The 228,603-nt window shown below is 58.2% G+C and carries 212 protein-coding genes and 1 other RNA gene (2 of these 213 only partly in view); 134 read left to right on the forward strand and 79 right to left on the reverse strand.

All coding sequences use genetic code 11. The annotated features are described in order from the left end of the window. The 6 genes from badH to B9Z39_RS03820 all read left to right on the forward strand — a co-directional run. A protein-coding gene (gene badH / locus B9Z39_RS03795; RefSeq protein ID WP_100147975.1) for a 2-hydroxycyclohexanecarboxyl-CoA dehydrogenase crosses the window boundary here: on the forward strand, window positions 1-565 show its 3' portion. The gene continues 203 nt to the left of window position 1, outside the view; only the last 565 of its 768 coding nucleotides appear in the window; its start codon lies beyond the left edge, outside the window; it ends in the stop codon at window positions 563-565. 60 nt (window positions 566-625) lie between these two features. Continuing rightward, on the forward strand, window positions 626-1,408 hold the full coding sequence (gene badI / locus B9Z39_RS03800) for a 2-ketocyclohexanecarboxyl-CoA hydrolase (protein ID WP_108300764.1): 783 nt from the start codon (window positions 626-628) through the stop codon (window positions 1,406-1,408). A gap of 26 nt (window positions 1,409-1,434) precedes the next feature. Beyond that, complete coding sequence (gene aliB, locus B9Z39_RS03805; protein ID WP_108300765.1) at window positions 1,435-2,592, forward strand: cyclohexanecarboxyl-CoA dehydrogenase; 1,158 nt, start codon at window positions 1,435-1,437, stop codon at window positions 2,590-2,592. Between the two features lie 38 nt (window positions 2,593-2,630). Continuing rightward, entirely contained in the window at window positions 2,631-4,274 is a 1,644-nt protein-coding gene (aliA, locus tag B9Z39_RS03810; protein ID WP_108300766.1) for a cyclohexanecarboxylate-CoA ligase, read from the forward strand. Window positions 4,275-4,350: 76 nt separating this feature from the next. After that, window positions 4,351-5,337 carry a tripartite tricarboxylate transporter substrate binding protein gene (locus tag B9Z39_RS03815; RefSeq protein WP_108300767.1) on the forward strand — a complete coding sequence of 329 codons (987 nt, stop codon included), beginning with the start codon at window positions 4,351-4,353 and terminating at the stop codon, window positions 5,335-5,337. 24 nt (window positions 5,338-5,361) lie between these two features. Continuing rightward, the gene (locus B9Z39_RS03820; RefSeq protein WP_108300768.1) at window positions 5,362-6,519 is read left to right on the forward strand and encodes an acyl-CoA dehydrogenase family protein; all 1,158 of its coding nucleotides are present in this window, start codon (window positions 5,362-5,364) and stop codon (window positions 6,517-6,519) included. A 214-nt stretch (window positions 6,520-6,733) separates the two neighbouring features. On the opposite strand, the gene B9Z39_RS03825 is transcribed toward B9Z39_RS03820, so the two are convergent. Further along, a complete protein-coding gene (locus B9Z39_RS03825; RefSeq protein WP_108300769.1) occupies window positions 6,734-7,249 on the reverse strand; it encodes an isochorismatase family protein in 516 nt (171 codons plus the stop codon). A 12-nt stretch (window positions 7,250-7,261) separates the two neighbouring features. Next, a complete protein-coding gene (locus B9Z39_RS03830) occupies window positions 7,262-7,750 on the reverse strand; it encodes a hypothetical protein (RefSeq protein WP_108300770.1) in 489 nt (162 codons plus the stop codon). Window positions 7,751-7,853: 103 nt separating this feature from the next. On the opposite strand from B9Z39_RS03830, the gene B9Z39_RS03835 reads away from it, so the two are divergent. Further along, complete coding sequence (locus B9Z39_RS03835; RefSeq protein ID WP_100145166.1) at window positions 7,854-8,750, forward strand: LysR family transcriptional regulator; 897 nt, start codon at window positions 7,854-7,856, stop codon at window positions 8,748-8,750. On the opposite strand, the gene B9Z39_RS03840 is transcribed toward B9Z39_RS03835, so the two are convergent. Next, the gene (locus B9Z39_RS03840; RefSeq protein WP_108300771.1) at window positions 8,747-9,295 is read right to left on the reverse strand and encodes a YggT family protein; all 549 of its coding nucleotides are present in this window, start codon (window positions 9,293-9,295) and stop codon (window positions 8,747-8,749) included. The genes B9Z39_RS03835 and B9Z39_RS03840 overlap by 4 nt on opposite strands. 61 nt (window positions 9,296-9,356) lie before the next feature. Between B9Z39_RS03840 and B9Z39_RS03845 the strand changes: the two genes are divergently transcribed. The 3 genes from B9Z39_RS03845 to queC are packed head-to-tail and all read left to right on the forward strand — an operon-like array spanning window position 9,357 to window position 11,240. Further along, a complete protein-coding gene (locus B9Z39_RS03845; RefSeq protein ID WP_100145170.1) occupies window positions 9,357-9,923 on the forward strand; it encodes a TIGR00645 family protein in 567 nt (188 codons plus the stop codon). Window positions 9,924-9,939: 16 nt separating this feature from the next. Further along, on the forward strand, window positions 9,940-10,506 hold the full coding sequence (locus B9Z39_RS03850) for a DUF2889 domain-containing protein (protein WP_108300772.1): 567 nt from the start codon (window positions 9,940-9,942) through the stop codon (window positions 10,504-10,506). A 20-nt stretch (window positions 10,507-10,526) separates the two neighbouring features. Further along, a complete protein-coding gene (queC, locus tag B9Z39_RS03855; RefSeq protein ID WP_108300941.1) occupies window positions 10,527-11,240 on the forward strand; it encodes a 7-cyano-7-deazaguanine synthase QueC in 714 nt (237 codons plus the stop codon). Here the strand turns inward: queC and B9Z39_RS03860 are convergent. Together B9Z39_RS03860 and B9Z39_RS03865 are read right to left on the reverse strand one after the other, a co-directional pair. Further along, window positions 11,237-11,644, reverse strand: a complete 408-nt coding sequence (locus B9Z39_RS03860; RefSeq protein WP_100145174.1) for a type II toxin-antitoxin system HicB family antitoxin — start codon at window positions 11,642-11,644, stop codon at window positions 11,237-11,239. The genes queC and B9Z39_RS03860 overlap by 4 nt on opposite strands. 3 nt (window positions 11,645-11,647) lie before the next feature. Beyond that, complete coding sequence (locus B9Z39_RS03865; protein WP_108300773.1) at window positions 11,648-11,833, reverse strand: hypothetical protein; 186 nt, start codon at window positions 11,831-11,833, stop codon at window positions 11,648-11,650. Window positions 11,834-11,963: 130 nt separating this feature from the next. Here B9Z39_RS03865 and B9Z39_RS03870 point away from each other — a divergent pair, with 130 nt between their 5' ends. Further along, the gene (locus B9Z39_RS03870; RefSeq protein WP_100145766.1) at window positions 11,964-12,206 is read left to right on the forward strand and encodes a type II toxin-antitoxin system ParD family antitoxin; all 243 of its coding nucleotides are present in this window, start codon (window positions 11,964-11,966) and stop codon (window positions 12,204-12,206) included. Further along, complete coding sequence (locus B9Z39_RS03875; protein ID WP_100145178.1) at window positions 12,203-12,526, forward strand: type II toxin-antitoxin system RelE/ParE family toxin; 324 nt, start codon at window positions 12,203-12,205, stop codon at window positions 12,524-12,526. The genes B9Z39_RS03870 and B9Z39_RS03875 overlap by 4 nt, the downstream gene beginning before the upstream one ends. Window positions 12,527-12,591: 65 nt before the next feature. Here the strand turns inward: B9Z39_RS03875 and B9Z39_RS03880 are convergent, their stop codons facing one another. From B9Z39_RS03880 to gspG, 13 genes are read right to left on the reverse strand one after another with little or no spacing between them, the layout of a single operon-like run. After that, the gene (locus B9Z39_RS03880; protein WP_108300774.1) at window positions 12,592-14,433 is read right to left on the reverse strand and encodes an ABC transporter ATP-binding protein/permease; all 1,842 of its coding nucleotides are present in this window, start codon (window positions 14,431-14,433) and stop codon (window positions 12,592-12,594) included. A gap of 6 nt (window positions 14,434-14,439) precedes the next feature. After that, window positions 14,440-15,342 (reverse strand): 5'-nucleotidase, encoded by a 903-nt coding sequence (locus tag B9Z39_RS03885; protein ID WP_108300775.1) that lies wholly within the window; start codon window positions 15,340-15,342, stop codon window positions 14,440-14,442. Between the two features lie 47 nt (window positions 15,343-15,389). Further along, complete coding sequence (gspF, locus tag B9Z39_RS03890; protein ID WP_108300776.1) at window positions 15,390-16,604, reverse strand: type II secretion system inner membrane protein GspF; 1,215 nt, start codon at window positions 16,602-16,604, stop codon at window positions 15,390-15,392. 19 nt (window positions 16,605-16,623) lie between these two features. Continuing rightward, entirely contained in the window at window positions 16,624-18,012 is a 1,389-nt protein-coding gene (locus B9Z39_RS03895; RefSeq protein WP_108300777.1) for a GspE/PulE family protein, read from the reverse strand. 3 nt (window positions 18,013-18,015) lie between these two features. After that, window positions 18,016-20,160, reverse strand: a complete 2,145-nt coding sequence (gene gspD / locus B9Z39_RS03900) for a type II secretion system secretin GspD (protein WP_108300778.1) — start codon at window positions 20,158-20,160, stop codon at window positions 18,016-18,018. Between the two features lie 5 nt (window positions 20,161-20,165). After that, window positions 20,166-21,026: a type II secretion system protein N gene (gene gspN / locus B9Z39_RS03905; RefSeq protein ID WP_108300779.1), complete on the reverse strand. Its 861-nt coding sequence runs from the start codon at window positions 21,024-21,026 to the stop codon at window positions 20,166-20,168. A 4-nt stretch (window positions 21,027-21,030) separates the two neighbouring features. After that, the gene (gene gspM, locus B9Z39_RS03910; protein WP_108300780.1) at window positions 21,031-21,564 is read right to left on the reverse strand and encodes a type II secretion system protein GspM; all 534 of its coding nucleotides are present in this window, start codon (window positions 21,562-21,564) and stop codon (window positions 21,031-21,033) included. Next, a complete protein-coding gene (gspL, locus tag B9Z39_RS03915) occupies window positions 21,561-22,766 on the reverse strand; it encodes a type II secretion system protein GspL (RefSeq protein ID WP_158269447.1) in 1,206 nt (401 codons plus the stop codon). Before gspL ends, gspM begins: the two co-directional genes overlap by 4 nt. 8 nt (window positions 22,767-22,774) lie before the next feature. Then, on the reverse strand, window positions 22,775-23,764 hold the full coding sequence (gene gspK / locus B9Z39_RS03920) for a type II secretion system minor pseudopilin GspK (protein WP_108300782.1): 990 nt from the start codon (window positions 23,762-23,764) through the stop codon (window positions 22,775-22,777). Beyond that, the gene (locus B9Z39_RS03925) at window positions 23,761-24,456 is read right to left on the reverse strand and encodes a type II secretion system protein J (protein WP_108300783.1); all 696 of its coding nucleotides are present in this window, start codon (window positions 24,454-24,456) and stop codon (window positions 23,761-23,763) included. Before B9Z39_RS03925 ends, gspK begins: the two co-directional genes overlap by 4 nt. 10 nt (window positions 24,457-24,466) lie before the next feature. Next, the gene (gspI, locus tag B9Z39_RS03930; protein WP_100145201.1) at window positions 24,467-24,853 is read right to left on the reverse strand and encodes a type II secretion system minor pseudopilin GspI; all 387 of its coding nucleotides are present in this window, start codon (window positions 24,851-24,853) and stop codon (window positions 24,467-24,469) included. Further along, window positions 24,850-25,284 (reverse strand): prepilin-type N-terminal cleavage/methylation domain-containing protein, encoded by a 435-nt coding sequence (locus B9Z39_RS03935; RefSeq protein ID WP_108300784.1) that lies wholly within the window; start codon window positions 25,282-25,284, stop codon window positions 24,850-24,852. The genes gspI and B9Z39_RS03935 overlap by 4 nt, the downstream gene beginning before the upstream one ends. A 10-nt stretch (window positions 25,285-25,294) precedes the next feature. Beyond that, window positions 25,295-25,726 (reverse strand): type II secretion system major pseudopilin GspG, encoded by a 432-nt coding sequence (gspG, locus tag B9Z39_RS03940; protein WP_100145205.1) that lies wholly within the window; start codon window positions 25,724-25,726, stop codon window positions 25,295-25,297. Between the two features lie 21 nt (window positions 25,727-25,747). Between gspG and B9Z39_RS03945 the strand changes: the two genes are divergently transcribed. Beyond that, on the forward strand, window positions 25,748-26,188 hold the full coding sequence (locus B9Z39_RS03945) for a general secretion pathway protein C (RefSeq protein WP_100145207.1): 441 nt from the start codon (window positions 25,748-25,750) through the stop codon (window positions 26,186-26,188). 31 nt (window positions 26,189-26,219) lie between these two features. Here the strand turns inward: B9Z39_RS03945 and ilvA are convergent, their stop codons facing one another. Continuing rightward, window positions 26,220-27,797, reverse strand: a complete 1,578-nt coding sequence (gene ilvA, locus B9Z39_RS03950) for a threonine ammonia-lyase, biosynthetic (RefSeq protein WP_108300785.1) — start codon at window positions 27,795-27,797, stop codon at window positions 26,220-26,222. Window positions 27,798-27,886: 89 nt separating this feature from the next. Between ilvA and B9Z39_RS03955 the strand changes: the two genes are divergently transcribed. The 3 genes from B9Z39_RS03955 to B9Z39_RS03965 all read left to right on the forward strand — a co-directional run bounded on the left by B9Z39_RS03955 (window position 27,887) and on the right by B9Z39_RS03965 (window position 29,767). Continuing rightward, complete coding sequence (locus B9Z39_RS03955) at window positions 27,887-28,801, forward strand: DUF535 family protein (RefSeq protein WP_158269448.1); 915 nt, start codon at window positions 27,887-27,889, stop codon at window positions 28,799-28,801. A gap of 123 nt (window positions 28,802-28,924) precedes the next feature. Beyond that, window positions 28,925-29,374 (forward strand): OsmC family protein, encoded by a 450-nt coding sequence (locus B9Z39_RS03960; RefSeq protein WP_108300787.1) that lies wholly within the window; start codon window positions 28,925-28,927, stop codon window positions 29,372-29,374. 45 nt (window positions 29,375-29,419) lie between these two features. Then, complete coding sequence (locus B9Z39_RS03965; protein WP_146183274.1) at window positions 29,420-29,767, forward strand: nucleotidyltransferase domain-containing protein; 348 nt, start codon at window positions 29,420-29,422, stop codon at window positions 29,765-29,767. Window position 29,768: 1 nt separating this feature from the next. Here B9Z39_RS03965 and coq7 read toward each other — a convergent pair whose 3' ends face one another. After that, the gene (gene coq7, locus B9Z39_RS03970) at window positions 29,769-30,398 is read right to left on the reverse strand and encodes a 2-polyprenyl-3-methyl-6-methoxy-1,4-benzoquinone monooxygenase (protein ID WP_233248909.1); all 630 of its coding nucleotides are present in this window, start codon (window positions 30,396-30,398) and stop codon (window positions 29,769-29,771) included. Window positions 30,399-30,562: 164 nt separating this feature from the next. Between coq7 and B9Z39_RS03975 the strand changes: the two genes are divergently transcribed. Beyond that, complete coding sequence (locus tag B9Z39_RS03975) at window positions 30,563-31,777, forward strand: porin (protein WP_158269449.1); 1,215 nt, start codon at window positions 30,563-30,565, stop codon at window positions 31,775-31,777. A gap of 133 nt (window positions 31,778-31,910) precedes the next feature. Next, window positions 31,911-32,588 carry a nitroreductase gene (locus tag B9Z39_RS03980; RefSeq protein ID WP_233248910.1) on the forward strand — a complete coding sequence of 226 codons (678 nt, stop codon included), beginning with the start codon at window positions 31,911-31,913 and terminating at the stop codon, window positions 32,586-32,588. A 3-nt stretch (window positions 32,589-32,591) separates the two neighbouring features. Here the strand turns inward: B9Z39_RS03980 and B9Z39_RS03985 are convergent, their stop codons facing one another. Genes B9Z39_RS03985 through B9Z39_RS04020 form a run of 8 tightly spaced genes read right to left on the reverse strand, consistent with a single transcriptional unit; the run spans window position 32,592 to window position 39,772 of the window. Beyond that, a complete protein-coding gene (locus B9Z39_RS03985) occupies window positions 32,592-33,773 on the reverse strand; it encodes a thiolase family protein (RefSeq protein ID WP_108300791.1) in 1,182 nt (393 codons plus the stop codon). Then, complete coding sequence (locus tag B9Z39_RS03990) at window positions 33,752-35,191, reverse strand: AMP-binding protein (protein ID WP_108300792.1); 1,440 nt, start codon at window positions 35,189-35,191, stop codon at window positions 33,752-33,754. Before B9Z39_RS03990 ends, B9Z39_RS03985 begins: the two co-directional genes overlap by 22 nt. Beyond that, window positions 35,191-35,760 (reverse strand): biotin transporter BioY, encoded by a 570-nt coding sequence (locus B9Z39_RS03995; RefSeq protein ID WP_100145225.1) that lies wholly within the window; start codon window positions 35,758-35,760, stop codon window positions 35,191-35,193. Before B9Z39_RS03995 ends, B9Z39_RS03990 begins: the two co-directional genes overlap by 1 nt. A 45-nt stretch (window positions 35,761-35,805) precedes the next feature. Next, window positions 35,806-36,399, reverse strand: coding sequence for an energy-coupling factor transporter transmembrane component T (locus tag B9Z39_RS04000; RefSeq protein ID WP_108300793.1), 594 nt, complete (start codon window positions 36,397-36,399; stop codon window positions 35,806-35,808). 3 nt (window positions 36,400-36,402) lie between these two features. Then, window positions 36,403-37,131 (reverse strand): energy-coupling factor ABC transporter ATP-binding protein, encoded by a 729-nt coding sequence (locus tag B9Z39_RS04005; RefSeq protein WP_108300794.1) that lies wholly within the window; start codon window positions 37,129-37,131, stop codon window positions 36,403-36,405. A gap of 9 nt (window positions 37,132-37,140) precedes the next feature. Then, window positions 37,141-37,626 carry a MarR family winged helix-turn-helix transcriptional regulator gene (locus B9Z39_RS04010; protein WP_369823279.1) on the reverse strand — a complete coding sequence of 162 codons (486 nt, stop codon included), beginning with the start codon at window positions 37,624-37,626 and terminating at the stop codon, window positions 37,141-37,143. 2 nt (window positions 37,627-37,628) lie between these two features. Beyond that, window positions 37,629-38,822 (reverse strand): Gfo/Idh/MocA family protein, encoded by a 1,194-nt coding sequence (locus B9Z39_RS04015; protein ID WP_108300795.1) that lies wholly within the window; start codon window positions 38,820-38,822, stop codon window positions 37,629-37,631. Then, window positions 38,819-39,772 carry a PDR/VanB family oxidoreductase gene (locus B9Z39_RS04020; protein WP_108300796.1) on the reverse strand — a complete coding sequence of 318 codons (954 nt, stop codon included), beginning with the start codon at window positions 39,770-39,772 and terminating at the stop codon, window positions 38,819-38,821. Before B9Z39_RS04020 ends, B9Z39_RS04015 begins: the two co-directional genes overlap by 4 nt. 113 nt (window positions 39,773-39,885) lie before the next feature. Between B9Z39_RS04020 and B9Z39_RS04025 the strand changes: the two genes are divergently transcribed. Genes B9Z39_RS04025 through B9Z39_RS04035 form a run of 3 tightly spaced genes read left to right on the forward strand, consistent with a single transcriptional unit; the run spans window position 39,886 to window position 43,189 of the window. Then, a complete protein-coding gene (locus tag B9Z39_RS04025) occupies window positions 39,886-41,151 on the forward strand; it encodes a Rieske 2Fe-2S domain-containing protein (RefSeq protein WP_108300797.1) in 1,266 nt (421 codons plus the stop codon). 44 nt (window positions 41,152-41,195) lie between these two features. Continuing rightward, a complete protein-coding gene (locus B9Z39_RS04030; protein ID WP_108300798.1) occupies window positions 41,196-42,194 on the forward strand; it encodes a tripartite tricarboxylate transporter substrate binding protein in 999 nt (332 codons plus the stop codon). Between the two features lie 2 nt (window positions 42,195-42,196). Continuing rightward, window positions 42,197-43,189, forward strand: a complete 993-nt coding sequence (locus B9Z39_RS04035; RefSeq protein ID WP_100145770.1) for a 4,5-dihydroxyphthalate decarboxylase — start codon at window positions 42,197-42,199, stop codon at window positions 43,187-43,189. A 71-nt stretch (window positions 43,190-43,260) separates the two neighbouring features. Here B9Z39_RS04035 and B9Z39_RS04040 read toward each other — a convergent pair whose 3' ends face one another. Next, on the reverse strand, window positions 43,261-44,268 hold the full coding sequence (locus B9Z39_RS04040; RefSeq protein ID WP_108300799.1) for a tripartite tricarboxylate transporter substrate binding protein: 1,008 nt from the start codon (window positions 44,266-44,268) through the stop codon (window positions 43,261-43,263). A gap of 31 nt (window positions 44,269-44,299) precedes the next feature. Here B9Z39_RS04040 and B9Z39_RS04045 point away from each other — a divergent pair, with 31 nt between their 5' ends. Continuing rightward, on the forward strand, window positions 44,300-45,007 hold the full coding sequence (locus B9Z39_RS04045; RefSeq protein ID WP_100145243.1) for a class II aldolase/adducin family protein: 708 nt from the start codon (window positions 44,300-44,302) through the stop codon (window positions 45,005-45,007). Between the two features lie 46 nt (window positions 45,008-45,053). Here the strand turns inward: B9Z39_RS04045 and B9Z39_RS04050 are convergent, their stop codons facing one another. After that, a complete protein-coding gene (locus B9Z39_RS04050) occupies window positions 45,054-46,370 on the reverse strand; it encodes a Glu/Leu/Phe/Val dehydrogenase (protein ID WP_108300800.1) in 1,317 nt (438 codons plus the stop codon). 159 nt (window positions 46,371-46,529) lie between these two features. Here B9Z39_RS04050 and B9Z39_RS04055 point away from each other — a divergent pair, with 159 nt between their 5' ends. From B9Z39_RS04055 to htpX, 10 genes are all read left to right on the forward strand, one after another. Then, the gene (locus B9Z39_RS04055) at window positions 46,530-47,471 is read left to right on the forward strand and encodes a LysR substrate-binding domain-containing protein (protein ID WP_108300801.1); all 942 of its coding nucleotides are present in this window, start codon (window positions 46,530-46,532) and stop codon (window positions 47,469-47,471) included. A 156-nt stretch (window positions 47,472-47,627) separates the two neighbouring features. Continuing rightward, window positions 47,628-48,527: a transporter substrate-binding domain-containing protein gene (locus B9Z39_RS04060; RefSeq protein WP_100145249.1), complete on the forward strand. Its 900-nt coding sequence runs from the start codon at window positions 47,628-47,630 to the stop codon at window positions 48,525-48,527. A gap of 57 nt (window positions 48,528-48,584) precedes the next feature. Beyond that, the gene (locus B9Z39_RS04065; RefSeq protein ID WP_100145251.1) at window positions 48,585-49,319 is read left to right on the forward strand and encodes an amino acid ABC transporter permease; all 735 of its coding nucleotides are present in this window, start codon (window positions 48,585-48,587) and stop codon (window positions 49,317-49,319) included. Window positions 49,320-49,321: 2 nt separating this feature from the next. After that, the gene (locus B9Z39_RS04070; RefSeq protein WP_199221163.1) at window positions 49,322-49,990 is read left to right on the forward strand and encodes an amino acid ABC transporter permease; all 669 of its coding nucleotides are present in this window, start codon (window positions 49,322-49,324) and stop codon (window positions 49,988-49,990) included. Window positions 49,991-50,005: 15 nt separating this feature from the next. Further along, window positions 50,006-50,743, forward strand: coding sequence for an amino acid ABC transporter ATP-binding protein (locus B9Z39_RS04075; protein ID WP_100145255.1), 738 nt, complete (start codon window positions 50,006-50,008; stop codon window positions 50,741-50,743). Between the two features lie 122 nt (window positions 50,744-50,865). Next, the gene (locus tag B9Z39_RS04080; protein WP_146183275.1) at window positions 50,866-51,600 is read left to right on the forward strand and encodes a LuxR family transcriptional regulator; all 735 of its coding nucleotides are present in this window, start codon (window positions 50,866-50,868) and stop codon (window positions 51,598-51,600) included. Between the two features lie 105 nt (window positions 51,601-51,705). After that, window positions 51,706-53,307: an indoleacetamide hydrolase gene (gene iaaH / locus B9Z39_RS04085; protein ID WP_108300804.1), complete on the forward strand. Its 1,602-nt coding sequence runs from the start codon at window positions 51,706-51,708 to the stop codon at window positions 53,305-53,307. An 85-nt stretch (window positions 53,308-53,392) separates the two neighbouring features. After that, window positions 53,393-54,424, forward strand: a complete 1,032-nt coding sequence (pyrC, locus tag B9Z39_RS04090) for a dihydroorotase (protein ID WP_233248911.1) — start codon at window positions 53,393-53,395, stop codon at window positions 54,422-54,424. Beyond that, window positions 54,409-55,209, forward strand: coding sequence for a DUF3025 domain-containing protein (locus tag B9Z39_RS04095; RefSeq protein ID WP_233248912.1), 801 nt, complete (start codon window positions 54,409-54,411; stop codon window positions 55,207-55,209). Before pyrC ends, B9Z39_RS04095 begins: the two co-directional genes overlap by 16 nt. A gap of 76 nt (window positions 55,210-55,285) precedes the next feature. Next, entirely contained in the window at window positions 55,286-56,164 is an 879-nt protein-coding gene (gene htpX / locus B9Z39_RS04100) for a protease HtpX (protein WP_108300944.1), read from the forward strand. A gap of 10 nt (window positions 56,165-56,174) precedes the next feature. Here the strand turns inward: htpX and B9Z39_RS04105 are convergent, their stop codons facing one another. From B9Z39_RS04105 to B9Z39_RS04115, 3 genes are all read right to left on the reverse strand, one after another. Next, complete coding sequence (locus B9Z39_RS04105) at window positions 56,175-58,052, reverse strand: radical SAM protein (RefSeq protein ID WP_233248919.1); 1,878 nt, start codon at window positions 58,050-58,052, stop codon at window positions 56,175-56,177. Between the two features lie 111 nt (window positions 58,053-58,163). Continuing rightward, window positions 58,164-59,078 (reverse strand): cysteine synthase A, encoded by a 915-nt coding sequence (gene cysK / locus B9Z39_RS04110; protein ID WP_108300807.1) that lies wholly within the window; start codon window positions 59,076-59,078, stop codon window positions 58,164-58,166. 68 nt (window positions 59,079-59,146) lie between these two features. Further along, window positions 59,147-60,991 carry an NAD(P)/FAD-dependent oxidoreductase gene (locus tag B9Z39_RS04115; protein ID WP_108300808.1) on the reverse strand — a complete coding sequence of 615 codons (1,845 nt, stop codon included), beginning with the start codon at window positions 60,989-60,991 and terminating at the stop codon, window positions 59,147-59,149. A 72-nt stretch (window positions 60,992-61,063) separates the two neighbouring features. Here B9Z39_RS04115 and rnpB point away from each other — a divergent pair. Then, window positions 61,064-61,407, forward strand: an RNA gene (rnpB, locus tag B9Z39_RS04120) — RNase P RNA component class A. A gap of 2 nt (window positions 61,408-61,409) precedes the next feature. Here the strand turns inward: rnpB and B9Z39_RS04125 are convergent. Further along, on the reverse strand, window positions 61,410-63,074 hold the full coding sequence (locus B9Z39_RS04125; RefSeq protein ID WP_108300809.1) for an MBL fold metallo-hydrolase: 1,665 nt from the start codon (window positions 63,072-63,074) through the stop codon (window positions 61,410-61,412). Window positions 63,075-63,198: 124 nt separating this feature from the next. Between B9Z39_RS04125 and B9Z39_RS04130 the strand changes: the two genes are divergently transcribed. After that, window positions 63,199-64,179 (forward strand): tripartite tricarboxylate transporter substrate binding protein, encoded by a 981-nt coding sequence (locus B9Z39_RS04130; RefSeq protein WP_100145269.1) that lies wholly within the window; start codon window positions 63,199-63,201, stop codon window positions 64,177-64,179. Window positions 64,180-64,244: 65 nt separating this feature from the next. Here the strand turns inward: B9Z39_RS04130 and B9Z39_RS04135 are convergent, their stop codons facing one another. Beyond that, complete coding sequence (locus B9Z39_RS04135) at window positions 64,245-64,790, reverse strand: carboxymuconolactone decarboxylase family protein (RefSeq protein ID WP_100145271.1); 546 nt, start codon at window positions 64,788-64,790, stop codon at window positions 64,245-64,247. A 109-nt stretch (window positions 64,791-64,899) separates the two neighbouring features. Here B9Z39_RS04135 and dapF point away from each other — a divergent pair, with 109 nt between their 5' ends. The 22 genes from dapF (at window position 64,900) to lpxC (ending at window position 90,673) form a co-directional block, all read left to right on the forward strand. After that, window positions 64,900-65,781 carry a diaminopimelate epimerase gene (gene dapF, locus B9Z39_RS04140; RefSeq protein WP_108300810.1) on the forward strand — a complete coding sequence of 294 codons (882 nt, stop codon included), beginning with the start codon at window positions 64,900-64,902 and terminating at the stop codon, window positions 65,779-65,781. After that, the gene (locus tag B9Z39_RS04145; RefSeq protein WP_100145273.1) at window positions 65,778-66,482 is read left to right on the forward strand and encodes a DUF484 family protein; all 705 of its coding nucleotides are present in this window, start codon (window positions 65,778-65,780) and stop codon (window positions 66,480-66,482) included. The genes dapF and B9Z39_RS04145 overlap by 4 nt, the downstream gene beginning before the upstream one ends. Continuing rightward, window positions 66,482-67,426 (forward strand): tyrosine recombinase XerC, encoded by a 945-nt coding sequence (locus B9Z39_RS04150; RefSeq protein WP_108300811.1) that lies wholly within the window; start codon window positions 66,482-66,484, stop codon window positions 67,424-67,426. Before B9Z39_RS04145 ends, B9Z39_RS04150 begins: the two co-directional genes overlap by 1 nt. A gap of 494 nt (window positions 67,427-67,920) precedes the next feature. After that, entirely contained in the window at window positions 67,921-69,156 is a 1,236-nt protein-coding gene (locus B9Z39_RS04155) for a class I SAM-dependent rRNA methyltransferase (RefSeq protein ID WP_108300812.1), read from the forward strand. A gap of 20 nt (window positions 69,157-69,176) precedes the next feature. Continuing rightward, the gene (locus B9Z39_RS04160) at window positions 69,177-70,271 is read left to right on the forward strand and encodes a GTP-binding protein (RefSeq protein WP_108300813.1); all 1,095 of its coding nucleotides are present in this window, start codon (window positions 69,177-69,179) and stop codon (window positions 70,269-70,271) included. 207 nt (window positions 70,272-70,478) lie between these two features. Next, entirely contained in the window at window positions 70,479-71,642 is a 1,164-nt protein-coding gene (gene dksA / locus B9Z39_RS04165; RefSeq protein ID WP_108300814.1) for an RNA polymerase-binding protein DksA, read from the forward strand. A gap of 296 nt (window positions 71,643-71,938) precedes the next feature. Continuing rightward, window positions 71,939-72,367, forward strand: coding sequence for a division/cell wall cluster transcriptional repressor MraZ (gene mraZ / locus B9Z39_RS04170; RefSeq protein ID WP_100145282.1), 429 nt, complete (start codon window positions 71,939-71,941; stop codon window positions 72,365-72,367). Between the two features lie 9 nt (window positions 72,368-72,376). Continuing rightward, window positions 72,377-73,300, forward strand: a complete 924-nt coding sequence (gene rsmH, locus B9Z39_RS04175; protein WP_108300815.1) for a 16S rRNA (cytosine(1402)-N(4))-methyltransferase RsmH — start codon at window positions 72,377-72,379, stop codon at window positions 73,298-73,300. Continuing rightward, the gene (gene ftsL, locus B9Z39_RS04180) at window positions 73,297-73,590 is read left to right on the forward strand and encodes a cell division protein FtsL (protein ID WP_100145286.1); all 294 of its coding nucleotides are present in this window, start codon (window positions 73,297-73,299) and stop codon (window positions 73,588-73,590) included. The genes rsmH and ftsL overlap by 4 nt, the downstream gene beginning before the upstream one ends. Then, window positions 73,587-75,323 carry a penicillin-binding protein 2 gene (locus tag B9Z39_RS04185; protein WP_100145288.1) on the forward strand — a complete coding sequence of 579 codons (1,737 nt, stop codon included), beginning with the start codon at window positions 73,587-73,589 and terminating at the stop codon, window positions 75,321-75,323. Before ftsL ends, B9Z39_RS04185 begins: the two co-directional genes overlap by 4 nt. Beyond that, complete coding sequence (locus B9Z39_RS04190; protein WP_108300816.1) at window positions 75,323-76,894, forward strand: UDP-N-acetylmuramoyl-L-alanyl-D-glutamate--2,6-diaminopimelate ligase; 1,572 nt, start codon at window positions 75,323-75,325, stop codon at window positions 76,892-76,894. Before B9Z39_RS04185 ends, B9Z39_RS04190 begins: the two co-directional genes overlap by 1 nt. After that, window positions 76,887-78,317 (forward strand): UDP-N-acetylmuramoyl-tripeptide--D-alanyl-D-alanine ligase, encoded by a 1,431-nt coding sequence (gene murF, locus B9Z39_RS04195; RefSeq protein ID WP_108300817.1) that lies wholly within the window; start codon window positions 76,887-76,889, stop codon window positions 78,315-78,317. Before B9Z39_RS04190 ends, murF begins: the two co-directional genes overlap by 8 nt. Next, window positions 78,308-79,486, forward strand: coding sequence for a phospho-N-acetylmuramoyl-pentapeptide-transferase (mraY, locus tag B9Z39_RS04200; RefSeq protein WP_100145294.1), 1,179 nt, complete (start codon window positions 78,308-78,310; stop codon window positions 79,484-79,486). The genes murF and mraY overlap by 10 nt, the downstream gene beginning before the upstream one ends. 7 nt (window positions 79,487-79,493) lie before the next feature. Beyond that, window positions 79,494-81,356: a UDP-N-acetylmuramoyl-L-alanine--D-glutamate ligase gene (gene murD / locus B9Z39_RS04205; protein ID WP_108300818.1), complete on the forward strand. Its 1,863-nt coding sequence runs from the start codon at window positions 79,494-79,496 to the stop codon at window positions 81,354-81,356. Window positions 81,357-81,400: 44 nt separating this feature from the next. Then, on the forward strand, window positions 81,401-82,660 hold the full coding sequence (gene ftsW, locus B9Z39_RS04210; RefSeq protein ID WP_233202526.1) for a putative lipid II flippase FtsW: 1,260 nt from the start codon (window positions 81,401-81,403) through the stop codon (window positions 82,658-82,660). Next, a complete protein-coding gene (murG, locus tag B9Z39_RS04215; protein WP_108300819.1) occupies window positions 82,657-83,745 on the forward strand; it encodes an undecaprenyldiphospho-muramoylpentapeptide beta-N-acetylglucosaminyltransferase in 1,089 nt (362 codons plus the stop codon). Before ftsW ends, murG begins: the two co-directional genes overlap by 4 nt. Beyond that, entirely contained in the window at window positions 83,742-85,148 is a 1,407-nt protein-coding gene (murC, locus tag B9Z39_RS04220) for a UDP-N-acetylmuramate--L-alanine ligase (protein ID WP_100145300.1), read from the forward strand. The genes murG and murC overlap by 4 nt, the downstream gene beginning before the upstream one ends. Before the next feature lie 4 nt (window positions 85,149-85,152). Further along, on the forward strand, window positions 85,153-86,139 hold the full coding sequence (locus B9Z39_RS04225) for a D-alanine--D-alanine ligase (RefSeq protein ID WP_108300820.1): 987 nt from the start codon (window positions 85,153-85,155) through the stop codon (window positions 86,137-86,139). Continuing rightward, window positions 86,136-86,960 carry a cell division protein FtsQ/DivIB gene (locus tag B9Z39_RS04230; protein ID WP_233248913.1) on the forward strand — a complete coding sequence of 275 codons (825 nt, stop codon included), beginning with the start codon at window positions 86,136-86,138 and terminating at the stop codon, window positions 86,958-86,960. The genes B9Z39_RS04225 and B9Z39_RS04230 overlap by 4 nt, the downstream gene beginning before the upstream one ends. 36 nt (window positions 86,961-86,996) lie before the next feature. Then, window positions 86,997-88,226, forward strand: coding sequence for a cell division protein FtsA (gene ftsA, locus B9Z39_RS04235; protein ID WP_100145304.1), 1,230 nt, complete (start codon window positions 86,997-86,999; stop codon window positions 88,224-88,226). A gap of 182 nt (window positions 88,227-88,408) precedes the next feature. Further along, window positions 88,409-89,674, forward strand: a complete 1,266-nt coding sequence (ftsZ, locus tag B9Z39_RS04240; RefSeq protein ID WP_100145306.1) for a cell division protein FtsZ — start codon at window positions 88,409-88,411, stop codon at window positions 89,672-89,674. A gap of 75 nt (window positions 89,675-89,749) precedes the next feature. After that, window positions 89,750-90,673, forward strand: a complete 924-nt coding sequence (gene lpxC, locus B9Z39_RS04245; RefSeq protein ID WP_100145308.1) for a UDP-3-O-acyl-N-acetylglucosamine deacetylase — start codon at window positions 89,750-89,752, stop codon at window positions 90,671-90,673. A 1-nt stretch (window position 90,674) separates the two neighbouring features. Here the strand turns inward: lpxC and ruvC are convergent, their stop codons facing one another. From ruvC to B9Z39_RS04275, 6 genes are read right to left on the reverse strand one after another with little or no spacing between them, the layout of a single operon-like run. Continuing rightward, window positions 90,675-91,223: a crossover junction endodeoxyribonuclease RuvC gene (gene ruvC / locus B9Z39_RS04250; RefSeq protein ID WP_108300821.1), complete on the reverse strand. Its 549-nt coding sequence runs from the start codon at window positions 91,221-91,223 to the stop codon at window positions 90,675-90,677. Window positions 91,224-91,232: 9 nt separating this feature from the next. After that, window positions 91,233-91,970 (reverse strand): monofunctional biosynthetic peptidoglycan transglycosylase, encoded by a 738-nt coding sequence (gene mtgA, locus B9Z39_RS04255; protein ID WP_108300822.1) that lies wholly within the window; start codon window positions 91,968-91,970, stop codon window positions 91,233-91,235. After that, window positions 91,967-92,779 carry an energy transducer TonB gene (locus tag B9Z39_RS04260; RefSeq protein WP_108300946.1) on the reverse strand — a complete coding sequence of 271 codons (813 nt, stop codon included), beginning with the start codon at window positions 92,777-92,779 and terminating at the stop codon, window positions 91,967-91,969. The genes mtgA and B9Z39_RS04260 overlap by 4 nt, the downstream gene beginning before the upstream one ends. Before the next feature lie 47 nt (window positions 92,780-92,826). Continuing rightward, window positions 92,827-94,920 (reverse strand): ribonuclease catalytic domain-containing protein, encoded by a 2,094-nt coding sequence (locus tag B9Z39_RS04265; protein ID WP_108300823.1) that lies wholly within the window; start codon window positions 94,918-94,920, stop codon window positions 92,827-92,829. A gap of 51 nt (window positions 94,921-94,971) precedes the next feature. Next, window positions 94,972-95,562 (reverse strand): YqiA/YcfP family alpha/beta fold hydrolase, encoded by a 591-nt coding sequence (locus B9Z39_RS04270; RefSeq protein ID WP_108300824.1) that lies wholly within the window; start codon window positions 95,560-95,562, stop codon window positions 94,972-94,974. 30 nt (window positions 95,563-95,592) lie between these two features. Then, entirely contained in the window at window positions 95,593-106,290 is a 10,698-nt protein-coding gene (locus B9Z39_RS04275) for a VCBS domain-containing protein (protein ID WP_108300825.1), read from the reverse strand. A gap of 443 nt (window positions 106,291-106,733) precedes the next feature. Between B9Z39_RS04275 and B9Z39_RS04280 the strand changes: the two genes are divergently transcribed. From B9Z39_RS04280 to B9Z39_RS04295, 4 genes are all read left to right on the forward strand, one after another. Then, a complete protein-coding gene (locus tag B9Z39_RS04280) occupies window positions 106,734-108,197 on the forward strand; it encodes an alpha/beta fold hydrolase (protein ID WP_158269450.1) in 1,464 nt (487 codons plus the stop codon). Window positions 108,198-108,267: 70 nt separating this feature from the next. Further along, the gene (gene rodA / locus B9Z39_RS04285; RefSeq protein WP_100145323.1) at window positions 108,268-109,422 is read left to right on the forward strand and encodes a rod shape-determining protein RodA; all 1,155 of its coding nucleotides are present in this window, start codon (window positions 108,268-108,270) and stop codon (window positions 109,420-109,422) included. A 64-nt stretch (window positions 109,423-109,486) separates the two neighbouring features. After that, window positions 109,487-110,947 (forward strand): metalloprotease TldD, encoded by a 1,461-nt coding sequence (gene tldD, locus B9Z39_RS04290; RefSeq protein WP_108300947.1) that lies wholly within the window; start codon window positions 109,487-109,489, stop codon window positions 110,945-110,947. Between the two features lie 198 nt (window positions 110,948-111,145). Next, entirely contained in the window at window positions 111,146-112,261 is a 1,116-nt protein-coding gene (locus B9Z39_RS04295; RefSeq protein ID WP_108300827.1) for a 3-deoxy-7-phosphoheptulonate synthase, read from the forward strand. Between the two features lies 1 nt (window position 112,262). Here the strand turns inward: B9Z39_RS04295 and mpl are convergent, their stop codons facing one another. After that, complete coding sequence (mpl, locus tag B9Z39_RS04300; RefSeq protein WP_108300828.1) at window positions 112,263-113,702, reverse strand: UDP-N-acetylmuramate:L-alanyl-gamma-D-glutamyl-meso-diaminopimelate ligase; 1,440 nt, start codon at window positions 113,700-113,702, stop codon at window positions 112,263-112,265. A 34-nt stretch (window positions 113,703-113,736) separates the two neighbouring features. Here mpl and B9Z39_RS04305 point away from each other — a divergent pair, with 34 nt between their 5' ends. From B9Z39_RS04305 to B9Z39_RS04335, 7 genes are all read left to right on the forward strand, one after another. Then, window positions 113,737-114,327: a hypothetical protein gene (locus B9Z39_RS04305; RefSeq protein WP_108300829.1), complete on the forward strand. Its 591-nt coding sequence runs from the start codon at window positions 113,737-113,739 to the stop codon at window positions 114,325-114,327. After that, complete coding sequence (locus tag B9Z39_RS04310; protein WP_108300830.1) at window positions 114,324-114,848, forward strand: TlpA disulfide reductase family protein; 525 nt, start codon at window positions 114,324-114,326, stop codon at window positions 114,846-114,848. The genes B9Z39_RS04305 and B9Z39_RS04310 overlap by 4 nt, the downstream gene beginning before the upstream one ends. Before the next feature lie 85 nt (window positions 114,849-114,933). After that, window positions 114,934-115,383: an acetyl-CoA carboxylase biotin carboxyl carrier protein gene (gene accB / locus B9Z39_RS04315; RefSeq protein WP_108300831.1), complete on the forward strand. Its 450-nt coding sequence runs from the start codon at window positions 114,934-114,936 to the stop codon at window positions 115,381-115,383. A gap of 14 nt (window positions 115,384-115,397) precedes the next feature. Beyond that, window positions 115,398-116,747: an acetyl-CoA carboxylase biotin carboxylase subunit gene (gene accC, locus B9Z39_RS04320; protein ID WP_100145335.1), complete on the forward strand. Its 1,350-nt coding sequence runs from the start codon at window positions 115,398-115,400 to the stop codon at window positions 116,745-116,747. Then, a complete protein-coding gene (gene prmA / locus B9Z39_RS04325; protein ID WP_108300832.1) occupies window positions 116,747-117,628 on the forward strand; it encodes a 50S ribosomal protein L11 methyltransferase in 882 nt (293 codons plus the stop codon). Before accC ends, prmA begins: the two co-directional genes overlap by 1 nt. Continuing rightward, the gene (locus B9Z39_RS04330; protein ID WP_108300948.1) at window positions 117,628-118,347 is read left to right on the forward strand and encodes a zinc-ribbon and DUF3426 domain-containing protein; all 720 of its coding nucleotides are present in this window, start codon (window positions 117,628-117,630) and stop codon (window positions 118,345-118,347) included. The genes prmA and B9Z39_RS04330 overlap by 1 nt, the downstream gene beginning before the upstream one ends. Before the next feature lie 16 nt (window positions 118,348-118,363). Beyond that, window positions 118,364-119,263 carry a carbohydrate kinase family protein gene (locus tag B9Z39_RS04335; RefSeq protein ID WP_100145339.1) on the forward strand — a complete coding sequence of 300 codons (900 nt, stop codon included), beginning with the start codon at window positions 118,364-118,366 and terminating at the stop codon, window positions 119,261-119,263. On the opposite strand, the gene B9Z39_RS04340 is transcribed toward B9Z39_RS04335, so the two are convergent. The 7 genes from B9Z39_RS04340 to B9Z39_RS04370 all read right to left on the reverse strand — a co-directional run bounded on the left by B9Z39_RS04340 (window position 119,233) and on the right by B9Z39_RS04370 (window position 126,539). Then, window positions 119,233-119,514 (reverse strand): DUF167 domain-containing protein, encoded by a 282-nt coding sequence (locus B9Z39_RS04340; RefSeq protein ID WP_233202508.1) that lies wholly within the window; start codon window positions 119,512-119,514, stop codon window positions 119,233-119,235. The two genes, B9Z39_RS04335 and B9Z39_RS04340, sit on opposite strands and share 31 nt — an antisense overlap. A gap of 133 nt (window positions 119,515-119,647) precedes the next feature. Beyond that, a complete protein-coding gene (locus tag B9Z39_RS04345; protein ID WP_108300833.1) occupies window positions 119,648-120,091 on the reverse strand; it encodes a histone H1-like DNA-binding protein in 444 nt (147 codons plus the stop codon). Window positions 120,092-120,279: 188 nt separating this feature from the next. Further along, a complete protein-coding gene (locus tag B9Z39_RS04350; protein WP_108300834.1) occupies window positions 120,280-121,491 on the reverse strand; it encodes a ribonucleotide-diphosphate reductase subunit beta in 1,212 nt (403 codons plus the stop codon). Between the two features lie 97 nt (window positions 121,492-121,588). Beyond that, window positions 121,589-124,507, reverse strand: a complete 2,919-nt coding sequence (locus tag B9Z39_RS04355; protein WP_100145348.1) for a ribonucleoside-diphosphate reductase subunit alpha — start codon at window positions 124,505-124,507, stop codon at window positions 121,589-121,591. Between the two features lie 385 nt (window positions 124,508-124,892). Then, the gene (ampD, locus tag B9Z39_RS04360) at window positions 124,893-125,498 is read right to left on the reverse strand and encodes a 1,6-anhydro-N-acetylmuramyl-L-alanine amidase AmpD (protein ID WP_233248914.1); all 606 of its coding nucleotides are present in this window, start codon (window positions 125,496-125,498) and stop codon (window positions 124,893-124,895) included. Between the two features lie 10 nt (window positions 125,499-125,508). Next, window positions 125,509-125,730, reverse strand: a complete 222-nt coding sequence (locus B9Z39_RS16955) for a PP0621 family protein (protein ID WP_108300836.1) — start codon at window positions 125,728-125,730, stop codon at window positions 125,509-125,511. Beyond that, the gene (locus B9Z39_RS04370; protein ID WP_108300837.1) at window positions 125,727-126,539 is read right to left on the reverse strand and encodes an inner membrane protein YpjD; all 813 of its coding nucleotides are present in this window, start codon (window positions 126,537-126,539) and stop codon (window positions 125,727-125,729) included. The genes B9Z39_RS16955 and B9Z39_RS04370 overlap by 4 nt, the downstream gene beginning before the upstream one ends. A 56-nt stretch (window positions 126,540-126,595) precedes the next feature. Here B9Z39_RS04370 and ffh point away from each other — a divergent pair, with 56 nt between their 5' ends. Continuing rightward, window positions 126,596-127,981 (forward strand): signal recognition particle protein, encoded by a 1,386-nt coding sequence (gene ffh / locus B9Z39_RS04375; protein ID WP_108300838.1) that lies wholly within the window; start codon window positions 126,596-126,598, stop codon window positions 127,979-127,981. A gap of 64 nt (window positions 127,982-128,045) precedes the next feature. Here the strand turns inward: ffh and B9Z39_RS04380 are convergent, their stop codons facing one another. The 3 genes from B9Z39_RS04380 to B9Z39_RS04390 are packed head-to-tail and all read right to left on the reverse strand — an operon-like array spanning window position 128,046 to window position 131,298. Further along, the gene (locus tag B9Z39_RS04380; RefSeq protein WP_108300839.1) at window positions 128,046-128,375 is read right to left on the reverse strand and encodes a 2Fe-2S iron-sulfur cluster-binding protein; all 330 of its coding nucleotides are present in this window, start codon (window positions 128,373-128,375) and stop codon (window positions 128,046-128,048) included. A 23-nt stretch (window positions 128,376-128,398) separates the two neighbouring features. Continuing rightward, window positions 128,399-129,901 (reverse strand): glutamine synthetase family protein, encoded by a 1,503-nt coding sequence (locus B9Z39_RS04385; protein WP_108300840.1) that lies wholly within the window; start codon window positions 129,899-129,901, stop codon window positions 128,399-128,401. Next, window positions 129,898-131,298 (reverse strand): Rieske 2Fe-2S domain-containing protein, encoded by a 1,401-nt coding sequence (locus B9Z39_RS04390; protein ID WP_108300841.1) that lies wholly within the window; start codon window positions 131,296-131,298, stop codon window positions 129,898-129,900. Before B9Z39_RS04390 ends, B9Z39_RS04385 begins: the two co-directional genes overlap by 4 nt. Before the next feature lie 105 nt (window positions 131,299-131,403). Between B9Z39_RS04390 and B9Z39_RS04395 the strand changes: the two genes are divergently transcribed. Then, the gene (locus tag B9Z39_RS04395; protein ID WP_108300949.1) at window positions 131,404-131,805 is read left to right on the forward strand and encodes a gamma-glutamylcyclotransferase; all 402 of its coding nucleotides are present in this window, start codon (window positions 131,404-131,406) and stop codon (window positions 131,803-131,805) included. Between the two features lie 7 nt (window positions 131,806-131,812). Here the strand turns inward: B9Z39_RS04395 and B9Z39_RS04400 are convergent, their stop codons facing one another. From B9Z39_RS04400 to B9Z39_RS04420, 5 genes are all read right to left on the reverse strand, one after another. Continuing rightward, window positions 131,813-132,181 (reverse strand): DUF86 domain-containing protein, encoded by a 369-nt coding sequence (locus B9Z39_RS04400; RefSeq protein WP_108300842.1) that lies wholly within the window; start codon window positions 132,179-132,181, stop codon window positions 131,813-131,815. Then, window positions 132,178-132,468, reverse strand: coding sequence for a nucleotidyltransferase family protein (locus B9Z39_RS04405; RefSeq protein ID WP_108300843.1), 291 nt, complete (start codon window positions 132,466-132,468; stop codon window positions 132,178-132,180). The genes B9Z39_RS04400 and B9Z39_RS04405 overlap by 4 nt, the downstream gene beginning before the upstream one ends. A 27-nt stretch (window positions 132,469-132,495) precedes the next feature. Further along, window positions 132,496-133,839, reverse strand: a complete 1,344-nt coding sequence (gene miaB, locus B9Z39_RS04410; protein WP_100145366.1) for a tRNA (N6-isopentenyl adenosine(37)-C2)-methylthiotransferase MiaB — start codon at window positions 133,837-133,839, stop codon at window positions 132,496-132,498. Between the two features lie 199 nt (window positions 133,840-134,038). Then, a complete protein-coding gene (locus tag B9Z39_RS04415) occupies window positions 134,039-135,787 on the reverse strand; it encodes an FAD-dependent oxidoreductase (protein WP_108300844.1) in 1,749 nt (582 codons plus the stop codon). Further along, on the reverse strand, window positions 135,784-136,590 hold the full coding sequence (locus B9Z39_RS04420) for a shikimate dehydrogenase (RefSeq protein WP_108300845.1): 807 nt from the start codon (window positions 136,588-136,590) through the stop codon (window positions 135,784-135,786). Before B9Z39_RS04420 ends, B9Z39_RS04415 begins: the two co-directional genes overlap by 4 nt. Window positions 136,591-136,716: 126 nt before the next feature. On the opposite strand from B9Z39_RS04420, the gene B9Z39_RS04425 reads away from it, so the two are divergent. The 7 genes from B9Z39_RS04425 to B9Z39_RS04455 all read left to right on the forward strand — a co-directional run bounded on the left by B9Z39_RS04425 (window position 136,717) and on the right by B9Z39_RS04455 (window position 146,723). Next, window positions 136,717-137,532 (forward strand): IclR family transcriptional regulator, encoded by an 816-nt coding sequence (locus B9Z39_RS04425; protein WP_108300846.1) that lies wholly within the window; start codon window positions 136,717-136,719, stop codon window positions 137,530-137,532. A gap of 5 nt (window positions 137,533-137,537) precedes the next feature. Continuing rightward, window positions 137,538-139,916: an FAD-dependent oxidoreductase gene (locus B9Z39_RS04430; protein ID WP_108300847.1), complete on the forward strand. Its 2,379-nt coding sequence runs from the start codon at window positions 137,538-137,540 to the stop codon at window positions 139,914-139,916. 15 nt (window positions 139,917-139,931) lie between these two features. Next, window positions 139,932-140,756 carry a sugar phosphate isomerase/epimerase gene (locus B9Z39_RS04435; RefSeq protein ID WP_108300848.1) on the forward strand — a complete coding sequence of 275 codons (825 nt, stop codon included), beginning with the start codon at window positions 139,932-139,934 and terminating at the stop codon, window positions 140,754-140,756. 17 nt (window positions 140,757-140,773) lie between these two features. After that, window positions 140,774-141,934 (forward strand): acyl-CoA dehydrogenase family protein, encoded by a 1,161-nt coding sequence (locus tag B9Z39_RS04440; RefSeq protein WP_108300849.1) that lies wholly within the window; start codon window positions 140,774-140,776, stop codon window positions 141,932-141,934. A gap of 15 nt (window positions 141,935-141,949) precedes the next feature. Further along, window positions 141,950-143,539: an acyl CoA:acetate/3-ketoacid CoA transferase gene (locus tag B9Z39_RS04445; RefSeq protein ID WP_108300850.1), complete on the forward strand. Its 1,590-nt coding sequence runs from the start codon at window positions 141,950-141,952 to the stop codon at window positions 143,537-143,539. Between the two features lie 187 nt (window positions 143,540-143,726). Continuing rightward, complete coding sequence (locus B9Z39_RS04450) at window positions 143,727-144,905, forward strand: carbonic anhydrase family protein (RefSeq protein WP_158269452.1); 1,179 nt, start codon at window positions 143,727-143,729, stop codon at window positions 144,903-144,905. A 114-nt stretch (window positions 144,906-145,019) separates the two neighbouring features. Continuing rightward, a complete protein-coding gene (locus B9Z39_RS04455) occupies window positions 145,020-146,723 on the forward strand; it encodes a tetratricopeptide repeat protein (protein WP_108300852.1) in 1,704 nt (567 codons plus the stop codon). Here B9Z39_RS04455 and fliN read toward each other — a convergent pair. Genes fliN through B9Z39_RS04475 form a run of 4 tightly spaced genes read right to left on the reverse strand, consistent with a single transcriptional unit; the run spans window position 146,617 to window position 150,538 of the window. Beyond that, window positions 146,617-147,036 (reverse strand): flagellar motor switch protein FliN, encoded by a 420-nt coding sequence (gene fliN / locus B9Z39_RS17140; RefSeq protein WP_108300853.1) that lies wholly within the window; start codon window positions 147,034-147,036, stop codon window positions 146,617-146,619. The genes B9Z39_RS04455 and fliN overlap by 107 nt on opposite strands. Before the next feature lie 17 nt (window positions 147,037-147,053). Further along, complete coding sequence (gene fliM, locus B9Z39_RS04465; RefSeq protein WP_100145388.1) at window positions 147,054-148,046, reverse strand: flagellar motor switch protein FliM; 993 nt, start codon at window positions 148,044-148,046, stop codon at window positions 147,054-147,056. Window positions 148,047-148,055: 9 nt separating this feature from the next. Then, window positions 148,056-148,646: a flagellar basal body-associated protein FliL gene (fliL, locus tag B9Z39_RS04470; protein WP_108300854.1), complete on the reverse strand. Its 591-nt coding sequence runs from the start codon at window positions 148,644-148,646 to the stop codon at window positions 148,056-148,058. 38 nt (window positions 148,647-148,684) lie between these two features. Continuing rightward, window positions 148,685-150,538 (reverse strand): flagellar hook-length control protein FliK, encoded by a 1,854-nt coding sequence (locus B9Z39_RS04475; protein WP_108300855.1) that lies wholly within the window; start codon window positions 150,536-150,538, stop codon window positions 148,685-148,687. A gap of 189 nt (window positions 150,539-150,727) precedes the next feature. Between B9Z39_RS04475 and flhA the strand changes: the two genes are divergently transcribed. The 8 genes from flhA (at window position 150,728) to B9Z39_RS04515 (ending at window position 159,152) form a co-directional block, all read left to right on the forward strand. Next, a complete protein-coding gene (gene flhA, locus B9Z39_RS04480) occupies window positions 150,728-152,824 on the forward strand; it encodes a flagellar biosynthesis protein FlhA (protein WP_100145394.1) in 2,097 nt (698 codons plus the stop codon). 45 nt (window positions 152,825-152,869) lie between these two features. Beyond that, window positions 152,870-154,270, forward strand: a complete 1,401-nt coding sequence (locus B9Z39_RS04485; RefSeq protein WP_108300856.1) for a hypothetical protein — start codon at window positions 152,870-152,872, stop codon at window positions 154,268-154,270. Beyond that, on the forward strand, window positions 154,263-155,090 hold the full coding sequence (locus B9Z39_RS04490; RefSeq protein ID WP_100145398.1) for a MinD/ParA family protein: 828 nt from the start codon (window positions 154,263-154,265) through the stop codon (window positions 155,088-155,090). Before B9Z39_RS04485 ends, B9Z39_RS04490 begins: the two co-directional genes overlap by 8 nt. Window positions 155,091-155,095: 5 nt before the next feature. Next, on the forward strand, window positions 155,096-155,842 hold the full coding sequence (fliA, locus tag B9Z39_RS04495) for an RNA polymerase sigma factor FliA (RefSeq protein WP_100145790.1): 747 nt from the start codon (window positions 155,096-155,098) through the stop codon (window positions 155,840-155,842). Further along, window positions 155,839-156,633 carry a hypothetical protein gene (locus tag B9Z39_RS04500; RefSeq protein WP_143474144.1) on the forward strand — a complete coding sequence of 265 codons (795 nt, stop codon included), beginning with the start codon at window positions 155,839-155,841 and terminating at the stop codon, window positions 156,631-156,633. The genes fliA and B9Z39_RS04500 overlap by 4 nt, the downstream gene beginning before the upstream one ends. 93 nt (window positions 156,634-156,726) lie before the next feature. Further along, a complete protein-coding gene (fliS, locus tag B9Z39_RS04505; protein ID WP_100145402.1) occupies window positions 156,727-157,149 on the forward strand; it encodes a flagellar export chaperone FliS in 423 nt (140 codons plus the stop codon). 123 nt (window positions 157,150-157,272) lie between these two features. Next, entirely contained in the window at window positions 157,273-158,133 is an 861-nt protein-coding gene (gene motA, locus B9Z39_RS04510; protein ID WP_100145404.1) for a flagellar motor stator protein MotA, read from the forward strand. Further along, a complete protein-coding gene (locus B9Z39_RS04515) occupies window positions 158,133-159,152 on the forward strand; it encodes a flagellar motor protein MotB (RefSeq protein WP_143474145.1) in 1,020 nt (339 codons plus the stop codon). The genes motA and B9Z39_RS04515 overlap by 1 nt, the downstream gene beginning before the upstream one ends. A 67-nt stretch (window positions 159,153-159,219) precedes the next feature. Here B9Z39_RS04515 and B9Z39_RS04520 read toward each other — a convergent pair whose 3' ends face one another. Then, window positions 159,220-160,317, reverse strand: coding sequence for a sigma-54-dependent Fis family transcriptional regulator (locus B9Z39_RS04520; protein WP_100145406.1), 1,098 nt, complete (start codon window positions 160,315-160,317; stop codon window positions 159,220-159,222). A gap of 142 nt (window positions 160,318-160,459) precedes the next feature. On the opposite strand from B9Z39_RS04520, the gene B9Z39_RS04525 reads away from it, so the two are divergent. From B9Z39_RS04525 to B9Z39_RS04545, 5 genes are read left to right on the forward strand one after another with little or no spacing between them, the layout of a single operon-like run. Further along, window positions 160,460-160,978 (forward strand): LPP20 family lipoprotein, encoded by a 519-nt coding sequence (locus B9Z39_RS04525; protein ID WP_100145408.1) that lies wholly within the window; start codon window positions 160,460-160,462, stop codon window positions 160,976-160,978. A 23-nt stretch (window positions 160,979-161,001) separates the two neighbouring features. Beyond that, a complete protein-coding gene (locus B9Z39_RS04530; RefSeq protein WP_108300857.1) occupies window positions 161,002-162,093 on the forward strand; it encodes a hypothetical protein in 1,092 nt (363 codons plus the stop codon). A gap of 8 nt (window positions 162,094-162,101) precedes the next feature. Next, window positions 162,102-162,518 carry a FimV family protein gene (locus B9Z39_RS04535; protein ID WP_146183276.1) on the forward strand — a complete coding sequence of 139 codons (417 nt, stop codon included), beginning with the start codon at window positions 162,102-162,104 and terminating at the stop codon, window positions 162,516-162,518. 1 nt (window position 162,519) lies between these two features. Next, a complete protein-coding gene (locus B9Z39_RS04540) occupies window positions 162,520-163,611 on the forward strand; it encodes a hypothetical protein (protein WP_108300859.1) in 1,092 nt (363 codons plus the stop codon). 17 nt (window positions 163,612-163,628) lie between these two features. Beyond that, the gene (locus B9Z39_RS04545) at window positions 163,629-163,904 is read left to right on the forward strand and encodes an EscU/YscU/HrcU family type III secretion system export apparatus switch protein (protein ID WP_108300860.1); all 276 of its coding nucleotides are present in this window, start codon (window positions 163,629-163,631) and stop codon (window positions 163,902-163,904) included. Window position 163,905: 1 nt separating this feature from the next. Here the strand turns inward: B9Z39_RS04545 and B9Z39_RS04550 are convergent, their stop codons facing one another. The 3 genes from B9Z39_RS04550 to flgA all read right to left on the reverse strand — a co-directional run bounded on the left by B9Z39_RS04550 (window position 163,906) and on the right by flgA (window position 165,526). After that, window positions 163,906-164,340 (reverse strand): flagellar export chaperone FlgN, encoded by a 435-nt coding sequence (locus tag B9Z39_RS04550; RefSeq protein ID WP_100145417.1) that lies wholly within the window; start codon window positions 164,338-164,340, stop codon window positions 163,906-163,908. Window positions 164,341-164,357: 17 nt separating this feature from the next. After that, complete coding sequence (flgM, locus tag B9Z39_RS04555) at window positions 164,358-164,678, reverse strand: flagellar biosynthesis anti-sigma factor FlgM (protein ID WP_100145419.1); 321 nt, start codon at window positions 164,676-164,678, stop codon at window positions 164,358-164,360. 119 nt (window positions 164,679-164,797) lie between these two features. Then, on the reverse strand, window positions 164,798-165,526 hold the full coding sequence (gene flgA / locus B9Z39_RS04560; protein ID WP_158269453.1) for a flagellar basal body P-ring formation chaperone FlgA: 729 nt from the start codon (window positions 165,524-165,526) through the stop codon (window positions 164,798-164,800). Between the two features lie 171 nt (window positions 165,527-165,697). Between flgA and B9Z39_RS04565 the strand changes: the two genes are divergently transcribed. From B9Z39_RS04565 to B9Z39_RS04645, 17 genes are all read left to right on the forward strand, one after another. Then, complete coding sequence (locus tag B9Z39_RS04565) at window positions 165,698-166,849, forward strand: hypothetical protein (RefSeq protein ID WP_108300862.1); 1,152 nt, start codon at window positions 165,698-165,700, stop codon at window positions 166,847-166,849. 187 nt (window positions 166,850-167,036) lie between these two features. After that, window positions 167,037-167,420, forward strand: a complete 384-nt coding sequence (gene flgB / locus B9Z39_RS04570) for a flagellar basal body rod protein FlgB (RefSeq protein ID WP_100145425.1) — start codon at window positions 167,037-167,039, stop codon at window positions 167,418-167,420. Window positions 167,421-167,426: 6 nt separating this feature from the next. Continuing rightward, window positions 167,427-167,852, forward strand: coding sequence for a flagellar basal body rod protein FlgC (gene flgC, locus B9Z39_RS04575; protein ID WP_100145427.1), 426 nt, complete (start codon window positions 167,427-167,429; stop codon window positions 167,850-167,852). A 25-nt stretch (window positions 167,853-167,877) separates the two neighbouring features. Further along, window positions 167,878-168,588 carry a flagellar hook assembly protein FlgD gene (locus B9Z39_RS04580; RefSeq protein ID WP_108300863.1) on the forward strand — a complete coding sequence of 237 codons (711 nt, stop codon included), beginning with the start codon at window positions 167,878-167,880 and terminating at the stop codon, window positions 168,586-168,588. A gap of 39 nt (window positions 168,589-168,627) precedes the next feature. Next, entirely contained in the window at window positions 168,628-172,410 is a 3,783-nt protein-coding gene (locus tag B9Z39_RS04585) for a flagellar hook-basal body complex protein (RefSeq protein ID WP_108300864.1), read from the forward strand. Between the two features lie 34 nt (window positions 172,411-172,444). Then, window positions 172,445-173,209, forward strand: coding sequence for a flagellar basal body rod C-terminal domain-containing protein (locus B9Z39_RS04590; protein ID WP_108300865.1), 765 nt, complete (start codon window positions 172,445-172,447; stop codon window positions 173,207-173,209). A gap of 30 nt (window positions 173,210-173,239) precedes the next feature. Next, window positions 173,240-174,025, forward strand: a complete 786-nt coding sequence (gene flgG, locus B9Z39_RS04595) for a flagellar basal-body rod protein FlgG (protein WP_100145435.1) — start codon at window positions 173,240-173,242, stop codon at window positions 174,023-174,025. Window positions 174,026-174,037: 12 nt separating this feature from the next. Further along, complete coding sequence (locus B9Z39_RS04600; protein WP_100145437.1) at window positions 174,038-174,721, forward strand: flagellar basal body L-ring protein FlgH; 684 nt, start codon at window positions 174,038-174,040, stop codon at window positions 174,719-174,721. Between the two features lie 15 nt (window positions 174,722-174,736). Further along, a complete protein-coding gene (locus tag B9Z39_RS04605; RefSeq protein ID WP_108300866.1) occupies window positions 174,737-175,876 on the forward strand; it encodes a flagellar basal body P-ring protein FlgI in 1,140 nt (379 codons plus the stop codon). A gap of 18 nt (window positions 175,877-175,894) precedes the next feature. Next, complete coding sequence (locus tag B9Z39_RS04610; RefSeq protein ID WP_108300867.1) at window positions 175,895-176,374, forward strand: rod-binding protein; 480 nt, start codon at window positions 175,895-175,897, stop codon at window positions 176,372-176,374. Further along, complete coding sequence (gene flgK, locus B9Z39_RS04615) at window positions 176,371-179,760, forward strand: flagellar hook-associated protein FlgK (RefSeq protein ID WP_108300868.1); 3,390 nt, start codon at window positions 176,371-176,373, stop codon at window positions 179,758-179,760. Before B9Z39_RS04610 ends, flgK begins: the two co-directional genes overlap by 4 nt. 12 nt (window positions 179,761-179,772) lie before the next feature. Then, entirely contained in the window at window positions 179,773-180,696 is a 924-nt protein-coding gene (gene flgL / locus B9Z39_RS04620) for a flagellar hook-associated protein FlgL (protein ID WP_100145445.1), read from the forward strand. A gap of 39 nt (window positions 180,697-180,735) precedes the next feature. Further along, window positions 180,736-182,202, forward strand: a complete 1,467-nt coding sequence (gene fliD / locus B9Z39_RS04625) for a flagellar filament capping protein FliD (RefSeq protein WP_100145447.1) — start codon at window positions 180,736-180,738, stop codon at window positions 182,200-182,202. A gap of 170 nt (window positions 182,203-182,372) precedes the next feature. Then, the gene (locus B9Z39_RS04630; protein ID WP_100145449.1) at window positions 182,373-184,298 is read left to right on the forward strand and encodes a flagellin; all 1,926 of its coding nucleotides are present in this window, start codon (window positions 182,373-182,375) and stop codon (window positions 184,296-184,298) included. 54 nt (window positions 184,299-184,352) lie between these two features. Further along, complete coding sequence (locus tag B9Z39_RS04635) at window positions 184,353-185,960, forward strand: tetratricopeptide repeat protein (RefSeq protein ID WP_100145451.1); 1,608 nt, start codon at window positions 184,353-184,355, stop codon at window positions 185,958-185,960. 88 nt (window positions 185,961-186,048) lie between these two features. Further along, window positions 186,049-186,453, forward strand: coding sequence for a flagellar protein FlaG (locus tag B9Z39_RS04640; RefSeq protein ID WP_100145453.1), 405 nt, complete (start codon window positions 186,049-186,051; stop codon window positions 186,451-186,453). A 148-nt stretch (window positions 186,454-186,601) separates the two neighbouring features. Next, complete coding sequence (locus B9Z39_RS04645; RefSeq protein WP_108300869.1) at window positions 186,602-188,524, forward strand: flagellin; 1,923 nt, start codon at window positions 186,602-186,604, stop codon at window positions 188,522-188,524. A 55-nt stretch (window positions 188,525-188,579) separates the two neighbouring features. Here the strand turns inward: B9Z39_RS04645 and pseI are convergent, their stop codons facing one another. Genes pseI through pseC form a run of 6 tightly spaced genes read right to left on the reverse strand, consistent with a single transcriptional unit; the run spans window position 188,580 to window position 193,766 of the window. Further along, window positions 188,580-189,635 (reverse strand): pseudaminic acid synthase, encoded by a 1,056-nt coding sequence (gene pseI / locus B9Z39_RS04650; RefSeq protein ID WP_100145457.1) that lies wholly within the window; start codon window positions 189,633-189,635, stop codon window positions 188,580-188,582. 7 nt (window positions 189,636-189,642) lie between these two features. Further along, entirely contained in the window at window positions 189,643-190,131 is a 489-nt protein-coding gene (gene pseH, locus B9Z39_RS04655; protein WP_108300870.1) for a UDP-4-amino-4,6-dideoxy-N-acetyl-beta-L-altrosamine N-acetyltransferase, read from the reverse strand. A 37-nt stretch (window positions 190,132-190,168) separates the two neighbouring features. Next, window positions 190,169-191,239, reverse strand: a complete 1,071-nt coding sequence (gene pseG / locus B9Z39_RS04660; protein ID WP_108300871.1) for a UDP-2,4-diacetamido-2,4,6-trideoxy-beta-L-altropyranose hydrolase — start codon at window positions 191,237-191,239, stop codon at window positions 190,169-190,171. A gap of 10 nt (window positions 191,240-191,249) precedes the next feature. Next, window positions 191,250-191,879 carry a pseudaminic acid biosynthesis-associated methylase gene (locus B9Z39_RS04665; protein WP_108300872.1) on the reverse strand — a complete coding sequence of 210 codons (630 nt, stop codon included), beginning with the start codon at window positions 191,877-191,879 and terminating at the stop codon, window positions 191,250-191,252. Continuing rightward, complete coding sequence (gene pseF, locus B9Z39_RS04670; protein ID WP_108300873.1) at window positions 191,854-192,591, reverse strand: pseudaminic acid cytidylyltransferase; 738 nt, start codon at window positions 192,589-192,591, stop codon at window positions 191,854-191,856. The genes B9Z39_RS04665 and pseF overlap by 26 nt, the downstream gene beginning before the upstream one ends. After that, window positions 192,588-193,766, reverse strand: coding sequence for a UDP-4-amino-4,6-dideoxy-N-acetyl-beta-L-altrosamine transaminase (pseC, locus tag B9Z39_RS04675; protein WP_108300874.1), 1,179 nt, complete (start codon window positions 193,764-193,766; stop codon window positions 192,588-192,590). Before pseC ends, pseF begins: the two co-directional genes overlap by 4 nt. Window positions 193,767-193,903: 137 nt before the next feature. On the opposite strand from pseC, the gene pseB reads away from it, so the two are divergent. The 11 genes from pseB (at window position 193,904) to B9Z39_RS04735 (ending at window position 209,117) form a co-directional block, all read left to right on the forward strand. Further along, entirely contained in the window at window positions 193,904-194,932 is a 1,029-nt protein-coding gene (gene pseB / locus B9Z39_RS04680) for a UDP-N-acetylglucosamine 4,6-dehydratase (inverting) (RefSeq protein WP_100145469.1), read from the forward strand. A gap of 88 nt (window positions 194,933-195,020) precedes the next feature. After that, a complete protein-coding gene (locus tag B9Z39_RS04685) occupies window positions 195,021-195,488 on the forward strand; it encodes a hypothetical protein (protein WP_100145471.1) in 468 nt (155 codons plus the stop codon). Between the two features lie 206 nt (window positions 195,489-195,694). Next, window positions 195,695-199,993 carry a flagellin gene (locus tag B9Z39_RS04690; RefSeq protein ID WP_108300875.1) on the forward strand — a complete coding sequence of 1,433 codons (4,299 nt, stop codon included), beginning with the start codon at window positions 195,695-195,697 and terminating at the stop codon, window positions 199,991-199,993. Between the two features lie 344 nt (window positions 199,994-200,337). Next, on the forward strand, window positions 200,338-201,765 hold the full coding sequence (locus B9Z39_RS04700) for a sigma-54-dependent Fis family transcriptional regulator (RefSeq protein ID WP_233248915.1): 1,428 nt from the start codon (window positions 200,338-200,340) through the stop codon (window positions 201,763-201,765). Beyond that, window positions 201,762-202,103, forward strand: a complete 342-nt coding sequence (fliE, locus tag B9Z39_RS04705; RefSeq protein ID WP_100145475.1) for a flagellar hook-basal body complex protein FliE — start codon at window positions 201,762-201,764, stop codon at window positions 202,101-202,103. The genes B9Z39_RS04700 and fliE overlap by 4 nt, the downstream gene beginning before the upstream one ends. Window positions 202,104-202,123: 20 nt before the next feature. Beyond that, window positions 202,124-204,235 (forward strand): flagellar basal-body MS-ring/collar protein FliF, encoded by a 2,112-nt coding sequence (gene fliF, locus B9Z39_RS04710; RefSeq protein WP_108300876.1) that lies wholly within the window; start codon window positions 202,124-202,126, stop codon window positions 204,233-204,235. Window positions 204,236-204,269: 34 nt separating this feature from the next. Then, window positions 204,270-205,310: a flagellar motor switch protein FliG gene (fliG, locus tag B9Z39_RS04715; RefSeq protein ID WP_199172932.1), complete on the forward strand. Its 1,041-nt coding sequence runs from the start codon at window positions 204,270-204,272 to the stop codon at window positions 205,308-205,310. After that, complete coding sequence (locus tag B9Z39_RS04720; RefSeq protein ID WP_146183277.1) at window positions 205,303-206,676, forward strand: FliH/SctL family protein; 1,374 nt, start codon at window positions 205,303-205,305, stop codon at window positions 206,674-206,676. Before fliG ends, B9Z39_RS04720 begins: the two co-directional genes overlap by 8 nt. After that, on the forward strand, window positions 206,663-207,352 hold the full coding sequence (locus tag B9Z39_RS04725) for a hypothetical protein (protein WP_108300878.1): 690 nt from the start codon (window positions 206,663-206,665) through the stop codon (window positions 207,350-207,352). The genes B9Z39_RS04720 and B9Z39_RS04725 overlap by 14 nt, the downstream gene beginning before the upstream one ends. Before the next feature lie 8 nt (window positions 207,353-207,360). Next, window positions 207,361-208,680, forward strand: coding sequence for a FliI/YscN family ATPase (locus B9Z39_RS04730; RefSeq protein WP_100145483.1), 1,320 nt, complete (start codon window positions 207,361-207,363; stop codon window positions 208,678-208,680). Next, the gene (locus tag B9Z39_RS04735) at window positions 208,677-209,117 is read left to right on the forward strand and encodes a flagellar export protein FliJ (RefSeq protein WP_100145485.1); all 441 of its coding nucleotides are present in this window, start codon (window positions 208,677-208,679) and stop codon (window positions 209,115-209,117) included. The genes B9Z39_RS04730 and B9Z39_RS04735 overlap by 4 nt, the downstream gene beginning before the upstream one ends. Here B9Z39_RS04735 and B9Z39_RS04740 read toward each other — a convergent pair. Genes B9Z39_RS04740 through B9Z39_RS04755 form a run of 4 tightly spaced genes read right to left on the reverse strand, consistent with a single transcriptional unit; the run spans window position 209,107 to window position 210,933 of the window. Then, entirely contained in the window at window positions 209,107-209,454 is a 348-nt protein-coding gene (locus B9Z39_RS04740) for a DUF86 domain-containing protein (protein ID WP_100145487.1), read from the reverse strand. The two genes, B9Z39_RS04735 and B9Z39_RS04740, sit on opposite strands and share 11 nt — an antisense overlap. Continuing rightward, window positions 209,451-209,741 carry a nucleotidyltransferase family protein gene (locus B9Z39_RS04745; RefSeq protein ID WP_100145489.1) on the reverse strand — a complete coding sequence of 97 codons (291 nt, stop codon included), beginning with the start codon at window positions 209,739-209,741 and terminating at the stop codon, window positions 209,451-209,453. The genes B9Z39_RS04740 and B9Z39_RS04745 overlap by 4 nt, the downstream gene beginning before the upstream one ends. 36 nt (window positions 209,742-209,777) lie before the next feature. After that, entirely contained in the window at window positions 209,778-210,527 is a 750-nt protein-coding gene (locus B9Z39_RS04750; protein ID WP_100145491.1) for a hypothetical protein, read from the reverse strand. 13 nt (window positions 210,528-210,540) lie between these two features. Further along, the gene (locus B9Z39_RS04755) at window positions 210,541-210,933 is read right to left on the reverse strand and encodes a surface-adhesin E family protein (protein WP_158269454.1); all 393 of its coding nucleotides are present in this window, start codon (window positions 210,931-210,933) and stop codon (window positions 210,541-210,543) included. Between the two features lie 115 nt (window positions 210,934-211,048). Here B9Z39_RS04755 and B9Z39_RS16960 point away from each other — a divergent pair, with 115 nt between their 5' ends. Genes B9Z39_RS16960 through B9Z39_RS04795 form a run of 8 tightly spaced genes read left to right on the forward strand, consistent with a single transcriptional unit; the run spans window position 211,049 to window position 217,446 of the window. Beyond that, window positions 211,049-211,321 carry a flagellar biosynthetic protein FliO gene (locus B9Z39_RS16960; protein WP_158269455.1) on the forward strand — a complete coding sequence of 91 codons (273 nt, stop codon included), beginning with the start codon at window positions 211,049-211,051 and terminating at the stop codon, window positions 211,319-211,321. Then, window positions 211,311-212,078: a flagellar type III secretion system pore protein FliP gene (gene fliP, locus B9Z39_RS04765; RefSeq protein WP_100145497.1), complete on the forward strand. Its 768-nt coding sequence runs from the start codon at window positions 211,311-211,313 to the stop codon at window positions 212,076-212,078. Before B9Z39_RS16960 ends, fliP begins: the two co-directional genes overlap by 11 nt. Before the next feature lie 11 nt (window positions 212,079-212,089). Further along, window positions 212,090-212,359: a flagellar biosynthesis protein FliQ gene (fliQ, locus tag B9Z39_RS04770; protein ID WP_100145499.1), complete on the forward strand. Its 270-nt coding sequence runs from the start codon at window positions 212,090-212,092 to the stop codon at window positions 212,357-212,359. 6 nt (window positions 212,360-212,365) lie between these two features. Beyond that, window positions 212,366-213,133: a flagellar biosynthetic protein FliR gene (gene fliR / locus B9Z39_RS04775; protein WP_100145501.1), complete on the forward strand. Its 768-nt coding sequence runs from the start codon at window positions 212,366-212,368 to the stop codon at window positions 213,131-213,133. 1 nt (window position 213,134) lies between these two features. Then, window positions 213,135-214,283 carry a flagellar biosynthesis protein FlhB gene (gene flhB, locus B9Z39_RS04780; RefSeq protein WP_100145503.1) on the forward strand — a complete coding sequence of 383 codons (1,149 nt, stop codon included), beginning with the start codon at window positions 213,135-213,137 and terminating at the stop codon, window positions 214,281-214,283. 16 nt (window positions 214,284-214,299) lie between these two features. Then, the gene (locus tag B9Z39_RS04785; RefSeq protein WP_108300881.1) at window positions 214,300-215,751 is read left to right on the forward strand and encodes an SPOR domain-containing protein; all 1,452 of its coding nucleotides are present in this window, start codon (window positions 214,300-214,302) and stop codon (window positions 215,749-215,751) included. Window positions 215,752-215,779: 28 nt separating this feature from the next. Beyond that, window positions 215,780-216,226 (forward strand): hypothetical protein, encoded by a 447-nt coding sequence (locus tag B9Z39_RS04790; protein ID WP_143474150.1) that lies wholly within the window; start codon window positions 215,780-215,782, stop codon window positions 216,224-216,226. Between the two features lie 2 nt (window positions 216,227-216,228). Then, entirely contained in the window at window positions 216,229-217,446 is a 1,218-nt protein-coding gene (locus tag B9Z39_RS04795; protein ID WP_100145509.1) for a hypothetical protein, read from the forward strand. Here the strand turns inward: B9Z39_RS04795 and B9Z39_RS04800 are convergent. The 4 genes from B9Z39_RS04800 to B9Z39_RS04815 all read right to left on the reverse strand — a co-directional run bounded on the left by B9Z39_RS04800 (window position 217,432) and on the right by B9Z39_RS04815 (window position 221,216). Then, window positions 217,432-219,057, reverse strand: coding sequence for an FMN-binding glutamate synthase family protein (locus B9Z39_RS04800; RefSeq protein ID WP_108300882.1), 1,626 nt, complete (start codon window positions 219,055-219,057; stop codon window positions 217,432-217,434). The genes B9Z39_RS04795 and B9Z39_RS04800 overlap by 15 nt on opposite strands. A 28-nt stretch (window positions 219,058-219,085) precedes the next feature. Next, window positions 219,086-219,583 carry a hypothetical protein gene (locus tag B9Z39_RS04805; protein ID WP_108300883.1) on the reverse strand — a complete coding sequence of 166 codons (498 nt, stop codon included), beginning with the start codon at window positions 219,581-219,583 and terminating at the stop codon, window positions 219,086-219,088. Continuing rightward, on the reverse strand, window positions 219,583-220,530 hold the full coding sequence (locus B9Z39_RS04810) for a ParA family protein (RefSeq protein WP_158236138.1): 948 nt from the start codon (window positions 220,528-220,530) through the stop codon (window positions 219,583-219,585). Before B9Z39_RS04810 ends, B9Z39_RS04805 begins: the two co-directional genes overlap by 1 nt. A gap of 263 nt (window positions 220,531-220,793) precedes the next feature. Continuing rightward, a complete protein-coding gene (locus B9Z39_RS04815) occupies window positions 220,794-221,216 on the reverse strand; it encodes an RNA-binding S4 domain-containing protein (protein WP_108300884.1) in 423 nt (140 codons plus the stop codon). 63 nt (window positions 221,217-221,279) lie between these two features. Between B9Z39_RS04815 and pal the strand changes: the two genes are divergently transcribed. The 9 genes from pal to B9Z39_RS04865 all read left to right on the forward strand — a co-directional run. Continuing rightward, window positions 221,280-221,804: a peptidoglycan-associated lipoprotein Pal gene (pal, locus tag B9Z39_RS04820; protein ID WP_108300885.1), complete on the forward strand. Its 525-nt coding sequence runs from the start codon at window positions 221,280-221,282 to the stop codon at window positions 221,802-221,804. A 25-nt stretch (window positions 221,805-221,829) separates the two neighbouring features. Further along, window positions 221,830-222,738, forward strand: coding sequence for an NUDIX hydrolase (locus B9Z39_RS04825; RefSeq protein WP_100145519.1), 909 nt, complete (start codon window positions 221,830-221,832; stop codon window positions 222,736-222,738). 29 nt (window positions 222,739-222,767) lie between these two features. Beyond that, window positions 222,768-223,547: an enoyl-ACP reductase FabI gene (fabI, locus tag B9Z39_RS04830; protein ID WP_108300951.1), complete on the forward strand. Its 780-nt coding sequence runs from the start codon at window positions 222,768-222,770 to the stop codon at window positions 223,545-223,547. Window positions 223,548-223,572: 25 nt separating this feature from the next. Further along, a complete protein-coding gene (locus B9Z39_RS04835; protein WP_108300952.1) occupies window positions 223,573-225,000 on the forward strand; it encodes a bifunctional enoyl-CoA hydratase/phosphate acetyltransferase in 1,428 nt (475 codons plus the stop codon). Next, window positions 224,997-226,190: an acetate/propionate family kinase gene (locus B9Z39_RS04840; RefSeq protein ID WP_108300886.1), complete on the forward strand. Its 1,194-nt coding sequence runs from the start codon at window positions 224,997-224,999 to the stop codon at window positions 226,188-226,190. The genes B9Z39_RS04835 and B9Z39_RS04840 overlap by 4 nt, the downstream gene beginning before the upstream one ends. A gap of 44 nt (window positions 226,191-226,234) precedes the next feature. After that, window positions 226,235-226,504, forward strand: a complete 270-nt coding sequence (locus tag B9Z39_RS04845; RefSeq protein WP_100145802.1) for a type II toxin-antitoxin system Phd/YefM family antitoxin — start codon at window positions 226,235-226,237, stop codon at window positions 226,502-226,504. A gap of 6 nt (window positions 226,505-226,510) precedes the next feature. Then, a complete protein-coding gene (locus B9Z39_RS04850; protein ID WP_100145523.1) occupies window positions 226,511-226,825 on the forward strand; it encodes a CcdB family protein in 315 nt (104 codons plus the stop codon). A gap of 166 nt (window positions 226,826-226,991) precedes the next feature. Further along, window positions 226,992-227,966, forward strand: a complete 975-nt coding sequence (locus tag B9Z39_RS04860) for a hypothetical protein (protein ID WP_146183278.1) — start codon at window positions 226,992-226,994, stop codon at window positions 227,964-227,966. A 30-nt stretch (window positions 227,967-227,996) separates the two neighbouring features. Then, window positions 227,997-228,603, forward strand: partial view of a patatin-like phospholipase family protein gene (locus tag B9Z39_RS04865; RefSeq protein WP_108300888.1) — the beginning only. 1,136 nt of this gene lie beyond the right edge of the window; the window shows 607 of its 1,743 coding nt (coding positions 1-607); it begins with the start codon at window positions 227,997-227,999; its stop codon lies beyond the right edge, outside the window.

Consider the following 228,603-nt stretch of genomic DNA (forward strand, 5'->3'; position numbering starts at 1 on the left):
CGCCGTAGACGCAGCGGTGGCGGCCACCGAGGCGCAACTGGGCCCCATCGACGTGTTGGTTAACAACGCCGGTTGGGACGTGTTCAAGCCCTTCACCAAAACCACACCCGATCAGTGGGAGCGTTTGATCGCCATCAACCTCACAGGTGCCCTGCACATGCATCACGCGGTGTTGCCCGGCATGGCGGCGCGCAAGAGTGGGCGCATTGTCAACATCTCGTCCGACGCGGCACGCGTGGGCTCATCGGGCGAGGCCGTCTACGCCGCTTGCAAAGGCGGTTTGGTGGCGTTCTCTAAAACCATTGCGCGTGAGCATGCACGCCACGGCATCACCGTCAACGTGGTGTGTCCCGGCCCCACCGACACCGCTTTGTTTGCCGACTACAAAGAAGGCGCAGGCAACCCCGAGAAGTTGATGGAAGCCTTCACCCGCGCCATCCCCCTGGGCCGCATTGGCCAGCCGCAAGACCTGCCCGGCGCGATTGCGTTTTTTGCCAGCGACGACGCGGCCTTCATTACCGGCCAAGTGCTCAGCGTGTCGGGCGGCTTGACCATGAACGGCTGAGCCCACGGAACACAAAAGCCGAACGCACGCAACCTGCATCCCCCATTCAGAAAGATTCCCATGAACTTTGAAGACATCCTGTACGAGAACCGCAACGGCGTGGCCTGGATCACCATCAACCGCCCCGACAAGATGAACGCCTTTCGCGGCACCACCTGCGACGAACTCATCAAGGCCTTGAACAAGGCCGGCTATGACCGCGACATCGGCGCGATTGTGTTGGCCGGTGCGGGCGACCGCGCCTTTTGCACCGGCGGCGACCAAAGCGCCCACGACGGCAACTACGACGGGCGCGGCACCATTGGCCTGCCCATGGAAGAGCTGCACGACGCCATCCGCAACGTGCCCAAGCCCGTCATTGCCCGTGTGCAGGGCTATGCGATTGGTGGCGGCAACGTGCTGTGCACGATTTGCGACCTGACCATTTGCTCGGACAAAGCCATCTTCGGCCAAGTCGGCCCCAAGATGGGCTCGGTCGACCCCGGCTACGGCACCGCCTTTTTGGCCCGCGTGGTGGGCGAGAAAAAAGCCCGCGAAATTTGGTACCTCAACAAGCGCTACTCCGGCCAAGAAGCGGTGGCCATGGGGCTGGCCAATATTTGCGTGCCCCACGACCAACTTGACGCCACGGTGCAAGAGTGGGGCGAGACGATTTGCGAACGCAGCCCCACCGCCATTGCCATTGCCAAGCGCAGCTTCAACATGGACACCGCCCACCAATCGGGCATTGCCGGCATGGGCATGTACGCGCTCAAGCTGTACTACGACACCGAAGAATCGCGCGAAGGCGTGAAGGCCTTGAGTGAAAAGCGCAAGCCTGATTTCCGCAAATACGCCAAATAAGCCAAGCCACTGGTCGGAGACACCTGATGAACCCCAATCCCTACATCGACGACGACCTGCAAGCCCTGGCCGACACCGCGCGTCGCTTTGCCGACGAGCGCGTCAAGCCGGGCTTTCAAGAGCGCGACCAAACCCGCGTGCTCGACCGCGCTTTGCTGCGTGAAATGGGCGAGTTGGGTTTCATCTGCCCCGAACTGCCCGAAGCCTTTGGCGGTTTGGGGATGGGCTGCTTGGCCGCAGGCGTGATCCACGAAGAAATTGCCCGCGCCGACCTGAGCTTTTCGTACCTCAACCTGTTGGCCTCGCTGAACGGCCAAATTTTGTCGAAGTACGGCCAACCCGAGGTGGTGGGCCCGTGGCTGAAAAAACTCACCCAAGGCGAAGCCATTTGCGCCATCGCTTTGACCGAGCCGCGCGGTGGCTCAGACGCTGCCAACCTGCGTTTGCGCATCGAGCGCGATGGCGATTTTTACGTCATCAACGGTGAAAAAACCTCCATCTCTGCCGCTGACCAAGCCGACATCACCGTGGTGTTTGGCCGCACCGGCAGCGCCGAAGACGGCGCGCATGGCGTGACCGCTTTGTTGGTGCCCATGGACACCCCGGGCTTGACCACCAACCGCTTCGACTGCCATGGCCAACGCGCCATTGGCCGTGGCTCGATCTTTTTTGAAAACGTGCGCGTGCCCGTGAGCCACCGCTTGGGTGACGAGAACAAAGGCTTTGTGCAAGTCATGCACGGGTTTGATTTTTCGCGTTCGCTCATCGGCTTGCAGTGCCTGGCCGTGGCCCGTGTGGCCTTAGAAGAAACCTGGGACTACATCACCCAGCGTCAAGCCTTTGGCCAACCCTTGTCGGCCTTTCAGGGCGTCACCCATCCGCTGGCGCAGTTCGACACCGAGGTGGAAGGTGCACGCCTGCTGTGCCTCCAAGGCCTGTGGCTCAAGGACAAAGGTCTGCCTCACACCGCCGAAGCTGGCATGGCCAAGTGGTGGGGCCCCAAGCTGGCCTACGACGTGATTCACCAATGCCTGCTGTGCTACGGCCATGGGGGCTACGACCGTGGCCTGATGGAGCAACGCTTGCGCGATGTGTTGGGTTTCCAAATTGGTGACGGCACCGCCCAGATCATGAAGACCATCATTGCGCGCATCCGGGCAGGCCGCCAATTCGTGCCCGCCTGAGCATCGACAAAAAACACTCACCCCACGAGGAGACAAGCATGCAATTTGACGCCGTACTCATCCCACCCCGCCGCGCCCACAGCGTGGCCCAAGGTTTTTGGCACGACCGCACCATCAACGACGATTTGGAGCGCTGCCTGGCCCAGTGCCCCGACAAAGTGGCCGTCACCGCTGTGCAAGCCGAGAGTGGGGTGGTCACGCGCTTTACCTACCGCGAACTCGCTGCCATGGCCGACCGCGTGGCCGTGGGCCTGAGCAAACTCGGCGTGGGCCACAACGACATCGTGGCCTGCCAATTGCCCAACTGGTGGCAGTTCACCGTCACCTACTTGGCGTGCTCGCGCATCGGTGCGGTGATCAATCCGCTGATGCACATCTTCCGCGAGCGTGAGTTGTCGTTCATGCTCAAGCACGGCGAAGCCAAAGTGGTCATCGTGCCCAAGGTGTTCCGTGGCTTTGACTACGAGCAGATGGTCGAAGGCCTCCAACCCAGCTTGCCCGACTTGCAGCATGTGGTGGTGGTCAATGGCACTGGCGCCAACAGCTTCGAGGCCTTGCTCAGCGGCCCCGCGTGGGAGCAAGACCCGCAAGCGCAAGCCATCCTCACACAGCACCGCCCCGCGCCAGATGACGTGACCCAACTCATCTACACCTCGGGCACCACGGGCGAACCCAAGGGCGTCATGCACACGGCCAACACCACCATGGCCAACATCATTCCCTACGCCCAGCGCTTGAAACTCGGGCATGACGACATCGTGCTCATGGCTTCGCCTATGGCGCATCAAACCGGCTTCATGTACGGCTTGATGATGCCCATCATGTTGCAAGAGTCGGCGGTCTTGCTCGACATGTGGGAGCCGCTCAAAGCCATCGACCTCATTCGTGCTGAGGGCTGCACCTTCACCATGGCCTCCACCCCCTTCCTCACCGACCTGGCCAAAAACGTGGCCGAGTCCGGCAAGGCCGTGCCCACGCTGCGCACCTTCTTGTGTGCGGGCGCCCCCATTCCTGGCCCGCTGGTGGAGCAAGCGCGGGCGGTGCTGGGCACCAAGATTGTCTCGGCCTGGGGCATGACCGAAAACGGCGCTGTCACCTTGATCGAACTCGAAGACCCCGACGAGCGCGCCTTCACCACCGACGGCTCACCCTTGCCCGGTGTCGAGCTCAAAGTGGTGGACGACGATGGCCAGGCTTTGCCCCCCGGCCAGCCCGGCAAATTGCTCGTGCGTGCCTGCTCCAACTTTGGCGGCTACTTGAAGCGCCCGCAATGGAACGGCACCGACGCCGAGGGCTGGTTTGACACCGGCGACCTGGCCCGCTTGGATGCCCAAGGCTATGTGCGCATCACTGGGCGCAGCAAGGACGTGATCATTCGCGGTGGCGAGAACATCCCGGTGGTCGAAATCGAAGCGCTGCTTTACCGCCACCCCGCCATTGCCTTGGCCGCCATCGTGGCCTATCCCGACGAGCGCTTGGGCGAACGTGCCTGTGCGGTGGTGGTGCCCAAGCCCGGCCAGCGCATCGATTTGCCACAACTCGTGGCCTACCTCAAAGAACAAAAGATTGCCGTGCAGTACATCCCCGAACGCTTGGAGGTGCGCGAGAGCATGCCGTCCACGCCCTCGGGAAAGATTCAGAAATTCAAGCTGCGCGAGGACTTGCGTGCCTCGCTGGCTTGAGCCAACCGCGCCAACCGCAACCCCTGCGCCCACCCTGTTCCCCTGTGCCTTTCATTTTTACAACGGAGACAAACCCATGACAAACACCCCCAACACCCTGCGCCGTGCGCTCACCGTGGCCGCTGTGGCCGTGCTAGGCCTGGGCACCACCCTGGCCAGCCACGCCCAAGCCTGGCCGACCAAACCCATCCGCATCGTGGTGGGCTTTGCCCCTGGCGGCACCACCGATGTGCTGGCGCGTTTGATGGCGCAAAACCTCACCGACACCTTGGGTCAAACCGTGGTCATCGACAACAAGCCTGGTGCCAGCGGCAACATCGCCGCCGCTGAAGTGGCACGCGCCGCACCCGATGGCTACACGTTTTTGATTGCCCCCACCTCGGTGGAAACGGCCAACCCCTCGTTGTTCAAATCCACCTTGCTGCCCTCGCGTGACCTGACGCCCGTGGCCGGCATTGGCAAAACCCAGATGTACCTGGTCACCAAGCCACAACTCGCCGCCAAAGACGTGCACGAATTGGTGGCCATGGCCAAGGCGCAGCCGGGCAAGATGTCTTATGCCTCGTCGGGCGCGGGCACACCCCCGCACCTCGCGTGTGAGTTGTTCAAGCAAGCCACCGGCACCGACATCGTGCACATTCCTTACCGTGGCGCGGCCCCCGCTTTGCAAGACGTGCTCTCGGGCCAGGCCGACTTTGTGTGCGACCCCGGCATTGCCTTTCCGCACATCCGCACCGGCAAGGTCAAGCTCTTGGGGGTGGTGAGCGAGAAGCGCTCGCCCTTCTTCCCCGACGTGCCCACGGTGGGCGAGCAAGGCTTCAAAGGCGCCAACCTCGACATTTGGTTTGGCATGTGGTCACCCAACGGCACACCGCCCGAAGTCATCGCCCGCGTCACCCGTGACCTGGCCAAAGCCTTGGCCATTCCCTCGGTCAAATCGCGCTACGGCGACTTGGGTGCCGAAGCCACCGCGGTGGACACCGCCGACTTCAAAGCCTTGCTGGCCAATGAAGGCAAGGTGCTCTCCACCTTGATTCGCGAACAAAAAATCACCGTCGACTGACGCTCACTTTCAGGACACCACCCCATGGCCCTCGACACCGAATCGTTCGACCTGTTGTTGCCCACCTTGCAGCGCTTCATCCGTGAGCGTTTGATCCCGGCAGAAAACCACCTCGAAGAACACGACGAGGTGCCTGCCGACATCGTGGAAGACATGAAAGCCATGGGCCTGTTTGGCCTGTCCATCCCGGAAGAGTTTGGCGGCATTGGCTTGTCCATGAGCCAAGAGGTGCAAGTGGCCTACGAGATCGGGCGCACCGCCTTGGCCTTTCGCTCGGTGTTTGGCACCAACGTGGGCATTGGTTCGCAAGGCATCTTGATGGATGGCACGCCCGAACAAAAGCGCGACATCTTGCCGCGTGTGGCCAGTGGTGAGCTCATCATGTCGTTTGCACTCACCGAGCCCGATGCGGGCTCGGACGCCGCATCGCTCAAAACCCGCGCTGACTTGGACGGCGACCACTACGTGCTCAATGGCACCAAGCGCTACATCACCAACGCGCCACGCGCAGGCGCTTTCACGCTGATGGCACGCACGGGTGGGCCGGGCGCAGGTGGGGTGTCGTCCTTCATCGTGCCGGCCGATTTGCCGGGCATCACGCTGGGCAAGACCGACAAAAAAATGGGCCAACGCGGCACCAAAACCTGCGACGTGATGTTGGACAACGTGCGCGTGCCAGCGGCCAACATCATTGGGGGTGTGCCAGGCCAGGGCTTCAAAACCGCCATGAAGGTGCTCGATCGGGGGCGCTTGCACATCTCGGCGGTGTCGTGTGGCATGGCGCAGCGCATCCTCGAAGAAGCCACCGCCTATGCGCGTGACCGCAAGCAGTTTGGCAAAGCCATTGGCGAGTTTCAGCTCATCCAAGCCATGCTGGCCGATAGCCAAGCCGAGTTGCTGGCGGGCTGGGCCTTGGTGCAAGACGTGGCGCGGCGCTTTGACGCCAAGCCCGCGCAGGTGTCTGACCCCGAGGTGTCCATGCACGTGTCGTGCGCCAAATTGTTTTGTACCGAGATGGTGGGTCGCGTGGCCGACCGGGGCGTGCAAGTGCACGGTGGCGCGGGCTACATCAACGAATACCCGGTGGAGCGTTTCTACCGCGACGTGCGCCTGCTGCGCTTGTACGAAGGCACCACCCAAATTCAACAACTCATCATTGGGCGCGAACTCTTGCGCGCTTGATGCGCACAGTAACGCCGCTTGTTTGACCGCGAGTACGTGTGCTTGGCTCTTCCTATTTGATGCTGCCCCTTGCGCTTGCCAGTGAGCACCATTCGTTTGCACTGGCACCGCAGGTCTTCACGAAGACTTAGGCAATGTCTGGCTACGCGAGCTGGTGGTGAACTTGTTTGTCAAAGACCGTTGACCCAAGCGTGCCCGCTCAAGCGTTGCAGCTTCACATCAACACCGAATAGGCCACAGTACCCACAGGCGAGGCCCAGTGGTCTACCAACTCGGCCACCATGGCGCGTGTGGAGTTCAATTGAGCCCCTGAACGATTCAAGCGTTGCCAAGCCAAGGCTTCGTCAATCGCGTGGCCTGCGCCACAAGCATCTTGCATGACATGGACCTCAAAGCCGTGGTCGAGCGCATGCGTGGCCGGACCCACGATATGGCTGTCAGTGGTTGCGCCCGCGATCACGAAGTGGTGTTTTTGGGTGGCAAGGCAGGCCTCTTTGAAAAGCGGGTCTTCCCACGTAGGAACCACATGGGTGTTGGGGTGGTCTGTGGGCTTGGTCGAGTTTTGACGACGCATACAGACGATGGGCATGCCTGTGCCGGTTGCAAATCGACGCAAAACGCAGGTGTTGTGTTTGAGCGTCTGCAAAGGTGTTTGGCCGTGCCACACAGGGTGGTTGATTGGCTCATCGATCAAGATCAAGGCCGTGTTGCGTATGTCTGCGAGGTGCATGGATGTGTTGCCTCAGCGCTGCTTGAGCATTGGCAAACCAAACGGCGTGATCAAGATGGCTAAAAACCAAATCACGGGGCCGCTGATGCTTTCCAGGCTGAAGGCAATCACGCCCGAGGTCACCATCGCCAGCAAAAAGGTCATGTCTGCAATGCCAATGATGGCCAAGCCTAAAAAGTAGCCCAGCCATGAGGCTTGTGTCCAGATGAGCCAGGCCACCACCAAGCCCAGCACACCATAGCCCCCCACGTCGATGCAAAAGTTCAACAGCAACTGGCCTTGCGCGAAGGCGGTGGTCGCGTCTTGGGTGTGTTGAAAGGCACTGCGTGGCACTTGGCTGCCGCCAATCACCAAGTTCCACAGGCCCGAGGTGCCTTGGGTCAGGTATTGGTGGATGCCCTCGTAGCCCACCCAGATGTGCAAGATGGACCAAAGCAGAAAGAGCATGGCGCCAACTTTGGCGGCAAGTCCGGCAACAGGATGTGTGGCTGTATTCGTCATGAAAAGTCCTTGTAAATTCACGTCAGTGAATTGTCTTTTGTAACTTTTATGGGATAAATATGGTCAAATGATTTTTATTGATTCATTGATGGGATAAAAGTCGGTGGAAATTTTCAAAAACATGCATGTGTTTGTGGAGGTGGCCAAGGGCAGCAGCTTTCGGCGTGCGGGCGATGTGTTGGGCATGCCCAGCTCCACCGTGTCACGCCGCATCGCCGAGTTGGAGCGTGAGGTGGGTTTACGCTTGTTCCATCGCACCACGCGGCGCGTGGATTTGACGGAGGCTGGCAAAACCTACTTCGACAACTGCCAGCGCATCGTGCAAGAGGCAGAGCTGGCCCACCTGGAGTTGGCCAGTTTGCATGCCAAGCCCAGTGGGTTGATTCGGGCGTCCATGCCGGTGGATTTCAGCGTGATGTACATCAGCAAGGTGTTGACTGAGTTTGGTGTGGTGTACCCAGACATTCAGTTTGCGTTAGACCTCAACCCAGGACAGTCGAATTTGCTGACCGACGGGGTCGACTTTGCCATCCGAATGGGCCCCCCCAAAGACAACCATTTGATTGCCAGACAGATGGCCACTTTGAAAACGGGTTTGTATGCGTCACCTGGGTATTTGGCGCAGCACGGCACGCCTGAACAGCCACAAGACTTGTTGGCTCACCAATGTTTACGCATGCGAGACGCGCCTTGGGTGTTGACGCGTGCCACAGATGGTCACAGCGAATCGGTGCGTGTTCACGGTCGTGTGATGGCCAACAACTTTGGAATGCTGCGCAATTTGGCTTTGGCGGGTGAGGGCATCATGATGAATGGCGAAAAAATGTTTCAGTCCGACCGTGACAGCCATGTGTTGGTACGTGTCTTGCCAGAGTGGGACATGCCTTCGGTGCCGGTTTATGTCTTGACAGCGACGCGTTTATTGCCAGCCAAGGTGCGCGTCTTCATTGATTTTTTAATGACAAAAATCAACGACGTTGAATTGCCGGTGACGCCTTAGGTGCCGAGATGGCGCAGCACAATCTCAAGGACTTGCAACAGCACCAGCAACGCCAGGGGCGACAAGTCCACGCCACCGATTTGTGGGATGACGCGACGCAAAGGTTGCAACATGGGCTCGACCAATTGGCCCAGGGCATAGCCCACATCTGAACCAGCGCGTACCCACGACAGCATGGCGTAGACGAGCACCAGCCACACCAGGCTGGAGAGGGTCAGGTTGAGCAACTCCAAGGCCGACATGACCAGCAGGTCCACCCAGTCGGGAATGTGGCCCATCATCAAACCCAGCAGCACAAATTTCGCCAGCACCAAGGCATAGGCTGCCAGCAAGCTGGCGGTGTCCAAGCGACCGATGGCAGGCACAGAGCGGCGCAAGGGCAGCACCAACCAGTTGGTCATGGCAAACACAAACGGTGCCAGTGGGTTACCTGCACGCGCTGACAGGTTGATGCGCATGAGGTGCATGTACATGCGCAACAAGCAAGTGCCCGCCACCAAGCCCACGGCGACTTGCAGCAAGAGTGAGAAAATTTGAATCAGCATGCCGAGGAGTTTAGTGCCCTCAGGCAAAATTTCAGCCTACCCCTGTTGCGAAAGCCTCCCCATGAAACAACTGCCACGCTTGATCTTTGCCAGCCGTTGGATTCAGCTGCCGCTCTATCTGGGGCTGATTGCGGCGCAAGCTGTGTTCGTGTTTCACTTCTGGGTGGAGTTGGTGCACTTGGTGGAGGCTTCGTTTGGCAGCCAGACGGCCATCACCGCACTGGTCAACGCGATTGGCTACAAGTCCGACATCGCCATCACCCATTTGAACGAGTCGATCATCATGTTGGTGGTGCTGGGCTTGATCGATGTGGTGATGATCTCCAACCTGTTGGTGATGGTCATCGTGGGCGGCTACGACACCTTTGTCTCGCGCATGTACCTCGAAGACCACCCTGATGAACCCGAGTGGCTGAGCCACGTGAACGCGTCGGTACTGAAAGTGAAGTTGGGCACGGCCATCATTGGCATCTCGTCCATCCACTTGCTCAAGACCTTCATCAACGCCGCCAACTACGACGAAAAAGTGTTGCTGTGGCAAACCGTGATCCACATCACCTTCTTGTTGAGCGCTTTGGCGATTGCCTATGTCGACCGCTTGACCCGTCACACCCCCGACAGCCATTGACTTTGAAAGTGCTTCCGTGCCATTACCTGCTTCTCAACCTCGAACTCTGGCACACACCCGCCAAGTGAGTTACCAAGGCTTTCGCCGTGACGATGGCCTGTGGGACATCGAGGGCCATCTGTGCGATACCAAGCCGCAAGCGTTTCACATTCAGGGTGAGGGCACTTGGCAAGCCGATGAGCCGATCCATGACATGCGCATCCGCGTCACGGTGAATGCGCAGTTGGTCATTCAAGAGATTGCCGTGGCCATGGACAGCGTGCCACACGGCGAATGCCCGCCAGCCCAAGAGCCCATGCAGCAAATGGTCGGTTGCACCATGGGCGCGGGTTGGCGACGTGCGATTGACGAGCGTTTGGGTAACGCCAAGGGCTGCACCCACTTGCGTGAACTGTTGTTCAACATGGCCACTGCTGCGTTTCAAACCATCACCTCCAACTTTGGACAAACCCAGCCGGATGTGCCACCTCCGCATTTGGGGCGCTGCCTGTCGTGGGGTTTTGAAAGCCCTTTGGTGCAACGCCAGTACCCCATGTTTTTCAAATGGCAACCCAAGAAGCCACCCACGAGCACTGCACCATGACTTTCACGCCACATCGCCCCATTCACCGCAACGCCCTGGTTTTGTTCTCGGGCGGGCAAGACTCCACCACCTGCTTGGCGCACGCGCTGTCGCAGTACGAACGGGTGGAGACCTTGGCGTTTGATTACCGGCAACGCCACCACGTGGAGTTGGAAGCACGGCTGAATGTGTTGCAACACATCAAGACCACCTTCCCCCAATGGGCGCACAAATTGGGTGAAGACCATTTGCTGGACTTGGCGGTGCTGGGTCAGGTGAGCGAAACCTCGCTGACGCGCGACATGGTGTTCAAGATGGAGGCGTCGGGCCTGCCCAACACCTTTGTGCCGGGCCGCAATTTGCTGTTCTTGACCTTGGCGGCAGCGCTGGCCTATCGACGCGATCTGGACGTGATCGTCACCGGTGTGTGTGAAACCGATTTTTCGGGCTACCCCGACTGCCGTGACGACACCATGAAGGCCATGCAAATTGCCTTGTCACTCGGCATGGACCGTCGCTTGTTGATCGAGACCCCGCTGATGTGGATCGACAAGGCGCAGACCTGGCAACTCGCACATGACTTGGGTGAGCGTGCGCAAACGGGAGGGGGCGATGCCTTGGTGCAACTCATCGTGGAGCAGACCCACACCTGCTACCTGGGCGACCGCACCCACCGCCACGACTGGGGCTATGGCTGTGGCACCTGCCCTGCTTGCGATTTGCGCGCCAAGGGGTGGGTGCGTTGGCAGGGTTAAGCTGGGTTGCGTCGTCCTAAACCTTCGGCGATCAAAGCCAGAACCAACGCGTTGAGCGACACGCCTTCAGTTTTTGCTCTTGCGGTCAGTTGCATGTGCATGGAGCGTGGAAGCCGAGCCAAGACTTTCCCCGATGCGGAGGCAGGGGTGAAATCATTCGCATTGAATGCAGGGGAAGGGATTTGTTGTCCCATATCCACCATGGCGCTGACCGTGGCAATAAATGCTTCTCGGCCATCGGCAATCGCTTCGAGCGCAGTTGCTCCATCGCCCATGACGCCAGGAATGTCGGGCATGGTGAACATGAAACCGCCCCCCTCAGCCGCATCAATGGGGCTGACAACATGGCTGTAGGCGTCGAAGGGAAATGCAGGTTTCGCTTTTGCTATGCGCTTAACGGTCATGACTTACTCCTGAATTTGATCGATCAACGCAACGAAGCGCTTGATGTAGATGGCCTTGATGGGCCGGTGGGCTGGAACGGTGAGCAGTCTTGCCATGACCCAGTCATTCGGGTTTTGGCGCATTGCATTGAGTAACTTGGTTGCCGTGTCCATGGTTGCAATGATATCGCCGGTGATAGCAATTCGCAAGACAATAGGGCCGTGCTGGTATGGCGTGGCATGGCATGGCGTGAGCTGGGCAGAGCATTCGCCCTGGGTCTACACCACCTGAAGCACAAACTTCGGCGCTGCTGCCTTTCTGTGTGTTTAAGATATGCGCATGAGTACCATGAATATTTCACTGCCAGACACTTTGAAATCTTTTGTCGATGACCAAGTCGGTCAGCGAGGCTATGGCAGCGGCGGTGAATATGTTCGAGACTTGATACGTAAAGACCAAGACCGCCAGCAATTGCGATCTATGTTGCTGGTGGGCGCACATTCCGAATCTGCAGCGCCTGCTGATGCCGCTTATTTCGAGCGTCTGCATCAGCGAGTTAAACGAACGACACACCTCAAGTGAAGTTCAAACCAGTCGTTCCACGTGCAAAGGCGAACGAAGACGTTGAGCATGCGATCGACCATTACCTAAAAGAGCAGGCAGACGCAGCTGCTTTGGGTTTCATCAAGGCCCTAGAGCTTGCCTATACGCATATTTCTAGGCATCCGGCGACGGGTTCGCCTCAATATGCCCACCGCTTGGACTTGCCGGGTCTGCGTTCATGGTCACTGAATCGCTACCCCTATCTGGTGTTCTACATAGAGTCGGCGGATGCCATTGACGTTTGGCGTGTCTTGCACATGAGCCGCGACATACCTGCATGGTTGGCACAAGAACTATGAAAGACCGGGCACGCTGGCAGGCGTGAGCTGAGCAGGGCCTGAGCCCTGTGCCCTGAGCCCTGTGCTTACACCACCTCAAGCACAAACTTCTGTGCGCTGCCCTCAGGCGCTGGCGTGAACACCCATTGCGTTTGATGAAACACCGCCACACCGGGGCGGTGGGCGATGGACACCAAAGCGCCACCTTGCGCGCGCACCAGAGCCAGCAGTTGCTCGTACAAAACTTTCTCACCCGCTTCGTCCAGCGCACTGGTGGCCTCGTCGGCAAAGACCCAGCGTGGGCGCTTGAGCAGCACGCGCGCCATTGCCAAACGTTGTTGCTCGCCGCCGGAGAGCTGTTGCGTCCAACGGCTCTCGGTGTCGAGCTGCGTCATCAGGTGCGGCAGCAAGGCATCGCTCAAGGCCTGGCGCAGCGCGTCGTCGCTGTAGTGGTCCGCTGCATCGGGGTAGGCCAGGGCCTGGCGCAAACTTCCTTCGGGAAAGTAAGGGCGCTGCGGCATGAACATGCTGCCTGCGGGCAGTGCAACCAAAGCCTCGGGTGAGGTGATGAAGTCTTGTTCCGAGGCGATGCTGGCATAGGGCCAGATGCCCGCGAGCACACGCATCAGCGTGGACTTGCCGCAACCCGATGGCCCACGAATCAACACGCTGTCGCCTGCGCTGACGTGCAAGGCGGTGTTGGCCAGCAGCACCTCGCCATTGGGCAGGCACACCGTCAGAGGCGCGGAGTCGAGCACGTTCAATGCCGTACCCAAAACGTGAGGAGTGGCGCAGGGGGTGGGTGTGAGCGCAATGGCCGACATCTGCTCTTGGAAGCTGGTCAACCGCAAGGTGGTGGCCTGCCAAGAAGCCAAGCGGCTGTAGTTGCTGATGAACCAACTCAGCGACTCTTGCACCTGACCAAAGGCGGAAGAAATTTGCATCAACTCACCCAGCTGAATGGCGCCACTGAAGTAGCGCGACGATGCCACCAGCATGGGGAACACCACCGCCGCCTGGCCGTAGCCCGAGTTGAACCAGGTGTAGCGCTTTTGCACCCGCAGCAAGCGCATGAAGTTGTCGAGCACCTGGCCAAAGCGCACTTGCAGCGAGGCGCGCTCGACCGCCGCACCGCGGTCAAGGGCGATGGCTTCGCCGTACTCGCGCACGCGCATCAGGTGGTGACGAAAGTCGGCCTCGTAGCGTTGTTGCGCAAAGTTGAGCGAGGCCATGGACTTGCCAATCCAGTGCCCAATCAAGCTGCCAGCCAAGGCATAGGCCAGGGCCATCCACACCATGAAGCCCGGAATGTTGAAGGCCTCACCCCCCAGCTCAAAACTGAACCCACCTGACAAGCCCCACAAGATGCCGACAAAGCTCAGCAAGGTGACCGTGGCGTCCAGCAGTCCCAGGCTCAGACCCACGGTGTCTGAGGTGAACTGCTGCACATCTTCTTGAATCCGTTGGTCGGGGTTGTCGGTGCCGCTGCGGGTGCCGGTGGCACTGTGCTGCGATTGCAATTCGAGTTGGTAGAAAGCGTTGTTGGAGAGCCAGCGTTCTAGGTAATCGCGCGTCATCCAGGCGCGCCAACGCAGCTCCAGCAATTGCGTCAAATAAAAGCGGTACACCGCCACCAAAATGAAGCAAGTGGCCAGCAGCGCAAACACGCGCAGTTGCTGCCAGAACACCTCGGCGTTTCGGTTTTGCAAGGCGTCGTAGAACACGCGGTTCCAGTCGTTGAGCAAAACCATCATGTAGACCATGCCCAGGTTCAGCGCCACGCACGCGGCCAATAGGCCACGGGCATGCCATCGTTCTTCGGCGTGTAAAAAATAAGGCGACGACAAGGCCCAGACTCGGCTGAGTTGCAAACGGTTTTTTTGCCATTGGCTCACCAAGCCCAGAGAGACGGCACGAACAGCGTTCATCGGGATTTACTCGGAAGGGTTGCGCACGCCACTGGCCACATGGCCCGCAGGCACGTGACGGGCAGCTGACTCGATGTGGCCGGTTTGGTCATCGAAGAAAAAGTCGGGTTCGAACTCGCGCAAGAACTCGCCCTTTTCCAGCCCGCCCAAGAACATGGCTTCATCCACCTCGATGTTCCAGTTCATGAGCGTGCGAATGGCGCGCTCGTGGGCCGGCGCACTGCGTGCCGTGACCAAGGCGGTGCGAATGCGCATGTGCGGCGTGCCCGCTTGTTGCAACACTTGCAGCGCGGCCAATAGGGGTTTGAAGGGGCCGGCCGACAAGGGCTGGGCAGCTTTGTCTTTTTCGTGTTGCTGAAACGCGCTCAGGCCTTCGGCTTGGTACACGCGCTCGGCCTCGTCGCTGAACAGCACGGCGTCGCCGTCAAAGGCAATGCGCACTTCGTGGGGGTTGGCCTCTGAGGCATGGGCCGAATGCGGGTACACCTGCGCGGCGGGGACACCCGCATCGAGCGCCGAGCGCACGTCGGACAAATGGGTGGACAAAAACAAGTTGGCGTTGAGCGGGCGCAGGTAGCGCCAGGGCGATTTGCCCCGCGTGAAGCTGCCGCGCTGGATGGGCAAGCCATAGTGCTGCGCCGAGCGAAACACACGCATGCCACTGACCGGGTCGTTGCGCGAGAGGATCACCACCTCCACGCGCTGTGCCGTGGCGTCGTTGAAGGCCAGCAGCTTTTGCACCAGTGAAAACGCCACGCCCGGTTTGGCCGGGGTTTCTAGGCGGTCGAGTTGCAGCTGCATGTAGGCGCGGTCGTCGCCTTGTTCGAAGATGAGGTTTTCTTCTTCAAAGTCGAACAAGGCACGTGACGAAATGGCCACCACCAACTTGCCATCCAAAGAAACGCTCATGTTTTTTCCATCCCTTGCGTGAATCGTTAATTGGGGTCAGAACCCAATTATTTGATCAGGTTGTTGAGCTGAATGATCGGCAGCATCACCGACAAAACGATCAGCATCACCATGCCCCCCATCAGCACAATCAGCAGGGGCTCGAGCACCGTGGCCAGTTGCAAGGCGCGGCGTTGCACCTCGGCGCTGAGTTGGTTGGCCGCGCTTTGCAGCATGGCGGGCAAGGTGCCGGTTTGTTCGCCCAAGCGCGAGAACATGACCAGCAAGCGCGGAAAGCGCGGGTGCTGCGCCAAAGCCGTGGCCAGTGGCGCACCTTCGCGCACCAGCACCAGCGCGTCTTGTGCGTCGTGGCGCAAGGCGGCGTTGGACAAGGTGTCAGCCGCGGCCTGCAGGGCTTTCAAAATTGGCACGCCTGCTGCGGCCAGCATGGCCAAGGTGCTGGCAAAGCGCGCCGCGTTGTAGCCGCGTGCCAGACGGCCCACCAAGGGCAGTGTCAGCCAGGCTGCATCAAAGCGCAGACGCAAACCTGGTTGTTTCAGAGCCTGCCGTGCCACCAAGCCAGCCGCAACGATGAACACCACACCGTAGAGCCAAAAGTTTTGCACCGCCTCGCTCAAGGCCAGCATGGCGTTGGTTAAAAACGGCAAACTGCGTTGGTTGTTGCTGAACACCTGGGCCACTTGGGGCACCACATAAGCCAGCAAGAACAACACAATCACCAAGGCCACCAAGCTCACGATGGCCGGGTACAAGCCTGCGGCCAGTAGCTTGCTGCGCAGGGCTTGCTGCTCTTGCAAGTCGTCGGCCAGTCGTTCAAGCACCAGACCCAAATGGCCACTTTGCTCGCCTGCACCAATGACCGCGATGTAGATGGCCGAAAACTCACGCGGGTGCTGCGCCAAGGCTTTGGCATAGGGCGAACCGGCGTTGACCTCGGCGCGCAGGGCCGACACCACATCGCGCTGGCGCGGTGTTTCGGCTTCTTCGGCCAGGGCGCTGAGTGCACGCTCCAATGGCAAGCCCGCGCCCACCAGCCCGGCCAGCTGGCGCGTCCAAGTGGCCAGGGCCGAGCCGCCAAAGACCCGCGATTGCCAAATGACGGTGTTGAGCCCCTGGCTGGGCTGCTGCATGGCATCCACCTTGAGTGGCACCAGGCTTTGCGCGCGCAGTTGGCTGCGCGCGGCACGGGCCGTGTCGGCCTCTAGCACGCCCCGGCGGGTTTGGCCTTGGGCGTCGAGGGCTTCGTAGGTGTAGGCGGGCATGGCGTGTGTGGGGGCGGCTTCAGTCCCGCGTCACGCGCACCAGTTCTTCGGCGCTGGTGATGCCTGCGCGCACCAGGCGTTCGCCGTCGTCGCGCATCAGGGTCATGCCGGCACGCAAGGCGGCTTCGCGCAATTGCGCTTCGCTGCTTTGTTGGTGAATCAGGGCACGGATGTCGTCGTTGGTGGTGAGCAGCTCAAAGATGCCGGTGCGCCCCTGGTAACCGCTGTGGCCGCAGACTTCGCACCCTTGACCTGCGCAATGGGTGCAGCGCTTGCGCACCAAGCGCTGGGCCAGCACGCCCAGCAGCGACGAGCTGAGCAAAAAAGGCTCCACGCCCATGTCGGTCAAACGGGTCACAGCGCTGGCCGCGTCGTTGGTGTGCAAGGTGGCCAGCACCAGGTGACCGGTGAGCGAGGCTTGGATGGCGATTTGCGCGGTCTCGTAGTCGCGGATTTCACCGATCATGATGATGTCGGGGTCTTGCCGCAAGATGGCGCGCAGGGCCTTGGCAAAGTCCAAATCGATTTTGGGGTTGACCTGGGTTTGACCCACCCCCGCGAGTTCGTATTCGATGGGGTCTTCCACCGTCATGATGTTGTTGCGTGTGGCGTCCAGCCCTTGCAGCGCGGCGTACAGCGTGGTGGTTTTGCCCGAGCCCGTGGGGCCCGTGACCAAGATGATGCCGTGGGGCTGTTGCACCAGGGCTTCAAAGCGACGCAGAGTCTCGCCCTCCATGCCCACGGCTTGTAATGTGAGACGACTTTCTGATTTGTCCAGCAAGCGCAACACCGCGCGCTCGCCGTGCGCACTGGGCAGGGTGGACACGCGCACATCGATGGCGCGCTGCCCCAAGCGCAGCGAGATGCGGCCGTCTTGTGGTAAACGCTTTTCGGCAATGTCGAGCTCGGCCATGATCTTCAGGCGCGAGATGAGCGCGGCATGCAAGGCGCGGTTGGGTTGCACCACTTCGCGCAGCGTGCCGTCCACCCGAAAGCGCACGCTGCTGTGGCGCTCGTAGGGTTCGATGTGGATGTCACTGGCACCGTCGCGCGCAGCCTGTGTGAGCAGCGCATTGAGCATGCGGATGATGGGTGCGTCGTCGGCAGCTTCGAGCAGGTCTTCCACGGCAGGCAGCTCTTGCATCATGCGGCTGAGGTCGGTGTCGCTTTCCACTTCGCTCACCACGGCAGCGGCGTTGCTGTCGGCTTGGGCATAGGCCTCGCTCAGGCGCTTGGCCAGGGTGGCTTTGTCGGTGTACTCAAACGCTTGTACGGCGTGGCGGCGCAGCACCTCGCTCCAGGCTCCGGGGTCTGGCGCATCGCTGTGCCACAGGGTGAGGGTGTGACCATCGTCCTCCAGCAGCAGCTGGTGGGTGCGGGCAAAGGCGTAGGGCAGCGGGCGACGCATGGCTTATTTGTTGGGCGTGGCTGCGGGCACCGAGCCGGGCAGGGCTGGCATGATCGCCGCGCCGCCGGTATCAAGCAGGCCGTTTTGAGGCGGTTGGGCGTTTTGTTGCAAGCCCAGCATTTGTTGGTAACGGTTGTTGCTCAAGGCTTCGGTGGCGTTGGCGTCACGCACCACCACGGGCCGCAAGAACACCATCAGGTTGGACTTGGTACGGCTGCGCGAATCGCTTCTGAACAACCAGCCCAAGCCCGGAATGTCACCCAGGCCCGGCACTTGGCTTTTGTTGCCTGAGTATTCGTCAGACAGCAAACCACCCAACACCACGATGGAGCCGTCCTCCACCAACACGTTCGACTCGATGGAGCGTTTGTTGGTGATGTAGCCCGAGGTGGTGGAGGTGCCGATGCTCGACACCTCTTGGAAGATGGTGAGCTTGACGGTGCCCGTCTCGCTGATTTGAGGCTTGACCTTGAGCGTCAGGCCCACGTCTTTGCGCTCGATGGTTTGGAACGGATTGACCGAACCCGTGGCCGTGTTGTTGCTGGTGTACTGGCCGGTGAGAAACGGCACGTTTTGGCCCACCACGATCTTGGCTTCTTCGTTGTCGAGCGTAAGCAAGTTGGGCGTGGACAGAATGTTGGCGTCGGTGTTGGTCTGCAAAAAGTTGGCCAGGCTGCTGAGCACATTGGTGCCATTGATGTTGCGCACCGTGCCAATATTCAAGCCGCTGGAGATGCTGGCTGTGCTGGCTGTGGTGCCCCCTTGCGACAAGGCGACGATGTTGCCGGTGGTGCCAAAGCTGGTGCCTGCCACGCCGGACGACCCCACGGCAGTGAGCCACTGGATGCCAATTTGTTGGGCCTTGCTGGCGTTGACCTCGGCAATCAAGCTCTCCACCATCACCTGGGCGCGGCGTTGGTCGAGCATGTCAATCACGGCGCGCAGTTGGCGGTATTGCGGTTCAGGCGCGGTGATGATGAGCGAGTTGGTGGCCGTGTCGGCCTGAATTTGGCCGCCGGTGGTGCTGGCGTTTGAGCTGCTGCTCCCCAACGTGCTGCCCATGCTGCTGCCTGCACTGCTGCCGCCCGTACCGCTGTTCATGCCCGGGGGTTGCGATGCCATGGCACTGCTGTTGCCCGTGCTCAGCGATGGGCTAGCACTGCTGCCTGTGCCACCGCTGACGGCAGCGCGCAAGGTGGCGGCGAGCTTGGTGGCGTCGGCGTTTTTCAAATACACCACGTGGATGTTGCCGCTGGGGTTGCTGCTGCCGGGTTGGTCGAGTTTTTCAATCAAGGCGCGCACCAGCGCCAGGCGTGCGGGGTTGGCGGCGCGCACGATCAAGGCGTTGCTGCGCGGCTCGGCCATGAGGGTGGTTTTGTAGTCACTGCCGGTTTGACCGGGTGTGGGCGTGATGACTGCTGAGGTGTTGCTGCTGGGTTCGATCAGGCGTGTGACCAAAGGCGCCAAGTCGACCGCGATGGCGTGTTTGAGGGCAATCACTTCCACGTCGCTGGCGTTGGGCACATCCAGGGCCGCAATGATGCGCGCCATGCGCTGCAAGTTGTCGGCGTAGTCGGTGATGACCAGCGAGTTGTTGCCGGGGTTCACATTGAGTGTGTTGTTGGGGCTGATGAGTGGGCGCAGCACCGGCACCAGGTTGTTGGCTTGCTCAAAGTTGAGCTTGAAAATTTGTGTCACCACCTGCCCACCCGACGCGCCGGGGCTGGCCTTGGACTGGTCCACCTGTTGCACGCTGCCGCCTTGCAGCTTGGCATCGGCTTCGGGCACCACCTTGAACAAGCCTTGGGTTTCCACCACGGCAAAGCCTTGCAAACGCAAAGCGGCCAAGAACTGGGCCCAGGCCTCGGCGGGAGACACGGGTAGTTCGGTGCTCAGGTTGAGCGTGCCTTTGACACGCGGGTCGACCACCAAGTTTTTGTTGGACAAGGTGGCCAGGGTGCGGGCCACGCTCTCGATGTCGGCGTTGACAAAGTTCAGGGTGATGGGCTCTGGCGCGGCAGATTTTTTAGCGGGACCAGCAGCGTACGCCAATGACCCGCCGCTGAGCGCGGGCAGCAACGCCAAGGCCAAGCTGAGAGCCCAAGGCAAGGCGCTGGAGTGGGGCGTGTGTGTGTGTGGCTTGGGCATAGGTCTTAACTCAGTTCCATGATGGATTTGGCACCCCGGCGCTGGCCCAGGATGTTCAGCAAATTAGAGAGTGCGGCTTCGAACTCTGGTGCGGCCGATGCCTCACCTTGAAAGCGCAAGCGTTGGTTCAGCCATTGGCCGCTGCCTTGAAGTTGCAAGCTGCCTTCCAGGGTGTCGAGGGTCATGGCCATTGTGTCACCGCCGCGCACTTGCACCCGGTAGCTGCCCAGTGGGCGCAGGGTGGACAAACGGGTGCTCAATTGCAGCAGCTGCAACTCGGCCAGCCCCTGGAGTTGTGCCTGACCTGCCTGCACTTGCCATGACAAGCCTTGGGTGCGCAGCAGCATTTGGCCTTCTGGCTCAATGGTGTTCCACGGTGCGCCCAGGCCCACCAACCAGTGGGCCGGCCATTGGGAGGGGGAGGGTTGGTCGTCGATGGCCACCCGCAGGCCGCCCCACAAGGGCGAGAGCGACAGCGTCAAAGGCTGTGGCGTGCAGCAGGCAGTGGACAAGCGAAGCCCCAGCGCCACCCCTGTGCTGCGGCTGAACTGTGGTTGCAACTGCCAGTGCAGCGGGGTGGGCAAGGCCCTGTCGGTGGCGGCATCTGGCGCGCCGTTGCGCAGACCTGTGCTGAGGACCCACTGGGCTGACCCTTGCCACACCGTGCCTTGCGCGTGCTTGAGCAAGACGCGTTGTTGGCTGAGTTGCGCCACGCCATCAGCCACCCACTGTGCCGGTGCTTGTGTGACCAAGCCTACCAGCACGCCCAGTGCTGCGCCCCAACTGGCCCAGCGGCGGCTGTGGGCGGTGCTTGAGGGCTTGGGCGCTGTGCGCTGGGCAAAAGAGGGCGAGCTGCTTGGCGGCACCGGGCTACCTCAAGGTGCTGGTGTCAGCGTTGGGGCTGCGGCTGGGCAATCGCAGCACCAGGCTGCCGTTCCAGCTGATGGGGCTGTTGGCGCTGGCCGCGTTGGTTTGCGTCAGGTGCGCTTCGATCGGCAAGGTTTGCGCCTGGGCGCGTATTTGGCTGAGCCAAGTGGCCAAGGCGCTGGCGGGTAAGGCTTTGAGTTGCACGGTCACACGGTCGCCTTGCACATTCAATTGCATGGCCGGCCCGTGAGGGCTGCTGAGGCTTTGCAGCGTGCGCAGCGCTTCGTCGCGAGGCAGCGGCGTTCGCTGTTGCAAAGCCTGGGTGTGGGCTTGCAAGGCTTGCATGTGGGCGACTTGCTGTGTGAGTTGCGCACGTTGCGCGTCACTGTGGCGCAAGGTGCGCCAAGCCGGGGCCACGGACAAGCTGTAGACCAAGGCCACCAGCAGCACCCAGCCCAGCCAGGTCAGACTGCGCTGTTCGCTGCCAGACAGGGCTTGCCAGCGGGCAGACACGGTGGCGCGCAACGCGGTCTTCATGGCGTGCCCTCCGCTTGCAGCAACCAGTTGTCGTTGCCTTCTTGGCGCAAGCGCAGGCCTTGTGCATGCAAGGTGTTGTTGGCCAAACGGCTCTCTTCGTCCGTCAAGCTCATGCCTTGGATGCGTAACACGTGGTCGTCAAAGTGCAGTTGCGTGGGGGTCTGTCCGCTCGGCAGCACAAGCGCCAGCGCTGCCAGCAAGGGCTCAAAGTCGGTGCTGGAGGCGGCCCCCGTTTGTTGCTTCAAGGCGTCGACCTCGCGTTGCATTTGCAGCGGGGCGTCTACCACCAGCGTGACGTGGGGGAAGGTGGTTTTCAAGATATTGGGCAGAGTCCGTTGTTGCTGCTCCATGGCGTGTTGTTCACGCCAAGCCAGGGCGTTGAGCCCCACCCATTGCACCACCAGCAGGCTGACCACGCCAACGCGCACCGGGTGCCACGCGGGGGCATGGCGCACGCTTTGCCAACTGCTTTGCAGCCAGCGTTGCAGGCGCTGTCGCCCACCTTGGGTCCATTCGCCCTGGGCCAAGTCCCAGCGGGTTTGGCTGGCAGCGGCCAGCCAGCGCTGCGGCGCGCTTTGCAGCACGGGGGGTTGTGGCAGCAGTTGCTGCGCGCGCGCCACCATGGCGGGCTCAGCGTGGATGTGCAGTGCCGGGTCGCGCAGCGCGGCAAACGCCGGCCATTGCGCGGTGTTGGGGGGGAGCAGGGTGACGCCTTGCGCGTGGGTGAGTACACAGCTGGCATGGTCGGGGGTGCCCAACACATGGAGCAGGGGCGTTTCGCTGGGGCTGAGTTCGGGCACCAGGCGCTGCACCGTCAAGCCTGCGGCTTGCAAGGGGGCCAGGCTGTCGCGAAACCACTGTTTGTCGCAAACGGCCACCCAAGTGTCGCCGCCGCTTCGGGCCTGTGCGCGGGCCTCGGCGGGCAGCACCAGGTGCAGTTGTTGCGGGTCGTCGAGCAAGCGGTCTTCCAGCAGGCCCGCCAACACCGCGTCCAGGCGGTTGCCTTGACTGCCCGGTGGCAAGGGCACGCTGAACCACGACAGGCGGCTGTGTGGCACCACGCCCACCACCTCGCCCGCATGCAAGGGCAATGCAGCAGCGGCGCTGCTGGCGCTGCGCAACACGCTTTGGCCGTCTGATTCTGCGTAGGCGTAATCGGGGGGCGCGGTGCTGTGGCTGTGGGGAAGGGCGATGATCAGCATGGGAACAGTCATTGTAGAGACGGGGTCTGTGCGCTAGCCCACTGACCGGCCTCGCGCCAGAGCACTTTCACCTCAGTTTGATCGCGCTCTAGCAGCGTGTGTTCCTGCATCAGGGTGTGGGCCATGCGCAGCCGTCCAAAAACTTCAAAAAAGCGTGTGTTGACGCTGTGCGTGGCTTCGCTCACGCCCGAGCTTTGGGCCCCGGCTGCTTTTTGAAAATCGGCCAAGCTGGCCCAGTGGCTGCGGCTGCGTTGCTGCACCAAGCGTTGGGCATCGGCCAGCCCCAGGCCCTTCACGCTGGCGAACAGCACTTCGGCACTGGCGGTGTTGACGTTGATGGGCGTGCGCACCGGCAACAAGGTGATGTGCGGCGAGAGCTGGCGCAAGGTGCTGGGTGTGAGGCCGAGCCAGGTGAGCTGCTCGATGTGTTGCGGCATCAATGGGGACGATGCGCTGTTGACTTTGCGTTGTGCGTTGGCCAGCCCTTGAGCCAGCACGCTGAGCTGTTCGGGCGGCAGGTTCAGCACCTCGAACAGACGCGCAAAGACTGCCAGGGCTTGGGGGTCAACGCGCTCACCGTCGAACAGGTTGGTGATGTTGAGTCGGGCTTGCAAGTCGTTGATCTGGCCCGACAAAAAGACTTGGTCGGCCAGGGTGTCGTCGTCGCTGTTGCTGGTGCCGTCGGGCAGAGCCGACAAAAAGCTCGACAAGCGCGCTTCTTGCAGCGGCACGGCCCAGGGTTCTGCCAGATGGTCGGTGGGGGTGCTGGCCTTGTCGGCCCGCGCGTCTTCGCGCAGGATGACGCGCGCCCAGTCGAGCGCGCCCGCCAGCAGCCAGCGGGCTTGGGCATGTTGTCGTTCAGCGCTTTCTACCTCGATGGTGCGCCATTGTTGCCACAAGGCACCCGCTGCCAAGGTGGCCACCAAGGCCACGGTAAGCATGGCCGCCAGCAAGGCGGCACCACGCTGTGGGCGGTGGGTGCTGGGCAGGTGCTTCATGACTTGGTGTTGCTGAAGTTGGGGCGCACCCAGTCGAGGCTCAGGCGGCCGCGCATGCCGGCGCTGGCTGGCAAGTCGATGAGCAGGCGGATGGCGTCGGGCGTGTTGTTGGCGCTGTTGCCCGGGGTGGGTGTGGTGGTGTCGCTGCTGGCCGCGCTGGAGAGTGGGTTGGTCCAGGCGTTGCCCCGAAAGTAGCTGAGTTGCCACTGATCAAGTGGCAGCAGCACGGTCTCGCGGGTTTGGTCGTCGGTGCTGGGGTTTTGCGCCCAGCGCGCGGCTTGTTGCCAGGCTTGTGCCAGCGTGCTTCGCTCGGTGATAGCCGGGGATTGCCACCGTACCCATTGGCCGGTGCCGGCCTGTGGCGTGCCTCTGCGGCTCCAGGCCACCACCCACATACCAGGGTCGCTGCCGTCGTTGGACCACGCACTGCTGCGCCGGGTGATGCGCAGCACTTGGCCGTCCCACAGCACCCCAGCGTCACTGAGGCCAGGCACGGGCTGCATGGCGTCGAGGTCGGCCTGCCACTGGGCCAGCACGGTTTGCAGCACGGCGGTTTGGTCCACGCGTTGTTGGGTGACCTCGCGTGTGCGCAGCAGGCCGTCAATGCCACGCCAGCTCAAGCCCGCCAGCACCGCCATCAGGGTGATGGCGATCAGCAGTTCGATCAGGGTGAAGCCGCGCTGTGTTTTCATGCTGGCTCGGTCAATAACGCCCGAGCACGGTGGCTACGCGCAAGATGGGGTTTTGGGCGTCAAACACCTGGGCTTCGACGCGGCGAAACGAGGGGTTGGGTGTGCTGCGAATGGTGAGTGCCACTGCGAAGTTGCGCTCGGCCTGCACGCAGGGCACGCGGGTGTCGCCCACGCCGGGCAATTGTTGCGACAGGCGCAGTTGGTGCAGGGCGTTGTCAGCGCAAATTTGGGCCAGCAACACGTCGCTTTGACGCTGGGCGTTGAAGATCAAAGCCCCGCTGACTTTCATGCCCGTCATCAAGGCCAAGGCCACGATGGCCAAGGCCACCAAGACTTCGATCAGGGTGAAGCCCTTCCCTGCGTGCGGGGTGTGTGTGCGGGCGCGGTGCTGCGTCATGGCTGCACCACCTGAAAAGGCCGCAGTCCATCGGTGGCAATGCGCCGCGTGGCGATGTTGTTGCCAGTTGCAACGGGCGCGACCAGCGTGATGCTGGCAGGCGCCACGATGGGCTCGGGCCCCAGCACAACAGCGGGCGCTTGTGCGGTGGTGCCAGGCGTGAGCCAAGCTTGTTCGTTGGGTGTTTGACGCGGGGCTGTGGGGGCTTGGATGACAAAGCCTTGCGCGGTACTGCGCCAAACCAGAGGGATGCCGCTGGTGCGCGATTGGGCACGGGCAGCTTCGAGGTAGGCGATCAGGCGTTGTGCCTCGCGGTCGAGCTGGGTTTGGTTGCTATCGCGCAAACTCAAGGCCACGCCCGCCATGGCAAAGCCCATGATGGCCAGCACCACCAACAGCTCCAACAGGGTCAGGCCACGTTGGCGCTGCATGCGCGGGGGCTTATTGCCAGCTGCCGATGTCGGCGTTTTTGCCTTCGCCACCGGGCTGACCGTCAGCGCCCAGGGACAACACATCGACTTCACCTTTGACGCCTGGGTTCATGTACTGGTAAGGGCGGCCCCAGGGGTCGTTGGGCAGTTTGTCGATGTAGGGTTTCCAGTTCAGCGGTGCGGGGCCGCTGCTGGGTTTGACCACCAGGGCTTGCAAGCCTTGTTCGGCAGCGGGGTAACGCTGGTTGTCCAAGCGGTAGAGCTTGAGCGCTTGCATGAGGTTGTTCACATCGGTGCGGGCGGCAGTGCCGCGTGCGTCGTCGGCGCGGTCGAGCACATTGGGCACGATCAACGCTGCGAGCACCCCTAGGATGGCCAGCACCACCATCAACTCAATCAGGGTGAAGCCGCGCTGGCGCTTGGGTGTTGGGAGGTGTGTCATGCCCTGAATCATAATCCGCGTATGTTTTTGCCACGTTACCCATTCCTCTTGGTGCGCACTGCTTCTTTGGTGGTGTGGGCGCTGGTGGCTTTCAGTGCCGTAGCGTGGGGCTTGCGTTGGTCGGCCAGTGGCAATGCCGATGCGCTGAGTCCACTGGCCCAGCCCACACCCACTGAGCCTGAATTGGAAGCTGCCGCGCGCAGTTTGGGTGCGTTGCCTGCGGCGGCTGTGGCTGCACCGACCTTGGCCAGTCGTTTTCAGCTGGTGGGGGTGCTGTCGGGCGGGGCGTCGCAAGGTGCCGCGTTGATTGCGGTGGACGGCAAGCCGGCACGGCCTTACCGCGTGGGCCGTGTGGTGGTGGACGATTTGGTGTTGCAGTCGGCGCAAGGCCGGCGCGTGAGTTTGGGGGCCAGTGCGCAAGGCCCCGCCACTTTGACGCTGGAACTTCCTGCTAAAAAATAATGTGGTCACCACGCCGTGGTGACCACATGTTTCAGCGCTGCAAAAACAAACGGTAAGCCGGGTTGCGCGTTTCTTCCACGTAGGGATAGCCCAGTGCTGACAAGAAGGTGGCAAATGCCTTGTCGTCGGCCTTGGGCACTTGCAGACCCATCAAGATGCGCCCGTAGTCGGCGCCTTGGTTGCGGTAGTGGAACAGGCTGATGTTCCAGCCCGGGCGCATGGCGAGCAAGAACTTCATCAAAGCACCCGGACGCTCAGGGAACTCAAAACGCAGCAAACGCTCTTCGTGGGCCAGCGCCGAGTGGCCACCCACCATGTGGCGGAGGTGTTCTTTGGCCAGTTCGTCGTGCGTGAGGTCGATGGCTTCAAAACCGTGCTTGGTGAAGTGGGCTGCAATCTTGCTGCTCTCGCCTTTGACGCCGGTGGTCAAGCCGACAAACACATGGGCTTTGTCGGCGTCGCTGAGTCGGTAATTGAACTCGGTCACATTGCGTGGTGTTTTACCGCCGCCAAAGCTGGGCAGCTGGCCAATCAGCTCGCAAAAGCGGCGCAGGCTGCCGGGTTGCTCGGGAATGGTGACGGCAAACAAAGCTTCGCGTTCTTCGCCCACCTCGGCGCGCTCGGCCACAAAGCGCAGGCGGTCGAAGTTCATGTTGGCGCCGCACAAAATGGCGGCGTAGGTCTCGCCTTTGGTTTTGTGCTCGGCCACGTATTGTTTGATGGCGGCCACGGCCAAAGCCCCTGCGGGTTCGACGATGCTGCGGGTGTCCACAAACACGTCTTTGATGGCGGCGCACACCGCGTCGGTGTCGACGGTGATGTAGCTGTCGACCAATTTGCGTGAGATGCGGAAGGTTTCTTCGCCCACCAGCTTGACGGCGGTGCCGTCGGAGAACAGGCCCACATCGGTGAGTGCAACGCGTTTGCCTTTGGCGACGGATTGCATCATGGCGGAGGAGTCGTCCATTTGCACACCGATGACTTTGATCTCGGGGCGTACCGCCTTGATGTAGTTGGCCACGCCGGAAATCAAGCCGCCGCCGCCAATGGCCACAAACACCGCGTCAAGTGGGCCTTGGTGCTGGCGCAGCATTTCCATGGCGATGGTGCCTTGACCTGCAATCACCTCGGGGTCGTCAAACGGATGCACAAAGGTCATGCCGTTTTTCTGCTCCAACGTGAGCGCGTGTTGGTGTGCGTCGGAGTAGCTGTCGCCATGCAACACCACCTCACCGCCGAGTGCTTTGACGGCTTCAATCTTCAAAGCAGGTGTCGTCACGGGCATCACGATCACCGCTTTGGCCCCTAGGCGGCTGGCACCGAGCGCTACGCCTTGGGCGTGGTTGCCTGCGGAGGCACAAATGACGCCTTTTTTCAATTGCGCGGGTGTGAGGTGCGCCATCTTGTTGTACGCGCCGCGCAGCTTGAAGCTGAACACCGGTTGTTGGTCTTCGCGTTTGAGCAACACGGTGTTGTGCAGACGACGGCTCAGGTTTTTGGCCACTTCCAGCGCGGACTCTTGGGCCACGTCGTAGACGCGTGCCGTCAAGATTTTTTTCAGGTAGTCGGCAGGGGTCAGGGCGTTGGTTTTTGCGGGACGGGTAGACATGTGACTGATTGTCTCTTATGCATGAAGGCAGAGGCCTGTGAGACGGTCAGCCACTACACTCATCCGGTATACAAATTTGTGATTCTTCTGTGCTGCCTACCCCCCAATCCCTTTTTCAACGAACCGACGATGCCTCGGGTGGCAGCTTGCAAACGTTCAAGCGGTGGCTGAAGTTTCGGCTGCGTTTTTTCTGGCACCGTCGCCATATTTTTGCGGTGCACGACCACCTCCATCAGCTGGGTTTGGCGTCTGTGCTTGAGCGCGACCCCTTGTTGGTGGTGCGCTGCACCCGTGCGTATTTGTGGAGCGGCTTGGCTGCGCAGGGGCGCGCAGCTGCCCAAATGGCACACTTTGATTGGCTGGTGCAGACCTTTTCATCAGCCCAAGCCTCGGCGCTTTACGCGTTGCATTCTTGGTTGTTGTGTGAATGGACCTTGAAAGACCGGCAGGTGCGCATCGTGCTCAGACCTGGCCGTGCCTTGGCGCGTGAGGGTGAGCTGGAGCTGCACCTTGAACTCGACGGCAGTGCGGTCATGCGTGCTGCGTTCAGCGTGTTGCCCGAGCACATGGTGGGTGGCACAAGCTCAGGCGCGGTGTTGGTGGTGGGCAATGTGCAGGGCTCGCAAGAGGGCAAAGATTTGGTGAAAGACTTCACCCAATTGATGGAGCGCACTCGGCCCAGCGGCATTTTGCTCAATGCCTTGCAAGGACTAGCCCAAGGTTGGGGTCTAGAGGGCTTGTTGGGTGTGAGCGATGTGGGCCACGCGTATGCCGACTACCGCAGCTTGTCTCAGCGGGTGGGTATGAGCTATGACACGCTGTGGCAAGAACTGGGTGCTGAGCAACGGCTGTCGGACATGCATTGGAGCCTGCCGCTGGTGTGGCTGCCCCGTCCCGAGAGTGAGGTGGCCTCTAGCAAAAGATCACAGCTGCGTCGGCGCAATGACATGCGCCAGCAGGTGCTCGGTGCTTGTTTGGCGGCGGCACAAACACGACGCCCATAAAAAAACCCCGAGTCTTGCGACTCGGGGATAAATCCACTTTTGAGGGTGGAGGAGACAAGTCTTAAGTGTATACATAATTTGAAGACTTGTGCGTATTTGTCAGACATATCAGGAGAAGAAAACATGGAATGCACCGTCAGCTGGACAGGCCAAAGTGGCACACGTTCAGGCATGGGGTTTATCGCTGAAACAGGCAGTGGTCACGTCATTGCCATGGACGGCGCACCGGACGCAACCAAGCCCGAAAACGGTGGCCAAAACCTGGCGCCTCGCCCCATGGAAACCGTGTTGGCTGGCACGGGCGGTTGCACCGCTTATGACGTGGTGTTGATCTTGAAGCGCGGACGCCATGATGTGCGTGGTTGCAGCGTCAAGCTCACCAGCGAACGCGCCGAGGTCGACCCCAAAGTGTTCACCAAAATCAACATGCATTTCACGGTGACAGGCAAAGCCATACCTGCATTGGCTGTGGAGCGTGCCATTGCCATGAGCCATGACAAATACTGTTCGGCCAGCATCATGCTGGGCAAGACCGCAGAAATCACCACCAGCTTTGAGGTGGTGGAGGTTTGAGCGACGGTCTTGCTCGTGTTGGCGGCCCGACCTAAGATCAATCGCATGCGCCTGACACCCGAAGCCATTCAAACCATCACCCAAGCTGCTCAAGCTCGCTGGGGCGATGGTGCTTGCGTGCGTTTGTTTGGCTCACGTTTGGACGATGCAGCCAAAGGCGGAGACATTGATTTGCACATCATCGTTCCTGCCAAGCTCGATAACCCGTTGTGGGAAAGTGCACAATTTGCTGCTTATTTGCAGAGGCAATTAGAGGGTAGAAAAGTCGATGTCCGCCTGCTCGAATTTGGACAAGAGCAAATCTCGATTGATCGCGTGGCGCTGGCTGTGGGCGTGCTCATCTCTACGCACGCCACTCAACGCTTAGTTGAGCGAACGCAAGCCTTGCTGTGAGTTAAACCCGATGCGCCACGGTGGTCATCACCTTGGCCATCACGCGCATCAACCCTTGCACGGGGGGGGGCAACGTCAAAGCACCTGCTGCCTCGGCCTCTTTGGCATGACGTGCCTCGTCGGTTTTCATTTGCGTCACGATGGCACGTGACGCCAGGTCATGGCTTGGCAATTGGTCTAGGTGGCTTTGCAGGTGCGCTTCCACCTGACGCTCGGTTTCCACCACAAAACCCAAACTCACGCGGTCGCCCCCCAGCTTGCCCGCCACAAAGCCAATGCCAAAGGCACCGGCGTACCACAACGGGTTCAACAGGCTGGTGCGCCCGCCCAATTCACGCAAACGTTCTTCGGTCCAGGCCAGGTGGTCAGTTTCCTCTTCGCTGGCCGCCAGTAAGTGTTGGCGCAATGCGCTGTCGCGTGTGGCCAAGGCTTGGGCGGTGTAAAGCGCCTGTGCGCAAACCTCACCCACATGGTTGACCCGCATCAACGCAGACGCTTCCCGTTTTTCGGCCTCTGACATCGGGGGTGTCGACGCGGGTGGGTACACAGCACTGGGGTTGACGCGGGCTGCGTGGTGAGAGGCGAATACGGTGCGCAAGGCACTGTCGAGAGCTGAGATCAGGGTATCCATGGACAAAATCTTAAGCCATGTTGCATTCATGCAACGCAATAGCCCTATTTTTCACGCTTGTCATGGCTTGGCCCCTGGGTCTCTGGTTCAATAGCTCCAACTTCCAGAAATGGTGGTTGTCCCGGTTAGCCGGAGACCTTGTTCAAACCTTGGAGAACCTTGAAATGAAAAAAACCCTCGTTGCATTGGCTGCATTGGCTGCCACCGCTTCTTTCGCACAATCTTTTGTCACTTTGTCTGGCCGCGCCAGCATGGACGTGTCTACTTACGAAGCTACTGGTTCGACCATTGGCGCAACCAACGACTACCGTAGCCGTGTTCGCGTTGCTGACACATCGTCACGCATCACTTTCGCTGCTCAAGAAGACTTGGGCGCTGGTTCACGCGCTGGTGTGTACTGCGAAACTGGTATCAACATTGACAACGCCAAGGCAACTGGTCAAGCTGACAATGCCAACGCCAACACTTCTGAGTGGTGCTCGCGCGAAGGTCGTTTGTACTACGGCAACAACACAGCTGAAATCCGTTTGGGTCGCCAAAACGTGTGGTGGACCCAAGGTGCTCTGAACCAAGTGGGTTCACGTCACATGGGTTCTGACTCCATTACCAACCTGCAAAACGGTGGTGTGGGCGTGTACGGCGTTCGCTTGGAAAACATGGTTATGGTTAACTTCAACAGCGGTTTGGGTGCATTCGCTGGTTCACAAGTGTATGCAGGCCGCATGGGTACAACCACTGGCGAAGGCGCTGCTGCAAACACCAACACCAACGGCCAATATGCTGGTGGTAAGTTGATGTACACCGCTGGTCAAATCGTTGGTATGGTTGACTACCAAACTTCGCACAATTCTGCTACGGCTACTGGTGTGAGCAGCTTTGATCGCTCAGCCACCAAACTTGGTTTGGGCTACAAGTATGCAGGTGCAGCTAGCTCCAGCATCGTGTCTGCTCAAGTGTGGAACAAGAAGCGTACAGACCTGTCTGGCGTAGCTACTTTGAAACTGTCTGGCGGTGGTGCCCAAACGGCAGTGCTGAGCACAGATACTGCAAACACTGGTTCAGGCAAAGACTCTGGCTACGCATTCAACGTTGAGCACGACCTGGGCGCTAACCGCATGTTGGTTGCACAGTATGGCAAAGCCAACAACCTGAAGAACGCTTCTGGCGCTGAGCAAGATGGCACAGGTGCAACTGCTTACACCATCGGCTTCCGTCAAGCCCTGTCTAAGCGTACCCATGTGTATGCTGCTTACCACACCATCAAGAACGATGCCAACATCAACTACAACATGAGCGGTGGCAACTACGCTTCTGCTGCTGCTGTTGGTAATGGTGCACAAGTCAAGATCATGGCTCTGGGCATGCAACACGACTTCTAATCCCTACGCTGGCGCAAGCCAGTGAAGGATTTGAAAAGTCTCAAACCCCGTCACTCGCAAGAGTGGCGGGGTTTTTACATATGGGTGGTTAAACTTGCAGGCCTATGTGGATGTCTATTTCAACCCTGACGCTGTGACTGCTACCGCCCCTCTCGCATGCGTGTTGGCCGAGCGTCATTCGGTTCGTGGTTATCTTGCAAAACCTGTTGCTGATGATGTGCTGCGTGAGGTGGTGGCGTTGTCTCGCCTGGCACCCAGCGGGGCCAACTTGCAGCCAGGTACTTTCGTTGCCGTGCAAGGCGAAGTACGCCGTGCCTTGAGTGCCGATTTGCTGCAAGCCTATCGCAGCCAGCAGCAAGAGGCAGAAGACTACAGCTACTTTCCTAGCCCCATGCCCATGACCTTGAAGCGTCGCCAAATTGCATCGGCCAAGGCTTTGTATGACGCCCTGGGTATCGCGCGTGAGGACCGCGCCGGGCGGGATGCGCAGTTTGAACGCAATTTCAACTTCTTTGACGCACCTGTGGCACTGGTGTTGACCATTGCCCATGACCTGGGTAGCGGTTGTTACATGGATTTGGGCATGGCCTTGTATGGCCTGATGTTGGCAGCCCAATCCAAGGGCTTGTCTACCTGTGCGATTGGCGCCATGGCCTCTTACCCCAGCCTGATTCGTCGGCATTTGTCGCTGGACGAGACGTCCAAAATTGTGTGCGGCGTGGCCATGGGCTATGCAGACCCCGATGCAGCGGTGAACCAAACCCGAACTTCACGGGTCCCGCTCAACGACTATTTCAAGACCGTAGGCTAAAGGCTAGAGCCGTTCTACAACGGCTGCTGCACCAATGCCGCCAGCGCCTGCCACTGCCACCAACCCTTGCCCACCCGCTGGCGCATCCAGCGCCAAATTGGCCAGCAATTGCACCAGCGCAATGGCACCGGATGCCCCAATGGGGTGACCACGGGCCAAGCCACCACCGCGTGGGTTGATGCGCTGTGGGTCTAGGCCGAGGGCGCGACAAAAGCTGAGTCCCTGAACGGCAAAGGCGTCGTGCAGCTCGACGGCAGACAAGGCCTCACATGACGGTGTGCCTGCGCGTTGCAAGGCTTCAAGGGCCGCGTGCTGCGCTGCCAGCAAAGGCGTGTCAGGCGTGCCGCCAACAGACGCGTTGCTGACCCAAGCTGCTGTGGGGTGAAGGCCCAGCTTGTCACAGGCTTGTGCGCTGACCAGCACCACAAAAGCAGCCCCATCGGCTTTGGCTGAAATGCCCAAGCGGCTGATGCTGCAATCTGACGCGATGCCCACAAGTGTTAAAGCATCCAAGGCATCGGTTTGTGCGGCTATGGGCATGCGTGCCGCGCGCGTGGCATCGATGGTTCTGGGGTACAGGTCGTGGCGCACGCCTGCAACCGCCACGATGTCATGCGCCAATTCCGCTTGATGTGCCACTGCGCGTTGGTGGCTCAGCACGGCATAGGCGTCTTGTTGCTCACGTGTGTTGCCGTGTTGTGCGGCATAACGGGCGGCAGACAACAACAGATCGGGGTCGTGTGCAGGGTCGGGGGCAAAAGGCGGGCGCTCGAACGGCACCGGGGCTTCGCCGGGCTGGATCGGTCGGGTGAAGCGCATCGGCGAGCGACTCCAAGCCTCCACACCACCCGCGACGACGACATGTGCCTGACCCGACGCGATCAGTGCCGCGCCCATGCTCACTGCGTCCAAGCCCGAGCAGCACTGGGTGTCCACGCTCAAGGCCGCGCAACGCTCAGGCAAGCCAGCTGCCAAAGCCACCATGCGTGCGGGGTTGCCGCCAGCACCCAAGGCGTTGCCCACCAGCACCGCATCCACCGCCTGAGGGCGGATGCCTGCACGCCCCAACAAGGTTTGCACCACAGGTGCTGCAATCTCATGCGCGTGCAAAGCCGCGAAGGCGCCGCCGTGTGGCACCACCGCGCTGCGAGCCCAGCCCGCGATCAAGACAGTGGGTGCAGACATGGTGACGTGGTGCCCTCAGAAGAGTTCAGGTGTTGGCTCAACATGAGCCCCAGGGCGTGGTGGTCGGTTTTGTCGCTGGCCGTGAATGGCCATGTGTCGCAAATGAAATAACTCCGGGGCACTTTGTAGCTCTCTAGCTGCGTTCGGCACCAATTGGCTAATGCAAATGCCGACAGCACGCCCTCGGTCGTGGTGCCGGGTGTGACGTGCACGATGGCCACTACTTGCTGTCCGCGTACCGGGTCAGGCACCCCGTGCACGGACGCTTGGTCGATGGCGTCACAGCGGGTGAGCACCGCTTCGACTTCTTCTGGAAAAAGATTTTTGCCCTGGGTCACCACCATGCGGTTTTCGCGTCCGACCAGGCAAAGATAACCTTGTGGGTCGATGTACCCCATGTCACGCACTGACAACCAGTCGCCATCACGCAGCGCAGCCGTGGCGTCTTGCTGGCCGCCAACATAGTCCATGAATAACATGGGGCTGCGCACATAAATAAGCCCAGCGTCTTGTCCGGGCTGGCGGCGTATGTCCAATTCAACGCCTGCGAAGGGACGTCCTACAGCATTGGCGGGAGCTGCCTCATCGGCATTCATCCAGGCCATGAAGCTGGTCTCTGAGGCACCGTAAAACTCCACGATCTGCGCGTCAGGAAACAAGGCTTTGAGTTCAGGGGTGCGGTCACGCATCCAGCGTGCACCGCTGATCAAAATCAAGGCCACATCCGCTATGGGCGCTAAGCTGCGGCGTGCAGCCAGCTCCAGCATCATCACCAACTGGCTGGGCACGGCCACCAGGCAGGGGGTGCGTCCTTGGCGCAGAGTGTCCAGTGCGCGTGCTGCCGAAAACCGGTCTTGCACCACCACGCCAGCCCCAGTCCACAAGCCCAGCAACATGCCGAATAAAAACAAGGAGTGAGACACGCGCCCCGGCGCCAAGACGCGGGTCTGCGCAGCGGCTGCGAAGGTGTCAACACAAACCTGGAAGCTCTCGGTCCATGACCGATGGTGTCGCTGAAAGCCTTTTGGGATGCCCGTGCTGCCTGAGGTGAACCCAATGTAGAAGGGCGATTCGGGTTGAGGCAATCCACTGTCAAAGGGCTGGTGGGTGAGCGACTGGCGCACCGCATCGCGCGTTTGTGTGGTCCAGTCTGGATCACAGACTGCGGCGCATCTACCGCTGCTGACAATGCCCAAGAAGTCCACCACCTGATGTAGCGTGGACAAGCGCTCGTTGACAAACACCGTGGCAGGTGCCTGCACTTGGCTCAGGGCGTCTGCAGCTTGTATAACCGCGTGGTGCAGTTGCGCAAACGTGAGAGAGGTGGTGCCGTCTTCAATGGCGACGGCGTCGCCGCGCAAGCGGGCCCAATGCGCCAAAGGGGCATGGACCCCGTCTTGCGCGAGGACTGCATGCATCACACAGCGCGTCCGCCAAAGCGCCAATCTGGCATGCCACGTGCCACGGTGTGGACGACCATGGCACACATGCCGCACTTGATGAGGTCACCGGGCACAAACGCCAACGTGCCAAGGAATGCTTGCGACACATTGAGGTTAGCCAGGTAAACCAAGCCCACCACGCCGCAAGCGTGGACCACCAGCAAACCACCCAGGGCCGAGGCGATGAAAGCACTGATGGCGGCACGTTGTGGTGAGTGTGTGGGCAGCAAGGCCATGAGCCCGCCTGTGACGAGTGCGCCCAAGGGCCAACCGATCAAGTAGCCGCTGGAGGGTGCGAAAAACACACCCAAACCGCCCCGCCCGCCAGACAGCAAAGGCAAGCCCAGGGCCACCGCAAACAAAAACAACATCAGGGCTTGAAAGCCCCGTTTGGGCCCAAGCATGCAGCCAGCCAGCATCACACCCAAGGTTTGCAGCGTGATGGGCACGCCCAGGGGCAAGTCAATTTTGGGGATCAGCCCCAAGACAGCCAGCAAGGCGGCAAACAAAGCAATGAGGGGCGTGGCGCGTAGCGAGGTGTTCATGGCAAATCAAATCAATTCAATGGGGGCAACAAGATGCAAAAGCAGTCACTTGCCTAGCCGAAGTTCAAGTGTATCTGCCACCCTTTTGGCCGACACCAGCATTTGCATGGTCAGTGGCGCCAGCAAACGTAAACCACCTGGCTGCCCGGTTCGCAAACGGTGGGCATCGTCCAAGCGTTTCCAGAGCACAAAGAAGTGTTCCACGAAGCGCAGCATGAGCGCCAGTTGCAGGGCTATACGATCCACGCGGACACCGAAGCGCGTCAGCGGTGACAACAAACGCTCGAACACATCCAGCAAGTCGCTGTAGCGTGTGGTCAGGGTCAGTGCGACGCCTATCAAGGCCGTGCTCAACAGACGCAACGCACTCGACACACCCAGCATGGGCTGCTGCATGAATGCGTGAAAAGCGACGATCAACAAGCTCGCCACCACGATGGACGTGAGCAACTTGCGTGCAGCCAAGGTGGCGCGTCCCAAAGACGCGAACACCGACACACAGATCACTGCGCCGAACAGCAGCAGATCAACCCGATGGGTAAGAAACAGCCCTGCGCCTAGCAACGCCAGCCCCAGCAGCTTCACGTCAGCACGCACATTGTGCAGCCAGGTCTGGTGTTCGCTGTAGAGACTTCCCATGGTTTAGGCCGCGTTCAGGCTGCGGGCCGCCACATCTGCTTCATAGGCCGCGCATACTTCGTGGGCGGGTCCATCGCAACGCACAGCCCCAAGGTCCAGCCAAATCACGCGCTCAAAGTGGCGGATGTGGCGCAGCACATGGGTGGAGACGATCACTTGTTGGGGGGCTTTTGCAATTTCGTGGTCCAGACGTGCTTGCCCAGGCAGATCGAGGCTGGAAAACGGCTCATCCAGCAGCAGCACATCATGTGAGGCAATCAACAAAGCCAACCAACACACATGCTGGCGCTGCCCTTGGCTCAAGCTGCCAATGGCACGCTCTGCCCAATCCCCCAAGCCGCGCGCCTTCAGCCACTCACGGGCGTGTGCACGGGCTGCCTGACGTGTCAGGCCTGAGGCTTGCAGACTCAAGCCCAACTCTTCTTCCACGGTGGGGAAAATGATTTGTTCGTCGGGGTTTTGAAACATCATGCCCACCGACGATGGGCTGCCCAGTTGCACGCGTCCGCCTTGCGCTTGCTCCAAGCCACAGATGAGTCGAAACAGGCTGCTTTTACCCGCGCCGTTGTCACCAATCAAGCCAATGCGGGGCTCATGCAAGTGCAGAGTCAGCCCATCAAAAACCTGGGTTCGACCACGCACCAACCTCACGTTGTCTAACACCACGCCCGAGTCATTGACTCTGGCAACGTGAGGTTCTGGCGTCTGTGACGAGGGCGCGGTGTTGGACATGGTGTGGGCTCAGCCGTGGTCGTCTTGCGCCAAATTGTTCAAGATGGCCAGCAGCACGCGACGTGTGGTAACCACATCTTGGGCGCTGATGCCTTGAATGCTGACGCGGTTGCTCTCTTCTGCCAACGGCACCAATTTTTTCTTCAAGGCCTTGCCTTTGGGTGTGAGGTAGACGTACATGTTCTTTTTGTTGTCAGGCAACTGGCGGCGCTCGATATAGCCCAAGCCCTCCATCGTCTTCATGGCAGAGAACGTTGTCGGCTCCATCACGCCGGCACGCTCGCTGAGTTCACGCTGCGTCAAGCCGTCACCGTCCCACAGGATGCGTAAAAAAGTCCAATGGCCAAATGGCACATTGTGCTGGGCTAATCGCACCTGCAAGGCACGCGCGTATGCGCGTCCTGCATCGCGCACCAAGTGTGCCAAACGGTCGTTGGGTACAGCTTCTTGCCAGTGACGCAAGATGTGGTGGGTGTTGTCTGCGGGCTTCTTCATGGTCATCGAATCGGTGGAACTTGAAACTCTGGCACCACCATTTGGGCGCTTTGGGCAGATTTCAAAATCGCCAAGCTGACCGCGGTGGTGGCACGTGCCCATTCTCCACTGTGCAAGACAGGGTGCCGGTGAATCACCGCGTTGTACAACTCATCAATCACTTCTTGGCGCGGGATCTGGGGTGACTCCAGGGCGTCCAGCGTGGAAGCACCATCGCCATCCACCCACACGCCGTGGGGCATGGGGCGCAAGTCGGCGCGGTCACAGCTCACCACCAGTGGGCCAAAGTGCTGGTGTTGCAAGCCGGTGGGAGCTGCCGTGTTGCCCGCCCATTGCGGCGCGCCATAGTTGCGTGCGGCTTTGAGGGCAGCTTCCTGCTCGGCGTTGACGGCATTCGCCAACCGGCGGCGTGCGGCCCCGTAATCGGCTTGGTCTTTGTGCTGTCCCAGCTCGCCGATGTTGTTCATCCATTGGTCACTGTCAAAGTGGCCATAACCGCTATAGCTCACGCTGGCAAAAGCACCCCCTGCAAAGCCCAACAAGGCGCTGTAAGCACCCTCGGTGGGGCGTGTCGGGTCCCAGGCACCGGTGTGCGCCATCACGCTGGTGACCAGGCCGCCACCGAACAGGCGAACGATGTCGAGTTGGTGTGCGGCTTGGCTGAAGATCACGCCCCCGCCTTGTGCCGTGTCAAGTTCTTCGGGGCGGCGTGGGCGGTACAAAAAGTCGGTGTAGTTCAGCGCTTGAATCATGCGCACAGCACCAAATTCACCGCTTTGGATGCGCTGGTGCGCACGCAGAATGGGCGCGTTGAAGCTGTGGCTGTGACCCACCAACAGCACAGTCCCTGCACGCTGCGTGGCTTCGATCATGCGGGTGCAATCCTCCAGGCTCAGCGCCATGGGTTTTTCCACCATCACATGCTTGCCATGTGCAGCGGCCATTTCCACATGGTCTACATGCAGTTGGTGTGGTGTGGCAATGTAGATGGCCTCGACCTCGGGGTGGGCACACAAGGCCTGCACACTGTCCACACAGCGTACGCCAAAGTCACGTTCGAATTGGGCGCAAGCCAGGGGTTGCGGATCGGTGGCGCTGATCAGTTGAATGCGTGGGTCATGGGCCAGCGTGGGCAGCATGAGCGTGAACGCACGGCCCAAGCCAGCCACACCCAAGCGAAGGCGTGGGGCGCTCATAGATCGAGCACCAGTTCAGGTGTGCGGGCACGTGACACACACACCATGATCTGCTGCGCTTGCTCGTCCGGGCGCAACACCAAATCACGGTGCTCTGCTTCGCCAGACAACAAGCCCGTGCGACATGAGCCACAGGTGCCACTCTCGCACGAACTCGACACCGCGTGACCGCAGGCACGCAGGGCGTCCAGGATCGACAGGTTGGCAGCCACATGCACACGTTCGCCCGATTGATGCAGCACCACATCGAAGGCGCTGTTGTCGGCAAAGCCTGTTTGCACGACGCCAAAACTCTCGAAGTGGATACGTTCCGTGGGCCAGTGGCCTGTCATGTCGCGCACGCTGTCCATCAGCCCTTGTGGGCCGCAGCAATACACATGGGCGTTGCTGGTGCGCTCGAACACGGGCCAAAAATCAAACGCTTTTGCCATATCGCCATGGTCGTGGTGGATGTGCACTTTGCCTGCCAGCTCTGGGGCACTGAGCTCTTGTGCAAATGCGGTGTTGGCGGCGTCGCGTGTGCAGTAAAACAGTTTGAAGTTGCTGAGTCCCTCATTCAACAAATGCCGAATCATCGACAAGATGGGCGTGATGCCAATGCCACCCGCCACAAAAATATAAGACGGTGCGTTGGCTTGCAACGCAAACAAGTTGGCCCACGGCAGGGTGGGCAACAGGTCACCCACTTTCACGTCGTCCACCATGCTGCATGAACCACCGCGTCCGCGCGCATCGCGCTTGACGGCAATTTGCCAGCGTTGTGTGTCGCTGGACAAGCTGCACAGTGAATAGCTGCGGCGCATGCCGTTGGGGGCCTGCACGGTGATGTGCGCGCCGGGTGTGAATTCGGGCAAAGGCTGTGACTCGGGGTGCACAAGCTCGAACAAGACGATGTCTTGGGTCAGGGCTTGTTTGCTTGCGACGCGCAGGGGAATGAAGGTTTCGCTCATACAGAAAAAGTGACGTGGGTGACAGGGCTTGGCTTGACATAGATCAAATCCTGCAATAATCTTAGCCATCTAACTATTATTTGGCAACCCCCAAACCACCGACGAGGAAAATCATGCTCACTTCAGAAGAAAACGATTTATTGTGCCGTGTCGAAGGTCAGGCCCCCATGGGACAACTGATGCGCCGCCACTGGCAAGCTGTGTGTTTGCTGGAAGAGGTGAGCGAGCCCGACGGTGCGCCTATCCGTGCGCGTGTGCTGGGCGAAGACCTGGTGGTGTTTCGTGACACCGAAGGGCGTGTGGGTGTGATGGACGAATACTGCCCGCACCGTCGTGCATCCTTGGTGTACGGCCGCAATGAAAACTGCGGTTTGCGGTGTCTCTACCACGGCTGGAAGATGGACGTGGCTGGCAATGTGGTCGAGATGAGCTCTGAGCCCGTTGCCAGTGGCATGGCTGGCAAGGTCAAGCACACGGCTTATCCCACCAAGGAGTGGGGTGGATTCGTGTGGGCCTACATGGGGCCCGCCGACACCATGACCGAATTCACGCCCCCGCCTTGGGCCCCGACCGAGGATGTGCGGGTGTCGATTGCCAAGATCATCATTCCTTGCAACTGGGCGCAAATTCTGGAAGGTCAAATCGACTCGGCCCACAGCTCCAGCCTGCATTCTTCAGACATGGTGCCTGCCCGTGTGGACGGTGCCAAAGCGACCGATAAAAACTGGCTACGCCCTTCGACCGACAAAGCACCACGCATGCAAACCCAGCGCGACGGCTATGGCTTCAGATACGCCGCTATTCGCCGCCCCATTCACAACGCCGCTACGCACGACTACGTGCGCTCGACGGTGTTTGTGGCACCTGCATCGGCGTTGATTCCACCCAACAACTTGTACAACGTGGCCAACATCAACACGGCGATTGACGACACACACACCGCGTTCCATTTCATTGCTTGGGGTAATCCTGCCAGCACACCCGAAACAGCCACCTGGCGGCAGTTCTTGAGTGCTCAAGTGGGGGTGGATGTGGACCAGCAATTCAAACCGCTGCGCAATGTGGACAACCATTTCTTGCAAGACCGTCAAGCCATGAAAGCGGGCAACTTCACAGGCATCACAGGCATTCCCAATCAAGACATGGCCATGTGGGTCACCATGGGTCCTATTGCCGACCGCTCGCATGACCGCTTGGGTGCCAGTGACCTGGCCATTGTCGAATTCCGACGCCAAATGGTGGATGCAGTACAACGTTTTGCCAAAGGGGAAGCCCCTATTGGTGTTGGCGCTTTGCGCATTCCTTCAACGGTATGCTCCTACCAAAGCGTGGTGCCCAAAGACACGGATTGGCGAGATTTTCAGGCCTCACCTGTTTGAGCTGATGGCCTTCAACGTTTGTTTTAAATGATCAGGAGACTTTCATGAACCCCCTCAACCCTTCACGCCGAAAGACGTGGCTTTCAGCCTTGATCGCATTGCCCCTGATGGCACTGCAAACCCCCACAGCCTGGGCTCAAGCACAGGCTTACCCCAACAAGCCCATCAAATTCATCATCACGCATGCCGCGGGCGGTTTGCCCGACACCGTGGCGCGCGTCTACGCGCAAAAGCTGACAGAGCGCTTTGGCCAAGCCGTGGTGGTCGACAACAAGCCCGGTGCCAACGGCATGGTGGCGGCACAAGCCATGGCCACGGCACCCAAAGACGGCTACACCTTCATGGTCACCGATGGTTCGACGTTCTCTATCAATCCGGTGATTCACAAGAACCTGAGCTACGACTACAAACGTGACTTTGTGACCGTGTCTTTGGCTGCACGCGCGCCCTTGTACTTGGCACTGAACCCCAAAACACCCGCCAACAACTTGCGTGAATTGATTGCGCTGGCCAAGGCCAAGCCCGGTACCTTGACCTACGGTTCTTCCGGCATCGGCAGCACCCACCACTTGACGATGGAAGCTTTCAAGTCGGCCTTGGGGCTGGACATCGTGCACGTGCCGTTCAAAGGCACAGGACAGTCTGTCCCGGCTTTGATCGGTGGCCAGGTCGACATGTTGTTTTCGGCCTTGCCCTCCTTGTCGGGTTTTGTGAAAAACAACCAAGTTCGCCTGATCGGTAACAACGCTGCCAAGCGCTCACCCCAAGAGCCGCAAGTGCCTGCCATTGCCGAGCTGATTCCTGGCTTTGACTTTGCGCCCATCGTCACAGTGTTCGCCTCAACCGGCACGCCACAAGCCGCCATTGACCGTGTCAGCGCAGAGATGGCCGTGATTGCCAAGATGCCCGATGTGGTGCAGCTCTTGAGCAACGCCGGTATTGAAGCCATTGGCGGCAGCCCCGCCGATTTGAGCCGTGCCATGAACGAAGAAATTGAACGCTTGGGTAAGGCCGTTCAAAACGCCAACCTGAAACAGGAATGATGATGAGTAAATTGAATTTGACTTTTGCGTGCTGGAATTACGACCGCACCCGTGCCTTGATGGATGGCACGGTCAAAGTGGATGGCATTGACCTGAACTACCTGAACTTGCCCGTCGAAGAAACCTTCTTTCGCATGGCCCGTTTCCGTGAGTTCGATATCTCCGAGATGTCGCTGTCGTCCTACTGCGTCACGCTCTCCAAGCCTGAGCGTCCGTTTGTGGCGTTGCCAATTTTCCCCTCGCGTTTCTTTCGCCACTCGTGCATTTACGTCAATGCCAACAGCGGCATTCGTGAACCCAAAGACCTGATTGGCAAACGCATTGCCAGCCCCGAATACCAAATGACGGCACCGGTGTGGATTCGTGGCATTTTGTCGGACCACTACAACGTGCCCGTGGACGCTCAGCCTTATCTGTATGGCGGTGAAGAAGAGGTGGGGCGCATTGAAAAAATGAAGCTGGCCTTGCCACCCAACATCCAGGTCAGCCCCATCGCGCCGCATCAAACCTTGTCGCAAATGCTGTACGACGGCGAGTTGGACGCGCTCTACACCGCGCGCATGCCCTCGTCATTTTTGAAAGGCGATGGCAAGGTCAAACGCTTGTTCGAAGACTACCCCGAGGTGGAGCGCCGCTATTACCGTGAGACCGGCATCTTCCCCATCATGCACACCGTGGTGATGCGCCGTGAGGTGTACGAAGCCAACCGTTGGATTGCCCAGTCCTTGACCAAGGCCTTCATCGAAGCGCAGCGCCACACCTACGAGGACTTGAAGGACACCGCAGCCCTCAAGGCCATGTTGCCTTGGTTGTCTGCCTACGTGGACGAGACCCAGCGCGAATTTGGCGACGACTGGTGGCCCTATGGTTTGGAAAAAAACATCAAGACCCTAGACACCTTCACGCGCTACCACCATGAGCAAGGCTTGTCACCGCGCAAGCTGGATGTGCATGAGTTGTTCGCACCCGAGTCGCTCGAAGCATTCAAGATCTAAGACGTCTTGTCTTCCAAGAACAAAGGCCGCAATTGCGGCCTTTGTTCTTGGTGCGTCTATGCGTTGTCGTCTTAATCGGCTTTGATGCCTGCATACGCTGCCACGCGTGCCCAACGCACGAGTTCGGCGCGCATGAAGTCGGTGCCGCCTTCTGGCGTGGTGAAGAAAGCTTCAAACCCCAGCTTGTCGAATTTGGCTTTCATCTCGGGTGTCTTGCCCACCTTCACAAAAGCCGCATTGAGTTTTTTGATAACGGCAGGCGGCGTGTTGGCTGGCGCATACACCGCAAACCAATTCGAGAACTCAGCGCCTTTGTAGCCCAACTCCAGCAGCGTGGGCACATTGGGCAGCGCCGGGTAGCGCTGCGGGAAGGCCACGGCCAGCGCTCGGATACGACCTTGCTGGATATAGGGCAGGGCGTTTTGCAAGGGGCTGAACATGTAGCTCAGTTGGCCGCCCACCAAATCGGTCATCGATTGGGATTGGCCTTTGTAGGGAATGTGGTTGGTTTTGGTGCCTGCGAGTTGGTTGAACAACTCGGCATGAAAGTGCTGAGGGCTGCCCAAACCGGCTGAACCAAAGTTCAATTCACCGGGATGGGCTTTGGCCAAGTCCACAAACTCGCGCAGGGTGTTGGCTTTGACCGAAGGATGCACCACCAGCACCACACCGGTTTGTCCAATCAAGGTCACGGTCTGCAAGTCTTTCAGCAAGTCATAGGGCAGCTTGTTGTACACGGCCACGTTGGTGGCAATCGTGGCGGGGGACACCAACAAGGTGTAGCCATCAGGCTTGGCACGCGCCACCATCTCCACGCCAATGTTGCCGCCAGCACCCAGACGGTTTTCAACGATCAGGTTTTGTCCTAGCTCTTCCCCTACTTTTTGACCCAGTGTGCGGGCCAGCAAATCGGTGCCTCCACCGGCGGCCACAGGCACGATCACTTGGATGGGTTTGTTCGGAAAGTTTTGTGCACAGGCCAGCCCCAACAAGCCGCTTAAAAACCACACACACACAATTTTTGAATAAATACGTTTCACCATGTCTCCTTGGGGGCTGTCTTCAAAGCGTGCAGCCATTACGATTCGCGAATCTTTTGGAGGATATCAAATGGTTTCGGAAGTTTTGTCAGATTTGGTGGTGGCTAACCACATCTTGGTCAACGAAGGTGTGCTCGATGGTTTTGGTCACATCAGTGTGCGTGACCCCAGCAACCCTGAGCGCTTCTACATTGCCCGCAGCATGGCTCCAGCATTGGTCACGCTCGAAGACTTGGTGTCTGTCGACTTGGACGGTGTGGTGCACGATGCACAAGGTCGTCACACCTATGTCGAGCGATTCATCCACAGCGAAATTTTTCGGGCCCGCCCTGAGGTGATGTCCGTCATCCACAGCCATTCACCTGCCGTGATCCCCTTTGGCGTGACGGGTGCCCGCTTGCGCCCCATCTGCCACATGAGTGGTTTCTTGGGCGCGGTGACGCCCGTCTACGAAATTCGCCACAGCGCTGGCGAAACCTCTGACCTGTTGATTCGCAACCAAGCCCTGGGCGTGTCGCTGGCCCAATGCCTGGGCCAAGCCAATGTGGCGCTGATGCGCGGCCACGGCAGTGTGACGGTGGGCACCTCGATCCAACAAGCGGTGTACCGCGGCATCTACACCGAAAGCAACGCGCGCTTGCAAGCACTTGCAGCACCCTTGGGTGAGATCAACTTCTTGACCGACGCCGAAGCTCAAGCCACCTCTGACATGAACGACCAGCATTTGGACCGTCCATGGCAGATGTGGAAACGCAAGGCTTTGGCCAATCCCTTCTAAAGCAAAGCTTCGCGAGCGCAATTGCGCTGCCTCAGCGTCTGTCAATTCAGGGGTACAGCCCACGCAACTCACGCGCTTGCAAAATGCGCGTACACGCCACGATGAACGTGGCGGTGCGCAAGCTCACACGATGGGTTTGCGCCACTTCCCAAATGCCCTCAAAGGCCTCGCGCATGATGCGCACCAAGCGCGCGTTGATGTCGGCTTCGGTCCAAAAGAAGCTCGAAAAATCCTGCACCCATTCGAAGTAGCTCACCGTCACGCCCCCGGCGTTGGCAATCACATCGGGCACCACCAGAATCTGGCGTTCGGCCAAGATGTCGTCGGCCTCAGGGGTGGTCGGGCCGTTGGCACCCTCGATCAGCAAGCGTGCCTGGATGCGTGCGGCGTTATGGACCGTGATCTGGCCTTCGAGCGCGGCAGGAATCAGCACATCGCAATCGACCTCCCAAAACACATCAGGGTCCAAGGCTTGCGCCGCGGCAAAGCCCGCCACTCCGCCGTGTGCCTGAACGTACGCTTGTAAGGCGGCCACATCCAGCCCCGCACCGTTGAACACCGTGCCACTGTGGTCTTGCACCGCCACCAAGGTGGCACCCGCTTGCACAAACAGTTGCGCCGCCACGCTGCCCACATTGCCAAAGCCTTGCACGGCCAGTTTGGCACCCGTGAGCGAGAGGCCAATTTTTTGTGCAGCCTCCACGCCCACGGTGTAGACGCCTCGCCCGGTGGCTTCGCGTCTGCCCAAAGAGCCGCCCAGTGCAATCGGCTTGCCCGTCACCACCCCTGTGGCGGTGCTGCCTTCGTTCATGGAATAGGTGTCCATCATCCACGCCATGATGCGTTCGTCGGTATTCACGTCGGGCGCCGGAATGTCCTTGGTCGGGCCGATGATCACCCCAATCTCGCTGGTGTAGCGACGGGTCACGCGCTCCAACTCACCCAATGACAACAGCTTGGGGTTCACGCGCACGCCGCCCTTGGCACCCCCAAACGGCAGATTGACGGCGGCGTTCTTCACCGACATCCAGGCGGAGAGCGCCATCACCTCGGACAAGGTCACGTCTTGGTGAAAACGCACGCCGCCTTTGCCTGGTCCGCGCGAGGTGTTGTGCTGCACGCGGTAGCCCTCAAAGTGGGCCACGGTGCCGTTGTCCATGTGAATGGGCACGTCCACGATCAGCATGCGCTTGGGGCGCTTGAGTGTTTCCACCCAACGCGACAGCGTGCCCAGGTACGGTGTGACGCGATCCACCTGCTGCAAGTAGGTGCCCCAAGGGCCCAGTTGATCGGCCTGCAAAAAAGAAGGCAAGCTGTTCGGCGTGAACGCTGCTGCGGGATGGGATGGTGTTGATAAGGACATGGACTTTCCTGTGAGGTCAAACAAGGAGGTGAAGAGGCCTACCTTAAGTCGTTGCGTCGCCCATGTCTAAGGCCAACATCGCCTAAAGCCATGCCGAATTGACATCACCTTGATCTTGCATGGGCTGTTCTCGTCGAATCTGCCCTCCATAATCGAAATATGGAAACCAAATGGTTAGAAGATTTCGTGAGCTTGGCAGAAACACGCAGTTTCAGCCGTTCGGCGCAGTTGCGGCATGTCACGCAGCCCGCCTTTTCAAGGCGTATCCAAGCCCTGGAAGCGTGGGCGGGTACCGACTTGGTTGACCGCAGCTCTTACCCTACCCGTTTGACCTTGGCGGGCGAGACCTTGCGCAGCCAAGCGCTCGAAATTTTGCAGTCCTTGCAGTCCACCCACGCCATGCTGCGTGGCTATGCATCCACAGACGAAGCCGTGATTGATTTCGCTGCGCCGCACACCTTGGCCTTCACCTTCTTTCCTGCTTGGATCAAGGGGCTGCAACAGCACTTTGGCGAACTCAAAAGCAGCCTGACGGCACTCAATGTGCACGATGCCGCGCTGCGCTTGGTTGAGGGGGGCTGCGATGTGCTCATCACCTACCACCACCCATCGCAGCCCTTGCAGTTAGACCCCCATCGGTTTGACATGGTGAACTTGGGGCATGAGGTGTTGGCACCCTTTGTGAAAACATCAGACGACGGCTTACCCCTCTTCACATTACCCGGAAGTACGAGAGCACCCACCCCGTATTTGGCCTACTCTTCGGGCGCTTATCTGGGTCGCGTGGCGGACTTTGTGGTGCAAGACGCCAAGGCGGCCATTCACTTGAACCGGGTGTACGAGACCGACATGGCCGAAAGCCTCAAAGCCATGGCTTTGGAGGGACATGGCGTGGCGTTTTTACCCTACAGCGCCGTCCACAAAGAGGTCGCTGCACAAAAACTCAGTCGCTTGCACCTGGCCAAGAAAGCACATGCGCTGGAGGCCACACTAGAGATTCGGGCTTACCGAGAAAAACCACAGCAATTCAGACCCACCAACAGCACGACAGAAGCGCTGTGGACTTATTTGACAAACCAAGCCTTGTCGACCAAGGCATAGAACCGGCGTTCAGGGCTGGCTGGGGCAAAGGCTATGCTTTTTATGCATACCAACTGTCGGAATTGGAATTGATGCTTAGGGTTCGCTTGTAGCATTGCGTAGAAGCTACTGATTTCTAATACAGTTCATCTTTTTACTTATCTCTGGAGCAACCTCATGAAAAAGCAGTTATTTGCCTTGGCCCTGGCTACTTTGGTGGCTGGTGGCGTGCACGCGCAAGCCAATGACACCATCGCCAAAGTCAAAGCCTCTGGCAGCGTGACCATGGGTGTGCGTGACTCCTCGGGTGCCTTGTCGTACACCTTGGGCGACGGCAAATACGTGGGCTACCACGTGGAAATTTGCCAACGCATTTTGGCCAACCTCGAAAAAGCGGTCGGCAAAAAGCTCGACATCAAATACCTGCCCGTCACCTCACAAAACCGTTTGCCCCTGGTGCAAAACGGCACGGTCGACATCGAATGCGGCTCCACCACCAACAACCTGACGCGTCAAAAAGACGTGGCCTTTGCCTTCACCACCTATGTGGAAGAAGTGCGCATCGCGGTGCGTGCTAACTCTGGCATCACCACCATTGCCCAGCTGAACGGTAAAAACGTGGCCACCACCACCGGCACCACGTCGGTCCAATTGCTGCGCAAAAACGAACGCGCCACGGGCGTGGACTTCAAGGAGGTGTTTGGCAAAGACCATGCCGACAGCTTCTTGCTGTTGGAGTCGGGCCGCGCCGACGCGTTTGTGATGGACGGCCAAATCTTGGCGGGCAACATCGCCAGCAGCAAGTCACCTGCCGACTTCAAAATTGTGGGTGAGGTGTTGAGCGTGGAGCCCATCGCCATCATGCTGCGCAAGGACGACCCGGCATTCAAAAAAATGGCCGACGACACCATCAGCGCCCTGGCTAAATCGGGCGAATTGGCCAAGCTCTACGACAAGTGGTTTGTGCAACCCATCCCCCCCAAGAACATCCGCATGAACATGCCTGCCAGCGACGCCAACAAAGCGGCCTGGACCAACCTGAACGACAAGCCGGTGGAAGAGTACGCCAAGAAGTAAGCGTGGTGCTTGAACCAAGCACTGCACAATCCCACCCTCGCAAGATAAGGTAAACCGATGGCACTTGATTGGCAGGTCTTCTTGGAAGACGACGGCGGCGGACGCACCTACCTCGAGTGGATGTTTGACGCCTGGGGTTGGACCTTGTCGGTGGCTGGCAGCGCCTGGCTGGTGGCCATGGTCGTGGGGGCTTTGATGGGCACCCTGCGTACCTTGCCCCCAGACAACGCGCTCAACCGCAGCCTCACGCATGTGGCGAATGCGTGGGTGGAGTTGTTCCGCAATATCCCTTTGTTGGTTCAAATTTTTCTTTGGTACTTCGTGTTGCCCAAGGTTTTTCCGGCCATGCAGCAGGTGCCGGGCTTCGCCTTGGTGGTGCTGGGGCTTGGGTTTTTCACCTCGGCGCGCATTGCCGAACAGGTGCGTGCAGGCATTCAAGCCTTGCCGCGCGGCCAACGCTACGCGGCTATGGCGATGGGGTTCACCACCTGGCAGACCTACCGCTACATCCTCTTGCCCATGGCATTTCGCATCATTTGGCCGCCGCTCACCAGCGAGTCGATGAACTTGCTGAAAAATTCGTCGGTGGCTTTTGCCGTGTCGATTGCTGAGCTCACCATGTACGCCATGCAAGTGCAAGAAGAAACCTCGCGTGGTGTGGAGGTGTACTTGGCGGTCACTGCGCTCTACACCGTGTCGGCGTTTGCTGTGAACCGTGTGATGGCGCTGGTGGAGCGTCGCATGCAAATTCCGGGGCTCACCGTGGCCACCTCATCGGGCGGGGGGCACTGAACATGGGCAACCTTGACCTCTCGTTTCTCGACTGGGACATCCTGAGCAAATTTGTCTCGAAGGGATTGTTTTTCAGCGTTGAGCTCACCATCGTCGCCACCCTGGGCGGCGTGCTGTTTGGCACCTTGCTCGCGCTCATGCGCTTGTCGGGCAACAAATGGTTGGCCACGCCTGCTGTGGTCTATGTCAATGGCATGCGCTCGATCCCGCTGCTGATGGTGATTCTGTGGTTCTATTTGCTGATCCCGACCTTGATCGGTCGCCCCATTGGGGCTGAGCTGTCGGCCACCATCACCTTTGTGGCGTTTGAGGCGGCCTACTTCAGCGAGATCATGCGCGCGGGCATTCAGTCCATCCCACGTGGTCAGGTGTTTGCAGGCCAAGCCTTGGGGCTGACCTACGGACAGAACATGCGCTTGGTCGTTTTGCCACAAGCCTTTCGCAATATGTTGCCGGTGCTGCTGACGCAAACCATCATCTTGTTCCAAGACACCTCGCTGGTGTACGCCATTGGTGCCTATGACTTGCTCAAAGGCTTTGTCACCGCAGGCAAGATTTACGGTCGCCCCGAAGAGGCCTACCTGCTGGCCGCGGTGGTGTATTTCGTCATTTGTTATGGCCTGTCGGCCTTGGTGCGACGCTTGCAAGCGCGCATTGCCATCATCCGTTGAGTCTGGAGAAACCCTGTGATTGAACTCAAAAACGTCTCCAAATGGTACGGCCCTGTGCAGGTGCTGACCAACTGCTCTACCACCATCCAGCGCGGTGAAGTGGTGGTGGTCTGCGGCCCCTCGGGCTCGGGAAAATCCACCCTCATCAAAACCATCAACGCGCTGGAGCCGTTTCAGCAAGGCGAGATTTTTGTGGATGGCGTGGCCGTGCACGGCAAAGACACCGACCTGCCCAAGCTGCGCAGCCGCGTGGGCATGGTGTTTCAGCACTTCGAGCTGTTTCCCCATCTGTCGGTCACCGAAAACCTCACCATGGCGCAAGTCAAGGTGTTGGGGCGCAGTGCTGACGAGGCGCGCTCGCATGGCCTGAAATACTTGGAGCGCGTGGGCCTGATGGCGCACAAAGATAAATTTCCTGGTCAACTCTCAGGCGGTCAACAGCAGCGTGTGGCCATTGCCCGTGCCCTGAGCATGGACCCGATCGTGATGCTGTTTGACGAACCCACCTCCGCTCTCGACCCCGAGATGGTGGGCGAGGTGTTGGATGTGATGGTCGACCTAGCCAACGAGGGCATGACCATGATGTGCGTGACCCACGAAATGGGCTTTGCTCGCAAGGTCAGCAGCCGCGTGATCTTCATGGATGTGGGGGGCAAGATTTTGGAAGATTGCTCCAAAGACGAGTTCTTCAATCACCCCGAGAACCGCCAGCCCCGCACCAAAGAGTTCTTGAACAAGATCTTGCAGCACTGAGTTGAAAGGGGCCCCCCTCCTCTAAACGAAGGATGGGAAAACACGATGGGCGCAGGCGTCCTGACAGGATGTAATCTCTCAATGAGCACAACCATTACATCTTGCGACCTAGGGGCTGTCACGTGTATTTGACCAGTAAACAAATGGGCCTGCTAGCCAAAATCATGCAGGCTTTTGTAGAGTCAGATCACGAATATGAGATCCGTGAGATTGTGGGCGATCTGCTCATGGAGTTGTTGCAGGCGCAGTTTTATGCCAGCTTTGTCTGGCAGTCCGAAAGTGACTCGTTTGGTCAGTCGGTGCAAATTAATATGGACCCTGCCAACATCAGCCGCTATGAAAGCTATTTTCAATTCAACGATCCGATCACCCCTTTGATGAAGCGTTTCCAAGTAGCGGTTCGGGCAACCGACGTACTTCAGCACGAAGCGTTGAAAAAAACAGAGTTCTTCAATGACTTTTTGTACAAAGATGGCCTGTACTGGGGGGTGAATTTATATGCGTGGCACCAAGGGCAAAACTTGGGCGACATGCGTATCTGGCGCGATCGCAGGAGAGAGAATTTTTCTGAAGACGATTTGCGTATGTTGGACATGATCCAGCCAGCCTTCATCAGTGCGTTGGCCAGGGCCCGCAATCATCACAGCGCCAAGACCACGGCAACACAATCGCTCATCATCAAACTCAGTCCCAGGGAACAAGAGGCAGCGCAATTGGTCGCGCAAGGTTTGTCGGACAAAGAGATTGCCCGTCGTTTGAATATTTCGGCAACCACTGTGAGAACGCATTTGGAGCATGCTTTCAGAAAAACAGGGGCCAACAACCGTGCCAGTTTGACCCACAAGATTTTGAATTGAGTTGATTTCGTCCTCCCTTGTTTAAGGGATACCGTCAGTTGTCCCGTCTTCTTACGATGAATCACGCACAAAACCTTGTGCGGGAATTCATTCAGGAGACAAGACATGAACCCTTCCCTCTCGCGTCGGAACTTTTTCAAAACATCTGGCGTTGTTTCGACCTCAGCGTTGCTCGGTAGTACCTCCTTGGTCGGCTGCGGCAGTGGTTCTACCGCAGACCTTTCTACAGCCGAGCAAATTGCATTGACCGCGACACAAGCCGTGGCTGCCTTGAAGTCCGGGCGTCTGAGCGCTACCTCGTATGTGACGACATTGATCGCCCGTGCCAAAACAGTGTCTGATCTGAACGCGATGATCACACTCGACGAAGTCGGTGCCTTGGCAGCCGCCAAACAATTTGATGTTGATCGCGCTGCAGGCAAGACACTCGGTGCCTTGGCCGGTTTGCCCATCGTCGTGAAAGACAACATCAATACCAAAGGAATGAAAACCACGGGTGGTACGTATTCGCTGCGCAACTTTCAACCTTCGAGCAATGCACCTTCGTTGCAAAAACTGATTGATGCGGGTGCTATCGTGTTGGGCAAGACGAATTTGCATGAATGGGCTTTTGGCATCACAAGTACCAACTTCACGCTGGGTATCGACCCCATCAGCAAATACGCGACGCGTCCTTGTAAAAATCCTTATGACACCAGTCGCATTCCGGGTGGCTCTTCTGGCGGTACGGCGGTGGCTTTGGCCGCGCGGTTTGCACCCGCAGGTTTGGGCACCGACACGGGTGGCTCAACACGTGTGCCTGCATCTTTCTGCGGCGTGGCAGGTTTCCGTCCATCCGTGGGAGATGGTGTGGGACAAGGTCGCCGTTATGTGGACACCAATGCCGTCTTGCCGATCAGCACCACACGCGACACGATTGGCCCCATGGCCCGCACGGTGGCCGATCTGGCGCTGCTGGATGCTGTCATTTATGACTCCGTAACGCCCACAGCCAGATCGCTCAAAGGCCTGAAGATCGGCATTCCCTCCAGTTTCTGGGCCGAGTTGGACGACAGTGTGGCCACTGTGGCCACGGTAGCGAAACAAAAATTGGCTGACGCAGGCGTGGTGTTTGTGGAGGCAGACTTGGACGGGGTCATGACATTGAATGGCGATATTTCATTCCAGATTGCATTGCATGAGCCGGTAGCCGCTATTCCGGCCTACCTTGTGGCCAACGGTGCTCCTGTCACCACCGTCCAAGCGGTCAGCGATCAAGTGGCCAGTCCCGATGTCCAGGGTGCTTTTTCTGCCATATTGGGCGATGTGTATGGCAGCGCTTATGCGGAGGTCATCGCCACCAAACGTCCTGCACTGCAAAAGTTGTATGCGGATTACTTCACAAACAATGGCGTGGAGGCGGTCCTGTTTCCCACCACGATTTTGCCGGCCCCCGGTATCGACGTGGTCAATGGTTCCAGCACACTGAGCTACACCGTAAATGACGTGACGCAAACAGGCAAAAACACGTTTTCTACTTGTATTCGCAACACCGATCCTTGCACCAATGCAGGCATTCCCAGTGTGTCCATACCCGCAGGACTCACCACCAGCGGCTTGCCCGTGGGTATGCAAATCGATGGCCCCTTGGGCTCAGATGCCAACTTACTGTCCATCGCCATGGGTATGGAGGAGGTCTGGGGTTCGCTCACTGCGCCCACCATCTGACGAAGAGGGTTCAGCCCCTGCGCGCAGCGGGCTGAGCGACACAGGCCCGAGCCGAACAAAAACAAGTTCGAAGACAATGGCGGGCATGACGCAAGAACTCACCATCACCCGCCCTGACGATTGGCACCTGCATGTGCGCGACGGCGCCGCTTTGAACACCGTGGTGCCTCATACCGCTGCCGAATTTGGTCGGGCCATCATCATGCCCAACCTCAAGCCACCGGTCACCACCGCGGCCCAAGCCTTGGCCTACAAACAACGCATCCTGGCTGCTGTCCCTCAAGGGGTGAGTTTTGAGCCCTTGATGACGCTCTACCTCACCGACAACCTGCCTGCCGACGAAATCGCTCGCGCCAAAGACGCTGGTGTGGTGGCCGTCAAGCTCTACCCCGCAGGTGCCACCACCAACAGCGATGCCGGTGTGACCGATCTGCGCAAGACCTACAAGACCTTGGAGACCATGCAACAAGCAGGCATGTTGCTGCTGGTGCATGGCGAGGTGACGTCCAGCGACATTGACTTGTTTGACCGCGAAGCGGTGTTCATCGACACCCAGCTCATCCCGCTGCGCCGCGACTTTCCTGAACTGAAAATTGTGTTCGAGCACATCACCACCCGCGAAGCGGCGCAGTATGTGGCGCAAAGTGATGCCTTCACAGCAGCCACCATCACCGCGCACCACTTGCTCTACAACCGCAACGCCATCTTCACGGGTGGCATTCGCCCGCACTTTTACTGCTTGCCCGTGTTGAAGCGCGAGGTGCACCGCCAAGCCTTGGTGCAAGCCGCCACCAGTGGCTCGCCCAAGTTCTTCTTGGGTACCGACAGCGCGCCCCACCCAGCCCACCTCAAGGAACACGCCACCGGTTGCGCCGGTTGCTACACCGCGCATGCGGCCATGCCCTTGTATGCCGAGGCGTTTGACAACGCAGGCGCGTTAGACAAACTCGAAGGCTTTGCCAGCTTTCATGGTGCCGACTTTTACGGTTTGCCGCGCAACAACGGCACGCTGACCCTGCGTCGAGAAAGCTGGACACCGCCGGAGAGCTTTGCGTTTGGCGATGCCGAACTCAAGCCTCTGCGCTCTGGTGAGTCGCTGCCTTGGCGCGTGGTCTAACACCTGCGCCCAGCACCTTTGCAGGCGCTGTGCTGGCCGACATCGATTGGGCGCAACCCTGGTTTGCGCCTTGGCAACACCCTGGTGAACAAGTAGCCCAAGACGCGCTGCGCTTGCACAGCGTGGCGCAAGCCCTCAATCACATCACGCGCGACGTCCAGTTCGTCGCACAGTCCGAACTGCCCGCCACCCAAGCCTACGAAGACTTCATCTTCCAGCAAGGCCGTGTCCCCACGCGCGACGGCTTGCACGACTTTTTCAATGGGCTTTGCTGGCATCGTTTCCCTCAGACCAAGCGGCGGCTTAACCTGTTGCAAGCGGCTGAGATTGCGCGCCAAGGCGTGGGCGCCACACGAGGCCCTGTGCGCGATGCCTTGACCTTGTTCGACGAAAACGCCGTCTTGCTGCAACTGCCCGATGCACTCTGGCAGGCCTTGCAAGCGCGCGACTGGCGCAGCTTGTTGGTAGACCAACGCGCCCAATGGCAACACGTGCACATCGTGCTGTTTGGCCATGCTTTGTTGGAGAAATTGGTCACACCTTATGCCTCCATCACCGGCCATGTGTACCGCATTGCAGCCGGCGTGGACGCCCGCCACGATGCCGCACTGGACGCCTGGCTGAGCACCGATTTACAGCCCGAGAAACTGGCCACCAAACCGTTTGAGCCTTTGCCCGTGCTCGGTGTGCCAGGCTGGTGGTCGGCCAACGAAGCGCCCAGCTTTTACGACAACGCCCAAGTGTTTCGTCCTAAAAACCGTGGGGCTATCGCGTCACATTCTTGAATTTGAGAAGCTTGCCCCTACTATGGAGGTTCAGCGCGCAATGTCGCACGCTGTCAATGCACAAGGAACGTCACGCATGAAACGCATTCTTCTGTTCGTCCTCACCAACCTCGCCGTCATGGTGGTGCTGGGGGTCGTCGCCAGTTTGCTGGGTGTCAACCGCTACCTCACCGCCAATGGTCTGAACCTGTCGGCCTTGATGGGGTTCTCGTTGGTCATGGGCTTTGGCGGCGCCATCATCTCGCTCTTGATGAGCAAGTGGATGGCCAAAATGTCCACGGGTGCCGAAGTCATCACCCAACCCCGTAATCAAGATGAAGCCTGGATCTTGGACACCGTGCGCCGCTTGTCCGAACGTGCTGGCATTGCCATGCCTGAAGTGGCCATTTACGACGGTGAGCCCAACGCCTTTGCCACCGGTGCGTTCAAAAACTCAGCCCTGGTGGCGGTGTCCACTGGCTTGCTGCAAGGCATGACACGCGAAGAGGTTGAAGCGGTGTTGGGCCACGAAATTGCGCACATCGCCAACGGCGACATGGTCACGCTCACCCTCATCCAAGGTGTGCTCAACACCTTTGTGGTGTTCTTGAGCCGTGTGGTGGGCTATTTTGTGGACGGCATGTTGCGCAAGAACGATGAGCAATCCAGTGGTCCTGGTATCGGCTACTACGTGACCAGCTTTGTGCTCGACATCGTGCTGGGCTTTGTGGCCAGCATGATCGTGGCCTGGTTCAGCCGCCAACGTGAGTTCCGTGCCGATGCGGGCTCTGCCCACTTGCTCGGTCGCAAGCAACCCATGATCAACGCCCTAGGTCGTTTGGGTCAGATGCAAGCCGGTGTGCTGCCCAGCAGTGTGTCGGCCATGGGCATCACCGGCGATTTGGGCAAGTTGTTTGCCACCCATCCGCCGCTGGAAGAACGCATTGCGGTGTTGCAAGCCACGCAAGACCAATAAGCACAATGGCTCAGTAGCCCAGTGCCTTTTCAATCGCCTGCCGCTTGACGGTGGGCTTGGGGCACTGGCCTTTGGGCAATTCAAACCAACTGCGCACATCGTTCTCTAGGCCGATGCCATGCATGAAGTTGTAAATGGCCTTCTTCAAACCGCGGCCCAGCAGGTCGTGGTCGGTGCCGGTGGGGTCGACAAAGCCAATGTCGTTCTCACCAAATGTCACTGGCGGGTTGGGCACCAGCGTGATGCCATAGGCCGCCGGGTCTTTTCCCACGGGTGAGTGCACCGTGCAGGCAAAGCGGTGAAAGAACCCGCTTTGAATACACCCGTTTTCAAACAACTGGCGCACATACTCCAACGCATCCACCGTGTCTTGCAGGGTCTGGGTCGGAAAGCCGTACATCAGGTAGGCGTGTACCAAAATACCCGCCTCTGAAAAGCCCTTGGTCACGCGTGCCACTTGGTCCACCGAGACGCCTTTTTTCATCAAGGCCAGCAAGCGGTCGGAGGCGACTTCCAAGCCACCCGACAGGGCAATGCAGCCACTCTCGGCCAACAACTCAGCCAACTCGGGCGTGAAGGTTTTCTCGAATCGGATGTTGCCCCACCACGAGATGCGCAACTCGCGCCGCAAAATTTCTTCGGCCATGGCTTTCAAGGCTTTGGGCGGTGCGGCTTCGTCCACCAAGTGAAAACCGGTTTGTCCGGTCTCGGCCACGATGGCCTCGATGCGGTCGACCAAGGTGTTGGCAGACGCGACGTCGTAGCGTGAGATGTAGTCCAAGCTCACGTCGCAAAAGCTGCATTTCTTCCAGTAGCAGCCGTGGGCCACGGTGAGCTTGTTCCAGCGTCCATCGCTCCACAGCCGGTGCATGGGGTTGAGCATGTCCAGCAGCGACAGGTAGCGCTCAATCGGCAGACCGTCCCAGGTGGGCGTGCCCACGTCTTCAAACGCCACATCGGGCTCTGCCCAGTTCACGTAGCGCACTTGCGTGCTGTCTGCATCGCGCACAAAGGTGCGCACCAGGCGCTGCGCGCTGCGCTGGCCTTGCAGGTGGGCCAGCAATGCCAGCAAGGGGCGCTCGCCCGCGTCCAGCGTGATGAAGTCTACGTAGTCAAACAAGCGTGGCTCAGACAAGCCGCGCAGCTCGGTGTTGACAAAGCCGCCGCCCATGGCGATCACGGTGTGTGGGTGGTGCGCTTTGATGGTTTGCGCGATGCGCAGCGCGGCATACACCGCCCCGGGAAACGGCACCGACAGCAACACCAGTTGCGGTTGATGTTGCGCCATGCTTTGCAAGGTCAAGTTTTGCAGTGCCTCGTCCACCAGTGTGGGAGCCTGTGCCAAGGCTTGGGCCAAGGGCTCAAAGCTGGCTTGGCTGCTGGCCAGCGATTCGGCGTAACGCACAAACTCAAACCGTGGGTCTACGGCATCGCGCAACACATCGGCCAAGTCGTTGAGGTACAGGGTGGCCAAATGGCGTGCGCGGTCTTGCTGGCCCAAGGCACCAAAGGCCCAGGCCAGCGAATCGCCGCCTTCGCCTTCCACGTCATACGCGTCTAGCGCGGCAAAGCGCGGGCCTTCAGGCAACAGACCCCGCCCGGCAATGCGGTGACTCAGCGAGGCATCGCGCCCTTGCAAAAAAGCAATCGTGGGCGCAATGGTGTGGTGGTAACGGGCGAAGTGGTCGAGGAAAAAATTCACGCAGGCGCTGCGCGCCTCTACAGCCAAGCCCAAGGCACGTTCGCGCACCTGCAGCAGGCCTTCGGGTGTGAACAAGGCCAGCACCAGCTTCAAGGCTAAGTCGTCTTGTACCGCATCCACCCCTTGCCCACGCAAAAAACCCGTCAAGTACGCGGTGGACGGGTAGGGGGTGTTGAGCTGCGTCATCGGTGGGATGAGGCTCAACACGCGCAATGCGCGTGGGGCTTGGGGGCTGTTGTTCAAGGCAGAAGTGCTCGGTGCGGGGCCGTGGCCTTTGGCCTCGCCCATGGGTTGTGCTCAGACAGGCAAGTAGCTTTCCACCGACAGGTAGCGTTCACCCGTGTCGTAGTTGAAACCCAACACAGTGGCACCGGCAGGCAGTTCGGGCAATTTTTGGGCAATGGCCGCCAATGTGGCGCCCGACGAAATGCCCACCAGCAAGCCTTCTTCACGGGCGCTGCGGCGGCCATATTCGCGGGCGGCTTCGGCGTCCACCTGAATCACGCCATCGAGCACAGCGGTGTCCAAGTTCTTTGGAATGAAGCCCGCGCCAATGCCTTGGATCGGGTGCGGTGCAGGCTGTCCACCCGAGATGACGGGCGAAGCCGCAGGTTCGACCGCGAACACTTTCAGCGCGGGCCATTTGGCTTTGAGCACGCGTGCCACCCCGGTGAGGTGACCGCCGGTACCCACGCCCGTGATGAGTGCGTCCAGGTGTGAAAAGTCAGCCAAGATTTCTTGCGCCGTGGTACGCACGTGCACGTCGATGTTGGCGGGGTTTTCAAACTGCTGTGGAATCCAGGCGCCAGGCGTGGCCGCGGCCAGTTCTTGGGCGCGGGCAATGGCACCCTTCATGCCTTTTTCGCGCGGCGTCAAATCAAAGCTGGCGCCATAGGCCAGCATCAGGCGACGGCGCTCAATCGACATGCTGTCGGGCATGACCAGCACGAGCTTGTAGCCCTTGACCGCAGCCACCATGGCCAGACCCACACCGGTGTTGCCAGAAGTGGGTTCGATGATGGTGCCACCGGGCTTCAAAGCGCCCGACTTTTCTGCATCTTCGACCATCGCCAAAGCGATGCGGTCTTTGATGGAGCCACCGGGGTTGGTGCGCTCGGACTTGATCCATACCTGGTGGTTGTTGCCAAACAGGCGCTGCATGCGGATGTGGGGCGTGTGGCCGATGGTGTCGAGAACGGTGTTGGCTTTCATGCGGGTCTCCTTGTGGTGTGTCTGTGGGTGATGTGGGGCAGATTGTGTCAGTGCCGGGCTTGTCGGCTTCAGTGCAGGGTCATCAACTGGCGCGCCAGGGCCTCGCCCACTTTGATGCCGTCCACCGCTGCCGACAAAATGCCGCCCGCGTAGCCAGCGCCTTCGCCAGCGGGATAGAGCCCCGCCATGTTGGGGCTTTGCAGCGAGTGTTCGTCGCGGGCCATGCGCAAGGGCGATGAGGTGCGGGTTTCAACCCCCGTCATCACCGCGTCGCGCATGTCAAAGCCTTTGATCTTTTGGCCAAACACGGGCAAGGCCTCGCGCATGGCGGCAATGGCGTAAGACGGCAAGGCACTGTCCAAACTCACCATCTTCACGCCCGGTTTGTACGACGGCTCGACCGTGCCCAAAGTGGTGGAGGCGCGGCCCGCTACAAAGTCGCCCACCAGCTGCGCGGGGGCTTCGTAGTTGCTGCCACCCAAGGTGTAGGCGTGCGACTCCAGCTGGCGCTGCAACACCATGCCGGCCAGCGGGTGAAAACCACCGGGTGCATCGCGGGTGTCGTGGCGCACGCTGTGCGGAATGTTGTGCCCCATGTCTTCGTCCAAGGCGGCTTCAAAGGCCGCCGGGTCGGTGGGGTAGTCGCGTGGGTCAATGCCCACCACGATGCCCGCGTTGGCATTGCGTTCGTTGCGTGAGTACTGGCTCATGCCGTTGGTCACCACGCGATGCGGCTCGCTGGTGGCTGCCACCACCGTGCCTCCTGGGCACATGCAAAAGCTGTACACCGCTCGACCATTGGCCGCGTGGTGGACCAACTTGTAGTCGGCTGCCCCCAACAGCGGGTGGCCTGCGTGTTGACCCCAGCGCGCGCGGTCAATCACGCTTTGTGGGTGTTCAATGCGCACGCCCACCGAAAACGGTTTGGCTTCCATCGACACGGCATGTCGGTGCAGCATGGTGAAGGTGTCGCGTGCGCTGTGGCCCAAGGCGATCACCACGTGGTGCGCATTCAGCGTGTGGGTCTCGCCACTGGCCAGATCGAACACCCGCAAGCCGCGCACTTGGCGTTGACGGGTTGCTGTGGCCATGTGCGGGGCAGGCGGTGCGTCCTCGTACAGCAGGTCCACCACGCGCTGTTCAAAGCGTACCTCGCCGCCTAAGCGGATGATTTCTTCGCGCAGGCCTTCCACCACCTTCACCAATTTGAAGGTGCCCACGTGCGGATGCGCGGCCCACAAAATTTCTTCGGGTGCGCCAAAGCGCACCAGCTCTTGCATCACCTTGCGGCCCAAGTGCCGAGGGTCTTTGATTTGGCTGTACAGCTTGCCGTCTGAGAAGGTGCCCGCCCCCCCTTCGCCAAACTGCACATTGCTTTCAGCCTTGAGCACATGCTTGCGCCACAAGCCCCAGGTGTCTTTGGTGCGTTGACGCACCGTGGTGCCGCGCTCGATCACGATGGGCTTGAAGCCCATTTGCGCCAACACCAACGCGGCAAACATGCCGCAAGGCCCAAAGCCCACCACCACCGGGCGTTCGCCCTCGGTGTGGCCCCAATCGCCAGGGGCGTGGGCTGGGGGCTGCCAAGTCATGGCCGGTGTGGGGTGAATGTGGGGGTGCTGCGCGTGCTGAGCCAGCAAGGCGGCCTCTTGCGCGGGGTCGGTCAGTGTGACGTCGACGATGTAGACCACCAGTAATTTTTTGCGCGCATCAAAGCTGCGCTTGAACACGTCCAGGGTGGCAATGGCAGACGGAGCCAGCCCCAAAGCTTGTGCCGCCATCTGGCGCAAGGTGTCTACGGGGTGGGGCACCGCATGGCGGTCAGCCTCGGTTTCTGCTGGCGCATTGGCAGCCCGGCGCTGGGGCAACGGCAGATCAGACAGGGGAAGTTTGAGTTCAGAGAGTCGAATCACAAGCGTGGGGCCCGTGGTGATCGGGCAAAGCGATGAGTGAGGCCATGATTATCGGCGGATAATCGCGCCCGTGAAGCTCACCAGGCCGTCGCCGGTGCAAGCCGCAAGGCCAACGCGCAAGCGTTGGGCAGAAATGCCGCACTGGAGGAACGTCCGGACTGCATAGGACAGCGCAGGAGGTAACACCTCTCCACCGTGAGGTGAGGATCAGAGCAACAGAGACGAGCCGCTTGAGTGCGGGTGAAACGGGCAATCTCTGCGCGCAGCAATACCAAGTAGGCCAACGTTGAGGCGGTCCGCTGAGTTGGCGGGTAGGTAGCACCGAGCCGAGTGGGTGACCCTCGGCCCAGATTAATGACGGTCACAGGGTGGGCAACCACCCTGCACAGAATCCGGCGTATCGGTGGGCTTCACACTTTTATCCCAGACTTCGAATCCGCTCCACATGCGCCAGCAACGAGCGCATAGCCACCGGCCACAAACGCGGTGGCACATCGTCGTAAGCCAGTTGCACCCAGTCGTCCATGCTGCCGTCGGGGTGCTTTTGCATCACGCCCAAAATTTTGGCTTCGCGCTTGAGACGGTGTGCTTTGAGGTGCGCAATGCAGGCGCGCGCGTCGTGCGGCTCACTCCACAAATTACCCAGCACGTAGCCGTGCGCTGGCAAGATGAATTCAATGTGGTCTTGCTCACACGCATCCAACAATTTGTCGAGTGACTGGAGGTAGTCGTTCATGTGGCCATCCGGTGGGTCAACCACGGTGGTGCTGCCGTTGAGCACATGGTCGCCGCTGAACAACAAGCCGTCTTCTTCTAGCACCAAACACAGGTGGTTGGCTGCATGTCCGGGGGTGTGCAGCACGCGCAAGGTGTGTGTGATGTGCGTGCCTTGGAGCACCAACAATTCGCCATCGTGGAGTTCGCGATCGGGGGTGAAGTGGCTGTGCGCGCGTGCTGTGGCTGCCGAGCTCAAGCCCAGCACGGGCGGGCGATGGCCATGTTGTGCGCACAAGGCTTGCAGTGGCGCAGCACCGGGCGAATGGTCGGGGTGCGAGTGGGTGCACACGATGAGTCGGATGTTGCCGCCAGCGGCACGCCACAAGCGATCCAGGTGCTCAAAATCAGCAGGGCCTGGGTCGATGGCGATGAACCCAGTGTCGGGGTCACCCACTAGGTAGCTGTTGGTGCCGGGGCCCGTCATCACGCCTGGGTTGGGGGCGGTGAGGCGTTGCACGTTTTTCAAAAGCAACACGGGCTGGTCGGTTTGCCAGTCGAGGTGGTGCACGATTTGGCCATCGGGGCAGGTCAAGGCCAGCTCGCCAAACGGAGGCTCGTGTTCCATGTGCCGAGATTCTTTACCTGCTATCCAGCCCGCGCGTGGGCAACTGGTGAACCACGGTTGCTCGTTGGCGCACGCGGCCAGCACGCTCTGGGCATCGGCAAAGTGCTGCAAGCGCTCCAAGGTGCGGATGGTGGGGAAGATGATGAAAAAGTCGCCTGCTGCATGGCGACTCAGCGCATCGGCTGGGCGCACCCATACCGGTTCAAACTGTTCTTTGTCATCGGCGACCGGGGTTTGGCCATCGGGCATGTGGGCTACCAAAAACGGCACGTCAAAGCGACGTGGCAAATCGCGATCGGTGACCCAATGCGCCAACAGATACACCTGGTCGGCGGCCAAGGTGAGGCCACGCTGTTGGCATTGCTGCGCAAAGTCGGCTGCCGAGGCATGGCGATTCAGGGCAGCGATGTCGCTGTCATCGGCCATGCGGCCATCGCCATGGCGTGCCAGCAAGATGCCCAGCTCTTCAAAGCTCTCGCGGATCGCGGCAATGGCTTGGGTCAGCTGGGTGTCGCTTTGCGTGGCGCGACGTGCAGCCAGCGCGTGGGCCTGTGCATCGGCAGGGTCGATGCCACCACCCGGGAACACATAGGCACCGGGCGCAAAGCTGGCGGTCATGGCACGGCGTGTCATGAGCACTTCCAGGCCTTGCGGCCCATTGCGCAGCAGTAACACGGTGGCGGCAGGGCGCAGAGGGGCTGGCTCGCGTTGGGTGTGGATGAGTTGGGTAGGTCTGACCATGGTGGGATTATGAAGAGTGAACGGTGCGTACTTTCCCCATCCGTAAAAGCCGCAGGCTTGAGGCACTGTCCGTGACGACAATTCTGGCTTTGACAACTCTCCCTCATTTCTGGAGCGCCTCACCATGCAACGACGTACTTTGAAAGCTGCCCTAGGCTGTGCTTTGACTTTTGCCGCACTGAGCGTGCCGATGCTGGCTTGCGCACAAGCCTGGCCCAGCAAACAAGCCATTCGTCTGGTGGCGGTGTTCCCACCTGGGGGTTCGGTGGACCAGGTGGCGCGCATCATTGCCCAGCCGCTGTCACAGCAATTGGGGCAAACCGTGATTGTGGAAAACCGCGGCGGCGCTTCTGGCGTCATTGGCACAGCAGCCGTGGTGCAAGCCCCAGCTGATGGCTACACCTTTGCGGTGGTGTTTGACACCCACGGCGTGAACCCGAGCCTGAACCCCAGCATGCCGTTCGACAGCAAAAAAGATTTGATGCCTCTGGTGCTGGTTGGCACGTCGCCCATGGTGCTGGCCACCAACGTCAACTCCGAATACAAAACCTTTGCCGATGTGATGGCGGCGGCCAAGGCCAAAAAGAATGTGAGCTTTGGCACCATCGGCAACGGCAGCCTGGGTCACTTGGCCATGGCTTTGCTGGCCAAGGATGCCGGTGTGGAGTGGACCCACGTGCCTTACAAAGGCGGTGGTCCCTTGATGAGCGATGCGGTGGCGGGTCATGTGCCCTTGTCGATTGGTTCGGTGTTTGTGACCAAGCCCCACATTGACAGTGGCCGCATGCGCCCGTTGGCCGTGACCAGCAGCAAGCGTGCTGCTGATTTGCCCAATGTGCCCACCATCGCTGAAAACGGCTACCCCGGCTTTGAAGCACCGGCTTGGTGGGCCGTGTTGGCATCCACCAAAACGCCTCCTGAAATCACCAAGCGCATGAATGAAGAACTCAACAAAGTGCTCAAGAACCCCGAGGTGGCTAAAAAGCTAGACGCCCAAGGGATTGATGTGGCAGGTGGCACCCCAGAGCAAGCCCGTGTTTTCATTGAAAAGCAAATGAACATCTGGGCCAAGGTGGTGAAAGACAACAACATCAAAGCTGACTGAGGTCTTCTCAACCCCGATGCAAAAAGCCGCCTCAAGGCGGCTTTTGCTTTTGGACGGTGCTGCGTTCAGTGTTCTGGCGACACACCCAAGGCCACCAAAAAGCGCGCCACCATGTTGTAGGTGGCAATGGCCGTGGTCAGTTCCACCACCTCGGTGGTGTTGAAGTGAGATTGCAACTGAGCAAACAGCGCGTCATCCACTTTCACGTCCAGGGTCATTTGCGCGGCGTACTGCACCACCAAGCGGCCCACCTCGTCCAAGCCCGCATCCGTGCTGGTGCGACGTGCATCGCCTTGCACCACACGGTTCAGGGCGTCGAGTTCGGCTTGGGTGCCGCCGGCCTTGAGGAAGTCGGGCGCATGGTGGTGGTATTCGTAGGTGGCACCGGTCAACAGGGCCACGGTGCAAATGCCCAACTCGCGCAGCTTCCAGCTGGTGGGCAGGCCAGAGCGCACATTGCCCACGTAGTGGTTCCAGCCACGCGCTACGGGTTCGCTCCAAAGCAACGCGCGGTCTAAATTGATGAACTCGCCACCCCGACGCTTCAGCACAGCGTCGATCAAATCTTGGGGTTGGGGTTTTTGTTCAGGGGTCCAATCTGGAATACGCATCGTGAGGCCTCGGTTAAAACATGAATGACAAACAAGGCCGCGAGGATAAACCGCAGTGCATGTGCCGGATGACCGATGCGCGACAGCTGGGTGGCCGATAATCCACCTCATGCGAATTCGCTTCACCAAAATGCAAGGCGCAGGCAACGATTTCGTGGTCTTGGACGAGACCCGCGAACGCTTGAACCTGAGCTCCGCACACTACCGTTTCTTGGCCGATCGTCATTTTGGCGTGGGGGCCGATCAAATTCTGAGCGTGCGCCCAGCGCCGCAACCCGATGTTGACTTTGAGTACGTCATCCACAACGCCGACGGTGGCGAGGTGGAGCAGTGTGGCAACGGCTCACGCTGCTTTGTGCGCTTCGTGCGTGAGCAGGGCTTGACGGACAAAACCAGCGTGCGCGTCAAAGTGCATGGTGGCGTGATTGAGCTGCACCAACTGCCCAACGGGCAGGTCACGGTTGACATGGGGGCCCCAGTGTTTGAGGTGCAACAAGTGCCGTTTGACCCGCTGCATGCAAACGCTTTGCATGATGACAGCCCAACGTCGACCCATGCGCAAACCTGGCAACTCGCACTCAGCAATGGCGACAGCGTGGGCGTGGGTGTGGTCTCCATGGGCAACCCGCATGCCGTGCAAGTGGTGGAGAACGTGGACACTGCCCCCGTGCTGACCCAAGGTCCGTTGATAGAACACCACGCAGCGTTTCCTAGGCGCGTGAATGCGGGCTTCATGCAAATCGTCAACCGCAGCACCATCCGCTTGCGCGTGTTCGAGCGTGGTGCGGGCGAAACCTTGGCGTGTGGCACGGGTGCTTGTGCTGCTGTGGTCACGGGCATTCGTTGGGGTCTGTTAGATCCTGAAGTGCTGGTGCACACCCATGGCGGCGACCTGACCATTGCTTGGGCAGGGGGCGGCCATCCGGTGTACATGACCGGCCCCGCAACCACCGTTTTTCACGGCGAAATTAACCTACCTGATACCTTATGACTTCTTCTGCCATGAACCCGATCACCGAAGACGACATCGCCAACTTCTTGGTGAATACGCCTGATTTCTTCAATCGCCATGCCGAGTTGCTGGCTGCGGTGCGCCTGAGCAGTCCGCACGGCCAACGTGCCGTGAGTTTGCAAGAGCGTCAAGCCGAGATGCTGCGCGAAAAAATCCGTGCGCTTGAATTGCGCATGATGGACTTGATGCGCCACGGCACTGAAAACGAGGTGCTGGTGGAGCGCCAACAGCGCTGGGTCAAAACCTTGTTGATGACCACCAATGCACGTGACTTGCCCCACACCATTGCAGACCAAATTCAACACGACTTCATGGTGCCGCAAGTCGCCATCAAGGTGTGGGGGGTGGCCGACACCTTTCAGATCGAGCCTTTCGCGGTGGGTGTGAGCGATGCTGTGAAAGAATTTGCCGCAGGTTTGGCCACGCCCTATGTGGGCCTCAACACCGAGTTTGAAGCCACGCAATGGCTTGCTGAGCCGAGTGCGGCACAGTCGGTGGCCTTGATTGCCTTGCGTGCCACGCGGGTTGAAGACACGCCACAAACCGCAGCGTCAGCGCCAGTCATTGGCCTGTTGGTGTTGGCTTCACCCGACGCCCAGCGCTACCACGAGGGCATGGGCACGGCCTTCATTGAGCGCCTGGGCGACTTGGCCAGCGCCGCACTGTCTCACCTGCGCTGATGCACGCCGCACGCATGGACTGGGTTGCCCGCTACCTGGACCATGTGCGCTTTGAAAAGCGCTTGGCCGAGCGCACGCTGGCGCTTTACACCCTCGACCTGCAAAAACTTGCGGATTACGCTGCCCAAGCTGAGGTGGCGCTGGATGCGGTGCAACCCACCCACATTCGCCGCTGGGTGGCGCAAATGCACAGTGGTGGCCGCAGTGGCCGTGGCATTGCCCTGATTCTGTCGGGCTGGCGCGGCTTTTATGTCTGGATGGGACGTGAGGGCTTGATTACCAACAACCCGGTACAAGGTGTGCGTGCCCCCAAAGCCCCCAAACCTTTGCCCAAGGCCTTGAGCGTGGACGACGCGGTGCAACTTGCCGAGTACACAGGCGCATCGGCGGCGGATGATGACCCGTGGTTGCGTTGCCGTGACGCCGCCATGGTGGAGTTGCTCTACAGCTGCGGCTTGCGTGTGGGCGAACTCACGGGCCTGGACGTGCATGCCAGCACCCAAGCCAAAGGCTGGATTGATTTGCAAGCGGGTGAGGCCCATGTGTTGGGTAAAGGCAGCAAGCGTCGCAGCGTGCCAGTTGGGCGCAAAGCCCTGGACGCGTTGCAGGCTTGGTACAACGTGCGCGCCGAGGGCTTGACCCCTGCCACGGCTGAGCAGCAAGCCTTGTTCATTGGCCGTTATGGCACGCGTTTGAGTGCACAGGCCATTTGGCAGCGTTTGCGTCAGCGCAGTTTGCAAGCGGGGTTGTCCACCCCCGTTCATCCCCACATGTTGCGCCATTCGTTTGCCAGTCATGTGTTGCAGTCGAGCAGCGATTTGCGGGCGGTGCAAGAGTTGTTGGGCCACGCCAACATCAGTACCACGCAGGTGTACACGCGCTTGGACTTTCAGCATTTGGCGCAGGCGTATGACGCGGCGCATCCTCGGGCGCGTAAGAAGTAGCGCTTTGTTTTTCGTATGGTGATGGCGTGTTCTGTCGTGGCGTTTGTTCTTTGTCGAGGCGCGGTGAAGCGGGGTAGGGGCTGTGCTGCGGCTTAACGTCGCCGAAGCGCCTGATGGCGCCGCATCACAGCCCCTACCCCGCCTCACCTTTGGGTGTGCGTGATGTTCATGTGCGGTAGGTCTCATCTACTTGTGCCGGGACCCTTGAGCGGGCAGTCAAACCCCACCTCGAAGGCACGTTGGCACGGAGTTGCTTCGTGTGCTGCATCTGTGTGCGTGGCGCTTGCGAAACCGCAACACCAGCTGTAACCCGAAGCCAAGGTGTGGTGCCGGGCCCGATGCGGCGCCATCAGGCGCTTTGGCGACGTTAAGCCGCAGCGGGCCCGGCGCCGCGCCTTGGCGCAGCGAATGAAGTAAATCAACAGCAAACAACACAGAGCACAAGCGAAACAGCGCCGCAAAGCCCAATACCGAAGCAACGACAATAGCGGGCTATGAAAACGATTCGACTCAAAGACGGCAAAGAACGCTCTGCCCTCAGAAGCCACCCCTGGATTTTTGACAGCGCCATCGCCAAAGGTGGGGCTGATTCGGGCGAGACCGTGCGTGTTGAAGCCCACAGCGGCAGCTTCTTGGGCTGGGCCTCCTTCAGCCCCAGCTCCAAAATTCGTGCCCGCATCTGGAGCTTTGACGAAAGCCAACGCATTGATGCCGATTTCTTCAACGCCGCCATCCGCCGTGCCATTGCTGCGCGCAGCCGTTTTGACATCCAAAGCAATGGCCTGCGTTTGATCCACGGCGAGTCTGATGGCTTGCCCGGCCTGATCGTCGACTGTTACGACGACACCTTGGTGGCCCAGTTCCTGTCCAGCGGCACCGAGCGCTGGAAAGACGTGATTGCTGATGCCTTGCTGGCGCAAACCGGCCTTACCAAGCTGTTTGAACGTTCTGATTCGGGCGTGCGGGGTTTGGAAGGTTTGCAGCCTGTCACAGGCTGGCTGCGAGGCGAAGGGCCCACCGCCATCATCTTGCGCGAGCACGACTGGCAACTCTCGCTTGACATCGCCGAGGGCCACAAAACAGGCTTCTACTTGGACCAGCGCGACAGCCGCAAGAAGTTTGCTGACTACACCCGCCGCTTGCAGTTTCAGCGCGTGCTCAACTGCTACTGCTACACCGGGGGCTTCACGGTGGCGGCTTTGGCGGGCGGTGCGGCGCATGTCACGTCCATCGACTCATCGGGTCCCGCCATTGAACGCGCCCGTGCCAATGTGGCGCTCAATGGCTTTGAGGCCGAACGCACCACCATGATGGATGCCGACGTCAACGGCTCTTTGCGCCAGTTCCACAAAGAAGGCCGTACGTTTGACGCCATCGTGCTGGACCCTCCCAAGTTCGCGCCCTCTGCCGCGCATGCCGACCGTGCGGCGCGGGCCTACAAAGACATCAACCGCTTGGCTTTCAAAATCTTGGAGCCCGGTGGCGTGCTGTTCACCTACAGCTGTTCCGGCGGCATTGGTGCGGAGCTGTTCCACAAAATCGTGGCGTCTGCGGGCACCGATGCGCATGTGGATGGCTACATCAGCGAGCGCATGCAAGGTGCGCCCGACCACCCCATGACCTTGACTTTCCCCGAGGGCGAATACCTCAAGGGTTTGGTGGTCATGAAAGCGGCTGACCTGGTTGAAAAACCCAGTCACGCCACAATATCCAACGATTCAGTCCTCTAAAAATCACACAAGGCTCCCTCATGTTGATCCCCGCCACCATCCTGACCGGCTTTTTAGGCTCGGGCAAAACCACCCTCCTCAAGCGCGTGCTGACCGAGGCCCATGGCCAAAAAATTGCCATCATCGAAAACGAGTTTGGCGAAGAAAACATCGACAACGACATCTTGGTGTCTGACACCAACGAACAAATCATTCAAATGAGCAATGGCTGCGTGTGTTGCACCATCCGTGAAGACTTGCGCACCACCTTGCAACTGCTGGCGGCTAAAAAGCGCAAAGGCCTTCTCGACTTTGAGCGTGTGGTGATCGAGACCACTGGCTTGGCCGACCCCGGCCCCGTGGCACAAACCTTTTTCATGGATGATGAGATCGCCGAGAGCTTTCTGCTCGACTCCATCCTGACTCTGGTAGACGCCAAGCACGCCGCGCAACAGCTCAACGACCGCCAAGAGGCGCGTCGCCAAGTGGGTTTTGCCGATCAAATTTTCATCAGCAAAGCCGATCTGGTGTCACCCCAAGAGCTCGATGCCTTGCAGCACCGCTTGAAGCACATGAACCCACGCGCGCCCCAAAAGGTGGTGCATTTTGGCGAAGTGACTTTGGCCGAGGTGTTTGACCTGCGTGGCTTCAACCTCAATGCCAAGCTCGACATTGACCCCGACTTTCTGTCGGATGACGCCCACCACGAACACCACCATGGTGAGCATTGCGACCATCCCTCGCATGCCCACGACCACGACCACGCCCACCATGACCATGAGCACGGCGAACATTGCGACCACCCCTCGCATAGCCAGGGTCACCACCATCACCACGATGACGACGTGAAGAGCTTCGTCTTCAAGTCGCCGCGCCCGTTTGACCCGGCCAAGCTGGAAGACTTTTTGGGTGCCATCGTCAACATCTATGGCCCCAAAATGCTGCGCTACAAAGGCGTGCTCAACATGAAGGGCACCGACAAGAAGGTGATCTTTCAAGGTGTGCACCAGCTCATGGGCAGCGATTTGGGTCCAGACTGGGCCCCCGGTGAAGAGCGCCTGAGCAAGATGGTGTTCATTGGCATTGATTTGCCCAAAGACATCTTGATGCAGGGTTTAGAGAATTCTTTGGTTTAAAGAACTTATCGATTTTCTTCAGCTGAAAGAGTGTTCAGGCTTTGTGGCTACAATCCCGCGCGCCAGACCAAAGCCGTGCCGCGTCAGTTCTTGACTGCGGCACACAGGGTATAAAACCGGGTTTATTCAACTCAAAATGATGAAAAAAATCAGGCCTGAAACTCTTCGCACAGTCACGTGCGGCAACGGCCTGCCAGGAGACACACCGTGAACGCCCAAGCCCGCAAACCCGCTTCCAAGAAGCCTGCGCCTGCTAAAAAAGCCGGTAAAACTGGTGCAACGCCCAAAGCGGTTGCGAAGAAGATTGTGAAAAAACCTGTGCCAGCCAAAGCAGCGGCAAAGCCCGTCAAATCTGTGACGCCCAAACCCAAGCCCAAAGCGTCTGTCGTTAAAAAAGCTGCAGCGCCCAAAGCTGTGGCTAAAAAGGTCGTGACGGTCAAGCCTGTGGCAAAAAAAGCAGCGACATCTAAAGTGGCCGCCAAGCCGGTGGCCAAAAAAGCGGTGAAAGCTGCTGCGCCCAAGCCGGTAGCTGCCAAAAAAGCAGGCAAGGCAGCGCAAAAGCCTGCTGCGGCTAAAAAGCCGGTTGCCAAAACTGTTGCCGTCAAAGCACCAGCCAAAGCAGCTGTCAAACCTGCCGTGAAGGTGGCACCTGCGGCTAAAAAGCCCAAAGCTGAAAAAGTCAAGACCGCCAAAGCTGCTGCACCTGCCAAAGCGGTGGTTGCTGCCCCTGTGGTGCACGTGGTGCCCGTGATTCCTGGCTACACCCCTGTGGTGCACAAGAAAAACTCCAGAGCGGCCAAGATGGCTGCTCTGGTGCCTCCTCCGCCCGCTGCGGTGGTGGTGACCAATGCCGCCAAATCGAGCTTCATGCCGATGACCGCTCCCTCTGTTCCCTCGATCGTTCCTGTGATACCTCAAAAAGACGCCAAACTCGCCAACAATTGGAAATCTAAAACTGCTGACCAGCTCACCGATGCAGAAGTCATCGCCATGCCCGACAGTGAGTACATGAACGACATTCAAATGGCGTTCTTTCGCCTCAAGCTCTCCAAGCTGAAAGACGAAGTGCTCAGCAACGCCAGCGAAACCACTGAACATTTGCGCGAAGACACCGTGGTCACACCTGACCCCGCAGATCGCGCCACCATCGAAGAAGAACACGCGCTTGAGCTGCGCACACGTGATCGTGAGCGCAAGCTGTTGAAAAAGATCGAACAATCCATCAACCGCATTGATGCGGGTGACTACGGCTATTGCGACGAAACGGGTGAAGCGATTGGTGTGGGCCGTTTGTTGGCCCGTCCCACCGCCACTTTGTCGCTTGAAGCCCAAGAACGGCGCGAATTGAAACAAAAAATGTTCGGCGATTGATGAATTTTTTCTGTTTGCCATCAAAAGCAGGCCATTTGCCTGCTTTTTTTTCGACTCCTCACATCTTGATAAGCCACTTTTACAGGTCGTGCTAAGTGCTTAATTCGTAACGTTTTTTGAGTTTCTGTTTGCTTGTTGAAACGGCTGTAAGTCCTTGATTTCATTGAAAAAAGTTAGAAATTGCCCCGCATGATCAAGTTTTCCTGATACAGTGCAATTAAGTGCAATTAAGTGGTGAAAAGTGCCCGTCACCTTTCTCTCTTGTTTGCTGTCGCTGTTTTTTAGGAAGGTTGCCCGTGTTCCAGGGAGCTTCATCGCTGAGTCTTGACGCCAAAGGTCGTTTGTCGGTTCCGACGCGGCATCGTGACGTCTTGAGCGCGACGGCTGCCGGGCAACTCACCATCACCCGTCATCCGCATGGCTGTTTGATGGTGTTCCCGCGCCCCGAGTGGGAAAAGTTCCGCGAACGCATTGCCGCCTTGCCGATGAGTGCGCAATGGTGGAAGCGCATCTTCTTGGGCAACGCCATGGATGTGGAGATGGATGGCACGGGTCGTGTGCTGATTTCGCCTGAGCTGCGCACCGCAGCAGGTATCAGCAAAGACACCATGTTGCTTGGCATGGGCAACCACTTCGAGCTGTGGGACAAAACCACCTACGAAGCCCAGGAAGCCCAAGCCATGCAGGGCGACATGCCCGATGTCTTCAAGGAATTCTCTTTTTAAAGGCAGACGGTGGAAACGGCATGCACGCACACCACCGTTCTTTTGCGCGAAGCTGTCGAAGCCCTCGACATTCAGCCCGATGGAACGTACGTCGACGCGACCTTTGGGCGCGGGGGGCACAGCCGTTTGATCTTGTCCAAGCTCTCGCCTCAGGGGCGGTTGATTGCGTTCGACAAAGACCCCGAAGCAATTGCTGCAGCCCAGAGCATCCAAGACCCTCGTTTTTCCATCCGCCACCAAGGCTTTACCGACCTGGGCGAGTTGCCGGCGGGCTCAATCGACGGGGTGTTGATGGACTTGGGGGTCAGCTCGCCCCAGATCGACACGCCCGAGCGGGGCTTTTCATTTCGATTCGACGGTCCCCTGGACATGCGCATGGACACCACCCGTGGCCAGAGTGTGTCTGAGTGGTTGGCCGATGCAGAACTCCAACACATCGCGGAGGTGATACGTGAATATGGCGAAGAACGGTTTGCTCAACAGATTGCAAAGGCGATTGTTGCTCGCCGACAGGAACGGGGCGTGCCTACAAGCACCTCTGAACTGGCCCAGCTCGTGGCTGACACGGTCAAAACCCGCGAGCCGGGCAAGGACCCTGCAACGCGCACATTTCAGGCTTTTCGGATTTTCATCAACGCCGAGCTTGAGGAGCTGCAACAGGCGCTAGAAGCGTCGTTGCAGGTGCTGCGCACGGGAGGACGGTTGGCTGTGATCAGTTTCCATTCGTTGGAAGACCGCATCGTCAAACAATTCATCGCGAAACATTCCCGCGAGGTGTATGACCGTCGCGCACCGTTTGCCCCCCCCCAAGTCATGGCCTTTGAATCGATAGGTCGCATCAAACCCAGTGCCGAAGAAGTGGCTGCCAACCCGCGTTCGCGCAGTGCGATGCTGCGCGTGGCCAAGCGTCTGGGTGAGGGGACGCAGCCATGAGCCGCTTGAGCGTGGTGTTGTTCTTGGCGGTGCTGCTGAGTGCTTTGTACTTGGTGCGCACCCAGTATGAATCGCGCTCGCTCACCACCGAACTCGATCGCGCCACCAGCGAGGCCCGTCGCCTAGAAATTGAGTACGACCGCCTCGACGTGGAGCGTCGCGCCCAAGCCACGCCGCTGCGCGTGGAAAAACTGGCGCGTGAACAGTTGCGCATGCGCACCATCACCCCCGCCATCACCCAATACGCCACCGTGCCCGGATTGGCTGCTTCAGCGCAGGTGCAGCCATGAGCAGCCGCAGCGTGCAGTACGCCACCAGCCCCTTGTTGGCCAGCAAGACGCCTGTTTGGCGCAGCCAGTTTGTGGTGGCCTGCATTGCTTTGGGCTTTATTGGTCTGGTGGCTCGCGCAGCCTATGTGCAGGTGATCGACAACGCCTTCTTCAAGCGTCAAGGTGCTGTGCGTTTCATTCGCACCTTGGACTTGCCGGCCAACCGCGGACGCATTCTGGACCGCAATGGCCACATCCTGGCCTCCAGCGTGCCTGTGCCCAGTATTTGGGCCAGCCCGGAAGATGTGGAGCGCGACCCAGTCAAGCTCAAGGCTTTGGCCAAATTGTTGGGCATGAGCCAGGCTGAACTCGATAAAAAATTGCAAGACGAAGACAAGAACTTTGTCTGGGTCAAGCGTCAGGTGGACGCTTCGGTAGCGAAAGAGATTGAGGCGCTCAAAATCAAAGGCGTCTACGCCCGCAAAGAATACAAGCGCATCTACCCCGAAGGCGAGGCGGTGGCCCATGTGGTGGGCTTTACCAACGTGGAAAACTTGGGGCAAGAGGGTGTGGAGCTGACCTTCAACAAAGAGCTCGGTGGCAAAGCCGGCTCGCGTCGCGTCATCAAAGACCGCTTGGGCCGCGTGGTGGAAGACATCGGTGAAATGGTGCCCCCCATTGATGGTCGTGACTTGGAGTTGAGCATCGACAGCAAGGTGCAGTACTTTGCCTACGAAAAAATCAAAGAAGCGGTGATCAACAACAAAGCGGCGGCAGGCAGCGTGGTGGTGTTGGACATCAAGACCGGCGAAATTCTGGCGCTCACCAACTACCCCAGTTACTCCCCAGACAAGCGCGGCAACTTGAGCGGCGCACAGTTGCGCAACCGCGCGTTGACCGACACGTTCGAGCCCGGCTCCACCATGAAGCCACTGGTCATTGGGTTGGCGCTGGAAAAAGGCATCGTCAAGCCCGAGACCATGATCCAAACCGCACCGGGCAAATTGCAAATAGGCACTGCCGTGATCTCGGACTCACACGCCCACGGCTTGCTCAGCGTGAACGAAGTCATTCAGAAATCCAGCAACATCGGCACGGTCAAGATTGCGCTGCAAATGCAGCCCCACGACATGTGGGAAGTGTTCACCCAAGTGGGCTTGGGGCAAAAACCGCAAGTGCCTTTCCCCGGTGCTGTCTCTGGCAAGGTGCGGGCCTACAAAACCTGGAAGCCCATTGAACAAGCCACCATGAGTTACGGCTACGGTTTGTCGGCCAGTTTGTTCCAACTCGCGCAGGCCTACAGCGTGTTTGCGCGCGACGGCGAGCTGATTCCGGTGAGCTTGCTCAAAACCCACGACAACATCAGCGGTGCACGCGTGTTCTCGGTGGCCAACGCCACGGCGGTGCGACACATGTTGCACTTGGTCACGGGCCCGGGTGGCACCGCCATGAAAGCCCAGACCATGGGCTACTCTGTGGGTGGCAAAACCGGCACCGCACACAAGGTGGAAGGCAAGGGCTACGCCGGCAAAAAATACCGAGGCTTCTTTGTGGGCATCGCGCCCATTGACAACCCACGCATCGTGGTCGCTGTGATGGTGGACGAACCCACCAATGGCTTGTACTTCGGTGGTGATGTAGCGGCTCCTGTGTTCAGCCAAACCGTGCAACAGACCTTGCGCATGATGGGCGTGCAGCCCGACATGGCGGTCAAGCCCCAAGTGGTGGCCAAGGCTGAGAAGGAGGAGTTTTGATGCGACACCTCCACAGCCCCCAAGAAGCCGCGCAATGGCTGCACACCCAAGTGCGCGGTGTGCTGCACACCGACAGCCGACGCGTGACCCCAGGTGATGGCTTCATCGCCTGGCCGGGTGCTGCTAGCGATGGCCGCCGCCACGTGCCAGCGGCCCTGAAACAGGGCGCGGCAGCTTGCTTGGTCGAGCGCTCCGGCGTGGAGGCTTTCAGCGACACATTCGCTACGGCCGCCATCACCACCACATCAGACGCCATCGCCAGCTACACCGATTTGAAAGCCGCCAGCGGCCCCATCGCTGCGGCCTATTACGAACAACCCAGCCAAGCGCTGGATGTGCTGGCCATCACGGGCACCAACGGCAAAACCTCCACCGCTTGGTGGTTGGCCCATGCCCTGGGGCGTGTGGGACAGCGCTGTGCCGTGGTGGGCACCTTGGGCGTGGGTGAGTTGGACCAACTCGAAGTCACGGGCATGACCACGCCAGACCCCGTGTTGCTGCAAGCACGCTTGCGCGACATGGTCACGCGTGGTGTGCAGGCTTGTGCCATTGAGGCCTCGTCCATTGGGTTGGCCGAATACCGCCTGGATGGCACCCAGGTGCGCGTGGCCCTGTTCACCAATTTCACGCAAGACCATCTCGACTACCACGGCAGCATGGCCCGCTACTGGCAGGCCAAAGCTGCCTTGTTCGACTGGCCGGGCTTGGCCGCAGCCGTGGTCAACACCGACGACCCACACGGTGCGCAACTGGCGCAGCAACTCAGTCAACGTGACGATGTGGCGTTGTGGACAGTGGGTATCGTCAAGGATGCAATGCAAGCCGATGCGCTTGGGGCTGCATCGCAAGTACGCCATGTCGAGGGGATGCAGCCAGTGCGTCATGTGCAGGCAACGCGGGTGCGTCACGGCGCGCGCGGTTTGAGTTTTGAGGTGGTCGAGGGTGACCACAGCCTTACGTTGCACACCGCGCTGGTGGGCCACTACAACGTGAGCAATCTGCTGGGCGTCATCGCTGGCCTGCGCGCCTTGGGCCACAGCTTGGCCGATGCGGTGCAAGCCTGTGCCGATTTGCCTGCCGTGCCAGGACGCATGCAAGTGGTGGGTCATGCCGACCAACCCTTGGTGGTGGTGGACTACGCCCATACCCCTGATGCCGTGACGCAAGCACTCCATGCGCTGCGTCCCCTGGCCCAAACCCGAGGCGGTGCCCTGGTGTGCGTGTTGGGTTGTGGCGGTGACCGCGACAGCGCCAAGCGTCCCTTGATGGCTGCTGCTGCCGAACAGCATGCCGACCGCGTGGTGCTGACCAGCGACAACCCGCGTAGCGAAGATCCCCAAGTCATTCTGGCGCACATGCGGGCAGGCTTGACGCAACCCCATGCTGCGCAACACATCCTAGACCGTGGCCAAGCCATTGCCGCTGCGGTCGGCCAAGCGCGTGCGCACGATGTGGTGCTGGTGGCGGGCAAAGGCCACGAAGATTACCAAGAAGTGCAGGGCGTCAAACTGCCTTTCAGCGACGTGGTCCAAGCCCAAGCAGCTTTGCAGCAGTGGAGGGCGCATGTCTGACATGAACCTCAGCCTGCAACGCATCGCCAGTTGGTTGCCCGGCGCTCGTGTGTGTGGCGATCCCACAGTGTGTGTGCAGCGCGTGCACACCGACAGCCGAAGCTTGCAAGCGGGCGACTTGTTTGTGGCCCTGCAAGGTGAACGTTTTGATGCCCACGACTTCTTGCCCCAGGTCGCAGCCAGCGGTGCCGTGGCCGCGTTGGCCCAGCACGGGCTGGAGGCGGCACAACTGCCGGGTGTCGAAGTGCCAGACAGCCGCCGTGCGCTGGGCCAACTGGCGCAAGGCTGGCGTGCTCAGTTTGACTTGCCCCTGATTGCCGTGACCGGCAGCAACGGCAAAACCACCGTGACCCAAATGATTGCCAGCATCTTGCGTGCAGGGTGGGGCGACGCGGCCTTGGCCACCCAAGGCAATTTGAACAACGACATCGGCGTGCCGCAAACTTTGCTGCGCTTGCGCGCACACCATCGCTGCGCAGTGGTGGAGCTGGGCATGAACCACCCAGGTGAAATTGCTGGCTTGGCCGCCATGGCGCAGGCGAGTGTGGCCTTGGTCAACAACGCCCAGCGCGAGCACCAGGAATTCATGGCCACGGTAGAAGCCGTGGCGCAAGAAAACGGGGCTGCCATCAGCGCCTTGCCCGACACGGGCGTGGCGGTGTTTCCGGCGCACGACACCTACACGCCCTTGTGGCAAAACTTGGCAGGCGCACGCCGCTGCATGCGCTTTGCCATGCACAGCCCGCACGCAGGTGAAGCCGCTGCCGAGGTGGTCTTGCGTCATGCGGTTTGGGCCAACGACCACTGGGCGGTTGAAGTGCAAACCCCAGCGGGCCTCATGACCACCCAATTGCACATTGCCGGTCGCCACAACGTGGGTAATGCCTTGGCAGCCACCGCGTGCGCCTTGGCCGCAGGTGTGGCACTGGATGTGATTGCCCAAGGCCTGTCGGCGTTCGAGCCCGTCAAAGGCCGTTCACGCGCCTTTGGTGTGGTGTGCCAAGGCCGTGCGATCACTGGCGTCGATGACACCTACAACGCCAACCCTGACTCGGTGCGTGCCGCCATTGAGGTGCTGGCCGAGTTGCCTGGGCCCCATTTGCTGGTGCTGGGCGACATGGGCGAAGTGGGTACACAAGGCCCCGAGTTTCATCAAGAGGTAGGTCACCACGCACAGGCTTGCGGTATTGAACACTTGCTGTGCCTGGGTGAGTTGGCGGCCTTCAGTGCCCAGGCCTATGGTCCGGGCGCACAACACTTTTCACACATCGACGCCTTGACAGCCCAGGTGTTGCAGCAACTGCCGCACTTGGGGAGTGTGCTGGTCAAAGGCTCGCGCTTCATGAAGATGGAACGTGTGGTCGACGCCATCCAAACCTGTCACGACAACAAAAACAACAAGGAGTCTTCCCCATGCTGCTGACACTGGCCCAATGGCTGCAAACCCTCTCACCCGAGTTCGGTTTTTTTCGTGTCTTTCAGTACATCACCTTCCGCGCGGTGATGGCGGCGGTGACGGCGTTGTTGATTGGTTTGATTGCTGGCCCGGCGGTGATCCGTCGCTTGGCGGCGTTGAAGATTGGGCAACCCATCCGTGAGTACGCCATGCAAAGCCACTTGGTGAAAAGTGGCACGCCTACCATGGGCGGCGTGTTGATCTTGATTGGCATCGCGGTGTCCACCCTGCTGTGGGCCGACTTGAGCAACCGCTTTGTCTGGATCGTGATGATCGTCACCTTTGGCTTTGGTGCCATTGGCTGGGCCGATGACTGGCGCAAGGTGGTGCGCAAAGACCCCGAGGGCATGCCTTCGCGTGAAAAATACCTGTGGCAATCCTTGATCGGTTTGTTGGCGGCGCTGTACTTGGTGTTCAGCATTTCCGAGAGCAACAACCTGCGTGTGCTGGAGTTGTTTTACTCCTGGGTCAAGTCGGGCTTTGACGTGAACCTGCCACCCAAAGCGGGCTTGTTGTTGCCCTTCATCAAAGAGGTCAGCTATCCGCTGGGCGTGTTTGGCTTTGTGATCATGACTTATCTGGTCATCGTCGGTTCGAGCAATGCAGTCAACTTGACCGACGGGCTGGACGGCTTGGCCATCATGCCGGTGGTGATGGTGGGTTCGGCCTTGGGCGTGTTTGCCTATGTGACGGGCAGTTCGGTGTATTCGAAGTACCTGCTGTTTCCCTACATCCCGGGCTCCGGCGAGTTGATGATTTTCTGCGCTGCCATGGCTGGCGCTGGCTTGGCATTTTTGTGGTTCAACACCCATCCCGCGCAGGTGTTCATGGGTGACGTGGGGGCATTGGCCCTGGGTGGCGCTTTGGGCACCATTGCGGTCATCGTGCGGCAAGAAATTGTGCTGGCCATCATGGGTGGCATCTTTGTGGTCGAGGCCTTGTCGGTCATGCTGCAAGTGAGCTACTTCAAATACACCAAGAAAAAATTTGGCGAAGGTCGTCGTATTTTGAAGATGGCTCCGTTGCACCACCACTTTGAAAAGACCGGTTGGAAAGAAACCCAGGTCGTGGTGCGCTTTTGGATCATCACCATGCTGCTGTGCCTGGTGGGCTTGTCGACCTTGAAGCTGAGGTAAAACGACGATGCTGCAACTCCACAACCAATCGGTGCTGATTCTGGGCCTGGGTGACTCCGGCCTGGCGATGGCGCGTTGGTGCGTGCGCTGCGGCGCACAGGTGCAGGTGGTGGATACCCGCGAGGCACCGCCTCAGTTGGCCGTGTTGCGCGCCGAGTTGCCGCAGGTCCGCTTCCTTCACAGCGCTTTCGCGGCCAGCTTGGTCGACGGCCAAGACGTGCGTGCCGTGTTCAAAAGCCCTGGCCTGTCGCCCGAGTCGGTGGCCCCTGTGTGGCAAGCGGCGCAGGCCGCAGGCCTGTGGGTCGGGACCGAGTTGACCTTGTTTGCCCAGGCCTTGCACGACTTGCAAAGCACCCAGGCTTACCACCCCAAAGTGTTGGCTATCACCGGGACCAATGGCAAAACCACGGTCACCTCGCTCACCGGTCAGCTGGCGGAGCGTGCGGGCTTGCGTGTGGCGGTGGCGGGCAATATTGGCCCCACCTTGCTTGACACCTTGGCGCAGGCCCTCGACCAAGCCGCTGCCGATGAGGCTGTGGCTCAGCAAGCGGCACAGGCGCAAGCGGCCAAAGAGCAAGCCGAGTTGGATGCTCAGCAGGCCACACAGCGGGAGGCTGACGCACAGGCTGCGAATCTGGCTGCCCAGCAGCAGGCGCAACTAGAGGCCGAACAAGTTGCGGCCCATGAAGCGCTGGCCGATCACGACGCACAGCACACAACCCCCGCTTTGGATGCACAAGGCGAGCTGTTGCCCGACGCTGCGCCCGAAGCGGACGCAGCGTCCGAGGCCGCCCAGGACGACGCGCCCTACGAGGTGGACTTGCCACCTTTGGTGCCGCCGCCACCGCCTCCTGCCGATCACCCCTACTTGCCGCAGGTGTGGGTGCTGGAGTTGTCGAGCTTTCAGCTCGACGGCGTGGATAACTTTCAACCCACCGCAGCCACCGTGCTCAATGTCAGCCAAGACCACCTGGACTGGCATGGCGACATGCGTGCCTATGGCGCAGCCAAGGCACGCATCTTTGGCGCCCAAGGCCTCATGGTGCTCAACCGCGAAGACGCGGCGGTGATGGCGATGTTGCCGGAACCGGTGCGCGTCAAATTGCAACGACCTCAGGTGCGTGCCCATGTCACCTTTGGTGGCGACTTGCCGCAGCGCCCGGGTGACTACGGCATTGAAAACATGAACGGCATGACCTGGCTGGTGCGTGCCTTGGAAGCTGACGAGACCCGCCGCAAGAAGCGCGTCAGCAGCCCGGAAGATGAAGAAGAAATTCACATTCAGCGTTTGATGCCTGCTGATGCCTTGCGCATCCGTGGCCGTCACAACGCTTTGAATGCCTTGGCCGCGTTGGCCTTGGCCAGCAGCACCGGTGCCAGTTTGGCCCCCATGCTGTACGGCTTGCGCGAATACAGCGGCGAGCCGCATCGCGTGGAATCTGTCACGGTGCTGCAAGACGTGGCGTACTTTGACGACAGCAAGGGCACCAACGTGGGTGCCACGGTGGCCGCCATTCAAGGCTTGGGCGCTGAGCGCCGTTTGGTGGTGATTCTGGGTGGCGACGGCAAAGGCCAGGACTTCGCGCCGCTGTTGAACCCGGTCCGCCATCATGCACGTGCGGTGGTGTTGATTGGCCGTGACGCGCCTGCGCTGCGCGCGGCCTTGCAAGACAGCGGCGTGCCTTTGCATGACGCCGCCTCGTTGCCCGAGGCCGTGAACCTGTGCCACCAGTTGGCGCAGTCTGGCGATGCGGTGTTGTTGTCGCCTGCATGTGCCAGCCTGGACATGTTCCGCAACTACGCCCATCGGGCGCAGGTGTTTGTCGATGCGGTGCAGGCGTTGGCTATTGAACACGGAGGTGCCCTATGACGGCAACCACCCTGGGCCTCAAACAGGGCATGGGCGCGCGCTTCATGCAACGCATCAACGCGCGCATGGGCCGCTTGCTGGGTGCCGAGCCCGATGCTGGCTTAGACGCCTTGCCCGTGCGTGTGCATGGCACCGAGTTCACCCGCACCGGGGCATCCCCCGTGCACGTCAAAGGCTTTGATCAACCCTTGGTGTGGGTCACCTTTGCGTTGTTGATGGTGGGCTTGGTGATGGTCTATTCGGCCTCCATCGCCATGCCCGACAACCCACGCACCGGCGGTTACTACACCCAAACCCATTTCTTGATTCGTCACACCTTGTCGCTGTTTGTGGCGTTTGTCGCAGCGCTGCTCGCGTTTCAGGTGCCGCTCAACACCTGGGAGCGCGTGGCGCCGTGGGTGTTCATCGTCTCCATCGTGCTGTTGATGGCGGTGTTGATGCCCTTCATTGGCAAGGCGGTCAATGGCGCACGACGCTGGATCGGTTTGGGCTTCATGAACTTCCAGCCTTCGGAGTTGGCCAAGTTTGGGGTGCTGCTGTATGCCGCCAACTACATGGTGCGCAAGATGGAAGTGAAGGAGAAATTCTTCAAAGCCGTCACACCCATGGGCGCAGCGGTCTTCATCGTGGGTTTGTTGCTGCTGGCCGAGCCTGACATGGGGGCCTTCATGGTGATTGCGGTCATTGCCATGGGCATCTTGTTCTTAGGCGGCGTGAATGCCCGCATGTTTTTCTTGATTGCCACCGCCTTGATTGGCGTGTTCGGTTTGATCATTGCTTCGTCCGAGTGGCGACGCGAACGTATCTTTGCCTACCTCGATCCCTGGAGCATGGAGCATGCGCTGGGCAAGGGCTACCAGCTCTCGCACTCGCTGATTGCCATTGGTCGGGGCGAAATTTTTGGCGTGGGTTTGGGTGGCAGCGTGGAAAAGCTGCACTGGTTGCCCGAAGCCCACACCGACTTCTTGTTGGCCGTGATTGGCGAAGAGTTTGGCTTTGTCGGCGTGGTGGCCATCATTGCCATGTTCATGTGGTTGACACGCCGCATCATGTACATCGGTCGCCAAGCTATCGCCATGGACCGCGTGTTTGCCGGTCTGGTGGCACAAGGCGTGGGCATTTGGATGGGTTTTCAGTCCTTCATCAACATCGGGGTGAACCTCGGGGCCTTGCCCACCAAAGGCCTGACCCTGCCGCTCATGAGTTACGGCGGCTCCGCCATCTTGCTCAACCTCATCGCCATCGCCGTGGTGCTGAGGGTGGACTACGAAAACCGCGTGCTCATGCATGGAGGTCGTCTATGACGAACTCACCTCGCACGGCTTTGGTCATGGCAGGTGGCACGGGCGGTCACATCTTCCCGGGTTTGGCCGTGGCCGAGTTGCTGCGCAGCCAAGGCTGGCGCGTGCATTGGCTGGGTGCGCCTGCACCGAGCATGGAGAGCCAGTTGGTGCCGCCACGTGGTTTGGCTTTCGAGACGGTGCAGTTCTCGGGTGTGCGTGGCAAAGGCTTGGCCACCCTGGCCCGGTTGCCGTTCAAGTTGGCACGTGCCTTCTGGCAAAGCCTGTGTGTGATGCGCCGTGTCAAACCCGACGTGGTGGTGGGCCTGGGTGGCTACATCACCTTCCCAGCCGGTTTGATGGCTGCACTGTGCGGCAAGCCCCTGGTGTTGCACGAGCAAAACTCGGTGGCAGGCATGGCCAACCAAGTGTTGGCACGTGTGGCTCAGCGGGTGTTCAGCGCCTTCCCCGGCGTGATGCCCAAAGCCGAATGGGTGGGCAATCCTTTGCGCGCCGGGTTTGTCAGCCAGCCCACGCCTGCCGAGCGCTTTGCCCATCGCAGCGGGCCTCTGCGTGTGCTGGTGGTGGGTGGCAGCTTGGGCGCTCAGGCCTTGAACACCTTGGTGCCGCAAGCCTTGGCTTTGATTCCTGTGAGCGAGCGCCCACAGGTGATCCATCAAAGCGGTGCCCAACAAATTGACGCGCTGCGCGAGGCCTATGCCGAGGCGGGCGTGCAAGCCGAACTCACACCTTTCATCGACGACACCGCGCAGGCATTTGCCGACGCCGATCTGGTGATTGCACGCGCAGGCGCGAGCACCGTGACCGAACTGGCCGCCGTGGGTGTGGCTGCCATCTATGTGCCGTTCCCGCATGCGGTGGACGACCACCAAACCACCAATGCTCGCTTCTTGGTTGATGCGGGTGGCGGCTGGTTGATTGCGCAATCGCAACTGGCGCCACAAGACTTGGCCAACCGTTTGCAATTTTTGACACGACGCACGCTGTTGGCGTGCGCAGAGAAGGCTTATGCCATGAGAAAAGTGGACGCCGCCCAGACCGTGGTGACTGCCTGCCATGCCTTGGCAGGCCAAGGGGGGGCACGATGAAACACGCCATTCGACACATCCATTTCGTGGGCATCGGTGGTGCCGGCATGAGCGGCATTGCCGAGGTGTTGCTGAACCTGGGCTACGTGGTGTCGGGCTCCGACTTGTCGGACAGTGCGGCCCTCAAGCGTCTGCATGCCTTGGGCATTCAAACCCATGTGGGCCATGCCGCCACGCACATTGAAGGCGCCGATGCGGTGGTGACCTCGACCGCCGTGCAAGCCGACAACCCCGAGGTGGTGGCGGCCCACGCCAAACTCATTCCAGTGGTCCCGCGTGCTGTGATGCTGGCCGAGTTGATGCGCTTGAAGCAAGGCGTGGCCATTGCAGGCACCCACGGCAAAACCACCACCACCAGCTTGGTGGCCAGTGTGCTGGCCGAAGCCGGCATGGACCCGACGTTTGTGATTGGCGGGCGTCTCAACAGCGCCGGGGCCAATGCCAAGTTAGGGTCTGGTGAGCACATCGTGGTGGAGGCCGACGAGTCGGACGCCTCGTTCTTGAACTTGTTGCCTGTGATGGCGGTGGTCACCAACATCGACGCCGACCACATGGACACCTACGGCCACGACTTCAACCGTTTGAAGGCCGCGTTTGTCGAGTTCTTGCACCGCATGCCGTTTTACGGCGCGGCCATTTTGTGCACCGACGACGCGGCTGTGCGCAGCATCTTGCCCGAGGTGTCGCGTCCCATCACCAGCTACGGCTTCAACGAACAAGCCCAAGTGCGTGCAGTGAATGTGCAGGCCGACAACGGTCGCATGCGCTTCACCGTGCAACGGCGCAATGGCGTGACCTTGCCCGATCTGGACATCACCCTCAACCTGGCGGGCGAGCACAACGTGCTCAATGCCTTGGCCGCCATCGCGGTGGCGGTGGAGCTGAACGTGCCCGATGCTGCGGTGGTCAAAGCCTTGGCCGAGTTCAAAGGCGTGGGCCGGCGCTTCCAGCGCCATGGCGAGGTGGCGGCTAAACACGGTGGCCACTTCACCTTGATCGAAGACTATGGCCACCACCCCGTCGAGTTGGCGGCCACTTTGGCTGCTGCCCGTGGCGCTTTCCCAGGTCGACGCTTGGTGCTGGCGTTTCAGCCGCACCGCTACACCCGCACCCGTGACTGCTTTGAAGACTTTGTGCAAGTCATGGCGCGCGCCGATGTGCTGTGGTTGTCTGAAATTTACGCCGCAGGCGAAGCGCCGATTCCCGCAGCCGATGGTCGGGCCTTGTCACGCGCCATGCGTGTGGCGGGCCATGAGGCCTTGGTCTTCGTGGATGACATTCAAAAAATGGCCCAAGTCATTGTCGACAACGCCCAAGACGGCGATGTGGTGATGTGCATGGGCGCAGGCTCGATCGGTCAGGTGCCCGCCCAGGTGCTGGCGCTGACCCTAACCCAGAGTTGATGGCATGAACCGCGTGAATCCAACATTCGATGTGCAAACCGCCAAGGTGGCGGTGTTGATGGGCGGCCTGTCGGCAGAGCGCGAGGTCTCGCTCATGTCGGGCAGTGGCGTGCTCAAGGCTTTGCAATCCAAAGGCGTGAATGCCCTGGCCTTTGACCCGGCCGAGCGCAGCTTGGATGCGTTGAAGCGTGAGGGCTTCACCCACTGTTTCATCGCGCTGCATGGCCGCTATGGCGAAGACGGCTCGGTGCAAGGTGCGCTGGAGTTGCTGGGCATTCCCTACACCGGCTCGGGCGTGATGGCGTCGGCCATGGCCATGGACAAGGTGATGACCAAGCGCGTGTGGACCGCGGTGGGTTTGTCCACCCCCGGCTATGTGTGGCTGGATGCCGATGAACAAACGCCCGATAAAGTGGCCGCCATTCCTGCGCAACTGGGCTTGCCGTTGATCGTCAAGCCGCCGCGTGAAGGCTCATCCATTGGCATGACCAAGGTCACCGATGCCGCGCAGATGGCAGACGCTGCGGCCCTCGCCACACGTTACGACCCCGATTTGTTGTGCGAAGAATTCATCACCGGTGAAGAGTTGACCTGTCCCGTGCTTGGCAGCGGTGCGACCGCCTACGCTTTGCCCGTGGTGCGCATTGCCGCGCCTGATGGCGCGTACGACTACAACCACAAGTACTTCACCGATGACGTGAAGTACCACTGCCCCAGTGGTTTGCCTGCTGACGAAGAGCGTGACGTGCAGCGCTTGGTGGTGGCGGCTTACCGCGCCCTGGGCTGTCGTGGCTGGGGCCGCGCCGACATCATGCTGCGTGCCAGTGACCGCAAACCCTTTTTGCTGGAGATGAACACCTCACCCGGCATGACCAGCCATTCGCTGGTGCCCATGTCTGCACGTGCTGCGGGCATCAGCTACGAAGAGCTGTGCTTGAAGCTGCTGGCCAGTGCCACGCTTGATCACCCAGGAACTGCCTCACGTCTATGAGCACCCGCTACACCACCCACATGCGCCCGCGCCCCGAGGTTGACACCTCGGTGGTGGTGCCATTGGACGTGCGTTTGATGCATGTGGCGTCGTCGCTCATGTTCGTCGCCGTGGTGGTGTGCGCTTTGGCCGCAGGGGTGTGGGCGCTGGTGCGCTTGCCAGCGTTTGCCCTGAACGGCATCACCGTGCTGGGAGATGTGGAGCACAACAACGCCGTGACTTTGCGTGCCAATGTGGCGGCGCGTTTGACGGGTAATTTTTTCACCGCCGATTTGGCTCGGGTGCGCGCTGCCTTTGAAGCCGTGCCTTGGGTGCGCAGCGCCAGTGTGGCGCGTGAGTTTCCCAACCGTTTGCGCGTGACCTTGCAAGAGCACAGCCCCGTGGCGTATTGGGGCGACGACGGCGAGTCGCGCATGGTCAACAGCTACGGCGAAGTGTTTGAGGCCAATGTGGGCGAGTTGGACGACGAAAAGATGCCGCGCTTGCGCGGGCCAGACAGCCAGTCGCAGCAGGTGCTGGCGATGTACCGCACTTTAGCCCCGGTTTTTTCGGAGCTGACTTTGGCGCTGGAGAGTTTGGAGTTGACAGGGCGTGGCAGTTGGCGCGCTCGGGTGGCGCACGGCGCCGTGATCGAGTTAGGCCGTGGCAGCACGGCAGAGGTGATGGTGCGCATGCAACGGTTGGCTCAAACCCTGGTGCAAGCGACAAGCAAGTTGGGACGCAAGGTGACAGCCATTGAATCGGCTGACCTGCGTTACGACAACGGTTATGCGCTTCGGCTGCGCGGAGTGAGCACGACAGACGTGCCCGCTGTGCGTTGACGGGTGGAGCAAGAGTAGAGAAAGAACGAGGCGGTTATGGCAAGAGATTACAAAGATTTGGTGGTCGGCTTAGACATTGGTACAGCCAAGGTCATGGTGGTCGTGGCCGAAGTCATGCCCGGCGGTGAGCTCAAACTCGCAGGCCTGGGTGTGGCCCCGAGCAACGGCCTCAAGCGTGGTGTGGTGGTGAACATCGACGCCACCGTGCAAAGCATTCAGCAGGCGCTGAAAGAGGCCGAGCTGATGGCCGACTGCAAAATCACGCGGGTCTACACCGGTATCACCGGTAGTCACATCCGTGGCATCAACTCCACCGGCATGGTGGCGGTGAAAGACAAAGAGGTGACGGCTGCGGACGTGGCGCGTGTGGTGGAGACGGCCAAGGCCATCAACATCTCGACCGACCAGCGCTTGCTGTTGGTGCAGCCGCAGGAGTTTGTGATTGACAACCAAGATGTGCGCGAACCGATTGGCATGAGTGGCATCCGACTCGAAGCCAAGGTGCACATCGTGACCGGTGCGCAGAGTGCCGCCGAGAACATCATCAAATGTGTGCGCCGCTGTGGTTTGGATGTGGATCGTCTGATGTTGAACCCCTTGGCTTCTAGCCTGTCGGTGTTGACCGACGACGAACGCGAGTTGGGTGTGGCTTTGGTGGACATTGGCGCGGGCACCACCGATGTGGCCATCTTCACCAACGGCGCCATCCGCCATACCGCCGTGATTCCGATTGCCGGTGACCTGATCACCAGCGACATCGCCATGGCCTTGCGCACGCCCACCAAAGACGCCGAAGACATCAAGGTGGAGTCGGGCTTTGCCAAGCAGTTGCTGGCCGATCCTGATGTCCAGGTCGAGGTGCCAGGCTTGGGCGACCGCGCACCACGCATGCTGAGCCGCCAAGCCTTGGCAGGTGTGATTGAACCCCGGGTGGAAGAAATTTTCTCGCTGGTGCAGCAAGTCATCCGTGAGTCAGGCTACGAAGAGGTGTTGTCTTCGGGCATCGTGCTCACCGGTGGCAGTGCGGTGATGCCTGGCATGGTGGAGCTGGGTGAAGACATTTTCTTGAAGCCTGTGCGTCGCGGCATTCCGCAGTACAGCAGCGCCCTGGCCGACATGGTGTCGCAGCCACGCGCAGCTACTGTGATGGGGCTGTTGGAAGAAGCCGGTATCGACCGCATGCGCGGTGTCAAGGTGTCGCAAAAGAGTGGTTCCGTCAAATCGGCGATGGACCGCATCAAAGACTGGTTTGTGGGGAACTTTTAACCATGATCCCTACCTCCTTGCTCTACCTGGCGCGCGGCAGTCCGCCGCTTCGCCACCGTGGTCGACGATGGCGACCCGGTGCTGCGCACGCACCGCCCACTTGAAAGGGGCGAGATGCACCACAACAAGCAACAGACGAATTCAAGGCAACTGCAAATTTTTAGATCGATAGGAGAAACATCATGAGCATCGAAATGATCGAAGTTGAAGCATTCAACTCAGGCACACAAATCAAGGTCATTGGCGTGGGCGGTGGCGGCGGTAACGCGGTCGAGCACATGATCAGCTCGGGCGTGCAAGGCGTGGAGTTTGTGTCGGCCAACACCGACGCTCAGGCACTGCGCGTGAGCAATGCACACAAAGTCATTCAGCTCGGTTCAACCGGTCTGGGCGCTGGCAGCAAGCCAGAGCGCGGCCGCGAAGCAGCCGAAGCAGCCATTGACGACATTCGTCTGGCGTTGGAGGGCACCAACATGTTGTTCGTGACAGCCGGCATGGGTGGCGGCACGGGCACGGGCGCAGCCCCAGTGGTGGCGCGTGTGGCGCGTGAGATGGGCATCTTGACCGTGGGTGTGGTGACCAAGCCGTTCGAGTTTGAAGGCAGCCGTCGCATGGCCAACGCCGAAACAGGGTTGGCCGAACTCGAAGCCAACGTGGATTCGCTGATCGTGGTGTTGAACGAAAAGCTGATGGATGTGCTGGGCGACGATGCCAGCCAAGACGAAGCCTTTGCCTTTGCCAACGACGTGTTGAAAAACTCGGTCGGCGGCATTGCCGAAATCATCAATGTGGAAGCTTTGGTGAACGTCGACTTTGAGGACGTGCGCACCGTGATGAGCGAAACCGGCAAAGCCATGATGGGCACCGCCGTGGCCAACGGCCCAGACCGCGCCCGCATCGCTGCCGAACAAGCGGTGGCTTGCCCACTGCTGGAAGGTGTGGACATGTCGGGTGCCAAGGGCGTGCTGGTGCTGATCACTGCCGCCAAGGGTGGCTTGAAGTTGTCTGAGTCGCGCGAAGCCATGAACACCATTCGCAAGTTCGCTTCGCCCGAGGCGCACGTGATTTATGGCACGGCCTACGACGAAGAACTGGGTGACCAGATTCGTGTCACCGTGGTGGCGACTGGTTTGGCCGGTGGCCGTCGTGCTGCGCCTCAGTTGCAAGTGTTGCGCACGGGCACCGATGGTGTGGGCATGCCGATGCACGCCAACAACGCCTCGCCTGCTGGTGTTCTGGCTGCTGCCAGCGCAGGGTTGTCGGGTTTGGCTGCTGGTTTGGGGGTGGGGGCTGCACCTGCGCCCACGCAACCGGACTACAACAGCATGGCCGTTCCCAGCGTGTGGCGCACCAACCGCACACAAGCTGCGGCCAAGGTGGATGCCCTGTCGTCGGGCGGCATGGATGACTATGAAATTCCAGCCTTCTTGCGCAAGCAAGCGGACTGAGTGTTTCAAGCTTTCTATCAAGGTCATTGAAACGAACCATGCCCCCTGAACGGGGGGCTCGGTAAAATTCACCCTGTGCTGAAACAAAGAACCCTTCAATCCCTCACCAAAGCGGTGGGAGTCGGCCTGCACAGCGGCCAGCGTGTGGAGCTGACCCTGCGACCGGCGCAACCCGACACGGGCATCGTGTTCCGTCGGGTGGATTTGCCGCAACCGGTGGACATTCCTATCAGTGCTGTGGCGGTGACCGACACGCGTCTGGCGTCGACCATTTCCAACGCCGGTGCCAAGGTGTTCACGGTGGAGCACTTGATGTCGGCGTGTGCAGGCTTGGGACTCGACAACCTGTACATCGACATCACGGCGGAAGAGGTGCCGATCTTGGATGGGTCGGCTTCGTCCTTCGTGTTCTTGCTGCAAAGTGCGGGCATCGTGGAGCAAAACGCACCCAAGCGTTTCATCCGTGTCTTGCAGCCGGTGGAAGTGCGCGAGGGGGAAGGTGCCAACGTGAAGTGGGCCCGCTTGGACCCGCACCATGGCTACAAGCTGAGTTTTGAAATTGACTTTCACCACCCGGCGGTGGACTCCACCGGTCAACGCGTGGTGTTTGACATGGACACCGGCAACTACGTGCGCGACATCGCGCGCGCTCGCACCTTTGGCTTCACGCGCGATGTGGAGATGATGCGTGCCAATGGCCTGGCCTTGGGCGGTGGGTTAGACAACGCCATCGTGATGGATGACTACAAGGTCTTGAACAGCGATGGTCTGCGCTATGACGACGAGTTTGTGAAGCACAAAATCTTGGATGCCATGGGCGACTTGTATTTGATCGGCAAGCCCTTGTTGGCCGCGTACTCCGCGTTTCGTTCAGGCCACGCGATGAACAACAAACTGTTGCGTGAACTCTTGAGCCGCCCCGAGGCTTATGACGTGGTGACGTTTGAAGATGCGCGCAAAGCGCCACCGGGTTTGGCGCAGCTCGCGCCGGCCTGGTAATTCAGCGACTGCGCCCCGCCTTGTACATGCCGCTGGTGGCGCGCTGCAAGCCAGTGGCTGCGGCCAAGCGCGCCATCGATTGCCCGGCATGGGCGTGTGTGATGGCCAGCCCCAAGGCGTCGGCGGCATCGGGGCCAGGCAGGCCGGGGAGGTTCAACAAACGCTTGACCATTTCTTGCACTTGCGCTTTTTTGGCCATGCCGTGTCCGGCTACGGCCTGCTTCATTTGCAAGGCGGTGTATTCGGCCACGGGCAAGTTGCAGGTGACCAACGCCGTGACGCAGGCACCACGTGCTTGACCCAGCAGCAGCGTGGCTTGCGGGTTGACGTTGACGAAGACGATTTCCACCGCCGATGACTCGGGTTGGTAGCGTGCCACCACTTCGTGGATGCCGTCGAACAACACCTTCAAGCGCGCGGGCAAGTCGCCTTGCACTTGCTTGTCGGTGCGGATGGTGCCGCTGGCGATGTAGTGCAGTTGTTGGCCGTCTTTTTCCACCACGCCAAAGCCAGTGGTCCGTAAGCCGGGGTCAATGCCAAGGATGCGCATGGTGATGGTTCAGGGCAGTTGCGCGCCGCCCATGCGGGCTACGATGATGTCGGTGCGGCCCGCGAGGTACTCGGACTGCGGAAATTTTTGGTAGTACTTGGGACGCGGCAGCATGACGGCCAGACGGGCCGCCTCCCAAGCAGCCAGTTGCGCAGCAGGCTTGTGGAAGTAGTGTTGTGCGGCGGCTTCGGCACCAAAGATGCCTTCGCCCCATTCCACGTGGTTGAGATAGATCTCCAAGATGCGACGCTTGTCGAGCACGGCTTCAAGCATCAAGGTCAGCACAAATTCTTGGCCTTTGCGCATGAAGGTGCGTTCGCCCGACAGAAACAAATTCTTGGCCAGTTGCTGCGTGATGGTGGAGCCACCCACCACTTTGGGCGGGCGTGTGGTGTGTGAGGCGGCCCGGCTGGCTTGCAACTCTGCCTTGGCGTTTTTAGCCCAGGCTTTTTCTATGGCGTCCCACTGTACGCCGTCGTGTTGGGCAAAGATGTCGTCTTCTGACGCGATGACCGCACGTTTGAGGTGGTTGGAGATGCTGTTGTAAGGCACCCAGTCTTGACGCCAAGGCAAACGACCTTGGGTGGTCGCGATGTGCCAGGCTTGCGAGCGCTCAAAGGCCGTGGACTCGGGCGCAAGGCGTGCCATCAAGGCGATGCGCGCCAAAAAGAAAACTTGCAAACCCAGCCATGCCACGAGCAGCAGCAGCAGCCAGCGCCAGATGGGGGAAGTGCGAGAGAACGTCATCCAGGGGCTCCTGAACCGCCGCGTGTTTGCAAGGTGTTGTTGCGGCTGAAGATGAAGCGCGAGACGATGGCCAGTTGATCGGCTTGTTTGCGCATGGCCGTGGTGAAGCTGCCAAAAGGGCCGGCGCTGGTGGCAATGGCTTGGGCCCGTCGGTCCAGGTCGGGCTGGCCAGAACCTTGGACCACTTCGGTGCTAAGCACGCGTCCATTCGCGTTGACGGTGATGACCATGGTGAGTTCGCCGTAGAGTTTTTGTCCGCCGCGTTCGGGAAAGTACAAAGTGCCGCGTTCTTCGATTTTGCGCCGCAGGGCATCGTAGTACTGGGCGTAGGCCACTTCACGGGTGGCGGGGCTGATGTAGTGCTTGCGTGGGCGTGCGTTGTCTTGGTCGATGCGTTGTTCAATCTCGGCCAAGAGTTTGAGCAGTTGGCGACGTTTTTCTTCCAGCGCTTCTTGTGCCGGGTCGGCTTTTTGGGGCTGCGGTGGGGGCAGTTGGGCCAGCAGGTCTTTGACCTGTGCCAGCAGCAAGGCCTGTTGTTTTTGCAACGAGGCCATTTGCTTTTGCATGGCATCGGCGCTGTCACCCGCGGTGGTGGTGGCCGCTGAGGGCAAGGGCGAGGCTGCACGTCCGCTGCGTTGTTCGCCACCGCCTGCCAACTGGGTTTGAGCCAGGGCTTGGGCCTTGTCAGGTGCTTTGGACACGACCCGGGTGTTGACCAAGATCACGTCGAGTGGCGTGTCTTTGAACAAACGATCAAACTGCGCGGGCGCTGCGATGCGCAAGCTCAGCAGTGCAATGTGCACGCCCATTGAAATGGCCAAGGCCCATTGCAAACGGGTGACACGCTGCAAGACGCTCACGCTGGGTTGACCTCCGCAGCGGGTGCATCGTCCATGTCCACCGCGATGGCGATGGGGCCGGCAGTTGCGCTGTCGTCTTCATCTTCTGCGGGCTCGGCACTGTCGGTGCCATGGGGCTGGTCAGCGTCGAGCAGGGCCATGAACTGACCGCTGATGTCCAGGGTGATGTCGTCGATCGCACCCAGGCGCAGTTGCACGCGTGCGCCGCGCTGCAATTCACTGTTGCCCAGCACGGGCAACACTAAGGGCAGGGTGTCGGCGCGCGCCATGGGCGGCTGGCCCGGAAAGGTTTTGAACACGGTGGCGGTGAGTTCAGTGATCTGGTGTTGCTTGAGGTATTGCAGCGTCCAGAAACGTTCCATGCCCGCCTGGTAGCCGTTGTAAGCGCTGTAGGCACCGTCGAAGGCCGAGATGATCGAGAACAACTCGGCATCTTTGGGTTTGAACGGCGCAGCCAACGCCGCGGTGTTGCCGTGTTTGGCGCAAGCAATGATTTGCCATTGGTTGACCAGGTCGGTGTAGCGGCGCAGAGGCGAGGTGCTCCAGGCATAGCTGGGCACACCAATGCCGGCGTGGGGCAGGGCTTTGGTGCCCATGCGCACTTTCACGCCCGGCAACAGGCTGGCTTGGCTGCGGTAGATGCCGGGCACACCCAGCTCGTTCATCCAGTTGCCCCACGTGCTGTTGGCGAGAATCATGGCTTCGGCCACCATCAGGTCGAGTGGCGCGCCGCGTTGGCGCACGCTGATCTGCACCTGTTCGTGGCCCGTGGGTGCCAGCCCGCTTTTGGGGTCTTGCGTTGCGTCTGCGCCGCTCACGAGTCGGAAGTTGTAGTCCGGTCGGTTGAAGTTTTCAGGCTTGCCGCGCACCACCTCGCGCTGGGCTTTGAGGTGTTGAGCCAAGCGGAACAAAAACGCCAGTTGTACGCGCGGCATGGCGGGTTCTTGTGTGCCTTCGGCGTGGCGAAAGTTGGCGTCGTTGAGCCAGGCTTCGGTGACGATGGCGTCCAGCTGGTCGTGGCGCAGGTTGGCCGCAATCGGTACACGCTCGACGCGTGTGGCGGTGTGTTGAATGCCTAAAGTGGTTTCGTCAAAGGTGACGTACAGCGACACCGCCGGGCAGTCGCGCCCCTCTTGCAGGGTGTAGGTTTGCACCACCGCATCGGGCAACATGGTGACTTTGTAGCCCGGCATGTACACCGTAGACAGACGCTGGCGACCCAATTGGTCGATGGCGTCGCCTGGCTTCAACGCCAAGCCGGGTGCTGCGATGTGAATGCCCAGTGTGACCTGCCCCGTGCCCAAGCCCTGCACCGACAAGGCGTCGTCGATTTCGGTGGTCTGCGAGTCGTCGATGGAATAGGCCTGCACCGGGGCCAGCGGCAGTTCGTCGGCAATGACCGGGGCTTGGACGGCAGGAAAGCCCGTGCCTTTGGGAAAGTTGTCGAACAAGAAGCGTTGCCAGTGGAACTGGTAGGCCGAGGTGATGGCGCCGGCTTGTTGCAGCAGGGCCAGGGGCGCCGTCTGAGTGGCGCGCGCGGCGTCGACCACAGCTTTGTATTCGGGCGCGTTTTTGTCGGGCTTGAACAAGATCTTGTAGAGCTGGGCTTGGACTGGCTCGGGGCATTGCCCTTGCGTCAAGGCTTGGGCCCAACTGTTGATTTGCTCTTGGATTTGTTTTTTCTTCTCGATCGCGGCCAAAGCTTGTTGGATCACTTCAGCAGAGGCTTTTTTGAAGCGACCTTTGCCCGCACGACGAAAGTAATGGGGTGCTTCAAACAGGCGCAGCAGGGCGGCGGTTTGTTCGGTCAGTGTGGCTTGAGCGCTGAAATATTCACGCGCCAAATCGGCAAAACCAAACTCATCTTCGGGTGCGAACTCCCAAGCCAAGTCCAGCTCGATGGTGGCGCTCAAGGCGAGTGCCTCGCGCATCAACTCAGCGGGCGAGGGCTTGTCGAACTTGAGCAGCAACTGAGCTGCCTTGACCTTCACCCGTTTGCCGGATTCCAGTTCAATTTGTGCCGAGCTCTCTGCTTCGGACAGCACCCGACCGGTCTGGAATTTGCCAGCTTCTTCAAACAATGCATACATGGATACATTGTCCCATGCCCGCCCTGTGCCGTTGCACGATGTGGTGCGGAATTAAGACAGGCCGAGGAAGGCCAAGACTTGGGGGATGTACTGGTCAAAGTCGCTCAAGGCATGGTCGCCGCCTTCGAGCACAGTTTGCTGTGCGCCTGCATAGCGGGCTGTCATTTCGCGCCAATCGAGCACCTCATCACCCTTGGCAATCAGGGTCATGAAGCGTTCGGGTTGCGCTAGGGGGCCAACGGCCAAGGCACGCAGTTCATCGACAAATTCAGGGGCAAAGAAAAAACGCTCTGCTGGGTCGTGCCAGCTGGTTTGCTCGCCGATGTAACGGCTCAAGTCACGGGCTGGGTCCACCGCAGGGTTGAGGAGCACCGCACGCCAGCCGCGCTGTGCGGCGATCCAGGTGGCATAAAAACCGCCCAGGGACGAGCCGATCACGGCCGAAGTGTCTGCGGGCCAATGGGCGGTGCCCTGCGCGATCAATGCGGCAGCCGCTTGCGGCGAGGGCGGCAACTGCGGACACCACCACTGCACCTGCGGAAAACGCTCGGCCATGAGTGCTGCCATCTGGCGGGCCTTGATGGACTGAGGGGACGAGCGGAAACCGTGCAGGTAGAGCAGGTGGGTGGTGGGGGTGGGCATGCAAAGAGCTTACCCCCTCCTCATGTGCCCTCAAATGACGGGAGTCGTGGTTTGAAGGCCGTGTTGCAATAGCACTTGTAGGTGGTTGGCTGAATTGGTCCAGATGTCAAACACTGTATTGTCAACAACTGTTGTGGCATTAGCTTTTACCCAGTCTCCCTCTTGAAAAGCCACGGTGTCAGCTGCATCACCCTTGAGCATGAACTGATGCATATCCGAGTAGCCTGCCAATGAGCCCCAAAGGTCGGTGGTATTGTTTTTTTCTAGCAACGAGTTTGCACTAAGTTGGTAGGTGTCGCTTTGATTATTTCCTGCTAAGTTATCGAGCACAGACGCTTGTGTTGCGTTGCTTGTGATAGTCACGTTGACAATTTTTTCTGTACCGTCTGCAGTCTGTACCTTGAAGCTGTCCGTTAGCGTCGAGTTCGAATCCAACGAGGTGCTGTCGTTGAGCGTATACGTCCATGCGCCATTAGCTGACACCATATAGGTTCCGTAACCGCTTGTGCTTTCCGCGGCCGTGCTCAGCTCTTTGAATGTGTCGGGCGTGTTGTCTACATCCGTGTCTAGCAAGGTGCCGATTAGGGTCTTGGTATTGATGGTATCAGTCAACGAACCGCTCGTGTCGCCACTGATGACGGCGGCATCGTTGGTGCCGGTGATCGTGAAGCTCACGTCCTTGGTCGTGCCGTCGGCGGCGGTCACCGTGAACGTGTCGACCTTGGTCTGGGCTGCACCCAGGTACTGCGTGGCGCTGTTGGCCACGCTGTAGGTGTAGCTGCCATCGGCCCCCAGCGAGAGCGTGCCCAGGTTGCCCTGTGCGCTGGTCACGCTGGTGCTCAAGGAGGCTGCGCCATCGACATCGCTGATGCTGATCGTGCCGCTGGCGGTCAAGTTGCCATCGGCGTTGGCGTTCGCGTCTTCGGTCACGCTCGCGTTGCTGGGCGAGCCAATCACGGCGGCATCGTTGGTGCCGGTGATCGTGAAGCTCACGTCCTTGGTCGTGCCGTCGGCGGCGGTCACCGTGAACGTGTCGACCTTGGTCTGGGCTGCACCCAGGTACTGCGTGGCGCTGTTGGCCACGCTGTAGGTGTAGCTGCCATCGGCCCCCAGCGAGAGCGTGCCCAGGTTGCCCTGTGCGCTGGTCACGCTGGTGCTCAAGGAGGCTGCGCCATCGACATCGCTGATGCTGATCGTGCCGCTGGCGGTCAAGTTGCCATCGGCGTTGGCGTTCGCGTCTTCGATCACGCTCGCGTTGCTGGGCGAGCCAATCACGGCGGCATCGTTGTGCGAGACGACGCTGACCGTGCGCTGTGCCGAGGCCAATGCGCTGCCACTGCTGTCATCGAGCTCAAACTGAATTGTTTTTGTACCCGCTGCGCTAGACCAGTCTTCGGTGACGCTGCCGTCGCTGGCGTTCCTGACGCTCAAGTAGATTTTGGAGGCCAGTGCTTGTGTGATGGCGGGCGTGGCGGTGTCGTAGAGATGAATCCAGAGCGCACCGCCATGCAGGCCCTTGTAGGTGCTGTCGACGGCACCTACCACAATGTCTGCGTTGGTGTTGCTGGTCGTGTGTGGCGTGACGTTGAGGCCTGTGTTGCCGTCGTAAGTGGCGTCACTGTAGTAGTGAATATAGCCACTGCTATCGACCGAGAACATGCCAGATGAATTGCTCACGCCCATGAACAGTTGGGTGGTGCCACCGCTGGTGATGCTCACCTTGAGCGTGTCGCCGCCAAAGTTGGCAGTGTCTGCATCGGTCAAGCTGAGCTGCTCTAGTCCAGCGACAGCGTTGACCACACCTAAGTCTGATGCGCTGCCGTTGTGGGCGATGTAGCGCCCTGTGTTGTTGAGGTCTTCGTCAATGACGCGGGTACTTGATGCGATGGTTAGCACTGGTGCTACATTCGTTTTCATACCGCTTTGTATGAGCAATTGCACTCCGCTGGTTGCGTTCGTCCAAATATCAAACACCGTGCTGTTAACGGTGGCGGTGGTGTCGGCTTTGACCCAGCCTGTGTTGACGAACGACACCGTATCAACCGAATCGCCCTTGGTCATGAACTGCTGCATGCCAGAGTAGCCTGCCAGTGAGCCCCAGATGTCTTTCTCTGTATTGCCTTGATTCAGCAACAAACTTGTACTGAACCTGAATGTGTTGTTGCCAGCACCCGTCATGTCGTAAACCTCAAACTGCTGGGTATTGATGCCCCAGCTGCCGCTGGACGTGGTGGGTGGAGCACTGTCGCTGAGCTTTAAGGTGTCGATGCCACTGCCGCCAACAAGGTAGGAGCTGTTGGTGGAGTCGAACAAGTCAGTGCTAGCCAGAATCACCGTGTCATCACCGTCACCGGCAAACACCACCGAGTCACCCACGACGTTGATGGTGTCATTGCCCGCCCGTGCCCAGACCACGCCATCGGCGGTCAAGGTGTCAGCATCCGTGGTGCCTATGTTGACCAAGGCGTTTGCGCGTTCGTTGTTGTTTGTGAAGCGCATCTCCAACGCTTCGATGCCCGTGACGCTGCTGGTGCCTGACAGTCCGCTGGCCGAGTCGGCAACAACGCTGACCTTGCCTGTGGCTTCCGAGAAGCTGAAGGTGTAGTCGCTGGTGTAGCCCGATGCATTGGCCACAAACACACCGTTGACCCAAGAGCCATTGGCGCTTTGCAGATCGAAGCTTTGGTTGGTGGCCGAGGCGTTGGCTGCTCTGGCTTGTGCACCATGCAGTTGAACCACCAAGGTGTCGGTGCCCGTGCCGCCATCTATGGTGTCGGTGCCGCTGCCCATCAAAATCTTGTCGTTGCCAGCACCTGTGTTGATGGTGTCGTTGCCGCCTTGGCCCACCACAATGTCGATGCCACTGTGGCCAGTGATGGTGTCATCGCCCGTACCGGCCTTGACGGTGACACGCTGGGTGCTGTTGTAGCTGGACAGGTCTATCGTGTCATTGAGGTAAGTGCCTTGCACCACGATGTCGTCGATGTTGACGGCATCGGTGAAGGTTTGAACAGACTTCCACAACTGTCTGGCGCTGTTACTCACATCCTGTACCTCACCGTTGCTGTCTTTGTAACGCAGGTGGTAGACCAAAGACTCCACACCGTCAGGCCAGTCGCTGGCTGTGGCGGGAACGGTGTAGGTGTAACCAGACACGATAGAGCCCGACTTGAGCAAGGGGACTGTGTGTGTGGCAGATAAGTAGCCAAGGGAATACTGCGAGGCTTCAGCCGCCGTGGTGACGCTGCTTGGCAAGAAAATAGAAACAGCCAAGGTGTCGCGCTCGCCGTCTCCCCCTGTGACGCTTGAGCCTGACAGAGATGTGGGCGTTGTGGTGTCACCTGAAAACCACGGACCCAACAAATCGTTGCCGCTGGTGCCTGTCGAGCCCACGATGGGGTCGTTGTACAGCCAGTAATCGGCGGTAGGGGTCACGCTATGGAGTGTCAAATTGGCGGCGACAGAACTGCTGGCACTGGTGATGGTGCTGCCGTTGGCGGTGCTCAGGCCAACGATGTGGAACTGCCCCCCCAGGTTGTCGGTGTCTGCTGCAGCATAGGTGTAGGCAAAGCTCAGTACGGTGGCTCCACCGCTGCCCGTGGAGGTTTGGCAGGTGGCGTACGCCGTGTGGTTGGTGCCGCTTGCGTTGGTGAGGGTGAGTTGGAGTTGGGGTGTGCCAGACACCACCACGGCTTGATCGAAACCAACGTTGATGTAGATCGTGTCGTCGGGGGTGAAGAATGAGGTTTGGGTGCTGTCCAAAGAAACAAAGCTCACCACGGGGGTGATGCCAGCACTCGAAGTTACCAGCACGTTCATGAAGGAAGCGATGGTGGTGTAGCCGTTGCTGTCCAGTACGCTGCTGCCACTGCTATCTGTCACTACCGCACCGTTGTCAACCAAAGGTGCCGCCATCATTTGAATGCCGTCGCTGTCGCTGAGCCCTGCTTCGACCACATAAGCAAAGGTGAGTTGCTTGGTCCCGCTGCCCCCTGTGTAGGTGGCGTATTGCGTTGCATCACCAATTTTGAGTTGGCATTGTGGAGTGCCGTTGGTGGTGTCCACATAGACGACTTCATCTGCTGTGATGGTGATGGTGATGGTGTCGCCCGTTGTGTAGGTTCCTGCAACGGCGCTGGCACCCGTGACGTCCGCGTGCGAGATGACATTGACCGTGCGCTGTGCCGAGGCCAATGCGCTGCCACTGCTGTCATCGAGCTCAAACTGAATTGTTTTTGTACCCGCTGCGCTAGACCAGTCTTCGGTGACGCTGCCGTCGCTGGCGTTCCTGACGCTCAAGTAGATTTTGGAGGCCAGTGCTTGTGTGATGGCGGGCGTGGCGGTGTCGTAGAGATGAATCCAGAGCGCACCGCCATGCAGGCCCTTGTAGGTGCTGTCGACGGCACCTACCACAATGTCTGCGTTGGTGTTGCTGGTCGTGTGTGGCGTGACGTTGAGGCCTGTGTTGCCGTCGTAAGTGGCGTCACTGTAGTAGTGAATATAGCCACTGCTATCGACCGAGAACATGCCAGATGAATTGCTCACGCCCATGAACAGTTGGGTGGTGCCACCGCTGGTGATGCTCACCTTGAGCGTGTCGCCGCCAAAGTTGGCGGTGTCCACATCGGTCAAGCTGAGCTGCTCTAGCCCAGCGACAGCGTTGACCACCCCTAAGTCTGAGGCGCTGCCGTTGTGGGCGATGTAGCGCCCTGTGTTGTTGAGGTCTTCGTCGATGACGCGGGTGCTTGATGCGATGGTCAGCACTGGGGCATCGTTGGTGCCGGTGATGGTGACCGCCAAGACCTGTGTGGTGCCGTCTGCTGCGGCCACGGTGGTCGTGTCGGTGTAGGTGGTGCCAGCCACAAACTCGTTGTGTGCTGAGTTCATGGTGTAGGTCCACACCCCACCGCTGGTGATGCTGAAGCTGCCGTAGCTGCCCGCGACTCCCGTCTGCGCGGTGAACAGGCTGGCTGTGCCGTCAACATCGGTGCTGGTGAGGGTTCCGCCGGTGCTCAGAGCGACGTTTGTTTCCGTCAGGCTGGCAGTTTTGGTGCCGCTGATGACTGCCGCATCGTTGGTGCCGGTGATGGTGACCGCCAAGACCTGTGTGGTGCCGTCTGCTGCGGCCACGGTGGCCGTGTCGGTGTAGGTGGTTCCGGCCACAAACTCGTTGTGGGCTGAGTTCATGGTGTATTTCCACACCCCACCGCTGGTGATGCTGAAGCTGCCGTAGCCCTTGCTGCCCACCACGCCCGATTGGGCTGTGAACAGGTTGGCTGTGCCATCCACATCGGTGCTGGTGAGGCCTCCACTGATGGTTTGGAAAGCATTGCTCTCCGTCAAGCTGGCGGTGCTGGTGCCACTGATCACCGCTGCATCATTGGCCCCGTTGAGGGTGATGGTCAAGGCAGATAAAGCTGTTTGGCCGTCACCGCCTTTGACTTGGTAGCTGAAGACATCGCGCAGGCTTTGCCCAATGGCCAAGGCTTGTACAGCGGTAGAGCTGTCGTTGGGTGTGTAGGTGTAGCTGCCATCTGCGCTGATGGTGAGGCTGCCATAGAGGCCTTGCAAGGTGAGGGTGCTGGCAGCGTCGACGGTGGTCAAGGTGGTGCTAGCTGCTGCTTTGGCTCCGCTGACGACCAGGCTGGTGCCGACATCGTTGGTGAGAACCGAGCCAGTGGCAAGCACCGCTGCGGTGGCGTTGTTGATGCCGCCCGCCTCGGTGGCAGACGCGCTGTCAGCCACAGGCTGGGGGGCGTTGGCGGCCAGCACTTGCAGGGTGAGTGTGCTGCTGGCTGACAGGCCTCCTGCATCTGTGGCTTGGATAAGCACGGACAGAACGGCTGCGTCTGTGGCGCTGGGTGTGCCTGTGAGTGCGCCTGTGCTGCTATTGATGCTGAGCCAACTGGGCAGGCTGGAGCCGTCGGCCAACTTGGCGCTGTAGGTGAGGCTGGCGTTGTCGACATCGGCAAAGGTGTTGCTTGGCAGGCTCCAGCTCAGGGCTTGGCCGCTGACCGCGTTGGCGGTGGTGAGTTCGTATTGCACCGTGGGGGCGTCGTTGACGGCGTTGACGGTGATGAGCACAGTTTTTGTGCTGGTGGCCGTGCTGCCACCGTACTCGGTGCTGGTGACGCTGGCGGTCAGGCTGATGCTGCCGTTGTAGTTGCTCGGTGGTGTGAGGGTGAGGCCCTCTAAGCTTGCTACGGGTACCAGTGCGCTGCCGTTGGTGACGGTGAAGGTGGTGCTGCCGTTTTTGAGCACGGCCCCGGTGGGGATGCCGATGAGGGTGACAGACGAGAGCGTTTCTGAGCCGTCGGTGTCAGTCAAGGCGGCGCTCAAGTTCAAGGCGATGGCAGAGTCTTCGTTGCCAGTGGCGGCGCTGGCAGTGAGGGTGGGGGTGCTGGCCGCAGCGTCTACAGGTGTGGCATTGGAGGCGGTGATGCTGCCTAGCGTCAAGCTGGCGTCGGTGCCTGTGGCGTTGCGCAAGGTGCTGCCGTTGAGGCTCAAGGGGGTGTAGGTGTTGCTGCTGGTTTTGACACTCACACCATCGCTGTCGCTGTCACCGGCTTGCACGGTGTAGCTGAAGCTGAGGGTTTTACCGTCGCCAGAGATGCCGCTGTAGCGCGCCAAACGGGTGGTACCACCAACGTCGAGTGCCAGGGTGGCGCTTGTGCCGCTCACGGTCAATGCTTGGTCAAAGGTGACCGTGGCGGTGAGTGTGTCGTCCACACGGTAGCTGCTACTTTTGCCGCTGGGTGTGCCACTGAGGGCCATGCTGCCAATAGCAGGGGCTGTGCCGCCTGCCAACAGAAAAGTTTTCGTGGCTTCGGTGCTGTTGCCTGCAAGGTCGGTGCTGGTGGCTGTGAGGGTGGCGGTGCCACCCACTAAGGTGGTCAAGTCTGCGCTGCTGAGCGAGATTTTGTCGAGCCCGCTGCCTTGCGCGCTGGCAATGGTTTTGGTCATGGAGTGACCTGTGCCAGTGCTGATGGTCACGCTGACGCTGGCACCCTTTTCTGCCACCAGAGCCATATCGATGGTTTTGGTGCTGCTGCTGTCAACTACTTTGCGCTCCAAGGCACTGACGATGTCATCGCCCGCCACCTTGCCCAGCGTGAGGCTGGTGCTGGTGTCGAGCACGATGGCACGACTGGTACTGGCTTGAACCGCGCTGCCATCTTGGGTGTGATTGACAGCCAAGTTGACGATGTAGCCACCGGCTGTGCTCAGGCTATTGGCTGGCAGGGTGTAGCTCCAGGTGTAGTCGCTGTTGAGGGTGAGGCCACTGCTGTCAAATGTGAGGGTGTTGCCCCCCGCCATAGGCTTGAGCGTCAACGTCAAGTCACTAGCAGACAAGGTGCTCAGCAGGGCGCTGTCGCCCGTCAAGCTGCCTGTGATGGCCATGGTGTTGCTGGCTTCTGTGGCGTTGATCAGGTTGTTGCCACTGATGGTGTCGATGCTGGCTTTGACTGCACCGACCGTGAAGTTCCACACGCTGCCTAGGCTGCTGGCCAGGGCCGTCATGGTGTTGCCAGCGCTGTCTTTGAAGGCGGTGGATGTCACCTCCACGGTGTAGTTGCCTGTGTCGAGTGTGCTGGGTAGTGTGAGTGTGGCGGTGGTGCCTGTGGCGTCGATGGTGACCCGTGAGGTGTCCGATGCGCTCAGCGTGGCGACGGTGGTATCGCCTTTTTTCACGACGATATTGCCTGTGCCACGTTGCACGGCTTCGCTGAAACTCAAGGTCAGGGTTTGTGTGCCGCCGACGGTGCTGCCGTCGCTGGGAATTTCGGACACCACGTTGGGTGCTGTGGTGTCGACCACCACTGGCAGGCTGCTGGCCGTGGGCAGTGTGGTTTCTAAGGCGTTGCCTGCAATGTCGGTGATGCTGCTGGAGCCACTGATGCTCTTGACACTCACACCCTCAGCGGCGTTGTCGGTGCCGCCAATGGTGTACGTAAACACCAAGTTGCTTGTGCTGCTGAGCGTGCTGCTGTAGCTGGCGGTGACGGTCTGTGTGCCCACGAGCAAGCTGAGCGAGGGGGTTCCATCGACTAAGACAGATTCGCTCGCGCTGAGGGTGACGCGCACCACATCGCCTGTCGTCAGCGCGCCGGTTTTGATTGCGCCTGTGGTGCTGTCGTAGCCTTGAATTTGCAGGGTTGACAGAGTGGGGGCCGTGTTGTCTAAGGTGATCGACACATCGTTGGCGAAGAAGCTGTAGTCGCCGTTTGCACTGGTGACGCTGATCCCTGGTGTGTCGCTACCGCTTTGGGTGAACGTGGCGGTGTACTTGGTGGGGTCGCTGCTGTCTTGGGTCAGACTGCTCACACTGCCGCCGGTGACACTGAGTTGTGCGCTCAAGGCGGTGAGCACGTCTTCGGACGGTTCGGCATCGAATGTGAAGGTGACGGTGGTGGTTTTGCCGCTCCCAATGAGGTTGGCCTTTGTGGTGATGAAGACAGTGGTTTGGCTGTCTTCTTTGGCGGTGGCAGCTGCATCCTTGGCCACACTGGTCAAGGCGTCGATCAAGGTGGTGTCGCTGCTGTAGAGGGTTTGTACTTCGGCCACCCCTTGTGACAACAAGCTGAGTGTCTCCACGTCGGCGCTGCTGAATTGGGCATCCACACCACCGCTGATGGTGATGGCGTTCTCTAGCTTTGACAGCGTGGCGTCCATGGGGTTTTCGGCACCCGAGCGGTCGTTGACGGCGTCCATGCCTGAGAACAGAGCCAAGGCCTTGCCATAGTCGTCGCTGGTTTCGCCGCCCACCACATCAGGGGCCGAGCCACCCACGATGTCTTTGACACCAAACAGGGTGCCAATGGCCGTATTGGTACTCGCGATAGTGCTGGTGTCTACAGCAGCGAGTGTGTCACTGCCATTGAGGATTTTGCGTGTGGCCAACTCAGTCAGCGGGGTGATTTGGGCCGTTTGTTCGTCCGCAGTGCCTAAGACCAGGGTTGTACGCAGCGCACTGCCAAAGTCTTTGCTTTGGCCGGTGGCTTCGTCGGTGTAGCCCACGCCGTCACTGGCGTCTGGGTCGCTCACGCGCAAGACCAAGGCCTGACCCTTGTAGCTGGCCGCAATATTGAGCGTGTAATGCCCCGTGCTGTCGGTGGTGGTGGAGGCGATCACAGTGCCGGCGCTATTCACGGCTTCTACCAAGAGTCCGGCGGCGGCTGTGCCCGCCGTGCCAGAACCACTGATGGCAATGGTGGGCTCTGCTTGTAAGACCAAGTCGATGGAGGTGCTAGCTGTTGCATGCGCCTTGTCGGTGGCTGTGACTTTCAGAGACAGTGTCTCAGCTGTAGTGCCAGTTGGCGGTGTGCCACTGAATGTGCGCGTGCTGGCATCAAACGTGAGCCAGCTGGGCAAGGCACTGCCATCGCTGAGTGTGGCCGTGTAGGTGAGCGTGTCGCTACTGTCTGCGTCTGTAAAGGCAGACGCAGTGAACGAAATGGCTTCGTTGATAACCCCGGTTTGATCTGAGGTTGCTACGGCAACTGGGCTGTCGTTGGTGCCGGTGATGGTGACGCTAACGGTGCGTACGACGCTGCCGCCTTGACCGTCTGAGATGGTGATGTTGAATTGTTCGACTTTGGTTTGACCCTCTGCAAGGTACTCCACCGCACTGTCGGCCACCGTGTAAGACCAACTCAACATCCCGCCCGTACCTGTGCCGGTGGTGTCGCTGGTTTTGGTAGCGGTCAGGGTGCCCAAGACACTACCGACTGCTGTGGCGCTGATGGTGTGGGTATCGGTCAAATCAACATCGCTGAAAGTGATCACACCGCTGTCGGTCAAGGTGCCTGTTGCGGTGTTGGTCAGTTCCGTGACGCCGCCGATGACGTCGGTGACGCTGACGACAGGCACATCGTTGGTGCCGGTGATGGTGAAGGTGGCTGTTTGTGCCACGCTGCCGCCTTGGCCGTCGCTGATGGTGTAGCTGACGACGATGGTTTGTTTTTCTCCAGTGGCCAAGCTGTCAAAAGCGCTGCTGGTGGGGTCGAGGCTGAGTGTGTTGCCACTCAGGCTCAGGCCGCTGGGTAATGTGGATGAGGCTGATCCATTCCCGACTTTGTAAGTGATGTTTGACACGCTGAGCGTGTCGTTGTTGGCATCGGATGCACCACTGAGCAGGTCGATGGTGGTGCTTGTGTCGCCTTCATTGGCACTGGCTGTGAGTGCTGCACTCACGACGGGAGCTTGATTGGTGGGGGTGCTGGAAGACGATCCGCCAGCCGCGCTGGCCACGCCCACAACACCTGCTGCTGCCAGTACACCGCTAGGTACCGTTGTGCTGACCACTGCTGCCAAGGCACTTGTTTCTGTGGCTGCCGCTGCTGTGGTGGCGGCTTGAGCGCCAGGCAGTGCTGAGGCTTCTGTGGCAGTACCTAAAGCAGTTTCTGCGGCTGCAAGTTGCCAAGTTGGGTTCAGGCTTACTTCGGACACAAACTCTTGGTTTGGGTTTTCAGCCGGCAGGCTGGTGTCGCTGTTGACCATGCTGTCGGAGTCTGGCGTGTCATCAGCAGTGGGGCGCGCTGCTTTTTTAGCCAAGCGCTTCGGGGCGGTAGCGATGGCAGGTGTGTTGAGCAAAAGGGCTGCGGGGTTTTGGGTAGAGATATCTGGATGCAGAGCTGCTTGCGTAGGCGTACTGTCTTGAGCTACCGATGGATTGTTGGCAGTTGTTGCGACGGGCTTGCTGGTTTTGGGCAGATCTTTGGGTTGCACGTGGTTCTCCAGTGTTTGCTGTGATTAAAGTAATTCATAAATACTAATTAAAATGCTAGCGTGTAAATTAAGGTGTCTATAAAAAAGTATTCACCCAAACGGGTGATGGCAACCAAAGTCTGTTCTGCTAGAACATTTCTATGCCTTATTCCCCATCTACGCAGTCCGGGTTGTCACACCCGACCAGCAGTCAAGAGTCTGTGACGCAGCTTTCCCACTTGATTGGATTGATTTACGACATTGCCGCAGATGAGGATGTGTGGCCCCAGTTGCTCCAAGCCTTGACCGACTATGTGGTGCAAACACCTTCTGGTCACACAATGGTCTTGGTCGAGGCCCTAGCGCCGCACTTTGCGCGGGCGCATCAAATGCAACAGGATTTGAAACAAACCGAGGCAGATTCGGATGCTCTCGACCAGGTGATCAACCACTTGCCATTGGGCGTGGCGCTGGTCGATTCGCAAGGTACGGTGGTGCACATGAACCGGGCTTTGTTGTCGATGCTCAGGGGCAATGTGTTCATGCGCTTACAGGCTGGAAGACTGGTGCTTCAACCTGTGGACGCGCTGCAGCAGGTCTTGAGGCCTGTGTTTTTAGATGGGCAAACGGGTGTGCCCGTGCGTTTGGGCAAGGTGGCAGACCCGCGTTCAGTTCTTGTATGGGTGACACGACTTGCGAAAGGACGTAGCCAAGTGGGAGAGGGGCTGGCGATGGTGATGGTGGCCAGTCGGCAGCAGCGCGCTTTGACGGAAGAGGGCTTGCGCAGCTTGTTTGATTTGACCCAAGCCGAGGCACGTCTGGTGCAGCATTTGTCGATGGGAAGCAGTGTGGAAGAGGCCAGTGCGGCCCAGGGTATTTCTGTCAACACGGCGAAAACCCAGCTCAAACGCGTGTTTTCTAAGATGGGCGTCAAGCGCCAATCGGAGTTGATTCAAGCGGTGTACAGCTCGCCTCTGTGGTTGAGTTCACAAACAAACGATGTGTCTGTGCAAGGATTGGCCCCCTTAGGTGTGAGATACGACAACCCAGCGCACACGACCCATCATTTACGTCTGGCTGATGGTCGAACCTTGGCCTTTTTTGACCGTGGTGACCCGCACGGCACGCCCTTGATTTTCATGCATGGCTTGGTTGGTGGCCGTCATTTGGCCCCGCCCGATGAAGAAGTGTTGTGCGAGCAACAAATACGTCTCATCGTGCCAGACCGCCCGGGCTATGGCGAATCTGATAACTGGCAGGAACGCTCGATAGCAGATTGGCCTAAAGATGTAGCGCAACTGGCTGACCATCTGGACTTGCAAAGTTTTGCTGTTCTGGGATGTTGGTCAGGAACAAGCTATGCCTTGGCATGTGCAAAATTCTTGAAATCACGTGTGAGCGCAGTTGTTTTAGTTGGCGCACTTCCACCTTTTGAACAGCTAGCTGACTTGCCCGGGCACTATGCGCCTATGCGTAGTGGTTTGATAGTGGCACGTTACATGCCAAAAATTTTGCCATTGATGCATAAAACATTCACGAGAGGGGTTCGAAAAAACGTACATCTCTATTTGACTCGAGCCTTATCGCAAGCCACAGAGTCTGATCGTCAACCTTTTGCAAATCCATGCTTGCGTGCTGATTTCGCAGCAGCCATCTTGGACAGTACCTCAAATGGAGAAAATTTTTTATCTGAGATGCGACTTGCCGCCAATGATTGGGGGTTCAGTCTTGAAGGAATCGATGGTCCTGTTGCGTTCTGGCACGGTGACGCAGATCAATTCATTCCTATAGAGGGTGCCAAACGATTGGCCAAGTTTTTCCAACAAGCCCAATTTCACACAGTGCCGGGCGCTGGTCATTATTTGATTTATTCCCATTGGAATGCGATTTTAGAAAATTTCCGCCTCATTGCTGCCAGCCACGTGTGACCTTGTGACTAAACCACGCCCTCACAGCCAAATCGGCACGGGACAGAAGTTTCACGATAATTGGATCAATATGTCCAACACCCTCCAAAACCCCAGCCTGCTGCAACGCCTGACGCCCTTGCTCAAGGGTTTTGATGGGCCATTGGCATTCGGTGTTTTTTTGTTGGCGTGTGCTGGTTTGTTGATCATGTATTCGTCGGGCTTTGCCAACGGGGCACGGTTTGTGGATCACGGTCGCAACATGTTGTTGGCGGGGTTCATCATGTTCATGGTGGCGCAGGTGCCACCTCAGCGTTTGATGGCTTTGGCCGTACCTTTGTACACCGTGGGCGTGGCTTTGCTGGTGGCGGTGGCTTTGTTTGGCTTGACCAAGAAGGGTGCTCGGCGTTGGTTGAATGTGGGCGTGATCATCCAACCCAGCGAAATCATGAAGATAGCCATGCCCTTGATGTTGGCTTGGTGGTTCCAAAAGCGTGAGGGCCAGTTGCGACCGCTTGACTTTTTGGTGGCGGGTGTCTTGTTGATCGTTCCACTCGCGCTGATCGTGAGGCAACCCGATTTGGGTACTGCCATTTTGGTCTTGTCTGCCGGTTTGGCCGTGATTTTTTTTGCAGGCTTGAGTTGGTATTTGATCGTGCCGCCCATCCTGCTTGGTTTGGTGGGGGTGGTGCTGATCGTGGTGTTTGAACCCACCTTGTGCGCTGAAGGTTTCCGCTGGCCATTGCTGCACGACTACCAGCAGCAACGTATTTGCACCTTGCTCGATCCGAGTCGAGACCCTTTGGGCAAAGGGTTTCACATCATTCAGGGCATGATTGCCATTGGCTCTGGGGGCTTTTGGGGCAAGGGCTTCATGCAGGGCACGCAGACCCATCTGGATTTCATTCCTGAGCGCACCACAGACTTTGTGTTCGCCGCTTTTGGTGAAGAGTTTGGGTTGGTGGGAAATTTGTTGCTGATTGGCAGCTTTATCTTTTTGATTTTGCGTGGTTTGGCCATTGCCGTGGAGGGGCCAACCCTGTTCGCTCGTTTACTGGCGGGCAGTATCACCTTGAGCTTCTTTGTGTACGCCTTTGTCAACATGGGCATGGTGAGTGGCATCTTGCCGGTGGTGGGGGTGCCGTTGCCGTTCATCAGTTACGGCGGTACAGCCATGGTCACATTGGGGCTGGGATTGGGCATTTTGATGTCGGTGGCCAAGGCCAAGCAGTTGGTGCAGTCCTGATCGTTGACTGACGTGCCACAACCTGTGGCGCATAGGGTTGTTGGGTGACTCCTACAATCAAGCCATGATTTCACGTGAACCCACCCTAGAGCGTTTGGCCATTGCCCAACGGTTGTTGCTTGAGCCGTTTGGCTTGGACGAGTCCCATCTGACACGCACCTTGGCCGAGATTCGAGCCCATCAGGTGGATGACGCCGATTTGTACTTCCAATACACCCGCTCGGAAGGCTGGAGTTTGGAAGAAGGCATTGTCAAAACCGGTTCCTTCAGCATTGACCAAGGTGTGGGTGTGCGTGCTGTGAGTGGTGAAAAAACGGCGTTCGCCTATTCGGATGATATCTCTGAGGCTTCGCTGATGGATGCGGCTCGCACGGTGCGCACCATTGCTGTAGCGTCTAAGGGCGGACGGGTCAAAGTGCCTTCGCGTCGTGTGGCTTCGAGTCGTTCGTTGTACCGTGACCTCGACCCCATCGCGTCTCTCGACAGCACCCAAAAAGTGGCCTTGCTGGGTCGCGTGGAAAAGATGGCGCGTGCCAAAGACCCGCGCGTGTCACAAGTGATGGCTGGTTTGGCCAGTGAATACGATGTGGTGATGGTGGTGCGGGCTGATGGCACCCTGGCTGCTGACGTGCGTCCCTTGGTGCGGCTGAGCGTGACTGTGATTGCCGAGCAAAACGGTCGTCGTGAAATGGGTTCGGGCGGCGGGGGAGGCCGTTTTGGCTTGGACCATTTTGACGATGCCTTGGCACAAAGCTATGTAGACGAAGCGGTCAAAGCAGCGCTGGTTAACCTGGAAGCACGACCCGCCCCAGCAGGAGAGATGAGTGTGGTGTTGGGCCCAGGTTGGCCGGGCATCTTGTTGCACGAGGCGATTGGCCATGGCTTGGAGGGCGACTTCAATCGCAAAGGGTCCAGCGCTTTCAGTGGTCGCATTGGCCAACGCGTGGCCGCCAAAGGTGTGACGGTGTTGGATGACGGCACCTTGCCTGACCGCCGTGGCTCTCTGAATGTGGACGACGAAGGACATGCGAGCCAGCGCAATGTGCTGATTGAAGACGGCATTTTGAAGGGCTACATCCAAGACAGCATGAACGCCCGCTTGATGGGGGTTAAGCCCACAGGCAACGGTCGGCGCGAAAGCTATGCCCACGTGCCCATGCCTCGCATGACCAATACCTACATGCTGGGCGGTGACAAGGACCCGCAAGAAATTGTGGCCAGCCTCAAAAAGGGTTTGTACGCCGTGAACTTTGGTGGTGGTCAAGTCGACATCACCTCAGGTAAGTTCGTGTTCTCGACCTCGCAAGCGTATTGGGTGGAGAACGGCAAGATCCAATACCCCGTCAAGGGGGCCACTTTGGTGGGCAACGGCCCCGACGCATTGACGCGTGTCAGCTTGATCGGCAATGACATGGCGCTCGACACCGGGGTGGGTACATGCGGCAAGGAAGGCCAAAGTGTCCCTGTGGGCGTGGGGCAACCCACACTGCGTATCGATGGCTTGACGGTTGGCGGAACGGCGTAAACCCTAGCCCATTGTCAGCAAACGGCTTGTTTTGCTGTGCTACATTTCAAGACATGAGTTCTGCACGTTTTTATTTTGCTTACTTTTTTATCTCACGCCCCACCGGCGGTCGAGAGATCTGAACGTATCTGAAACAAACGCTCTGAACTCCCAAACCAACCGCCGGAAACCCCGGCGGTTTTTTTTTAGGACGCGACCATGAAATCGAACACAAGTTATCCAAGCCACGTTGAAAACACCAGTCAAACCGACGATCAACGTATCAAGGACATCACCGTGCTTCCTCCTCCCGAACATTTGATTCGCTTCTTTCCCATTCAGGGAACACCTGTTGAAAAACTCATCACCAGCACGCGCAAGACCATTCACAACATCATGCATGGCAGCGATGACCGTTTGTTGGTGGTGATTGGTCCGTGCTCCATTCACGACCCCGCAGCAGCGATTGACTACGCCCGTCGTTTGCAACCTTTGCGTGAAAAATACGCTGACACCTTAGAGATCGTGATGCGTGTGTACTTTGAAAAACCACGTACCACCGTGGGCTGGAAGGGGCTGATCAACGACCCTTACCTTGACGAGAGCTACCGCATTGATGAGGGCTTGCGCATTGCGCGTCAGCTCTTGATTGAAATCAACCGCTTGGGGCTACCCGCAGGCAGCGAGTTCTTGGATGCGATCAGTCCACAATACATTGGCGACTTGATTTCGTGGGGTGCGATTGGTGCCCGTACGACCGAGAGCCAAGTGCATCGCGAGCTGGCATCCGGTATTTCCGCGCCGATTGGTTTCAAGAACGGCACCGACGGCAACATCAAAATTGCCACCGACGCCATTCAGGCGGCAGCTGGTGCCCATCACTTTTTGTCAGTTCACAAGAACGGCCAAGTGGCGATTGTTCAAACCAAGGGCAACAAAGATTGCCACGTGATTTTGCGCGGTGGCAAAGCGCCCAATTACGATGCAGCCAGTGTGAGTGCAGCTTGTGACGAGTTGACTAAAGCGAAGTTGCCTGCCAGCTTGATGGTGGATTGCAGTCACGCCAACAGCAGCAAACAACATGAGCGTCAATTGGTGGTGGCACGTGACATCGCCGAGCAAATCAGCGGTGGTTCACACCAGGTGTTTGGTGTGATGATTGAAAGCCACATCCACGGTGGTGCGCAAAAGTTCACGCCAGGCAAGGACGATGTGTCCAAGCTGGAATATGGCAAGAGCATCACTGACGCATGTCTGGATTGGAATGACTCGGTGGCGTCGCTCGATGTGTTGTCACACGCTGTTGCTGTGCGTCGCGCACAGCAACAGCGTTGAGTTATTGCGCCAGCGCTGCCAATAGCTTGTCGTGAATGCCGCCAAACCCGCCATTGCTCATGCACAGTACGTGGTCGCCAGGCTGGGCCGCGGCGACCACTTGAGCAATCACCTCATCCACAGTGGCACCTACACAAGCCCGAGCGCCCATGGGCTGGAGTGCTTGTGCTGCATCCCAATCCAAGCCGCCGGAGTGACAAAACGCCAAATCAGCGTCTTCCAAGCTCCAAGGCAGCTGCGACTTCATGGTGCCTAGCTTCATGGTGTTGCTGCGTGGTTCGAACACGGCCAAGATGCGTGCATTGGGCCCGACCTTGCGGCGTAGGCCATCGACCGTGGTGCGGATGGCGGTCGGGTGGTGGGCAAAGTCGTCGTAGACCGTGATGTCTGCGCCTGCCCGTGGCACATGACCACGCACTTCCATGCGGCGGCGCACGTTTTGAAAGTCGGTGAGCGAGGCCGCTGCTTGCGCCGGTGCCACACCCAAATGCTCAGCTGCTGCAATGGCTGCCAATGCGTTGAGCTGGTTGTGTACGCCTGTGATGTCCCATTGCACGCGACCCACCTCTTGGCCGTTGTGTCGTACTGCAAAGTTGTCGGGTTCGCCTTGGATAGACCAGCCGGTTGATACCCCGTTGATATGTGGGCCGAATTTGGCTACCTCGCTCCAGCAGCCTTGGGCCAATACCCGGTCTAAGCTTTCCTCGCCGGCGTTGACCACCACGCGCCCACTGGCTGGGACCGTACGTACCAAATGATGGAATTGGCGTTCGATGGCGGCTAGGTTGTCAAAAATGTCTGCGTGGTCGAATTCGAGGTTGTTCAAAATTGCTGTACGAGGGCGGTAGTGAACAAATTTGCTACGTTTGTCAAAGAACGCTGTGTCGTACTCGTCGGCCTCAATCACGAACGGTGTGCGTCGATGTGCCGCCACTTCTGCGGTGCTGCTCAAACGGCCCAAACGAGCCGATGTGCCAAAGTTCATGGGCACGCCGCCTACCAAGAAGCCCGGCTCAAGCCCGGCGGCTTGAAGAATCCAGGCCAGCATGGAGGTGGTGGTGGTTTTGCCATGTGTACCGGCCACGGCCAGCACATGCCGGGGTTGGCTGGGGTGGTGCAACACGTGTTCAGCCAGCCACTGCGGACCGCTGGTGTAGCAAGCGCCAGCCTCCAAGATGGCCTCCATCAACGGAAATTTCGGACTGCCGTCGACCAATCGTGCCCGTGACACCACATTGCCCACCACATACACATCGGGGTTGAGGCGCATCTGATCTGCGCCAAAGCCCTCAATCAACTCAATTCCCAGACTGCGCAATTGGTCGCTCATGGGGGGATAAACCCCGGTGTCGCAGCCAGTGACTTGGTGACCAGCCTCACGTGCCAGTGCTGCCAGCCCTCCCATGAAGGTGCCGCAAATTCCTAAGATGTGTATGTGCATAGGGGGATTTTAGGTGGGGGACAATGGCCAACTTATGAATAGTCTGTCTCAAGAGATCGCCGCAACTGCCGCTCGCATGGTGGTGGAAGAAGGTTTGGAATACGGCTCGGCCAAACGTCGTGCCCTCAAGCAGATGGGCTTGCCTGCACGCACGGCATTGCCTGGCAATGATGTGGTCGAAGCCGAGGTGCGTGACTACATCGATGTGTTTTGTGCCGACAGCCAGCCCGCCGAATTGGCTGCGTTGCGACAACTCGCGGTGGTGTGGATGGAGCGTCTGGCTGAATTTAGGCCCCACCTCAGCGGTGCAGTATGGCGTGGTACTGCGACTGCTTTGTCTGATATTTACCTGCAGTTGTTTTGCGATGATCCCAAATCGGCAGAAATTCGGCTCATTGATCATCAAGTTCGCTACGAAGTCAGCACAGTTCAGGGGTTTCAGGGTGAAACGGTCGATGCCTTGAGCATGGTGTGTTCCTGTCCTGGTTTAAGCCAACGGACCCTGGTGCATTTGATGATTTATGACCGTGACGACCTCCGTGGTGCGTTGAAGTTGGATACGCAAGGTCGTAGCTCGCGTGGCGATTCGTCCGCATTAAAAAGATTGATTGAGGAAGTTAAATGACGATGAATACATCACGCCGATATGCGTTGTATGCGGGGGTGGCTGCGGCGGCAGGGCTGACTGGTGTGGGTGTAGCCTGGCACCGACATCAATTGGCAGAGGTATCTAAAGAGGCCTTAGATGGTTTGTGGGGAGCTGAATTTCAGACGCCAACCCAAGACACATTGCATTTGAAGGCTTTTCAGGGGAAAAGCCTGGTGTTGAATTTTTGGGCTACATGGTGCCCTCCTTGCGTGGAGGAGATGCCTCTATTGGATCGCTTTTTTCGAGAAAATTCAGCTAAAGAGTGGCAAGTTCTTGGATTAGCCATTGATCAGCCCAGCCAAGTACGTAAATTCTTAGGGCAATTTCCGGTGAGCTATCCAATAGGTTTGGCTGGTTTGGGAGGGACTGAGCTGTCTAAGTCTTTGGGTAATCCAGAAGGCGGCTTGCCATTCACGGTGGTGCTGGATGCGCAAGGGCAGCTCAAACAGAGAAAAATCGGTAAATTAACCGAAGATGATGTGAAAAACTGGGCTTGAATTTGTATTTTCAAACTTATTCCAAGTCTCTCAATCAATTTTTGGTGTAAATTCAGGGGTCTTTCGCAACAAATAGGATGTAGTTATGGATTTGAGAAAACTCAAGACGTTGATCGACCTGGTCTCGGACTCGAATGTCTCTGAACTCGAAATCACCGAGGCAGAAGGAAAGGTCAGAATTGTCAAGAGTGCTCCAACTCCTGTGGCGATGGTGACTTCTGTCGCTGCTCCAGTGGCTGCTGCGCCTGCGCCCGTTGCTGCGGCAGCCGCCCCTGCTGTGGTGGTTCCTGAAGCGCCTGCTGGACATACCGTGAAGTCGCCTATGGTCGGTACCTTCTACCGCTCATCAAGCCCAGGCTCCAAAGCCTTTGTGGAAATTGGCAGCCAAGTCAAAGAAGGCGAAACCATTTGCATCATTGAAGCCATGAAGATCTTGAACGAGATCGAAGCAGACAAGTCTGGCACCATCACCCAAATCTTGGCTCAAAACGGGCAGGCTGTGGAATACGGCGCACCATTGTTCGTGATCGAATAACGGGCGACGCTTCCATGTTCAAAAAAATTCTGATTGCCAACCGAGGCGAAATCGCCTTGCGCATCCAACGTGCTTGTCGCGAGCTGGGTGTACAAGCGGTGATGGTGTATTCCGAAGCCGATCGAGACGCTAAATACGTGAAATTAGCCGACGAAGCGGTCTGTATTGGTCCTGCAGCCTCTCCTTTGAGTTATCTCAACATGCCCGCCATCATTGCGGCGGCTGAAGTCACCGATGCTGAGGCCATACACCCGGGCTATGGCTTTTTGAGCGAAAACGCTGACTTTGCCGAACGGGTGGAAAAGAGTGGATTCCAATTTATTGGACCGACACCGGAATCGATTCGCATCATGGGCGACAAGGTGTCGGCCAAGCAAGCCATGATCAAAGCGGGGGTGCCTTGTGTGCCTGGTTCTGAAGGCGAGTTGCCAGATGACCCGGCTCAGATCCGTCGTATTGCCAAGACCGTCGGTTACCCAGTCATCATCAAAGCTGCTGGCGGCGGCGGTGGTCGGGGTATGCGCGTGGTCCATACAGAAGCGGCTTTGATCAATGCCGTGCAAATGACCAAGGCTGAAGCGGGTGCTGCATTTGGTAATCCTGCGGTGTACATGGAGAAATTCCTCCAGAACCCACGGCACATCGAAGTTCAAATCCTGGCCGACAAGTTCAAGAACGCGGTGTATTTGGGAGAGCGTGATTGTTCGATGCAGCGTCGTCACCAAAAAGTGATTGAAGAAGCGCCGGCGCCCGGCATTCCACGCAAACTGATTGAGAAAATTGGTGAGCGTTGTGTGGCAGCTTGTAAAAAGATTGGTTATCGCGGTGCAGGTACGTTTGAGTTCTTGTATGAAAACGGAGAGTTCTATTTCATTGAGATGAACACCCGCGTTCAGGTCGAACACCCCGTGACGGAGTACATCACGGGCATTGACATCGTGAAAACGCAAATCATGGTGGCTGCTGGCTTGAAACTACCTTTCACTCAGCGTGACATCGTGATCCGCGGCCACGCCATTGAGTGCCGCATCAACGCTGAAGACCCATTCAAGTTCACGCCTTCGCCGGGTCGCATCACCATGTGGCATGCACCTGGTGGCCCAGGTGTGCGGGTGGATTCTCATGCGTACACCAACTACTTTGTGCCGCCTAACTATGACTCGATGATTGGCAAAATCATTGTGCACGGTGACACGCGCGACCAAGCCTTGGCGCGTATGCGCACAGCCTTGGCGGAGACCTTGGTGGAAGGTATCAACACCAACGTGCCCTTGCACCGCGAGTTGATGGTGGATGCCAAATTCATGGCGGGTGGCACCAACATCCATTACTTGGAAGAGTGGCTTGCCGCTCACAAACGTTGATGGTTGAGTTACGTCTTCTGTGTCCTGAGAACCAGGTGGAAGCGGTATGCGATGCGCTGGATGCCTTGGACGCGCTCAGCGTGTCTGTGGAAGATGCGGATGCCCAAACCGATGCCGAGCAAGCCTTGTTTGGTGAACCCGGCATGCCTCCACCCAAAGAAGGCTGGCAGCGTTCACGCATCATCGCTTTGTTTCCGGAAGGTGCAGCAGCCGATGAAGCCGCCCATTTGTTGAGTGTGCAAGACTTTTTTGCTGGCTGCCAACACCTGGGCGTGCAAGAAGTTGCCGATCAAGATTGGGTGCGTTTGACGCAATCGCAATTTTCTCCTGTGGAAATCACGCCAGAGTTTTGGATTGTTCCCACTTGGCACGAGCCACCCGAGCAAGCGCGCAAAGTCATTCGTTTAGACCCCGGTCTCGCGTTTGGCACAGGCACGCATCCGACCACCCGCATGTGTTTGCGTTGGATTGCGACGCACGATGTGTCGCAACAACGCGTGTTGGACTACGGTTGCGGTTCTGGCATTTTGGCCATTGGTGCTGCGCTTCATGGTGCACAGACTGTCGACGCGGTGGATATCGACGAAGCGGCGGTCACCTCCACTGTGCTCAACGCTGAGGCCAATCGTGTGCAGCTCAATGCGGGTTTCCCTGACAAGGCGACAGGCGTCTACGACACAGTGTTGGCCAATATCTTGGCGACACCATTGAAGATGTTGGCGCCACTGTTGCGACAACACGTGCAAGCTGGTGGGCATTTGGTGCTGGCAGGTATCTTGGAGCGCCAAGCTCAAGAATTGAAGGATGCTTATGCGCCTTATTGCACTTTGCAAGTCAGCGACAGTGAAGATGGCTGGATTTTGATGACCGCACACTGCTGATGGATATCACCCACTGCCCCGAATGCAGCACCGCTTTCAAGGTGACGCCTGAACAATTGGCGTTGGCCAGTGGGTGGGTACGGTGTGGTCGGTGTGGTGCGGTGTTTGAAGCGCAAAGGCATTTCACGCCCAATCCTTTGCCAGAAGCAGCGTCATTGATCACGTCAGAGCAGGCGTCATCCAAATCTCAAGACAAGCTGTTTGCGCAGGACAAAAAAGCTGACAGCGTCTCGGGTCATGCACAAGCTGTGTCAACGCGTTGGCCTACGTGGCTGGCATTAAACGCGCTGTTGTTGCTCCTTTTGATTTGGCAAATCGTTTTGTCACAGCGCCACGTCTTGGCCGCAGAAGAGCCTGCCTTGAAGCCCATCTTGGAGGCTTTGTGCGCGCCGGTGGCGTGTGAGGTGACGTGGCCACGTGAGCTAGATGCTGTTCAGATTGAAAACACCAGCTTCAGTGAGAATCTAGAAGGTGGTTACACCTTGCAAATTCGCTTGCGTAACACCCAGCATCATCCGGTTGCCACTCCTTATTTAGAGCTGAACCTCACTGATTTGCAAGACCAGGTGGTGGTCAGGCGCGTATTCTCCACCGAGGAAATGGCGTTGTCACCGCAGATGACAGCTTTGCGTGATGTGCGCTCGACCTTGAACTTTGATTTGGATGCTGGCGTCAGTGAGCATGTATCAGGTTTTCGCGCGCTGATTTTTTACCCTTGATTGAGAAAGTAGTTTTATGGCATCGCTGATTTGCGGCTCGCTCGCGTTTGACTCCATCATGAGCTTTGAGGGCCGCTTTGCTGAGCAAATCTTGCCCGAACAGCTGCACATTTTGAACGTATCTTTTTTAGTGCCTGCCCTGCGTCGCGACTATGGTGGTTGTGCTGGCAACATTGCCTATAGTTTGAAAATCTTAGGCGGTACACCCTTGCCCATGGCCACTTTGGGCATTGACGGCACGGACTATTTGCAGCGTTTGAAAAACTTGGGCATTGCCACTGAATATGTGCGTCAAGTTGAAGGGGCATACACTGCACAGGCCATGATCATGACCGATCATGACAACAACCAAATCACGGCTTTCCATCCAGGCGCCATGATGCAGGCGCACACCACACGTATCGAAAAGCGTGGCGATATCAAGTTAGGCATCATTTCTCCCGACGGACGTGATGCGATGTTGCAGCATGCCGAGCAATTCAACGCAGCCGACATTCCTTTTGTATTCGATCCAGGTCAAGGCTTGCCCATGTTTGACGGTGTTGAGTTGGCGCGTTTCATCGACCAATCCACCTGGGTCACGGTCAACGACTACGAAGGCAAGATGCTCTGTGACCGCACAGGCCTGAGCAGTGCGGATATCTCGCGCCGTGTCCAAGGCTTGGTCGTGACTTTGGGGGCTGAAGGATGTGAAGTCTGGATCGATGGTGAAAAAACGCTGCTCCCACCCGTCAAAGCACAAGCAGTGGTAGATCCCACAGGGTGTGGCGATGCGTGGCGCGGTGCTTTGTTGTTTGGCCTGGAGCAAGGCTGGTCACTTGCCAAATGTGCAGCTTTGGGCAATCAGGTGGGCGCCCTGAAAATTGCACAACGTGGCCCACAAAACTACAGCGTTGACGGTTTGTCTGTGGCTTGATCGCGCAGTGCCGACCAGTTCGCATGGCTGCTCACGGCAGCACTCACACGCAACTGTTTGCGTTTAGATGTTTGCCCACGTGCCAAACTGATATGGCTTTTGGCCACTTGCAAGGTGCTTGCCAACCATGCCATCAATGCCAAGTTGGCTTTGCCATCTACCGGTGGTGCATGTAAACGCACACGTAACGCACCATCGTGCAACCCATCCGCCTGGGTACGTGTGGCATTGGGAATCACGTGAATATCCACGATGACACTTCCATCTTTGTCCGTTCGCAAAAAGCTCAGTTTGGGTAAAGGCATGACGAGGCTAAATAAAAAGCCCGAGGCCTTGCGGCTTCGGGCTTGAGCTGACGGAGAACCGTCGCCACTGATACTGAAATCAGGGCTTGCTGGCGGTCGGGAATGGCCACGCAGCTTGGGGGTTCAGCGTCGTCTGCGCAGGGGCAGCGGGTGCTTTCGCAGCTTTCTTGGCGGCTGGTTTTTTGGCGGCTTTCTTGGCAGCAGGCTTTTTAGCAGTTGGTTTTTTGGCAGCAGCTTTTTTCGCTACTTTCTTGGCTGCAACCTTTTTGGCTGCTGGCTTTTTAGCGGCTGCTTTTTTAGCAACAGGCTTCTTAGCTGCAACTTTTTTAGCTGCTGGCTTTTTGGCCGCTACTTTTTTAGCAACAGGCTTCTTAGCTGCAACTTTTTTAGCTGCTGGCTTTTTGGCTGCTACTTTTTTAGCTGCTGGCTTTTTAGCGGCTACTTTCTTGGCTGCGGGCTTTTTGGCCACAACAGCTTTCTTTGCGGGGGCCTTTTTAGCGGCCGGTTTTTTTGCAGTTGCCATTTTTATGTTCTCCTAGATCAAGTTGAGATCATTGGGTGAAAAGCACTTCGCATCTGTTGGAGCATGCAAAGCGATTCATGGCGCTGGACCCGGGTCCAACCCCATGAACACAGTGAGTCCGGCACATCACCTCGAAGTGGGTGTTTGTGTCTGTGACGGACAAATTGGGTGACATAGTGTGTGTGATATCAATCCCAGGACAGAGCGCCACCTGATTGGTACTCGATCACACGGGTTTCAAAGAAATTGCGTTCCTTCTTGAGGTCGATCATCTCGCTCATCCAAGGGAAAGGGTTCTCTTCATTGGGGAACAACTGCTCCAAGCCAATTTGTGTGGCACGGCGGTTGGCGATGTAGCGCAAGTAACCCTTGAACATCGATGCATTCAAGCCCAGAACGCCACGTGGCATGGTGTCTTCGGCATAGCGGTATTCCAGTTCAACCGCCTTCATGAACAGCGCCTTGATTTCAGTTTTGAACTCAGCCGTCCACAACTGTGGGTTTTCAAGCTTGATGGTATTGATTAAGTCAATGCCAAAGTTGCAGTGCATGGACTCGTCACGCAAGATGTATTGGTACTGCTCAGCTGCGCCAGTCATTTTGTTTTGACGTCCCAAAGCCAGAATTTGGGTGAAACCTACGTAGAAGAACAAGCCTTCCATCAAGCAGGCAAACACGATCAACGACTTCAGCAATGTTTGATCGGTCTCTAGCGTGCCCGTGTGAAAGTTGGGGTTCATGATCGCGTCGATGAACGGAATCAGGAACTCATCTTTGTCGCGGATCGATTGCACTTCATGGTAGGCATTGAAGATCTCAGACTCATCCAAGCCCAATGATTCCACAATGTATTGATAGGCATGGGTGTGAATGGCTTCTTCAAACGCTTGACGCAATAAGAACTGACGGCATTCAGGCGCTGTGATGTGACGGTAGGTACCCAACACAATGTTGTTGGCAGCCAAAGAGTCGGCCGTCACGAAGAAACCCAAGTTGCGTTTGATCAGGCGGCGCTCGTCGTCGCTCAAGCCATTGGGATCTTTCCACAAAGCGATGTCACGCGTCATGTTCACTTCTTGTGGCATCCAGTGGTTGGCACATGTGGCGAGGTATTTTTCCCAAGCCCATTTGTATTTGAAAGGAACCAACTGGTTCACATCCGTTTGGCCATTGATGATGCGCTTGTCGGCAGCGTTCACGCGACGCTCGCTGGTCGCAGTGGCAATAGATGGTGTGGGAGATGTAGGTGCCGTTGCACCGTCATTGAGCGTGCGAACTGCGGCAGCAGGCTGTGTGGCTTGTGCTGCAGAAAGAGGTGGGAATTCCATCGAGCTGGCAGTTGTGCCGCTTGCTAAAGGTGATGGCGATGAGGGCTTGACTTCTTCGTCCCAGGTCAACATAGAAAATTTTCCAATACGCTAATTATGAATGCAACGAAGAGAAACGCAAAGCGTTGATTCACTTCGTTGCTTATTTTTGTTGCTCAATTGCAAAAAATCACTGACACGATTCGCAGGTGGGATCGTCCACACCACAGAACTTGATGTCAGTGGCAGGGATGGCATTCATCTGTGCTTGCGCAGCAGCGGCTGCTGCTTCGAGCGCACTCATGCCACTGGTGCTGGCACCGCTGGAAGACACCGCGTTGTGCGAGCCTGCTTGTACAGTGGATTTCTCCACTTGTTGTGCGCTGGATGTGCGCAGGTAGTACGTGGTCTTCAAGCCGCGCAACCATGCGAGCTTGTAGGTCTCGTCGAGCTTCTTGCCCGATGCGCCGGCCATGTAGATGTTGAGCGACTGTGCTTGGTCGATCCATTTTTGGCGACGTGCAGCCGCTTCAACCAACCAGGTGGCTTCGACTTCAAAAGCAGTGGCATACAGAGCTTTGATTTCTTGTGGCACGCGGTCAATGGGTCGCAGCGAACCATCAAAGTGTTTCAGGTCCATCACCATCACGTCATCCCACAGACCTAAGCGTTTCAAGTCACGCACCAAGTAGCTGTTGATCACCGTGAATTCACCCGACAAGTTGGACTTGACCGAGAGGTTGCCAAAGCAAGGTTCGATCGAAGCGTCCACGCCAATGATGTTGGAGATGGTTGCCGTCGGTGCAATGGCCACGCAGTTGGAGTTGCGCATGCCGTCTTGTGCAATCTTTTTGCGCAGTGCATCCCAGTCCAGCGTGGCTGAGCGGTCCACTTCCACATAGCCGCCGCGCTCTTTGGCCAACATGTCCAAAGTGTCGAGGGGCAACAGGCCACGATCCCACAGAGAACCTTTGTAGCTGGAGTACTTGCCGCGCTCTTTGGCCAACTCGGTCGATGCCCAGTAAGCGTAGTAGCAAATCGCTTCCATCGATGTGTCGGCAAACTCCACCGCCGCTTGTGATGCGTAAGGAATGCGCATTTCATACAAGCTGTCTTGGAATGACATCACGCCCAAGCCCACGGGGCGGTGGCGCAGGTTGGAGTCACGCGCTTTTTTCACTGCGTAGTAGTTGATGTCGATCACGTTGTCGAGCATGCGCATGGCGACTGTGATGGTGCGTTTGAGTTTGTCGTGGTCGAGCTCTTTGCCGTTGGGGCCGTCTTTCAAGTGCTGCGACAGGTTCACCGAACCCAGGTTACACACCGCTGTTTCGGTGTCGCTGGTGTTGAGCGTGATCTCTGTACACAAGTTGGACGAGTGCACCACGCCTGCATGTTGTTGGGGTGAACGCACGTTGCATGCATCTTTGAAAGTGATCCAGGGATGGCCAGTTTCAAACAGCATGGAGAGCATCTTGCGCCACATGTCTGTGGCTTGCACTGTTTTGCTAGGTTTGATTTCGCCGCGGCGTGCCTTTTCTTCGTAAGCCACATAGGCTTTCTCGAACGCTGAGCCAAACAGATCGTGCAGATCAGGCACATCAGAAGGGGAGAACAAGGTCCACTCACCCTTTTCCATCACGCGACGCATGAACAAATCAGGAATCCAGTTGGCCGTGTTCATGTCGTGGGTGCGGCGGCGGTCATCACCGGTGTTTTTGCGCAGTTCCAGGAACTCTTCTATGTCCAAGTGCCAAGTTTCCAAGTAGGTGCACACAGCACCTTTGCGTTTGCCACCTTGGTTGACGGCCACGGCGGTGTCATTGACCACCTTCAGGAAAGGCACCACACCTTGTGACTCGCCATTGGTGCCTTTGATGTGGCTGCCCAAAGCACGCACACGTGTCCAGTCGTTACCCAAGCCGCCTGCAAATTTGGACAGCAGGGCGTTTTCTTTGATCGACTCATAAATACCGTCCAAGTGATCGGGCACCGTGGTCAAGTAGCAGCTAGAGAGCTGTGAGCGCAACGTGCCGCTGTTGAACAGCGTCGGGGTACTCGACATGAAGTCGAACGATGACAAAACTTCGTAGAACTCAATGGCGCGGGCTTCACGGTCAATTTCGTCCAGCGACAAGCCCATGGCCACGCGCATGAAGAAGGCTTGCGGCAGCTCAATGCGTTGTTTGCGCACGTGCAGGAAATAGCGGTCATACAGCGTTTGCAGACCCAGGTAATCAAACTTCAAGTCACGGTCGGCTTTGAGTGCCAGACCCAAACGCTTCAAATCAAATTGCAGCAGGCGCTCATCCAGTAAGTCGTTGTCCACACCCTTCTTGATGAATTGTGGGAAGTAGTCGGCATAGTGTTGATCCATGTCCGAGTGAGCCACTTCTTGGCCCAACACTTCGCGCACGATGGTGTGCATCAACAAACGTGCGGTGGCATAGGTGTAGTCAGGGTCTTTTTCGATCAACGTACGAGTCGCCAAAATGGCGGCCTTGTACACCTCGTCCATAGGCACACCGTCATACAGGTTGCGCATGGTCTCTGCCATGATGGGTTCGGGCTTGACATCTGCGCCCAAGCCCGTGCATGCGTCATGGATCAAGCCTTGCAGATGGTTCAGGTCGAGGGGGACACGTTGTCCGCCATCGATCACATGCAGCGCAGGTACGGCGGGAGTTTGTTGTTCTTTGGTATGTGCACGTTCCTGGGTACGACGCTCGCGGTACAGCACATACGCACGCGCGATTTCGTGATGACCACCGCGCATCAAGCCCAACTCCACCTGGTCTTGCACGTCTTCAATATGGAACGTGCCACCGCCTGGGCGTGAGCGCATCAGCGCACGCACCACACCTTGCGTGAGTGAATCCACCACTTCGCGTACGCTGGCTGATGCCGCGCCTTGCGTGCCATGCACCGCCAAAAACGCTTTCATCATCGCTACCGCAATCTTGGCCGGTTCGAATGGCACCACAGCGCCATTGCGGCGAATGATTTGGTAGTGCGTCAACATCGAGACGTTGTCTGAAGCGACCCTGTCTTGAGGTGTCGATTGGTGGCTTGTGCTGGCAGTAGATGCCGCAGTTTCAGCGATTTGCATGACGTGTTCTTCCTTGTTATATCTAGACGTTGCTGGTGGTCTTGGCAGCGTGCGTGTTTTGTCTGCCTGAGGTACCTTGGATGCGCACTTTGTAGCAAAGTGCGCCATCAACAGGACACACTATATCTGGTGTTGAACCACCCTTCAAGACACTAGGGGTAGTGTTTTAAGGTGTAGAAATTGATTTCTTGTGGCGGGTGTTGTGTCATAGCCCCAGGTACATTTTTGGCGCATGCAATCCGGGCCCAATCGGCATGCGGGTGTGCAAATGAAACGCTTGATTTATGGGCCTTTGGGGCATGTTTGACGCGCCAATGCCCATGCAGACATGGGATGTGAAATACGGTGAATCAGCAGCGCACAGCGCAGGTGCACGCGAAAGGGCTTAGGATTTTTTTTCTTCTGTCGATGAAAGAAAAATATTTTCGGGAAAACACCTGTCCGGCCAACCCAAGTACTGTTGCAAAAACCGCCACTCAAAGCCAGCACCTGGGTCTTGTTTGCGCCCAGGCGCCACGTGTTCGTGTCCCGCTATGTGTGCAATTGGATAGTGTTGTGCGATGGCTGTGGTCAGGTGCCCCAGCGTTTCGTACTGTGGTTCTTCAAAACGCTGGCCATCCAGGCCTTCGAGTTCAACCCCAATCGAGTCGTTGTTGCAATCGTCGCGTCCCCGGTAGTGCGAGCGTCCTGCATGCCAGGCCCGGTCATCACAACTGACAAACTGCACCAGGTCACCATTGCGCCGGATCAAGAAGTGGGCCGACACCTCCATGCCACGAATTTGCGCAAAGTAAGGATGGGCGTCCCAGTCCAGGGTATTGGTGAACAAGGCCTGCACTTCGGGGCCACCGTACTGCCCTGGCGGCAAGCTGATGGCATGGACCACCACCAAATCCACCTCAGCACCTGGTGGGCGTGGCCCAAAGTTGGGTGAATGGATGTGCCGGGCAAACTGGTACCAGCCTTGGCGCCACAGCGTATCAACCGTCAAGGTGTGGCCCTCAACCTTGCGCCTGCTGGCGATGTGCTTCGCTGCAATACACACCTTGCAGGCCTCGCACCGCATCGCTTTCTGGCAGGTGTACGCCACATTGGGCGCAAGTCACCATCGTTTGAGGACCAGAGGGTTGACGCGACTTTTTGGTCTCCGTGTGTTGCGGGCGTTGCTGGCGAATCCACCAGATGCCCCCCAACACCATCACCAGCAAGATCAGGTATTTCATAGGCTTCTGCCCAACACCACTTCCAGCACAAAGCGGGAACCGGCATAGCCCAGTAGCAACAAGCCAGAACCGATGTACAGCATGCGCACGGCGGTGCGGCCACGCCAGCCAAAGCGGCTGCGGCCAATCAGCAGTGCTGCAAAGGTCAGCCATGACAGCACAGAGAACACCGTTTTGTGGTTCCAGCGCCAGGCGGCTTGTTCACCATACAAGCTGTCGCCAAACAACCAGCCCGCAGCCAAGGTAGCTGTCAACAACGCAAAGCCGCCGGCGACAAAGCGAAACGTCAAGCGTTCCAGCGTCAACAGAGGCAGTCCTACGTGGGTGTCGGCGCCTAAGCGCATGTTTTTTTCGGCACGTGTCATCAGCCATGCATGCACCACCGCGGCTGCAAACAAACCATAAGACGCAATGCCCAGCGCCCAATGCAGCGGCAACCAAGGCGATGCGGCCATGTGCAAGGGCGATCCTGGAAACACAGCGGCCAACAGCACCACCACGGCCCCCAAGCCGGCCAGTGTCCAGCGGATGCGCAACTGTGGGAACCAATGCTGTTCCAACAAATAAAAGGTGAACATCAACCAAACCGTGACCGACAAAGCAGGGGCAAAACCAAAACGCGCAAAACCCTCTTGTGCGCCAAACAGCGCAAACACCAAACCGAGCCCATGCAAGACCCATGGCACGGTCAACAAGCGGTGGCTGATTGAGCTGGCGATGCGCGGACCCATCAGCGCCGTCAAGGCATAGGCCGCCGCAGTGGGCAGGCCAAGCCATAAGCTGTGAGGGACGTCGCTGGCTAAAATCATGGTGCAAGTTTAGCGTTTTGCTTGACCCATACACCAAACCCACCTTGGGGCTATTGATGGCTTCCACCCTCACCGACAAACTCTCACGCCTGGTCAAACACATCAGCGGACAGGCCCGCATCACCGAAAGCAACGTGGCCGACATGTTGCGCGAGGTGCGCATGGCCTTGCTCGAAGCCGACGTGGCCCTGCCCGTGGTGCGTGACTTCATTGCCCGCGTGAAAGAAAAAGCCCTGGGTCAAGAAGTCATTGGCTCATTGCAACCGGGCCAAGCCTTGGTCGCCATCGTCAACCAAGAGCTGGCGGCCACCATGGGCGAGGGTGTGAGCGATCTCAACTTGGCAGCACAACCGCCAGCCGTCATCCTGATGGCGGGCTTGCAGGGCGCGGGTAAAACCACCACCACTGCCAAACTCGCACGTTGGCTCATCAATCAGCGTAAAAAGAAAGTGCTCACCGTCTCGGGCGACGTGTACCGTCCAGCCGCCATCGAGCAGTTGAAAACAGTGACGGCACAAGCCGGTGCTGAGTGGTTCCCTAGCACCCCCGATCAGAAACCCGCAGACATCGCGCGTGCGGCGCTCGACTACGCGCGCAAACATTACTTTGACGTGCTACTAGTTGACACTGCTGGCCGCTTGGCCATTGACGAAGCGTTGATGCAAGAAATCAAGACCTTGCATCGCGTGCTCAACCCGGTGGAGACCTTGTTTGTGGTCGATGCCATGCAAGGTCAAGACGCCATCAACACCGCCAAAGCCTTCAAAGAGGCTTTGCCACTCACTGGCATTGTGTTGACCAAACTCGATGGTGACTCACGCGGTGGCGCGGCCTTGTCGGTGCGCCAAATCACCGGCGCGCCCATCAAATTTGCGGGTACCAGCGAAAAACTCGATGGCCTGGAACTCTTCGATGCCCAACGCCACGCAGGTCGCGTCTTGGGCATGGGTGACATCTTGGCCTTGGTCGAGCAAGTCACTGCCGGTGTCGACATGGAGGCCGCGCAAAAGCTGGCCGATAAAGTCAAGCGCGGTGACGCCTTTGACTTGAACGACTTCTTGGCCCAAATTCAGCAAATGCGATCCATGGGCGGCTTGTCGAGCTTGATGGACAAACTGCCCACACAGATGGCGGCCAAAGCCAGCGAAGTCGACATGACCCGCGCCGAGAAAGACATCGGTCGCAAGCAGGGCATCATCCACAGCATGACCGCGCTGGAGCGCCGCAAACCCGACCTCATCAAAGCCACACGCAAGCGCCGTATTGCCGCTGGTGCCGGTGTTCAAGTGCAAGACGTCAACCGCTTGCTCAAAGAGTTTGAGCAAATGCAAGACATGATGAAAAAAATGCGCGGCGGTGGCCTCATGAAGATGATGAAGCGCATGGGTGGCATGAAAGGCATGCCCGGCATGGGCGGGGGCGGCTTTCCCGGCATGCGCTAAAGCACCACACCCTCAAGCGCTGGTCTGGTGACTGCTGATGTGGCCAGCAGCACACGCTGGCCGGTCAGTACTGGCTGGCCGGCAAATCCACCTGCATCCCGTCCATCGCCTCAGTCAGCGTGATCTGACACGACAAACGGCTGTTGGCTTGGCGTGTGCAGGCGGCAAAGTCGAGCATGCCGTCTTCGTCGTCGCTCATGGCGGGCAACTGGCTCAGCCAGGGTTCGCGCACCATCACATGGCAAGTGGCGCAGGTCAGGGTGCCGCCACAGTCGGCGGCCACGCCGTCGATATCGGCTGACACAGCCGCTTTCATCAAGCTGTGCCCTGGCTTGGCCTCGATGGTGGTGCCTTGCGTGTCTTGGGCATGGTTGAAGAGGGTGATGCGAATCATAAAAATTGTCCTTGTGCGTGCTGTCAGATGCGAGCGAAATATTCTCGCCGCTGAAACTCCAAAGTGTCTTCGGCCGCTTCAAAGCGTTGCTGCTCCGCTTGCTTGATGCGGCTGTAGTAGCGCACAAACGCATCGCCAAATCCTTGCGCCATGGCCGCATCGGCTTGAAAGGCATTCAAGGCCTCGCCCAAATGGCTGGGAATGCGTGTGCGGCCTGTGTCGTCGCCGTCTGGCGTTTGATAAGGCGCTTCTGTGGCCAGCGGTGGCATGCGTTGTTGCGCCATGCCTGCCAAGCCCGCGTGAATTTGCGAGGCCATGTACAGATAGGGGTTGGCAGCGGGTTCGCCCAAACGGTTTTCAATCCGTGTGGCAGGGTCGCCCGCCTGGCCAATCACGCGCAACATGGCGCCTCGGTTGTCGCGTCCCCACACAATGGACTGTGGGGCCAGCGCATTGGGCTGAAAACGTCCGTAGCCATTGGCCGTGGGCGTGCACAGCAGCGTGCTGCCTTGGGCATGGTCCAGCAAACCCGCCAAATAGTGCGCCCCCAAGTCTGACAGCGTGTGGCGGGCGTCTTGCGCTTGGGTGTGGGGCACAGCCGCGTCGCGCATCAGCGCATTGCGGCCACTGTCAAGCTCGACCAAGGACTGGTGCAAATGCCAACCGCTGGACATGATGTGTTGAAACGGTGGGCGACACATGAAGGTCGCGTGGTAGCCCGCACGCCGCAGGGCTTGGCGCACGGCATTGCGAAACAGCACCATGTTGTCGGCAGCCGTCAGAGCGTCGGTGGCACTGAACACCGCTTCCACTTGGCTGGGCCCGAACTCAATTTCCAGCGACAACAAAGGCAGCCCCAAGCCTTGTGCGGTGCGCTGCACGATGCGCAGCGGCTCCTCACATTGGTCCATGTCGTGTTCGGACAGCAGGCGGTAGCCCGGGTGAATCATGCTCACTGCTGGCGCACGGCCTGGCCAGGCGGCCAAGTCGGGGTCAAGGTCTTTGCCGTGCGTGGCGTCTTGCAAACGGTAAATGTGAAATTCAATTTCCAGGCCGCACTTCAGCCCTAAACCCTGCTCAGCCAAACGTGCGAGTGCGCTTTGCAATTGGTAGCGGCTGTCCAGCGCCACAGGCTGTGCGTTGGGGAACCAAGGCTGGCATTGCAGCCAAGCGGTGTTGTCCACCCACGGCAAGATGTGCAGGCTGTGTGGGTCGGGCATCAGCAGCAAATTGCTCGCAAATTCAAAGCCCGGCAACTCATTGCTGATGCTGGCTTCAAACACCTTGAACGCGGTACGGTCCGAGGTGTCTTTGAGCAGCAAGGTGCTCACCATGCCCACCCCGTTGTGCAGTGCGTCAATGGCGGCTTCGGTCACCAAGGTTTTGCAGCGTGTCACGCCGTGCACATCGCACCAGGCCAAACGCACCAGCTCGATGTCGCTGGCGCGCAGCAGTTGCGTGGTGCGGGCCACCGCCGCTTGCCATGCTGGTGTGTCTAAGCCACAGCGTGTGGCAAAGCTGCTCATGCGTTCACCTGAGGATGAAGGTTTTCGGCGTCGGTGGAGACTGCGGTCAGTGCCGCAGGCCAAGGCGCGCCGGCACGCTTGGCCTCTACGGCGTGCTGCCACCACGCTTGCCAGTCGTGCGCGGGGGCAATGCCGTCCACGGTGTCGGGGCCGATGCGTTGGCTGGCCACCTCGGCTTGCGCCAAGCCAGGCGGCATCTTGCCCGCAGCCACATCGTCAATCGCTTGCAACAGCGTGCGGCGGTTGGCCATGATGGCTTTGTCGCTGGTGCCCAGGTGCTCGCGGGTGCGGTCTTGAATCGGGCCCATGCTTTCGCAGGCCCACTGGTCATGCACATTGATGTCGTTCTCGCCCATGCCTAAGTACGTGCGCGTCATTTGTTCTTGCGGGTCAAATCCCCACTGGTTGTGGCGGCCTGATTTGGGTGTGTAGTCGGGCAAATCAATCGCTTGCAAACGTTGGTTGCGCATGGCCTCTTTGTCGACCGGGCCCTCAAAACTAGTGAACACCGAATACCAATACGTGTGCGTGTCATCCACCGGCACATGCATCTGGGTGATGGTCATGGTCTCGGAGAGCGGAATCACAAACGTGTGCGGAAAAATCGCATTCGTCACCCGCACATGGGTCAAGGCCTCGGTCATCGGGCGCAAGCTGGTCAGGCGCATGCCAAACGGCATGGCCTCCACACTGATCTGGGGTTGATCGAACTCGCGCATCACCCGGGTCATCGGCCAGCGCTGCCCCTCAATCTCACCAGCGCTGGCACCGCGAAACTGTTTGCCATAGGTGTCGTCCAGCGACTCGTCGTTGAAAAACCGGTGCAAGAACGAGGCATGCGCGGGGTCCACCCCCACCTCAAATGCCTGCAACCAGTTGCACTGCCACAAACCTTTGAAAGCAAAGGTGTGGCTGTGGGGGGCGGTGAAACAGTCGAGCGCTGGAAATGGCGGGGGCGTGCTGTCTTTCGGTCCGAACCAGCCAAACAAAATGCCGCTGCGCTCCACCAACGGGTAGCTGCGTTGCTTCACATGCGCGCACAGCTTGCTGCCCGTGGGCTCGGCCGGGGTCTCGGTGCATTGGCCGGTCACATCAAATTTCCAGCCGTGAAACGGGCAGCGCAGGCCGTCACCCTCGTTGCGTGCAAACGCCAGGTCTGCGCCCCGGTGTGGGCAGTCACGGTCGAGCAAGCCAAACACGCCTTGCGCGTTTTTGAACAACACCAAGTCTTGTCCCAACACCCGTACGGCTTTCACCGGGCGAACGCCCATGCGTGGGTCGAGTGCGGGGTTGAACTCGTCCACCAGCGCCACCGGTTGCCAGTAGTGGCGCATCACATCGCCACACGGTGTGCCCGGGCCAATGCGCGTGACGCGCTCGTTGAGTTCTGCTTTCATGGCTTGCCTCTGTGTCTTGGTATGCGCTCTTTATACAACGCAGGCGCTGCGTCTTTTTTGACTTGGCACAGCCCGCGTGCACGTGGGCGACAGCACAATACGCCCATGACGTATCTGTTGTTTGTGTACGGCACCTTGTTGCCTGGCTTGTGTCGCCATGAGGTGATGCAAGGCGCGCGCCCTGTGGGCGCTGCGCAGGTGCCAGGCAGTTTGTTTGACTTGGGCGCTTACCCCGCGCTGGTGGGCGGTGCAGGCCAAGTGCATGGCCAAGTGTTTGAGGTGGACGACGTCATGCTGGCGCGCTTGGACGAGGTGGAGTCCTACCAGCCTGAACACCCCGAGCGTTGCGAATACCTGCGCGAACGTGTGGTGGTTGACCTGAGCGATGGCCGCCGCTTGCAAGCGTGGACCTATGTGTACAACCGCAGCCTAGAAGGCTGTGTGCCGATCCCGCACGGCGACTACCTGCGTTATTTGAAAGACACGGGGTACACCCCGACGTGGTGATGTGTCTTCAAGGGTTGGGGGCGTCGCGCGCTTGCTGACGCACAGCATGCAAGTGCTGCAACAACTCAGGCAGCGCTGTTTGCAAGGTGTCCCACACCACATCAAGGTTGATATCAAAGTAGCCATGAGCGATGCGGTTGCGCATGCCTCGCATGCTGCGCCATGGCACTTGCGTATGCGTCTCTGTGAACTCGGTATAGCCGTCCATCACCTTTGTTGCGGCTTCGCCAACGATGATGAGGCTCATGATGACCGCTTGCTGTGTGCGTTTGTCCTCTAGGAAATCTGCTTTCCCCATACCTTCAACAAAGATGCAAGCATCTGTCGCAGCTTGCTGCATATGGTCAAGGTAGTCGGCAAGTCGGTTCTCGCTCATACCGGCTGCGCCTGAGCAAGTACTTGAGCCCGAAACTTGGAGGGCAGGTCAGCAGGGGTCAACAAATCGACACGAATGCCCAGCAGCGATTCGAGTTCATCTTGTAGTCCGCCTAAGTCAAACAGTGTGGCACCAGGCAGTGCGTCGACCAACAGGTCCAAGTCACTGCCGTCTTGGTCAGTCCCGCTGAGCACCGAGCCGAAGATGCGCAGGTTCGCAACGCGAAAGCGGCTTGCCGCTTCATGCATGGCTTGTCGATGGCGGGCAAGTACGAGCGAGGGTCGCATAGGCACCTTTCCTGATTGATTCGCGCTTCAAACCGTTTCTTTGACCAACACCTGTCCACGCAGCGAGTGCGGGTAGGCTTCGCTGATCGTCACATCAATCATCTGTCCCAGCAAGCGTTCCGAGTTGGGGCCGCCTGCAAAGTTGACGATGCGGTTGCACTCGGTGCGGCCCATCAGCTCGGTGGCATCTTTGCGTGACCAGCCTTCCACCATGATGCGTTGGGTCGAGCCCACGCGCTGCACGTTGATGGCGCGCACGTTGTCGTCGATGATTTTTTGCACCTCTTGCAAGCGGCGCAGCTTCACGCTGTGCGGTGTGTCGTCGTGCAAATTGGCGGCCGGTGTGCCGGGACGTGGACTGAAGATGAAGCTGAACGAGTTGTCGTAATACACATCGTGCATGAGCTTGATCAGCTTTTGATGGTCTTCCTCGGTCTCACCGGGAAAGCCCACAATAAAGTCGCTGCTCATCGCCATGTCAGGGCGGATGGCGCGCAGTTTGCGCACCGTGCTCTTGTATTCCATGGCGGTGTAGCCGCGTTTCATGGCCATCAAAATGCGGTCGCTGCCGTGCTGCACGGGCAAGTGCAAATGGCTCACCAGCTTGGGCACCTTGGCGTACACATCGATCAAGCGCTGTGTGAATTCATTCGGGTGACTGGTCGTGTAGCGGATGCGCTCCACGCCTGGAATTTCAGCCACATATTCAATCAGCAGAGCAAAGTCGGCGATCTCAGCCGTGCCACCCATCACGCCCCGGTAGGCATTGACGTTTTGGCCCAGCAGCGTGATTTCTTTCACGCCTTGTGCAGCCAAGCCCGCCACTTCCACCAGCACATCGTCAAACGGGCGGCTCACCTCTTCGCCACGGGTGTAGGGCACCACGCAGTAGCTGCAATATTTGCTGCAGCCTTCCATGATGCTCACAAAGGCGCTGCCGCCTTCCACCCGTGCGGGGGGCAAGTGGTCGAACTTTTCAATCTCTGGAAAACTGATGTCCACCTGGGGCCGCATCTGCGACTCGCGCTGGTTCAACAGCTCGGGCAAGCGGTGCAGGGTTTGCGGGCCAAACACCACATCCACATAAGGCGCGCGCGCAATGATGGCGTCCCCCTCTTGGCTGGCCACGCAGCCACCCACGGCAATCTTGACGCCTTTGGCCTTGAGGTGTTGCACCCGGCCCAGGTCAGAAAACACCTTCTCTTGCGCTTTCTCGCGCACCGAGCAGGTGTTGAACACAATCAAGTCGGCCAGTTCGGGGTCGTCGGTTTTTTCGTAGCCATCGGACTGCCCAAGCACATCCGCCATCTTGTCCGAGTCGTACTCGTTCATTTGGCAACCGAAGGTTTTGATAAAGACTTTGCGGCTCATGCGTGAGCCTCCCCGAGGGGACAAGTGCAGCGTTTCATGGGGTTCATCCAGAGGCCGTTAAAGAAGACGACCATTGTAAGTGCGGCCTGCTTGCGCAGGCTTTGTGATGTGCCTCGGGCGGTCATCTTTCCATGCTCAGGCATTGCAGGGCACACGCACATGGGGCATGGCCTGCGTGCATGTTGACGTGTGATGTTGTTTACGCGCCGCGTGCGCGTGCCACCGCGTGCTCGGCGGCCAAATAGCCAAAGGTCAAGCCCGGGCCGATGGTGATGCCAGGGCCCGGATAGGCCCCGCCCATGATCGAGTGCATGTCGTTGCCACAGGCGTACAAGCCCGCAATGGGCATGCCTTGGGCGTCCAGCGCACGGCCATGCCCATCGGTGCGTAAACCCGTGGCCGCACCAATGTCACCCGGGTACAAACGCACGGCATAAAACGGCGCTTGCGTGAGCGGGCCCAAACAGGGGTTGGGGCCGTCCCAGGTGGCGTCGCCGTTGGCGCGTTGGTAATCGGTGGTGCCGCGTCCAAACGCGGTGTCTGTGCCTTGGCTTGCCATGGCATTGAATTCGCGCACCGTGGCTTCCAGCGTGCCTGGGTTCATGCCGAGTTTTTGTGCCAACTCGCTCAAGCTGTGGGCTTGCGTCAAATACCCATCGGCCAAGAACGGTGCCAGGCCACCACCACCTGGGCGCACCATGCCCATGCCATAGCGCTTCAAGGCTGCGGCGTCGGCCAGCAACCAGGCTGGCACGCTGGGCGCGTGTGGGTGGGCTTGCTGCATGGCCATGCCAAACAGGTGGTACGAGGTGGATTCGTTCACAAATCGCTCGCCCGCTTGGTTCACCGTCACCATGCCAGGCTTGCCTCGGTCCATCACAAAGTGGGGAAACACGGCGGTGCTGCCATCGGCGCGTTGGCGCGTCGACACCGGGGCCCAAAACGCATGGCTCATGCCGCCCGTGCCAAAGCACGCACCCGCAGCCAATGCCAAGTCTTGCGCCGAGCCGGTGTGGCCCGGTGCACCGGGGCACCAACGCACATCGGCACCGGGCAACATTTCGCCGCGTTTTTGCGGATGTCGGTTGAAGCCACCACTGGCCATCACCACACCGCCCCTCACGCGCACCGTGCGTTGCACATCGCCTTGGCGCAGCACCACCGCTTGCACGGCATCGCCTTCTTTGACCAAGCGTTCCACCTGGGTGTTTGTCACGATCGTCACCCCGCGTTGCAGCAGCGAATACAGCAGCCGTGCGATCAAGGCGTTGCCCATCACCAAGCGTGTGCCACGTCCCCACAGCAGTTTGTCCAACGCGTGGCGCACGATGATGCGGGTGGCGTATTTGAACGATGTCCACGACTGGCCAAGTTTGAGCAAGTGGCCAATGTCGTCGCGGTCCACCATCATGCCGCCGAGCACGGTGAATTCAGGAATCGGCGGGCGAATCAGCTTCAAGGCCGCGCCTAAGCGGCGTCCGTCAAACGGCATGGGTTCAATCGCGCGGCCGCGCAACACCGAGCCCTCCAACTCCGACAGATAGTCCGGGTGCAGTGTGCGCACTTGGTACTGCACCTCGGTGTGGGCCTCTAAGGTAGCCACGGCTTTCGCGCCATGGTCCACAAAGGCGTTGCGCAGGGCCGCGTCGGCCTTGTCGCCCACCGCATGGTTCAAAAAGGTTTTGGCACGTTCAAGCGTGTCGCCAGGCTCCACGGCCAAGCCCTTGGCGGTGCCAGGAACCCAGCTGGTGCCGGCCGACAACGCGGTGGTGCCGCCCACGTACTCGGTGCTTTCCACCAACAGCACGCGTGCGCCTTGGAGCGCCGCAAACAGGGCCGATGACATGCCCGCCCCGCCAGCACCGATGACCAGCACATCCACGCTGGCGTCCTCGCTGAGTTGGTCGAGCTGGGTGTTGGGTGGGGTGCTAGGAGACCAGGTACTCATGGTGTGGGTGTGCTTTCCAACAAAAATTGCACCATCAAATCGCGCACTTGCGCAAACATGTCAGCACCCGTCAGGGTGCGGCAGCCCAAGGCGCGTGCGGCGTCAATGAGCGGCGTCACGGCCGGGGCGGTGATCACACAGCCCACCAACGTGTCGCGACTGAGGCCTTGCACATCCAGGGGCAAGGGGTCGGTACTTGCCATGCCGATGGGCGTGGCGTTGATGGCGATGTCAAAGCCCGCCGGATCGGGGCTGCCTGCTGTCACATGGGCTGTTCCCAAGCTGGCCAGGCGTGCCACCAAGGTGTCGCGCCTCTTGGTGTCGGGGTCGTGGATGGCCAGTTCGCGCACACCCGCCATCACCAAAGCATGGGCAATGGCCGATCCAGCGCCTCCTGCGCCCACCAGCAAAGCCTTTTGGCCCTCGGGCGCGCAGCCTTTCAAGCGCATCGCTTGCACATAGCCCAGGCCATCGAACATGTCGCCGTGCCAACTGCCGTCGGCAAGGCGGCGCATGGTGTTCACGGTTTTCAAAAACTCGGCACGCGGCGAGGCCGTGGTGCACAGGCTGTAGCAGTCAAACTTGTGTGGCACCGTCACGATCACGCCATCCACATTGCGTGACTTGGACACACCGTCCAGCCAAGCCGGCAAATCGGCGGTGGCCACATGGGCTGGCACGCACACCGCATCGCGACCGGCTTGCTCAAACGCCTGGGTCACGCCGAAGGGCGATTTGACTTGGGCAATCGGGTCACCCACGATGAAGTACACCCGGGTGGCACCACTGAAGTTGTCGAGCATGTCTGAACTCAAAAATTAGAAACAGCCTGATCATAGTTAAAAGTGGAATACCATTCAACTATTGAATTTAATTCTGAAAATAGCTAGACTGCCCGCCAATCCCCACCCCAGAACGGTTGCACAACGATGAACGGTGTCCTCGAACGAACCCTCGGCTTGCTGGAGCTGCTCAGCGCCCATGGCGAAGGCATGGAGCTGGCGGCCATGGCCGACCAGCTCAATATCCCGCGCAGCGCGGTGCACCGCTTGCTGGCCGATCTGATCCGCTGTGGCTATGTGCGCCAAACCCGCGACCACGGCGACTACGTGCTCACCACCAAGCTGGTGTCGATGGGTCTGAGCTTTTTGAGCAACACCGGCATCGTCGACGTGGCCCAGCCCCTGCTCGACCGCTTGGCCGAGATTTCGGGTGAGTTGGTGCGTTTGTCGGTGGTCGACGGCGAGCGGCTGACCTGGGTGGCCCGTGCCCAAGGTGCGCGTCAAGGCCTGCGTTACGACCCCGACATGGGCAACGACGCCCGCTTGAGCTGTTCGGCCTCGGGCTTGGCCTGGCTCATGGCGCTGCCAGACGACGCGGCTTTGGCCTTGGTCTCCAAGCAAGGCTTGGGGATGCCCGACGACTACGGCCCCAACGCGCCCACCAGCTTGCACGCTGTGTTGGAAGCGCTGCACGCGGCACGCGCACGTGGCTACAGCCTGACGCAAGAAACCTTCACCGCGGGCTTGAACGCCATGGCCGCGCCCGTGTGCCTGAACGGCCAGCCGCCCATGGGCATCTTGACCATCGCGGGTCCCACGGTGCGCTTCACCGAAGCGCGCATGCTGGCTTTGGGGGACGAGCTGCAATCGTTCGCGGCGCAATTGGCCGCGGCCAGTGGGGCGTCGCCCTTCTTCAACCAACGGGCTTCGGCGAAAGATCGCCAACCGATCTACGCCCCTTGAGCCCCATGTCGTGCGCACAGCCCTTCGCAGAGGCGAGCTCCAGCTGTGACCTGTTGGTCGTGGGCTCGGGTGCGGGCGCGCTGTCTGCCGCTGTGACGGCGGCGCATTTGGGGCTCAAAGTCATCGTGGTCGAGAAAGACCCGCAGTTCGGCGGCACCACCGCTTGGTCGGGTGGCTGGATGTGGATTCCAAGCAACCCTCTGGCGCTGGCCGCTGGCATCGCCGAGCCTTTGGAAAAACCGCTGTCCTACCTGCGCCATGAACTGGGCGCGCAGTTTGACGAGGCGCGTGCCTTGGCCTTTTTGACCCAGGCCCCGAACATGGTGCGTTTCTTTCAGCAGCACACCGCCTTGCAGTTTGTCGATGGCAACAGCATTCCCGACTTCCATGGCCGCAGCCCCGACGCGGCCACCGGTGGCCGCTCGGTGTGTGCCGCGCCCTTTGATGGGCGTGCGCTGGGTGAGCACATCGCGCAACTCAAACCCCCGTTGTATGAGACCACGCTGTGGGGCATGGGCATTGCGTCGGGCGCTGACCTGCGGCATTTCTTCAACAGCCTGCGCAGTTGGTCCTCATTCGCCCACGTCACCCGCCGCGTTGTGCGCCATGTCCGTGACCTGCTCTGGCATGGCCGGGGCATGCAGTTGGTCAACGGCAACGCCTTGATCGCTGCCTTGGCCAAGTCGGCGCTCGATGCAGGCGTAGACCTGCGCGTCAACAGCCCTGCGGTGCGTTTGCTCACGCAAGGGCAGGGCGACGCTGTCCGTGTGTGCGGCGCCGTGGTGCGCACGCCGCAAGGCGAGCAGCGGGTGCACGCGCGACGCGGGGTGGTGTTGGCCACGGGCGGCTTTCCCCACGACCCTGAACGCAAACGCGCCTTGTTGCCACACGATCCGCAAGGCGACGCGCATTTCTCAGCCGCCTCGCGTGGCAACACCGGCGACGGTTTGCGCTTGGGCGAAACCGCGGGTGGCGTGGTGGCCCAGGACTTGCGCCAAGCGGCGGCCCTGGCACCGGTGTCCCTCGTGCCCCAGGCAGATGGCAGCGTCACCCACTTTCCACATTTGATTGAACGTGCCAAGCCCGGGCTGATGGCGGTCACGCGCTTGGGCCAACGTTTTACCAACGAGGCCGACGCGTACCACGACTTCATGCAAAGTCTGATTCAGGCTTTGCCAGCGGGCGAGCCTGTGCAAGCGTGGCTGCTGTGTGACCACCGCTTCATCCGCCGCTGGGGCTTGGGCGCAGTCAAACCGGCTCCTATGCCGTTGGCTAAGTGGTTGGCCAATGGCTACTTGCAACGCGGTGCCACCTTGCAAGAACTGGCCGAGCGTTGTGGCATTCAGGCCGATACCTTGCAAGCCACTGTGGCGCGCTACAACGTGATGGCCCACACCGGCAGCGACGCCGAGTTTGGCAAAGGTGAAACGCCCTACAACCGCATCCAGGGCGACGCCACGCACACTGGCCCCAACCCCTGCATGGCACCGCTGCAACAGGGGCCTTTCTACGCCGTGCGCGTGGTGGCGGGCAGTCTGGGCACCTTTGCCGGCTTGCGTTGCAACGCACACGCCCAGGTGCTCAACGCCCAAGGCCAAGCCATTGCGGGCTTGTATGCCGGCGGCAACGACATGAACAGCATCATGGGCGGCCACTACCCCAGTGGCGGCATCACCCTCGGCCCCGCCATGACCTTTGGCTACATCGCCGCCCACCACGCGGCGGCCCAACCGCTTCACCACACATTTTTCAAAAGGACCTCCATGTATTACGAACTCGCCACCCTGACCCTGCCGTTTGGCACTGCGGCCCAAGCTGCTAAAAATGTCGAAACCTTTGCCGCCCAAGGGCAGGGCGAGTTGTTGGGCTGCTGGTTCACCGACATCGGCACCTTGAACCAAATGGTGGTGCTGCGTGGTTTTCATGACTTGGCCAGTTTGCAGGCCGAGCGCGAGCGCACCCAGCTCAATGCCAGCCCCTTTGGCTGTGGCGACATTTTTCAATCGTTGGAGCAACACAGCTACCAGGGCTTCCCATGGATGAAGCCGGTGCGCCCCAGCGCCGAGAGCGGCATTCATGGCCCGGTGTATGAAATTCGCACCTACGGCATCAAGCCGGGTGGTGTGCAACCCACCATCGACTTGTGGGAGCAAGCCGTGCCCGCGCGCGACAAACTCTCGCCCTGCGTGGTGGCCATGGTGGCTTTGGATGGTCCGCTGCGCTTCACCAATATCTGGGCCTACCCCTCGCTGGATGCTCGCTCCAAAGCCCGCGCCGATTCGGTGGCCCAAGGCATTTGGCCACCTAAGGGCGGGCCTGCATGGCTGACCACCGCCATGACCTCGGCCATTGCCATGCCTACGGCGGTATCGCCTTTGAAATAAACCTGAGGGCTTGCCATGTCACGCATCTATTCACAGGCCTACCTCACGGCCGAGGCTTCCACCGCACCCGACGCCATTGCCCATGCTGGGCAGTTGGGCTACCACTTCGTGGGCTTGCGCTTGTTGCCCAACGCACCGGGCGGTCCACACCAGCGTTTGCTGGGTGACAAAGCTGTGTTGCGCGAATGCCAGGCGCGCTTGGCCGACAGCGGCGTGGGCGTGTTTGATTTAGAGATCATCCGCATCGGCCCTGGGTTTGACCCCAACCATTACCTGCCCTTGCTCGAAGTGGGTGCCGAGTTGAAAGCGCGTGCGGTGTTGGTCGCCGGTGACGACCCCGACTTGAACCGCTTGAGCGACCACTACGCCCAGTTGTGCGCGCTCATGCAGCCTTACGGCATGACGGCCGATTTGGAGTTCATGCCCTGGACGGCGGTGCGTCACGCCCGCGAAGCCTTGCAGGTGGTCACCGCCGCAGGGCGCCCGTCCAACGCGGGCATCTTGGTGGACGCGCTGCATGTGGCCCGCTCCGACACCTCCTTGGCCGACATTGCCGCGCTGCCGCGCGAGCTGCTGCACTACGCCCAAATTTGCGACGCCCCCACCACCAACGCCCAGGGCAGCACCGACTTGAGTGTGGACGACATGATCCACACCGCCCGCTGCGAGCGCTGGCTGCCCGGTGAAGGGGCGATTGATTTGCGCGCTCTGTTTCAGGCCTTGCCGCCAGACCTGCCCATCAGCGTGGAAGTGCCCCACCACGTGCGTGCCCGCGCGGTGGGCGACTTGGCCTGGTCAGGCCAAGCCTTGGCGGCCAGCCGCGCCTTGCTCGACCTTTGATTTGATCTGGAGACCCCATGGATTTCGCCCTCAACGACGAACAAAAAATGATGATCGACACCCTCCGTCGCTTCATCGCCGAAGAACTGCACCCGCTCGAACAGCAGGTGGAAGACCAGGGCTTTCTGGCGCCCGAGGTGGCCCAAGCCATCCACGCCAAAAGCAAGGCCCTGGGGCTGTATGCCCTCAACATGCCCGAGCACTTGGGCGGCGGTGGTTTGAGCGCGGTGGACCGCATGCTGTGCGAAGAACAGTTTGGCCACACCAGCGACATCTTGATTCGCCGTGCCTTTGGCAATGTGTACGAAGCCCTGCTGGCCTGTGAGGGCGAGCAGGTTGAGCGCTGGCTCACCCCTTGTGTGCGCGGCGAGCGGGTGTGCGCCATTGCCATCACCGAGCCTGGTGCAGGCTCGGACGCCCAGGGCATCAAAACCCGAGCCGAGAAAACAGCCACCGGTTGGGTGCTCAACGGCGCCAAGCACTTCATCAGCGATGGCGAGGTGTCCGACTTTTTTCTGGTCTCGGCCAAAACCGGCGACAAAGAAATCTCGCTCTTCGCGGTGGACAAAGGCCTGCCAGGTTTCACCGTGGGCAAAGACCAAAAAATGATGGGCTTGCGCGGCACACCGCACATGGAACTGTGGTTTGACAACGTGCCCTTGGAACCCATCGCCATGCTGGGCCAGCAAGGCCAGGGCTTCAAGATGGCCATGGGCGTGTTGGGCCAGGTGCGCTTGGCGCAAGTGGGGGCGCGTGCGGTGGGCAAAGCCAGCCACGTGCTGTCGCTGATGGTCGACTACGCCAAGCAGCGCAAACAGTTTGGCCAAGCCATTGGCGACTTCCAGATGGTGCAGCAGATGCTGGCCGACAGCGTGATCGAGATCAACGCGGCGCGCTGGATGGTGTTGCACGCCGCTTGGATGTTGGACCAAAAAATGGACGCGCGCGACCACATCGCCATGGTCAAGGTGCACGCGGCAGAAACTTTGGGCCGTGTGGTGGACCGCGCGGTGCAGGTGTTTGGTGGCATGGGCTTTTGCAAGGAACTGCCGATTGAGCGTTATTACCGCGACGCACGCATTTACCGCATCTTTGACGGCACCAGCGAAATTCACCGCACCGTCATTGCCAAACGCGTCATGAAACAAGGCGACGCCTTGTTTGAATTGAACAAATAAGCAAAGGCACACAGCATGAGCAAGTTCATGTCGGCCGCCGACGCGGTGGCTTTGATTCGCGACGGCGACACCGTGGGCCTGATGGGCGGTGGTGGCGGCTTGATGGAGGCCAGCTGTTTGTTTGAAGCGGTGCAAGCACGCTATCTGCACACCCAACATCCCCAACGCCTGACCGTCATCCACGCCTTGGGCATTGGCGACAAACACACCAAAGGCATGAACTGCTTTGCCCACGAGGGCTTGGTCCAGCGCGTGGTGGGCGGGCACTGGGTGTGGTCACCCGCCATGCAACAACTGGCCGAGGCCGAAAAGATCGAGGCCTACATCTTGCCCGGTGGCGTGTCGTCGCAACTGCTGCGCGAAATCGGCGCGGGTCGCCCCGGCTTGTTCACCCACGTGGGTTTGGGCACCGTGTGTGACCCACGCTTGGGCGGCGGCAAGATGAACGCTAGCGCCCAAGAAGACCTGAGCGAAGTGGTGCAGATGGATGGGCGCGAGTACCTGCGCTACAAACCCTTTCCCATCCATGTGGCCTTGGTGCGCGCCAGTGCAGCCGACGAAGACGGCAACATCAGCTTCGAGCACGAGGCGGCCAACCTAGATTCGCAGTCTTTGGCCTTGGCCGCACGCAACAGCGGTGGCAAAGTCATTGTGCAAGTCAAAGAACGCTTGCCACGCGGTGCCCTCAAAGCGCGTGAGGTGCGCATCCCGGCGGCCTGGGTCGATGCCATCGTGGTCGACCCGGACCAGCGCACCAGCTACGGCATACCTTTCGACCCCGCGCTAAGTGGCGAGCTGCACGGCCAGGCCCGCTTGAGCAGCGAAGCGGCCGACCAAGCCGCTGAACAAGCGCAAGCGGCCAAGCAGTTCAGCGAACGCCAAGCCATTGCGCGCCGTGCGGCGCTGGAACTCTTCAACACTGACAAAGAACGTCCGGTGGTCAATTACGGTGTGGGCGTGCCCGACGCCGTGGCCAAGCTGCTGTCGGCACGCGGCGAGATGCACAGCATCTACCAAACCATTGAACACGGCACCTACGGCGGCACCTTGCTCGACGGCGTGCTGTTTGGCTATGCCCGCAACGCCAGCGCCATGCTCGACGCAGCCACCCAGTTCGACTTTTACGCCGGGGGCGGTTTGGACATTGCCTTCTTGGGCTTTGGCGAGTTCGATGCCCAGGGCAACGTCAACGTGTCGCGCTTAGGGGGCTTGACGGTGGGGCCGGGCGGCTTCATCGACATCGCGCAAAACGCGCGCAAGGTGGTGTTTTGCGGCACCTTGGCCGCCAAGGGCGTGCGCTTGCAAACGGGTGATGGGCAGATGCGTGTGCTGCAACAAGGGGCGGTGAAAAAACTGGTGCCGCAGGTGGAGCAAATCACCTTCAGCGGTGCACAGTCGTTGTTGCGTGGACAGCAGGTGCTGTATTTGACCGAGCGTGCCAGTTTCAGATTGACGCCGCAAGGCGTGGAGTTATTTGAAATTGCACCGGGCATCGACCTGCAACGTGATGTGCTCGACCAAATGGGTTTTGTGCCTCAGCTTGCGCCACGTGTGGGCGTGATGGCGGCTGAGCACTTCTTGTCAGCCCCGTCCAGTCAAGGTTAATTCAAAAGGTATCACAGAGAACCAGCGGCAATAATGCGCCGCTGCAAGAAGCCATTAAAGCTTCCGCTACACCGTGCCGATACCAGCTCACCTGCCCAATGTGGATGCGCGCTGCGTGTTTGCGAAGGGCGCTTCATCGGATGCACCCACTCAAAAGTGAATGGCTATGAAAAAATATTTACGCTTAATGGTTGAAGTTGTCTTGGGTCTGCTGCTGGCAGGCGCCTTGGCTTTTGGTTACTGGAGCTACACCGGTAAAACCCACGCCATGCATGAGTTGACTGATGCCAGCGAAGGCATGAGCGAAGCCCAAGAAGAACTCGACAAGCTCACCAAAGAACTGGCCGAAGCCAAAGAAAAGGTCGACGAGTTAGAGCCAGCAGCCAAAGAATTGGCAGCCGTCAAAGACTCGTTTGCCAACGGTGTGGTGTTGCAAGACTACGAAGCGTTCATCAAGGCGCAAAAAGGTCAAATCATCAGCGAGCGTCAGTTGGGCTTGGGCGCTTTGCGCTTGTTGACCAAGGGCGCGCAAGACCCCGAGACCGTCAGCGCCTTCCAAAAAGCGTTGGAGATGGCCGAATGGTCGTCACGCCTGAAGTCGATTTGCGCCGCGCAAAACGCCTTGGCCGCTGCGGGCCAAAAAGTCAAAGTATTGGCTGATTGCGCCGCTGAAAAAGAAGCGGGTCACGGCAAAAAAGGTGGCCATGCTGTGCATTGGGACTACGCCGGTGAAATGGGTCCTGAGAATTGGGGTGATGAATTTCCGACCTGTGGCAAAGGCCTGAAGCAGTCGCCGTTGAACATCACCGGTCCGTTCGAGAAATCGAAAGACACCTTGGTGGTGAACTACAAAGAAGGTCCGTTGAAGATTTTGAACAACGGTCACACCATCCAAGTCAACGTGGAGCCAGGCAGCACCCTCAAGATCAACAAAGACGTCTACAACCTGTTGCAATTTCACTTCCATCGCCCCAGCGAAGAACAAATTGACGGCAAGCCCATGGCCATGGTGGCGCACTTTGTGCACAAAAATGCCGAAGGCAAGCTGGCTGTGTTGGGTGTGTTGCTCAACGAAGGCAAAGACAACGAGGCCATCAAAGTGCTGTGGGACAACGCACCCAAGAGCGAAGGCCCAGAGGTGATGCCTGAAAAGGTCAAGTTCAACCCCACCAGCTTGGTACCAGCCGCCCTCACGCACTACAGCTATGAAGGCTCGCTGACCACACCGCCTTGTACTGAAGGTGTGAACTTCTACATCCTTAAAACCACGGTGGACATCGCCAAGAAGCAAGTGGCCGACTTCCCCTTCAAGCGCAATGCACGTCCTGTGCAGCCTTTGAACGGACGCAAGATCAACGCCAACTGAGCCCGACGTTGCCCCTCGAAAAACGCCTGCTGATGCAGGCGTTTTTTTGTTCGGTCACCAAATGCTTGGGCTCGTGCTTTATATACTTGTACATCGTTTGTATTATTTTTTTGTATGAACCAAAGTCTTGCCTCCCAGGATGAGTTGTCTCAAAAGGCGGCGGCGTCCGATCTGAATACCCGCCTGCAACAAGCGTTTGCGCACCATCAAGCAGGTCGCTTAGAGCAAGCACGTACGGGTTATGAACAGATTCTGTTCGAGCAACCGCAGCATGCCGATGCACTTCATCTGTTGGGCGTCGTTGCCATCCAGACCCAGAATTATTCCCAAGCCGTGCAATGGATTGGCAAAGCCATCCAGGTGAATCCGAAGGCACCAGCGTTTCATGCCAACCTCGGCTGTGCGTTGCATGAACTCAAACAGTACGAGGCGGCGGTGGCGGCCCATGACCAGGCCATTGCGCTACAGCCCGATTTTGCAGATGCCTATACCAACCGTGGCAATGCACTTCGACAACTCAAGCAATGGCAGGCTGCTTTGGAGAGTTATGACAAGGTGCTCCACCTCAGGCCTGATCACGCGCAAGCACATGCCAACCGTGGTGTCGCTCTGCGCAAGCTTGGGCAATGGATGGGGGCGTTGGAGAGTTATGACACTGCGATCCGTTTGGCACCCAACGAGGCGGGTGCATACAACCGGCGTGGCAATGTGCAAAAAGATTTGATGCAACTGGAGGCTGCGCTGGCAAGCTACAACCAAGCCATCGCGTTGGATCCGAATTTCGCCAACGCCTACTTCAACAAATCGTTGCTACTTTTGTTGATGGGTGACTTTGCACAAGGTTGGCCATTGTATGAGTGGCGTTGGACGCAAGACCCGTTGCTCTCCGCCAAGCCCCGCCTTACCCAGCCGCTGTGGTTGGGTGACGTGTCGATTCAAGGCAAAACCATTTGGCTCTACGCCGAGCAAGGCTTGGGAGATACCTTGCAGTTTTGTCGTTATGTTCAGTGGGTGGCCGACTTGGGTGCGAGGGTGGTGCTGACCGTGCCACAGTCTTTGCTGGCTTTGCTGCGTGGCTTGGATGGCGTGACCGAGCTGCACCAAGAGGGGCAGCCCTTGCCAGTGTTTGACTACCACTGCCCTTTGATGTCGCTGCCATTGGCCTTCAAGACACAGAAGGGGACCATTCCCAGCTACTCGTCGTATCTCTCGTGCGACCCGGACCTGGTGCAGCAGTGGGCACAAAAACTCGGCCCCAAAACCAAACCAAGGGTGGGCCTGGTGTGGTCCGGCAGCACGCGGCACGACGACGACCACACCCGCAGCCTGACGCTGGCGCAGTTGATGGCTTATTTGCCCGCAGGCATCGACTATGTGAGCTTGCAAAAAGACGTGAGGCACGCAGACCAAGCCACACTGCAAACCCATCCCGGCATCCGACACCTTGGCGATCAACTCCGCGACTTTGCCGATACAGCCGCTGTGTGTGCGCTGATGGATGTGGTGATCAGCGTGGACACCAGCGTCGCGCATCTGAGTGCAGCGCTGGGTCAACCCACCTGGGTGTTGTTGTCGTATGTGCCCGACTGGCGCTGGTTGTTGGCGCGAGAAGACAGCCCGTGGTATCCCTCGGCCAAGCTCTACCGACAAACACAACACAGAGCCTGGGCCGAGGTGTTGACCCAGGTGAGGGCAGACCTGACCGCTCTGTTTAAATCAGTTTCAGACGCTCAGAAGAAGGCACCACACGCGTCAGACGCACGCCATAGCGGTCATTTACCAGCACGATTTCGCCTTGGGCCACCACCGAGTTGTTGACCAACAGGTCGAGCGGTTCGCCCGCAATGCGGTCGAGTTCCACCACGCTGCCTTGGGTCAGGCGCATCAGGTCTTTGATCTTGATTTGCGCACGGCCGACTTCGATCGACAACGTGACCGAAATGTTTTGCAACACCTCGGGGTTGATGTTGCCGGGTGACATCGGCTTGAAGTCCTCCAGCGAGGGGTCTTCGTTGTGGCCATGTGCCGATGCGTGCTCGTCGTGCTCGTCCACGCTCACTGCGACGTGGTCGGCCTCAGCCAGGGCGGCTTCGCCGTCTTCGGCGTTAGGGTTTTCGGTTTTTTCAGTCATGGTGTGTGTCCTGTCTCTCAAAGTTTGCCGTGAACGTGTTCGTGGTCAATTTGCACGGCCACTTGCGAGCCACGCGTTCCCACATTGACGTGGAAGGTGGGCACGCCGTTGGCAGTCATCAGCGCGGTGTCGTCTTTCTTGAAGAACAGCAATTCGCCTTCTTGCAAGTTGTTGAGGTGTTGCAGGGTGGTTTTGATTTCACCCATGGTGACTTGCAATTCCAGGCGTGCATCGCCCACGGCCGCGGCCAGGTCTTTGCGCCATTTGCGGTCTGACTCTTCGTTGCCTTCGCCGCTTTGCACGCGGCTGCTGAGCAACTCTCGAATGGGCTTGAGCGTGGCATAGGGGTACACCAGATCGATGAAGCCTTTGCCGCCGCTCACGGTCGCGTCGGCTTCAAAGCGGCTCAACACGACCAAGTCGTTCTCGTCGGCAATTTGGGCAAACTGTGGGTTGATCTCCGAGCTCACGTGTTCGCACTCGATGGGCATCAAGGGCCCCCAAGCTTCAGTCAGTGAGCGAAAGAACACTTCCAAAATGATCTTGATGATGCGTGTCTCGGTGGGCGTGAACAAACGGCCTGAAGGCAGTTCGCCCACCCCTTTGCCAAAGCCACCAAAAAAGCTGTCGAGCGAGCTAAACACCACATTGGGGTCGATGATGATCACCGAGTTGCCACGCAGCGGGTTCATGCGCACGATGTTCACCGACAAAGGGGCTTTGAGGCCTTTGAGGTAGTCGCCGAACTTCAGAATCTGCACCCGTGTGGGGTTCACCCGTGGGCTGGTACGCAGCACCTCCAGCAAGCCCAGACGGAACAGTCGAATGAAACGCTCATTGATCATGTCGACCGACGAGACGTTCACCCCTAGGCTGCTGTCTTCGCTGGCCAGGTCGTGTTTGCGCACGCGCGCGCGGGTGTTAAAGCCCGTGTCGGTCTCGATCGAACCGTCGCGCACCCCGTCAGACAGGGCGGCCAGTTCTTCTTGCGAGAGCAGGTTGGATTTCATGGGCTTGGCTTACTGCATCACAAACGAGGTGAAAAACACATCTTCAATGCCACCGAAGTCTTCGTACTTCATCAGCATTTCATTCATCACCACTTTGATCTTGGCCGCCAACTCGGTGCGGAAGTCAGGCCTGGCGGTGTCGGCTTCGGTCGACTGACGCATCACATCCAGAATGGCTGAACGAATGGCGAACTCATGCTTTTTGACGTTGTCAAACACGCGTGCGTCGTAGTGGGTCATCACGGCAATCTGCACCACCATCACCTTTTTGCTGTTGGTGATGTTGGTCATGAACTCTTTGTCGATCTGAAGGTAAGTGTTCTCAAAGCGCGTGGCTTCGGCTTCTTTCTTCACCTTCGATGGACCTTCGGGCATGGCGTGTGCGTCTTCTGCGGCTTTGTCGAGCTCGTCAATCTTCTCGTGAGCGGCGGCTTCGCTCTTGTGTGCGAAATAGCCTGACATGAAAAGTGTGCCGAACACCACCGAGACAATCAAAAGAATCACCGACAAAGCGATCACGGCGATCAGAAGAATGGGCTTCTTCTTTTTCGGTTCGCCTTCGACTTCTTCGGTGCTGGGGGCTGCTGCTGCTTCTGCCATTTTTCGTACTCCTGTTATTCCAGATTGTCGTGCGTCATTTATGCATAGAGGTCAAGCAAGGACGCATTGGCCTTGGTGGATACAGCCTCAGCGCTGGTGACGCTGTTGCTGCTCTTGACTTGCGAGGATGAATTTTCGCCAACTTGAGACTGCTTTGCAGAGCCTCTCGATGGGTTTTGCTGCGTGCCACGGCTGTCTTGGCCGATGTGGAATTGACCCGCATGAATGCCAAAGTTTTCAAGTGCATCGCGCAAACGCTGGCTGCTGTTTTGCAACAAGTCACGCGTGAGTGGGTTGTCGGCATGAATCACGGCATCGAGTTTGCCGTCTTTCATTTCAAGCTGAATTTCAACGCCGCCCAAGTTGGCAGGACGCAAACCAAACTTCATCTTCCATTCGCCGTCGCTGAGTTGCTTGTGCATGCGTGCGGCCATCTCGGTGGCCATCTTGTCGCTGAGCTGGTCATAGACCTCGCTCATGTGCACATCCGATGCTGCATGCGTGCTGCTGGCGATGCTCGTGTTGGCTGGCACAACTTGGCGTGACATGGCTTGGCCAAATTGGCCCGCGCTGGCGTCACCGCTGGAGGCTTGTTGTTGCCCGGCGTCTTCGCCTGTAGTCCCTGACTCAAAGGTGGCCGCCAATGCGGTGATGTCTTGTTCGTTCAAACCAGAGCCCATCAACGACAACACCGCCGCGGTGCTGGGCGTGCTGCTGATCGCCGAGGTCTGTGCCACAGCGGGTGGCAAGACGGTGATTTGAATGTGTTGAATGCTGGCCAGGTCGCTCGGCGTCAAGCCTTGCAACGCGGCCCCCACGGTGGGTGTTGCTGTGGATGTGGCCGTGGATGTGGCGGTAGGTGTGACCGTCGTGGCGGCCATGTTGTTCACCACGATCGCTTGTGTCAGGTCAGCGTTGGGACCTGGGGCCGCCAGCGCGGCGATGTTGACGTGGATGTTGCCATTGTCATTGGCTTGAATCGCGACGTTGAGCAAAGGCGAGGCCAGTTTGTCCGTCAGTTGTGCCGATGGCGGGTTCAGCGACACCGTCAATTCAGTGGGCGTGTCTGTGGCGCTGGGTGTGATGGCCCCTGGCTGCACATCGGCGCTGGTGGCCACAGGGCCCATCAGCTTTTGAATGGCTGCTTCGTCCAGGCCCATGGACTTGGCAAAGGCCGTCAAGCTTTCGGAGCTGGGTGCTTGGCGTGGGTCGGTGATGATGCGCATGTGGGGACTCAACGCCACGGTGCGCAACGGTGTGGCCGTGGCTGCATCGCTGCTGGGTAAGGCCACGTCTTTCAAATAAGGATTGGCTTGCAGCGCTTGAGGGCGAACTTCTGCGGTGCCCGGTGTGGGCAAGGGCGCCGCCGCGAGCACCGTGACTGGGGTGTCGGGGGACACCACGCTGGGCAGGGGACTGGCACTGTTCGCATTAGTGGCGTCGGTGACCAGGCTGTTTTCTGGGCTGGCTTTGTGCGGTGCCCGTTTGCTGGTGTGTGTCTGGCCTGACGCATCGTTGGCGTTGGACGAGTACTCGTCGGCGCGTGCCTGGCTGTTGCGCGTGTCAGATCCTTCATCACTGTTGGCGGCATCGAGTGCCTGCCGATGGGCTGTTTGCTGGCTCTTGTCATCGGCTTGCGCTTGGGCATTGGCACGTGTGGTGCGTGTGTTGTCCGTCGCAGGTGATGGGGAGGGAGAAGGAGCGGCAAAAACTTGCCGCTGTGACGATGGCATGCGTTCGAATTGCCGCGCCATGATTTTGGCGAAGTCCAGCCCCAGGCTGGCACCCGCAGCAAGGCCCACCCCTGCCGCAGCCCCTGCGGGCAGGGCGGTGCTGGGTGTTGGTGACACCGACGGAGCCGGTGGCATTTGAAGGTAACTGGACAAGTTCATGTTGGTTCAAATCGAGTTGACCCAGGAGTAAAGCAAAAACCGTGACAGGTCAGTTCTTGCCGTTTCTCATGTGGGTTGGCTCACCATGTCAGTTTGGGCTGGCACATCGATTGCTTGAGGTACTTGCCGAGGAAATCATTTCCCGACAAAAAGAAACCTAAACGTTCCACTTTCAACTGGATTTCACTGATGAGCACGCTCACTCTGTCAACGATTCGACAGAACTTGTCAAAGTTTGACCTCAACGGACTAAGTATTCCGGTGGTCGTGCTCGTCATCATGGCGATGTTGGTGTTGCCACTGCCCCCGCTGTTGTTGGACTTTTTGTTTACTTTCAACATCATGTGCAGCTTGGTGGTCATCATGATCGCCATCGGTACCCGCAAACCGCTGGAGTTCTCTTCTTTCCCTACCGTGCTGTTGTTTGCCACCATGTTGCGCCTGGCGCTCAACGTGGCATCGACCCGCGTGATCTTGGTCCATGGCCACGAAGGCGCGCATGCTGCTGGCAAAGTGGTGGCGGCGTTTGGTGAGTTTGTGATTGCCGGTAACTATGTGGTGGGCTTCATCATCTTTGCGATTTTGATGATCATCAACTTCGTGGTGGTGACCAAAGGTGCAGGCCGTGTCTCTGAAGTGAACGCGCGTTTCACCTTGGACGCCATGCCTGGCAAACAAATGTCCATCGACGCCGACTTGAACGCTGGCGTGATTGACCAAGAGACGGCCAAGAAGCGTCGCGCTGAGTTGGCCCAAGAGTCGGACTTCTTCGGTTCGATGGACGGTGCTTCCAAGTTTGTCAGCGGCGACGCCATGGCCGGTTTGTTGATTCTGCTGATCAACTTGGTCGGTGGCTTGATCATCGGTGTGGCGCAACACGACTTGCCCGTGGGCGAAGCCGGCAAGCTCTACACCTTGTTGACCATTGGTGATGGTTTGGTGGCACAAATTCCATCGTTGCTGTTGTCCTTGGCCACTGCCATCGTGGTGACCCGTGTGACCACCGCCGAATCTATTTCAGAGCAGGCCTCGAGCCAATTGGCCAACCCGACCGCGCTGTTTATTTCTGCTGCCATTTTGGTGGTGTTGGGCATGGTGCCTGGCATGCCTCACCTGATGTTCATCACCCTGGCCGTGGCTTCAGCCGGCTTGGCTTTGATGATCGTCACCCGCGAAGTGCAAGACGAGCAAGCCGTGCAAGCCGTCAAAGATGCCGCGCCTGTGGAAGCCCCCAAAGAGCTTGACTGGGACGATGTGGACCAGGTCGATTTGATCGGTTTGGAAATTGGCTATGGCTTGATTCCTTTGGTCAACGCCGACACCGGTGGCGAGTTGATGAACCGCGTCAAAGGCGTGCGTAAAAAACTCTCCGCTGAGCTGGGCTTTTTGGTGCAGCCCGTGCGCATTCGTGACGACCTCAACATCGACCCCGACGCCTACAACATCGTGCTCAAAGGCGTGGTGCGTGGCAAAGGCGAAGTCAAAGTAGGCCGTGAATTGGCCATCAACCCCGGCCATGTGTACGGTCAACTCGAAGGCATTGCCACCCGCGAACCCGCCTTCGGTTTGGAAGCGGTGTGGATTGAGCCTTCACAACGCGACCAAGCGCGCACCCTGGGCTACACCGTGGTGGATGCAGCGACGGCCATTTCGACCCACCTCAACAAAGTGTTGCGTGAAAACGCCTCTGAAATGTTGAGCCATGACGAAACCCAACAACTGCTCGACAAACTGGCCGCCAAGTCGCCCAAGATTGTGGAAGACCTAGTGCCTGGCAAGTTGTCATTGGGTATCTTGACCCGCACCTTGCAAAACCTGTTGGCCGAGTCGGTGTCGATCCGCGACATGCGCACCATCGCCGAAGCTTTGACCGAGGCCAGCACACGCACCCAAGACCCCGAACAACTCACCGCCATGGTCCGTCCCAAGCTGGGCCGCATGATCATGCAAAGCCTGGTCGACAGCGACAGTGGTTTGCAAGTCATGACCTTGGAGCCTTCGTTGGAGCAGCTCTTGCACAACGTGTTGCAACAAAGCCAACCTGGCCAACCCGTGGTGATGGAGCCTGGTTTGGCAGAAAACTTATTTGCCGGTTTGCGCGATGGCGCCCGCACTGTGGAAGACATGGGCCACCCCGCTGTGCTGGTGGTCTCGCCTGTGATTCGTGGCTGGTTGTCCAAAGCGGCACGCTTTCGGGTGAACGACTTGACGGTGCTGTCTTACAGCGAAATCCCAGATGACCAGGCTGTCAAAGTGATCCACACCGTGGACGCCAAAGCCCGATAACCCCTTGATACCTATAACAACTTCAAAGACTGAGTGAGCTGACACATGGAACTGAAACGAATCCTTGCCCGCGATGCACGTTCCGCCAACGAAAAGGCGGTGGCCCAGTACGGCCCAGATGTGATGGTCATCTCTACCAGTCAAGTCAATGGTCTGACCGAACTGATCGTGGCTGTCGACTTGGCGCCGCTCACCCCCGAAGAGGCCGAGCCATTTTTGAAGACAGATTTCGCGCGTCCTCACAGCCTCAAACCCACGCCTAAATTCGATGTGTTGCTGGGCCAGACACTGGACCACAACAAACGCACCTCGCGTGAACGTCAAGCCACCCAAGTGGCCAAGTCGATTGTTGAAGTATCTGCCAACCCCACACACACGCCAGCCGTGAAAACCAAAACAGTGGCGCACAAAGCCAGCAAGCCCGTGGCAGACGAGACAGACTCTGTCAAAGCGCAAGAACACGACAGCTTGCGTGGCAAAGAAATTGTGGCCTTGGTGCGTGAAGAGCTGGCCTCTTTGCGACGTGAATTCAAACTCGGTCAGCAAATGGCTGCGTGGCAAGGTGGCATGCCACTGCCCGCTGCACTCAACCCCTTGCGTGACGCGCTCAACGATGCCCCTATTCCTGTGGCCTTGCGTGCTTTGCTGATTGACAGCATCAAAGACCACGACAACTTGGCCGACGCCATGGGCGCGCTGCAACGCCAACTCAGCCACGCCGTGGCGCAAACGCCGGCACCTGCCCCGATGACTGGCATGCATGTGCTGGCCGGCCCGTCGGGTGCTGGCAAGTCGCTGATGGTGGCGCGTTTGGCCCAAAGCGCAGCCGTGCAACATGGCTGCGAACAAGTCATGGTCATCAGCTACCAAGACCAGCGCGCTGGCGCCTGGAACCAAACCCAATTGCTCAGCGCCCAGTCCGGCGTGGATTGCTTTCGCGCCAGCAGTGCGGCCACACTCAAACTCTTGCTGGAAGAGCATGCAGACCGTCAACTGGTGATCATTGACACCCCCGGCGTGCAAATGAACGAGCGCCTAGCCGATATCCGCGCCTTGCGTGCCGATGTGCAGTGCCACGCGGTGGTGCCCGTAGATGCGTCTGCGGCCACCCTGCGTCGCGTGTTTGAAAACACCGACAACCGCTGGGCCAGCCTGATGTTGAGCAAGCTCGACGAAGCCTGCCAGCCCTGGGCGTTGTTGCAGTTTCTGACAGAAAAAACCTTGGGCGTGTCCGTGGCCAGCCGCGGCGACCGTACCGCTGACTTGGTGCAAGATGTGTCGATGGGTGACTTGGTGCAGCGTGCCTTGGATAATCTGCCCTTGGCGCCCAGCGACGAAGCGTCGCCCAGCTTGCGTGATGCTGCCGTGAACAGCCTGGCTGCTTCCAAGCTGTCGCAAATCGCTGCGCGATTTCAACCCGAAACCACAGGCATGACCCATGAATAAACCTCGCAAAACAGAAGTCATTGGCATCGCCAGTGGCAAAGGCGGCGTGGGTAAAACCACCACCTCCATCAACCTCGCGGTGGCGTTGAGTCAGATGGGACACAAGGTCATGCTGTTTGACGCTGACCTCGGTTTGGCCAATGCCCAAATTGCTTTGGGTGCGCGCGCCGAATACAACCTGGGGCACTTCTTGGCAGGGCAAAAGAGCCTCAACGAGATCATGGTCACCACACGCCAAGGCATCCGCTTGATTCCGGGTGCATCGGGCATGCAAGAGTTGGCCGCCTTGAGCCAACTGCAAGCGGCCAGCATCGTGCAGTCGTTCAGCGTGTTGGCTGACGATGTGGACTACTTGATCGTTGACGTCGCAGCCGGCATCTCGCCTTCGGTGTTGTCGTTCTTGGCGGCCTGCCAGCGTCGCTTCATCGTGGTCAAAGACGACCCTTCCTCCATTGCAGATGCTTACGGCACCATCAAAATTTTGACCAAAGAGATGGAACTCAACGAGATCTATCTGTTGCCCAACATGGTTCACAGCCAATCCGATGGCTGGAAGCTGTATAAAAAACTCAATGACGTGTGCGTGCGTTTCTTGGGGGAGCCCGTGCATTACCTGACCTCGATCGAAGAGGATGAAATGGTGCTGCGTGCCCTCAAAAAATACCAGTCAGTGCTTGAACTCGCGCCTGGCAGCGGCGCCGCACGCGATTACCGCCGCTTGGCCGAAGCCTGCACACAGCTGCGTCCCTTGGGCCACCTGCGCGGTGGAATGCAATTTTTCATGGAGCGACTGATTCAAACCAGTCCGTCAGACACATGAAAGCCATGTCACCCGTTCAAATGTACGAATCCTGCAAGCCCAAGGGCGAGGATTTGGTCATGGCCCATCTGGGCTTGGTCAAGCGTGTGGCGCTGCACCTCAAAGCACGCATTCCCGCCTTCATGGAGCTTGATGAGTTGATCCAGGTCGGCATGATTGGTTTGCTCGAAGCCTCGCGTGCGTTTGACCCCGTCAAAGGCGTGGAGTTTGAAAACTTCGCCCACAGCCGTGTGCGCGGTGCCATGCTCGACGAGGTGCGTCGCCTGTCGTTTTTGCCTCGCTCAGCGGTGGCGTTCAACAAATCGCACAACGAAACCATCCACACCTTGGCGGCTGAGTTGGGGCGCACGCCCACCCAAGCCGAAATTGCTGATTACATGGGCAAAGATTTAGAGGATTTCCACAAAGAGCGGGGCAAGGCCAAGCGCTTTGAGACTTACTCGATGGAAGTGGTCACTGAAGAGGTGATGAGCATTGCCGACGATGCATCGCAACAGCCTGATGTGATTGTGGAAGAAGCCCAGTTCATGGATGCGGTGACCGATGCGATTGCACAGTTGCCCGAACGCGAGCAACTGGTTATGCAGCTTTACTACGTGGAAGAGTTCAACCTGAAAGAGATTGGTGAGACCCTGGGGGTGAGTGAATCGCGGGTGAGCCAAATTCTGTCCTCGGTGGTCAAGAAACTCCGTGGCACCTTGAAAGTGGACGGGGGGGAGACGGATACACCCGCCATGAGGAGACGTGCATGAGTAACTTCATGATGAACATGATCTCGTGGGTCTTGCTGCTCTTGGTGATTTTGACTTTGTATTTGATCGACAAGGTCAACCATCTGGCCAAACTCTATGAGCCGCCCAAACCGCCAGAACCTGTGGCACAACCCGAAGCAGAGCCGTCGGGTGACTTGCTGTTTGTCGGCCTGGAAGGCAAGAAGCTATGGGACGCCATGAACGGCAAAGCCGTCGACGGCTTTGACAGCAAGTTGCTGGACTCCTTGCGTTTGCACTACGAGCCCATTTTGCGCGCGCACATCAGTGCTGCATTCCACGACGGCGTGCGTGACGCCAACGAAGCCGAGGCCCAAACGCCCAGCTCGCAACGCCAAATCAGTACCGTGCGTGGTCATGTGCAGTCGTGGTTACCGCCTCAGCATTTGGGCAGTATTTATCGCGTCGGTGTGGAGTACGGTGGTGCTTACGCCAAAGACCCCAATCCCGATGTGTTGGCACGCCTGAAACAAACCCTCGACAGCGTGAGCAGCATGCTGTACCAGCGCGCAGGTGTCACTTTGGATGTGCCGTACTCCGAGCTTTTGTTGTCGCCCCCTGAGCCCGAGCCGCAAGCGGAGGCGCAAACACCCGAAGACGTGCTGGCACTGACCGACCAAACCGATCAAGTGCAGGTGTTGGAGCCCAACCTGGCCCAAGGCCTGGAGCACGCACAAGCATATGAAGAGCAGCAGCGGCAAGATCTTGCCGCTGGGGCGGATGCCGAGGTGATTGAAGCCACCTTGTCTGAGCACGAACTCAAGCCCGCGTAAGAACATCGCGATGTGCACCATCTCCTATCTCAAGTTTGGCGTGTCGCTACCGATACTGGCTGTGTCAAGTAGAAAACACAGGAGTTAAATCACATGCGAGCCAACCAACGAGCCATCCAGAGCTACGGCGATGTCAAAGTCACCAGTGGCGTGTCCTCGGCCAACAATGTGCAATTGATTCAAATGCTGTTTGATGGACTGCTCGAAAGCCTGGTGGCTGCACGGGGTCACATCCAACACAAAAATATCACTGAAAAATCCAAAGCCATTGCACGTGCCAGCCGCATCGTGATTGGTTTGCAAGGTGCTTTGGATTTCGAAAAAGGCGGCGATCTGGCCAACAACCTCAACGAGTTGTACAGCTACGTGACCCGCCGTTTGTTTCATGTCAACGCCCAAAACGACGTGCTTGTTTTGGACGAGATCCATGGTTTGATGCGCGAGATTCGCGATGCCTGGGAAGGCGTGCCCGCCTTGGTTCCCGCGACTGCCCGACCTGCTAGTTTCATGAATTGAGAAAGCTTTCTTGCTGTGAGGCGAGATAGCTCTCTTTTTAAGTTAATCTAGCAGGTTGACGAGAAATTTCAGGCGCATATCAGAGATCCCTCTGAATGCGCCATCCTGCTTAGGGAGTGTTAGATGTCAGCAATTATTGGTTTGGTGGTTTTGTTCATTTGCGTGTTCGGCGGCTTCGTGATCGCCGGCGGCAGCTTGGCACCCATCATCAAATCCACTCCCTTCGAGATGTTCATCATTGGTGGTGCCGGTGTGGGCGGCATGATCACCGGTAACTCCAGCCACATTTTCAAAGGCGCTTGGGGTGGTATGGGGCGCGTGATCAAAGGCCCCATGTACAAGAAAGAAGATTACATCGGCATCATCGCGGTCATCTCCAAGCTCATGAAGACGCTCAAAGCAGAAGGGGCGGTGGCGATGGAATCGCACGTCGAGAATCCTGAGGCCAGTGCCATTTTTGGCGAGTGTCCCAAGATGCTGCATGACCACGGCCTGGTGGCCTTGGTCTGTGACACCATCCGTTTGATGGTGGTGTCTTCAGGCACCTTGAGCCCTTATGCGGTGGAAGATGTCATGACCGCCTCTATCAAGCTGCATCACCACAACGAAATGAAAAACGCCGAAGCGATTGCCACCCTGGCGGGCGCCTTGCCTGCGTTGGGCATTGTGGCTTGCGTGCTGGGTGTGGTGAAGACCATGGGCGCGATTGACCAACCGCCTCCTGTGCTGGGTGGCCTGATTGGTGGTGCTCTGGTGGGTACGTTCTTGGGGGTGTTTTTGGCTTACGGTATTTTTGAGCCCTTTGGCAGCCGCCTCAAACAGATCATTGACGAAGACGGTGAGGCCCTCAACGTGGCCAAACAAATCATCATCGGCAACATGCATGGCTACCCCGTGCCCTTGATCATTGAAGCTGGACGCGTGTGCATCAGTCACACCAACCAGCCCTCCTTTGGCGAAGTCTTTGATGCGCTGAGGAAATAATGGCTGAAGAAAAAGACGAAGCCGCCCTGGCTGCACAAGCGGCGGCCGCTGCTGCGGCTGCTGCCGAAGCAGAAAAGGCTGCCGCTGAAGCCGCTGCGGCAGCAGCCGCACCTGCGCCTGTCATCATCATCAAGAAAATCATTGACGATGGCCATGGCGGAGCGCACGGCGGCGCTTGGAAAATCGCTTTGGCCGACATGATGACCGCCATGATGGCGTTCTTCTTGTTGATGTGGCTGTTGGGCGCGTCCAACGAAGACCAGCGCAAAAGCATCGCTGACTACTTCAAGCCCACCTCGCAAAGTCTGGTGGCCATTGGACAACTCGCAGGCTCTAACGGTGTCTTGGGTGGACGCTCCATCATTGACCCCGACGGCTTTCCATTTGCGGCCAAACAAACTGCGTTGCTGGAACGTTTGACACCTCGCTCCGAGGGCGGGCCCAACCCCAGCACCGACCCTGGCCAAGAAAATAACAACCCCTACTCAGACCCCGACAAGTTGACGCCTGAGCAGAAAAAAGACATTGCTGCTGCGCAAGAGAAAGCCGACTTTGACAAGTTGGAAAAAGAGATCGAACAAAAGCTGTCTGAAAACAAAAAACTCGGCGGTCTGAAAGACCAAGTGTCTGTCACGCGTGACAAGCAGGGCTTGCGCATTGAGATCATTGACAAAGCCGACTTTGCGATGTTCCCCAGCGGTGGCATGAGCATGCAGGGCAAGGCGTCGAGCCTGATCAGCGAAATTGCGGCTTCTTTGGCAGAAATGCCCAACAAGATTGCGATTCGTGGCCACACCGACAGCGTGCCGTTCCAAAACAAAGAAGGTCGCAACAACTGGTCGCTCTCGGCCGAGCGCGCGGAAGTCACGCGTGCCTTGCTTGAAAAGAGTGGCATCAAAGAAAATCGTTTTGCGCGCATTGAAGGGGTGGCTGACACCGACCCGTTCAACCCCAAAGATCCGCGTGATCCACGCAACCGACGCATGAGCATCACCGTGCTCTACAACGACCAAGACTGAAAAAGCAGCCCTCGGGCTGCTTTTTTCATGGGGACAGCGCGTGGCGCATTTCCTAGGTCGTGAGGGCTCAAGCCGCCCGTAACTCATATTTGTTGATCTTCTCAATCAAGGTGGTGCGTTGCAGGTTGAGCAACTTGGCCGTGCGTGACACATTGCCCGAGTTGCGCTCAAGCGCTTGCTCAATGATGCTGCGCTCGATTTGCGCCATGCGCTCTTTCAGAGACAAGCCCTCGGGTGGCAGATGCGGCATGCCTTGTGCCAGCATGATGATGCTTTCCACATCGTTTTCTTCTGATTCGGGTTGCTCTTGCATTTCCGCCAACACCTCGGGGGGCGGTGTCATTTCCAGCTTGGCCAGCAATGGTGCTTGGGCTTGCAGTTCGGCCTGCGCGCTCACCAAGCCTTTGGGCAGCAAGGTGGGTGGGATGGCGCGCAGGTCTAGCTCTTGGCCCGCGTACAAGGTGCTGAAGCGGTCAACCAGGTTGGAGAGTTCGCGCACATTGCCTGGCCAGGGGTACTTTTGCAAGGCCGCCATGAAGTCGGGTTTGAAGCGAATGGCTGGCTTGCCAAAGTTGACACATTTCTGCGCGTAAAAATTCAGCAGCTCAGCCACATCGGCGGCGCGTTCGCGCAACGGGGGCGTCACCACGGGCAACACATTCAAACGATAGTACAAATCTTCGCGGAAACGGCCAGCAGAAATTTCGTTCTCTAAATCGCGGTGTGTGGCGGCAATGACACGCACATCCACATGCACCTGTCGGGTTCCGCCAATCGGGTCGATGGTGCGTTCTTGCAAAACACGCAGCAATTTGACCTGCATGTCCAACGACATGTCGCCAATTTCGTCCAGAAAAATGGTACCCCCATGTGCCAATTCGAAGCGGCCCACACGGTCTGCCACAGCACCCGTGAAGGCACCTTTGCGGTGACCAAAGAGTTCACTTTCGAGTAGGTCTTTGGGGATGGCGGCGCAATTGATAGGCACAAAGTTCGCGCCACAGCGGTGTGACTGGTCATGCAACAAACGTGCAAGCAGCTCTTTTCCGGTACCACTTTCACCTGTGATCATGACCGTGGCATTCGAGTTTGCCATGGTGGCGACAAGGTCGCGCAAAGCTTGTGCTGACTCGCTCGAGCCGATGAAGTTGGTGATGGGTTTCATGTCAAAAATTCCTACACTGCATTGTCTGAAACTTCTCAAATTTCACAAGACAGAGAAAGTATTCATCGCTCATTCATCGCCTGAGTTAAAGATGCTTTGCTTGGTGTCGAATCGTGGGGGAGACCTATTCAAGGACAACGACATGAAATGCTTTACCTCTTCGGCGCTGGTTGCCGCAGCCTTGCTATTGGGCGGATGCTCTGCGTTCAAGTTCAACCATGTGCATGAGTGGAAAAACGACGAGTCCGCAGCCAACAGCGAGCGCAAGCCTGCTGAGCCCGTGGCCACCATGATCAGTCCCATGACCGACAAGCGTGAAACACTCATGGCCACCGGTTATGCCGTCATCAGCATTCAGAACCACCGACTCCCAGCACAACAACGCTTGCTCGCCATTCGTGCGTCCAAGCTGGATGCTTACCGTGCCTTGACCGAACAGGTCTACGGTCAACAACTCGATGCCAACACCACCGTGGCTGACATGACCGTGATGAGCGACACCTTCCGCGCGCGTGTCGAGGGTGTGATTTATGGTGCGGTGTTGGTCAGCATCACGCCGGTGGGCGACGACACATACGAGACCACCATGTCGCTCGATCGCAGCTTGGTCAACGACTTGCGTTCCCTGTATGTGGCGCATCTGACCAGCAAGCGTCGTTGAGTCTGAGACACCAAGGTTTGGTCATGTTCCATCGTCGTGTGTTTCCTCATGCATGGCTGCGTTGTGCGCAGGTGCTGCTGCTGTCGGCATGCTGTGCCCACGGTGTGCTGCACGCCGCTGAATTGAACCCAGAGCAACGCTTGCAAGCCATCCGCCAGGCGCTGGTGGAGGCTGCCATGAAAAGTAACACCCGTGTCAGTGCCACCAGTTGGATGGATTCCACCGGTGCACTGCGTGAGTTGAACCGCTTCTCGTCTGAAATCAAGGTCCGTGACTTGCAAGTCACGCGTTACGGACGTGACGAAGCACAAGAGCCCGAAGCCGAGATCCTGGCAGTGAGCACCCAAGCGGTTGAGCCCACACGATGCACAGCACCGCAAGCCAAATCTGCCTTGATGCATGTCATGTCACTGGGTCTGGACTTGTCACCCAGCCTGACTGCGAGTCAACGCTACATGGCACAGCAAGTGGGCCTCAGTGCGCGCCAGCGTGTGCTGCAGGCTGCCACGCAGGCGCAGCACTGGCGCGTGATGACGGAGCCTGTTTACCCTCGCACCTACGAGCGCTTGACCTACAGCCATGGCGAAGAAAAGGTGCAGTGGCACATGCAACTCACTGTGGCGCCTGCGCCGCCGGGTTTGAGCACCGACGACAGTGCAGCCTTCGTGTTGCTGTGGCATGTGCAAGCTCCCGGGCAACTGCATGCCATGCACAGTTCGCAAGACGTGTTGCTGGGGTCACCTGTTCCTGTCAGCGCGACCACCCCCAAGTTGGACACCGACATGCGTCAAGCCATCGATCAGGCCGTCACACGCATGGGTCGGGCGTTGGATATTCAGTTGTCGTGCGAGCCCCCCAGCATTGAAGTGACCCAAGGCGACAGCGGACGTTTGATGGTCAATGCCGGAGGACGCGCGGGCTTGCGAGTGGGGGACAAGCTGATGTTGTCCGATGCCCGTGTGCTGCCCAAGCACGCGCTGGAAGCGGGGGCGCTTGACGCGGCTGTCTTGGTCGAAGTCAAATCCGTCAGCCTCTACCAGGCTGAGCTCAAGCAAGTGGCGGGGCGAGCCCAGAAGTTTCAGGGCGCCTGGGTGGCATGGCCCTATACCTATTGATCATCCAGATGACTGTTGATTGGAAAACCGAGATGAAAGCGTTGTTTGTTGGGTCACGTTGGGTCTGTGTGAGCACATGCCTGGTGGTTGCGTCAGTGGCCCTGCCTGCATGGGCTCAGCCCAGCACCTACGAGGTCAAGCCGGGTGACACCGTCGAACAGGTCATTCGCTACACCATGGGCGACAGTCCGCTGAAAACATCGGTGTTGCGACAAGCCTTGATGGCACACAACCCGCAGGCCTTTACCCAATCCACGCCTCGCGTGCTGATTGCGGGTGCCATTCTCAAAGTGCCAAGCACGGAGAATCTCTTGCACCAGCAATTGCCCAGCAAATCGGCCACCCCAGCCGTGGCACCCGTGGGTGGCTACACCACCGCCGACATGAACATGAACGAGCGCAAAAACTGGGTGCGCTTTCCCTGACATGGCCATCCTCGGGCCCGAGGGCGTCAACCAGATCCCGCGTGTTGCACCCGTCCATTTGGACATGCGGCAGGTGTATGTCGAGGCGGCCGTCGCCCGCCAGCTGGGTTTGCACGATGGCCAAGTGGTTCAGGCTACGGCCGCTTTGCGGCACGATCAGCTCAAGCTGGTGCTCAATGAACATGTGTTCAACCTGCCCCTGTCGCCTTACATCAAAGAAGGTGACCTGGTGCAACTGCGTGCCCACCTGTTGCCCACCGGGCAATGGTCTTTGCAGCTCTTGCACTCGGGCAGTTTTGCGGGACACGACCCGCTCAATCCGGCACCCGCACAGCCTTCACGCCTGAACACCTTGTTATTTCAGCCCTCGGGCTTTGCCAATTGGCTGGGCTTGCTGCGTCCCGGGGTGTTGGAAGCCTTGCTCCCCGCTGGGCAAAGCCAAGGACTTTTAGAGCGCTTCAATGCCCAGCGTTTGTCCATGGCCAGTTTGCAGCCACAAACACTCAAGCGTTGGGTTCTCAAGCACACCAAATCGGCAGAGGCCAATTTGGCCGAAGGCGTGACCGTGCAAGACGATCCCAAAGTCTTGCTGCAATGGCTCCTCAACGCACAGGCCAGCGAAGACGCGCAAGAGACCCAGGCCAACTCAGACATGTTGCAACACGCCCTCGATGAGCTGGAAGGCGCACAGGTGCAGGCGGTACAAGACCTGCACAAGGGAGATGTCAATTTCTCCCTGGTGATTCCGTTTGCCGACGCCGACCCCCTGGAGATGCAGTTTGAGCGCCAAGGCCACAAGCCAGGTCAACCTCACAACCCGATGGTGGTGAACATGCACACGCACAGCCGAAGCTTGGGCGAGGTGTGGCTCAAGACCACCATCCGTCAAAACGCACAAGTGGACTTGACCATGTGGGCGGTCAAGGAAGAGGTGGCATCACTGGCCCGCTTCAACGCCAGCGAGCTGACCTACGAGTTGGAGAGCGCAGGCTTGGTGATGGGGAGTTTTCAAATCTTCAATGCCCGACGTCCCGACAGCCAGCCCGTGCGCGAGCCAGTGGACCACGGCGCCCTCATTGACACGCGGGTGTAAGAACCGTTGTTGACCCTATGAATCCCAAACCCTACACAGAAGCCGTGGCCCTGGAATATGGCCGCAACAAAACCCCGGTGGTCAGTGTCAAGGGCGATGGTGAGCTGGCGCAGCGCATTGTGCGAGAAGCCCAGCGTCAGGGGGTGTATGTGACCGAAGACCCACGCTTGCTGGCCATGCTGAGCCGACTCGATGTGGGGCAAGAAATTCCAGCCGACATGTTCAATGCCGTGGCGGTGATTTTGTCTTGGGTGTACTGGCTCAAGGGCATGCAGCCCGGCGACGAGAAATGAATCAAGCGTCGCTGTAACCGCGCCCGCGCCCACGCCGCGTGCGTGAGAGCTGACCGAGGCGGTCATAGATTTCGACCGTGCTGGTCGGGTCCTGGACCTGCAAACTTTGCAGGGCACCACGGATGGCGTCAATTTTTCGATGGATCAACACTTCGTTGCGGCGATGCAAGTCGCGGCAATGCACCATGTGTGCTTTGAAGCCGTCCCACTCGGGGCTCAAAGCGTCCGCAGACTCAGGGCCTTGAATGTCTGCGAGTTGCGTGAGCTCTTGCAGCAGGGCGTTCTTGCGCACTTGGGTGGCCTCAAAGGCATCCAAGTTTTGCGCTTTCAGGTGCTCGAACTCAGTTTCCAACAAGGCTTCGAGTTCGCCAGCCACAGCCAAAGCACGCGACAGGTTGTCGCTTAGTGCTTCAGCGCTGGCTACGGAGCTGTGCATGTTCAGTCAGAGACCGTTCAGTTCGAGATCATTTTTTCCAGCGCCACAAAGCTCTCGGCGATGCGGCGTGGATTGATGGGGTAGTTGCCATCTTTGATCGCTTGCTTGATGGATTCCACCTTGGCGCGGTCAAAGTCCGGCTGTGCCATGACTTTCTGGGCAACGTTGCTCAAACTCACTTTGTCTGCTCCGGCTGCTGCCTTGTCAGGCGCTTGCGTGGTGGACTCTTCTTTGCTTTGTGCGGCTGAAGAGCTTTTCTTGTCGACCTTATCGATGGCGCTGCGCATTGCAGCATTCGATTGGGCCATTCGTCCGTAGTTCGAAATAGCGTCACTCATGATGTTCTCTCTTTCTTGAACCCGTCAAAGCGGGTCAAAACCTTTTCACAACACTTCAATCGACCCCAAATTCTAGAACTTGAGGGCTTTTTTTGAATTCTTTTCGAGGCTAACACTTTTCACCTCAGTCGAGCCGTATTGGGCCCAGTGATCACTGCTGTCAAAGATCGACCCGACTCGCTGTTTTTCAAGCGAATTTGCTCACCCAAACCACCATCTTGCAAAGATTCTGCGCGCATGGTGATTAAAAAGCCTTGTCCGGCTCCAGCGGTGACCTGAACTTCTTGACCGCGCTTGACCAGAACGGCCATTTTGAGGTCATAAGTTTTCAAAGGGGTGTTGGGTGTCAGATCACGCACCAGCTCCATGTTGGCAATCAACTGGGGGTCGATGATCAATTGGCTCTCCATCCCCGCAGCGGGCATCTCGGCCATGCTGAACATGGACGGGCTGAGTTGGGTGCCGCGCTTCAACAATTCCTTGCTCACCAAAACTTTGTGCAACACGGGCGCTGCAGGCCCCCCGCGTGTGACCACGGCAGGTTCAGCGCCCTGGTTCAAGGTCACATACAACTGCCATTGCGGTTGTGGGCAGCGCACACGCACCGACGGTTGGCCTGGAAAGGGTTGGTCAAATTGCAGGGTTTGTTGACAGTTTTGCACGTTGATGCGGCTGTCCAGTGGTGCCACGTGCACGGTTTTGCCCTGGAAAGCAGGGGCGCTGGCCGCCCATTGCAGCGCTTGTTTTTGCAGCACATCGAAGGCGCTGGGTGGGGCTTGGTTGGGTTCTGCCGCAGCTGCCTCGGTCAGGCTGAGCGCCCACCACAGCAGGCTTGCAAGCGCCAGCATCCATCCCCAGCGCCTGGCCTGGAGGGCAGGGCGACTGTCGGAATTTATTAGGCACAGCACTTGCATATTCATTCGGGTCTGGTGTTGATTTTTTGACTTTTTTCGAAAGACCTTCACCCTGTTGCAAGAACGAGACCAGCTTTTTTAACCACGGACTTCACAAGGCCAGCCATGCGATTTGATCCGCCCACGACCCCCACGGTGACCAACACCGATGCCTCTGGCTTCCCCCAGCTGGCTCGCAGTCCCTTGGCGTTCGCGCGCTCGGCGCCTGCCTTCACGCGCGCACTGGCTGCCGCCCAGCCGCAACCCAGTGGCGATCTGGTGGTGCCTGCGGGTTTGTCAGCCAGCCTGTCCACAGGTTCAGCGCCCGTGGCCAATGCCGCCCCTTGGAATATTTCGGTCCAGGCGGGTCAAACCTTGAGTGGCATCGTGCGCGATCAAATGGCGTCGCGGGGTGTCAGTATTTCCAACAACGAGGCCATGCGTTTGTCGCAAAGCGTGGCGCGCGCCAACAACATCAACAACGCCAACCTGATTCATCCCGGTCAGCGCGTGAGCCTGGACAGCCTGACCCCCTTGGTCAATCAGGCCCAGGCGGCTTACAACGCCAAAGCCGTCACGGCTGGCAACAACGCCTCGACCACCACCGCATTGGCAGGAACGGCTCAGGTGCAACTGTTGTCACGCATGGACCGTAGCAACAACCCGGTGTTGGAGAAAACCATCGTCCGTGCGGTTGAAAAAGGCTTCATTCCCGCGCAAGACAAACAAGCCGTGATGAACAAAATTGTGCAGTTGTCAGAGCAACACCGCTTTGCGCCCGATGACTTTGCCCGTCTCACCTTGATGGAGAGCGATGGCATGAATCCCAAAGCCAGCAACAGCCGCTGTCACGGCATCATCCAGTTTTGCGATGGTCCTGACCGTGGTGCGGCCAGTGCAGGGTTCGGCGCCAACCCCAAAGCGATTCTTGGCCACAGCGTCTTGAAGCAACTCGACCTGGTGGACAAATACTTTGAAGACACCGGGCTGAAAAACTTTGGCCCTGTGGGTTTGGATGATTTGTATTTGACCGTGCTCACGCCCTCCGCGCGCAACGAAACGCGTCCCAATGTGGCGCTCAACATTCCAGGCCAGCAAGCGGCTTACCTGCACGTCAACCGCGACACGCGCGCGCCCATCACACGCAACTCCATCTTGGCGGGCTTGCACCAAAACGCCAACGAGCGCTTGGGAACCGATGTGGCTCAGCGCAACAGCTTGCAAGCCGCGCGCATGAGCGCATATGCCGCGCAAGCGGTGGTCACCGAAGTGAACTGAAGCACGCGAGCCGCTTGAACCAAGCCCAGACGTGGGGCTCGGGCTGAGAGCGGCAACACAGCGGCAAGTTGTTGCCGCAAACAGCGTCAAAAACACTTGGCACATCTTTTGCACCCATCGACATGAAGCCTCACAACTTGAGGTTAGGTGTCAATGAATTGGAGTCAATCCAGATGGGAGCTGTGTGATGGATGTTTTTTCAAACGCATTTGGAATACACGAGAAAGCGTTGGGCGTGCGCAGCCAGCGCATGGAAGTGTTGGCGCGCAACATCGCCAACGCGGACACGCCCAACTACAAAGCGCAAGACGTTGACTTCAAGGCCATGCTCAAAGAAGCCAAGACCGAGTACTTGACGGCCACCAACGAAAAACATTTCGCGGGTATTCAAGAAGCACCTGACAACGGCATGCGCTACCGCACGCCTTTCAACAGTTCGTTTGACGGCAACACGGTCGAGATGAACGTTGAACAAGCCCAATACGGTAAGGCGGCCACGGACTACCAGGCCACCTTGCAATTTTTACAAAACCGCATCGGCGGTCTGCGCAAAGCCATGCGCGGGGAGTGATGACACATGCAACTCGATAACGTCTTTGGCATTGCAGGCACGGCGCTCAACGCGCAGTCCATCCGCATGAACACTACGGCCTCGAACTTGGCCAACGCCAACTCGGTGGCGGGCAGCGAGGCCGAGGCCTTCCGTGGCAAACGCCCCCTTTTCAAGGCCTTGATGAAAGAAGAGATGACCCACGCGGGCGCGCAATTCGTCGGCGGCGTCAAGGTGGACCGCATCGTGGACGACACCGCGCCTGTGCGCAAAACCTGGGAGCCGGGTAACCCGTTGGCTGACAAAGAAGGCTATGTCTTTCACTCCAACGTGAACGAAATGTCTGAGATGGTCGACATGATGGCCGCCTCGCGCTCTTACCAAAACAACGTCGAGGTGGTCAACACCGCCCGACAACTGATGTCGCGCACCCTCGACATCATCAAAAGCTAACAGCTAACGCTGCGGAGAAACACACATGGCGATTGACACCACTTCCAGTCTGAGCGCATTGCCCAGCAACATCATGAGCACGGCGCAGTACAAGGCACAGCAAGATGCTGCCAAGTCTGCGGCTGCCACCAAGGGCATGGGCCAAGACGCTTTCCTCAAGCTGTTCACCACACAGTTGACCAACCAGGACCCCACCGACCCTGTCAAGAACGAAGCCTTCGTGGCCCAGTTGGCGCAGTTCTCGCAACTCGAAGCCACCACCGCCATGAAGACCAGCATGGAAAACATGGCGGCTTCCATGAGTGGTGACCGCATGCTGGGTGCCGCTTCCTTGATTGGTAAAACGGTTTCGGTGCCCGATGGCCCGGTTGCCGTCACCGACACCACGGTGGCGCAAGGCGTGATCAATTTGCCCACGGGCGCCGACGGCATCAAGTTACAAGTCTTCAACGACAAAGGCGCCTTGGTTCGCTCGCAAATCATCGGCGCACAGCCAGTGGGCGACTTCACCTTGGCCTGGGACGGCATGACCGATGGCGGTGCTGCGGCACCCAACGGCACCTACCGCTATGTCGCCACGGTCAACAGCGCTGGTAAATCAACCACCCCCACCGTCAACACCTATGCCACGGTGCGCAGTGTCAGCAGCTCGTCCACGGGCGACGGCACCTTGTTGTTGGAAGTCGATGGCGGCAAAACCGTCAATTTGGCAGACGTCAAACGCGTCGGTTCCTGATTCGAAGATTTAAGAATTTCTCACTGGAGTTAAAGCACCATGTCTTTTTATACCTCTCTGACCGGCTTGAACGCCGCCACTGCCCAGTTGGGTGTGACCGCCAACAACATCGCCAACGTGAGTACCGTTGGTTTCAAGCGCAGCCGCGCTGACTTTGGTGACATTTTTGCCACCTCGCCTTTGCAAAAAGCCTCTTCGACCATCGGTCAAGGTGTGTCGCTCAAGCGTGTGACGCAAGAGTTCGGGCAGGGCAATATGACCTTCTCGTCCAACACCTTGGACTTGGCGATCAGCGGCGACGGTTTCTTTCCGCTGAAATCGCAAGACGGTTTCCAAGACATCTTCACGCGCAACGGCTCGTTCATGATGAACGACCAATACAACGTGGTGAACTCGGCAGGTCAACGTTTGATGGCGGCGTCCGTCGACTCGTCCGGCAAGGCCAACTTGACCGACATGAATGTGTTGACCATTCCGCAAAAAACCACCGGCATGGCCACGCAGACCAGCAAGGTGCAATTGGGTCTGAACTTCCCGGCTGACGCGCCGGTGATCAAAGCAGATTTCAACCGCAACGACCCCACCACCTACAACAAAAGCACAGCGTTGACGGTGTATGACGGCGGTGGTAACGGTTACCTGGCCACGGTGTATTACGTCAAAACACAAAACGCGAGCCAAGCAACGCCCAACAACAAATGGCAAACCTTTGTCTATGTGGGTGACCAGTTGGTCGATGCCTCTTTGCAGCAAGCCACCAACAAGACCGGTGACTTGATGTTTGTCAACAAATACGGCGAACTCAAAGCGAAGGGTGACTTCAAATCAGCGGAAGACATTGCCGCCTTGAACAGCAGCTTCTCCAAGAAAACCTACAAATTTTCGCTTGACCAGTTGAACGATGTGCGCACCTCTCAGCCCGCAGCCATCACTGGCGGCAGCGCCATCAACCTGGGTACTGGCTCCAACGACGGCGTGGACTTTTCCACCTACAACGATTTGAACAAATCCGACTTGCTGTGGAAGCAAGGCAGCAGCGCGGTGACCTACGCTTTGAGCACCGGCAGCTTGGCCACCACGGACTCCGTGTCTTTGACCTTCGGCAGTCCGACTACAAAAACCATTTCTGTCCCGGTGGCCGCGTCCACCGAATTGACCACAGCCGCCATGGCCAAGGCCTTGAATGCTGACTCCGACTTTGGCGCTAAATACGTGGCCCAAGTGCCCACCACAGCGACTTTGACTGGCGTGTCTTTTGGCTCTACGCCCGCTGCGGGCGACTTCTCCAGCTTTTCCATGACCTTGGGCGGCAAACCCATCAGCATCAGCAACCTCGCACCGGTGTCAGGCTCCCTGACCTCGTTGGCCGCTGAGTTGGAAACTCGCTTGCGTCGGGAAGACGGCGGCAAAACAGACATCAGTGTGAGCGTGAACGGCAGCAACCTCAACATTGTGGATGCCTCGGGTCGCCTCATCACCACCGCCGCACTGACCAAGACCGTGGCTTCTGCGGCCATTGGCACCTCCACCTTCTCCAGCGGAGAGCTCAAAATCACGGCCATCGACCCCAATGTGTCTGCCACTGCCATTGCAGCAGACATCGCCGTGTCCCAGGCTGGAACGCCCATCGCCACGGGCTTCATCACACCCAACGACACGCCCTACCCGCGTAGCCAAGCAGGCTATGTGTTGACGGCTGCGAGTTCTCCATTCAAAGCCACCTTTGGTCCAGATGCAGCGCCCATCACGGTCACCGGTACCAGTGTGGCTGCCTTTGCCCAAAGCTTGAACGACGAAGCGACTTTTGCCCAGTCTTACAAAGCCAGTGTGTTGCCCGATGGCGTGACCTTGGTCGTCACGGCCTTAGACCCCACCACCGCCAACGCTGCGGCGATCACCACTGCCCTGAATATTTCTCAAACCCCATCTGGGGGCAGCTTCACCCCAGTCCTCAGCTCGACAGCTTCAGCCAGTGGACCGACCTTCAACGGACGGCCCGCTGACGCCAACTTCGCAGGTAAGAAAAGCGTTGACGATTTGAAAGACCTGTTCTCTATCAACATTGACAACTCGATCGACCCAGTGACGGTGGGCCTGGAGAGCTTGGTGGGTAAAAACTTGCGACTGTCGGGTGCTCAAATTGCAGCCGAGTTGACCAATGCCATCAACCGTGCCTATGGCGACGAAAAGCCTTTCAACTTTTCGTCTTTGATTGGCCCAACCCTTTCAATCCAACTCACCCCAGCCAACGGGTCGACGCCCCCAGCCAAGCTCGACATTGACTTGTCGCAAGCGGGTGACGCCAGCCACAACATGCGTTACGAAGACTTGGTCAAGTCTGTGCAGTCGGTGGTGGACGCCAACCCAGCTTACAAAGGCATTGTGGTCTCCTACGACACGGTGACACAAAAATTGGTGTTCACGCCAGGTGGCAACGACAAGGTGACCATCAGCAGCATTCAAAGCTCGATTGGCTTGACCAATCCTGCCGTGCAAGGCGTCAACGATGACAACGTGGGCATCAGCTTGAGCCCCTCTGCATCGGCCAGTTCTTACCGTGCCGTCAACGATGAACGCTTTGGTGCCAAGGTCGAGTACGACGCGGTCAAAGGTGCGTTTGTGTTCAAGTCCGGCACCACAGGTGACGCCTCCAGCGTGATCATCTCCAGCATCAAACCCAATAGCTTGGCAACCCAAAGCTCTAAAGGTCTGGGCATGACAGGGGATGCCAACAACTATGTGGTCAAACCCTCCAAGGTGGACGCCATGCGCGGCATCAGTTCTTTGCCAGCGGTGCTCAATGGCAACGCCATGGCGGTGAACGTCGACAACAACTTCTCGGTGGATGACACCAACAACAAATTCGTGGTCTCGGTCAATGGCGTGACGGGCACGGTGGTCGTACCCCCCAAAGACACCTACACCTTGGGTACCTTCATGGAAGCCCTGCAATCAGGCATCAACAGCTTGCAAGGCCCGTCTGTCGATGGCGCTACCCCGCAAACGGTAGATGGTGTCAAGGTGACTTTCGACTCGAAGAAAAATGCCCTGGTGTTCACCACCGGCACGGCATCCACCGAGTCCTACATCAAGGTCACAGGCGATTCGCGTTGGGGCTTGGACGGTTTGGATGCCCAGTTCGGTAAAACCACCACGTGGATCAAACCCACCCCATTCAAGGACGCGAAAAACGCCACGGTGTACATCGACGGTTTCGGCAAAGAGTCTTCTACGGCTGCGGGCTTTGATGTCTTGCCCGAGTGGTCACCGGTTTACTTCGACAAAGGCGAGCTGACCTTTGACACGGCCGGTAACTTGGTCTCTCCCAAACAAGGCGCACAACTCGATACCGTGTATCTGCCAAACGGTAAAGGTTCTTTGACCATCAACATCGACTACTCCAAGTCGACCCAGTTCGCCTCGCCCTATGCGGTGTTGTCGCAGTCGCAAGACGGCGCACCCGAAGGTGACCTGGTGGGCTTGGCCATCAAGGACGATGGCTTGGTCAACGCCAGCTATTCCAACGGCGCACAAAAGTCGCTCGGCAAAGTGGTGTTGGTGAACTTCTCCAACCCCACGGGCTTGCGCCAGATTGGCGACACCAGTTACTACAAAACCTCTGACTCCGGCACGCCTAAGTACGGTGAGGCAGGTTCAGCTGGTTACGGCACGGTGCGCTCGGGCGCGACCGAGCGTGCCAACGTGGACTTGACGCAAGAGCTGGTGGACCTGATCACCGAGCAACGTAACTTCCAGGCCAACGCCAAAGCGATTGAGACCAGCACCTCGCTGACCTCGACCATCATTCAAATCCGTAACTAAGCGGATTGACGCACGCATCGACTGAAAGAGTGACATGGACCGCTTAGCCTTTAACGCGATGGCCGCGATCAACGAAGAGCGCATTGGGCGCCATCAGTTGTCCAACGACATCGCCAACGTGTCCACCGTGGGTTTCAAAAGAACCTTCGAAGTCACGTTGCAGCCGCACCAAGCCGTGGGCGAGGGCTTTGACTCACGCCTACAGCCGCGCATGTATGCCAACGACCAAATCATTTTGGACCCCGGTCCTTTGATGGTCACCGGGCGTGACTTGGACGTGGCCATGAACCACAAGACCGTGTTGGGTGTGACCGCCAGCAACGGTGAGTTGGCTTTCACACGGCGCGGTGACTTGAAGGTCAACGCCAATGGCGTGCTGGAAACCGGCTCGGGCCACATTGTGCGCAGCCAAGATGGTGGGCCCATCACCGTGCCGCAAGGCTTCAAGCTGTCGTTTGGCTCAGACGGCAACCTCTACGCCATCGACCCGGCCCAGCAAGGTGTGCCGCAACAACAAGTCATTGCACAGCTCCTGCTCAAGGACGCCAGCGACACCGCCTTGGCCAAACGTGAAGACGGCTTGTTCAAAGTTGACGGAAAACCCGCTGGCACAGACTTTGCAAGTGGTACAGGGCCAGTTTCTTTGACACCGCAGGCCCTAGAGGGCAGCAGCGTCAATCCAATGGCATCGATGGTCAAGCTGATTGAACAGAGCCGCTCGTTTGAGCATCAGGTTCGAATCATCAAAGAAAGCAAGTCCAACGACGAGTCCGGCGCTTCCATGATGAAGGTCGGCTGAATTTGACAGATTACTAGGGAGCGAACAACCATGGACGCATCATTGTGGGTAGCCAAGACAGGTTTAGACGCGCAGCAAACGCGTATGAACGTGATCTCCAACAACTTGGCCAACGTGAACACGACCGGGTTCAAACGCGACCGCGCGGTGTTTGAAGACTTGCTCTATCAAAACATCAAGCAACCCGGTGGCCAAACCACGGCCAACACACAGTCTCCCACCGGCTTGATGCTGGGTACGGGTGTGAAGATCAATGCCACTGAAAAACTGCACATGCAGGGCAACATGGTCAACACGCAGGCGCCGTTGGATGTGGCCATCACGGGTGACGGTTACTTCCAAGTTCAAATGCCCGATGGCACCACCAGCTACTCGCGCGACGGCAACTTCAAAATCTCCAGCACCGGTCAATTGGTCACGGCTCTGGGTTTCCCGATGGTGCCCAACATCACCATTCCCAACAACGCAGCTGCGTTGACGATCGGCCGCGATGGCGCGGTGAGCGTGGAGTTGGTGGCAGGTGCAGGGGCACAAAACATTGGCCAGGTTCAATTGGCGCGTTTCGTCAACCCAAGTGGCTTGAAGCCCATTGGCAACAACTTGTACGAAGCCTCACAAGCCAGCGGCGCTGCGCAAATTTTGCAACCCGGTGTCAACGGTGCGGGTACTTTGAACCAAGGTTCTTTGGAGGCCTCCAACGTCAACGTGGTGGAGGAGATGGTCAACATGATCGAAACCCAACGCGCCTACGAGATCAATTCCAAAGCCATCTCGGCGGTGGACGGCATGCTCAAGTTCTTGAACCAAAACGTTTGATCAAGGCACATCATGAACACGCTGCGCTCCCTCTCTGCTTTGGCCCTGGTGGCCTTGTTGCAAGCCTGTGCTGCCGACAACACCGAGTTGGTGTTGAAGCCATCACCCGAATTTGCCCCGGTCTATCCACTGGCCTCCGACCGGCCAAAAGTTGCCACCGGCGGCATCTACAGCAACCGCCAAAGCGATGCCTGGTTTGGCCGTGGCCGCAATTACCAAGTGGGCGACATCATCACGGTGTTGTTGAACGAATCCACCCAAGCCGCACGCACTCAAAACAGCGAAATCAACCGTGATTCGAAAAACACCTTGCCCTCGGGTTTCAGCACCCAGGTGGGCAAGATGAGTCCGTTCTTGAACGGCATTGATTTGACCAACAACGCCATTGACAGCAAGAGCAAAGGCCAAGCAGACCAACAGGCCTCCTTGGTGGGCTCGGTGGCTGTGACGGTGGTTGAAATTTTGGCCAACGGCAACTTGGTCATCCGCGGTGAAAAGAAACTCGGTTTGGCCGAGGGCACCGAAGTGATTCAAGTCACCGGGGTGATTCGCCCTGAAGACGTGGGCCCCAACAGCACCGTGCAGTCGCGCCGTTTGGCCAACGCACAAATTGCTTACCGTGGTACCGGCGACTTGGCCAATGCCACACGCGTGGGCTGGGGAACCAGCTTGATGCACAAGCTTTGGCCTTTCTGATTGAACGAGATACTTATGACGCGCTTTTCTCACATGGTTAAAACCTGCCTGGCTGGCTTGTGCTTGGTGGCAGCGGGTTCCGCGTGCGCTGATCGCGTCAAAGACTTGGCCTCTCTGGCTGCCCAACGCCCCAACCAATTGATTGGTTATGGTTTGGTGGTGGGCTTGCAAGGCACAGGTGACGACGCCTCAGTACCTTTCACCACCCAAAGCATGAAAGCCATGTTGGCGCAAATGGGCGTGCGTATCGACGGCCCGTTGACCGACTTTGAACAAGCCACCACGGCGGCACGTGTGGACATCAAAAACACCGCCGCAGTGTTGGTCACCGCTGACTTGCCAGGCTTTGCCAAGCCCGGTCAACGCATCGACATCAACGTCTCGGCCATCGGCAAAGCCACCAACTTGCGCGGCGGCAGCTTGGTCATGACGGCCATGCGCGGTGTGGACGGCGAAATTTATGCCTTGGCTCAGGGCGCGCTCACGGCCACTGGCATTGATGCAGGCGCAGCAGGATCGAAAGTCCAAATTGGCGTGCCCACCTCGGCGCGTATCCCGGGTGGTGCCATTGTGGAGCGCGTGGTAGACACGCCGTTTGAGAGTTCAGAGAACATCATCTTCAACATCCGTGAAAACGACTTCTCCACCACGACGGCCATCGTCAACGCGATCAATAAAAAATTTGGCGGCGACATTGCACAAGCTTTGGATGGTGTATCGGTATCGGTACGAGCCCCCCAAAACTTGAACCAACGTGTGGCCTTCATGAGCATGGTGGAGTCGCTGGAAGTCACCCCAGGTGAACCACCGGCACGCGTGGTCATCAACTCACGCACCGGTACGGTGGTGATCAACCGCTCGGTGCGCGTCACTGCCGCGGCTGTGTCGCACGGCACCATCTCGGTGGCCATCACTGCCACCAACGAAATTTCACAGCCCAATATGCTGGCCGGTGGTCAAACCGCTGCGGTGCAAAACGCCGATGTCAAAGTGGCCGAACCCAACAACCCCATGTTCTTGTTCCAGCCCGGTGTGGAGCTGCGTCAAATTGTGGATGCGGTCAACCAAGTGGGTGCCACACCGTCGGCCTTGATTGCCATTCTTGAAGCCTTGAAAAGTTCTGGCAGCTTGCGTGCCGAGCTGATCATCATCTAACCCGTCTCAGAGCACGCCATGAGCAGCCCCGTCGACACCTCCACCGCCCGGTCCTATTTGGACTTTTCGGGCCTGGGCGAGTTGCGTGGCCAGGCGCAGCAAAACAGTGACAAGGCGCTGAAAGAGTCGGCGCAACAGTTCGAGGGCTTGTTCATCCAGATGATGATGAAGTCCATGCGCGAAGCTTCCACGCCAATGAAGGACGAAGACAACGAGTCCAATGCCCGCGAGAGCTTTGAAAACATGTTTGACAAAGAAGTCTCGGTGCAAATGGCCAAACGGGGCGCCATGGGGGTGGCCGACTTCATGGCCAAAGCCGTCAAGCAACAAACCCAGCCCAGCACCGCCGACATGCTCAAAGCCCGCACCGGCATGGCCCTGCATCCCGCAGAACATGCCATGCCCATGGGCAAACCGGCAGACCCCAGCATGACGCTGCAAAAGCCGCGCATCAAAACGCTGGATGAACTCAAACTCATGAACAGGAGCGGTTCATGAGCGACATGTTGGGCATCAGCAGCAATGCCATCGGCGCTTACCAGCGTGCACTGAGCACGGTGAGCAACAACATTGCCAACGTCAACACCGAAGGTTATTCGCGCCAAGACGTGGTGCTCAAAGACACGGCGCCTTCCAAAGCGGCCAATATGTTTTTTGGCACTGGCGTGGCACTGGAGGCCGTCAAGCGCCAGTTCGATGCTTTTGCCGAATCGAACCTGCGCAACAGCACCAGCGATTTGTCGAGTCAAAAGCCCATGGTCGAATACACCAAGCGGGTGATGGACATCATGGGCGATAAGAGCGTGGGCCTGAGTTCAGCCTTGGACGACTTCTTTGCCGCCGCCAACAGCCTGTCGGCCGATCCTGCATCTTCTGTTCAACGCAGCACCTTCTTGCGCAGCTCAGAGGGCTTGGGCTCTCGTTTTGCAGAACTGTCTGGCCAGCTTGATTTGGTGGGCACCGAGACCCGTCAAGCGCTGGAAAGCACGACCAATCAAGTCAACACCCTCACGGCGCAACTGGCCCTGGTGAACCAAAACATGGCCAAGTCGGCCTCCTTGGAGGGACAGTCCGCTGAAATTTTGGACCGGCGTGATTTGTTGTTGCGTCAACTCTCAGACTTGGTCCGAATCAAAACCAGTTTTGCCACCAACGGCACAGTGAATGTGAGTTTGGGCAATACCGCCACGCAAAGTGTGGTGGTGGACGGTCAAAAGTCGCGTCCGATTGGCATTGACACATCGGTCAAAGGCAAAACAGAACTCTTGCTGGACCCCTACGGAAAAACCGAGTCGCTGGCTGCTGCAAGCGGTGGTCAGTTGGGGGGCTTACAAACTTTCATCAGTCAGGTCTTAGAGCCTGCGCAGAAAAACCTCAATTTCTTGGCCAAAACGGTGGTGACCGAGGCCAACAACATTCAGACCAACGGCATCGACGGCTATGGCCAAACAGGGCAAAACCTGTTCGCCTTAGACCCCAGCGCCACGAATGAAGCGGCGGGTATTCATGTGGCTCTCAATGACGCCATGCGTGTGGCCACGGCGGCGCAATTTCGCGTCAGTGAAGCCAACGCCAACACCAGCAACACACGCGCCAGTGTGCAGTATTCAGTTGGCTCCAGGCCGATGGGCAACGGTATCAGCAACACCAGCTTGGTGAACAACCCCAACCCGACAGCAGGCGTCACCATCAAGGTGGAAGGGGCGCATGTTTTCAGTCCGGTGACCACTTTGTCTGCCGGCGTCAAAGCCACCTTTTATTTGGACGACGCCAAGCCAGGCCAGCAACTGCAAGTCTTGACCCGCGATGGTCGTCAGCTGCTGGGACAAACTTTGAGTGAGACGGAAAAGTTTCAGATGCTCACGCCCGACAACGGGTTTGTGCCTAACTCGACCTACAGTGACGCCTATCTCAACCAAACCGGCGATAAAAGTTATCGCCAGATGGACGTCTTTTACGGTGCCATGGCCAAGGTTCGGTACGCCCAGGTGTTCGATAAAAACGGGGCGGCCGCACCACCCCAAGCGCAAGCTGCCGTGCTTGAGACGGGGCGCATCCCCGACAACGCTGCGGGCACACAAATTCAGGCCGGCGCCATTGTGCTCAACGGGGTGAGTCTGCCAGACCTCACCACACAGCCAGCCACCGCTTTGTCGCCCAACGACGTGGCCGCCTGGGTCAATGGTGCATCCAAAGTCACCGTGTCGATTCCTGACTTCAATGGGTTTCAAGCCTCTGTGGGTGGCGTCAAGCTCGACGCCCAGGCTTTGAATCCTGTCCCCAACGATTTGGTGACCTTGGCCAGCACCTTGCAAGCGCGTTTGCGCGCCTTAGATGGCAGCAACAACATCAGCGTGAGCTTGATCAACAACGACCAAGACATTCAAATCACCGACGCCATGGGGCGCGCGATCAGCAATGTGTCCGTGACGCCCAATGGCGGTTCTACATCGGGTGGCACGGTCTCGGTCGTCAGCAGTTTGACCTCACAGACCGGCGTTCATGCCGAGGTATTCAGCGAAATTCGTGTGCCCACGCAGCAACTGGACTTTTCCAAACACCTCAAAATCAATGGCCAATTGGTGACAGGGGCCTTCAAAGACGTGAAGGGCTTGGTCGATGCCGTGAATGCTTTGCAACCCGGCATCGGTGTGAAAGCCAGCGTCAAAGATGGCGAACTGGTGATTTCCTCACTCACCACCGGCGCGCCGATTGTGTTGAACACCGATGCCGTCGCGGGCGAAGGCAGCAACAACTTGCTGGGCTTGTCGGCGATGACCTACAACGGCCAGGTGCGTTTGGTGCAGGTTGCACGTGATTTGCACATTCCAAGTACCAACATTGACTTGAATCGAAAAATACAAATCAATGGCGTGAGCATCAACACCGCAGGACTTACCGCGTTGCCTTTGACCGATCGCTTGCAGGCCTTGGCAGACCGTATCAACGATCCAAGCCAAGACCCAAGCCCTGGTGTCAAAGCATCGATTGGTTTTTATGGCGACTTGGTGCTCACCACCACCGATGCCTCTGGCACGGCCAATATTTCCATCGGTCCAGGTAAAAACAGTGACGGTACGTACGAGCAAAACGGTTTGGGCCTAGAGCCGCTGGATTACTCGGTCGAAGATCGCCTCAAACAGTTGTCTGTCAATGACCCTGCCAAGGTCGACATCCGTTTGTCCTTTGGCAGCTATGGCGACCCGGCCCTCATGGGCTCGCCTGCCGACTTGGCGAAAGCGGGCTTGCGCACAGGTGCCTACATCGAGGGTGGTTCACAAGACGATCTGTTGGTGTTTGTCACTGGACAAGGCAAAGCGAGTGTGGCGGCCAGTTTCAGTGGCACGCCCTCTGACATGCGTGATAACTTGCGCAGCCAGTCGCTGGTGGTCAACTTCACAGCGGCGGACCGCTACACCATCACCGATGCCAAAACGGGTACGCAACTCGCTGATCGACATTACGACCCGACGGTGCTGGAGCCTCTGATTGACTTCGAAGGATTGCAACTCAAGCTCTCGCACAACCCCAGCGTTGGCGACAGTTTCCAAATCGATGGCAACCAAGATGGCTTGGGCAACAACGTCAACATGTTGGCCATGGTGGACTTGGCGAAAAAGCCGGTCATTGGTGACAAAACCATTGCCAACAGTTACATCGACCAAATCAACAACGTGGGTAACTTGGCGCAACAAGCCAACATCACCCAACAAGCCTTGACAGTGGTGAACGACCAAGCGGTGGCCGCACGCGACAAAGTCTCAGGCGTGAACTTGGACGAAGAGGCTGCTGCGCTGATTCGTTACCAGCAGGCTTACCAGGCGTCGGCCAAAGCGCTACAGGTGTCAGGCCAGTTGTTTGACTCGATCGTACAAATTCGGTGATAGAGAGAGCCCATGAAAATATCCACCACGCTTTACTTTGACCGTGCCACCCAGCAACTGGGCAATGTGCAGGGCGAACTGGCCAAAACACAAGAGCAGTTGTCGACCGGTAAACAAATTGTCAAACCGAGTGATTCGCCAGACAAAGCTTCCTTGGTCACACGGCTGGAGTCAGAGTTGGCACGTCAAGCCAGCTACCAAAACACCTTGAAGTCGGTCAACACACGCCTGCAGTCGGAAGAGACAGCCCTCAAAAACACCAGCGATGTGCTGTTGCGCATCAAAGAACTGTCGATCCAAGCCTCCAGCGATACCTTGGCTCCGGCGGATCGTCAGTCACTCGCGCTCGAAGTCACGTCGTTGAAAGAACAAATTTTGAGTTTGGCCAATTCGCAAGACACCAATGGAAATTATTTGTTTTCGGGCAGTCGTGTGGGGCAGCCTGCATTTGGGCAAGACGCCAGCGGACAAGTGGTGTACCAAGGCGATCAGGCACGCATGAAAGTGGCGGTGGGTGACAACCGCCGCATGAACATGAACATGCCGGGCTCTGATGCGTTTGTCAAAGTGGTGCGCACAGACAGCAAAGGTCAAAAAACGGCAGTGAGTTTCTTCCAAGCCTTGGACGATCTGTCCAACGCCATCAAAAATTCCGACCACGCCAAGATGCAAAGTGGCATTGCCGAGATGGACAGTTTGCAACAAGGCACCAGCGATGCGCTGGCTCAGGTGGGCACGGACATGAACGTGGTGGACATGCAAAACAGCGTGCTTGATGAGGTGACGCTGCGCTTGAAAACCACCAAGTCCGATACCGAAGACTTGGACTACACCTCAGCCATCACCAAAATGAACAAAGACCAGTTGGCGCTGGAGGCGGCGCAAAGCAGCTTTGCCAAGATTTCGCAACTGAGTTTGTTCAAGTACATGAACTGATCGATTCAAGAAAACGTGCATTCAACCGATTGACAGACCATGACCACAACGACCGCCACCTCTACCAGTTCATCAGCCTCTGCAGGCCTGATTGCCGCTTTAGGTGCAGGTTCTGGCATGAACACCCAGGCCTTGGCACAGAGCTTGGTCGATGCTGAAAAGACACCACAAGCCAAAATCATCAATGACAAGATTGATGTCACCAAAAAAGAAATCACGGGTTACAGCGGATTGATGTTCGTGGTGTCCGAGGTCAAAAAAGCGTTCGATGTGTTGGCTGACCCGACGCAGTTCGCAGGCCTTGTCACTAAGAATTCTCAGCCTGCGGCTTTTGACGTGATCACCAATCCTAGCGCCCAGCCTGGCATGCACGACATCAGCGTGACCAACGTGGCCAAACCACAGCGTTCACTCACCAATGCGGGCTTTGCCGACAGCGCGAGCACCGTGGTGTCCGGCACAGATTTCACATTGAGTTTGACCACAGGAACGGCCACGGCCGTACCCATCACAGTCCCTGCCAACAGCACCTTGGTGGGCGTGAAAGACGCAATCAACTCAGCCAATGCGGGTGTCACGGCTCAAATCATCGACTCAGGCGTGCAGGGCGCGACAGACCGCTACAAAATCATGGTCACAGGTCAACCTGGTGCCAGCAATGCTTTCACATTGAGTTCGTCCATTGCGGGCGTTGGTTTCAACACCAACCCAACGCCGGGTCAGTCCGACAGCACCTTGCAGGCGGCGCTGAATGCCAACATTGTGGTGGATGGCATCAGCTATTCACGCTCTTCGAACACCATCCCTGATGTGGTGCCAGGCGTGACGTTTGACCTGCTCTCTGAAACGGTGGGCTCTTCGGCATCCATTCAGCTGAGCCGAGACACCACCGATTTAAAAACGAAGATCGACAAGGTGGTGTCCACCTTCAATGATTTTCAAAACTTCATCAAGATTGCGACCGACCCTAAATCGACCGACCCAGACTTTGGTGGTTCTTTGGCCAAAGTTTCCATCGGTAAAACAGTCCAAGCCAAACTGCGACAACTGGTGTTTGGCACTGCTGGCTCCAGCACCAACAACAGCGTGCGTGGCTTGCGTGATTTGGGCGTGACCTTACAGCAAGACGGCACCTTGACCGTAGATGCCACGGTGTTTCAAAAAGTCAGCACTGCCAATTACGACAAAGTCGTCTCGATGTTCTCAGGTAAAAGCTTGCAGAACGAAAAAGGTGCCACCACAGATGGTGTGGCAGTCTCTCTCACCGGTTGGGTCAAAACCTTGGTGTCCGCCCAAGGCCCTTTGCTGCAGGGGAGCCAAAATGATTCGACCAAGGTCAACAAATACCAAGACGACCTGACCAAACTGCAAACACGCATGGACGCATTGCTGGCGCGTTACACCAAGCAGTTTGCAGCCATGGACTCGATCGTGGGTAAGAGCAACAGCTTGAAGACCAGTTTGACATCCACCTTCGACGGCATGATGAACGCCTATAAGAAATAACGGTGTCTATTCACAAAAAGCGGCAACCTGTTGCCGCTTTTTTTATTCTCTTAACACATTTCATTTTTTTTTATAAATTTTCTTAAGTTCCATTTCCAGGCGTCGATCTATAAGGTACGGAGCACAAGACTCCTACTTCTTAATCTTCAACTCTGAAAAGGGGAATTGCCATGTCTCTCGTCGTTAATACCAACACCAAATCCAGCATCGCCCAAGACTCGATCATGAAAGTGGGTCGTGATCTGTCCACCGCCATGGAGCGTTTGTCGACTGGCAAGCGCATCAACTCAGCCAAAGACGATGCCGCTGGCTTGTCCATCAGCAACCGCATGACCTCGCAAATCCGCGGCCTGAACATGGCGATCAAAAACGCCAACGATGGCATCTCGTTGATGCAAACCGCTGAAGGCGCGTTGGACGAAGTGACCTCGTCTCTGCAACGCATGCGTGAACTCGCCGTGCAAGCCGCCAACGGCACCAACAACGCGCAAGACCGCGCTGCACTGGACGCTGAAGTTCAGCAGCTCAAGTCTGAGATTGACCGCACGGCCAAGACCACCCAGTTCAACAGCATCAACTTGTTGGATGGTTCGTTCCAAAACAAACAACTGCAAATTGGCGACAAGGCCAACCAAACGCTCAAAGTGGGCATTGCCAGCACCAAAGTGTCTGACCTGGGTCTGGGCACCAGCGCTGCAGGTGGCAACACCTTCATTGGCGGGCGCTTGGGCTTTACCAACACGGCCAGCACCATTTCTTCCTCGTTCGCCAGTGGCGGCAGCCTGAGCTTGGTGATCAACGGCACCATCATCTCCAAGATCAAGTCTGACACCAGTGGTGCCAACAACACCAAGTTGGACATCCATGACGTGGTGACCGCCATCAACAACTCGCGCGCCGGTGTGACGGCCAGTGCCTTCAACGAAGCCACGGCTGCAACAGCGGGTAACGGTGTGATTGGATCGACGGCCTCGTTGACCATCACGGTGACGACGGTTGACGATGCCGCCTCCTTGGCCATCAAGGTCTCCAACACCAACAACATGCAAGAAGTGGTTGACAAGATCAACGCACAAGGTGGTGCTGCGACGGTGCAAGCGCGCATCAACGACGAAGGCAAGTTGGTGTTGTTCAACAACTCTGGCGCCAAATTGACCGTCACGGACACCATTGGCGGCACAACAGTAGGCTCTAACGTGGCCGTGGGCTTCAAGAGCGGCGATGTCTTCCAGGGCATGTTGAAGCTCGAGTCGCAAACGGATGCACCAATTCGCGTTGGTGTTCTGAGCAGTTCAGGGACACCTAATGCAACCGATGCGAATGCTGCGTTGGACACCTTGGGGCTGGTGCAAACTTATGGCATGCGAAGTGGTGACTTGGTGACCACATCGCCAGGCACGTCGACAGAACAATTCGTGGACGCTTACACCTATGAAGGTGCAGCCATCACGGATTCCACGGCGACATGGGCAGCAGGTGAGGTCAAGATCAACGGTGTCGACATCTATCGTTCGGGTGAACAAACTGACACCACGGCCAAGAAGATTCAGCTCATCAACACCTTTGCCGATCAAACCGGTGTGTTTGCACAAGCCATTACCAACTCAAGTGGTTCAGTTGCGATCCGATTGAACTCGGTGAACAACCGCCCCATCAGCGTGGACTTGGGCAATGACACCATCGGTACTTATGGCGGTTACTCGTCGCACGGTTTGCGTGAAGTCAACGTGGGCGACGCTTACTATGACACCACCAAACCCACCTTGGGTAACAGCGGTGGTTCGTCGATGACGGGGATGAACGTGTTGTCGGCTGCTTCGGCTGCTGATGCCATGAAGGCCATCGACAACGCGATTGAGCAAGTCAGCCAATCACGTGCGCAGTTGGGTGCTTACCAAAACCGCCTGAATGCCACAGTGAACAACTTGAGCAACGTGGTGACCAACACCGAGCAGTCGCAGAGCCGCATCATGGACACCGACTACTCGAAAGAGACCACCGCATTGGCCAAGAGCCAGATCATTTCGCAAGCTGCCACAGCCATGTTGGCGCAAGCGAACCAGTCGGCACAGAACGTGATGTCGCTCTTGAAATAAGCTAAATCAAGCTGTTAGCATGAGGGCTGTGTCTGCTGACTCAGCCCTTTTTTTATGTCCAAGCCTCAACTTCACCATCTGTTTCTCAAGGCAGAAAAAGCCAGAAAATCTGCCAACTTTGCCGAATGTAAACGTTTGTGTGAAGCGATATTGCGCATCAACAAAGACGAGATGGGGGCGGTTGAAACCTTGGCACTGTGCGCCCTAGAAACCAAGCACTTTGCTCAAGCCTATGACGCTGCGCGAAAACTCACCGAGGCGGAGCCTCTCAATGTCAACGGTGCCATGATTGCCTCTGTGGCATTGATGAACACCAGTCAAGACGAGTTGGCAGTTCACCTGCTCGAAGACCAAATCAGTCGTACTCCCGATGTACCCGCGCTTTTTTTCAACTTGCATTCGGCCTACGCTGCTTTAGGCTTGAACCAAAAAGCGCTTGAGGTGGCGATGAAGGCCATTCAGTTGGTGCCCACCAATGCAGACGCGTACAACAACTTGGGTGCGAGTTTGCACGCCTGTGCCCGCCAGTCCGATGCCGTGATTGCTTTTCAAACCGCGGTTGACCTGAACCCCAAGCACTACACCGCCCGATTGAATTTGGCCAATGCGATTTCGGGGGATGATGAAAAAATCGTCAGTGAAATCGAGTACGTGGTGCGTGAGGCCAAAGGTGTTTTGAGCGAGCGAGCTTTGGTAGGTGCTTTGCACAACACCGCTTTTCCGTATCTTCGACTTGGAAATTTAGAAAAAGGCTGGGAGAGACTTGAATATGGTTTTAGTCCTCTGATTGACTCCAACCGAGGTCGCCGCCCGCAACGCACGTTCAAAGAACCTCGCTGGACGGGGGAGCCCTTACACGGCAAAACGCTGCTGGTTTGGCGCGAGCAAGGTTTGGGAGACGAAATCATGTTTGCTTCCATGCTGGATGAATTACGCGCCTTGGACGGCAAGGTGATTGTTGAGTGTGAGCCTCGTTTGGTGTCGGTGTTTCAACGCTCGTTCCCTGAGTTTGAAGTACGGGCAGAAATTTACCGCGCTATTTTTCCGTTTGACAGCCCAAACAAAGACTTCAACGTACAAATTCCACTGGGTAGTTTGGCGGCTTTGTATCGCCGAAAAATTGAAGATTTTGAGCGTTCAAAACCTTATTGGTTGCCTGAGCCTGTCAAGCAAGCAGACTACGCGCAGCGCTTGCAAGAAGCATGTGGCAGCAAACTGCGTGTGGGTCTGTGCTGGCGCAGTGCCGTGGTGTCACCTACCCGAAGCACCTCTTACACCATGCTGTCTGATTGGGCTGACCTGTTGAGGCGAGATGACGTGTGTGTGGTCAACTTGCAATACGGTCCGTGCGAAGAAGAGTTGCAACAAGTCGAAGCTGAACTGGGTTGCAAAGTTATTCGTTGGCCAGACACCGATTTGCAAAGAGACTTAGAAGCCGTGGCCGCCATCATTGCCAATTTGGATGTGGTGTGTTCTGTGGGAACTGCGGTGGCTCAAATCAGCGGCGCGGTGGGAACCAAAACCTTGCTGTGTGCAGACTCTTACAACTGGACCTCTTTTGGCACTCAGGGCTACCCATTTCAACCGAGCATGCAATTGGTGGTGGGTGACGAGAAAAGTAGTATGAAATCTGCTGTCGACAAGTCCATCCGAAATATTTAATTTTTTCGCTCAAGTTCTTGGATTGAACGCCGATGCATAGATTGCCTAGTTTTAAGTTGGCACTATGACAGGTGCTTAAGGAGAATTTATGAGTTCAATTAACAACACGGGTGGTGTCGTTACTGCTGCTTTTGCACAAAACCATGCAGGTTCAATCTCGCCTGCTCCCGCCGTGGCTACGGAGCCCGTGGCGCAGCCCTCTGATATTGCCAACCGTTTCAAAGACTTTCGTCAGGTGGTCGAGAAATCATCGAGTCAACTCGATGACAGTCGCAGGCAATTGGAGCAGGCGGTGCAAGAACTCAAACGCACATCGGACAACGCAGGCCGAGCGCTTGGTTTTCGAATTGATCCTGCGGTCAGTGGAACCATCGTGACGGTCTCTAACTTAGAAACCGGCCAAGTCATTCGCCAAATTCCCGACGAAGTGGTGGTGCGTGTCGCCCACTCTATTGAGAAGATGAAGGGCTTGCTCTTCGACGGAAAACTTTAATTTCGTCTTGTCAGCGGCATTGGCTTGCCGCTTTTGAAAAAAAGTGGCAAATATTTGCCGCTTTTTCCTAAAGTAAGCCCAACACAGTCCGAATCACCAAGTACGGCGCCCAGAGCACCTACCTTTTAACTCTCTCTAGGAGAATGTGATGACTGTTGTTAATACCAATGTGAAGGCGTCAATAGCCCAAGACTCGCTCATGAAAGTGGGTCGTGATCTGTCCACCGCCATGGAGCGTTTGTCGACTGGCAAGCGCATCAACTCAGCCAAAGACGATGCCGCTGGCTTGTCCATCAGTACCCGCATGGATTCGCAAATCCGCGGCCTGAACATGGCGATCAAAAACGCCAACGATGGCATCTCGTTGATGCAAACCGCTGAAGGCGCGTTGGACGAAGTGACCTCGTCTTTGCAACGCATGCGTGAACTCGCCGTGCAAGCTGCCAACGGCACCAACAGCGCTCAAGACCGCGCTGCACTGGACGCTGAAGTTCAGCAGCTCAAGTCTGAGATTGACCGCACGGCCAAGACCACCCAGTTCAACAGCATCAACTTGTTGGATGGTTCGTTCCAAAACAAACAACTGCAAATTGGCGACAAGGCCAACCAAACGCTCAAAGTGGGCATTGCCAGCACCAAAGTGTCTGACCTGGGTCTGGGCACCAGCGCTGCAGGTGGCAACACCTTCATTGGCGGGCGCTTGGGCTTTACCAACACGGCCAGCACCATTTCTTCCTCGTTCGCCAGTGGCGGCAGCCTGAGCTTGGTGATCAACGGTACCGTCATCTCCAAGATCAAGTCTGACACCAGTGGTGCCAACAACACCAAGTTGGACATCCATGACGTGGTGACCGCCATCAACAACTCGCGCGCCGGTGTGACGGCCAGTGCCTTCAACGAAGCCACGGCTGCAACAGCGGGTAACGGTGTGATTGGATCGACGGCCTCGTTGACCATCACGGTGACGACGGTTGACGATGCAGCCTCCTTGGCCATCAAGGTCTCCAACACCAATAACATGCAAGAAGTGGTTGACAAGATCAACGCACAAGGTGGTGCTGCGACGGTGCAAGCGCGCATCAACGACGAAGGCAAGTTGGTGTTGTTCAACAACTCTGGCGCCAAATTGACCGTCACGGACGCTATTGGCGGCTCGACAGTGGGCTCTAACGTGGCCGTGGGCTTCAAGAGCGGCGATATCTTCCAAGGCATGTTGAAACTCGAATCCAAAACCGATTCGCCTATCAGCATTGGCGTGCTCAGCAATGCAGGTACGGTGTCAGCGACCGTGACCACGGCTGCGTTGGACACCTTGGGGCTGGTGCAAACTTATGGCATGCGAAGCGGTGACTTGGTGACCACATCGCCAGGTACGTCGACAGAACAATTCGTGGACGCTTACACCTATGAAGGTGCAGCCATCACGGATTCCACAGCGACATGGGCAGCCGGTGAGGTCAAGATCAACGGTGTTGACATCTACCGTTCGGGTGAACAAACAGACACGACAGCCAAGAAGATTCAGCTCATCAACACCTTTGCCGATCAAACCGGTGTGTTTGCACAAGCCATTACCAACTCTGACAGCTCTATTGCGATCCGATTGAACTCGGTGAACAACCGCCCCATCAGCGTGGACTTGGGCAATGACACCATCGGTACCTACGGCGGTTTTGCCTCGCACGGTTTGCGTGAAGTCAACGTGGGCGATGCTTACTATGACACCACCAAACCCACCATGGGCAACAGCGGTGGTTCATCGATGTCTGGTTTGAATGTGTTGTCCACTGCTTCTGCAGCAGACGCCATGAAAGCCATCGACAACGCGATTGAGCAAGTCAGCCAGTCACGTGCGCAGTTGGGTGCTTACCAAAACCGCCTGACCGCGACGGTGAACAACCTGAGCAGTGTGGTGACCAACACCGAGCAGTCGAAGAGCCGCATCATGGACACCGACTACTCGAAAGAGACCACCGCATTGGCCAAGAGCCAGATCATTTCGCAAGCTGCCACAGCCATGTTGGCGCAAGCGAACCAGTCGGCACAAACAGTGCTCTCGCTGTTGAAGTAAGAAGTTAGATGGCAGTTCAGGGCTGGGTGTTCACGCACCCAGCCCTTTTTTGCGTTCACACCATGTGCTGCCAGCGCACGGGAGAGTTGATGGAGACACTTTGTTTCACAGTGCGGCCCAAAACATCGTCTAAGTGTTTAGGTGCCAAGCCAAAGCCTGGTCGCACACTGCGTACAGCGTCTGCTGTGATCACATCGCCTGCTTGCAAGTCCTTGACGAAATACAGTGAACGACGAAACTGCGCATTGGCTTGTTCGCTGGGCTTTCTGCCGTAATCCACACGTCCCAAGGCTTGCCAAGCGGTGCGTGCGCCACGACACAGCTCTGACAATTCTTTGGGTTCGAGCGAAAAGCTGTCATCGGGCCCACCACCTTGGCGGTTGAGGGTGAAGTGTTTTTCGATGATGCAGGCACCCAGGGCCACGCTGGTGATGGCGGTGGTGTTGTCGAGCGTGTGGTCAGACAAACCCGTGACAACGCCAAAACGATCTTGCATGTCTTGCAGGGTGCGCAAGTTGTAATCTGCCGCGGGGGCCGGGTAGCCACTGACACAGTGCAGCAGCGCCAACTCTTTGCATCCCCCTGAATAGGCCGCATCCACCGCCTCTTGAATTTCTAAGTCATCGGCCATGCCGGTAGAAATAATCATGGGCTTGCCCGTGCGTGCCACGTAGCGGATGAGTGGCAAATCGATGGCTTCAAAGGACGCTATTTTGTAAGCCGGTGCTCCCAGGCTTTCTAGCAAATCCACGGCTGTGGCATCAAACGGTGAGCTGAAGAGGGTGATGCCAATGTGGCGCGCATGTTCAAACAGGGGGGCGTGCCAGCTCCACGGCATATGGGCTTCTTGGTACAAGTCATACAGGGTACGGCCGTCCCACAAACCACCGGTGATGCGAAAGTCTTCGCTGTCGGCATTGAGCGTGATGGTGTCTGGCGTGTAGGTCTGTAACTTCACCGCATCTGCCCCAGCCGTCTTGGCGGCTTCAATGAGGCGGTAGGCATTGTCGAGGCTGCCATTGTGGTTGGCAGACATTTCTGCAATCACGTACGGAGCAGCGTCTGCGCCAATCCAGCGTCCGTCAATGCGAAGAGGGTGAGGTTGTGACATGACGATCCTAGGTGAGAGATTTTTTTAACCATTCGCTGCGCAATAAACCAAAACACAGCAGATCACGGTGGTGTGACTGGATGAAGACCTGCTCACGCAAGCGCCCCTCCAGTGAAAATCCAAGCCGCTCATGGAACCGAACCGAGGCCGCATTGCCCTCTAGCACCTGGCCACAGAGCTTATGTATCTGCATCTGTCCAAACGCAAATGACAGAGCGCTTTGCCCCAGCGCACGACCTGAACCCTTGGCTGCGTCCGGTGCCAAATAAAACCCCCAATCGACGCTGGCTTGAGGTGCAATGCCTGTGAAATGCACCAGCCCAAAGGGCAGGCCTTGGTTTTCCACCAACATGATCTGGCGTTGTGAGTTGTGCCGCGAGCGCTCAAACCACTGACGGTGTTCGTCCAGGGTGATCACGTGCTGCGTGAGCATGTGCTGACGAACATCAGGGTGATTGCGCCATGCCAAGACCATGTCCAGGTCTGTGGCTTGCATGGGTCTGATGTCGCAAGGGGCATCGCAAGTGGCGGTCTCATGCATGCAGCATCTCCCTGGCGACGCGTGCCGTGCCTGCGCCATCTGTGATGTGTGAGCAGGCGATGTGCATCGCTTGTCGCGGCGCATCTTGTTGCAACGCGCGCAGTTGTTGGTGCAATGCGTTTTCCCAGCCGTCTTGCAATTCAACCAAGGCAGCGGCATGGCTGGCGTGCAGCGCTTTGGCACTGAGTCGCTGGTTAGGTGCCAACACCAAGTTGATGGATGGCAAGCCCAGGCAACAGCGCTCCAGGGCCGAGGTGCCTGCGGCACCAATGGCGATGTCGTGTGTGCACATGAGCTCAACAAAGTGGCTGGGGTTGTGGGCCACCTGTGTTGGCCAACGCATCGATTGCGCGACCTCTGTCACTTGCGCCATCCATGGCGCATGCAGCCCCATGACGACTTGGATCTCGAGTGGTGCATCACTGTCAAATTGATTAAAGGCCGACAGCACCTGACAGGTCACGTTGTTTTTGTCGACACCGCCGAGCGTCAGCAACACTTTGAGCGGTGCGTGTTGGTGGCGAGGCCTGGGTGTGTCCGTGCGAGATTGAGAAATTTCATGTCTGATCAACGCGTAATGAGGACCCGCCAAAACGCGACACCCTGGGGGCGTTAACGACGCGTAGTCATTGGCCAGTCGTCCAGGGTTGGCGTCCAACAACAGGTCGCAGTGGTGCGCGCGGTTGGCCAAATCGTCGATCACCATGAGTTGCGATACGTGTGGCGACAGCGCCATTTCCCAGGCTTGATCGAGTCCGTAATGGTCCACGACCAGCCAATCGACACTGAGGTGCTGGATGGCATCGATCGTCGCGCGTGCATCGTCTTGCCAATTGGGCAGCAGGCTTTCTGCGTTGTGCCTGGCATCGCTGAGTGTGTGATCGAGTGCCCGCACGTCAAAACCTTGGTCTCGCAGGTAGGTATTCAAATGTCCGGCATGGCTCGCGCAGACAAAGCTGCAATCGGCACCCTGGGCACGCAGTGCCTGAGCCAAACTGGCGCAGCGCATCACATGGCCATGGCCTATGGTCAAGGATGCATCGGCTCTGAAGACAATGTGCATGGCCAGCGGCTTATTTCTTTTCCATCAAAAACCACGTGATGTCGTCTTGCGGAAAATTGGGGTCGCGTCGATAGGCAAATCCGTAATCGACCAACTTCATCTGTGGATGACGGTCCATGATGTCGCCTGCAAAATCACGTTTGAACAAACGGTCGGTATGACCCCGGTAAGGGATGGCCACCGGCGACGGGTTGTAATACTCGGCCACCAACAAATAGCGCTGGCATGACTGCACCAATTTGTCGTACACCACGGGCAGCACATCGGGGTTGAGGTGAATCAGCACGCCTTTGATGAGGGTCAAATCCCAACTGCGTGTTGGTTCGAAATTCAACAATGATGTGGGGTAGACATGGGCCGCAGGAATGGTCTTGGCCAGCAATGCGGCGGCGTTGGGATTGATTTCAATCCCGTGCACATCCAACGTTGGAAACAGCAGTTGCAGCGCCTTCAAATTCATGCCGATGTTGGCACCAAATTCGATGCAGCTGCCGACATCGCGTGCCTGCTTCAAGGCCTTGACAAAGAAATCTAAATTGGCGGCCAACAAGGCATCGCCTTGGTTGCGGTGGATGTAGTCATCGCCAAATTCACCGGCCCAAAAGTTTTCTTGTTCAGTTTGAAATGTGGAATGTGGCATGGTGTGCGTCTTTGTTCAATGGAAGTTCTTGTGTGTTGCTTTGGCACATGCGTTCTGCTCTGACCCAGTCTTCGGGCGTGTCAATGTCTTGCACGCGGTATCTGGGCAGCAGGTGCGCCATGGCGCGGGAAGAAAAAATGGGTGTCTGGTTCAGCCAGGCCGCAGGTGTGCCCCAATAAAACTGACCCGCATCATGGTAGGCGTGGGGCAAGTCTTGCGAGCGTGTGCCAAAGTGTTCTGGGTCAAACATCTCGACACGATGTTGTGCGTTCAACTGAAAGGCGCGCTGGATGGGAAACGCATAGCTGGTGGCTGCAAACACGTAATCACAGTCGTTGCTCAACAAGGTGTGCAAGCTCTGTTGCACATCCAAGGCGGTGATCATGGGCGCGGTGGCGTAAATGCAGCACACGGCCTGTGGTGTCATGCCCTGTGCGTGTGCCCAGTCAATGGCATGGGCCACCACGGGAAGGGTGGGTGTGTGGTGGTCGCTCAAATCCGCAGGGCGCATAAACGGCACCTCGGCCCCACAGCTTTGGGCCACAGCCGCAATGTCGGCGTCATCGGTGGAGACGATCACACGCTCAAAGCAAGCGCTATGCAGCGCCGCTTCGATGGACCACGCGATCATGGGCTTGCCGCAAAACGTGCGAATGTTTTTGCGTGGAATGCGCTGGCTGCCACCACGCGCTGGAATGATGGCGATCTTCATGAAGCCAGCGCTTTCGTCAGCACATCGACAACGTGCAGTTGCTGCGCGTCGGTCAGCGAGGCATACATTGGGATGCTGAGTGCTTGTTTGAAATAGATTTCAGCGTTCGGGCAATGGCCGCGCTGAAAACCCATGGCCGCATAAAACGGTTGCAGATAGACCGGGATGTAATGCAAATTCACCAGTACGCCCGCCTCGCGCAAGGTCAGATACACCTGTTGCTGTGTGGGGTGCTGCTCAGAAATCGGCACCTGCACAGGGTACAGGTGGTAGCTGGAATAACTGTCTTGATGTTGCTGTGGGCAAACAAGCGGCAGATGTTGCAGTGCCTGGTTGTACCTGCTTGCAATGGCGTGACGCTTCTGGACAAACGTGTCGAGCTGTTGAAGTTGGCTCAAGCCCAACGCGGCTTGCAGTTCTGTCATTCGGTAGTTAAAGCCGAGTTCGAGTTGCTGGTAGTTCCAAATCTCATCGGTCGGGCGCGCTTGCATGTCCAAGGGGTCACTGCTGATGCCGTGGCTGCGTAAGCGCATCATGGCTTTGGCATAAGCTGGGTCGTTGGTCACCGCCATGCCGCCTTCTGCGGTGGTGATGATCTTGACCGGATGAAAGCTGAACACCGTGATGTCGCTGTAACGGCCATTGCCCACTGGCTCGCCTTGGTACTTGGCACCAATGGCATGCGATGCATCTTCGATGATCTTGAAACCATATTGAACCGACAGCGCGTGGATGGTCGCCATGTCACACGGCTGCCCGCACATGTGCACAGGCACCACCACCTTGGGCAAGCGGCCTTGTTGTTTGGCGAGCAGCAACTTTTTCTCTAACGCGATGGGGCACAGGTTGAAGGTCTGCGGGTCGATGTCCACAAAGTCCACCTGGGCACCGCAATACAAGCCGCAGTTGGCCGAGGCCACGAAGGTTGTGGGGCTGGTCCACAACCAGTCCCCGGGGCCGAGCCCCAAGGCCAGACATGCGATGTGCAGCGCAGAGGTGGCGCTGTTGACGGCAACGCCATGGCGCGCATGGCAATAACTTGCCACGGCTTCTTCAAACGCAGGCACCACGGGTCCTTGCGTTAAGAAGTCGGATCGCAAGACATTCACCACCGCATCGATATCGGCTTGTGTGACCGTGTGGCGGCCATAAGGAATGTGATCTTGTGCTGGCATGGGTGCGTGTCAAACATCTGACGGTTGGCTTGGATTCCTTGATTCAAGCAAGTAACAGACCAACTTTTGATTTGGCACGACTCCTGCTTAGTCAGTACATCTTTCAGCACAGGGCGTCGGTTTGTCGACGTAGGCTAATGAACTCATCCATTGATATTTGCGACCAATCCATTCTCATCACAGGCGGCACCGGTTCGTTTGGCAAGTCTTTTGTGAGGTCGGTGTTGGAGCACTGCCCCAAGGTCAAGCGCTTGGTGGTGTTCAGCCGCGATGAACTCAAACAGTTTGAGATGCAGCAAGAGTTCCCAGAGTCCAAATACCCGGCCTTGCGATTCTTCATTGGTGATGTACGTGATCAAAACCGATTACGCCGCGCCTTAGAGGGCATTGACACCGTCGTGCATGCAGCGGCCTTGAAGCAAGTGCCTGCCGCCGAATACAACCCCTTTGAATTTATCCAAACCAACATCATGGGGGCACAAAACCTCATTGAGGCTTGCTTGGACACACAGGTCAAGCGTGTGGTGGCATTGTCGACAGACAAAGCCGCAGCCCCCATCAATTTGTATGGTGCGACCAAGCTGTGCAGTGACAAACTCTTTATCGCCGCCAACAACTTCAAGGGGGCGCGTGATTTGCGTTTCTCGGTGGTTCGCTATGGCAACGTCATGGGCTCACGTGGTTCGGTGATTCCCTTCTTTTTAGAGAAAGCCAAGACCGGCGTCTTGCCCATCACCGATCCTGAAATGACACGTTTCAACATCTCGCTCGACGAGGGGGTTGAAATGGTGTTTTGGGCCTTGGAGCATGGTTTAGGCGGCGAAATTTTGGTGCCAAAAATTGCGTCATATCGCATTGAAGATGTGGCACAAGCCATTGCCCCTAGCTGCCGTCAAGACATTGTGGGCATTCGACCCGGCGAAAAATTGCACGAAGAAATGATCACACGCAGTGACAGTCCCAACACCTTGGACTTGGGCGATTACTACGCGATCTTGGGTTCTGGTGCGCACAAGCAGCGCGCCCAATACCTTGACAGCAAGGGCGCCAAAGAAATGCCAGTCGGCTTTGCTTACGAGTCTGGTAGCAACGACGACTTCTTGAGCGTCGACCAAATTCGCGGGCTGATTCGCCAACACATCAATCCAGCGTTTGAGCCTGTTTAAACGTCACTCATATAGCCGACCACCCTCTACCCGCCGCTGGCGACTCAGCCATTGGTATTTTTTTCTCACACCTCAGCAGGAGCTTTCCATGACCCTCATTCAAGAACTGATGAACCAATCCGCCGTTGGCGGTTTACTCAACCCCAGCCTGATCAAGCGTTTCAGCCCTGCTGAAATTCGCGAAACCATTCAATCCTTGGTTGCCACTGAACAAATTGAAATGGCCAATGCCTTGAGTGATGCCGGCATGGCACTGTACCCACACAGCGAAGATATTTTGGCCATCACCAGTTTGTTGGCCATGATGAACCAAGACTGGCCCTTGGCTGTGGAGTTGATGGAAGAGCTCACACAAGTGCAGGGCAGCACCACACCCCCCTTCACGTATGTGATGTTTGTGCGCGCGCTGCGTTGCAACCTGGACCCAGCCCGCGCCCTTGAGGTGGTGCGCCAAGGTCTGGCGGCCTATCCCGACCAGCTCGAACTGTTGGCGGAGAAGTTGGCCCTTGATGACTTCAGCGAGTCCATGCAGTCCACCACAGCCTTTCACCACTGAGCGGCAAATGTGTCGATTTCACGGCGGCAAGTGGCAAACCATTGCCAGTGAAGCGACAAAACCTTGCCACTGAATACTTAGATGAACATATTTTTTTACTCTAAAAAGGGAAAACCCTTATTTAGAGAGTCAAAAAAAACTTGGCATGGTATGTGCATCAATGTAGGCAAGTTTGATTGACCAATTCAGGTCAGGAGATTAGAAAAATGGCAGTTATCAATACCAACGTCAAAGCATTGTTTTCGCAAGCGGCGCTCACCACGTCCGGCAGATCGCAAGCGCTTGCAATGCAACAGTTGTCCACCGGCAAGCGCATCAACTCGGCTCGAGATGATGCCGCAGGCATGGCGATTGCGACGCGCATGACGCAGCAAATACGAGGCTTGAACCAAGCTGTTCGTAATTCTGGGGACGCCATCAATCTGATTCAAACAGCCGAAGGCGCGACCAACGAAATCACCGACATGATGCAGCGCATGCGTGAGTTGGCCGTTCAAGCCGTCAACGACACCAATGACAACGCACAGCGCAGTTACTTGGACCTGGAGTTTCAACAACTCAAACAGCAAATCGTGCAAATTTCGGACAACACCGAGTGGAACGGTTTCCCTGTCTTGAATGGTTCAGCCGGTGAGCGTGTGGGTGAAATGCCCGTTTACAAAGTGACTTCAGAAAACCAATTCGGCTCTGTCTTCATCAACCCGACCACCTCACGCACCGTGGCTGGATCGGATTCTGGTGAAAAGCAAACGTTGCAAATTGCGGGTACCTTGCCCACGCTGGTCAGCCCCCAAACATTGACGATCACTGTGGGTGGTGTGGACGTGGTGTTGGATGCCGCCTCTGTGGCAACGGCTGCGACAGTGGCCACCAAAATTCAACAAACGCTGAGCAATGATCCGAAATTCAGCAGCAGTTCGGGGCGCAGTGTCACGGTTGCTGCGGACACCTTGACTATTACCTATGCGCCCACAGACGGCAATGTGGCCGCAACCAGTTTTGACCCCAAAGCCGCTGTCGGTTTGACGGCAACACCCACCACCACACGTGAAGCCATCGCACAAGGCGCAGAAAACTTCAAAGGCAACGGTTCCTTCATCAACAGTGGCGCCCTCAGCATGAGTGTGGATGCCAGCGGCAATGTGACGGCCTCTTTCAAGACGGCGCAAGGCACGACGATTCCGATGCAAGGCATCATGAACAACACGGCGGTGACAGAAAACTCCGCGGTGACCTTCAACGCGATGACCGCAGGACAAACCATCACCTTGGGTGGGTTGACTTATACGGCGGGTGCCGCAGGTGCCACGGCCGCAGAGGTGGCCACCGACTTTGCCAGCCGAGTCAACGGTTATGCCGCAGGCACTGCGCCAGCCCCTGTGAAAGGTACTTTCACTGGCGCATTGAGTGGCTTTGCCTCAGGTGCCGCCACCGGCGCCGTGGTGACCTTCACCAGCGCCTCCACTGGGACCAACGTCACCAATTTGGCCATCAGCGGTTCGGGTGCTTTGCCTTCCGTGGTGGTGACCGATGGTGCACCTGCAGGTTCGATCACGTTCATCAAGAGCACGGGCACGAACTCCCAGGTGCTAACGGATGACTTGGTGTATTCATTCCAAAAATCAGATGGCACCAGTGCCACCCTGACAGGTCGCGCATTCAGCTACAACGTGGCGGTTGAGGGCAGCATCCCCGCATTGCGTGCCGGTGATTTGAAAATCAATGGCATTGACATTGGGGCTTCTTACGCCACCGACGACAAGGTGTCTCCCTTGGCCAATGCCGCAGGCAGTGCAATTGCCAAAGCTGCAGCGATCAACCGCTTGGCGGTTGCCACCGGCGTGACGCAAGGCGAAACACAAATGCTGACGTTCGCTGGTACACCCACGCCAGGCAACATCACCGTGGGCGGTGTGAGCGTGACCTTGACCGCCTTGGACACCACCTCTGCCGCAGCAACGGCCAAAATTGCAGCGGCTTTGCAAGCCAGCCCTTTGTTTGCACAAGGCACAGGTCGCGTGGTGAACTATTCGCCCGGTAACTCAAACCTGTCCATCACCTACGCGCCCAGCGAAGGCAATATGCCCGACACGGTCATCCAAACCGGCCCCACCGGTTTGACCGGCCTGGTCGACACCACGGCTGAGAATTTCATTGCCTCAGCTGGCACGGGTGTGTTTGCGAAGGTCAATGAGAACGTCATGTCAGGCCGCGCCATGTCAGGCACGTCGGTGGTCAAAGGCACGGTGTTCATCAACGGATACGCCAGCGCCGACATCACCACCGTGCTGAACAATTCGCGTGAAACACGTGCCAATGTGGTTCGTGCCATCAACTTGATCAGCGATAAAACGGGTGTCAAAGCGATTGACACAGGTTCAGATGCCAAAGGCATCACTTTGAGCGCCGCCGATGGTCGCAACATTGAGGTGAGCTTTGACACATCGGCCAACGCCGACGACTTTGGTGCGCGCATTGGTGTGCGCCAGGGCGTGCAAGCCAGCACCATTTCTTTGGAATCGAAAATCCCAGCGCCTGTGGTGCTGACCTCCGACACCCTGGGGGACATCACCCGTGCAGGTTTGGTCGCGGGCAACTTCAGCAAAAACGAGGCAGTGACCAACACCAGCCCACGTCCTATCGTGGGCCCAAGTGTGGCTCAGGTAGAGAGCGTGACCTACTCGGGCACCGTGCCCACAGCAGGTGACACCTTTGCGTTGACCGTCAATGGCACCACCTTCACCTACACCGCTGTGGCAGGCTCTTTGACCGCACAAGCTGTGCGAGATGGTTTGGTCTCATTGGTCAACGCGAACACCACAGTGCCTGTGACCGCGATGGCGGGTCGTAACGCTGGCGAAATTTTGTTGACGTCAGACAGTCCAGGCACAGCTTTCACACTGACCAATTCAAAAAGCAACACCACCACCACCGTCAACGCCACCACAGTGCAGGCCAATGCCAAAGCCAACTTCAAGCCTTTGGGCATGGACGATTTGGTGATCAATGGCGTCAAAATTCCGCCTTCCACCAACGCGGGCGACACCGACTCCAACACGGTGGCCTCTAGCAGCGACCCCGCTTCAAGCGCGATCGCGATTGCAGCCGCCATCAACTCACAAACCGCCATCACAGGTGTGGTGGCCAAAGCCAACGGTGCAGAAGTCAAAGGCATCAACACCGACACCAGCCTGCCAATTTTGGCCTCGCCAACACTCCAGTCCTTGTTCATCAACGGCACAGAAGTGAAAGTGCAGTTTGTGCAAGACGAGCCCAAGCTGGATCGCTTGAACAAAGTGGCCGACGCCATCAACATGCGCGCTGGCGAACACGGCGTCACCGCGGTGGTCAACGGCGACGGCATCAGCCTCAAGTCGGATGGACGAAACATGTCTGTTTGGTTTGACTCGAACGTGAAAGATTTGTCTGCTGCCAACTTTGGTTTAGACCAAGGTGGTGCGGTGGCCCAGTCGTCACAAATTAATTTTTCGGGTGCGACGTTTGCCGCCACCGATACCGCATCGGTCACGATCAACGGCGTCAAAATCACGTCGGCAGCTTCAGGCGCCGCAACGGCGGTTGCTTTGGCGGGTGCTTTGGAAACCTCTATCCGAGCAGCCATCACGTCGGGTGCCATCAAAAACGTCAGCGTGACGAACACCGCCGGTGTGTTGTCGATCACGTCGACCGTGCCTGGATCTGCGTTTGACATCGCAGGGGCTGCCACCAACAGTGCGACGACCAACTTGGCCATCAACGAAGTCACGGCCAACAGCTTTGGCAACAACCAAATCACCGGCGTGTTCAATGCGACGGCCAGCAGCAGCACCGCACGCACTGTGTATGGCACCGTGCGCATGGTGGCACAACCGCCACAGTTGCCGGGCTTGCCCAAACCTATCGGCGCACCGCCTTCGTCTGCGGACCAGTTGTTGCAAGCCAATGCCAAGCCGTTCACGGTCAGCACCGGTGACGATGGTTTCGGCAACAACAGCAATTTCTCTGCGCTGGGTTTCAACGAGGGCAGCTACGGTGGCCGATCCAGCTCAGAGATGGACCCGCCACGGGTGGGCCGTTTGGCTTTTCAAGTTGGATCGAGTTCCAACCAGACGGTCACCATTGACCTGGCTGACTTTGGCAAAAATGGTCCGATCACGGGTGAAATCACCGGCGACGTGGACCAAAACATCGACCAACGCACCGTGCGCATCAACACACGTGAGGGGGCGACCGATGTCTTGACCAAGTTGGATTCGGCCATGGACAAGATCAACGCCACCCGTGCCACCATGGGTGCGGTGATGAACCGCTTGGACCATGTCATCAACAACTTGACCAACGTGTCCATGAACTTGTCGACATCACGCAGTGGCATTGAAGACGCTGACTACGCGTCTTCGAGCACCGAGCTGGCCAAGACGCAGATCATGCAGCAGGCTGCCACGGCTGTGTTGGCTCAGGCCAACACCAGCCAGCAGACTGTGCTCAAGCTCTTGGGTGGTTGATGAGCAAGGGGCCTAACTGCTGGGCGTGTCGTCACCTCACCATCACGTGGGACGTGCGCCAGCCGTATGGCTGCAAGTTCATGGGTTTCAAATCCAAAGCGATTCCCTCGCTGGAGGTGCTGCGCAACGATGGGCGCTTTTGCGGCGCGTTTTCAGCCAAGCCTGCGCCTGTCCCTGACAGCCGATCCAACGCGCCATCGACGGCGTCTGTCGGCAACCCGTCGAAGCGTCAAGATTCTGACTTTCAGAACCGATATATCCCGATCAATCTAATCACTTAGGTTTCATTTATCGCTGGCACGTCCTTTGCATAACAGTCTTACCTTTATTTCGGACTGTTCAAAGTGAATGCTTCTTCTGTCAACGTTATTCATGCCGTGTGGTTGGACCCCTTCAGTCCCATCGACGCGACGGATCGCGCCCAGCTGAGTACCGCCGGTATCAGTCTGGAAACCGTTTCTACCTTGGGTGACCTCACGCTGGCTTTGCGCCGCGCGCATGTGCTGGTCATTCGCCTGGGCGACAGCGCGGAGCTGCTGCAAGAAGTGCAGACCTTGGTGGCTCAGTTGGGCCACACCGTGCCGGTGCTGTGCCGCGTGGACCGCCGTCGCATGGAAGTCGCCGTCGACGCCATGCGCCTGGGTGCTTTGCACGTGTTGTCCGCCGATGAATGGGCACCTGCTGCCTGGCAACAAGCCGTCAAAGGTTTGAACGCGCCCGAACTCAAAACCAAGAGCTATGTGTTTGTCGACCCCACCAGCCAACACCTGTTGGCTTTGGCGCAACGCGTGGCGCAAACTGAAGTCACGGCCTTGTTGGTCGGCCCCACGGGCGCTGGCAAAGAAGTGTTGGCCCGTGTGTTGCATGAGTCGTCTCCGCGTGCCAGAGGCCCCTTTGTGGCCCTCAACTGCGCGGCTTTGCCCGAGCACTTGATCGAAGACATGTTGTTTGGCCACGAGAAGGGCGCTTTCACTGGCGCTTTGAAAGAACACAAAGGCTTGTTTGAACAAGCCCACGGCGGCACCATCTTTTTGGATGAAATTGGCGAAATGCCCATGCAGTTGCAAGCCAAGTTGCTGCGTGTGTTGCAAGAGAAAAAACTCAACCGTTTGGGTGGCGAAGCTGTCATCGACTTGGATGTGCGCGTCATTGCAGCCACCAACAAAGACTTGAAACTGGCCATTGAGCAACGCGAATTCCGCGAAGACCTGTATTTCCGCATCAGCACTTTCCGCTTGCGCATTCAACCCTTGAAGGAACGACAAGGCGACATCATGCCCTTGGTCATGCAGTCTCTGGCGCGCCACGGCAAGAGCGGCTTGCCTTTCACCGTGACTGCCGAAGCCCAAGCGCTGCTGCAGAGCTATCCCTGGCCTGGCAATGTGCGTGAACTCGAAAACGTGGTGCAACGCGCGGTGGTGTTGTGTACCGGACGCACCGTCAGCCCTGCACATTTGATGTTTGATGACGCCATGACGGACCGCCAAGTGTCGATGTCAGACTTTGAGGTGACCGCACCCCAGGTGGCGGTGAGTCGTGAGATGGCGGGTGATTTTTCTCCCATCGCGGTTCGCCCTGTGGATGAACCTCTAAGGCCCATCAATTTGGAACACGCGGTGAAAACCAGCGAACACCAAGTGATCATGGCTGCGATTCAAAGCACCGACAGCCGCATGGAAGCCGCTGCCAAGCTGGGCATCAGCCCCCGCACCCTGCGCTACAAACTCGCGCAATTGCGTGACCGTGGCATGCACGAAGGAGTCTCCGCATGATTGACCGCATCTCCAATGCCAACATCCAGTCGATGATGGAAACACTGCGTGCTTACCAGGCGCAGTCCACCAACAACACCTCGGCCACGCCCGAGACAGCCACCACCAAGGTGGGACAGCCCACATTTTTTGACTCGGTCAAAAACGCACTCGACAAAGTCAACCAAGCTGACGTCAAGGCCGATGCGATGGCCGAAGCCTACGACCGTGGCGAAGAGGTGCCCCTCACCGAAGTGGTGTTGAGCATGCAGAAATCGTCGCTGGCTTTTGAAGCCACCTTGCAAGTACGCAACAAAGTGATGAAAGCGTACGAAGAAATCATGAACATGCCGGTGTGATGCTGAACTGAGAGACTGATATGGCCACAGATACCTTGAATATGAACGCGATGGGCTTACCCTCAGCCCCCAACGCAGACAACGCTGCCGCCAGCAAAGCGGGCAACTCGCCTGTCACCACCAACAACCGCATGCCTGCTTGGTTGAACCAAAAAGAAGGCCCGGGTGCCATGGTGGTGGACATCTTGCGTCAGCCCACGGTGCGCAAAACACTGCCTTTCATTGTGGTGTTCATGCTGCTGGTGTCGGTGGCGGTGTTTTTCACCTCGCTCAAGCCCACGCCGTACCGTCCCTTGGTGTTGATGCTCAACGACGCAGACAAGCAATTGGCCATCGAAGCGCTGAAGGCCGGTGAATTCAAACCCGAAGTGGATGCCAACACCGGCCAATTGACGGTGCCCACGGCGCGCTACCAAGAGGCCCGCATGTTGCTGGCCTCCAAAGGTTTGCCACGCACCGAAACCACGGGCATGGACAACCTCAAAGACATGCCTGCCATGACCACCAGCCAGTTCATGGAGCAGGTGCGCTACAACAACGCGATGGAGCAAGAGCTGGCACGCAGCATTGTGCAAATCGGTGGCATCAAGGCTGCCCGCGTGCATTTGGCCGCGCCTAAGCAAAGCGTGTTTGTGCGTGACCGCGCGCCGACCAAGGCATCGGTGATCATCACCCGCGCGCCAGGGCGCACGGTGTCGTCGGCCAACGTGCAAGCCATCATCCAGTTGGTGGCGTCGAGCGTGCCTTACCTTGCGCCTGAAAACGTGTCGGTGGTGGACAACTTTGGCAGCTTGATGAACGAGATGTTGGTCGAGCAGCCGTTGGGCTTGACCTCCGCCCAGCTGATGCAAAAGCAGCAGATGGAAGATTTGTACCGCACGCGTTTGATCCAGTTGTTGGCGCCTATCGTGGGCGAGTCCAACGTGAGCGCCCAGATCAGCATGTCGCTCGATTTCACCCAAACCGAAGTGACGGTGGAAGACTTTGATGGCCAGGACAAAGGCCCCAAGACCCGTTCAGAATTGTTTGTGGAAGACCGCAACACCTTCCGTGATGCGATTGGCATTCCCGGCTCCTTGTCCAACACGCCACCGAGCCCCACCAACCCGCAAGCCACCACCCAAACCAACGCCGACCCCACCAAGGGCGTGAGCGAAAAAGGCGTGCAAGTGACGGCACGCAGCACCAAAAATTACGAATTGGACCGCTCGGTGCGTCACACCAAAAACGCCATGGGTACCGTCTCCAAAATTGGTGTGGGTGTGCTGATCAACGAGCGTCCAATTCCTGCGGGCATGAAGGTGGAAAAACCCGCCGATGGCTCACCTGCGCCAACTTCTATTCCCTACACCCCCGAAGAGCTGGAGCGTTTGAACCAATTGGTCAAAGGTGCGGTGGGCTTCAACGAAGCACGTGGTGACATGGTCACCGTGGTGGCCACCAAGTTTGAGCCGGTGGTCGACCCGACCGTTGTGCCTTGGTATCTGGACGAGAACTACCAGGTGCTGGTCAATGCGGGTGTGATTGGTGGCCTGTTCTTGCTGTTGTTGTTGACCGTGATTCGTCCGATGGTGCGTCGCATGGTGCGCCCCGAGATTGACCCCGCCGCCATTGCTGCCGCGGCTGCCGAAGCAGCCAATGCCGAGGCGCGATTGGCCATTGAAGTGGCCACCGCAGAGTCTGCGGCCGCACAGGCTACGGCCAAAGCGGCCAAAGAAGCCCACGAAGCCGAAATGGCCCGCATGGCCGAAGAAGCCGCCAAAGCCGCCGCCGAGGCCGCACGTGTGGCCGAAGAAGCCCGTCTGGCCGCCGAGGCCAAGGCTGCCGCCGAAGCCGCTGCCCGCGATGCCATGGCCGCCGAGCTGGCCGAGCGCAACGCACAACATGCCGCAGGCGTGCAGCAGGCCGCCGATGACGCTGCCTCTGACATTGAAATTGAAGAAGGTGAAACGCTGGAAGAGGTCAAAGCCCGCATGGCGAGCTTGAAGCCCAAGAAGCAGTCGATCTCGGCTGACTTGCTCAACACCGCCAATTCGTATGATGACAAAGTGGCGTTGATTCGCATGATCGTGGCCGAAGATTCCACCCGCGTGGCCGGTGTGCTCAAGGGCTTGATCAGCCCATCCGCCTAACCCGCGCCGAACGACAGAGATTGAGGACTAGACCATGGCTGATAACGACAATGGCATTGTGATGACCGAGGCGCTGCGCACCGAACTGGCAGCCATCACCTCCACACAACGCGCCGCAGTGCTGATGCTGCTCTTGGGTGAAGACCAAGCCGCAGACATCATCAAATTTTTGAACCCCAAAGAGGTACAAGCCTTGGGCGCGGCCATGGTGTCTGTGGCCGACTTTTCGCAAGAAGCCGTCAACGTGGTGTTGGACGAATTTGTCGAACATCTGAAGAAACAATCTACCCTGAGCATGGGCAACACCGACTATGTGGAAAAGGTGATGCGTCGTGCCTTGGGCGACGACAAAGCTGCCTCAGTGCTGGGTCGCATCATGCCGGGTCAAGGCACCAAGGGCTTGGACATCCTCACCTGGATGGACGCGCGCGGTATTGCCGACATGATCAAGTCCGAGCACCCCCAAGTGGTGGCCATCATCATGTCCTTGCTCGAACCTGAAGTGGCGGCTGACGTGATGATTTATCTGGACCCTTCGATCCGCCCGGAAGTGATCCAGCGCATTGCCAGCTTGGACACTGTGCAGCCCTCGGCCATGGCCGAGTTGGAAGCGATCATGAAGCAGCAGTTCTCCAAGAGTGCGTCGGCTCAGTCGTCGAGCTTTGGTGGCGTGCAAGCGGCCGCCAAGATCATGAACTTGACCAAGACCGAGTTGGAGTCAAGCATCATGAACGGCTTGAACGAAATTGATCCGGACATCATGCTCAAGATCCAAGACAACATGTTCACCTTCGAAAACCTCACCAGCGTGGACAACAAAGGCATTCAGGTGCTCATGCGTGCGGTGGAGCCAGACTTGTTGATGATGGCCCTCAAAGGTGCCAGCCCAGCCTGCCAAGACCGTTTCTACGACAACATGTCCGAACGTGCCCGTGGCATGTTCCGCGACGACATGGAAGCCAAGGGCCCGCAACGCATGTCCGACGTGGAAGCGGCGCAAAAGAACATCATGCGCATGGCGCGCAAGCTGTCCGATTCGGGTGAGCTGATCCTCGGGGGCGCGGACTTTGTTTAACCAACCGCGTCCTTTGCGGCCGGCCAAGCCTTGGCAGTCCACCAGCTATTTGCGGTCTACCCGGGAAGAGCAGCCGTTCAGTGCAGCACGGTGGACTGACGCTGAGCCACAAGCATTTGCCGACACGGGCATGCCGCCACGCCGCACCGATTTTGCGGTGGACAACTACGAACCGATGACGGAGCCACTCTCCGCACAGGCCAAGAAGGCCCTGGCCTTGCTCGATGCCGAGCACAGCCATGAGGCCTTTGCACAAGAAAAAAATGCCTCTGAAGATGGCTCCTCCACCAACGCGCATTTGCCGTTTGTGCTGGATGTCTACACAAGTCGTTCCGACAAGACGCGACACGTGGTCAAGCCACAGCCTGTGGTGGCCCCCTTTGTGGCTGACGATCTGTCGCCACACACTGCGGTCAACCTGGCCGAGGTGGTGCCTGCTGAGACAGCTGAAACCGTTGACGAACCTGCACCAGACACCGACCAAGAAGACCATGCCATGGCTGAGTCCCAGGCAACGCCTGTGCTTGAACTGGATGGCGAGCCTGCGGATGCCCCGTCAGAGATCGCCACAGAAGCAGTGACAGACATTCAAGAGCAAGTGGAGACACAAGCTGCCGCAGACGTGGTGGCACAAGGCGAGTCCACAGCGCTTGAACTGCCAACACAAGATGAGCCCACCCACGAGGTTGAGGCAGATGTGCAGACTGAGCTCGCAGAGCCTGAGGCTGCGCCGGTTGAGCCGGAACCGGTTCAACCTGGCATTGCCCCTGAAGAAGTAGCGCAACGCGAAGCCGACCACTTTGCCCAAGGCATGAAACAAGGGTTGGCCCAGGGCATGGCGCTGGGGGAACAACAAGCCCGTCAGGCCATGGCCGACGATGTGGCCGCCCAATGCGCACTGTTGGCGCAGGTGACACAAGGCTTGCAAACCTTGATGGCCGATTCGACACAATTTTTTGAACCCCTCAAACGACTGAGCCTGCACCTGGCCGAGCAGTTGGTATTGGGCGAGTTGCGCATGTCCAGCGCGGCCATTGAGCGCTTGGTGCAGCACTGTCTGGATGAAGTCAGCCACCCGCTGCAAGAGGGTGTGGTGGTGGAACTCAACCCCGACGACAAGAAAATTCTGCAAGCCCAAGGTGGCGAATTTTTGCAAGGCCTGCGCCTTGAAGCCAGCCCCGAGCTCCAACCCGGCAGCGTGCGTGTGTTTGCCAATGACATGGTGGTGGAAGACTTGATCGAACACCGCTTGCAAGCCTTGGCAAAGAACCTGCTGCTGGATGTGCCGAGCTGGGAAAAACAATCGGCGCTGGTTCAACCAGCGCATTCGACAGACCACACGGAGCACGACGATGATCTTGCCTGACGTCCTCAACACCATGCTGATGGGTTTGATTTTCATGGTGATCTTGGTCACTGTGGTTCGCCCGTTGCTGCTCAACGTGGTCGGCAATCCGGTCTTCAGCGATGCCGAGCAACAACAAATGCTAGATGTCGTGCATCAAGAATTGGCGCGTGTGGCGTATGAGGAAGAGACCAAACGTGCTCACCAAATTCGCTACCAACAGCTGTTGATCGAATTGCCACCTCGCTTGCAGCCCAAGCCTGTGGTGCAAGCCGAGCCAGAACCCGAAGAGCCCGCCGACGCAGCAGCAGACAGCAGCGTGGTCGATGCCACGGCACAGGGCGATGGGACGACAGAGGCTGTCGCAGACAGCGTGCCTGCCGTTGACGCCCATGGTCAGCCAGTGGCCAGCGATGCAGCGCAAACCGACGCGGCGCAGGCTGGCCGTGCCGACGCAGCAGCGCCCGAAGAGGCGCTGGCCGAAGGTGAAATTGAAATTCGCGAAGGTGAAACCTTGGCCGAAATCAAAGAGCGCATGAAGCGCGAACAAAAGAATGCCAAGAAGCCGGTGATTCCGCCCGAACTGCTCAACAATGCCAAGAGCTACGAAGACAAAGTGGGTGTGGTGCGCATGGTGGTGCACCAAGACCAAAGCCGTGTGGCGGCTGTCATTCGCGGCATGATTGAAACCAAATAAATTCGTCCATGCTTGATTTTTCCCAGGAAGTTCAGCGCAGCTTGCCCAAGCTGCGCGTGCCCACGCCACGCACCAGTGGCACCTTGGTGCGCCTGGTGGGCTTGACGCTGGAGACGCGCGGCATCATGGCCCCTCTGGGGGCGTGCTGCGAGGTGTTGGGCCAAAACGGCCACCGCGTGGAAGCCGAGGTGGTGGGCTTCAATGACAAAACGCTCTACCTCATGCCCTTCACCGATCCGGTGGGCGTGGGCCCGGGCGATAGGGTGCGTGTCATAAGCAACTCGGCGCTGGTGCGTCTGGGCGATGGTTTGCTGGGGCGCGTGGTCGATGGCCGCGGACAACCCCTGGATGGCCGCCCCTTGCCCGAGCTGCCCGATGAATTGAGTCTGTTGGGTCGCCCTTTGAACCCGATGGAACGCGGGCCCATCGACACCATCTTGGACGTGGGCGTGAAAGCCATCAACAGCGTGTTGACGATTGGCCGCGGACAACGCATTGGCTTGGTGGCTGGCTCTGGCGTGGGCAAGAGCGTGCTGTTGGGCATGCTGACGCGCTTCACCAAGGCTGATGTGGTGGTGATTGGTTTGATTGGCGAACGTGGCCGTGAAGTGCAAGCCTTCATTGCGGAGTCGCTGGGGGCCGAAGGCCTGGCCAAGTCGGTGGTGATTGCCGCCCCTGCCAACGTATCGCCCGTGCTGCGCCTCAAAGCCACCCACATGACCCATGTGGTGGCTGAGTATTTTCGCGACCAAGGCAAAAACGTGTTGATGCTGTGCGACAGCTTGACCCGTGTGGCCCATGCCCAGCGTGAAATTGGCTTGGCCATTGGCGAGCCGCCCACGGCCAAGGGCTACCCACCCTCGGTGTTTGCTTTGTTGCCCAATTTGATTGAACGCGGTGGTGTGGGCCGTCATGGCCACGGCTCCATCACCTCCATCTACACGGTGCTGGCTGAGGGCGACGATGCCTCAGACCCCATTGTTGACATTGCCCGTGCTTCGCTCGACGGCCAGGTCATGTTGTCGCGCCGCTTGGCTGACCAGGCGCATTACCCTGCGATTGACCTGAATGGTTCGATTTCGCGTGTGATGCAAACCTTGGTGGAGCCAGATGATCTGCGCCAAGCCAACAAGTTCCGTCGCCTGTGGTCGGTGTACCAGCAAAACGCGGACCTGGTGCAGGTGGGCGCGTACGAGGCCGGCACCAACGCTGAGCTGGACGAGGCCATTCGCTTGCGCGACTCGATGGTGATGTTCTTGCGCCAAGACATGCACCTGGGTGAAGACTACGACGTCACCCGCAACCAATTGCGTCATCTGCTGTCATGAAGCCGCGTGCCGCATGGCCCGTGTTGGCCAAAAAAGCCAAAGAAAAATGCGACGAGGCCCATGCCGAAGTCAGCAAGGCACGCCAGCGTGTGGTCCATTTGCAGCAAAGCCGTGAACGCATGGCCATGCTGTATGAAGACTATGTGCGGCGCTCGCAAGAGGCTGAAAAAAAACTTCACAGCATGGCCGAGACCTTGAACTTTCGCGGCTTCATGCAGCAACTGCAAGCGCTGATCGCGCGGGTGGATGAGGACTTGCTCAAAGCCCAGCAGAACCTGGCACAGACGCAACTGGCTTTACGCGCTGCGGAGCACAAGCGCATCCAGATGGAGACATTGCTGGAGCAAGACCTCAAAGCCGTGCGCGACCATGCCAGAAAACGCGAACAGCGCGAGATGGATGCTGCCGGCGTGATGCTCTACAACCTCAAGGCTTGACATTCTTGACCAGCTTGTAGAGATCAGGCAAATCATTGCAAATGGTTTGCCACACCATTTCAAAATCCACTTTGTCGTAACCATGCGATAGACGATTGCGCATGGCATACATGACTTGCCATGGAATTTCTTCATTTGCTGCGGCAAATGAGGGATCAACCCGTTGGATGTTGTTGGCGGCTTCGCCAATGATCTCGATGTTGCGAATCACCGCATCCTGAATCAACTCACTATTGAGAAACCCAAGTTCGTCAATGTCAGCCGTGTGGCGCTCAATGCGCTCAATGGCAGCAAGAATGTGGCCCAAGTAGTCAGGCGCTCGCAATGCTTTCTTCATACAGGGGCCGCTTCGGCCAATACAAAGTTGCGGAATTTGTCAGGCAAGGACTTGGGGGTCAGTACATCGACAGGAACGCCCAAGAGCTTTTCTAGTTCAACTTGAATCTTGGCGATATCCATCAAACTGGTGTTTGGTGTTGGGTCAATCAAGAGGTCTAAGTCACTGCCTTCGTGGTCATCGCCATGGAGCACTGAACCGAAAACACGCGCATTGCGGGCACGATGACGTTCAACCACAGTGCGAATAGCAGCACGGTTTGTTTGCAGGGCAAGAGATGGCTTCATGAGTGTTCCTACATTGAAATCCAATTTAATCGTAACTTAGTTTGCACCTGCAACCCAGCCCGCTTGCAGCCAATGGCAGTAGCGGTCTTTGAAGGCCCAGGGCATCAGCGTGGTGGCTGTGCCTGGTGGAAACACCTGGGCCGTGAGATGGTCCACCCAGACCTCTTGGGCTCCAACCTCGCGCAGCAGGGCTTGGGTGTGCTGGCTGTTGATGTGGCTGTTGTCCAAGCCTGCGCGTGTCAACGACGCGATGCGACTCATCCACAGCCTGTTGTCCTGGGTCGGACCGGAATACAGGTCATGCACGCTGCCCCAGTGACGCCCTTGCAAGGTGTCTTTCAACGACGCCAGGTCTTGTTCTGCCCGCACCTCGTCGCGCACACGAAAGCGGTGCTGGCCCAGCATGTTGTCAAACCACACGCAGGCTTGGGGGTGACGTTGCAGCACATCGCGCAGATGGAGCAACGCGTCTTCGCGGTGGTGTTGCAGGGTGATGCCCTGCGCGCGCAGCGTCTTGCCGTGGCGCCAGTCAAACAAACGGGCTGCCAGAGGGTCGATGTCGTAAGCGTCGATGCGTTTGAAACGCAGCAGCCAGCTCGGCGGCATCATCCAGCCCGCGCTGGCACCAATCAACAGCAAATGGCCTGACCCTGGCGTGACGTGGTTCAAAAAATCTTCAAGCTGTGCGACGGTGGCTTGCCATTGCGAACGTGTGTAGCAGGCGTGCACATGCCAGTTCAGTCCACCGGTGCCACCGGCATGCCAGAGGTCGCGCACAAAGCCCATGTGGGGTCAGCCCTCAGCAGACCAGGCGCATGATTTTGTGAATCGGGGTGTCGGGTGGCACTGGCTCAAACGGACCGATGACGCCTTCGCTGGAAAGCGTCTCGCCACTCAAGCGCACGCCCGAGTGGTACGAGAGCGACAGGGTGCGCACGGTCTCGGCTTTGCAGTCGAACTCCATTTGCATGCGGGTTGACTTGAAGGTTTTGCCATTGTGTTGGTTGACCTTGGGCGTGCGGTAGTCCAGCGCCGTCCAGACCTTGCGGTGGTCGCCTGATTTCACCTGGGTGTCGAGATCGACGTAGAACGTGCCGATGTCAAACAGCCCAACCGCCGTCCAATTGGCGGCGTGCAGGGTTTGGCTGGCAAGCAAGCTGGCGGCAAGAAGAAGGGCGTGGCGCTTTGTCATGAAAGAACTATACCGCCCACCTCTGGGTGTCGGACGGGTTGGCACAACCATTGCAATACCTTGTGCACAGGCACTTCAAGTGTCAAAAAACCGTCACGTCGCCAAGGAAGTCACCATGCAAAGTTTCAATTGGACCCAGTTCATCGCCAGCACGCTCAGCGTGTTGCTGCTGCTGTTGGGCGCGTGGTGGTGGGTCAAGCGCAATAAAAACCTAGGTGCCATGGGCCACGCGGACCGCCGCATCCAGGTGTTGGAGGCCTTGCCCTTGAGCTTGAAGCACAAGATGGTGTTGATTCAGGTCGATGGGCAAATGGTGCTGGCCAGCGTCAGCCCTGGTGAAGTCAAAACCCTGCACGCATGGACACAAGGAGCTGACCATGTGGCATAAGCCTATCGTTCGCAAGATCTTGTATGTGATCTTGGCACTTCTTTTATTGGCTTTGCTCATGTTGCCCACCTTGGGTCATGCGCAAGGTATTCCCTTGGTCAATGTCAGCGGTGGCAAAGCCGGTCAGCAATACAGCATGAGTTTGCAGTTGCTGGGCTTGATGACAACGCTCACGCTGTTGCCCTCGATGCTGCTGATGATGACCTCGTTTGTGCGCATCATCATCGTGTTGTCTATCTTGCGCCAGGCGCTGGGCACGGCACAAACACCGCCCAACACCGTGCTGGTGGGACTGGCTTTGTTTTTGACGTTCTTCATCATGTCGCCCGTGTTTGAGCAGGTCTACAAAGAGGCCGTCGGTCCTTACATGAACAGCAACCTCGATTTCGACAAAGCCTTGATCAAGGCCGAAGTGCCGGTGCGTGACTTCATGATGAAGCAGACCCGTGAAGACGATATTGCCATGTTCATGCAAATCTCTAACCGCCGTGAGTTGGAAAGCTCTGAACAAGTGCCTTTCACCACCTTGATGCCAGCGTTCATCACGTCGGAAATCAAGAGCGCCTTCACCATTGGATTTTTGATTTACATCCCGTTTGTGGTGATCGACTTGATTGTGGCCAGCGTGTTGATGTCCATGGGCATGATGATGCTGTCGCCCATGATCATTTCGATGCCCATCAAGCTGATGCTGTTTGTGTTGATTGACGGTTGGACGCTGTTGATGGCGTCACTCGCCAATAGCTTTGTGTTTTAAGGAGTAGACCCATGGACAGTGCAGCCGTTGTTGATTTGGCCCGTCAGGCGTTGTGGATGACCATGATCATCTCTGGCCCTCTGCTGGGCGTGGGTTTGATCGTGGGTTTGGTGGTGGGTATTTTTCAAGCCGCGACGTCGATCAACGAACAAACCCTGAGCTTCATTCCTAAGATTTTGGCGGTCGGCCTGACCATGTCAGTGGCCGGGGGCTGGATGATCAACACCATGGTGGACTACACCAAGGGCATCTTCACCCGCATCCCCAGTTTGTTCATGTAAGTCACCATGAACCTCGCGCTCATCGACATCCTCGATAAATTTTTGGTCGTCATTTGGCCGATGTTGCGCTTGTCTGCGTTTTTAGCGTTCACTTCTATTTTTTCGATCCGCGCGGTCAACATGCGCATTCGCATTTTGTTGGCCTTCTCGATGGCCTTTGTGGTCACACAGCAAATTGACATCCCGCGCATCGACCCCCTCACGGCTGAAGGCCTGATGGAGATTTCACGCCAAATTCTGATTGGCCTGACCATGGGCCTGGTGTTTCAAGTGGCATCTGCGGCTCTGGTGGTGGCGGGGCAGGCGGCTTCGGCTTCCATGGGCTTGACCATTGCCAACATGATTGACCCCAACATGGGCAACGTGCCGGTGCTGTCGGCGTTCTTCAACATCATGGGCACCTTGATTTTTTTGGGCATGGGCGGTCACTTGATTGTGTTTGGCCTGGTGCTCGAGTCGTTCAAGCTGTTGCCGATTGGCCAGGAGTTCTTCAGCCAAGACATGCTGGGCAAGATGATTCATTGGAGCGCCATGATGTTTTTGGGCGCGCTGTTGATTGCCTTGCCCGTGATGATGACGCTGCTGTTCATCAACGTCGGCTTGGGCTTTGTGGCCCGTGCGGCTCCGAGTTTGAATATTTTCACGGTCGGTTTTCCGGCCCTGATCTTGACCGGTTTTGTGATTCTCATCATGTCGATGGGCAACAACGTGGCGCGCATCCAGTGGATCTGGGCGCAGTCGTTTCTGATGCTTCGCTCTTATTTAGGGGAATGACATGGCAGAAGAAAGCGGCCAAGACAAAACCGAAGAACCTACCGCGCAGCGGCTGAGCAAGGCCCGTGAAGACGGACAAATTGCGCGGTCGCAAGAACTGCCGCCTGCCGCCATGATGGTGGTGGCCACCTTGTTCTTCACCATGATGGGACAGTACCTGTTTACCAAAATGGGGGGCTTGTTCAAAAGCCAGTTGAACTTTGACCCACGCACACTCGACAAGGCTGAGTTGCTGCCTGCGGTGTTTGGCAACGCGATGGTGGATGGGTTTTTGATTGTGCTGCCGCTGATGGCCGTGCTGTATGTGATTGCCGTGTTGTCCACCACGCTGGCCGGCGGCTTTATCTTTTCACCGCACTTGGCCTTGCCCAAGTTCAGCAAGCTCAACCCGATGTCGGGTTTGGCGCGCATGTTTGGCATGGACGCGCTGATCAACTTGGGCAAAGCGGTGGCCAAATTTTTGGTGGTGGGTGCCATCTTGTTGATGTCCATCATGAACAACCTCAACGACTTGACCAACATTTCCCAAATGGATTTGGGGGAGGCTATCAAGGTGTCGGGCACGATCATCGTGGATGCTTGTTTCTGGCTGAGTTTGGGTTTGGTGCTGGTTGCGTTGGTGGATGTGCCTTTGCAGCGTCACCAGCTCAACAAAAAACTCAAGATGACCAAACAAGAGGTGCGCGACGAAATGAAGAACTCAGAGGGTAGCCCTGAGGTCAAAGGTCAAATTCGTCGTCGCCAGCGCGAAATCTTGGAAAACAAAATGATGGGCAAGGTGAAAGACGCGGACGTGGTCATCACCAACCCAACCCACTTTGCGGTGGCTTTGTCGTATGACCCCACCGGAGACGGTGCACCGCTCTTGGTGGCCAAAGGTGAAGACGGTTTGGCAGCCCGTATTCGTGAAGAAGCACAGGCGCATGGTGTGTATCTTTTTGAGGCGCCTTTGTTGGCCCGCGCCTTATACTTCACGACGAAGTTAGACCACCCCATTCCAGAGGCTCTGTACCACGCGGTTGCGCAGGTCATTGCTTATGTGTTCAGTTTGAACCAGTCGTATGGCCGGGGGCATGAGGTGGTCAAGCCCACGCCGTCCATCCCCGATGAGATGAAGTTCGATGCCAACGGCGTCTTGATGAACACATAAGACCCGAGTTGCCCGCATGACTGACATTTACCAAAGCCCCGGTGACCGGTTGCGTTTTGAAATTCTCCTGAAGTCCTTGACCGAAGGAAGTCTCAATTTGGCGGTGTTGAGCGATCACGACCAAGTGCTCGACTTCTACGGCAAATTGTTCGACGAACGCTTGCGTGCGCAAGGTGAAACCCACATCGAATTTTGTGCTTCCACCAATTCAGAACAATTGGTGAAAAAGTTCAATGAAATCTTGTCGGAGCTCACGCTCAACCAAGCCTTGGAAAAAGACAAGAAGCATGCGCCACGGCGCTACCTGGTGTTTCGCGACTCCATCTTGATGCAAGACTTCGAGTTGCAGTTGTTGGCCCGTTTGGTCAATGGTTTTCCGGCAGGCAATATCAGTGTCATTTTGTTGCTCAACCGCAGCGCCAACTACCGCAGCAAGTTGGAGGCGTTTGGCAAAAACCTGTTGCAATGGGAAGTTGAGACCCAAGCAGGGCAAGCCAAGAAGCCATTGGAAAACTGGGTGGCTGAACCCCCCAAACCCACATGGCGTGTGCCCGGTGCTGACAAACCAAAACAAGAACCCGTGTTGTTGCCCGAGTCACAAGCTGTGACGCCGGCTGCGCCTGCGGTGTCGGCAGCGGCCTTGTCACCGCAGAACTTGCCCGAACTCTCGCGTGAGCCCACGCTGTTGGCCGAGGTGGTGCCGCCTCAAGCGCCCGAGCCTGCGCTGGTGTTCGAGCGACCTGCCCGCAAAACGCCTTGGGGCCTGATTACCTTGGCGGTGTTGTTGTCGATCGCGGCCTATGGCTACATGTACCGTGATGCGTTGCTCGACGAAGTTGAGTTGATGAAGAAATACCTGCTGCGCGGCACACCCGCTGTGGCCACGCCCGCAGAAGATGCGGCCAGTGCCGCTGCTTTGTCTGCCCAAGCATTGGCTTCTGCCGAGGCTTTACAGGCCGCCGCTTCTGCAGCATCTGCGGCAGAACCCTTCGCGTCAACCGCCAGTGCAGCGGTGGGCCCTGTGGTGGCCGCTGAGCCAGCAGCGTCAGCGCCAGCGCCTGCGCCTGCGGTGGTCGCGTCCTCTGCGCTGGCAAGCGCCAAGCCGTTGGACAAGGCCAGCGACAAACCAGCCGAAAAAGCCGTCGCCGCCAAGCCGAGCGAGCCCAACGCATTGAGCGAGGCGACAGATGAAGAATGGCTCAAGCAATTACCACCCAACAGCTGGGTGGTTCAGCTGGCGGCGTTTGACACCGAGAAAGAAGTGGTGGCCTTCAAACGTAGCCATAAGTTGTATGCCAGCGCCCGCATCATGACGCCACGTAAAAAAGGTGGCAACAAACGCTACTTTATTTTGGTGTCTGGCCCTTTTGCCAGCAAATCTGAAGCCGATGCTTATATGCAGTCCAGCCCGCTGCTGGGCAAAGCATGGCTGCGTGGCAGCCAGTCTTTGAAAACTCAGTTCGAGTGATTCAGAGCGTTCAGGTGAAGGAATGTTGATGAGTACGTCAGAAGAAGCCCAGTTGATTCGTCCAGACCAAGACGACACCCCTATCGTCGTGAAGGACGAGGGTGCGACCTTTGTGCGGTCCGCGCCAGAGAGCTTGCCGCACATCACCGTGCCTGATTTGGCGCCAGACGCCGCAGGCATGTCTGCCGAAGCCTTGGCACAAGTCCCCACGCTGACCGAGCAGGTGAAGGCTTCTGAACCTGTGCTGACCGAGCCCGAGTTGCCAGCGCAAGAAGTGATGCAAGTAGAGGTGTCACACCAAGAGTCCATGCCTGGCGCAGACCTTCCTCCGATGTCCATGACTTTGCCTCAAGGTCTGCCCAGTCATGTCGAATCATGGTTGCAGCAATGCCAAAGCCGGATCAACCAGCTCACAAACGAAATTCACAAACTCAACGATCGACTCGATCAAATTGACCACAAACCAAAGGCGTGAAGATGGCGGACCCGCAACAAACCAACGACAAAGCGCAGGCGCCTACCCTTGATGTGGATCTGACCGCCCAGCGCCTGACTGAGTTGGCCAATTCGTCACTCGACAGCAACGAGATGGCGCGCCAGATCGAAGAGTTGACTTCGGTGGTGCTGGACTCAGCCGAAGTGTCGACACGCTCGGCCACCATCGCGGCCGATGTCAGTTCCAGCATGCGCGATGTGGTGGACAAGATTCAAGAAAACAACCGCCGCAATGTGCTGCACTCGCGCATCATGTTGGGTTCGTTCGTGGCCTGTTTGTTGATTGCGATGGGCATCTTTTTCGCCATCACCATCAAGATGACCAAGTCGATCAAAGAGCTCGACACCATGCTGTATGCCATGGCCAAGCGTGTGATTGAGGTCGATGCGAGCATCAGTTCCATCAGCAAGACCAACGCCGATTTTTCAGAGATCACCGAAAAGCAAGAAGAGATTGTGACCACCCAGACACGGGTGGCCAGTCGTTTGGAAGAGCTTGGCCGTGCCATTTCGTCCATGCCCAACAACGTGGCTGACCAGGGCAACAAAGTCAACGACCCCAAATTCCAAAGCATGCAAAAACAGTTGCAAGGCCTGGAGTCCAAACTGGTGGCCTTGGATGGCAAGTTGCAGCTGTTTGCGCAAGCCGCCTCATCGGCCAAATCAGCGCCCGCTGCGCCAGCGGCCAATACCCAAGCCATCTTGAGCGAGCTTCAAAAACTCAAGCAAGACATCACCTTGGCCAACCAAGCCCAAGACAAAGCACAAATGAGCGTGGCCAAGGCGGCTGTGGCTGCGGCTGCGGCTGCGACGGCGGCAGAAAAAGCCGCAGAAAAAGCGGCGGCTTCTGAAAAAGCAGCCGGTGCAGAACGCATGGCTTCGCAAAAGGCAGCGGCTGAAAGAGCCGTGGCGATGCGCATGGGTCAAGAGAAGTCTGCCGAGCAATTGGCCGCAGAAAAACAGGCGGCTGAACGTGCTGCGGCAGCACGCGCCGCCGCACAAAAAGCAGCGGCAGATCGTGCAGCAGTTGACAAGGCCCTGGCCGATAAAGCCGCCGCCGCGGCAGCCAGTGCAGAAAAGGCCGCTGCTGCTGCTGCCGCAGCGGCAGAGAAGGCCCGTGCTGCGGCAGTGCCAGCAGCACCGGTTGTCAAAGACAACGCGATCCGCTACCCGCGTGTGCCAGCTTCAGGCGCGCAATAAATTGAAATGGTGGGCGCTGGCCATGGGCCAGTCGCGGTAGACATCGGGCAAGTGGCTGACGTCGGCTTGCAGCAAGGCACCGGGTGCCACGTTGTCCACCAGCTCAGAGAGATGTTGCGTGTGTGTCTCGGTGACACGACGCATGATGTGTTTGGTCGACAAGTCGCTGGGCTTGTGCAGTCCGGCAGACTGCATCATTTCTTGCAAAGCTTCCAGTGTGTGTTTGTGAAAGTTGTGCACGCGTTCCGCTTTGCTGGGCACGACCAGCGCCATTTGTCGCTTCGGGTCTTGTGTGGTCACGCCGGTCGGGCAGTTGCCCGTGTGGCAGGTTTGCGCCTGAATGCAGCCCAGGGCAAACATGAAACCACGCGCGCTGTTGCACCAGTCTGCGCCCAGTGCCAAAGCACGCGCCATGTCAAACGCACTGACGATCTTGCCACTGGCGCCCACGCGGATGTGCTCACGCAAGCCCGCGCCGACCAAGGTGTTGTGCACCAAGCGCAAGCCTTCTTGCAGTGGCATGCCCATGTGGTCAGAAAACTCCAGCGGCGCCGCGCCTGTGCCGCCTTCGGCGCCATCGACCACCACAAAGTCGGGCTGGATGCCGCTTTCTTGCATGGCTTTGACCATGCCAAACCACTCCCAGGGATGGCCGATGCACAGCTTGATCCCCACCGGTTTGCCTTCGCTGAGGGTGCGCAGTTGTTGCACAAACTGCATCAACTCCAGCGGCGTTGAAAAGCTGCTGTGGGCCGAGGGCGACACACAGTCTTCACCCACTTTGACGCCTCGTGCTTCGGCAATCTCTTCGGTCACTTTGGGGCCTGGCAGCACCCCACCATGCCCAGGCTTGGCGCCTTGGCTGAGTTTGATCTCTACCATCTTGACTTGGGGTGAACGTACGTTCTCGACAAAGTGCTCGGGGCTGAAGCGGCCTTGTTCATCGCGACAACCAAAGTAGCCCGAACCAATTTCCCAAATCAGATCTCCGCCATGGACGCGGTGGTGGCGCGAGATCGAGCCTTCTCCGGTGTCGTGTGCAAAGCCCCCCATCTTGGCGCCTTGGTTCAAGGCCATGATGGCGTTGGCACTGAGGGCCCCAAAGCTCATCGCCGACACGTTGAACAAGCTGATCTGGTAGGGCTGGGTGCAACTGGCTCCACCCACTTTGACGCGAAAGTCGTGACTCGCCAGTTGCGTGGGGGCGATGGAGTGGTTGATCCACTCGTAGCCCACGGCACGCACATCCAGCTGTGTGCCAAACGGGCGTTTGTCAGAAGCCCCTTTGGCGCGGGCGTAGACCAGGCCACGCTGGGCTCTGGAAAAAGGCGAAGCTTCGGTTTCGGACTCTAAAAAGTACTGACGAATTTCAGGCCGAATGGTCTCCAACATGAAGCGCAAGTGACCAATGATGGGGTAGTTGCGCAAAATGGCGTGGTGGTTCTGCTGCAAGTCGTACAGGCCCACCAGACTCAGGCCCAGAAACACCAATGGCCACCAGGCGCTGATACCCATCACACCAGACCCCAGCAAGGTGAACACCAGCAACACCACCGATGCGATGAACGCGGTATAGCGCACCGGATAGATCTGATTGAGTTTGTCCAGCATGCGTGTTCCTTTGTGGGCGGTAAAAAATTTAGCGATCGGCGTTGAGTTTTGCAGCGAGCTTGGATTGCGCCAGAGCGGACACATCGGCCCTGTGTCGTGCGCTGCGCAGTTGTTGAGTGGCTGCCTGCTCAACCTCTTGCAGGTGCTGCAAGATGGTGCTGCGCAGGTCCACCAGGTCTTGGTCAATGCGCTGCAAGCGCTCTTGCAACTCACGTTGCAAGGCCATGCGTTGTGTCAATAAATTCACCTCGGCGGCAATGGTGCGCCAAGTTTGTGTCAAGTGGTCATTGGGCGTGGCGCGCAATTGCTCAAACAACGACTGCATGGAGGCGTCCAGCATGGGTGAAGAGCTGTCTTGTGCGGACTCAGGTATGTCGGTCAAGGTTGGCACATTTTCTGGCACAGGGGGGGGCGTGTCGTTTTGCGCCGTTTGCGGTTGGGTCAAGTTGTGCACCTGTCCCCATCCGTCTTCAGGGGTGTATTGCTTGAGTCCTTTGAAGGACAAAAATTGTGGTTCTGCAGACATTATTTGCTGATCACGCCCATGGACATGCGTTTGAGAAATTGAGGAATCCCCATCACACTCAGGCTGCTGGCCGATGGGCTCGGATTTGATTTTCCAAGGGTTTCGTCGGGGCGCACCTTTTGCACCCGATGGCGGCCCAAGATGGAGTACTGGCTCGAGAGCGAACTCGATGTGCCCAACAGGTTGCTGCGTGTGCCCAGCACGCTGCTGTGCGTTCCAAGTTTGCTGCGCAATGGCAAGTTGTTGGCCGTGCCAGCTTGGGGCTGCGACAGCTTTTGTGCAGCGTGGCGCACGTCGCGTGCGGCGCACACCGATTTCCCAAATTCATTGAACGAGGCACCGCAAGCGTCTTGCAAATCCATCAGATAGCCACGCTCAAACATGTCGCGCGCGCTTTGTGCTTCCAAAATAGGGGGCGACAACATGAAGCTCACGGGGAAGCGCTGTTTGGAGAACACATCGCTGTGCAAATGTTCTGCCTGCACGCGTGTGGGGGCCACCAGCAGTGTGGGCGGGGTGTGAATGGCTGAATCAAAGACCCAGCGGTGGCGGCTTAAAAATCCGGCGGTGGCTGCCAGCTCAATTTCAGAGACAGAAGTTGGCACGATGACCAGGTCGTACTCAAACATCAACTCACCCGCGATGGAGTCGGTCCAAGTCAGATCACAAATCACCACGTCAGAGCTGCTGGCAGCGCGTCGCAAATGCAAGCGGGCATCCAGGATGGGGCGATTGCCACCTTGGTCCAACGGCAGCATGTGGTGCTGCACCACCACGCCGATGTTGGGCGCACGCGTGAGCCAGGTGCTGGATGAGCCGTGGGTGTCAAAGTCCAGCAAGGTCACGGTTTGACCCTGACGGCGCAGGTACGCTGCTAAGTTGGCGGCAACGGTACTTTTACCCACACCACCTTTTTGACTGGTGACCAAAACTTTGAACGTTGACATGACATTTCTCCAAACGCCAAGGCTGGGCAGTGCTTGTCGCATCCCAGTTTCTTCAGCGGGGAATGGAATTTACCTGTCCATCGAAAGCCCCACAAGCCTTTGTTCATGCGGGTTTCAAGAGGTTGCCTAAAAATACAGATGAATTTGAATACTTAAAAGGTAATGCTGCTTAAAAAAAGAATCAATATGAAGAAGATTCCCTATGTCTTTGATTTTTCTAGATAAATTTAAATTTTTCAGAAAAACAACAGTTCTTCCTTGCATCAATCCAAAGACGCACTCCATCGGTCATCCCATGGCGCACGTGTTTGGTCCAGATGGCGTCGTTCGCGTTTGGTGGGACGGCCTTGTTCGATGCTGTGTGCGGGCTCGGGGGCCAGTCGGCGCGCTTCGCGTTGCGCTGCATTGTGTTGCAGGCTCTCTTCGGTTTCTTGATACATGGTCTGCGCCACTGGGGCAGGGCCACGCATGGGCAGCAGCGCACTGACCACCACGGTTCGTGTCACGGGGCCTTGTCGCAAGGTCACTCGGTCGCCTACTTTGAGTTCGCGTGCTGGTTTGGCTGTGTGGTCGTTCACGTCGATGCGATTCTTTTGAATCTCTTCACACGCCAAGCCACGCGTTTTGTAAAAACGTGCGGCCCACAACCATTTGTCCAAGCGTTGTTTCTCAAGCGTTTGTTGCATGTTTACATTCTGTATATAAGTTGCGCCTTAAAATTCAGACTCACTTTCACTTCTAATATATCCATGTCCAAACGTTATCTTGCTTTGATTTCTGCAACAGCACTTGTTTTGTTGTCTGCTTGCAGCTCCACCAAATTGGCCGAAACCACTGACTTGAGTGGCAAAGCAACTGATAGCACCTCGGGTGCTCCAGCGCCTATCTCGGGCGTGGCCCCTGTGGTGGCAGACCACTTGAATCCCAACAGCTTGATCTTTACCCAGCGCAGCGTCTACTTTGACTTTGACCAGTTCACCATCAAAGCCGAATCCGCACCCGTGATCGAGCGTCAAGGCAAATACCTGGCTTCCAAATCAAGCCTGGCCATTCGTGTCGAAGGCAATGCCGACGAACGCGGCGGCCGTGAATACAACTTGGCCCTGGGCCAAAAGCGTGCCGAAGCCGTGGTGCGTGCGCTCAAGGTGTATGGCGTGAGCGACAAACAAGTCGAGCCCGTGAGCTTTGGCAGCGAAAAGCCAGTGGCCTTGGGTCATGACGAAGAGTCATGGGCCAAGAACCGCCGCGTCGACTTTGCTTATCCAAGCAAGTGATGCCTGTGCCGGCATTGCGCGCTTGATGCAACTCAACCACGAAGAAGTCACCTCACCACCGCGGGCCTCGGCCTCGGTGGTGTTGTTGCGTGATGCCCCCTCAGACCCGCGTGGTCTGGAAGTCTTTTTGTTGCGCCGTCACACCGCTTCGGCCGTGCTGGGCGGCGCTTATGTTTTTCCGGGTGGCAAGCTCGACGCAACCGACTGCGCGCCGTCTTTGCATGCGCACTTGGACCGCGCGTCCCACGAGCTGTTACAAGCTTTGGGTGAACCCGATTTAGACGCCCCCACAGCGGCTGGCTTGTACGTCGCGGCTGTGCGCGAGGCCTTGGAAGAATGCGGTGTCTTGTACGCGCGTGCGCGCGATGGTCAGCAGCCGCTGCACGATGCCCGCCAACGCCAGCAGTGGCAACAACAACTGCACGCAGGCCAAGGCTTTGAACAGATGGTGCAAGAGGCCGCTTTGGCCATTGACACCGAACAGCTGGCACCGTGGTCGCGCTGGATCACACCACGTGTGCCGTCGATCACCAACAAACGTTTCGACACACGTTTTTTCGTGGCCGTGTTGCCTGCTCAACAAGAGCCGGTACATGACAACGTCGAGGCGGTAGACAGTGTGTGGCTCACACCGCGCGAAGCCTTGACCCGCTATTGGCAGGGCGAACTGGTGTTGGCGCCACCCCAGATCATGACCTTGGTCAGCTTGGTGCCGCATCGCAGCGCACACAGCGTGTTAGAGCTGGCCAAGCGCCAAGCGCCGGCCTTGGTGGAGCCGCAACCTTTTGAAGAAGCAGGTGTGCGCCATATCGCCTACCCGGGTGACCCCAAGCACAGCCGCTCTGAACGCGCCTTCATCGGGCCGACACGATTGCAATTTAAAAACGGACGGTTTGAGCCCGCAGGCGGCCTGGACGTGTTGCTCAACCCTTGATTTCCAACGACCGCGTCAGCGGCACTGCCATGACCACTCTCCCACACGCGTTCCAACTCCAAGGTAAAAAAGGTTTGGTGCTGGGCTTGGCTAACGAACACAGCATTGCCTGGGGCTGTGCGCAACAAGCCCACGCGATGGGCGCTGACTTGGTGACCTCTTGTTTGAACGACAAAGCGCGCCCCTTTGTGGAGCCACTCACGCAAGCCCTGGGGCTTGACTTGCAAACCTGCAACATCGAAACACCCGACGATTTGCAGCACTTGGTGCAGTACGCGGTGGGCAAGCTGGGGCGCTTGGACTTTGTCATCCACTCCATTGCCTGGGCGCCGCTGCAAGATTTGCATGGCCGTGTGGTCGACAGCTCTAGCGTCGGCTTTGCCCGTGCCATGGAGGTGTCGTGCCACTCGTTTGCCACCTTGGCACAGCTGTGCGCGCCGCACATGACTGAGGGTGGCAGCCTGGTGACCATGACCTATTTGGGCGCTGACGAAGCCGTGCCGCACTATGGCTTGATGGGGCCTGTCAAAGCAGCCCTGGAGTCGTTGGTGCGCTACATGGCGCTGGAGTTGGGGCCACAAAACATCCGGGTGCATGCGGTGTCGCCGGGACCCATACCCACGCGTGCCGCTTCTGGCATTGAAGCTTTTGATGCCTTGATGCAAAACAACATCGACAAATCGCCCTTGCGACGACTGGTGAGCTTGCAAGAGATCGCCAACCTCAGCACCTTTTTGTGCACCGATGCTGCCAGCGGCATGACCGGTCAAACCATTTATGTCGATGCAGGCAGCCACGCGGTGGCCTGAAAAAAAGCACGTCAGAAAGCAAGTCATGAACGACATCACTGAAACTACCAACGACCCCCTCAACGAGTGGTTCGAAAACTATCCCTACGACAGCATCGTCATTGGCCAAGTGGCGCGCAGCGTGCGCACCCTGACCTTGGCCGACATCCAGGCCTTTGCCGCTGTGTCGGGGGACACCAACCCTGCCCACCTCGACCCCGAATACGCCAACGCCACCTTGTTCCATGGCGTGATCGGTCACGGCATGTGGGGTGGGGCCTTGATCTCCAGTTTGTTGGGCACGGTGTTCCCTGGTCCCGGCACGATTTATCTGGAGCAAAACCTGCACTTCAGCCGCCCGGTGCGTATTGGCGACACCTTGACGGTCACGGTCACCTGCACTGCCAAACAAGACGACAAGAAAACACTCGACCTCGATTGCTTGCTACTCAACCAAAAAGGCGAGCGCGTGCTCTATGGGGTGGCCCGTGTCATGGCGCCTACTGAGAAGTTACGTATCCCCCGCATCCATGCAGCGCACATCAGCCTGTTCGATCCCGAAGCCCGCCACGCCCACTTGCTGGCGCTGGGTGCCCATCTGGAGCCTGTGCTGTGCGGGGTGGTGCATCCGTGCGATGCCGACTCGCTGCAAGGCGCGATGGACGCGCACCGCGCGGGCTTGATCCAGGCGGTGCTGATTGCCCCCGAGAAAAAACTGCGCGCGCTGGCCACAGAAGCAGGCATTGACATCACGGGTGCCACCGTCATCGACGTGCCGCACAGCCACGCGGCGGCCGAGCTGGCCGCACAGATGGCGGCTGACAAACAACTGGAAGCCTTGATGAAAGGCAGCTTGCACACCGATGAGCTGATCCATGCCGTGGTCATGCAGCCGGGCTTGCGCACCGGGCGTCGCATGTCGCATGTGTTTCGTTTTGAAGCACCGATGTACCCCAAACCCCTGTACATCACCGATGCCGCGCTCAACATCGCGCCCACCTTGGCTGAGAAAGCCGACATCGTGCAAAACGCGATTGACTTTGCGCACATCATGGGTGTGGCTGAGCCCAAGGTGGCCATTTTGGCGGCGGTGGAAACCGTCAACCCCAGCATGCCCTCTACCCTGGACGCTGCCGCGCTGTGCAAGATGGCCGACCGTGGCCAAATCAAAGGCGGTGTCATTGATGGCCCTCTGGCCTTTGACAACGCGGTGTCCACCCATGCGGCAGAAATCAAACACATCGTCTCGCCCGTGGCGGGCCAGGCTGACATCTTGGTGGCCCCCGATCTGGAGTCGGGCAACATGATGGCCAAGCAGTTGGAGTATTTGGCGGGAGCCTCAGGCTCGGGTGTGGTCTTGGGTGCACGCGTGCCCATCGCCTTGACCAGCCGCGCCGACACCGCGATGACGCGCAGCGCCTCAGCCTTGCTGGCCAAGCTCATTGCCCACCACAACCGCGCGCACAACACATGAGCATCCTGGCTGTCAACGCGGGTTCTTCGAGCCTCAAGTTCGCGCTCTACCCTGTGCAGGGGCAGGCGGTGTCCGAAGCCGAGATGACGGGCTGCATTGAAGGCCTGGAGCCTGCTGGCAAGCCCTGCATCACTTGGTCCATCCGAGGCCAAGCCAAAACCATCGACGCGGTGCAAGTGGGCGCAAACGTCGACCCCTTTGATGCCGCACTCCCTGCACTCAAACAATTGTTGGTCACCCACTTTGCCCATGTGCCACTGCAAGCCATTGCCCACCGTGTGGTGCATGGCGGCTTGTTGTATTCGGCCCCTGTGCGTGTCACGCCTGAGGTGTTGACACAACTCGCCACGCTCAACAGCTTGGCACCGTTGCATCAGCCGCACAACTTGGCTGGGGTGCGCGCTTTCAGCGAGTCGTTTCCAGACGTGGTGCAAGTGGCTTGTTTTGACACCGCGTTCCACCGTACGCTGTCAGCGCTGGAAACCACCTTTGCCATCGATCGTCAACTCACCGCCCGTGGGGTGCGTCGTTTTGGATTTCATGGGCTGTCGTACCAGTTTGTCAGCCAGGTGTTGCAAGACGTGTCACCCCGTTCTGCGGGACGCACGGTGATGGCCCACTTGGGCAATGGGGCCAGCGTGTGTGCCACCACCGAACACCAGAGCCGTGCCACCACCATGGGTTTTTCGGCTTTGGATGGCTTGATGATGGGCTCGCGCAGCGGCGCGTTGGACCCTGGTGTATTGCTCTATCTGATGGAGCAGGGCTGGGACCACGACGCCATTCAAAAGCTGCTCTACAAACAAAGCGGTTTGCTGGGCGTGTCAGGCGAGAGCGCTGACATGCGTACCTTGCGTGCCTCGGGTTCGCCGTCGGCACAGTTGGCGATTGACTTGTTCACCCACCGCGTGGTGCGCGAGGTCGGTGCCTTGACTGCCTGCGTGGGTGGCCTCGATGTGTTGGCCTTCACCGGGGGCATTGGCGAGCACGACGCGGTGCTGCGCCAACAGGTGTGCGAGGCGTTGCACTACCTGGGCGTGTCGGTCGATGCAGCACGCAACCAAGCGGCCACGGGTGATGCGGTGCGTGCCATCCATGCCGAAGGCAGCGGGGTGGAGGTGTGGGTCATCCCCACTGACGAGGGGCGGGTGGCGGCGCGGGAAGCCTTGGGCTTGATGCGTGGCGCATGACCATGGCCTTGGCTAAAATAGCCATCAAGCCACAATGATTGAACATGCAAGTCACAGCAACCCAAGCGAAGAATCGTTTTGGCGCCATATGCGCCCAAGCCAAAACTGAGCCGGTGTTTGTTGAAAAAGATGGACGGATTGACACCGTCATCTTGTCGGCAAAGCAGTTTTCCGAATTACAGGCAAGCAAAAATACGGAAACCTTGACGCAACGAAAAGCACAGTTCGAGCAATCGCACGGTGCTTGGCTTGCCGAACAAAACCAGCGATTTGAATCGCATGGACTGTGGTGTGACGACATGCGCGTCTGGTGAGTCGGTATGCAGTTTGATGTGTATGAAAACCCCAGCGCACGCATGCGGGATGTCTATCCCTTTGTGGTGGACGTTCAAAGCAATTTGCTCAGCGGACTTGCCACCCGTATGGTGGTGCCGCTAGCCATCACGAACCTATCCGCAAAAGACCTTCCAAATCGGTTGTGCCCCATCCTGACCGTCAACAACAAGCCATTGATGCTGGTGCCGTTTGAAGCAGCACCGCTGGACAAACGATTGCTCCAGATAGCGGTCGCCTCCGTGCTAGAGCGTTCCTATGAAATCATCGCAACCATGGATGCTGTGTTGAGCGGTATCTAAGACGCCTTACACCTTTCATCGATCATTTCCACCGAAGAGGGGCGGGTGGCGGCGCGGGAAGCCTTGGCGCTCTCATTGAATTCTTAAGAATTCAAAATATTCCCGCTTCATCCACAAAAAATAACCTGGAATAGGTAAAACTCGGCCCTGCACAGGAGGGCTGAGTATGCGTGGTCAACGTTGGTGGTATGCCATGGGTGTGGTCGGGTGGTTGCTGGGGTGTGCCAGTGATCCGCAGCGCGTGCACGTGGTGCCGCCAGCCCCTGCGTCCATATCACCAGCTCCCACAGTCGCTGCACCCGTTTCACCTCCACCTGTTGCAAAGGCTGTTGTACCCACACCAGACACGGCTTCTTCCAGCTCTGAGGCTGCCCAGCCAGCGCCCCTGCCTGTGCGGCCAAGCATCAAGTCAGTTCGACCACCCACAGCCCGTCCCACACAGGCTGAGCGGTCTGACACATCGCGTGCCATGCCTGTGTCTGGGTACACAGGCTCGGCGGCTTATTACGTGCCCTCGGCCATGACTGTGAATCGGTCGTCTTCGGCGTATTTGATGATTCGCCAAGACATGGATGCACAAGGTTTGGCAAATTCTCTGCGCGACATGATTGCGACAAGCATGCACAAGCCTGCGGATCAGATCGAGATCAAGATCGACAGTCGTCCTCCCATGTCTCCGGTCATCGCAGGCGCTGTTCAAGCAATCACTGGCATCCACACAGGTCAGAAGATGCAGGCCAAATTGTCCAGCCTTGACACGAATGACTTCCGTGTCGAAAGCTTGGGCACGGACAAACCGATTCAACAAACCGAAGGCGGCTACTTCCGTTGGGAGTGGCGTGTGACGCCTCTGCGCACCTCTACGCTGCAAGAGCCCTTGAAGTTGAAATTGGACGCCTGGATCGCCGACACAGACAGCGACACCCCACTGATGGACCGAAGCATTGCCATTGAGGTATGGGTGCAAGCGCAACCCTGGCAAGGCCAACTCCAAGACGACGTGACAGACGTCTTAAAGCAGACTTGGCAAGCTTTCAAGAACCACCTGGCCGAGGGCTTGGCGGTGTTCATTGGCACCTTGGTGCTGGGCTGGAAAAAAATCATGCGTCGCTTCTTTCGACGCACCCTGGCCCAACCATGACGTCGTGATTCACACCAACGAGGAGTACACATGTCCACATCGCCACGCTTTGAAATCGGTCTCACCCTGGCAGGTGCTGTGTCGGCGGGGGCCTACACCGCTGGTGTGATGGACTTTTTGATCGAGGCCCTCGACACCTGGGAAGCCGCCAAAACTCGCCAAGCTGACACACCCGGCAGCGAGCCCTTGTGCCCTGTGCATGAGGTGAACTTGCGGGTGTTGTCTGGCGCTTCTGCGGGCGCCATCGTGAGCGCGATTGTGGCGGCCAACATCGACAAAACCTGGACGCCAGTGAATGCCACCAACGCAGACGATCCGCAGGTCAGCAACCCCTTGTTTGATTGTTGGGTCAACCAGGTCGACATCCATGCGCTGCTGGGCGATCATGATCTGCAAAGCGACCCGATGCCAGTGTCTGCGCTCGACGCCACCGCCTTGGACGCCATTGCGCAAAAGGCCTTGTCTTACCAGGGGCCCTCCATCTCTCGTCGCTATGTGGCCAATCCCTTGCGTGCCATTTTTACCCTCACCAACCTCACCGGTGTGCCTTTTCGCTACGACCTGCGCGGCAACAGCGGTTATGGACAAGACCTGACCTTGCACGCCGATCAGATGCGCTTTGCGGTGATGAATGCTG

The organism is Limnohabitans sp. JirII-29 (assembly GCF_003063395.1).
In the GTDB taxonomy this organism is placed as follows: Bacteria; Pseudomonadota; Gammaproteobacteria; order Burkholderiales; family Burkholderiaceae_C; genus Limnohabitans.

Coding starts and splice junctions, on each gene's coding strand:
- B9Z39_RS04755 (WP_158269454.1), bottom strand. CDS start 210,933: ATGACAAAGCGCCACGCCCTTCTTCTTGCCGCCAGCTTGCTTGCCAGC.
- B9Z39_RS04445 (WP_108300850.1), top strand. CDS start 141,950: ATGAGCAAGTTCATGTCGGCCGCCGACGCGGTGGCTTTGATTCGCGAC.
- B9Z39_RS04810 (WP_158236138.1), bottom strand. CDS start 220,530: ATGTCAACGTTCAAAGTTTTGGTCACCAGTCAAAAAGGTGGTGTGGGT.
- B9Z39_RS03990 (WP_108300792.1), bottom strand. CDS start 35,191: ATGCATGCAGTCCTCGCGCAAGACGGGGTCCATGCCCCTTTGGCGCAT.
- tldD (WP_108300947.1), top strand. CDS start 109,487: ATGATTTCACGTGAACCCACCCTAGAGCGTTTGGCCATTGCCCAACGG.
- B9Z39_RS04395 (WP_108300949.1), top strand. CDS start 131,404: ATGACGTATCTGTTGTTTGTGTACGGCACCTTGTTGCCTGGCTTGTGT.
- accC (WP_100145335.1), top strand. CDS start 115,398: ATGTTCAAAAAAATTCTGATTGCCAACCGAGGCGAAATCGCCTTGCGC.
- B9Z39_RS04665 (WP_108300872.1), bottom strand. CDS start 191,879: ATGCCACATTCCACATTTCAAACTGAACAAGAAAACTTTTGGGCCGGT.
- ilvA (WP_108300785.1), bottom strand. CDS start 27,797: ATGTCTACCCGTCCCGCAAAAACCAACGCCCTGACCCCTGCCGACTAC.
- B9Z39_RS04265 (WP_108300823.1), bottom strand. CDS start 94,920: ATGTATGCATTGTTTGAAGAAGCTGGCAAATTCCAGACCGGTCGGGTG.
- B9Z39_RS04530 (WP_108300857.1), top strand. CDS start 161,002: ATGTTCCATCGTCGTGTGTTTCCTCATGCATGGCTGCGTTGTGCGCAG.
- B9Z39_RS03815 (WP_108300767.1), top strand. CDS start 4,351: ATGACAAACACCCCCAACACCCTGCGCCGTGCGCTCACCGTGGCCGCT.
- B9Z39_RS04185 (WP_100145288.1), top strand. CDS start 73,587: ATGAGCAGCCGCAGCGTGCAGTACGCCACCAGCCCCTTGTTGGCCAGC.
- flhB (WP_100145503.1), top strand. CDS start 213,135: ATGGCAGAAGAAAGCGGCCAAGACAAAACCGAAGAACCTACCGCGCAG.
- B9Z39_RS03845 (WP_100145170.1), top strand. CDS start 9,357: ATGAAACAACTGCCACGCTTGATCTTTGCCAGCCGTTGGATTCAGCTG.
- B9Z39_RS03880 (WP_108300774.1), bottom strand. CDS start 14,433: ATGAACGCTGTTCGTGCCGTCTCTCTGGGCTTGGTGAGCCAATGGCAA.
- B9Z39_RS04840 (WP_108300886.1), top strand. CDS start 224,997: ATGAGCATCCTGGCTGTCAACGCGGGTTCTTCGAGCCTCAAGTTCGCG.
- B9Z39_RS04055 (WP_108300801.1), top strand. CDS start 46,530: ATGGAAACCAAATGGTTAGAAGATTTCGTGAGCTTGGCAGAAACACGC.
- B9Z39_RS04260 (WP_108300946.1), bottom strand. CDS start 92,779: ATGGGCGTGCACATTGCACTGCTGAGCTTGCGCATCGCAGCGCCCGCG.
- B9Z39_RS04550 (WP_100145417.1), bottom strand. CDS start 164,340: ATGCACAGCTCCGTAGCCAGCGCTGAAGCACTAAGCGACAACCTGTCG.
- gspI (WP_100145201.1), bottom strand. CDS start 24,853: ATGACGCAGCACCGCGCCCGCACACACACCCCGCACGCAGGGAAGGGC.
- B9Z39_RS04295 (WP_108300827.1), top strand. CDS start 111,146: ATGAAATCGAACACAAGTTATCCAAGCCACGTTGAAAACACCAGTCAA.
- B9Z39_RS04005 (WP_108300794.1), bottom strand. CDS start 37,131: ATGTCCAACACCGCGCCCTCGTCACAGACGCCAGAACCTCACGTTGCC.
- B9Z39_RS03860 (WP_100145174.1), bottom strand. CDS start 11,644: ATGACCGTTAAGCGCATAGCAAAAGCGAAACCTGCATTTCCCTTCGAC.
- aliA (WP_108300766.1), top strand. CDS start 2,631: ATGCAATTTGACGCCGTACTCATCCCACCCCGCCGCGCCCACAGCGTG.
- B9Z39_RS04515 (WP_143474145.1), top strand. CDS start 158,133: ATGGCTGAAGAAAAAGACGAAGCCGCCCTGGCTGCACAAGCGGCGGCC.
- B9Z39_RS04305 (WP_108300829.1), top strand. CDS start 113,737: ATGAATAGTCTGTCTCAAGAGATCGCCGCAACTGCCGCTCGCATGGTG.
- pseC (WP_108300874.1), bottom strand. CDS start 193,766: ATGCCAGCACAAGATCACATTCCTTATGGCCGCCACACGGTCACACAA.
- accB (WP_108300831.1), top strand. CDS start 114,934: ATGGATTTGAGAAAACTCAAGACGTTGATCGACCTGGTCTCGGACTCG.
- B9Z39_RS03825 (WP_108300769.1), bottom strand. CDS start 7,249: ATGCACCTCGCAGACATACGCAACACGGCCTTGATCTTGATCGATGAG.
- B9Z39_RS04400 (WP_108300842.1), bottom strand. CDS start 132,181: ATGAGCGAGAACCGACTTGCCGACTACCTTGACCATATGCAGCAAGCT.
- gspG (WP_100145205.1), bottom strand. CDS start 25,726: ATGACACACCTCCCAACACCCAAGCGCCAGCGCGGCTTCACCCTGATT.
- B9Z39_RS04190 (WP_108300816.1), top strand. CDS start 75,323: ATGCGACACCTCCACAGCCCCCAAGAAGCCGCGCAATGGCTGCACACC.
- ftsA (WP_100145304.1), top strand. CDS start 86,997: ATGGCAAGAGATTACAAAGATTTGGTGGTCGGCTTAGACATTGGTACA.
- B9Z39_RS04525 (WP_100145408.1), top strand. CDS start 160,460: ATGAAATGCTTTACCTCTTCGGCGCTGGTTGCCGCAGCCTTGCTATTG.
- pyrC (WP_233248911.1), top strand. CDS start 53,393: ATGACGCAAGAACTCACCATCACCCGCCCTGACGATTGGCACCTGCAT.
- ftsW (WP_233202526.1), top strand. CDS start 81,401: ATGCAACGCATCAACGCGCGCATGGGCCGCTTGCTGGGTGCCGAGCCC.
- B9Z39_RS04425 (WP_108300846.1), top strand. CDS start 136,717: ATGAACGGTGTCCTCGAACGAACCCTCGGCTTGCTGGAGCTGCTCAGC.
- B9Z39_RS04270 (WP_108300824.1), bottom strand. CDS start 95,562: ATGCCCACCCCCACCACCCACCTGCTCTACCTGCACGGTTTCCGCTCG.
- B9Z39_RS04150 (WP_108300811.1), top strand. CDS start 66,482: ATGCACGCCGCACGCATGGACTGGGTTGCCCGCTACCTGGACCATGTG.
- pal (WP_108300885.1), top strand. CDS start 221,280: ATGTCCAAACGTTATCTTGCTTTGATTTCTGCAACAGCACTTGTTTTG.
- pseG (WP_108300871.1), bottom strand. CDS start 191,239: ATGCACATTGTCTTCAGAGCCGATGCATCCTTGACCATAGGCCATGGC.
- murD (WP_108300818.1), top strand. CDS start 79,494: ATGCTGCAACTCCACAACCAATCGGTGCTGATTCTGGGCCTGGGTGAC.
- murC (WP_100145300.1), top strand. CDS start 83,742: ATGAAACACGCCATTCGACACATCCATTTCGTGGGCATCGGTGGTGCC.
- B9Z39_RS03960 (WP_108300787.1), top strand. CDS start 28,925: ATGGAATGCACCGTCAGCTGGACAGGCCAAAGTGGCACACGTTCAGGC.
- B9Z39_RS04145 (WP_100145273.1), top strand. CDS start 65,778: ATGACTTCTTCTGCCATGAACCCGATCACCGAAGACGACATCGCCAAC.
- B9Z39_RS04520 (WP_100145406.1), bottom strand. CDS start 160,317: ATGAAACCCATCACCAACTTCATCGGCTCGAGCGAGTCAGCACAAGCT.
- pseI (WP_100145457.1), bottom strand. CDS start 189,635: ATGTCACAACCTCACCCTCTTCGCATTGACGGACGCTGGATTGGCGCA.
- B9Z39_RS04450 (WP_158269452.1), top strand. CDS start 143,727: ATGGTTGAAGTTGTCTTGGGTCTGCTGCTGGCAGGCGCCTTGGCTTTT.
- cysK (WP_108300807.1), bottom strand. CDS start 59,078: ATGAAAGCCAACACCGTTCTCGACACCATCGGCCACACGCCCCACATC.
- B9Z39_RS04610 (WP_108300867.1), top strand. CDS start 175,895: ATGAGCAGCCCCGTCGACACCTCCACCGCCCGGTCCTATTTGGACTTT.
- gspK (WP_108300782.1), bottom strand. CDS start 23,764: ATGAAGCACCTGCCCAGCACCCACCGCCCACAGCGTGGTGCCGCCTTG.
- B9Z39_RS04790 (WP_143474150.1), top strand. CDS start 215,780: ATGAGTACGTCAGAAGAAGCCCAGTTGATTCGTCCAGACCAAGACGAC.
- mraY (WP_100145294.1), top strand. CDS start 78,308: ATGCTGCTGACACTGGCCCAATGGCTGCAAACCCTCTCACCCGAGTTC.
- dapF (WP_108300810.1), top strand. CDS start 64,900: ATGCGAATTCGCTTCACCAAAATGCAAGGCGCAGGCAACGATTTCGTG.
- motA (WP_100145404.1), top strand. CDS start 157,273: ATGTCAGCAATTATTGGTTTGGTGGTTTTGTTCATTTGCGTGTTCGGC.
- B9Z39_RS04060 (WP_100145249.1), top strand. CDS start 47,628: ATGAAAAAGCAGTTATTTGCCTTGGCCCTGGCTACTTTGGTGGCTGGT.
- B9Z39_RS04435 (WP_108300848.1), top strand. CDS start 139,932: ATGTCACGCATCTATTCACAGGCCTACCTCACGGCCGAGGCTTCCACC.
- B9Z39_RS04155 (WP_108300812.1), top strand. CDS start 67,921: ATGAAAACGATTCGACTCAAAGACGGCAAAGAACGCTCTGCCCTCAGA.
- B9Z39_RS04350 (WP_108300834.1), bottom strand. CDS start 121,491: ATGTTGACCTGGGACGAAGAAGTCAAGCCCTCATCGCCATCACCTTTA.
- B9Z39_RS04420 (WP_108300845.1), bottom strand. CDS start 136,590: ATGCTCGACAACTTCAGTGGTGCCACCCGGGTGTACTTCATCGTGGGT.
- fliS (WP_100145402.1), top strand. CDS start 156,727: ATGCGAGCCAACCAACGAGCCATCCAGAGCTACGGCGATGTCAAAGTC.
- htpX (WP_108300944.1), top strand. CDS start 55,286: ATGAAACGCATTCTTCTGTTCGTCCTCACCAACCTCGCCGTCATGGTG.
- B9Z39_RS04310 (WP_108300830.1), top strand. CDS start 114,324: ATGACGATGAATACATCACGCCGATATGCGTTGTATGCGGGGGTGGCT.
- B9Z39_RS04645 (WP_108300869.1), top strand. CDS start 186,602: ATGACTGTTGTTAATACCAATGTGAAGGCGTCAATAGCCCAAGACTCG.
- B9Z39_RS03870 (WP_100145766.1), top strand. CDS start 11,964: ATGAGTACCATGAATATTTCACTGCCAGACACTTTGAAATCTTTTGTC.
- pseH (WP_108300870.1), bottom strand. CDS start 190,131: ATGCAAGCCACAGACCTGGACATGGTCTTGGCATGGCGCAATCACCCT.
- B9Z39_RS04035 (WP_100145770.1), top strand. CDS start 42,197: ATGAGTAAATTGAATTTGACTTTTGCGTGCTGGAATTACGACCGCACC.
- B9Z39_RS04105 (WP_233248919.1), bottom strand. CDS start 58,052: ATGACGCAGCTCAACACCCCCTACCCGTCCACCGCGTACTTGACGGGT.
- fliM (WP_100145388.1), bottom strand. CDS start 148,046: ATGAAATCCAACCTGCTCTCGCAAGAAGAACTGGCCGCCCTGTCTGAC.
- B9Z39_RS04475 (WP_108300855.1), bottom strand. CDS start 150,538: ATGAACTTGTCCAGTTACCTTCAAATGCCACCGGCTCCGTCGGTGTCA.
- fliG (WP_199172932.1), top strand. CDS start 204,270: ATGGCTGATAACGACAATGGCATTGTGATGACCGAGGCGCTGCGCACC.
- fliF (WP_108300876.1), top strand. CDS start 202,124: ATGGCCACAGATACCTTGAATATGAACGCGATGGGCTTACCCTCAGCC.
- prmA (WP_108300832.1), top strand. CDS start 116,747: ATGGTTGAGTTACGTCTTCTGTGTCCTGAGAACCAGGTGGAAGCGGTA.
- B9Z39_RS04370 (WP_108300837.1), bottom strand. CDS start 126,539: ATGATTTTAGCCAGCGACGTCCCTCACAGCTTATGGCTTGGCCTGCCC.
- B9Z39_RS04640 (WP_100145453.1), top strand. CDS start 186,049: ATGAGTTCAATTAACAACACGGGTGGTGTCGTTACTGCTGCTTTTGCA.
- B9Z39_RS04045 (WP_100145243.1), top strand. CDS start 44,300: ATGGTTTCGGAAGTTTTGTCAGATTTGGTGGTGGCTAACCACATCTTG.
- mtgA (WP_108300822.1), bottom strand. CDS start 91,970: ATGACGTTCTCTCGCACTTCCCCCATCTGGCGCTGGCTGCTGCTGCTG.
- B9Z39_RS04750 (WP_100145491.1), bottom strand. CDS start 210,527: ATGGGCTTTGTGCGCGACCTCTGGCATGCCGGTGGCACCGGTGGACTG.
- flgC (WP_100145427.1), top strand. CDS start 167,427: ATGCAACTCGATAACGTCTTTGGCATTGCAGGCACGGCGCTCAACGCG.
- B9Z39_RS04730 (WP_100145483.1), top strand. CDS start 207,361: ATGCTTGATTTTTCCCAGGAAGTTCAGCGCAGCTTGCCCAAGCTGCGC.
- B9Z39_RS04815 (WP_108300884.1), bottom strand. CDS start 221,216: ATGCAACAAACGCTTGAGAAACAACGCTTGGACAAATGGTTGTGGGCC.
- B9Z39_RS04030 (WP_108300798.1), top strand. CDS start 41,196: ATGAACCCCCTCAACCCTTCACGCCGAAAGACGTGGCTTTCAGCCTTG.
- B9Z39_RS04485 (WP_108300856.1), top strand. CDS start 152,870: ATGGAACTGAAACGAATCCTTGCCCGCGATGCACGTTCCGCCAACGAA.
- B9Z39_RS03820 (WP_108300768.1), top strand. CDS start 5,362: ATGGCCCTCGACACCGAATCGTTCGACCTGTTGTTGCCCACCTTGCAG.
- B9Z39_RS04440 (WP_108300849.1), top strand. CDS start 140,774: ATGGATTTCGCCCTCAACGACGAACAAAAAATGATGATCGACACCCTC.
- B9Z39_RS04860 (WP_146183278.1), top strand. CDS start 226,992: ATGCGTGGTCAACGTTGGTGGTATGCCATGGGTGTGGTCGGGTGGTTG.
- fliD (WP_100145447.1), top strand. CDS start 180,736: ATGACCACAACGACCGCCACCTCTACCAGTTCATCAGCCTCTGCAGGC.
- B9Z39_RS04795 (WP_100145509.1), top strand. CDS start 216,229: ATGGCGGACCCGCAACAAACCAACGACAAAGCGCAGGCGCCTACCCTT.
- B9Z39_RS04740 (WP_100145487.1), bottom strand. CDS start 209,454: ATGAAGAAAGCATTGCGAGCGCCTGACTACTTGGGCCACATTCTTGCT.
- fliN (WP_108300853.1), bottom strand. CDS start 147,036: ATGACTGAAAAAACCGAAAACCCTAACGCCGAAGACGGCGAAGCCGCC.
- B9Z39_RS04000 (WP_108300793.1), bottom strand. CDS start 36,399: ATGGGAAGTCTCTACAGCGAACACCAGACCTGGCTGCACAATGTGCGT.
- gspF (WP_108300776.1), bottom strand. CDS start 16,604: ATGCCCGCCTACACCTACGAAGCCCTCGACGCCCAAGGCCAAACCCGC.
- B9Z39_RS04050 (WP_108300800.1), bottom strand. CDS start 46,370: ATGTCCTTATCAACACCATCCCATCCCGCAGCAGCGTTCACGCCGAAC.
- B9Z39_RS04390 (WP_108300841.1), bottom strand. CDS start 131,298: ATGAAAGCAGAACTCAACGAGCGCGTCACGCGCATTGGCCCGGGCACA.
- B9Z39_RS04160 (WP_108300813.1), top strand. CDS start 69,177: ATGTTGATCCCCGCCACCATCCTGACCGGCTTTTTAGGCTCGGGCAAA.
- flhA (WP_100145394.1), top strand. CDS start 150,728: ATGAGCACGCTCACTCTGTCAACGATTCGACAGAACTTGTCAAAGTTT.
- pseF (WP_108300873.1), bottom strand. CDS start 192,591: ATGAAGATCGCCATCATTCCAGCGCGTGGTGGCAGCCAGCGCATTCCA.
- B9Z39_RS04130 (WP_100145269.1), top strand. CDS start 63,199: ATGCAACGACGTACTTTGAAAGCTGCCCTAGGCTGTGCTTTGACTTTT.
- B9Z39_RS04135 (WP_100145271.1), bottom strand. CDS start 64,790: ATGCGTATTCCAGATTGGACCCCTGAACAAAAACCCCAACCCCAAGAT.
- B9Z39_RS03985 (WP_108300791.1), bottom strand. CDS start 33,773: ATGTCTGCACCCACTGTCTTGATCGCGGGCTGGGCTCGCAGCGCGGTG.
- B9Z39_RS04010 (WP_369823279.1), bottom strand. CDS start 37,626: ATGAAGAAGCCCGCAGACAACACCCACCACATCTTGCGTCACTGGCAA.
- gspM (WP_108300780.1), bottom strand. CDS start 21,564: ATGAAGACCGCGTTGCGCGCCACCGTGTCTGCCCGCTGGCAAGCCCTG.
- flgM (WP_100145419.1), bottom strand. CDS start 164,678: ATGAGTGACGCTATTTCGAACTACGGACGAATGGCCCAATCGAATGCT.
- B9Z39_RS04405 (WP_108300843.1), bottom strand. CDS start 132,468: ATGCGACCCTCGCTCGTACTTGCCCGCCATCGACAAGCCATGCATGAA.
- B9Z39_RS04065 (WP_100145251.1), top strand. CDS start 48,585: ATGGCACTTGATTGGCAGGTCTTCTTGGAAGACGACGGCGGCGGACGC.
- B9Z39_RS04835 (WP_108300952.1), top strand. CDS start 223,573: ATGAACGACATCACTGAAACTACCAACGACCCCCTCAACGAGTGGTTC.
- B9Z39_RS04725 (WP_108300878.1), top strand. CDS start 206,663: ATGATCTTGCCTGACGTCCTCAACACCATGCTGATGGGTTTGATTTTC.
- fliE (WP_100145475.1), top strand. CDS start 201,762: ATGATTGACCGCATCTCCAATGCCAACATCCAGTCGATGATGGAAACA.
- ffh (WP_108300838.1), top strand. CDS start 126,596: ATGGCTTCCACCCTCACCGACAAACTCTCACGCCTGGTCAAACACATC.
- fabI (WP_108300951.1), top strand. CDS start 222,768: ATGACCACTCTCCCACACGCGTTCCAACTCCAAGGTAAAAAAGGTTTG.
- B9Z39_RS04345 (WP_108300833.1), bottom strand. CDS start 120,091: ATGGCAACTGCAAAAAAACCGGCCGCTAAAAAGGCCCCCGCAAAGAAA.
- miaB (WP_100145366.1), bottom strand. CDS start 133,839: ATGAGCCGCAAAGTCTTTATCAAAACCTTCGGTTGCCAAATGAACGAG.
- mpl (WP_108300828.1), bottom strand. CDS start 113,702: ATGCACATACACATCTTAGGAATTTGCGGCACCTTCATGGGAGGGCTG.
- B9Z39_RS03975 (WP_158269449.1), top strand. CDS start 30,563: ATGAAAAAAACCCTCGTTGCATTGGCTGCATTGGCTGCCACCGCTTCT.
- ftsL (WP_100145286.1), top strand. CDS start 73,297: ATGAGCCGCTTGAGCGTGGTGTTGTTCTTGGCGGTGCTGCTGAGTGCT.
- iaaH (WP_108300804.1), top strand. CDS start 51,706: ATGAACCCTTCCCTCTCGCGTCGGAACTTTTTCAAAACATCTGGCGTT.
- aliB (WP_108300765.1), top strand. CDS start 1,435: ATGAACCCCAATCCCTACATCGACGACGACCTGCAAGCCCTGGCCGAC.
- B9Z39_RS04825 (WP_100145519.1), top strand. CDS start 221,830: ATGCAACTCAACCACGAAGAAGTCACCTCACCACCGCGGGCCTCGGCC.
- B9Z39_RS04545 (WP_108300860.1), top strand. CDS start 163,629: ATGAATCCCAAACCCTACACAGAAGCCGTGGCCCTGGAATATGGCCGC.
- flgB (WP_100145425.1), top strand. CDS start 167,037: ATGGATGTTTTTTCAAACGCATTTGGAATACACGAGAAAGCGTTGGGC.
- B9Z39_RS04630 (WP_100145449.1), top strand. CDS start 182,373: ATGTCTCTCGTCGTTAATACCAACACCAAATCCAGCATCGCCCAAGAC.
- B9Z39_RS04455 (WP_108300852.1), top strand. CDS start 145,020: ATGAACCAAAGTCTTGCCTCCCAGGATGAGTTGTCTCAAAAGGCGGCG.
- B9Z39_RS04015 (WP_108300795.1), bottom strand. CDS start 38,822: ATGAGCGCCCCACGCCTTCGCTTGGGTGTGGCTGGCTTGGGCCGTGCG.
- fliL (WP_108300854.1), bottom strand. CDS start 148,646: ATGGCAGAAGCAGCAGCAGCCCCCAGCACCGAAGAAGTCGAAGGCGAA.
- B9Z39_RS03965 (WP_146183274.1), top strand. CDS start 29,420: ATGCGCCTGACACCCGAAGCCATTCAAACCATCACCCAAGCTGCTCAA.
- B9Z39_RS04850 (WP_100145523.1), top strand. CDS start 226,511: ATGCAGTTTGATGTGTATGAAAACCCCAGCGCACGCATGCGGGATGTC.
- B9Z39_RS03885 (WP_108300775.1), bottom strand. CDS start 15,342: ATGAGCGTTTCTTTGGATGGCAAGTTGGTGGTGGCCATTTCGTCACGT.
- flgL (WP_100145445.1), top strand. CDS start 179,773: ATGAAAATATCCACCACGCTTTACTTTGACCGTGCCACCCAGCAACTG.
- gspD (WP_108300778.1), bottom strand. CDS start 20,160: ATGCCCAAGCCACACACACACACGCCCCACTCCAGCGCCTTGCCTTGG.
- B9Z39_RS04355 (WP_100145348.1), bottom strand. CDS start 124,507: ATGCAAATCGCTGAAACTGCGGCATCTACTGCCAGCACAAGCCACCAA.
- murF (WP_108300817.1), top strand. CDS start 76,887: ATGTCTGACATGAACCTCAGCCTGCAACGCATCGCCAGTTGGTTGCCC.
- B9Z39_RS04385 (WP_108300840.1), bottom strand. CDS start 129,901: ATGAGCAGCTTTGCCACACGCTGTGGCTTAGACACACCAGCATGGCAA.
- B9Z39_RS04330 (WP_108300948.1), top strand. CDS start 117,628: ATGGATATCACCCACTGCCCCGAATGCAGCACCGCTTTCAAGGTGACG.
- B9Z39_RS04735 (WP_100145485.1), top strand. CDS start 208,677: ATGAAGCCGCGTGCCGCATGGCCCGTGTTGGCCAAAAAAGCCAAAGAA.
- ruvC (WP_108300821.1), bottom strand. CDS start 91,223: ATGCGCATCCTTGGCATTGACCCCGGCTTACGGACCACTGGCTTTGGC.
- B9Z39_RS03895 (WP_108300777.1), bottom strand. CDS start 18,012: ATGCGTCGCCCGCTGCCCTACGCCTTTGCCCGCACCCACCAGCTGCTG.
- B9Z39_RS04335 (WP_100145339.1), top strand. CDS start 118,364: ATGGCATCGCTGATTTGCGGCTCGCTCGCGTTTGACTCCATCATGAGC.
- flgK (WP_108300868.1), top strand. CDS start 176,371: ATGAGCGACATGTTGGGCATCAGCAGCAATGCCATCGGCGCTTACCAG.
- B9Z39_RS04805 (WP_108300883.1), bottom strand. CDS start 219,583: ATGTCTGCAGAACCACAATTTTTGTCCTTCAAAGGACTCAAGCAATAC.
- rodA (WP_100145323.1), top strand. CDS start 108,268: ATGTCCAACACCCTCCAAAACCCCAGCCTGCTGCAACGCCTGACGCCC.
- B9Z39_RS04070 (WP_199221163.1), top strand. CDS start 49,322: ATGGGCAACCTTGACCTCTCGTTTCTCGACTGGGACATCCTGAGCAAA.
- B9Z39_RS04580 (WP_108300863.1), top strand. CDS start 167,878: ATGGCGATTGACACCACTTCCAGTCTGAGCGCATTGCCCAGCAACATC.
- B9Z39_RS04565 (WP_108300862.1), top strand. CDS start 165,698: ATGCGATTTGATCCGCCCACGACCCCCACGGTGACCAACACCGATGCC.
- B9Z39_RS03935 (WP_108300784.1), bottom strand. CDS start 25,284: ATGCAGCGCCAACGTGGCCTGACCCTGTTGGAGCTGTTGGTGGTGCTG.
- B9Z39_RS04785 (WP_108300881.1), top strand. CDS start 214,300: ATGACTGACATTTACCAAAGCCCCGGTGACCGGTTGCGTTTTGAAATT.
- B9Z39_RS16955 (WP_108300836.1), bottom strand. CDS start 125,730: ATGAAATACCTGATCTTGCTGGTGATGGTGTTGGGGGGCATCTGGTGG.
- fliQ (WP_100145499.1), top strand. CDS start 212,090: ATGGACAGTGCAGCCGTTGTTGATTTGGCCCGTCAGGCGTTGTGGATG.
- B9Z39_RS04845 (WP_100145802.1), top strand. CDS start 226,235: ATGCAAGTCACAGCAACCCAAGCGAAGAATCGTTTTGGCGCCATATGC.
- gspL (WP_158269447.1), bottom strand. CDS start 22,766: ATGCTGATCATCGCCCTTCCCCACAGCCACAGCACCGCGCCCCCCGAT.
- B9Z39_RS04020 (WP_108300796.1), bottom strand. CDS start 39,772: ATGAGCGAAACCTTCATTCCCCTGCGCGTCGCAAGCAAACAAGCCCTG.
- flgG (WP_100145435.1), top strand. CDS start 173,240: ATGGACGCATCATTGTGGGTAGCCAAGACAGGTTTAGACGCGCAGCAA.
- B9Z39_RS03995 (WP_100145225.1), bottom strand. CDS start 35,760: ATGAACACCTCGCTACGCGCCACGCCCCTCATTGCTTTGTTTGCCGCC.
- B9Z39_RS04800 (WP_108300882.1), bottom strand. CDS start 219,057: ATGCTGGACAAACTCAATCAGATCTATCCGGTGCGCTATACCGCGTTC.
- B9Z39_RS04040 (WP_108300799.1), bottom strand. CDS start 44,268: ATGGCTGCACGCTTTGAAGACAGCCCCCAAGGAGACATGGTGAAACGT.
- B9Z39_RS04605 (WP_108300866.1), top strand. CDS start 174,737: ATGACGCGCTTTTCTCACATGGTTAAAACCTGCCTGGCTGGCTTGTGC.
- B9Z39_RS04590 (WP_108300865.1), top strand. CDS start 172,445: ATGGACCGCTTAGCCTTTAACGCGATGGCCGCGATCAACGAAGAGCGC.
- B9Z39_RS04225 (WP_108300820.1), top strand. CDS start 85,153: ATGAACCGCGTGAATCCAACATTCGATGTGCAAACCGCCAAGGTGGCG.
- pseB (WP_100145469.1), top strand. CDS start 193,904: ATGAACTCATCCATTGATATTTGCGACCAATCCATTCTCATCACAGGC.
- B9Z39_RS04600 (WP_100145437.1), top strand. CDS start 174,038: ATGAACACGCTGCGCTCCCTCTCTGCTTTGGCCCTGGTGGCCTTGTTG.
- B9Z39_RS04535 (WP_146183276.1), top strand. CDS start 162,102: ATGACTGTTGATTGGAAAACCGAGATGAAAGCGTTGTTTGTTGGGTCA.
- B9Z39_RS04540 (WP_108300859.1), top strand. CDS start 162,520: ATGGCCATCCTCGGGCCCGAGGGCGTCAACCAGATCCCGCGTGTTGCA.
- B9Z39_RS04380 (WP_108300839.1), bottom strand. CDS start 128,375: ATGATTCGCATCACCCTCTTCAACCATGCCCAAGACACGCAAGGCACC.
- flgA (WP_158269453.1), bottom strand. CDS start 165,526: ATGCTGGCGCTTGCAAGCCTGCTGTGGTGGGCGCTCAGCCTGACCGAG.
- fliA (WP_100145790.1), top strand. CDS start 155,096: ATGTCACCCGTTCAAATGTACGAATCCTGCAAGCCCAAGGGCGAGGAT.
- B9Z39_RS04635 (WP_100145451.1), top strand. CDS start 184,353: ATGTCCAAGCCTCAACTTCACCATCTGTTTCTCAAGGCAGAAAAAGCC.
- fliR (WP_100145501.1), top strand. CDS start 212,366: ATGAACCTCGCGCTCATCGACATCCTCGATAAATTTTTGGTCGTCATT.
- ftsZ (WP_100145306.1), top strand. CDS start 88,409: ATGAGCATCGAAATGATCGAAGTTGAAGCATTCAACTCAGGCACACAA.
- B9Z39_RS16960 (WP_158269455.1), top strand. CDS start 211,049: ATGCAAAGTTTCAATTGGACCCAGTTCATCGCCAGCACGCTCAGCGTG.
- B9Z39_RS04745 (WP_100145489.1), bottom strand. CDS start 209,741: ATGAAGCCATCTCTTGCCCTGCAAACAAACCGTGCTGCTATTCGCACT.
- B9Z39_RS04230 (WP_233248913.1), top strand. CDS start 86,136: ATGAGCACCCGCTACACCACCCACATGCGCCCGCGCCCCGAGGTTGAC.
- B9Z39_RS04125 (WP_108300809.1), bottom strand. CDS start 63,074: ATGGTCAGACCTACCCAACTCATCCACACCCAACGCGAGCCAGCCCCT.
- B9Z39_RS04585 (WP_108300864.1), top strand. CDS start 168,628: ATGTCTTTTTATACCTCTCTGACCGGCTTGAACGCCGCCACTGCCCAG.
- B9Z39_RS04690 (WP_108300875.1), top strand. CDS start 195,695: ATGGCAGTTATCAATACCAACGTCAAAGCATTGTTTTCGCAAGCGGCG.
- fliP (WP_100145497.1), top strand. CDS start 211,311: ATGTGGCATAAGCCTATCGTTCGCAAGATCTTGTATGTGATCTTGGCA.
- B9Z39_RS04685 (WP_100145471.1), top strand. CDS start 195,021: ATGACCCTCATTCAAGAACTGATGAACCAATCCGCCGTTGGCGGTTTA.
- B9Z39_RS03830 (WP_108300770.1), bottom strand. CDS start 7,750: ATGACGAATACAGCCACACATCCTGTTGCCGGACTTGCCGCCAAAGTT.
- murG (WP_108300819.1), top strand. CDS start 82,657: ATGACGAACTCACCTCGCACGGCTTTGGTCATGGCAGGTGGCACGGGC.
- B9Z39_RS04025 (WP_108300797.1), top strand. CDS start 39,886: ATGCTCACTTCAGAAGAAAACGATTTATTGTGCCGTGTCGAAGGTCAG.
- coq7 (WP_233248909.1), bottom strand. CDS start 30,398: ATGGATACCCTGATCTCAGCTCTCGACAGTGCCTTGCGCACCGTATTC.
- B9Z39_RS03945 (WP_100145207.1), top strand. CDS start 25,748: ATGTTTTTGCCACGTTACCCATTCCTCTTGGTGCGCACTGCTTCTTTG.
- badI (WP_108300764.1), top strand. CDS start 626: ATGAACTTTGAAGACATCCTGTACGAGAACCGCAACGGCGTGGCCTGG.
- B9Z39_RS03925 (WP_108300783.1), bottom strand. CDS start 24,456: ATGAAAACACAGCGCGGCTTCACCCTGATCGAACTGCTGATCGCCATC.
- B9Z39_RS04500 (WP_143474144.1), top strand. CDS start 155,839: ATGAGTAACTTCATGATGAACATGATCTCGTGGGTCTTGCTGCTCTTG.
- B9Z39_RS03840 (WP_108300771.1), bottom strand. CDS start 9,295: ATGCTGATTCAAATTTTCTCACTCTTGCTGCAAGTCGCCGTGGGCTTG.
- B9Z39_RS04415 (WP_108300844.1), bottom strand. CDS start 135,787: ATGAGTACCTGGTCTCCTAGCACCCCACCCAACACCCAGCTCGACCAA.
- B9Z39_RS04430 (WP_108300847.1), top strand. CDS start 137,538: ATGTCGTGCGCACAGCCCTTCGCAGAGGCGAGCTCCAGCTGTGACCTG.
- B9Z39_RS04490 (WP_100145398.1), top strand. CDS start 154,263: ATGAATAAACCTCGCAAAACAGAAGTCATTGGCATCGCCAGTGGCAAA.